The 230686-nt window shown below is 34.9% G+C and carries 181 protein-coding genes, 1 other RNA gene and 2 pseudogenes (1 of these 184 running past the window's edge); 94 read left to right on the forward strand and 90 right to left on the reverse strand.

Annotation, left to right across the window (positions count from 1 at the left end; genetic code table 11):
• Positions 1–40 carry the 5' end (the start) of a DNA (cytosine-5-)-methyltransferase gene (dcm, locus tag Dongsha4_RS03245; protein ID WP_330204324.1) on the reverse strand. 953 nt of this gene lie to the left of the window's left edge, so 40 of the gene's 993 nt are visible here — the first part of the coding sequence; the start codon lies at positions 38–40; its stop codon lies beyond the left edge, outside the window.
• 293 nt (positions 41–333) lie between these two features.
• Between dcm and Dongsha4_RS03250 the strand changes: the two genes are divergently transcribed.
• The 3 genes from Dongsha4_RS03250 to Dongsha4_RS03260 all read left to right on the forward strand — a co-directional run bounded on the left by Dongsha4_RS03250 (position 334) and on the right by Dongsha4_RS03260 (position 5576).
• On the forward strand, positions 334–1512 hold the full coding sequence (locus tag Dongsha4_RS03250) for an AAA family ATPase (RefSeq protein WP_330204325.1): 1179 nt from the start codon (positions 334–336) through the stop codon (positions 1510–1512).
• A gap of 180 nt (positions 1513–1692) precedes the next feature.
• A complete protein-coding gene (locus Dongsha4_RS03255; protein ID WP_330204326.1) occupies positions 1693–2361 on the forward strand; it encodes a HEAT repeat domain-containing protein in 669 nt (222 codons plus the stop codon).
• 440 nt (positions 2362–2801) lie between these two features.
• A complete protein-coding gene (locus Dongsha4_RS03260) occupies positions 2802–5576 on the forward strand; it encodes an ATP-binding protein (RefSeq protein WP_330204327.1) in 2775 nt (924 codons plus the stop codon).
• 62 nt (positions 5577–5638) lie between these two features.
• Here the strand turns inward: Dongsha4_RS03260 and Dongsha4_RS03265 are convergent, their stop codons facing one another.
• A complete protein-coding gene (locus Dongsha4_RS03265; RefSeq protein WP_330204328.1) occupies positions 5639–6751 on the reverse strand; it encodes a response regulator in 1113 nt (370 codons plus the stop codon).
• Positions 6752–7103: 352 nt separating this feature from the next.
• Here Dongsha4_RS03265 and Dongsha4_RS03270 point away from each other — a divergent pair, with 352 nt between their 5' ends.
• The gene (locus Dongsha4_RS03270; RefSeq protein ID WP_330204329.1) at positions 7104–19436 is read left to right on the forward strand and encodes a SwmB domain-containing protein; all 12333 of its coding nucleotides are present in this window, start codon (positions 7104–7106) and stop codon (positions 19434–19436) included.
• Positions 19437–19482: 46 nt separating this feature from the next.
• Here the strand turns inward: Dongsha4_RS03270 and Dongsha4_RS03275 are convergent, their stop codons facing one another.
• From Dongsha4_RS03275 to Dongsha4_RS03300, 6 genes are all read right to left on the reverse strand, one after another.
• Positions 19483–20100: a cytochrome c oxidase subunit 3 gene (locus Dongsha4_RS03275; RefSeq protein ID WP_330204330.1), complete on the reverse strand. Its 618-nt coding sequence runs from the start codon at positions 20098–20100 to the stop codon at positions 19483–19485.
• A 25-nt stretch (positions 20101–20125) separates the two neighbouring features.
• The gene (locus tag Dongsha4_RS03280; protein ID WP_330204331.1) at positions 20126–20530 is read right to left on the reverse strand and encodes a four helix bundle protein; all 405 of its coding nucleotides are present in this window, start codon (positions 20528–20530) and stop codon (positions 20126–20128) included.
• A gap of 85 nt (positions 20531–20615) precedes the next feature.
• On the reverse strand, positions 20616–22262 hold the full coding sequence (ctaD, locus tag Dongsha4_RS03285) for a cytochrome c oxidase subunit I (protein WP_330204332.1): 1647 nt from the start codon (positions 22260–22262) through the stop codon (positions 20616–20618).
• Between the two features lie 116 nt (positions 22263–22378).
• Positions 22379–23320, reverse strand: a complete 942-nt coding sequence (locus Dongsha4_RS03290; protein WP_330204333.1) for a cytochrome c oxidase subunit II — start codon at positions 23318–23320, stop codon at positions 22379–22381.
• Between the two features lie 344 nt (positions 23321–23664).
• Positions 23665–24243: a TIGR04376 family protein gene (locus tag Dongsha4_RS03295; RefSeq protein WP_330204334.1), complete on the reverse strand. Its 579-nt coding sequence runs from the start codon at positions 24241–24243 to the stop codon at positions 23665–23667.
• Between the two features lie 195 nt (positions 24244–24438).
• Complete coding sequence (locus Dongsha4_RS03300) at positions 24439–25008, reverse strand: Uma2 family endonuclease (RefSeq protein WP_330205382.1); 570 nt, start codon at positions 25006–25008, stop codon at positions 24439–24441.
• A 97-nt stretch (positions 25009–25105) separates the two neighbouring features.
• Between Dongsha4_RS03300 and Dongsha4_RS03305 the strand changes: the two genes are divergently transcribed.
• Positions 25106–25396 carry a DUF29 family protein gene (locus Dongsha4_RS03305; protein WP_330205383.1) on the forward strand — a complete coding sequence of 97 codons (291 nt, stop codon included), beginning with the start codon at positions 25106–25108 and terminating at the stop codon, positions 25394–25396.
• A gap of 115 nt (positions 25397–25511) precedes the next feature.
• Here Dongsha4_RS03305 and Dongsha4_RS03310 read toward each other — a convergent pair whose 3' ends face one another.
• Positions 25512–25937, reverse strand: coding sequence for a DUF29 domain-containing protein (locus tag Dongsha4_RS03310; protein ID WP_330204335.1), 426 nt, complete (start codon positions 25935–25937; stop codon positions 25512–25514).
• A gap of 350 nt (positions 25938–26287) precedes the next feature.
• On the opposite strand from Dongsha4_RS03310, the gene recO reads away from it, so the two are divergent.
• The 6 genes from recO to Dongsha4_RS03340 all read left to right on the forward strand — a co-directional run bounded on the left by recO (position 26288) and on the right by Dongsha4_RS03340 (position 44594).
• A complete protein-coding gene (gene recO, locus Dongsha4_RS03315) occupies positions 26288–27103 on the forward strand; it encodes a DNA repair protein RecO (RefSeq protein WP_330204336.1) in 816 nt (271 codons plus the stop codon).
• Positions 27104–27391: 288 nt separating this feature from the next.
• Positions 27392–29680, forward strand: a complete 2289-nt coding sequence (locus Dongsha4_RS03320; protein WP_330204337.1) for a CHASE2 domain-containing serine/threonine-protein kinase — start codon at positions 27392–27394, stop codon at positions 29678–29680.
• 321 nt (positions 29681–30001) lie between these two features.
• Positions 30002–40666, forward strand: a complete 10665-nt coding sequence (locus tag Dongsha4_RS03325; protein WP_330204338.1) for an FG-GAP-like repeat-containing protein — start codon at positions 30002–30004, stop codon at positions 40664–40666.
• A gap of 247 nt (positions 40667–40913) precedes the next feature.
• Entirely contained in the window at positions 40914–42056 is a 1143-nt protein-coding gene (locus Dongsha4_RS03330) for a glycosyltransferase family 1 protein (RefSeq protein WP_330205384.1), read from the forward strand.
• 157 nt (positions 42057–42213) lie between these two features.
• Positions 42214–43818, forward strand: coding sequence for a methionine--tRNA ligase (metG, locus tag Dongsha4_RS03335; protein WP_330204339.1), 1605 nt, complete (start codon positions 42214–42216; stop codon positions 43816–43818).
• A gap of 167 nt (positions 43819–43985) precedes the next feature.
• Positions 43986–44594: an NYN domain-containing protein gene (locus tag Dongsha4_RS03340; protein ID WP_015218124.1), complete on the forward strand. Its 609-nt coding sequence runs from the start codon at positions 43986–43988 to the stop codon at positions 44592–44594.
• A 142-nt stretch (positions 44595–44736) separates the two neighbouring features.
• Here the strand turns inward: Dongsha4_RS03340 and dnaB are convergent, their stop codons facing one another.
• The 3 genes from dnaB to Dongsha4_RS03355 form a co-directional block, all read right to left on the reverse strand.
• Entirely contained in the window at positions 44737–46560 is a 1824-nt protein-coding gene (dnaB, locus tag Dongsha4_RS03345) for a replicative DNA helicase (RefSeq protein ID WP_330204340.1), read from the reverse strand.
• A gap of 174 nt (positions 46561–46734) precedes the next feature.
• Positions 46735–48747, reverse strand: coding sequence for a transketolase (gene tkt / locus Dongsha4_RS03350; RefSeq protein ID WP_330204341.1), 2013 nt, complete (start codon positions 48745–48747; stop codon positions 46735–46737).
• Between the two features lie 176 nt (positions 48748–48923).
• A complete protein-coding gene (locus Dongsha4_RS03355; protein WP_015218127.1) occupies positions 48924–49733 on the reverse strand; it encodes a TPM domain-containing protein in 810 nt (269 codons plus the stop codon).
• 369 nt (positions 49734–50102) lie between these two features.
• Between Dongsha4_RS03355 and Dongsha4_RS03360 the strand changes: the two genes are divergently transcribed.
• Together Dongsha4_RS03360 and Dongsha4_RS03365 are read left to right on the forward strand one after the other, a co-directional pair.
• Positions 50103–50291 carry a type II toxin-antitoxin system HicB family antitoxin gene (locus tag Dongsha4_RS03360; RefSeq protein ID WP_015218128.1) on the forward strand — a complete coding sequence of 63 codons (189 nt, stop codon included), beginning with the start codon at positions 50103–50105 and terminating at the stop codon, positions 50289–50291.
• Positions 50291–50470 (forward strand): type II toxin-antitoxin system HicA family toxin, encoded by a 180-nt coding sequence (locus Dongsha4_RS03365; protein WP_330204342.1) that lies wholly within the window; start codon positions 50291–50293, stop codon positions 50468–50470. Before Dongsha4_RS03360 ends, Dongsha4_RS03365 begins: the two co-directional genes overlap by 1 nt.
• A gap of 812 nt (positions 50471–51282) precedes the next feature.
• Here the strand turns inward: Dongsha4_RS03365 and Dongsha4_RS03370 are convergent.
• The 5 genes from Dongsha4_RS03370 to Dongsha4_RS03390 all read right to left on the reverse strand — a co-directional run bounded on the left by Dongsha4_RS03370 (position 51283) and on the right by Dongsha4_RS03390 (position 59626).
• On the reverse strand, positions 51283–51690 hold the full coding sequence (locus Dongsha4_RS03370) for a GFA family protein (protein WP_330204343.1): 408 nt from the start codon (positions 51688–51690) through the stop codon (positions 51283–51285).
• Positions 51691–51793: 103 nt separating this feature from the next.
• Positions 51794–54538, reverse strand: a complete 2745-nt coding sequence (locus Dongsha4_RS03375; RefSeq protein ID WP_330204344.1) for a phycobilisome rod-core linker polypeptide — start codon at positions 54536–54538, stop codon at positions 51794–51796.
• Between the two features lie 184 nt (positions 54539–54722).
• Positions 54723–55715 (reverse strand): porphobilinogen synthase, encoded by a 993-nt coding sequence (gene hemB / locus Dongsha4_RS03380; RefSeq protein WP_015218134.1) that lies wholly within the window; start codon positions 55713–55715, stop codon positions 54723–54725.
• A 131-nt stretch (positions 55716–55846) separates the two neighbouring features.
• Positions 55847–57694 (reverse strand): protein kinase domain-containing protein, encoded by a 1848-nt coding sequence (locus Dongsha4_RS03385; protein ID WP_330204345.1) that lies wholly within the window; start codon positions 57692–57694, stop codon positions 55847–55849.
• Between the two features lie 243 nt (positions 57695–57937).
• A complete protein-coding gene (locus Dongsha4_RS03390) occupies positions 57938–59626 on the reverse strand; it encodes an AarF/ABC1/UbiB kinase family protein (protein ID WP_330204346.1) in 1689 nt (562 codons plus the stop codon).
• A gap of 215 nt (positions 59627–59841) precedes the next feature.
• Between Dongsha4_RS03390 and Dongsha4_RS03395 the strand changes: the two genes are divergently transcribed.
• The 3 genes from Dongsha4_RS03395 to Dongsha4_RS03405 all read left to right on the forward strand — a co-directional run bounded on the left by Dongsha4_RS03395 (position 59842) and on the right by Dongsha4_RS03405 (position 61730).
• On the forward strand, positions 59842–60489 hold the full coding sequence (locus tag Dongsha4_RS03395; RefSeq protein ID WP_330204347.1) for an HAD-IA family hydrolase: 648 nt from the start codon (positions 59842–59844) through the stop codon (positions 60487–60489).
• A 73-nt stretch (positions 60490–60562) separates the two neighbouring features.
• Positions 60563–60832 (forward strand): YggT family protein, encoded by a 270-nt coding sequence (locus tag Dongsha4_RS03400; protein ID WP_015219455.1) that lies wholly within the window; start codon positions 60563–60565, stop codon positions 60830–60832.
• Positions 60833–61178: 346 nt separating this feature from the next.
• Complete coding sequence (locus Dongsha4_RS03405) at positions 61179–61730, forward strand: shikimate kinase (RefSeq protein ID WP_330204348.1); 552 nt, start codon at positions 61179–61181, stop codon at positions 61728–61730.
• A gap of 36 nt (positions 61731–61766) precedes the next feature.
• Here Dongsha4_RS03405 and Dongsha4_RS03410 read toward each other — a convergent pair whose 3' ends face one another.
• The 3 genes from Dongsha4_RS03410 to serA all read right to left on the reverse strand — a co-directional run bounded on the left by Dongsha4_RS03410 (position 61767) and on the right by serA (position 65490).
• Positions 61767–62747, reverse strand: a complete 981-nt coding sequence (locus Dongsha4_RS03410; protein WP_330204349.1) for a CHAD domain-containing protein — start codon at positions 62745–62747, stop codon at positions 61767–61769.
• Between the two features lie 114 nt (positions 62748–62861).
• Positions 62862–63767, reverse strand: a complete 906-nt coding sequence (gene prmA / locus Dongsha4_RS03415) for a 50S ribosomal protein L11 methyltransferase (RefSeq protein WP_330204350.1) — start codon at positions 63765–63767, stop codon at positions 62862–62864.
• Between the two features lie 142 nt (positions 63768–63909).
• Positions 63910–65490: a phosphoglycerate dehydrogenase gene (gene serA, locus Dongsha4_RS03420; RefSeq protein ID WP_330204351.1), complete on the reverse strand. Its 1581-nt coding sequence runs from the start codon at positions 65488–65490 to the stop codon at positions 63910–63912.
• A gap of 373 nt (positions 65491–65863) precedes the next feature.
• Between serA and Dongsha4_RS03425 the strand changes: the two genes are divergently transcribed.
• Positions 65864–66526 (forward strand): HAD-IA family hydrolase, encoded by a 663-nt coding sequence (locus Dongsha4_RS03425; protein WP_330204352.1) that lies wholly within the window; start codon positions 65864–65866, stop codon positions 66524–66526.
• Positions 66527–66663: 137 nt separating this feature from the next.
• Here the strand turns inward: Dongsha4_RS03425 and psbM are convergent, their stop codons facing one another.
• The 4 genes from psbM to Dongsha4_RS03445 form a co-directional block, all read right to left on the reverse strand.
• Positions 66664–66768, reverse strand: a complete 105-nt coding sequence (psbM, locus tag Dongsha4_RS03430) for a photosystem II reaction center protein PsbM (RefSeq protein ID WP_015219449.1) — start codon at positions 66766–66768, stop codon at positions 66664–66666.
• A 346-nt stretch (positions 66769–67114) separates the two neighbouring features.
• Entirely contained in the window at positions 67115–67924 is an 810-nt protein-coding gene (locus Dongsha4_RS03435; protein ID WP_330204353.1) for a hypothetical protein, read from the reverse strand.
• A 23-nt stretch (positions 67925–67947) separates the two neighbouring features.
• Positions 67948–68994: a glycosyltransferase family 4 protein gene (locus Dongsha4_RS03440; protein ID WP_330204354.1), complete on the reverse strand. Its 1047-nt coding sequence runs from the start codon at positions 68992–68994 to the stop codon at positions 67948–67950.
• 146 nt (positions 68995–69140) lie between these two features.
• Positions 69141–69635 carry a hypothetical protein gene (locus Dongsha4_RS03445; protein ID WP_330204355.1) on the reverse strand — a complete coding sequence of 165 codons (495 nt, stop codon included), beginning with the start codon at positions 69633–69635 and terminating at the stop codon, positions 69141–69143.
• Positions 69636–69884: 249 nt separating this feature from the next.
• Here Dongsha4_RS03445 and ruvB point away from each other — a divergent pair, with 249 nt between their 5' ends.
• From ruvB to Dongsha4_RS03470, 5 genes are all read left to right on the forward strand, one after another.
• Positions 69885–70970, forward strand: a complete 1086-nt coding sequence (gene ruvB, locus Dongsha4_RS03450) for a Holliday junction branch migration DNA helicase RuvB (RefSeq protein WP_330204356.1) — start codon at positions 69885–69887, stop codon at positions 70968–70970.
• A gap of 360 nt (positions 70971–71330) precedes the next feature.
• On the forward strand, positions 71331–71471 hold the full coding sequence (locus tag Dongsha4_RS03455; protein ID WP_015219695.1) for a hypothetical protein: 141 nt from the start codon (positions 71331–71333) through the stop codon (positions 71469–71471).
• A gap of 84 nt (positions 71472–71555) precedes the next feature.
• Positions 71556–73844 (forward strand): ATP-binding protein, encoded by a 2289-nt coding sequence (locus Dongsha4_RS03460; protein WP_330204357.1) that lies wholly within the window; start codon positions 71556–71558, stop codon positions 73842–73844.
• A 23-nt stretch (positions 73845–73867) separates the two neighbouring features.
• On the forward strand, positions 73868–75484 hold the full coding sequence (locus Dongsha4_RS03465; RefSeq protein WP_330204358.1) for a response regulator: 1617 nt from the start codon (positions 73868–73870) through the stop codon (positions 75482–75484).
• 186 nt (positions 75485–75670) lie between these two features.
• A complete protein-coding gene (locus Dongsha4_RS03470) occupies positions 75671–79366 on the forward strand; it encodes a PAS domain-containing hybrid sensor histidine kinase/response regulator (RefSeq protein ID WP_330204359.1) in 3696 nt (1231 codons plus the stop codon).
• Positions 79367–79699: 333 nt separating this feature from the next.
• Here Dongsha4_RS03470 and Dongsha4_RS03475 read toward each other — a convergent pair whose 3' ends face one another.
• Complete coding sequence (locus Dongsha4_RS03475; RefSeq protein WP_330204360.1) at positions 79700–80890, reverse strand: tetratricopeptide repeat protein; 1191 nt, start codon at positions 80888–80890, stop codon at positions 79700–79702.
• 454 nt (positions 80891–81344) lie between these two features.
• Between Dongsha4_RS03475 and Dongsha4_RS03480 the strand changes: the two genes are divergently transcribed.
• The 8 genes from Dongsha4_RS03480 to Dongsha4_RS03515 all read left to right on the forward strand — a co-directional run bounded on the left by Dongsha4_RS03480 (position 81345) and on the right by Dongsha4_RS03515 (position 89448).
• Positions 81345–82700, forward strand: a complete 1356-nt coding sequence (locus Dongsha4_RS03480) for a CmpA/NrtA family ABC transporter substrate-binding protein (protein WP_330204361.1) — start codon at positions 81345–81347, stop codon at positions 82698–82700.
• A gap of 38 nt (positions 82701–82738) precedes the next feature.
• On the forward strand, positions 82739–83575 hold the full coding sequence (gene ntrB, locus Dongsha4_RS03485) for a nitrate ABC transporter permease (protein ID WP_330204362.1): 837 nt from the start codon (positions 82739–82741) through the stop codon (positions 83573–83575).
• A gap of 71 nt (positions 83576–83646) precedes the next feature.
• On the forward strand, positions 83647–85647 hold the full coding sequence (locus Dongsha4_RS03490) for a nitrate ABC transporter ATP-binding protein (RefSeq protein ID WP_330204363.1): 2001 nt from the start codon (positions 83647–83649) through the stop codon (positions 85645–85647).
• 102 nt (positions 85648–85749) lie between these two features.
• Entirely contained in the window at positions 85750–85968 is a 219-nt protein-coding gene (locus Dongsha4_RS03495; RefSeq protein WP_330204364.1) for a transferase hexapeptide repeat containing protein, read from the forward strand.
• The gene (locus Dongsha4_RS03500; RefSeq protein WP_330204365.1) at positions 85965–86399 is read left to right on the forward strand and encodes a type II toxin-antitoxin system VapC family toxin; all 435 of its coding nucleotides are present in this window, start codon (positions 85965–85967) and stop codon (positions 86397–86399) included. The genes Dongsha4_RS03495 and Dongsha4_RS03500 overlap by 4 nt, the downstream gene beginning before the upstream one ends.
• A gap of 58 nt (positions 86400–86457) precedes the next feature.
• Positions 86458–87267: a nitrate ABC transporter ATP-binding protein gene (locus Dongsha4_RS03505; protein WP_330205385.1), complete on the forward strand. Its 810-nt coding sequence runs from the start codon at positions 86458–86460 to the stop codon at positions 87265–87267.
• A gap of 251 nt (positions 87268–87518) precedes the next feature.
• Entirely contained in the window at positions 87519–87995 is a 477-nt protein-coding gene (locus tag Dongsha4_RS03510) for a hypothetical protein (RefSeq protein WP_015219699.1), read from the forward strand.
• Between the two features lie 247 nt (positions 87996–88242).
• Positions 88243–89448 carry an HhoA/HhoB/HtrA family serine endopeptidase gene (locus Dongsha4_RS03515; protein ID WP_330204366.1) on the forward strand — a complete coding sequence of 402 codons (1206 nt, stop codon included), beginning with the start codon at positions 88243–88245 and terminating at the stop codon, positions 89446–89448.
• A gap of 109 nt (positions 89449–89557) precedes the next feature.
• Here Dongsha4_RS03515 and Dongsha4_RS03520 read toward each other — a convergent pair whose 3' ends face one another.
• Both Dongsha4_RS03520 and glgB read right to left on the reverse strand, forming a co-directional pair.
• A complete protein-coding gene (locus Dongsha4_RS03520; protein WP_330204367.1) occupies positions 89558–90730 on the reverse strand; it encodes a M20 family metallopeptidase in 1173 nt (390 codons plus the stop codon).
• A 120-nt stretch (positions 90731–90850) separates the two neighbouring features.
• On the reverse strand, positions 90851–93202 hold the full coding sequence (gene glgB, locus Dongsha4_RS03525) for a 1,4-alpha-glucan branching enzyme (RefSeq protein ID WP_330204368.1): 2352 nt from the start codon (positions 93200–93202) through the stop codon (positions 90851–90853).
• 199 nt (positions 93203–93401) lie between these two features.
• On the opposite strand from glgB, the gene Dongsha4_RS03530 reads away from it, so the two are divergent.
• Both Dongsha4_RS03530 and Dongsha4_RS03535 read left to right on the forward strand, forming a co-directional pair.
• On the forward strand, positions 93402–94427 hold the full coding sequence (locus Dongsha4_RS03530; protein ID WP_330204369.1) for a DMT family transporter: 1026 nt from the start codon (positions 93402–93404) through the stop codon (positions 94425–94427).
• Positions 94428–94686: 259 nt separating this feature from the next.
• Positions 94687–96201, forward strand: a complete 1515-nt coding sequence (locus tag Dongsha4_RS03535) for a sensor domain-containing diguanylate cyclase (RefSeq protein WP_330204370.1) — start codon at positions 94687–94689, stop codon at positions 96199–96201.
• Positions 96202–96259: 58 nt separating this feature from the next.
• On the opposite strand, the gene Dongsha4_RS03540 is transcribed toward Dongsha4_RS03535, so the two are convergent.
• From Dongsha4_RS03540 to Dongsha4_RS03550, 3 genes are all read right to left on the reverse strand, one after another.
• Positions 96260–96913, reverse strand: a complete 654-nt coding sequence (locus Dongsha4_RS03540) for a phosphate ABC transporter permease (protein WP_330204371.1) — start codon at positions 96911–96913, stop codon at positions 96260–96262.
• A 136-nt stretch (positions 96914–97049) separates the two neighbouring features.
• Positions 97050–98942 (reverse strand): DNA-directed RNA polymerase subunit gamma, encoded by a 1893-nt coding sequence (locus Dongsha4_RS03545; protein ID WP_330204372.1) that lies wholly within the window; start codon positions 98940–98942, stop codon positions 97050–97052.
• Positions 98943–99189: 247 nt separating this feature from the next.
• Positions 99190–99597, reverse strand: a complete 408-nt coding sequence (locus Dongsha4_RS03550; protein WP_330204373.1) for a hypothetical protein — start codon at positions 99595–99597, stop codon at positions 99190–99192.
• A gap of 238 nt (positions 99598–99835) precedes the next feature.
• Between Dongsha4_RS03550 and glgA the strand changes: the two genes are divergently transcribed.
• Positions 99836–101254, forward strand: coding sequence for a glycogen synthase GlgA (glgA, locus tag Dongsha4_RS03555; protein ID WP_330204374.1), 1419 nt, complete (start codon positions 99836–99838; stop codon positions 101252–101254).
• Positions 101255–101417: 163 nt separating this feature from the next.
• Here glgA and nadB read toward each other — a convergent pair whose 3' ends face one another.
• The 18 genes from nadB to Dongsha4_RS03645 form a co-directional block, all read right to left on the reverse strand.
• Positions 101418–103082, reverse strand: a complete 1665-nt coding sequence (nadB, locus tag Dongsha4_RS03560) for an L-aspartate oxidase (RefSeq protein ID WP_330204375.1) — start codon at positions 103080–103082, stop codon at positions 101418–101420.
• A 100-nt stretch (positions 103083–103182) separates the two neighbouring features.
• Positions 103183–103569: a RidA family protein gene (locus tag Dongsha4_RS03565; protein WP_330204376.1), complete on the reverse strand. Its 387-nt coding sequence runs from the start codon at positions 103567–103569 to the stop codon at positions 103183–103185.
• A gap of 92 nt (positions 103570–103661) precedes the next feature.
• On the reverse strand, positions 103662–104345 hold the full coding sequence (locus Dongsha4_RS03570; protein WP_330204377.1) for a class I SAM-dependent methyltransferase: 684 nt from the start codon (positions 104343–104345) through the stop codon (positions 103662–103664).
• Between the two features lie 150 nt (positions 104346–104495).
• Complete coding sequence (locus tag Dongsha4_RS03575; RefSeq protein WP_330204378.1) at positions 104496–106136, reverse strand: glycosyltransferase family 39 protein; 1641 nt, start codon at positions 106134–106136, stop codon at positions 104496–104498.
• Between the two features lie 269 nt (positions 106137–106405).
• The gene (locus Dongsha4_RS03580; RefSeq protein WP_330204379.1) at positions 106406–106624 is read right to left on the reverse strand and encodes an NAD(P)H-quinone oxidoreductase subunit O; all 219 of its coding nucleotides are present in this window, start codon (positions 106622–106624) and stop codon (positions 106406–106408) included.
• 171 nt (positions 106625–106795) lie between these two features.
• A complete protein-coding gene (locus Dongsha4_RS03585) occupies positions 106796–108127 on the reverse strand; it encodes a cytosine deaminase (protein WP_330204380.1) in 1332 nt (443 codons plus the stop codon).
• 51 nt (positions 108128–108178) lie between these two features.
• Positions 108179–108493, reverse strand: a complete 315-nt coding sequence (locus Dongsha4_RS03590; RefSeq protein WP_330204381.1) for a lipopolysaccharide assembly protein LapA domain-containing protein — start codon at positions 108491–108493, stop codon at positions 108179–108181.
• 168 nt (positions 108494–108661) lie between these two features.
• Positions 108662–110257, reverse strand: a complete 1596-nt coding sequence (locus Dongsha4_RS03595; RefSeq protein ID WP_330204382.1) for a glucose-6-phosphate isomerase — start codon at positions 110255–110257, stop codon at positions 108662–108664.
• 410 nt (positions 110258–110667) lie between these two features.
• Complete coding sequence (locus tag Dongsha4_RS03600; RefSeq protein ID WP_015220787.1) at positions 110668–111018, reverse strand: DUF1257 domain-containing protein; 351 nt, start codon at positions 111016–111018, stop codon at positions 110668–110670.
• Positions 111019–111136: 118 nt separating this feature from the next.
• Positions 111137–112657 (reverse strand): AAA family ATPase, encoded by a 1521-nt coding sequence (locus Dongsha4_RS03605; RefSeq protein WP_330204383.1) that lies wholly within the window; start codon positions 112655–112657, stop codon positions 111137–111139.
• A 56-nt stretch (positions 112658–112713) separates the two neighbouring features.
• Positions 112714–113058, reverse strand: coding sequence for a hypothetical protein (locus Dongsha4_RS03610; protein WP_015220789.1), 345 nt, complete (start codon positions 113056–113058; stop codon positions 112714–112716).
• A gap of 193 nt (positions 113059–113251) precedes the next feature.
• Entirely contained in the window at positions 113252–113893 is a 642-nt protein-coding gene (locus Dongsha4_RS03615; RefSeq protein ID WP_330204384.1) for a 7-carboxy-7-deazaguanine synthase QueE, read from the reverse strand.
• 25 nt (positions 113894–113918) lie between these two features.
• Positions 113919–114254, reverse strand: a complete 336-nt coding sequence (locus Dongsha4_RS03620) for a cupin domain-containing protein (protein ID WP_330204385.1) — start codon at positions 114252–114254, stop codon at positions 113919–113921.
• 83 nt (positions 114255–114337) lie between these two features.
• Entirely contained in the window at positions 114338–115372 is a 1035-nt protein-coding gene (locus Dongsha4_RS03625) for a DNA cytosine methyltransferase (RefSeq protein ID WP_330204386.1), read from the reverse strand.
• A gap of 9 nt (positions 115373–115381) precedes the next feature.
• Positions 115382–115735 carry a type II toxin-antitoxin system VapC family toxin gene (locus Dongsha4_RS03630; protein ID WP_330205386.1) on the reverse strand — a complete coding sequence of 118 codons (354 nt, stop codon included), beginning with the start codon at positions 115733–115735 and terminating at the stop codon, positions 115382–115384.
• A 43-nt stretch (positions 115736–115778) separates the two neighbouring features.
• Complete coding sequence (locus Dongsha4_RS03635; RefSeq protein ID WP_330204387.1) at positions 115779–116018, reverse strand: DUF2281 domain-containing protein; 240 nt, start codon at positions 116016–116018, stop codon at positions 115779–115781.
• 14 nt (positions 116019–116032) lie between these two features.
• The gene (locus Dongsha4_RS03640; RefSeq protein ID WP_330204388.1) at positions 116033–116830 is read right to left on the reverse strand and encodes an endonuclease; all 798 of its coding nucleotides are present in this window, start codon (positions 116828–116830) and stop codon (positions 116033–116035) included.
• The gene (locus Dongsha4_RS03645) at positions 116827–118065 is read right to left on the reverse strand and encodes a DNA cytosine methyltransferase (protein ID WP_330204389.1); all 1239 of its coding nucleotides are present in this window, start codon (positions 118063–118065) and stop codon (positions 116827–116829) included. Before Dongsha4_RS03645 ends, Dongsha4_RS03640 begins: the two co-directional genes overlap by 4 nt.
• A gap of 369 nt (positions 118066–118434) precedes the next feature.
• Between Dongsha4_RS03645 and Dongsha4_RS03650 the strand changes: the two genes are divergently transcribed.
• From Dongsha4_RS03650 to Dongsha4_RS03670, 5 genes are all read left to right on the forward strand, one after another.
• Positions 118435–118917 (forward strand): thermonuclease family protein, encoded by a 483-nt coding sequence (locus tag Dongsha4_RS03650; RefSeq protein WP_330204390.1) that lies wholly within the window; start codon positions 118435–118437, stop codon positions 118915–118917.
• A gap of 111 nt (positions 118918–119028) precedes the next feature.
• Positions 119029–119205: a 30S ribosomal protein S21 gene (rpsU, locus tag Dongsha4_RS03655; RefSeq protein WP_015220795.1), complete on the forward strand. Its 177-nt coding sequence runs from the start codon at positions 119029–119031 to the stop codon at positions 119203–119205.
• A gap of 711 nt (positions 119206–119916) precedes the next feature.
• Positions 119917–120585, forward strand: a complete 669-nt coding sequence (gene petB / locus Dongsha4_RS03660) for a cytochrome b6 (protein ID WP_015220796.1) — start codon at positions 119917–119919, stop codon at positions 120583–120585.
• Between the two features lie 160 nt (positions 120586–120745).
• A complete protein-coding gene (gene petD / locus Dongsha4_RS03665; RefSeq protein WP_015220797.1) occupies positions 120746–121243 on the forward strand; it encodes a cytochrome b6-f complex subunit IV in 498 nt (165 codons plus the stop codon).
• Positions 121244–121485: 242 nt separating this feature from the next.
• A complete protein-coding gene (locus tag Dongsha4_RS03670) occupies positions 121486–122409 on the forward strand; it encodes a class I SAM-dependent methyltransferase (RefSeq protein WP_330204391.1) in 924 nt (307 codons plus the stop codon).
• Positions 122410–123041: 632 nt separating this feature from the next.
• Here the strand turns inward: Dongsha4_RS03670 and Dongsha4_RS03675 are convergent.
• Positions 123042–123377, reverse strand: coding sequence for a hypothetical protein (locus tag Dongsha4_RS03675; RefSeq protein ID WP_330204392.1), 336 nt, complete (start codon positions 123375–123377; stop codon positions 123042–123044).
• A 1341-nt stretch (positions 123378–124718) separates the two neighbouring features.
• Here Dongsha4_RS03675 and Dongsha4_RS03680 point away from each other — a divergent pair.
• From Dongsha4_RS03680 to Dongsha4_RS03690, 3 genes and pseudogenes are all read left to right on the forward strand, one after another.
• Positions 124719–125162: pseudogene (locus Dongsha4_RS03680) on the forward strand (M23 family metallopeptidase); the annotation flags it as partial.
• A gap of 344 nt (positions 125163–125506) precedes the next feature.
• A complete protein-coding gene (locus tag Dongsha4_RS03685; RefSeq protein WP_330204393.1) occupies positions 125507–129925 on the forward strand; it encodes a PAS domain S-box protein in 4419 nt (1472 codons plus the stop codon).
• Between the two features lie 69 nt (positions 129926–129994).
• Positions 129995–131068, forward strand: coding sequence for a hybrid sensor histidine kinase/response regulator (locus Dongsha4_RS03690; protein ID WP_330204394.1), 1074 nt, complete (start codon positions 129995–129997; stop codon positions 131066–131068).
• Positions 131069–131144: 76 nt separating this feature from the next.
• On the opposite strand, the gene Dongsha4_RS03695 is transcribed toward Dongsha4_RS03690, so the two are convergent.
• The 8 genes from Dongsha4_RS03695 to Dongsha4_RS03730 form a co-directional block, all read right to left on the reverse strand.
• A complete protein-coding gene (locus Dongsha4_RS03695; RefSeq protein WP_330204395.1) occupies positions 131145–132575 on the reverse strand; it encodes a Ni/Fe hydrogenase subunit alpha in 1431 nt (476 codons plus the stop codon).
• A 76-nt stretch (positions 132576–132651) separates the two neighbouring features.
• Positions 132652–135897: a type ISP restriction/modification enzyme gene (locus Dongsha4_RS03700; protein ID WP_330204396.1), complete on the reverse strand. Its 3246-nt coding sequence runs from the start codon at positions 135895–135897 to the stop codon at positions 132652–132654.
• 31 nt (positions 135898–135928) lie between these two features.
• The gene (locus Dongsha4_RS03705) at positions 135929–136573 is read right to left on the reverse strand and encodes a Uma2 family endonuclease (protein WP_330204397.1); all 645 of its coding nucleotides are present in this window, start codon (positions 136571–136573) and stop codon (positions 135929–135931) included.
• Between the two features lie 116 nt (positions 136574–136689).
• Positions 136690–137238, reverse strand: coding sequence for an oxidoreductase (locus Dongsha4_RS03710; RefSeq protein ID WP_330204398.1), 549 nt, complete (start codon positions 137236–137238; stop codon positions 136690–136692).
• Complete coding sequence (hoxU, locus tag Dongsha4_RS03715) at positions 137226–137942, reverse strand: bidirectional hydrogenase complex protein HoxU (RefSeq protein ID WP_330204399.1); 717 nt, start codon at positions 137940–137942, stop codon at positions 137226–137228. Before hoxU ends, Dongsha4_RS03710 begins: the two co-directional genes overlap by 13 nt.
• Positions 137943–138229: 287 nt before the next feature.
• Complete coding sequence (locus Dongsha4_RS03720; protein WP_330204400.1) at positions 138230–139819, reverse strand: NuoF family protein; 1590 nt, start codon at positions 139817–139819, stop codon at positions 138230–138232.
• Positions 139820–139825: 6 nt separating this feature from the next.
• Positions 139826–140332, reverse strand: coding sequence for a bidirectional hydrogenase complex protein HoxE (gene hoxE / locus Dongsha4_RS03725; protein ID WP_330204401.1), 507 nt, complete (start codon positions 140330–140332; stop codon positions 139826–139828).
• Between the two features lie 332 nt (positions 140333–140664).
• A complete protein-coding gene (locus Dongsha4_RS03730) occupies positions 140665–140979 on the reverse strand; it encodes a four helix bundle protein (protein WP_330204402.1) in 315 nt (104 codons plus the stop codon).
• Positions 140980–141127: 148 nt separating this feature from the next.
• On the opposite strand from Dongsha4_RS03730, the gene Dongsha4_RS03735 reads away from it, so the two are divergent.
• The 5 genes from Dongsha4_RS03735 to Dongsha4_RS03755 all read left to right on the forward strand — a co-directional run bounded on the left by Dongsha4_RS03735 (position 141128) and on the right by Dongsha4_RS03755 (position 147914).
• On the forward strand, positions 141128–141379 hold the full coding sequence (locus tag Dongsha4_RS03735) for a HypC/HybG/HupF family hydrogenase formation chaperone (protein WP_330204403.1): 252 nt from the start codon (positions 141128–141130) through the stop codon (positions 141377–141379).
• A 166-nt stretch (positions 141380–141545) separates the two neighbouring features.
• Positions 141546–144038 (forward strand): glucosylglycerol hydrolase, encoded by a 2493-nt coding sequence (gghA, locus tag Dongsha4_RS03740; protein ID WP_330204404.1) that lies wholly within the window; start codon positions 141546–141548, stop codon positions 144036–144038.
• 392 nt (positions 144039–144430) lie between these two features.
• The gene (locus tag Dongsha4_RS03745; protein ID WP_330204405.1) at positions 144431–146080 is read left to right on the forward strand and encodes an NAD(P)H-quinone oxidoreductase subunit 4; all 1650 of its coding nucleotides are present in this window, start codon (positions 144431–144433) and stop codon (positions 146078–146080) included.
• Positions 146081–146355: 275 nt separating this feature from the next.
• Complete coding sequence (locus tag Dongsha4_RS03750) at positions 146356–146712, forward strand: DUF1815 family protein (protein ID WP_330204406.1); 357 nt, start codon at positions 146356–146358, stop codon at positions 146710–146712.
• Between the two features lie 107 nt (positions 146713–146819).
• A complete protein-coding gene (locus Dongsha4_RS03755) occupies positions 146820–147914 on the forward strand; it encodes a linear amide C-N hydrolase (RefSeq protein WP_330204407.1) in 1095 nt (364 codons plus the stop codon).
• Positions 147915–148095: 181 nt separating this feature from the next.
• Here Dongsha4_RS03755 and Dongsha4_RS03760 read toward each other — a convergent pair whose 3' ends face one another.
• Positions 148096–148347 carry a hypothetical protein gene (locus tag Dongsha4_RS03760; protein ID WP_330204408.1) on the reverse strand — a complete coding sequence of 84 codons (252 nt, stop codon included), beginning with the start codon at positions 148345–148347 and terminating at the stop codon, positions 148096–148098.
• A 163-nt stretch (positions 148348–148510) separates the two neighbouring features.
• On the opposite strand from Dongsha4_RS03760, the gene Dongsha4_RS03765 reads away from it, so the two are divergent.
• From Dongsha4_RS03765 to folB, 4 genes are all read left to right on the forward strand, one after another.
• Positions 148511–149299: an ApaLI family restriction endonuclease gene (locus Dongsha4_RS03765; RefSeq protein WP_330204409.1), complete on the forward strand. Its 789-nt coding sequence runs from the start codon at positions 148511–148513 to the stop codon at positions 149297–149299.
• A gap of 3 nt (positions 149300–149302) precedes the next feature.
• The gene (locus tag Dongsha4_RS03770; RefSeq protein WP_330204410.1) at positions 149303–150508 is read left to right on the forward strand and encodes a DNA-methyltransferase; all 1206 of its coding nucleotides are present in this window, start codon (positions 149303–149305) and stop codon (positions 150506–150508) included.
• Between the two features lie 36 nt (positions 150509–150544).
• Positions 150545–151090: a DinB family protein gene (locus Dongsha4_RS03775; RefSeq protein ID WP_330204411.1), complete on the forward strand. Its 546-nt coding sequence runs from the start codon at positions 150545–150547 to the stop codon at positions 151088–151090.
• A 69-nt stretch (positions 151091–151159) separates the two neighbouring features.
• The gene (folB, locus tag Dongsha4_RS03780; RefSeq protein ID WP_330204412.1) at positions 151160–151516 is read left to right on the forward strand and encodes a dihydroneopterin aldolase; all 357 of its coding nucleotides are present in this window, start codon (positions 151160–151162) and stop codon (positions 151514–151516) included.
• 55 nt (positions 151517–151571) lie between these two features.
• Here the strand turns inward: folB and Dongsha4_RS03785 are convergent, their stop codons facing one another.
• Complete coding sequence (locus tag Dongsha4_RS03785; RefSeq protein WP_330204413.1) at positions 151572–152342, reverse strand: matrixin family metalloprotease; 771 nt, start codon at positions 152340–152342, stop codon at positions 151572–151574.
• Between the two features lie 250 nt (positions 152343–152592).
• Here Dongsha4_RS03785 and argJ point away from each other — a divergent pair, with 250 nt between their 5' ends.
• The 3 genes from argJ (at position 152593) to Dongsha4_RS03800 (ending at position 156384) form a co-directional block, all read left to right on the forward strand.
• Positions 152593–153834 (forward strand): bifunctional ornithine acetyltransferase/N-acetylglutamate synthase, encoded by a 1242-nt coding sequence (gene argJ / locus Dongsha4_RS03790; protein WP_330204414.1) that lies wholly within the window; start codon positions 152593–152595, stop codon positions 153832–153834.
• A gap of 266 nt (positions 153835–154100) precedes the next feature.
• A complete protein-coding gene (locus Dongsha4_RS03795) occupies positions 154101–154976 on the forward strand; it encodes an FTR1 family iron permease (RefSeq protein ID WP_330204415.1) in 876 nt (291 codons plus the stop codon).
• A gap of 196 nt (positions 154977–155172) precedes the next feature.
• Positions 155173–156384, forward strand: a complete 1212-nt coding sequence (locus Dongsha4_RS03800; protein WP_330204416.1) for an EAL domain-containing protein — start codon at positions 155173–155175, stop codon at positions 156382–156384.
• Positions 156385–156452: 68 nt separating this feature from the next.
• On the opposite strand, the gene Dongsha4_RS03805 is transcribed toward Dongsha4_RS03800, so the two are convergent.
• Positions 156453–156809: a four helix bundle protein gene (locus Dongsha4_RS03805; protein WP_015219006.1), complete on the reverse strand. Its 357-nt coding sequence runs from the start codon at positions 156807–156809 to the stop codon at positions 156453–156455.
• A gap of 206 nt (positions 156810–157015) precedes the next feature.
• Between Dongsha4_RS03805 and rnz the strand changes: the two genes are divergently transcribed.
• The 5 genes from rnz to rppB all read left to right on the forward strand — a co-directional run bounded on the left by rnz (position 157016) and on the right by rppB (position 161969).
• The gene (rnz, locus tag Dongsha4_RS03810) at positions 157016–157960 is read left to right on the forward strand and encodes a ribonuclease Z (protein ID WP_330204417.1); all 945 of its coding nucleotides are present in this window, start codon (positions 157016–157018) and stop codon (positions 157958–157960) included.
• Between the two features lie 75 nt (positions 157961–158035).
• A complete protein-coding gene (gene mreC / locus Dongsha4_RS03815; RefSeq protein ID WP_330204418.1) occupies positions 158036–158797 on the forward strand; it encodes a rod shape-determining protein MreC in 762 nt (253 codons plus the stop codon).
• A 525-nt stretch (positions 158798–159322) separates the two neighbouring features.
• Positions 159323–159664, forward strand: a complete 342-nt coding sequence (locus Dongsha4_RS03820) for a Nif11-like leader peptide family natural product precursor (protein ID WP_330204419.1) — start codon at positions 159323–159325, stop codon at positions 159662–159664.
• 157 nt (positions 159665–159821) lie between these two features.
• Positions 159822–160517 (forward strand): two-component system response regulator RppA, encoded by a 696-nt coding sequence (gene rppA, locus Dongsha4_RS03825; RefSeq protein ID WP_330204420.1) that lies wholly within the window; start codon positions 159822–159824, stop codon positions 160515–160517.
• A 111-nt stretch (positions 160518–160628) separates the two neighbouring features.
• Positions 160629–161969 (forward strand): two-component system sensor histidine kinase RppB, encoded by a 1341-nt coding sequence (rppB, locus tag Dongsha4_RS03830; protein ID WP_330204421.1) that lies wholly within the window; start codon positions 160629–160631, stop codon positions 161967–161969.
• A 149-nt stretch (positions 161970–162118) separates the two neighbouring features.
• Here the strand turns inward: rppB and Dongsha4_RS03835 are convergent, their stop codons facing one another.
• A complete protein-coding gene (locus tag Dongsha4_RS03835; RefSeq protein ID WP_330204422.1) occupies positions 162119–162418 on the reverse strand; it encodes a PepSY domain-containing protein in 300 nt (99 codons plus the stop codon).
• A gap of 126 nt (positions 162419–162544) precedes the next feature.
• Between Dongsha4_RS03835 and Dongsha4_RS03840 the strand changes: the two genes are divergently transcribed.
• Entirely contained in the window at positions 162545–162766 is a 222-nt protein-coding gene (locus Dongsha4_RS03840; RefSeq protein WP_330204423.1) for a hypothetical protein, read from the forward strand.
• Between the two features lie 79 nt (positions 162767–162845).
• Here Dongsha4_RS03840 and Dongsha4_RS03845 read toward each other — a convergent pair whose 3' ends face one another.
• Together Dongsha4_RS03845 and Dongsha4_RS03850 are read right to left on the reverse strand one after the other, a co-directional pair.
• A complete protein-coding gene (locus tag Dongsha4_RS03845; protein WP_330204424.1) occupies positions 162846–163292 on the reverse strand; it encodes a hypothetical protein in 447 nt (148 codons plus the stop codon).
• A gap of 354 nt (positions 163293–163646) precedes the next feature.
• Positions 163647–164447, reverse strand: coding sequence for a MauE/DoxX family redox-associated membrane protein (locus tag Dongsha4_RS03850; protein ID WP_330204425.1), 801 nt, complete (start codon positions 164445–164447; stop codon positions 163647–163649).
• A gap of 254 nt (positions 164448–164701) precedes the next feature.
• Here Dongsha4_RS03850 and Dongsha4_RS03855 point away from each other — a divergent pair, with 254 nt between their 5' ends.
• Complete coding sequence (locus Dongsha4_RS03855; protein ID WP_330204426.1) at positions 164702–165133, forward strand: heavy metal-responsive transcriptional regulator; 432 nt, start codon at positions 164702–164704, stop codon at positions 165131–165133.
• Between the two features lie 450 nt (positions 165134–165583).
• On the opposite strand, the gene Dongsha4_RS03860 is transcribed toward Dongsha4_RS03855, so the two are convergent.
• The 15 genes from Dongsha4_RS03860 to Dongsha4_RS03930 form a co-directional block, all read right to left on the reverse strand.
• Positions 165584–166507 (reverse strand): copper resistance protein B, encoded by a 924-nt coding sequence (locus tag Dongsha4_RS03860; protein WP_330204427.1) that lies wholly within the window; start codon positions 166505–166507, stop codon positions 165584–165586.
• An 89-nt stretch (positions 166508–166596) separates the two neighbouring features.
• Positions 166597–168486: a copper resistance system multicopper oxidase gene (locus Dongsha4_RS03865; RefSeq protein WP_330204428.1), complete on the reverse strand. Its 1890-nt coding sequence runs from the start codon at positions 168484–168486 to the stop codon at positions 166597–166599.
• A 79-nt stretch (positions 168487–168565) separates the two neighbouring features.
• Positions 168566–168958 (reverse strand): type II toxin-antitoxin system death-on-curing family toxin, encoded by a 393-nt coding sequence (locus Dongsha4_RS03870; RefSeq protein ID WP_330204429.1) that lies wholly within the window; start codon positions 168956–168958, stop codon positions 168566–168568.
• The gene (locus Dongsha4_RS03875; RefSeq protein WP_330204430.1) at positions 168955–169179 is read right to left on the reverse strand and encodes an AbrB/MazE/SpoVT family DNA-binding domain-containing protein; all 225 of its coding nucleotides are present in this window, start codon (positions 169177–169179) and stop codon (positions 168955–168957) included. Before Dongsha4_RS03875 ends, Dongsha4_RS03870 begins: the two co-directional genes overlap by 4 nt.
• A 54-nt stretch (positions 169180–169233) precedes the next feature.
• Positions 169234–170355 (reverse strand): zinc-binding alcohol dehydrogenase family protein, encoded by a 1122-nt coding sequence (locus tag Dongsha4_RS03880; protein WP_330204431.1) that lies wholly within the window; start codon positions 170353–170355, stop codon positions 169234–169236.
• 130 nt (positions 170356–170485) lie between these two features.
• Positions 170486–172294, reverse strand: coding sequence for a hypothetical protein (locus Dongsha4_RS03885; protein ID WP_330204432.1), 1809 nt, complete (start codon positions 172292–172294; stop codon positions 170486–170488).
• A gap of 33 nt (positions 172295–172327) precedes the next feature.
• Positions 172328–174037, reverse strand: a complete 1710-nt coding sequence (locus Dongsha4_RS03890; RefSeq protein ID WP_330204433.1) for a 2OG-Fe(II) oxygenase — start codon at positions 174035–174037, stop codon at positions 172328–172330.
• A gap of 12 nt (positions 174038–174049) precedes the next feature.
• Positions 174050–174655 carry a 2OG-Fe(II) oxygenase gene (locus tag Dongsha4_RS03895; RefSeq protein WP_330204434.1) on the reverse strand — a complete coding sequence of 202 codons (606 nt, stop codon included), beginning with the start codon at positions 174653–174655 and terminating at the stop codon, positions 174050–174052.
• Positions 174648–176114, reverse strand: a complete 1467-nt coding sequence (locus Dongsha4_RS03900; protein ID WP_330204435.1) for an MBL fold metallo-hydrolase — start codon at positions 176112–176114, stop codon at positions 174648–174650. Before Dongsha4_RS03900 ends, Dongsha4_RS03895 begins: the two co-directional genes overlap by 8 nt.
• Before the next feature lie 174 nt (positions 176115–176288).
• Positions 176289–176615, reverse strand: a complete 327-nt coding sequence (locus Dongsha4_RS03905) for a Nif11-like leader peptide family natural product precursor (RefSeq protein ID WP_330204436.1) — start codon at positions 176613–176615, stop codon at positions 176289–176291.
• Between the two features lie 131 nt (positions 176616–176746).
• Entirely contained in the window at positions 176747–177085 is a 339-nt protein-coding gene (locus Dongsha4_RS03910) for a Nif11-like leader peptide family natural product precursor (RefSeq protein ID WP_330204437.1), read from the reverse strand.
• 63 nt (positions 177086–177148) lie between these two features.
• Complete coding sequence (locus Dongsha4_RS03915; RefSeq protein ID WP_330204438.1) at positions 177149–177496, reverse strand: Nif11-like leader peptide family natural product precursor; 348 nt, start codon at positions 177494–177496, stop codon at positions 177149–177151.
• A 99-nt stretch (positions 177497–177595) separates the two neighbouring features.
• Complete coding sequence (locus Dongsha4_RS03920; RefSeq protein ID WP_330204439.1) at positions 177596–177934, reverse strand: Nif11-like leader peptide family natural product precursor; 339 nt, start codon at positions 177932–177934, stop codon at positions 177596–177598.
• 150 nt (positions 177935–178084) lie between these two features.
• The gene (locus Dongsha4_RS03925; protein ID WP_330204440.1) at positions 178085–178453 is read right to left on the reverse strand and encodes a Nif11-like leader peptide family natural product precursor; all 369 of its coding nucleotides are present in this window, start codon (positions 178451–178453) and stop codon (positions 178085–178087) included.
• Between the two features lie 382 nt (positions 178454–178835).
• Positions 178836–179192, reverse strand: a complete 357-nt coding sequence (locus tag Dongsha4_RS03930) for a Nif11-like leader peptide family natural product precursor (RefSeq protein WP_330204441.1) — start codon at positions 179190–179192, stop codon at positions 178836–178838.
• Between the two features lie 499 nt (positions 179193–179691).
• Here Dongsha4_RS03930 and Dongsha4_RS03935 point away from each other — a divergent pair, with 499 nt between their 5' ends.
• The 4 genes from Dongsha4_RS03935 to ssrA all read left to right on the forward strand — a co-directional run bounded on the left by Dongsha4_RS03935 (position 179692) and on the right by ssrA (position 186486).
• A complete protein-coding gene (locus Dongsha4_RS03935) occupies positions 179692–183081 on the forward strand; it encodes a type 2 lanthipeptide synthetase LanM family protein (RefSeq protein WP_330204442.1) in 3390 nt (1129 codons plus the stop codon).
• A 154-nt stretch (positions 183082–183235) separates the two neighbouring features.
• A complete protein-coding gene (locus Dongsha4_RS03940) occupies positions 183236–184429 on the forward strand; it encodes a cupin domain-containing protein (RefSeq protein ID WP_330204443.1) in 1194 nt (397 codons plus the stop codon).
• A 235-nt stretch (positions 184430–184664) separates the two neighbouring features.
• Positions 184665–185783, forward strand: a complete 1119-nt coding sequence (locus Dongsha4_RS03945) for a branched-chain amino acid ABC transporter permease (RefSeq protein WP_330204444.1) — start codon at positions 184665–184667, stop codon at positions 185781–185783.
• Positions 185784–186097: 314 nt separating this feature from the next.
• Positions 186098–186486, forward strand: a transfer-messenger RNA (tmRNA) gene (gene ssrA, locus Dongsha4_RS03950).
• A gap of 63 nt (positions 186487–186549) precedes the next feature.
• On the opposite strand, the gene Dongsha4_RS03955 is transcribed toward ssrA, so the two are convergent.
• Positions 186550–187395 (reverse strand): prohibitin family protein, encoded by an 846-nt coding sequence (locus tag Dongsha4_RS03955; protein ID WP_330204445.1) that lies wholly within the window; start codon positions 187393–187395, stop codon positions 186550–186552.
• Positions 187396–187618: 223 nt separating this feature from the next.
• Positions 187619–188479 carry a branched-chain amino acid ABC transporter permease gene (locus Dongsha4_RS03960; RefSeq protein WP_330204446.1) on the reverse strand — a complete coding sequence of 287 codons (861 nt, stop codon included), beginning with the start codon at positions 188477–188479 and terminating at the stop codon, positions 187619–187621.
• Positions 188480–188685: 206 nt separating this feature from the next.
• On the opposite strand from Dongsha4_RS03960, the gene infC reads away from it, so the two are divergent.
• From infC to Dongsha4_RS03995, 7 genes are all read left to right on the forward strand, one after another.
• On the forward strand, positions 188686–189225 hold the full coding sequence (infC, locus tag Dongsha4_RS03965; protein WP_015218889.1) for a translation initiation factor IF-3: 540 nt from the start codon (positions 188686–188688) through the stop codon (positions 189223–189225).
• Between the two features lie 652 nt (positions 189226–189877).
• The gene (locus Dongsha4_RS03970) at positions 189878–190720 is read left to right on the forward strand and encodes an EamA family transporter (protein WP_330204447.1); all 843 of its coding nucleotides are present in this window, start codon (positions 189878–189880) and stop codon (positions 190718–190720) included.
• Between the two features lie 100 nt (positions 190721–190820).
• Positions 190821–192269: an Asp-tRNA(Asn)/Glu-tRNA(Gln) amidotransferase subunit GatA gene (gatA, locus tag Dongsha4_RS03975; protein ID WP_330204448.1), complete on the forward strand. Its 1449-nt coding sequence runs from the start codon at positions 190821–190823 to the stop codon at positions 192267–192269.
• A 155-nt stretch (positions 192270–192424) separates the two neighbouring features.
• Positions 192425–193471: a D-alanine--D-alanine ligase family protein gene (locus Dongsha4_RS03980; RefSeq protein WP_330204449.1), complete on the forward strand. Its 1047-nt coding sequence runs from the start codon at positions 192425–192427 to the stop codon at positions 193469–193471.
• 125 nt (positions 193472–193596) lie between these two features.
• A complete protein-coding gene (locus Dongsha4_RS03985) occupies positions 193597–193839 on the forward strand; it encodes a DUF4160 domain-containing protein (protein WP_330204450.1) in 243 nt (80 codons plus the stop codon).
• On the forward strand, positions 193823–194092 hold the full coding sequence (locus tag Dongsha4_RS03990; protein WP_330204451.1) for a DUF2442 domain-containing protein: 270 nt from the start codon (positions 193823–193825) through the stop codon (positions 194090–194092). Before Dongsha4_RS03985 ends, Dongsha4_RS03990 begins: the two co-directional genes overlap by 17 nt.
• Before the next feature lie 115 nt (positions 194093–194207).
• Positions 194208–195476, forward strand: coding sequence for a pentapeptide repeat-containing protein (locus Dongsha4_RS03995; RefSeq protein WP_330204452.1), 1269 nt, complete (start codon positions 194208–194210; stop codon positions 195474–195476).
• Here the strand turns inward: Dongsha4_RS03995 and Dongsha4_RS04000 are convergent.
• Positions 195463–195918: a hypothetical protein gene (locus Dongsha4_RS04000; RefSeq protein ID WP_330204453.1), complete on the reverse strand. Its 456-nt coding sequence runs from the start codon at positions 195916–195918 to the stop codon at positions 195463–195465. The two genes, Dongsha4_RS03995 and Dongsha4_RS04000, sit on opposite strands and share 14 nt — an antisense overlap.
• Entirely contained in the window at positions 195915–196472 is a 558-nt protein-coding gene (locus Dongsha4_RS04005) for a GNAT family N-acetyltransferase (protein ID WP_330204454.1), read from the reverse strand. Before Dongsha4_RS04005 ends, Dongsha4_RS04000 begins: the two co-directional genes overlap by 4 nt.
• Positions 196473–196653: 181 nt before the next feature.
• On the opposite strand from Dongsha4_RS04005, the gene Dongsha4_RS04010 reads away from it, so the two are divergent.
• Entirely contained in the window at positions 196654–197166 is a 513-nt protein-coding gene (locus tag Dongsha4_RS04010; RefSeq protein ID WP_330204455.1) for a gamma carbonic anhydrase family protein, read from the forward strand.
• 58 nt (positions 197167–197224) lie between these two features.
• Positions 197225–197620 carry a metalloregulator ArsR/SmtB family transcription factor gene (locus Dongsha4_RS04015; RefSeq protein WP_330204456.1) on the forward strand — a complete coding sequence of 132 codons (396 nt, stop codon included), beginning with the start codon at positions 197225–197227 and terminating at the stop codon, positions 197618–197620.
• A gap of 21 nt (positions 197621–197641) precedes the next feature.
• On the opposite strand, the gene Dongsha4_RS04020 is transcribed toward Dongsha4_RS04015, so the two are convergent.
• Positions 197642–198292: a helix-turn-helix transcriptional regulator gene (locus tag Dongsha4_RS04020; protein WP_330204457.1), complete on the reverse strand. Its 651-nt coding sequence runs from the start codon at positions 198290–198292 to the stop codon at positions 197642–197644.
• A 169-nt stretch (positions 198293–198461) separates the two neighbouring features.
• On the opposite strand from Dongsha4_RS04020, the gene Dongsha4_RS04025 reads away from it, so the two are divergent.
• The 7 genes from Dongsha4_RS04025 (at position 198462) to Dongsha4_RS04055 (ending at position 204668) form a co-directional block, all read left to right on the forward strand.
• The gene (locus tag Dongsha4_RS04025; protein ID WP_330204458.1) at positions 198462–199244 is read left to right on the forward strand and encodes a DUF4388 domain-containing protein; all 783 of its coding nucleotides are present in this window, start codon (positions 198462–198464) and stop codon (positions 199242–199244) included.
• Between the two features lie 118 nt (positions 199245–199362).
• Positions 199363–199566 carry a DUF751 family protein gene (locus tag Dongsha4_RS04030; RefSeq protein WP_099436031.1) on the forward strand — a complete coding sequence of 68 codons (204 nt, stop codon included), beginning with the start codon at positions 199363–199365 and terminating at the stop codon, positions 199564–199566.
• Between the two features lie 381 nt (positions 199567–199947).
• The gene (gene rbfA, locus Dongsha4_RS04035; RefSeq protein ID WP_330204459.1) at positions 199948–200325 is read left to right on the forward strand and encodes a 30S ribosome-binding factor RbfA; all 378 of its coding nucleotides are present in this window, start codon (positions 199948–199950) and stop codon (positions 200323–200325) included.
• Between the two features lie 558 nt (positions 200326–200883).
• Positions 200884–201696, forward strand: coding sequence for a phytoene/squalene synthase family protein (locus Dongsha4_RS04040; protein ID WP_330204460.1), 813 nt, complete (start codon positions 200884–200886; stop codon positions 201694–201696).
• 168 nt (positions 201697–201864) lie between these two features.
• Positions 201865–202455 (forward strand): D-sedoheptulose 7-phosphate isomerase, encoded by a 591-nt coding sequence (gmhA, locus tag Dongsha4_RS04045; protein ID WP_330204461.1) that lies wholly within the window; start codon positions 201865–201867, stop codon positions 202453–202455.
• A 71-nt stretch (positions 202456–202526) separates the two neighbouring features.
• The gene (locus Dongsha4_RS04050) at positions 202527–203090 is read left to right on the forward strand and encodes a hypothetical protein (protein ID WP_330204462.1); all 564 of its coding nucleotides are present in this window, start codon (positions 202527–202529) and stop codon (positions 203088–203090) included.
• A gap of 108 nt (positions 203091–203198) precedes the next feature.
• The gene (locus Dongsha4_RS04055) at positions 203199–204668 is read left to right on the forward strand and encodes a TldD/PmbA family protein (protein ID WP_015219562.1); all 1470 of its coding nucleotides are present in this window, start codon (positions 203199–203201) and stop codon (positions 204666–204668) included.
• Between the two features lie 163 nt (positions 204669–204831).
• Here Dongsha4_RS04055 and Dongsha4_RS04060 read toward each other — a convergent pair whose 3' ends face one another.
• Both Dongsha4_RS04060 and Dongsha4_RS04065 read right to left on the reverse strand, forming a co-directional pair.
• Positions 204832–205557, reverse strand: coding sequence for a response regulator transcription factor (locus tag Dongsha4_RS04060; RefSeq protein ID WP_330204463.1), 726 nt, complete (start codon positions 205555–205557; stop codon positions 204832–204834).
• Positions 205558–205728: 171 nt separating this feature from the next.
• A complete protein-coding gene (locus Dongsha4_RS04065) occupies positions 205729–207348 on the reverse strand; it encodes an iron uptake porin (protein WP_425590788.1) in 1620 nt (539 codons plus the stop codon).
• Positions 207349–207988: 640 nt separating this feature from the next.
• Here Dongsha4_RS04065 and Dongsha4_RS04070 point away from each other — a divergent pair.
• The 3 genes from Dongsha4_RS04070 to Dongsha4_RS04080 all read left to right on the forward strand — a co-directional run bounded on the left by Dongsha4_RS04070 (position 207989) and on the right by Dongsha4_RS04080 (position 211034).
• Positions 207989–208837: a DUF3747 domain-containing protein gene (locus Dongsha4_RS04070; protein ID WP_330204465.1), complete on the forward strand. Its 849-nt coding sequence runs from the start codon at positions 207989–207991 to the stop codon at positions 208835–208837.
• A 138-nt stretch (positions 208838–208975) separates the two neighbouring features.
• Positions 208976–209875, forward strand: a complete 900-nt coding sequence (locus Dongsha4_RS04075; protein WP_330204466.1) for an amino acid ABC transporter substrate-binding protein — start codon at positions 208976–208978, stop codon at positions 209873–209875.
• A gap of 331 nt (positions 209876–210206) precedes the next feature.
• A complete protein-coding gene (locus tag Dongsha4_RS04080; RefSeq protein ID WP_330204467.1) occupies positions 210207–211034 on the forward strand; it encodes a DUF4382 domain-containing protein in 828 nt (275 codons plus the stop codon).
• Positions 211035–211239: 205 nt separating this feature from the next.
• On the opposite strand, the gene Dongsha4_RS04085 is transcribed toward Dongsha4_RS04080, so the two are convergent.
• On the reverse strand, positions 211240–212151 hold the full coding sequence (locus tag Dongsha4_RS04085) for a septal ring lytic transglycosylase RlpA family protein (RefSeq protein ID WP_330204468.1): 912 nt from the start codon (positions 212149–212151) through the stop codon (positions 211240–211242).
• Between the two features lie 608 nt (positions 212152–212759).
• Here Dongsha4_RS04085 and purM point away from each other — a divergent pair.
• The 4 genes from purM to Dongsha4_RS04105 all read left to right on the forward strand — a co-directional run bounded on the left by purM (position 212760) and on the right by Dongsha4_RS04105 (position 217052).
• On the forward strand, positions 212760–213782 hold the full coding sequence (purM, locus tag Dongsha4_RS04090; RefSeq protein ID WP_330204469.1) for a phosphoribosylformylglycinamidine cyclo-ligase: 1023 nt from the start codon (positions 212760–212762) through the stop codon (positions 213780–213782).
• 134 nt (positions 213783–213916) lie between these two features.
• The gene (gene minC / locus Dongsha4_RS04095; RefSeq protein ID WP_330204470.1) at positions 213917–214741 is read left to right on the forward strand and encodes a septum site-determining protein MinC; all 825 of its coding nucleotides are present in this window, start codon (positions 213917–213919) and stop codon (positions 214739–214741) included.
• Between the two features lie 164 nt (positions 214742–214905).
• Positions 214906–216198 carry a lipid-A-disaccharide synthase-related protein gene (locus tag Dongsha4_RS04100; RefSeq protein WP_330204471.1) on the forward strand — a complete coding sequence of 431 codons (1293 nt, stop codon included), beginning with the start codon at positions 214906–214908 and terminating at the stop codon, positions 216196–216198.
• A 32-nt stretch (positions 216199–216230) separates the two neighbouring features.
• Positions 216231–217052, forward strand: coding sequence for a pentapeptide repeat-containing protein (locus tag Dongsha4_RS04105; protein ID WP_330204472.1), 822 nt, complete (start codon positions 216231–216233; stop codon positions 217050–217052).
• A gap of 299 nt (positions 217053–217351) precedes the next feature.
• On the opposite strand, the gene Dongsha4_RS04110 is transcribed toward Dongsha4_RS04105, so the two are convergent.
• Entirely contained in the window at positions 217352–218086 is a 735-nt protein-coding gene (locus tag Dongsha4_RS04110; RefSeq protein WP_330204473.1) for a precorrin-2 C(20)-methyltransferase, read from the reverse strand.
• 131 nt (positions 218087–218217) lie between these two features.
• On the opposite strand from Dongsha4_RS04110, the pseudogene Dongsha4_RS04115 reads away from it, so the two are divergent.
• Positions 218218–219077 (forward strand): annotated as a pseudogene (locus tag Dongsha4_RS04115) (IS5 family transposase).
• A 230-nt stretch (positions 219078–219307) separates the two neighbouring features.
• Here the strand turns inward: Dongsha4_RS04115 and Dongsha4_RS04120 are convergent.
• A complete protein-coding gene (locus Dongsha4_RS04120; RefSeq protein ID WP_330204474.1) occupies positions 219308–220201 on the reverse strand; it encodes a CoB--CoM heterodisulfide reductase iron-sulfur subunit B family protein in 894 nt (297 codons plus the stop codon).
• Positions 220202–220350: 149 nt separating this feature from the next.
• On the opposite strand from Dongsha4_RS04120, the gene Dongsha4_RS04125 reads away from it, so the two are divergent.
• From Dongsha4_RS04125 to shc, 3 genes are all read left to right on the forward strand, one after another.
• Positions 220351–221934, forward strand: coding sequence for a glycerol-3-phosphate dehydrogenase/oxidase (locus tag Dongsha4_RS04125; RefSeq protein ID WP_330204475.1), 1584 nt, complete (start codon positions 220351–220353; stop codon positions 221932–221934).
• Between the two features lie 248 nt (positions 221935–222182).
• Positions 222183–222641 carry a DUF4253 domain-containing protein gene (locus tag Dongsha4_RS04130; RefSeq protein WP_330204476.1) on the forward strand — a complete coding sequence of 153 codons (459 nt, stop codon included), beginning with the start codon at positions 222183–222185 and terminating at the stop codon, positions 222639–222641.
• 121 nt (positions 222642–222762) lie between these two features.
• Positions 222763–224685 carry a squalene--hopene cyclase gene (shc, locus tag Dongsha4_RS04135; RefSeq protein ID WP_330204477.1) on the forward strand — a complete coding sequence of 641 codons (1923 nt, stop codon included), beginning with the start codon at positions 222763–222765 and terminating at the stop codon, positions 224683–224685.
• 173 nt (positions 224686–224858) lie between these two features.
• Here shc and Dongsha4_RS04140 read toward each other — a convergent pair whose 3' ends face one another.
• On the reverse strand, positions 224859–225092 hold the full coding sequence (locus Dongsha4_RS04140) for a TIGR02450 family Trp-rich protein (protein ID WP_015219481.1): 234 nt from the start codon (positions 225090–225092) through the stop codon (positions 224859–224861).
• 162 nt (positions 225093–225254) lie between these two features.
• Between Dongsha4_RS04140 and Dongsha4_RS04145 the strand changes: the two genes are divergently transcribed.
• The 3 genes from Dongsha4_RS04145 to Dongsha4_RS04155 all read left to right on the forward strand — a co-directional run bounded on the left by Dongsha4_RS04145 (position 225255) and on the right by Dongsha4_RS04155 (position 229673).
• Positions 225255–226718 carry an SLBB domain-containing protein gene (locus Dongsha4_RS04145; protein WP_330204478.1) on the forward strand — a complete coding sequence of 488 codons (1464 nt, stop codon included), beginning with the start codon at positions 225255–225257 and terminating at the stop codon, positions 226716–226718.
• Between the two features lie 63 nt (positions 226719–226781).
• On the forward strand, positions 226782–229070 hold the full coding sequence (locus Dongsha4_RS04150) for a polysaccharide biosynthesis tyrosine autokinase (protein ID WP_330204479.1): 2289 nt from the start codon (positions 226782–226784) through the stop codon (positions 229068–229070).
• A 33-nt stretch (positions 229071–229103) separates the two neighbouring features.
• Positions 229104–229673 carry a GUN4 domain-containing protein gene (locus Dongsha4_RS04155; RefSeq protein ID WP_330204480.1) on the forward strand — a complete coding sequence of 190 codons (570 nt, stop codon included), beginning with the start codon at positions 229104–229106 and terminating at the stop codon, positions 229671–229673.
• A gap of 231 nt (positions 229674–229904) precedes the next feature.
• On the opposite strand, the gene Dongsha4_RS04160 is transcribed toward Dongsha4_RS04155, so the two are convergent.
• Complete coding sequence (locus Dongsha4_RS04160) at positions 229905–230495, reverse strand: transposase (protein ID WP_330204481.1); 591 nt, start codon at positions 230493–230495, stop codon at positions 229905–229907.
• Positions 230496–230686 lie beyond the last annotated feature (191 nt).

A 230686-nucleotide genomic window follows, 5' to 3' on the forward strand; every position in this document is an offset into this window, starting at 1 on the left:
TAAATCCTCCTATTCCTGCAAATAAATCAATAAATTTCATTTACTTATTTTATGAAAAATTTACACTAATTATATTATTTAACTAATGCTAATGCTATTTGTCTATTTTATCCTATTTTGTATATCTTTAACATGGTAATACTTATATTTTAATCAACTGAAAGAGAGACAAATTTTTAAATATTAACCTCAACTAAAATTTCTATAGATTTCTTAATTTTATTGCATTACTTTGGTAGTATTTTGTGTTGTTGTTTTTATTGTTTTTTTGTAACTTTTTGAATTATCTGTGATATTATAATGATTATTAATCAAAATTAACCCGATAGTCTTATGTATGATTCACCTCCAGTCTTTAGTATTTGCCAATTCAATGATTGCTGGTTGTGGGCGGCTTGGAATAACCCAAATGATGCCAAGGAATTTTTTTATAAAACTGATAAGTCTTTGACTTTAGATTGTTTGTTATATTCTAAGGTTAAATCGAGAGAAGAAGCATTAAAACAAGCAAAAAATATATTGGGTAATCATGCTATTGAAATTAAGACTCAATGGGCGGAAGAAATTATTAGATTAATCAATGAACCTTTATTAGATTTGCTCCCAACAAATAATAGTAATAACAATAATAAAAATAATGATGAAAGTAAAAATATTATTAATAATAAGAAAATCGATCCAGATTTAGAAAAAGATTTAGAAATATTAAACTCTTTAATTGGTTTAAAAGAGGTAAAATCAACCATTCAAGAATTAGTAAATATAGCTAGAATTGCAAAACTTAAATCAGAAATGGGATTAAAAACACCCACAATCACGAGACACTTAGTCTTTACGGGTAATGCCGGTACGGGAAAAACAACTGTAGCAAGAATTATCGGGAATATTTATAAAAAATTAAATATGCTTTCTCAAGGACATTTTGTTGAAGTAGATAGAGGTGATTTAGTCGCAGAATATTTGGGACAAACCGCCCCTAAAACAGCTAAGATTGTTGAATTTGCATTAGGTGGAGTTTTATTTATTGATGAGGCTTATTCTCTTGTACCAGAAAATCAAAAAGATATGTTTGGTCAAGAAGCAATCAGCACTTTGTTAAAAATGATGGAAGATAATAGAGATAATTTGGTGGTAATTGTTGCTGGTTATAAAGATGATATGAAACGATTTATTAATGCTAATCAAGGTTTAAAATCTCGTTTTGCTAAGTTTATTAATTTTGTTGATTATAAGCCTGAAGAATTAAGCAAAATATTTAATTTTATGGCCGAAGAAAATGGCTATCATATAACATCTGATTTTGAAGAAAAAATGTGTAATTTGTTTAGGGAATTAGAAGCAAAAATAGGAGAATTAGGGAATGGTAGATTTGTGAGGAATATTTTTGATCGGTGTCTTACTAATCAATGTAATCGTTTAGCTAATCTTAGTAATCTTGCTAAACAAGATTTAATAACTTTTCAATCTTCGGATATTCCCTCTATGACAGAAATAGAAAATAATATTATGTAGTGCTTTATTAAGTCTGTATCGAAAATAGGAGTGTTAAACGCTCATTTTCAAAAAATCTAGTAAAAAATATATTTTTATGGGAATTATGATGACATTAGGCTAAAAAACTGTTTGTTTCTCTATTTCTTTTTTATGGGATTATAATGAAAATTGTAAAGAAATGTTGAGAAAATTAAAATTATGAGTCAGATTAATTTAGCAGAAATCGATCGCCAATTGGAAAGTGACAATTCAAAAGATAGACTATTAGCTCTTGCATCCCTTAGAGAAGTAGAAGCCAAGGATGCTGTACCATTAATAAAAAAGGTAATTTATGATGAAATGTTACCCGTGCGTTCCATGGCAATTTTTGCATTAGGGGTCAAACAAACTGAGGAATGTTTACCAATCTTAGTAAAATTATTAGAAACTGATCCTGACTATGGCATTCGTGCGGATGCGGCGGGGGCTTTAGGATATTTAAAAGATATTCGTGCTTTTGAGCCTTTGGTTAGGGCTTTTTATGAGGATACTGAATGGTTAGTGCGTTTTAGTGCGGCCGTCTCTTTAGGCAATTTGGGTGATATTCGGGCTAAAAAACTACTTTTAGATGCTTTGCATAGCAATGAAACAGCTTTACAACAAGCGGCTATTTCTGCCTTGGGAGAGGTTAAAGCGGAAGATTGTATCGAAGAAATCTTGGTGTTTGTTCAATCAGATGACTGGTTAATTCGTCAAAGGGTATCTGAATCTTTAGGTAATTTTAAGGGTAATGAAAAAGCAATATCTGCTCTTAATTTCTTAGTCAAAGACTCTCATCCTCAAGTGTGTCAAGCGGCTGAATATTCTTTACAAAAGATTTCTGTTTAATATTATTAATATTGTGACTCCAATTTAATTTATAGCAATTCTTTGTTAAATGAAGTACACTTCCTACCTAAATCTCCCTTAATAAGGGGGACTTGCAAATAAAAAATGTACCTCATAAAGATGGGAAAAGCTAGGGTCTAAAATAAGGATTTTATCGTGGTAATATTTATGTCAAAATGATCAACTGGTGGGCATTGCCCACTCCACAAAATTTATCAATTTATCTCTAACTTAATTTAAGTAATGGTGTTGATGAATTAAGCTATTATTTTTAATTTGGATCGGGAATAGGTACTTTTGCAATCGGCAATGATAATAATATTTTGAGTGCTAGATATTTGGATAAATTTAATAATATTTTATATCACAATTAAGTAACCTCAACTATATAATTAACCTATGTAATTGATTTTATTTTTCTGTGTGAATTCAATGAGATAATGAAATTTTCTCTCAAGGTAATTTTATCTATTTCTTTTTTATTACCTGTAGTTACGATCGCAATGATTGTTGGTAGTTTATCCCTATGGTTTGGTCAAAAAGCTGTCAATGATCTTGCGGATCAATTAATGATGCAAAGTAGCGATCGCATCTTAGATAATGTTAAAACATTTTTGGCACTACCGCAACAAATAACTCAAACCAGTCAAAATTTAGTCACCGCTAATATTTTGGATTTAGAAACGGAAAACATGGATAAATGGTTGCCATTTTTGTGGGAAGAATATAAGACTAATAAAGATAAATTTATCAGCGCTATTCAAATTGTAAATTTAGATGATTATTATGTAGCTAGTGGGCAAAGTTTTCGCAAAAACACTTGGGAAAAAATTGAAGGAGTTGCCCTTAGTTATAATAATAAATATCGAGCTTACTTTTCTATTGAAGACTATGAAAAAAACAGAAATATTATCATTCATTTGAACTCTTTTTCTGCAAAAAAACGTCCCTGGTATCAAGCAGTAATTGACAAAAAAAATAAAACATGGACTAATGTATATAGTAGATTATCTAATAAAGAAAGTTTAGTAATTAATTTTTCTCAACCTCTTTATCTAACAGATAAATCAAAAATTAAAGGAGTCGTTTCTGTTCAACTAGACTTAATTTATATCAATCAATTTCTTAACTCATTAACCATTGGTAAAACGGGAAAAGCCATTATAATAGATAAACAAGGACATTTAATTGCTACCTCAGAAGGCGATCGCACTCGCCAAATAACAAAAGAGAAAAATAATTTATTATCGATAATTAATGATACTAATGAATTTAATAAACAACTGGGTTTATACTTATTAAATAAATATCAATCTTTTGCCAAAGTAAATAATATATTATCGCAAAAATTAACGATTAATAAAGAAAAATATTTTTTACTTACCCGTAGTTTAAAAGATGAATATGGATTAGATTGGCTACTAATAATAACTATCCCTGAACAAGATTTTTTGGAGGAAATAAATAATAATTATTACCGCACTATAGTTTTGACAATAATTGCTGTTATTATCACAATTATATTAAGTCTTTTGATTGCCAATAGTATCGCTAAACCCATAGCAAATTTGAATCAGGCATCTCAGGAAATAGCCCTCGGTAACTGGCAAAAAACCATAAAAAATTATCCCATTAAAGAGTTAGATAATTTAGTACAATCTTTTAATACCATGAGTGGGCAATTACAAGATTATGTGCAAACAATTCAGGAAAATGAGCAAAATCTGCAACAAGCAAAACAATTATTAGAAGATTATAACCGCACCCTTGAACTTCAGGTTAAACAACGCACTCTTGAGTTAGCTAACGCCAAAGAAAAAGCCGAAGTAGCAAGTCTGGCAAAAAGTCGTTTTCTCGCTAATATGAGTCATGAGCTGCGATCGCCCCTCAATATTGTGTTAGGATTTTCTCAGTTAATGCTCAATTCCCGTGACTTATTAGAAAATACAAAAGAAAATCTGGAAATAATTAACAATAGTGGCAAACATCTTCTGATGTTAATTAACAATATTTTAGACTTAGCGAAGATAGAAGCAGGAAAAATTGAATTAAACCCAGAAAATATCGACTTATTCCATTTATTAAGCCAAATTAGCCAAGTATTCACCATTAAAGCCCAAGAAAAAAACCTAACTCTTACCATCAACTATCAACATTTATCTCTCCGTTACATTAACACCGACACCCTCAAACTAAGACAAATTTTAATCAATCTCCTCAGTAACGCCCTCAAATTTACCTCCACTGGCAATATTACCGTTAACCTAGAAGCAAAACCCCTTATTTCCCCCGAATATGATTTATGGTTTGAAATCACAGACACAGGTATCGGTATCAGTGAAGAAGACAAAATAAAGATTTGGAATGCCTTTCAACAGAGTGAAACGGGGAAATATACCCCAGAAGGCACAGGTTTAGGCTTAACTATCACCAAGCAATTTATTGAGTTAATGGGGGGTAATATAACCCTTACCAGTGAAGAAGGCATCGGCTCAACCTTTCGATTTAACATTAAAGTAAAAGAAGTAAATGGCGATACCATCGTCAAATCTGTGCAAAAATCCCGTGTCATTGCCCTTGCCCCAAATCAAAAACAATATCGTATCCTAGTGGTGGATGATAAATGGGTAAACCGTCAACTTTTAATCAAACTATTGCAACCCTTCGGTTTCGAGTTACAGGAAGCGGAAAACGGCAAAGAAGCACTTAAAATATGGCAAAATTGGCAACCCCATTTGATTTGGCTAGATATGAGAATGCCTGTCATGGATGGTTATGAGACGATTAAACACATAAAAAGTACCATACAAGGAAACGCCACCGTTGTCATCGCCTTAACCGCTAGTGTCTTAGGAAATCAGCAACAAATCATCCTTGATGCAGGTTGTGATGACTATGTGCGTAAACCCTTTTTAGATAGCACTATTTTCGAGATGCTAGAAAAACACTTAGGTGTAAAATTTATCTATGAAAAAATTGCTAACATTAACCATGATAAAAAAATCACTACTACAGAAATTTTAACTACCAAATCATTAAAAATTATGCCTCCTCAATGGCATCAAGAATTAAAACAAGCAGTATTAAGATTAGATGAGAAAAAAATGCTTTTGTTGATTGATAAAATTCCCTATAATCATTATCATATTGCAGAAAAATTAAAGCAATTAGTAAATAACTTTGAGACAGAAAAAATCCTTGACTTATTATTATAAAAATCTTCTCATAGGTTGGGTTAGCGATAGCTTAATTGAACAAAATTTCTGGGAAATGTCTATTAAATTAAAGGTATAATATTAATAGTTATTCCATCGCCCAATTTATTCACATTCATTTGATATTTCTTTCCTTGAAATAAAAAAGTATCTCTAAAATCAATATTGGTTTTAACCACTTTAATAAATTCTTCAATCCATTCTAATTGACAAAACACACACTCTTTTAAACTACTAATTAAAGTTATTATATTAGGTTTTTTAATATTAAATAATGTTGCAAAAATAGGATTGACTAGGTAGTATTTAAAGTCAATAATATGGGCATTTTCAGAACTACGAATCGCTTCTAAAACTGCTATTCCACAACAACTATTATTTAAAACACTCGCTAAAATAGAGCGAGATTGATATAACATTTCAATGGTTTTTTCATGTTGTTTAATTTCTTCTTCTAGTCTAATAGTTTGATTTTTAAGGTTAATATGATGGGAAACTCTCAATAAAACTTCTATTTCTTCAAAGGGTTTAGTTATATAATCACAAGCACCTAATTGAAAACCCTTAATTTTATCAATGGTATCATTTAAAGCACTAATAAAAATAATGGGAATATGAGATGTTTTGGTATCAGCTTTAATTATTTTACATATTTCATAACCATTAATACTCGGCATTAATATATCTAATAAAATTAAATCGGGCAGACTTTCTTCCAAAGATAAAAAAGCCATTTTCGCACTTCTAGCACTACGCACATGATAACCTTCTTTTTCTAGTAATTGTTTCAGAAATTTTAAATTTTCAATATAGTCATCAATAATCATGACAATGCCTTGAGGATGATGATTATTTTCATTGTCAATTTCTATGCAATATAATTGCTCTTTTTCTGAATTTTTCTCCGATTTTAAAATATTTTCTATAACATATTTACAGTTAACCTTGGTTATTTTTTGATTGTATAATTCAGATAATTGTGACCAAAATTTAGAAGCAATATTTCTCACTGTGCCTGAACTCATATATAATTTATTCGCTATTTGTTCATAGGGTAAATTCTCGATCGCACCTTGTAAAATTACTTCTTCTGTAGATGTTAAAACTCGATTATACTTAAGATAAAATTGTTGTTTAATTACTTCTTCAATTGCCAAATATTTATTTTTATCCATAGTCATAAATAACGTAAAAGATACTTCTAACCCCCTTAATAAAGAGGAAATTTTATTTAGAATTGTTATACTGCTTTATCAAAACTTTACATTGTTTTATTTACCTCGGTATTGTCAAGTAAGTATGGTTAATTTTTGTTAATTTTTTTTAAAGATTTTGTTAAGAGTAAAAAAACGTGAGATCTAATCATAGCCAACAATACAAACAGTGAAACCAACGATAAAAACCAATGACAAAAATGACATTTTCAGATTAGTAATTAGGTTTAAAATTATGAATAGATTATCAACATATTGATATTAATAAATTCTTTTTTGACCATTATTAGTCCTCGAAAGGGAGTGTTGTGCCATGTCTATCAATCTCGCTTCTAGTCAATCCGCTCTTGTCACCGATTCTTATGGTATAAGTCATATAGTTTGGGCAGATACTGAAAATGGCTATATTTGGCACGCAGTCTATGACAGCAATTCGGAAACTTGGAAAGATGCAGAAGCGATCGCATTTACGGGGAATAAACCTGTCACCAGTATCAATCTAGTGGCGAATGAAAACCTGATTGATGGACAAAATCCGGGGTTAGCAGTGGTATGGCAACAAGGAAACCTGAATGATAGCGATTTTTATTACACCGCCGCCCAATATGATTCTAATGCAGATTTACAATGGTTAGACACCCCTCAAGCACTAACCTCAGATCAAGTAGGGGATTTAGAGCCGACTGTTACAGTTAATGATAGCGGTGAAGTGATAGTGATAGGCTCAAAGGTTAATTTTGATAACGTGGCGAATCTCAGTATTAAAGAAGATACGGATTTTTATACTCAAAAATTTAGCGTTAGCAGTAGTCAATTCTCGACAAATACCACGACTATAACCCCTAATGCTCCCTATTCTCCTCAATTAACAACGGATGGATTAGTAAATCTAGGAGTGTTAACTAATACAACTCCCACAACTCAAGAAGCAGTACAATCGAGTAATGAATCTTCAGGGCAGGGTATCAGCAGTGAAACAGAAGAACAACCCGGACAAGAACCAGTAGGCTCATGGAATGCACAGTTATTCTTTGCTAGTAGTCTTTTAAAAGACTGGGACTTGATGCACAGTGTGCCTAACAGTGGTTTTTTGCGATCGCTCATCACTCCGTTTATGAAAAATTGGGAGATTATCGGTACAATTTCGGGAGGAACAAATTTTGGTTGGGGAAATGACGAACCCTCCATTTTTTTAAAAACAAATGCTACAGTAGAATGGGAAACCCTTAAAGAATTTAGCCTCAAAGAAGATTTTGGATTGCCATGGGATATAAAATTAACCACTTTTAATAGAACTGGTAATTTTGTTGCTGATAGTAGTGGTAATATTTTCGCTCCGAAGAGTAAAGCAACAACAATATCAGAATCCCCTATAATTGTTAGTTTTGATCTTGATTCCACTTATGACTTCGATACTAATTCACCTTATGATTTAATCGATGTTTATGATGTTTTAAGTTTAAGTGCTTCTGTTAAATTTCCCATTGTCAGTCTTATTGAAACGGCAGGATTTTTTAGTTTAGACGCTACGGGTAGTTTGGGTATTGGTTTTAATTTTTTAGGGGAAGCCATTGAGGGGGAAACTTATTCTCCTCAAACTTTGGGAGGTGCATTAACAGTCATTGGTACGAATGCTTTTGCAGACGCTGCTTTATTAGCCCTCACCTATAATGATAAAGAAGCCTTAGCAGGTGCGATCGCCGCCGATATAGCATTTAATGTAGCGGATACCTTTGCCTCCTTTATCAATGGCACTCTTGAAGGTTTAGAGCCTAGTGGTTCAATTAGTTTCCCTGTTTTCAGCACAGGAGTAGTCGGAAAAGCACAAATTCCCCATGTACCAATCCTGAGTGCCGATATAAATGGCGGTGTTAGAACTGCTTTTAACTGGGGTATAGGAGATACAGACAATACTATCTCTCTTACTTTTCCTATTGGTTTTGAGGTTAAAATAGGTCCTTTAGGATTTGGTTTTAATTATAATCCGGGATGGCTTTGGGATATTTCCAACGGCAATAACAATGAAGAAAATAGTAGCGTATCCTCGGAAACGGATTCTTCTGAGTTATCGGCTCAAGTTTCAGGCTCATTAATTACTCTCAATTTTGCATCATCCCTAAGTGCGATTCCGCAACCCGAAGATTTTACAGTTTCCACCACCGATATTAATGGCAATATCACTAATATCCCTGTTTTTAACGTTATTCAAGGAAATTCTGATACTTCCCTCATTTTGCAACTGGAAAATTCTATTCCTATTTCCGAAAACCTTGATTATACATCTTCGGATAATCCTCAACCCACCAGTAATGCGGTTACTCTCAGTTTTACCAATAACGATAATATCACCGATAGCGAGGGCAATCCCATTGCCAACATTAGTTCTATAGCGGTTAGTAATGTTACTCCCGCTACCCTTGCTTATCAATACAATCCCACCAGTGGCAACAGTCAAAATTATATTAATCCCACTCTCCTTCTAGCTTTTAACACTCCTTTAGACACTAGCATTAATCCTGATCTCGATCGCATCTCTGTTACCTCAAACAATACCGCCTTATCCGTAGAGAGTGCTACTGTAACTAACAATGGAGTCTTATTAACCTTTGCTTCATCGGTGACTAATCAGTCTTTACAGAATGTCTCTATTAGTTATAACGATAGCAGTTCTTTAGGAGATAATCCTTTAAAAGATAGTAACGGAGGTGCGATCGTATCTTTTACTATTCAAAATGGGGTATCTACTCAAGTATTTCAATCGTCTATTTTCATCAGTAACAACAATTCCAATCTACAATTATCGGATAATATAGCTAACTACGATATAACTGTCACTAACTCAGATGGTACAACGGTTAATAACGTTACCGTGCAAAGAGTTTCCATCACAGGAGAGGATATAATTTTAAACCTTAATCAAAGTATTACTCCTGATCAAACCGTTAGTATTCGTTACAACAATCAAAATATTAGTAATTCTTTCGTTACGGGTATTACTCCCCCTGCTGTTACTACTCAATCCCTGATGGCAAATATTGAGGCGGATTTAGGGCAAGATAGCGCCCCCTTTATCGTTTCAGGTGGTTCATCTCCTTTACTAGCTTGGATTGCAGAAGTTCCCCCCTTAGATGCGATCGCAGGTTTTGTTAATGGGCAAAATGTCACCCTCAATTTTATCGATGAATTAGGCAATGGTACTGATGTCCCTAATCCTAATCAATTTACCATCAGCGACAGTGATAACAATAGCTATACCGTAGGTAATGTAAGCGTTTCTGGTAATAGTCTCAATTTAACCCTTGATACAGCAGTAAGTGAAGATACACAGTTAAATATTAGTTATAATCTCTCAAATCCCACCGCTAACAATACTAATCTTTTCCTCAATAATTCCTTTACTAATACTACTCTATGGATTAATGAATTTAGTGATTTTGCTCTCACTAACACCACTAATAAAACTAACCCCCCCGTTATTTTGGGGGCAGGTGCAGTGGTTGAAAACAATACCAGTAATCAAATTACTCTCGTTTTTGACCAAAATTTGACTAATAACGGCGTTACTAATAGTGATTTTACCGTAGAAAGTAATGGACAAGTATTTGCGATCGAAGCTAACGTCCAAGTTAACGATAACAGTATTATTTTAACCGTACAACCCCCCGAAGGTGCAAATCTCATCAGTAATGGAGACATAGTTACTGTGAGTTATACGGGGAATTCTTTATCTAGCAGTAACGGTAACGTAGTCAACTTTAACAATCAACCCGTTATCACTTCTCCTTCCACTCCCACCACTGTTATTAAATACGCTTTGCTGGATTATAGTGATACTAACCTAGTGAGCAATATTAGCAGTATTCCTGGTGCAGGAGGCTTTAACTTTAATCCTGTAGGTGCTTATGATTCTACTAATGATATTACCGTATTGGTGTGGTCAAATGCCGACAGTAGCGACATAAATACTAACCTGACACCGGGAGAATTTTACACGGATGACGAAACCACCTTAATTAACGAAAGTTTTAATCAATCTGACATTTACTACTCCATTTATAACTCAACTACTGGAAATTGGACTATTGCTTCACCCATTGCACAACAAGAAGGCTCAGAAGGCAAAATCGTCATCGGTGAATGGATTAATAATCAACTCATGGCGGCATGGATTAACTATAACAATGGTGAGTCAACTATTTATTGGTCAAGTCTCACTTATAATAATGGGGAGGCTACTTGGAGTAGTCCTGAAATCCTATACGCAGACGCAAATCCAGATCCTTTAACAGAGTTAAGCATCGTCACCATAGACGGTAAACCAACGGTTTTATGGACAGAAACTCAAAGCACATCCTACAGTTTATTAACCCTAGAAGAATCCCCTCTCCTTTACTATCGTTTAGCAGAAACCAGTGGCACAACTCTTGTTAATGAAGGCATTTATGGGGCAGGAGGTAATGGTACTTATAGCAGTTCAGTAACATTTGATGAAGTAGGGGCGTTAGAAAATACTACCACGAATCAGGGAGATGCTAACCCTGCGGTATTGTTTAACAATGGTGATAGTGCCACTTCTGTTACTATTCCTTTATCTGGTACTTCTTTCAGTGTCGAATTTTGGTTTAAAGTGCCTTCTTTACCCTCAAATACCCTAGATTTAGTTTCTGCTAGTGGTTTAATGAATGTCACCTTAAATAACAGTGGTTTATCGTTAAATATCAATGGCAGTGCCTTAAATTCTGATGAATTTACCCCTTCAGCGAATGAATGGTTTTATGTCGTTGCTACTTATAACGGGGAAACCAACACAGCGAATTTATATGTCAATGGTGACAATGTTGGTAGTTTAGATAATGTGGATTTAACTATTCCTAGCAGTACCAGTTTAACTCTTGCAGGTTCTAGTAATGACAGCGTTTATTTAGATGAGGTGGCTTTTTATCGTCAAGCCTTAACCTATAATGACACCCCTGACATTTCCGATTTTGGCAATTTAACCGCTTCTCAAATTAGCCAACTTTTCTTTAATACCAGTCAAATCGGCAATAAATATAACTCTCAATATATCACCCCCCTACCTTCTGGACCAAATACTAACTATGTCAGCTATGATGGTGATTCTTGGAGTGTACCTAGTGTTATTAATCCTAGCTATAAACCCATCGCCACTCAACTATCGGATGCGAATAACACTCAATGGGATGTGACTTCTTACACCACCGCTAACAGTAGTGGCTATGTTAATCCGAATGGTAATGCAGATATTTTCTTGTCCTTAAACTTGGGTAATCAGGTGACAGGTAATAAAATAAGTTCCATTGTTGTCACTGCCACTAATAGTAATAATGAAACTGTTAAATGGAGTGTAGGTAATACCAATGGTTATCAATTAGCTGTAGTGGAAGGGGATAAACTCCTCAATCCTGTTAACCCTGACGGTAGTTTTGACTATACCATCCTTAGCCCTTCGGTGGATTTAGATTTATTTCTCGATGCAGGTAGTAATAGCTTCCCTAGTGGTACAAGTTTTACTGTCACCATTAACTATAATACGGGAAATCCTACCACTCAGACTGTTCAAGCAGAAGATGTCACCAGTGAAACCACAACCATTAATTCTAATCAGGTTTTAGGCATTGCCACCGTTACAGAAGCCAATGATTCTTCTCTTGCTTTAATCGATAGTGGTTTTATCATTAACACCAGTAATCCGAGTATGGGATATGTCATTACTAATGGTGATTTCAACAACGATGGTAAATTAGATGTTGTGGTGGGAAATCGAGGCTATACCGACACCTCTGGAAACGTATTAGGACAAGGTACAATCCAAATTCTTTTTAATGGCGGTGCAGTATTATCAAATAGTGAAACTAATCCTCTTACTACCACTGATTTAAGCGGAAACCCCAACGGTATTTTGATTACAGGTTTAAGTGATACAGGTCAAGCCAATGGGGATTATCCTTTTAGTATGGCAACAGGAGATGTTGACGGCGATGGTTATGATGACTTAGTGATTGGTGATGCTAATGCTAACCAAGTATATGTCATTTATGGCTTAGAAATGAAAGCAGGAACAACTATTGATGTCAACAGTTTAGGTAATCAAGGTTATATCATTAACCACTCTCTTAACAATATTGGCTTCGGTTATTCCGTTGCTGTGGGTAACTTTAACGGTAGTACCTATAATTTGTCAGGTAATCTTAATGGTAAGCCTATTGCTAATGATATTGCGATCGGATCTCCGGGAGCAAATAATGGTAATGGGGCAGTCTATGTTGCCTTTGATGGTAGTTCTAACCTTTCCACTATCTACGATTCTCAACAAGATGGAGAGTTAGCAGGTTATAGCCTTACGGTTTCTAGTGCATTCTCCAAAACAACTTTATCTTCCCAAAAAACTTTTACGGGTAATAAAACCAACACTGATGATTTAATCATAGGTGCGATCGCATTTTCTGGGGATGTTACTAATCAATGGAATGGCTTAGATGGACTTCCCCCTAGTGCTAATTCTACTGATAATCCTGCAGGGCAATCTTACCCTTCTACTTCCACCGCCGAGTTAGGTGCAGTATATGTTTATCAAAGCAACGGTACTGAAACCTTAACCGAATATGTTACTTATTTAGGCTCTAATTTACCCTCCAGTAATGGTACAGCCAATAACAGTAATGCTGGTTACGCCTTAAATAGTACAGATTTAGATGGAGATCATATTAATGATTTAGCCATCTCAGCCCCCGGTGGTGCAAATAACAATGGTTTAATTTATGTTCTCAAGGGGGGAACAATCTCACAAAATAATAACCCTCAGAATCTTGATGCTGTAACTAATTTAGCCATAGTGGGAGGACTAGATTTCAGTCAAACAGGGGCAATTATTACTTCCGTCGGTGATGTTAATCATGACCAACATCAAGACTTTTTGATTACAGCTCCTCAAGGTGCAAACGGCACAGGACAAGGTTATGTACTTTTTGGAGGATCTCAGAACCTAAACCTAAATGACATCGGTACTATTTTTGACCTCAATGTTACTGCTAGTGATAGTAAAACCACTTTCTTACTCAATGGAGATCAACCTTACCAATTAGTGGGGGCGGCCGCTAGTGGTATTGGCGATGTCAATGGTGATGGTGTTGATGATTTCATGATTAGTGCGCCCAATGCAGGGCAGTTATACACTATTTATGGTCATCCCTGGTTAGCAGATGATGGTAGTATCAAACTGGCTGATATTTCTGGGGATAACGGTTTTGTCATTGACGGTGATTTATATACCATCGATGTTGATACTGAAATTTATCAAATACCTAATCAAGAAGCTAATAGTTCCCCCGCTTTAATCAACTATAACGGAACATTATATCTAGCTTATAAAGGAGATGATAATAGCCAAATCTATCTTACTACCAGTAGTGATAATGGCAAAACTTGGAGCGGTGCGATCGAGCTTCCCAGTGGGATGACTACTAATGTCTCTCCTTCTATTGCTTTTTATAATGGAGTTTTATATTTAGCTTATCAAGGTGGCAATAATCAGTTAAATATTACTTACAGTACAGATAATGGGCAAAGTTGGAGTAGTCAATATACCGTTGATCAATATTCATCTGCAGGTTTTTCTCTGGTGGAATATGGTGGAGAATTAATAGTCTTTTTTGTAAGTAATGACTCTAATGACTCTAATAAAGACATTTTCTATATTACATCTAGCAATCCTGAGTCTAGTAGTTCTTGGTCAACTAATTATTCCCTTAATAATCCCAATGGGGGAACATCTTTTCCGAATCAAACAAGTAGTAGTTCTGTTGATGCTACTGTATTAAATAATAATCTTTTTGTTACTTATCGAGGTAGCGATAATAATTACTACATCACATCCACCAGTGATACAGATTTAACCAATTTATCTTGGTCTGTAAATGGTATTCCTATCTCCAATGGAAATACTCCCCTCGAATTAACTTCTGGTGAAAATGAACTGTATTTGACTTATACCGACAGTCTCAATCAAATTTATGTTGGTACTTCTAGCGATGGTGATAGTTGGTCTAATTTTGAAAATATTGCCGATCAAACTAGCAGTTATACTCCTTCAGGAACATTTTTAAGTGGACAGCTTTATTTAGGTTATGCTGGTGAAAATCAAGATATTTACGTTACTGCTTTAGAGGGTTCACTACCCCTAATTGGTAATGGCAATAATGTCGTGATATTGGGGGATGTTAACGGTGATGGTTTTGCTGATGTGCTTTCTGGAGGAAGCGAAAAGGGTGGAGTTTTAATTTTTGGCAGTAGTACAACTAATTTATTAGATGCCTCCACAGGTACTGATGACATAGTTATTACGGTATCTAATGGTACTATTAGCGAATTTGTGGCCTTAGGAGATATTAATGGCGATGGTTTACAAGACTTGGGAGTAATTGATAATAATAATAACTTCTATGTCCAGTTAGGATCTCGTACTTTACCTACTCTTGGTAGTACTATTTCTCTGGGTAATCCCCTTCAAACTTCCATTATCAATGGCTTTGCCGTGGGCGACTATAACGGTGATGGTTATGGGGATGTGGTTTTGCGTAGTTCTGATGGTGTTTGGACTTTATATCATGGTAGTTCATCAGGAGGTCTTAATAGTACCACTACCACTTTTTCAGGATTAACAGGTAATGGATTAGGAGACATTAACGGTGATGGTTATAGTGATGTGGGTAATGGTAATCAAAATGCTAATTTCAACAGTATAAATGGTGTTGGCAATGGACAATTTACCGTTTCTTTAGGAGATAATCAAGGCAATTCTTCTATTAATCCTCCTACTGCTGTATTGGAACAAGCCTTAATTAACAGCGAATGGACAGATCAATATAGCTTTAGTGGACAATCCGCAGAATTAGCTCCTACTTTAGTAGAGTTTAACGGTTATCTTTATATGCTATACAACGCAACCGATAGAGTTGATGGTAATAGCAATACTCTATGGATGCAAAGAAGTACAGATGGTGTTAACTGGGAAGGCTTAACAAATTTAGGCAGTAGCTTTGAAACTTATTATCAACCCTCTTTAGCTGTCTTTGACAATACTCTTTATTTAGCCTTTACTGCTACTAATAATGAGATCATTTTAGCTAGTGCAGTGACAGATGATTCCGATTTGGGATTAAATTTTAATAGTGATAGTGGGGTTTTCTATCAAATTGCAGGTAATACAAGTCAACAAGGACCCACTCTTGTTAGTTATAACAATGAGCTATATACTTTTTTCTTGTCTGATGATAACAAAGATATTATCCTTTATGTTACCTCTGATAATCCTCAAGACAGCAGTACTTGGTCTGACAATAATAGTGTCCCCGATAATAGTAATAATGATAATACCAGTGATGATCGTATAGGAGCTGTAGTTTTTGAAGATAATTTATACATAGCCTTTAAGGGAAATGATAATGACAGTATCTACACAACTTATTATGATGGGGATAATTGGTCTACCACTTCAACTATTGATAGTCAAACTACTTATGCTGGTCCTTCTTTAATTGCCACAAATGAAACTCTCTATCTTTTCTATAAAAGTTCTTCTAGTGATGAGAGTATTTACTATACCTACGGTGACAATTGGGATAATATTGAGTATATTCCTAATCAGTCGTCATTCGATCGCACCTCCCCTGCTTTCTTCAATCAAAGTATTTATATTGCCCATGTGGGGTATAACACTGACCAAAAAATCTATGTAACGGCATCTAACCCGATTTTTGAACCGAATCAAACTCAACAATTAGGCTCTCAATTACAAGGTATTGGAGACTTTAACGGTGATGGAATCGAAGATTATGGGGTTTTAGCTTCTGGTTATGCAACTTTTGGGGCGTTTAGGGGCTCTGATTTTAACAATAATCAAGGGGCATTATTTATCTACTATGGCTCAACTTCAGGCACGATTAACGACAATCCCAATGTAGTTTTAAATCCCCAATATAGTTCCACTAATTCCACTATCTATAATTTGTCTAACTTTACCGCTATTGGTGATGTTAACGGTGATGGTTATGATGACGTGGCAATTTCCTCTCCCACTACTTCCTTAACCTCAGCAGATACCGAAGACGGCACTGTTTTTGTAGTATTTGGCGGTGCTAATTGGGGAAGTACCCATTCTGCTACCAATCCCTTTGATTTAAACAGTTTAAGCAACAATCAATCTAACTCAAACACTAATAACTCCAATACCAATGGCTTTTTAATTACGGGTTTACCAGCATCTCAAGCGGGAATTTCCCTCAGTGGTGGAGAAGACGTGAATGGGGATAGCTTTGATGACTTTGTTATTGGCGCACCAGGGGATGATGATAACCTGAGTTACGTTATCTTTGGCAGTGACTTTAATAACACTGTAACTCAAACAGGTACGATCGGATCTGATGTCATGATTGGCACAGCAACAGGGGAAAGTTTCCTCGCTGGAGAGGGAGATGATCAAATTTATACCAATGGCGGTATTGACGTAGTTTATGCAGGGTTAGGAGATGACTTTGTCACCGTTAATGATACCTATTTCCGTCGTTTAGATGGTGGTGCAGGTACAGATGTCTTAAGATTTGAGGGTTATAACGGACAAGATTGGGATTTAACTACCCTTTCCCCTGGTAATCGTTTACGCAACTTCGAGATTTTAGTCACAGAAGGTTATGGTGCAAATACCCTTACCCTAAACTCTTCAACCGTCACCCAACTATCTCCTAATAACACTGTCACGGTGGTGATGGATGCTAATGATACCCTCAATTTAAGTTCTGATTTTAGTCTTAACGGTACAGTGTATCAATATAATCAGAAGTTCGATCGCTATACCTCCAATACTTCCTCCGCTACGGTTTTACTAAATCGTATTATTGGTACAGCAACGGAAACATCTCAACTGGTACTAAACGAAGAAGGTAGCCTTGTGTTATTGTCTAGTGATGGAGAACAACTTTGGACAGCAGAAAACAATGGCGTACAAGTAACGGGTGCAGTTCAAGCTCTTATGCAAACTGATGGTAACTTTGTTCTTTATAGTGAAGCACAACCCACCAATCAACCCGGCTCGGCACAATTTGCACTATGGGCAACAGGAACAAATAACAATGATTCTGGTACTTATTTACAACTAGGTGCTGATGGTGGCTTATATATCAAAAAATCATCAGGAGAAATACTTTCTACCCTTAACTCAGGTAATCCGAATATAAGTAATTCCAGTCGTTTAAATGAGCAACAAGAATTGTCAGTCAGTGATTCTCTTTCAGCTACTACTACTGAAACCACTAATTTAATCAATGTTACTCAAAATGCTCCTTCTGATAACACTCCTGAAAATATTTTCACTTCCGAAATTACTGCTTCTTCCGTCAATTCTCAAACTACTACATCTTACACAGTTGATGAGTCTGATAACCAAATCGCTCAAAGTGTTTCCAGTTCAGTCTTTGGGGTATTAAATGCCAGTGACCCCACCGCTCCCACCCGTTTATCGGTATCGAATCCTACTGTCAATGAAGCCGATGGAGAAGTCCAATTTACCATCCAACGCACGGGGAATTTAGATAAATATGTGGAAATTAGTTATTTAACCCAAGATGGAAGGGCAAAAAGTGGCAGTGACTATAATTCCGTAGTAGGCAAAGCAATATTCACACCGGGGCAAAACACAATTACGGTATCTGTTCCTTTAATACTCGATGATGTCTATACGGGTACAAGAGATTTTGGCTTGTTGGTAACTCTTGAAGAAGAAAGTCTCAATCCTCTGACTAATGAGTTTCATGTTTATGTTGACTCTACCGATGGGCAAATTCGTAATTGGAATCACCTTAAAAATGATCAACCTCTTAGTGTTATGGATGGTGTCTTAGAATTTCGTGTTCTTACTACCGATGGTAAAGGAGAAGTGAAACTCTATTTTGAGGGAGAGAGCAACTTTAATAGTTATTATATCTTCAATAACCAAACCCAAACCTATGAAGTCTTTAAATTTAATGGCGATACGGGAGCAGAATTATTTGATGAAGATAGTGATGGTAATTATGACGGAGTTATCTTACACCTTCAAGATGGTGATAAATACGATTTAGATGGTGCTGAAAATGGCATTGTTTTCAAACGAGGTTTCTTTGCCTTTGGTGATTCCCCAGAAATCATTTTAAATACCCCTATCTATCGTTTCCGCAATACGGATTACGACACAGGAACTTATCTTTACGCAGGGGAGACAGAAAGTCAATCTGTCAGAGAAAACTATCCCAATTTTGTAGAGGAAGGATTAGCTTTTTACGTATCTGAGACAGAAGAAGATGGTTTAATTGCTTTCAATCGTTTCCAAAACTTAGATTATCCCGGTAGCTATCTTTATGCAGGGGAGACAGAAAGTCAATCCATCAGAGAAAATTATCCCAATTTTGTGGAAGAAGGAATAGCCTTTTATGCTTATCCTCAAGGTTCACAAATAGCTGATTCTATTTCTCGTTTCCAAAATACTGGTTTACCCGGCACTTATCTTTATACGGGGCAACCTGAAACAGATAATGTCATTAACAACTATCACAACTTCAACCTTGAAGGTATAGCCTTTGAAGCGATTATGACCTAAAACTAAACTATAATTCTAGGGTGGGTAAATGCCCACCACTTTTATCTTATAGTAACGGTAATAAATACACTAGAACAAAAAGGATAATCCAAACTACATCGACAAAATGCCAATATAATTCAGAGGCTTCTACACCAAAATGCTTACTGGCGGTATAATGACCTTCGGAACGCGATCGCACTAACACCGCCAAAGTGAAAAGTAAACCTGCGGTAACGTGTAAACCGTGAAAACCAGTCAAGACATAAAAACAACTAGCAAAAAGGTTGTCAGTTAAACCGAAACCAGTGTGCATATATTCATAACCTTGACCAATTAAAAAGATTATACCCATGATTGCGGTGAGGGCAAACCAAAACTGTAAACCCTTGACATCATTATTTCTAATAGCGGACTGTCCTTTGTGCATAACAAAACTACTAGACACAAGAATAATGGTATTAATGGCTGGTAAACCCAATTCTAACTCAATACCATCCATAGGCCATTCTGGTAAAGTAGCATAATAGATCATATAGGCACTAAAAAGCCCAAAAAAGATCATACTTTCTGCCACTAAAAACAAGACTAACCCAAACATTCTATGATCAGGGTGGCCATGATGATGCCCTGATTCGGCTTCATAGCCTACGGTAACTTGATTTTCTATTGCTGAACTTTGCATAATACATTAATCAGTTTGTGAGTGTTTATTTTTTTCTGGTTTTGGCAGTTCGGAGTTCGGAGTTCAGGGTTCGGAGTTTTTCTTTGATTGTTTTTGTGATACTAACTAGGATTTTGATGATAATATCGTTTTCAGCCCTTAAAGAAGTCACTTTTTCTGGAGGAATAACTCCCGATTCAACCAAAACAATCAGCCAATATTCTGATTCTCTGGCTTCTTTCAGAGATATTTCCATTTTATGAAGAAAGTCTTTATCACTTTGTGCTGACTGTGCTTCTCTAACATTCGCCCCAATACTTGTACCACTGCGGATTAGTTGAGATGCTAGTATTTTAGCAATACCTCCTGATGAATCAAGAAATTGACAAAGTTTGACAACTCTTACGGCAAAATTAAGTGTTCTTTCTTGAATGGGTTGATTATCCGTCATAAAATCCTTTCCTGATCTTAACCCTGAACTCTTAACTCCTAACTCTGAGCCCTAAACTCCGAACCCCGAACCCCGAACCCCGAACTCATTTAGCACTGACTTCCGCTAACATATCCTTGACGGTTTCGTCTTCTGAATCTGACTCGCTATCAATACCGTAGTCATAGGGACCACTCCATAAAATGGGTTCTTCTTCAAAATTTTCAATGATTGGAGGTGAAGCAGTTTGCCATTCAAGGGTTAAAGCCTTCCAAGGATTACGCTCTGCTTGTGTGCCTTTGGATAAACTCCAAGCCATATTAATCAAAAAAGGAATAGTGGAAACTGCTAAAGTGTAAGCTCCTGCGGTACTAAGTAAGTTCAAAGGTTGAAATTCTACATCATAAAGGGCGATACGGCGATTCATCCCCATTAAGCCTAGTTGGTGCATGGGCATAAAGGTAATGTTTAATCCTAAGAAAGTGAGGATAAAATGTAATTTTCCTAAACCTTCGTGATAGTTTTTACCCGTAATTTTGGGAAACCAGTGATAAAACCCTGCAAACAAGGCTAAAGCTGATCCCCCAAATAAGACATAGTGGAAATGTCCCACCACAAAATAAGTATCATGGACATGAATATCAAAAGGTACAGAAGCCACCATTACCCCTGTTAAACCACCGATTAAGAAAGAAGACACAAAACCCACTGCAAATAACATGGGAGTATTTAATTCGATTTTTCCGCCCCACATAGTAGCACACCAACTGAAGATTTTAATCCCCGTAGGAACAGCAATTAACATGGTTGTTGCCATAAAGAACATTCTTAACCAACCGGGAGTGCCACTGGTAAACATATGGTGAGCCCAGACGATTAAACCGAGGAAACTAATGGCTAAACTAGAATATGCGATCGCACGATAACCGAAAATAGGCTTACGGGAATGCACGGGAATAACCTCAGAAACTACCCCAAAGAAGGGTAAAATCATGATATAAACTGCAGGGTGAGAGTAGAACCAGAAAAGATGCTGATAGACTACAGGATCGCCCCCTCCCGAAGGATTAAAGAAACTTGTACCTGCGATTAAGTCAAAGGAAAGAAGAATTAACGCTCCTGCTAATACGGGAGTGGATAACAGAATTAAAGCAGAAGTTGCCAACATAGACCAACAGAATAAAGGCATACTGTGCAAATCCATGTCTTTAATACGCATTCTGAGGATAGTAGTGGCGAAGTTAATACCCCCTAAAATGGAAGAAGTACCCAATAACAGGATACTCAAAATCCAAAATTCTTCTCCCCATTTACCAGTCATTAAACTTAAAGGAGGGTAAGAAGTCCAACCAGATTGAGGTGCACCCACCAAAAAGCTACTGATTAATAATACTCCTCCCGGAGGCACTAACCAAAAAGCAACGGCATTTAAACGAGGGAAAGCCATATCTTCTGCCCCAATCATCAAAGGAATGAGATAATTGGCAAAAGCCGCTCCTGCGGGTACAATCCAAAGGAAAATCATGATCGTACCGTGAAGGGTAAACATTTGATTGTATAACTCAGGAGAGATAAAATCAGGATCAGGAGTAGCTAACTCCGTGCGCACCACTTCAGCGAATGCACCACCGATAAAATAAAAGAGAAAGGAAGTCACGAGATACTGAATACCGATGACCTTGTGATCTGTGTTAAAGGTAAAGTAATCTATTAATTTCCTCTGTTTATGATTAGATGTTGTTGTATTGCTCATAAATTAGATTGAGATTAAAAATGTTATTGATGAGAGAGGTTTCAGGTATTGGGTGTCAGGTGAATAAATAATTAAGAATAAAAAACTCCGAACTCCGAACCACGAACCCCGAACTCTTAATGTAGTTGTGCCAAAGTCTCAGGAGTAACTCCCAAATGATGAGAGTGCATTTCCAGACGAGATTCCTCTGTCATGGGTTGAGACAATAAAGCCATTTTTTCCTCTTTGTCTTCCAAAGATGCGATCGTATTTTCTTGTACCCATGCTTGATAGTCTTCTTCACTATCCACATGAAGCACTGTTTTCATACCGCCATGATAAGCACCGCATAATTCCGCACAAATAATGGGATATGAACCGATTTTATTAGCTTTAAAAGATAATTCCGAATCTCTACCGGGTAAAACGTCTTGTTTTAATCTTAATTGGGGTACCCAGAAAGCGTGAATCACATCCCCTGCTTTCATGTTTAATTTAACCTGTTTATTCACGGGTACATGAAGTTCTCCCGTAACTACACCACTATCAGGATAAGTAAAAATCCATGCGTATTGAATACCGTTGACATCTACTTCCAAATCCGCTTTACTACTACCGATACCAAGAGATAAATGTCCTTGATGGGGATTAAAAGCGACTAATTTTGCTCCATTGTCTGCCATCTGCATTTCTTCTTGGGGAAAATCTCTGGAAATTTCGGGATCTAAACCACCTAAATTGTTATAAACTTCAAAGCTATAGACTGCTAAAATGAACACGATTACTGTGGGAATAGCAGTCCAAACTATCTCTAAGGGTACATTTCCCTCAATGGGAGGTCCATCGGTGCGATCGCCTTTTTTTCGCCTAAATCTAATGATGGAATAAATTAAAACTCCTTCTACGATTAAGAATAAGCCCGTAGCTATAGTCATCATCAAGTTAAATAAACCATCCACTTGTGCCGCCCCTTCCGAGGCTTCGACGGGCATCAAGCCGTGATTTTGACCATACCACAAACTGATCAAAGTAAGCAAAATACCTGCGATCAAAGTGATAATATTACCTGGTATATTCACAACGATTAAATCCTAAACTGCTGAATAATAAAACTTTTTCTTTTTTAAGGATAAGTCAAATTTTTTTATCTGTAGCAAAGGATTAATCATTCTCTGATATTTCTTTAAGTTTTTTTAATTATTACTCACTTATTCCTAACCCCTTAAAACCTATCATTAATGCAGGGCTGTTTCAAACTCAGTTGATAAAAATGTTGAGGCGTTTGGATATTGGGGTATTAGGGAGATTTTTTCATTGAAGATTTTAAGTAATAATTTAAAATCAAGAAAACTCTTGCCTATAAGGGTTGCCTGTTGCTTCTCTTCACCTAGAATAAGAAGTTACGGACTTCCTGAGTATATACCTAATTCATCTTTCTTTTCAATTCCTCTAATTCCACAGATACTTCCCAATCTCTAAATTTTTTCTCCAAATCATCATTACTGTTATTAAATCCAGAATTATTATAAGACCCATAAGAATTATAATTAGAATCACTGGGATAAGATTGTGTCCACTGTTTGGTTTTTTCTAACTCTTTAACCTTTAAATTAATCTCCCTTTCTTTGTTCTCAAGATTGATCAGTTTATTATTATTTTCAACAATCTGATTTTTTACTTTTTCCATTTCCTGCCAAGCAAAATTTCCTTGAGACAGCAATGTATTTTTTCTTTCCTCTGCTTCTTTAGCTAAATCATTTCTATTTGCTTTTTCCGCTTTTTCGATTCTTTCACACCATATTTTTATATCTTGAACTAATTTCAAAATATCTAATTCAAGTTGTTTTCTTCTTGATTCTAACTTACTAATTAACTTAATTGTATCTTCCTTTTCTTGCTTGATTTCCTGAGCGATAATTGTTAGATTTAATTCAGGATTACTTTGTAAAAATTCGTCTAATTTAGATTCTAAAAAATTTGTAAAGTTTTCAAAAATACTCATATATTTACTCTGTTTTCTTAGGAATAAACAGCCCCAATTATCCTTGTGTTAGGAACTAGCGTAGTTCATAATCGGAATTTTAATCAAGCTCGATCGAGGTTTTTATTTTCAATTATTGTCAATTATTATAGATAATTCTTTGTTAATAAGAGGTAGAGAAACTCATGCAAGTATATTCATTTTTAGCTAAATATTTCAACTAAAATCAACTTCTAAGGCAAAATTAGGCAACACTTCTTCCCCAGATAATAGGCAAGGCATATTGACAACGGTTCTGGGTTTTTGATGATGATAGATTTCTGCCTCTCTATCTTGAGGGTTAATTAGCCAACCTAACTTTAAGCCACTATTCAAATATTCTTCCATTTTCTCTTGTAGAGGCTTTAATCTGTCACCTTCAGATCTTAATTCCATCACAAAATCGGGACAAATAGGAGGAAATTTCTTTTTTTCTTCGGCGGTTAAACTATCCCATTTTGATTGTAATACCCACGACACATCAGGAGAGCAATCGCCTCCATTAGGTAATTTGAAGATAGTGGACGAACTAAAAACCTGTCCTAATTTATATTGACGATTCCAGAAAATTAAATCAGCGATTAAATTAGCTTCCCGATTACCACTTTCACCACCAACGGGGGACATAATAATTAATTCTCCTTGAGGACTTTTTTCCATCGGTATATCAGGATTAGCAAGGCATAATTGATAAAATGCTTCGCTAGTTAACTGGTTAAGGGATTCAACATTAATTACTGTCGCCATAATGATTAAATCATTTTTGTGTATCATTCTAACATTTGTTTTCATCTGCTACACAGCACGCACCTCCTAAGACACCAATACCCCTAGTTATGCTGTAATTTTATTGCTACATTTAATTAAACAACAGGCGGAAAAAAGAAATACTCGCTCTTGGGATTTTTCTATTTATAACTCGATCAAAGAAATTAAAAAAATTAATAAGAGAAGTAAATTAGGGGGTTATTATGCAACAGAGGAAGAGTTAAAGGAAATACTTGCAGATGCCTTTGATACAGCGATTAGAAAAGCATATCTTGAAGCCTTTGAAGTTAAATATAATCCCGAAGAGTTAATGCTCAAAATAGACTATGATAGTATCCAATCTTCAGCTTTAAAATCCATTTATTGACGAATAATCTAAACTGGTTTTGTTACGATCGTGCCTCAAATCTCTCTTATAAAGTCAAAAAGATAGCTACGTTGTGCCTTCGGTATCGCACCTCTTAAAATCAAATGTGGTATCTTTATTGCTTGACTTCACGTTCAAGAATTTCAGCAATAGAGTAAGGACAATTTTGAGGAAAATCTAATCCCGTTTCTTTCATGGCATCTAAATAAGCATTACGATAAATTTTTGTCACCCATTCTTCAGAAAGATATTTTCGTAAACTAGGACTATCTTCTAAATAAAAATCAATATTATTTCTTTCTCTCTTAATGGTAATCTCCCAACTTCTCGATCTTTTGTGAGGCTGATAATCCCATTTAAGTAAATGATGAATAATTAAGCGAATACTACTTAATAAACGATCTCTTTCCCGTTTCGACAAATCTTTGATTTCCTCGACTAAATTTTCAATATCTAAATGCTCAAAATCTCTTTTATCTAGTCTTTCTGCCATTGTTTCCGCCCAGTGAGCATAGTCAGTATTGTAAAGTTGCTCATTCATTATTCCATGATTTTTAACTCATTTTGCTTTCGATTTTACCACAAATCTCACACTCTAAAAAGCGTTCCCGAAGTGATCAACTAAGCAGTACGCACCTCCCCCAACTTCTAAGTCCTCCCTTATTAAGGCTAGGAGGGAACTGATACAATAAAATAAAACAAACTCTTTTCACTACGATATAAGTATAGGTGATGGTACAAAGAAAACGCTGATTGCTACCTTACGCTTGGTTGAAATTAGGTGAATTCGGAAAAAATCAAAAAAACTTTTTCCTTGAAAATTCCTTGACACCTTGCTTTTAACCTTAACTTCTAACCAATGTATCAAGATTCCACTGGCAAAATTTCCCTATGAATGCAACTTTCCAAACTACTGGCATTATTATTCAAAAAAAGCCCTTTGGAGAAAATGATTTATTAATTTCTTTTCTTTCCCCTGAATTGGGACTAAAAAAAGCGATCGCACCCAATGTCAAATTATATAAATCAACCCTGAGAGGGCGGACAGAATTACTGATGGTTAACGATTTTTTTCTGATTCAAGGAACAAACCTCGATCGCATCTTACAAATTGAAGGACAAATGTCATATCGTCAATTAAATAGTAATATCGGGAAATTAACTATCAGTCAATATTTAGCAGAATTAGTTTTACACCTTGCCCACGAACAACCCCAGAAAGAGTTATATACTCTTTTTCTCGAACACTTAAGGCGTATTGATAGTTTAACCAATAACGAACAATTATTTGCTTGTCTAGCACAGGCTGTATTTCATCTATTAGCCATCAGTGGTATTGCTCCAGAAATTTATCATTGTGTTCATAATTATCAACCCATTCAACCTAATTTTAATCAACCTTATTGGCGAGTCGGCTTTACTTTTCAAGGAGGGGGAGTGACTGAATATGTAAAATCTTCCTATTCTTCTCACTACTATCAAATTAATGATCACCTCAATGCCATTGAATTAGCATTATTACAAACTTTACCTAAACCTTCTCTGCCCTCAGATTTAACCTCCATTATTCCCTCTCATTATGATGATTTAGTAATTCAGAAAAGTTGGATGAGAATAGAACGGATTTTGAAAAGTTATTTAGAATTTCATTTAGATTGTAAAATGCGATCGGCTGAAGTTATTACAGATATTTTAATCGCTTTCTAAACTTTTAATTATTCGAGTTTTGATGTGAGATTACTAAGAATTGTTCCTTGTGGATTTAAAGTGATAATAACAAATCTTAAAATAATCAATTAATAATAGTAAATTATCAAAACTTATCTCCCATTAATTATTAGTTGTTAAGACCTCCTTACTGAAAAAAATAAAAATGACACCGCCCTAGCCTAATATCTCACCTTTAATTTTTGAGTGTAAAATTAAACTAATTTTATATATTTTTAGATCATAAAGAAAAGTTAAGGTTTTGTACTCTAAAAAAAATTCAATATTATGCTAAATACTGTTTCCCAATGGTTCAAAAATTCTTTTAGACGCAAAATAGGCTTAGAAGTTTTAGTTTCCCTTTCTATCAGTACCATCATCGTTGTGATTAAAGAATTGGGGGGATTTGAATATTTTGACTTGGGAGTATATGACTGGCTGTTAAAATTCCATACCCGTGAAAATCAAGATAATCGAATATTAACAGTTCTCATTACAGAAGATGATATTCAAACCGAAAGAAGATGGCCTATCAGTGATGGAACTTTAGCAAAAGCTATTAATATTCTTTTAGAGAGTGAGCCTTATGCCATTGGGGTTGATTTATATCGTGATTTTCCCATTGAACCCGGTACAGATGATTTTACCAATATTTTAGCTAATAGCGATCGAGTCTCTGTAGTCTGTAAATTAGAGTCAGAAGCCCAACCAGCAGTTCCGCCTCCCCCCAGTTTACCTATAGATTTAGTAGGATTTGCCGATATTGTTATTGATGGAGATGGTGTTGTCAGACGTAATTTATTTTATGTTGAACCTCAAGAAAGTAGATGTCCGACTCCTTATTCTTTAGCTCTACAGTTGGCACTTTCTTATTTAATACCCCAAGGAATTGAACCCCAAGTGAGTGAAGATGGCTTACTAACAATAGGTAAAGCAACTTTTAAACCTATTAATAAGAGAATGGGTGCTTATCGTCATATCGATGCTAATGGTTATCAAATCATGCTTGACTACCGTAGAGGCAATAATCCCAATCCCACCGTTACTTTAAATGATGTCTTACAGGGAAAAGTTGATCCTAAACTTATCAAAGATAAAGTAGTTTTAATTGGAGTATCTGCACCTAGTTTACGAGACTCTTTTTATACTCCTTTCAGTCGCCAAGGAGAAGATGTGGTTTTAATGCCGGGGGTTGTGGTTCACAGTTATATGGTGAGTCAATTTCTTTCCTCTGCTATTGACGGACACCCTTTAATTTGGAGTTGGCCAGAGGGTGGGGAAATTGTTTGGATTTATTTTTGGGGTGTAGTAGGTAGCACTTCTATTTTATTATTATCCCGTCCTTTATTAATGGTATTGCTACAGGGTTCATCTTTAGTCATTATCGTCGGTAGTGCCATCATCTTTTCCTTTCAAGGGGGATGGATTCCTGTTGTTCCCGCCATAGTTAGCTTTACGGGAGGTGCGATCGCACTCGTGGGTTATAACGCTTATAAAGCCAAAAACGAACAACTTTCCATTCAACAACAAGTATCAGATCAAGAAAAATCGATCGCAGTTTTACAAATGTTGTTACAATCCCAATCTCAGACCCATAAAATATCCAAAGTCACAACCTATGAAGAAGGTTCAGTAATTGTTGGTCGTTATCAAATTATTAAACGCTTAGGAAAAGGCGGATTTGGCAATAGTTATCTTTCCATTGATCAAATGTTACCCGGGAAACCCTACTGTGTAGTTAAACGCTTAAATGCCTATTCCGATGACACAAAAATTTTAACCCTGATGGAAAAATTACTGGAAACCGAAGCAAAAATATTAGAAAAAGTGGGCAAACATCCTCAAATCCCCGACTTACTAGCCTATATCCAAGACAACAATAACTTTTTCCTCGTTCAAGAATATATTGACGGTAAAACCCTCATTCAAGAATTAAAAGAGAAAACTAAATATAGTGAAAATGAAGTACTGCAAATTATTGAAGAAATAATGGAAATTTTGAGTTTCATTGAGCAATATAACTTAGTCCATCGAGATATAAAACTAGATAATATCCTTCGTCGTCAATCAGACAACTCCCTTGTATTAATCGATTTTGGTGGCATAAAACAAATTTTTAACTTAAAAAACGAAACAGCTATCAATGCCGTTAGTAATGAAGGCTATGCCTCACCAGAACAATTAGCAGGACAACCCGTCATGGCAAGTGACATTTACTCTGTGGGTATGGTAGCCATCCATTGTTTAACAGGAACATTCCCGGGTAAACTACCCAGAGACCCTCAAACAGGGGAAATTCTGTGGGATAGTAGCAAATATGTCAGCCCCGTAACTGCTAAAATCATCAAAAAAATGACCAGCTATCATTTTAAAGATCGTTACCAAAACGCACAGGAAGTAAACAAAGATCTTAAACACTATAAATCGCAAATAGAAGAATTAAAAAATCAAATTGACATCGACATTCAAATTGATGAAGAAAAAAAAGCAGAGGAAGTGTCAGAAATTGTCCATTCCGAAAACTTTTTACAGTTACAAGAAAAAGCAGAAAGGCTACGCCGTAAAAGATTATCTTAACTTCTGTTCGGTTTAAGAATATCCGATAAGGTTAGGTGTCAGGTTTCAGGTTGCAGATGTCAGGGAAATGAGTTCGGAGTTAAGAGTTAAAAGTTATTAATTATCATCAACTATTTACTTTTGCTCCTTGCCCTTTACTTATCCTGAAAAACTTAAGAAATTTTTAATAATTAACTATTGACGAATCCATAAAATTAGCTTATATTGTGACTGATTAGTCATATTATTGGTAGTAAAAAAATAAAACTTCACCTACTATTAATCAAACTCTGTCAATCAAACTAAACTTACACCTTCCATCCAGATAAAAACGAACCTGCCATGAGTATTAGATTTACCGAAGCGACTGTTGACACTACCTTTGATACCCCTACGGGTATTATGTTTCTTGATTTAAACAATGATTTTTTACAAGACTTAGTTGCTGTTTCCTCTGGTTTTGGAGGGGATGACTTAGTATGGCATCGAAGCAATAGTAATGGCACAATCAACACTTCTAGTACTTTAATTCATGGAGAATTAGGCGGAGGGCGCAATGGTTTCTATGGTGCGGATATGGATAGGGATGGTGATATAGATATAGTTACAGCAGAAAATGGTAGTGATAATGTTGTTATCTGGTATAATACTAACGGGCAAGGTACTTCTTGGAGTAATAGAAAATTAGCTGACAGTTTCAATGGTGCAACAGATTTATACATAGCTGATTTTGGCACAGACGGCTGGGTAGATATTGTTGGTGCATCAGAAGATGATGATGATGTATCTATCTGGCGACAAACTTCGGGAGGTAGTTTTGCAGGAGAATTAAAAATAGATGGCGGCTTAAGCGAAGCAAGGGCAATTGATGGCGGTGATTTAAACGGTGATGGCAGACGAGATGTGGTTGCGGGGGGTGAAGAAGGTTTATTTTGGTATCGCAACAATGGCAGTGGTACAAGTTGGACGCAATATAATATTGTGGGTAGTAGCTATCAACCTCAAGACTTGAAAGTTGCGGATATAGATAGAGATAATGATTTGGATATTATTATCGCCGCCGATAATGGAGTTTATTATTGGAGGAATTTAGGTTCAGGTTCTTTTAGTGGACCCCTTCAAATTGCTACTTTTAAGGTAGCACAACTTGCCGTTGCTGACATCGATCGAGATGGAGATAATGATTTAATTTTTGGTAATAACAGCAGTAATGCAAGTCTTTACTGGTATTCTAACAATGGCAGTGGTGGCTTTGAACGTTATAATATTGATAGTATTGGCTTGAATAACATCACGGCGGTAGGGGTAGGAGATGCAAATAATGACGGGTTTATGGATATTGCCATCGGCACTGATGGAGAAGATGATATATATTGGTATCGTAATGAGTTAAGAAAAATTAGTATCACGACTGGCTCATCATCATTCAACACTAATCCTATTGTAGAGGGGGGCGATTATTACTCCTATGGTTCATTTACCATCTCTTTAGATGAACCAGCAATCACAACTATTACTCTTTCTTCTACTTATACCATAAGTGGCACAGCAACTAATAATGTCGATTATGTAATTGGAGGTTATACAACTATTCCTGCAGGATTTTCTTCTGCTACTATTGACATTTACGCTATTAATGATCTAGTTTATGATCCTAATGAGACTATTACTTTAACTCTTACGGGTAATGGTATTAATAACGGTTATGTCATCGATGCTAGTTTCTCTAGTGCTACTTTAACTATAAATGATCCCACTCCCGTTGTCAGTATAAGCTCATCTGGGGTGGTAAACCCTTCTGAATCGGGTGTCATTGGGCAGTTTACCATTTCTTTAAATACCACTGCTACCAGTAATTTTAGTATTCCCTATAGTTTATCAGGCGCGAGTAATGACATTATCCTTGATAACGATACTAACCCCAATAATGGTAGTTTAGGCTCAACTATTCCTATTGGTATAGGAGAAAGAAGTAAGACGATTTATGTTTTTGCTAAAGACGACTTCACCTATGAAGCCAATGAGAGTTTTACCTTTACCTTATTACCCACAACTCCCGTAGTTAACAATATTGCTTTAGGTTCGGGTTATAGAGTAGATTTAAGTAAAAATAGTCGTACTTTAAATATTATCGATGATGAGCCGACTGTAACTGTTAGTGGCATTAAAAATCTGCAAGAGGGTAGCGAGAATGGGGAGTTTATCGGTTATGTGGACATTATCCTCGATCGCGTCGTCACTAAGCAACCCGGATTGTCAGTATATTATAACATCACAGGAGGAACAGCCACTCAATTCACCGACTATTTTAACTCTCAGGGAAGGTTAACCAGTGGTAGTAATGCTCAAAATGTGGTTTTTATTCCCAATGGTGCAGATTCTGCTAGATTATATTTAACTGCTTTACCAGATGCGATCGCAGAAGCTACTGAAACCATTACTATATCTTTAATTAACGATCAAAATCCTAACACTACTCCCGATTATGCGGCAGGAAATAATTATGCTTTAGGAAATGCCGTCACTGCCACCGTTAATATCACCGATAGTGGACATTATAGCCCGAATATTGCCATTATTGACAAGTTTGGAAATGCCGTTACTAACACAAATCCCTTAGAAGCCAATAGCGAAGGAGAGGTTAACTTTAGTCTTAAATTAACTAGCCAACCAACCCAAAACGTCACCGTCAGAGTTGATACTTTCACCCTTACCTTTACTTCTACTAACTGGGATACACCGCAAAACGTTACGTTAAATGGTATCACTTCCTCTCGAAATTTAGCAGTCACTAGCACCAGTAACGATAGTAATTATAATAACCGCACTAGCAATATAACCATTAATCCTGATGACGGTATTCCTAATTTAGATGTAACGGAAGGAGAAAACTTTTTACCGATAATTATCCCCAGTGTGAGTATCTTATTAGAAAGCGATACCAACGAGGGAAGCGAATTAGCAGGGGTGTTTAAATTATTGTTGAGTAATCCTGCGCCTAGGGGTGGTTTAGTCATTAACTATCGAGTAACAGGCACAGCTACCCCTAATGTAGATTATAGTACGCTTTCAGGTATAGTAGAAATTCCAGAAGGAGAAACCAGTGTTTTCTTAAATGTCCCCGTTATTGATGATAAGGTAAAAGAAAATGCAGAAACAGTAATTGTGACTCTACAAGCAGGAGATGGTTATACCGTTAATAATGCTACCTCTAACGCCACTTTAACCATTAGTGATGATGACGATTCTAGTATTGAATTTGCTACTCCTCAAATCACCGCATCTATTACCAGTAGCAATGATTTATTAACCTTCAGTGTGGTTAGTTTTAATGATAATAGTGGCACTTTTACTGTGGTGTTAAATCAACAACCTGCCCAAAATGTCACGGTTACTTTAAGGGATGCTTTAAATAATAATGCCAGTGGAGAGAATTTAACCTTTACTCCTGATAATTGGCAATCTGCACAAAATCTTACCCTTACTAATCTAACTGCTAACAACAGTGATGATTTTAATTATCAAATTACCGCCGTCACCGATAGTCAAGATAGTAACTATCAAAACAAAACCCTTAACTTTCCCATTGTGACTAATACGTTAAATACCACCATCACCAGTGTTTTAACAACGGAAGGGGAAGAAGACATTTTGTTAGTGAAACTGACTAGCCAACCTAGTAGTAATGTCACCCTTAGTTTTAGTGAAATTGATGCTACGGAAAATAGTTTTTCTACTAATACCCTTACTTTTACTCCCGATAATTGGAATAGTTATCAAAGTATCGATGTTAGTGGGTTAAGAGACGATCGCGCCGATGGAGATATAACCTATAATGTTAAGGTGACGACAACTAGCAGTGATAGTAACTATAACGGAGTTTATCAACTATTACCCAATACTAATACAGATATTGATAGTGATGTGGTTAATAATGAGCCTGAACCAGATGATAACCTAGAAACTGATCCTTTAGTTACCATTAATATTCAAGGTAGCAGTGAAATCGGAGAAAGTGACACTACTGGGGGTAAATTCAGAATTAGTGTTGGAGAAGGTAGTTCAAGTGATCCTGTTAATGTTCGTTATTCCATCTTAACCAATCCCAGTGATAATAATGCCACAGAGGGAGTTGATTATCAATCTTTTAATTTATTTGAGCAACAATTAGGCACAGAAAACCCTTTCAATGGTGTTGATATTGGTAGCTATAGCGCCCCCAGTGTGATAGATTTAGATCAAGATGGAGATTTAGACCTTTTTATCGGTAATTATGAAGGTGCGATCGCCTATTATGAAAATACTGGTACAAAGAATCAACCTATCTTTACTAGAAATACCAGTAATAATCCTTTCAGTGCCATTGACTTAAATGGTGCAACTTCCCCCGGTTATTCAACTCCTGCTTTCGGTGATGTTGACGGCGATGGTGATCAAGATTTAATCTTAGGTAGTAGTGATGGTAAGATTCCTTTCTATCGTAATAATAACCTTACTTTTACAGAAATAACAGGCTCAAATAATCCTTTTAATAGCATTGACATCGGAGATTATAGCGCCCCTATTCTCATAGATATTGATTCCGATAGTGACTTAGATTTATTTGTCGGTAGCGGTAATGGTTTAATCAAGTTTTATCCCAACACAGGCAGTGAAACCAATCCTGTTTTTGTGGAAGACACCGCAGGAAATCCTTTTCAAAATGTGGACTTGGGCGATCGCTCTGGTATAATATTCGCAGATTTAGATGAGGATGGAGATTTAGACGCTGTTTTAACGGGAGACACTAACGGCGCTACTAAGTCTGGGGGAGTGATGGAATACTGGTTAAATATTGGCACTCCTTCTCAACCTAATTTTATTCAAGATGATAGTCTATTCGATCGCAGTGATTTTACTATACCAGATAATGTGCGTCCCGTTTTTGGTGATATTAATGGAGATTTAGATGAGGATTTATTATTTGGTAATATTGATGGGATTATTGACTATTATGAGAATTTATCTAGTGGCGAAATAACCATTATTCCGGGGCAATTTGCCGATATTGATTTAACCCCTTTTGCTGATAATATTGCCGAAGGAGATGAAAATGTTACCGTTGTTTTAAATACCAATCAAGGCTATTATATTAATCCCGAAAATACCACCGTTACTTTTACTATTAAAGATGATGATGTAGCTGGAGTTTCTATTACTGATAATCAAGGAAATTCTATTTCAGGTAAAACTTATACCACTAGCGAAAGTAACAATTCACCTCAAACCTTTAAAGTAAAACTTACTAGCCAACCTACTGATAATGTCATTGTTTATTTAGGCACGAATAATAAAAATGAGGGTATTTTATCCGCAGAATTTCAAGAAAATCAAGAAGTTATTTCCCTTTACTTTACCCCTGATAATTGGAATATTGAGCAAAGTTTTACCGTTAATCCTCAAGATGATTTAAGAGACGATGAAACAGTCGCTTATCAAATAATTTCTACCGTTAAAAGTGGTGATGATTTTTACAACAATGTAGAAGTTAGCGACATTTCTCTTAATAATCAAGATAATGATAACGCAGGTATTAATATTGTCCAAATAAGTGGTAATTCTACAGAGGGAAGCAGTAATTCTTATCAAATTTCTTTAAAGACTCAACCTCTTTCTCCTGTCAATGTCACCATGACACCCAGTAACGAGGAAATCAAATTTTCTAATCAAGGTTTCTCTCAACCTCTCACCCTCTCCTTTAATCAAGATAACTGGAATATTCCTCAAACTGTCACCGTCTTTGCCGTTGATGATAGCAAAATTGAATATAACCACTCCACGAATATTGATTTTAGTATCGAATCTGAAGATAATCGCTATAGTAATCTAACTCCTCCTCAACCCATAAAAGTTAATATCACCGATAACGATTTACCCTTAGCTACCCTTGCGGTGACGCAAAATGCCACGGAAGAAGCCATGCCGGGTTACTTTACTATCTCGGTGAGTGAAGCGGTTAACTCTGCTTTCGGTGAGACTGGTTTAAATGTTGCCTATCGAGTTTTAGGCAGTAGTAGCGCGGTTAATGGTTTTGACTATCAAACGGTATTGGAAACAGGAAGCGTGAGAATCGCACCGGGGAAAACTAGCACAACTTTAACTATTTCTTCCATTGATAACTTTATTGATGATGGTGATAAGCAAGTTGTTATTGAATTGTTAGCAGGGGATGGTTATAGCTTGGGAGAGACTACCACTAACACCCTCGTGATTATAAATAATGATAAGGCAGGAGTACAAATTATTCAAAGTGGTATTGTGCCTGTTGTCAAAGAAGGGGAAAGCTATACTTTCTATGTCTCTTTATTAAGTGAACCCACCCAAACCACTACAATTAATTTCTCTGATAATCCGAATGAGTTAAATAACGTTAACCCCCTTACCTTCAATTCTGAAAATTGGTATATACCACAGACTGTAACCATAAGTGCGATCGACGAGAATATTGCAGAGACAGGAGAAAATCATACAACTCAATTAGCATTTATTTTTGATGGTGCGCCAGAGTATGAAAATTTAGATGAACCTGTTAGCCTTGAAGTTAATATTATCGATAGAACCTTTGATAGTGTCAATACGGCTTTAGGTTTACAGTATAGTTTAAATAGTATAGAAAGGGCGTTTACTGAATCTAGTTTACCCTTAATTGGTAGTGGTTCAACCTTGCCTCTTTTCTTTGACGAAATCACTGAAAAAATTGTCAATGAAATTTACATAACCAATAATTTAACCGCATGGAAATTAGAGCAAATTTTCAGAAATTTGTTACCAGAAACTCTAGGGGATAACCTTTCTAATTTGCAAATAAATTATACTCCTAATAATAACGATACTCCTTTTACTGTTTCCTTTACTGTTACTTATAATGACCAAATTATTCCCCTTAGTAAAGATTTAGCTATTCCCTCCCTTGATTTAACTGTTAATGGCGAAGCCCAAACGGATATTATTTATGATTTTACTTTAGGTTTTGGCATTAATAAAACTGGTGGTTATTATCTGGATACATCTAAAACTGTTTTAAATCCAGATATTAAATTTGATAATGTTACTTTAACAGGGCTTGATAGTATTAACGGTTTAAGTGTTGATTTTGCTGATGAAGGTATTGATTTAGATTTAGATTATGACATTAAATTAGTAGGTAATAATTTAGATAAATCTGGTTTAAATATACTTAAAAATCAACCATCACAAGAATTATTTACAAATTTTGACTATACTTTTACAGAGAAGAGTTTTGCAACATTATCTCTTTCTGCGACTCCTGATGAAAGAATTACTAATTTGTTTCCCGCTATAACTTTTGATTTAGCAGTGGAAGAATTACCTCTTTATAACTATGCCGATGAAGCAAAAATTGAACTTAATGATTTCATTGTTACTCTGCAAAATGTGGCTTTAGATGTACAATCTTTAATCAGAGGTTATGTTAAAAAATATGTTGATTTAATTGATGAGATTTTACAGCCTATTTATCCTATTATTGATGCCCTTAACGCTGATACAAAATTCCTTTCTGCTTTAGAATTAGACTTCCTTTTTGATAGTAATAATGATGGAAAAGTGTCAGTATTAGAAATGATGTTAACCCTGCTTAATGTCGATGATAATAGTGGTGATAATGATGCTTTACAAAATTTAGGCTTTGATGGTTTTGATGATGGTGACTCCCTCGACTTTTACGAATTTATCGATGCCATTAATGAGTTAATTGAAGTCGTCAGATTAGTTGATGATTATATTGCCGATGATAGTAATGTTTTAATTGATATAGGCTCAGTTAGTACAGCAGTTCAAAATGGAGAGGTTGATTTTAGTCGTGATGATTTAACTATACCAGATGGTAACATTCTCGATCGCATCGCTAATAATCCTCTCGCTACAGATGACTTAGAAAAACTAATTGATAGTATTTTGGCTTTAGATGGTTTAGAGATACCTTTATTAACTGACTTTTTCTCCGTTGCTGGTTTATTACTGGGAGAGGAAAACGTTGACTTTTTAATTTATGATGTGCCCGATTTGGATTTTGATATTAGTATCGATTTGTCTGACATTGGCTTAGATGCAATTTTACCTGAGTATGGTTTGGATGCCGTTTTAGAAGTTGCATTAGGGCTTAATTCTAACCTCTATTTGGCTTATGACGCTTATGGGTTGAATGAGTGGCAGAAAACAGGTTTTGATGATAGTAAACTAAACTTATTATTGGATGGGCTTTATATTCGAGATGTAGATGCAAATGGTAAAGATGTTAATGAATTAGGCGCTTCTTTTGGTGTTGATATTGGCATGGAATTTAATGCTATTGTGGCAAAGGCAAGGATGACGGGAGGTGTGCAAAGTGATAATGATGTGAAACTCGATTTTGTTGATGGTGGCGAATATCAAGGGTTAGGGGATGGTATCATTCGCTATTCTGAATTATCACCTTTATTCACTGGTGATCTTAGTGTACTAGAAATTAGCGGTGCGATCGAGGCTTTTTTAAATACTAAGGTGCAAGTAGGTATCGATGTGGGTTTATTCGAGATAATGGAAACCATCCTTGATGTGGATATTTTCACCTACAAAATTTGGGATATTGAAGATGTCTTAAAACAATTGGGTATCAGTGGTTTTGCTAGTCAAAGTTACTTACAAGGAGGTACAGTATTTTTTGATGTTAACTTTAACGGTCTATTAGATCAAGGGGAAATTTCGACTATTAGCAATGATGACGGTAGTTTTAATTTACCAGTGGATTTAGTACCTTTTGACCGCAATCGCAATGGTATTATAGATGATCAAGATGGGCGTTTAGTCGTTATAGATGGAATTGACACTGCCACAGGATTACCTATCAGCACTCCACTTTTTGCCACCGTTGACTATTCCATGATTACTCCCCTCACCAGTCTGGTGCAAAAAATTCATCAATCAGGCATTGACATAGAGTTAGCGGAAACAAAAATTAAAGAGATATTTACGTTACCTGAAAGTCTTGATTTATCAACCTTTGATCCCATGTCTGCAATAAATAATGGAGATATTAACGGGAAAAAAGTCTATACCAGTCATGTGGTTACTCAAGGGGTAATTGCGGTTTTAACTCAGTTTATCTCTGGTATCACCAATCAAACTCCTGCTCAAGTTACCGATAAAGTCATAGGTGCGATCGCCCTTAGTGTATATAATGAGGATATGGGTAATTTCTATAGCCTCTCTTTTCTCAATAATCTAATTACCAACTTGGTTAGCGAGACAGGAGGTGAATTTAGCGACAATGAGTTAACAAAAATTACCGATATTTTAAGCCGTATCTTAACCATTGGCACTCAATTAATTACCATCACGGCAGATAATTCTAGTATAGAGAATGTCGTCACTAACCTTAATTCCCTCAAAATAGCTTTACAATTTGACTTAGGTAATATCTTAGGGCAGTTAGGGGCAGGTTTAATTACTCCTTCTGCGGTAGATGAATTATTGCACAATTGGCAAGGAAGATTACAAGAATCTGCTAATGTGCCAAATTTATTCGCCTTAGTTTTGGCTTTACAAACAGAGGAGATTCCCCAAGATATAGCGAATCAAAAGGTTTTAACTATTTTTGACCTTCCCCAAAATTTTGATCTCACTAAAACACCCTTATCACCCACTGATGATCCTATTTTAAGTCAACAGGTACTAATTTTGGAAAATCAACTCACCTTACTATATCAATTAGGAGGGCAGGTTTTACAAAGTGCAGGTATCAACGACTCTCACGAAGCACAATGGTTAATAAGTCGTGCCACGGCTGAATATATTTACCATAATCCCAACATCGATTTAACCGACTCGGAAACCATCAACCAAATTATTGATTCTGCAATTCTCTTTTCTAATCTTACTGTCAAAGATTCTATCATAGAAAGTAAACGCGATCGCATTGCTTCTGTTAATACCACCTTAGATATAATTAATCAGGGAAATAATAACTATGAAGAAGTAGCGAATCAGCAACAACAAATTCTCGATAATGTCTTAGAATTTAACTCTTCCTATCACTATCCTTTACCCTTAGTCGTCAATCAAAATGAAGAAGAAACCCTTTACACTCCTCAACCGATTGATACTAAGTTTCAAATTTCTGCCCTTAATGTATCCGATGATTATGAGTTGGGTATCAAAACCCCTGACGGTAAATCGATTATTCTCTTGGAAAACTTACCCGGTAGCGATGATTCTAGTTTAACTAATACTTTAGATGAGATTACCGTAGATACCTTAATGGGTAGTGAAACCAAGTTTTTTGGCTCGTTAATTAATGCACCAGAGGGTTTAGCTACTTTTACCAATAGTGGTTTAGAATTTTATCTTACTATTAATGGTGAAACTTATAGTTCTCAAAATCCAGAACAACTGGAAATTACCTCTAAAGGTAGTCAGGGTTTAGCCTTAACTTTTAAAGACGAAAATGACATTGTTGCTGAATTTGCTATTAACACCCCTGTTTTTATCACCCCCGGTTTAGACAAGGGCGAGAATACCACCATTAATCTTACCATTGCCCGAAGTGCGGCAAATGAAAACACCATCGGTATTTACCAAGTGGATGATTTAACAGGAGGAATTATAAGAGGCGATCGCACTATTATGCCCAATGATCCCGAATATGATAGAATAGCCATTCAAAAGGCGCAATCTGCGGGATTAATATTTGAAACCCCCGAAAACATGAACATAGATAACTACACCATCGCCTTATCTAATGCTAGTATTTTTGGTTTCTTTCTTCTTGTTAATGGTGATACAGAAGAATATTTGAATCAAACGGATGAATCAATTTACAGCTTTTTCTCCTATGGCAGTGCCAATAAAGACAATAGACAACATTTTACTTCCCTTGGGGATAATATCTTTGGCTTTGAAGATACTTTTGGAGGAGGAGATAATGACTTCAATGACATTTTAATACAAATCGATTCTGTAAATATTTAGCAACAGTTAATTTCTTCTCTTATCGCACCTCTTTATTTCCAAATACCTCAGTATAATAAAGGCTATTTTAATGAACAAAAATATACACGAAATATTGGCGAGTACAAGCAATAAATGCGATCGCACTTAAATGATTTAATAATACTTGATTTTGTATAATTTCTCCCCATAAACATTGTCTATATAAGTTACAAATTACGAAATAAACCCTTTGTTGACTATAATCATAATATTAAAAAACAAATCAATAATGAAAGTCCTATTTGATTGTACCTCAGTGCGCGATCGCATCTCTGGTATTGGTTATTATACTTATAGCTTGATGAAGGCTTTACACAAAGGTAATTTTCCTGATTTGGCATTAAATTTTTGTCGCCAACCTAGTATGAAACAATGGTTAAAGCATCAACAACAATTACCAGATGTCTTAAAACAATTTTCCTCAATTCAATTTTTGCCTTTTCCAGTAACAGTAAGTGATTTTTTGGGTAAATCCGCAGGTTATTTTACGAATAATATTGATCATTTTGACATAATTCACGGTACAGATCATTATGTTTACCCTTTTCAAGAAGGCAAAAAAGTCATGAATATTCATGATTTAACTTTTCTTAAATATCCTCAATTTTGCACAAATATTGTTAAACAATATACTCGTAGAATAAAAAAATGTTTGCAGTGGACTGATTTAATAATTACTTTTGCCGAAAGTACAAAAAAAGATATTATTGACTATTTAGGAGTGAAAGAAGAAAAAATATTCATTACTTCAGAAGCAAGTAGATATAATTTTGAATATTTAAAAACTATAAATGTTGATTTAATTAAAAGTAAAATTAATTATGATTTTTTTCAGAAATATCTATTATTTGTAAGTACGATCGAACCTAGAAAAAATATTATTAATCTGATAAAAGCCTTTAATATTTGCAAAGAAAAATATCATCTCCATCACCACTTAATTCTTATTGGTAATAAGGGTTGGCAGTATGAGCCTATTTTTGCCGAAATAGAAAATTCTCCTTTTTCTGATCAAATTCATCATTTAGGCTATTTAACCGATGCCCAGTTAGCCGTCTTTTATGCCCATGCTGATATGTTTATCTATCCCTCTTTTTATGAAGGTTTTGGTTTGCCTATTCTTGAAGCAATGACTTTAGGTACACCTGTAATTACTTCTTCGGTATCATCCATGCCTGAAGTGGGAGGAGATGCGGCAATTTATGTTAATCCCCATGATGTGGACGCTTTGGCAAATAGGATTTATCAACTAGGACTTAATCCCATGTTACGTCAAAGTTTAATCGAAAAAGGAAAAAACCGAGCAAAACTTTATTCTTGGGAAAGGGTAGCACAAGAAACCCTTAAGGCTTACTCCTATCTGGCTTAAAAGAAAACCCAGAAAATTTGCTTATAAATACTAATAAAAAAAATAGAGATTAAAAAAATGTAAAGGATAAGAAAAGGTTTACAATGTATAGATTAGATTATAAAGAACTTAAATATAAAATTCACAACTGAAATTTAATAACCTTACTTTATATTAGATGAGTATTGATAAACCCATTTCAAAAACATCCTTTGCTTTAACAACCCCTCTTTATTACGTTAACGGTTTACCCCACATTGGTAGCGCTTACACCACTATGATTGCAGATGCGATCGCACGTTGGTATCGTCTTTCTGGTCATGAAGTTATGTTCGTCACAGGTACAGATGAACACGGTCAAAAAATCCAACGCACCGCCGAAGAAAAAGGAGTAAATCCTCAAGAACACTGCGATCATATTTCTCAACAATTTCAAGATTTATGGCATAAATTAGATATAAAATTCGATCGCTTTAGTCGTACCACCGCTAGTAATCATCAAGCTATCGTCAATGAATTTTTTGCCAGAGTGCAAAAGAGTGATGATATATATTTAGCTCAACAACAGGGATGGTATTGTGTTGCCTGTGAAGAATTTAAAGAAAAAAGAGAACTCACAGAAGACGGTTTTTGTCCTATTCACACCAACCAAAAAGTAGAATGGAGAGATGAAGAAAACTACTTTTTTCGCCTTTCCCGTTACCAACAACAACTAGAAGAACTATACACCAAAAATCCAGACTTCATTCAGCCTGAAACTAGAAGAAACGAAGTTATTAACTTTGTTAAACAAGGATTACAAGATTTTTCTATTTCCCGTGTTAATGTTTCTTGGGGTTTTCCCATACCAGATGACCCTAAACATACAATTTACGTGTGGTTTGATGCCCTTTTAGGCTATATTAGCGCTCTTTTAGACGAAAATAACCCCCCAACCCTTGAAAATGCCCTTAAAAAGTGGTATCCCTTCAACTTACATCTCATTGGCAAAGATATATTAAGATTCCATGCCGTTTATTGGCCTGCAATGTTGATGTCAGCACAATTGCCCTTACCAAAACAGGTATTTGGACATGGTTTCTTAACTAAAGATGGTAAAAAGATGGGTAAAAGTTTGGGCAACACTTTAGATCCATTCTCTTTAGTAGAAAAATATGGATCTGATGCTGTACGTTACTATTTTCTCAAAGAAATCGAATTAGGGGAAGATGGTGACTTCAATGAAATTCGTTTTGTGAATACCTTGAATGCAGATTTAGCAAACGACCTCGGAAATTTATTAAACCGCAGTTTAGGAATGTTGAAAAAATACTGCAAAGGAGTCTTACCAGCCATCACAGGAACTGATATTAGCGAAGAAAATGAAGTAAAACAAATAGGTAAGTCTTTAGAAAATAAAGTAATAGAAGCCTATCAAAATTATCGTTTTTCCAGCTTATGCCAAGAAGTTTTAAACCTCATTCGTAGTTGCAACAAATTTATTGATGAGAGTCAACCTTGGACTTTATATAAACAAGGAGAGCAACAGGAAGTTGAAAAAATCCTTTATGTGGTGTTAGAGTCTGTCAGATTTGCTAGTTTTTCTCTTGCTCCAATCATACCGAACATTAGTAATAAGATTTACACTCAACTAGGATTTAATTTTGATTTTAATCAAAAAGATTTAGGATTAAAAAGTAATATTAGTAATGAACATGGGCGCTGGGGTGTTCTTCCTATTAACCAAGAATTGCCAAAAGCTGAACCCGTATTCGCTAGACTCGAAGTACCAGAACATAAATAATTAGTTAAAATTAATTTCTTCTTTTAATATTCTTCTCTTAATATATAGATATATAACTCATAGATATATAGCTAATATATAAGAATTTTTGCTTTATAAAAATCATAAAATCTTTTTTAGAAACCAACTATAAAAAATAACTTTAATAAGAAACAAGGATAAAAAAAATGTGGGATAATTTTGATAGTGATCCTGTCTTTCCCCCTGAACAAGTTTTGGAGAACAGGGGAAGGGTGGCGATCTTCATTGATGGTTCAAATTTATTTTATGCCGCCCTCCAGCTAGGAGTTGAAATCGATTATACAAAACTTCTTTATCGTTTGACTGCTGGTGCAAAATTGTTACGGGCTTTCTTTTACACAGGAGTCGATCGCACTAATGAAAAGCAACAGGGATTTTTACTTTGGATGCGTCGTAATGGCTACCGAGTCATTGCCAAAGATTTAGTACAGTTACCTGACGGTTCAAAAAAAGCGAATTTGGATGTGGAAATTGCCGTTGATTTAATGGCTTTAGTGGACTATTATGATACTGCTGTCTTGGTTAGTGGAGATGGAGATTTAGCCTATGCGGTGGATGCGGTGAGTTATCGGGGCGCTCGTATCGAAGTGGTAAGTTTGCGATCGATGACCAGTGATAGTTTAATTAATGTAGCAGACCGTTATATTGATTTAGACCAAATTCGGGAGGATATACAAAAAACCCGTAAATCCAATTTAACCTATGACGCTTTTTCTCCTTATCATCTCATTGAAAATCGAGATCCTGAAGAGTGATTGTCCTAATTTGGATTTGAGTTGTCTGGTTAAAACAGGTACTAGGGAGCAGTGAATAGTGAATAGTGAATAGTGAATAGTTGGTAATAAACAAATTCTGACTTCTACTCATTACTCATTACTCAAATATAAACCCTATGGATCAATTTTTCATGTTCAAAAACTGAGTTAATTCGGGACGGAAAAGCAATTTAACTTGTCCTGTGGGTCCATTTCTGTGTTTAGCGATAATAACCTCGGCAACTCCTTGATCCACACTATCAGGATGATAATACTCATCACGATAAAGCATCATTACCAAGTCCGCATCTTGTTCGATCGAGTTATGAACAATAATATTATTGGCAATAAAATTGTGATAATTCTCCACCGTTAAATCATATACTTCAGTTTCTCCCAATGGTTCTATTGATGTGATTTCATCCCAATAAATATCACTATTAGCTAAAGATTTAATCACATCACATTGCACAATTTCCCCTAATTTTATTGTTGAGATTTCTGAGCTAGGTAAATAACGAGGTAAAGCAATAAAGTCTTTAAGCGATAATTCATCTAATCTTTTCCAATCTTCAATAGTGAAAAATTTATGATTAGCTGTTGCTTTAATAGTTCGCCCTAAGCGAGTTTTTAAACAAAAAACAGGTTTTATCCCCGTACAAAAAGCATTTATTACCTTTGCTTTTTCTATTTTCATAGTTGCCTCATTCAAGGCGAAAACAGTAATATCTTTTTTGCCTACTAATTCACGAATAGGAACAACAGTATTTGTATCCGCTAACTCAATTAAACTATCTCCAGATAAACAGCCTGATTCTCTTAAATCCGATAACATGGGGCGTTTGTTGGTGCGTTGTTCTACTGCACGACTTAATTGAGAAAGAGCAATAATTGGGGCGTTAACTTCCCTTGCTAAACCCTTAAGAGAGCGAGTGATGCGAGATAATTCTTGTACTCGATTATCACTACCACCCTGCATTAACTGTAAATAGTCCAGTAAAATCAAGCCTAATTTACCCTTTTTCTCCGCTTGTAAACGGCGAACCTCCGATCGCATCTGCATTACTGTTAAATTACCTGTATCATCAATATAAATGGGTAACTCAGATAAAACACTCATGGCCGCCATTAAAGGTTCCATTTCTTGCTCTGTAATGCGACCAGACTTTAAGCGACTACTTTCTAATTTTGCCTCGGCAGATAACAAACGCATAACTAATTGATCCCGTGACATTTCCAAGCTAAAAATAGCGACCGCTAAATCATGTTTTTGGGCAATATTAGAAGCAATATTGAGAGCAAAACTGGTTTTACCCATAGAAGGACGACCTGCGATAATGATTAAATCAGACCTTTGTAGTCCCCCAGTCATGGCATCTAAATCATAAAAATCCGTACTGATACCGGGCAGGGCAACTTTATCTTGAAAGTTTTGGATTTCCGTAAACGTCTCAATCAAAGTATCTGAAATTGGTATTAACCCTTGGCTTACTCTTGCTTGGGTTAAACTAAATATTTTTTGTTCTGCTTCATCTAAAACATTATCTAAATCTTTGGTGGTATCGTAGGCTAATTCCTGAATTTGTTGAGCCGTAGTGATGAGCAATCTTCTGACGTATTTTTCCGTAACTAAAGGTACATAACGCTCAATATTTGCTGAGGAAACCGTGCGATCTAATAAACTAACTATTTTGGGAGTGCCACCAATTTTATCGAGTAAGCCATGATCATTTAACCAAGTATTAATGGTCATTAAATCAATGGGTTGCCCCTGAAAATAGAGATTTCTGGCGGCTTCATAAATTTGACGATGGGCATTAACATAAAAAGCCTCTGGCGGTAATATATCAATAATTTTCCCCATAGCATTAGGATCAAACAGAAGACTTCCGAGGATGATTTCTTCTGCTTCTATATTTTGAGGTGGTAAAGAGTTAAGGGCTAAATCTGGGGTAAATTCCGTCATTCTAACAGGTCTTTTTATAAGTTTATTTTGACATAAAAATAGCCCCCGATCACTCAGAGGCTTAAATTTTACCTATGTTCAACGCAAAAATCTTTGATTTAGGAAGATTTCAGATTGTAGGTTTTAATTAATTACTAACTATCTTTGTTCTTTGCTCTAAAAAAACGAAACCCATTAACCTAAAATGGCTTTAGCTTGGGCAACCACATTATCAACAGTGAAGCCAAATTTTTCCATGACAACACCACCTGGAGCAGATGCACCAAAGGTATTAATACCGATGCAAACTCCTTCATCACCAACAAAGCGTTCCCAACCGTAAGTAACACCAGCTTCAACAGAGATACGTTTTTTCACGGATTTAGGTAATACAGATTGTTTGTAAGCCTCATCTTGCTGATCAAATAATTCAACGCAAGGCATGGAAACAACACGAACTTTTAAGCCTTCTGCTTTTAATTTTTCTGCGGCTTCAACACAAAGACCAACTTCGCTACCAGTACCGATTAAGATTAAATCTAATTCTTCGGGGGGGAATCCACAGGAAAGTACATAACCACCTTTAGCTACTGCATCGATGGAAGATCCAGCTAAGTTGGGTAAGCCTTGACGGGTTAAAGCCATTAAGGAAGGAGTTTTATCAGCTTCGATCGCAACTTTGTAAGCTCCAGAGGTTTCATTACCATCGGCGGGGCGGAACACTAATAAGTCGGGAATCATGCGCAAAGACATAACGTGTTCTACGGGTTGGTGAGTAGGTCCATCTTCCCCTAATGCGATGGAATCGTGAGTCATAACCCAGATTACTTTGGCTTCGGATAAAGCAGATAAACGGATGGAGTTTCTCATGTAGTCAGAGAAAACTAAGAAAGTAGCACCGTAAGGAATTAAACCGCTATTGTGAAGGGCGATACCATTACAGATTGCACCCATTGCGTGTTCTCTAACACCAAAGTGAATATTACGATTTTCGTAAGCACCTTTTTGGAAATCGCCAGAACAGTGGATTTCGGTTAAGTTAGAGTGGGTTAAGTCCGCAGAACCACCGACTAATTGAGGTAAAACAGGAGCGATCGCATTTAAGCAGATTTCAGAGTGCTTACGACTTGCTAAGGCTTTGTCTTCAGGGGTGTAGGAAGGTAAACAGTCCGCCCAATTTTCAGGTAATTTACCAGAGATTTGATTTTCAAATTCAGTGGCTTCAGCAGGATACTTGGTTTTGTAAGTGGCAAAGGTTTCTTCCCACTCAGCTTGTAAACTAGCACCTCTTTCGATGGATTTATGGAAATGATTATAAACTTCTTCAGGAACAACAAAAGGATCGTAATTCCAACCCAATTCTTTACGGGTTAAAGCTACTTCATCCGCACCCAAAGCCGCACCGTGAACTCCCGCAGTATCAGCTTTATTAGGAGAACCATAACCAATAGTAGTGGTAACTTTAATCAAAGAAGGTTTATCAGTAACAGCTTTAGCCGCCTCAATAGCAGATGCGATCGCTTCTAAGTCAGTATTGCCATTTTCTACGTGTTGAACGTGCCAACCATAAGCCTCAAAACGCTTACAAACATCTTCAGTGAAAGCGATGTCGGTAGAGCCATCAATAGAAATGTGGTTATCATCATAGAGAGCGATTAACTTACCTAAGCCCCAATGTCCTGCTAAAGAAGCCGCTTCTCCAGAAATACCTTCCATATTGCAACCATCACCGAGAATAACATAAGTGTAATGGTCAACGATAGTAGCGTCAGGCTTATTGAATTTAGCCGCTAAATGAGCTTCTGCTAAAGCTAAACCAACTCCATTAGCAATACCTTGTCCTAAAGGACCTGTAGTAACTTCAATTCCTGCCGTAACGAAATTCTCAGGGTGTCCGGGAGTTTTAGATTTCCATTGACGGAATTGCTTAATATCTTCAATAGTTACACTATCATAACCGTATAAATGTAATAAAGAATATTGAAGCATAGAACCATGACCAGCAGAAAGGATGAAACGGTCACGATTGAACCATTGAGGATTTTTGGGATTAAATTGCATGAACTGATCCCATAAAACAAACGCCATAGGCGCTGCGCCCATAGGTAGTCCGGGGTGTCCAGATTTTGCTTTTTCTACACCGTCAATGGAGAGAAAACGGATTGCATTAATGCAAAGTTCTTGAATAGATTGGGTTGCAACCACCATAATCAGTTTATTTAATTAATTTGTTTAATTGTTTAATCGTTTACAGTTATCTTCTCATTCTTTCGCATTGATCGCAATAATTTAATTAGAGTTCTTCTATTTTACTCCGAACTCCGTTCACGACCAAAGGGAGTGTACGAGCGTAGCGAACTCCCCGAACTCCGAACTCTGATAAATTAAGTTTCTGAGGGACTTTGTTGATTGAGTAGAGGAGAAAAATAGGCAACCAACGCACCTAAAGCAAAACCAATAATATTGCGAAATAAAGGCAACCACTCAGAGGTACGAGAAACCACAGGTCCCATGCCAAAAGCGAAAAATAAAATTCCCCATAAAGGAGAAATAATTAAAACCCACTGCCATGCAAAAACTTGACCTTCTTTACGAGGTAATGCGGCTAAACCGAAGATAACACCACCTACCACTGAAGTTACTAAAGTTAAAATCCATTGTTCTTTTGGTAATCCAGGTACTACTAAACATCCTCCATCTGCCAAACAATTTTTAACCGTATCAATAGTATGGACGATCGCATTATTTTCCCCATGCTCCCTCACATAATACATATTGCCGAAGCGAGTTTGTAACTCAATCCAAAAAGTACGGGGTAATAAATCATAAACATCATCCCCAACACTAAAAGCTAGTAAATTTCCCCCTTTTCCATCTGCTACAAGAAGGATACTGCGATCATCCAAACCCCAAAAATTAATTACGGCTCTTCCGGGAGAACGTTCATATTGGGTTAAAACTCTTAATTTCCAGCCTGTTTCCTGTTCAAAACTTTCTATATCCTCAATCAGAGATTCTTGTTGCAAATCCGGTAAATAATTGGCTAAATCAACGACAGGAGTAACTTCTTCGGGCAGTAATTCAGGGTTATTAACAGCGTAGGCAGGATGAGTGGGAAATATAAACCAAGTTCCCAAACTGATTAAACCGACAAACAAAGCAAGGATTACTTTAGTAACAATACGATGGTGCATAGTTTCTTAACAAATAAAGTAGTTTTATAAAAGTTTTCTTAATTTTCGTTACAAATTTTAACCTTTATTTTAACTTAACTGTTTCAACTATGAAGGTATTTTTAATAAAGATAATCTCTGTTAGAAATTAAGCGTTGTTTAATTGTGATATTAAATCTAACTTAATTTACTCTCACAATTGAGGTATAAAAATATTATCACCATTGCAATAGTACCTAGTCCCGAAGACTAATTTATTCAATCTGGGGCAATTCTTCACCGTTAGCAATAGGATCTTCAATATGTTGAGAAATAGCATCTTTCATATTTACGGTAATTTCCTCATCGGATTATAATAATGATTAATAAAAGTTAATTATAGTAAAATCTATGAAAATAGAATATACATTTTGGCAAGAAAATGACGGTAAATATTTAGGTTATCTAAATGAGTATCCAGATTATTGGACACAAGGAGAAACATTAGAGGATTTAGAAGAACATCTTAAGGATCTGTATAAAGAGTTTTCTGTTCACTTTATTCCTAGTATTAAAAAAGTGGCATTATTAGAAATTTAATGAAACGGAAAGACTTAATTAAAATTATAGAAAAACATGGGTGTATTTTGATTCGTCATGGAGGAAAGCACAATATTTATCAAAATCCCGATGCTGGAATTTCTCAGCCAATTCCAAGACAGAAAGAAATTAATGAAAGATTAGCTAAGAAAATAATTAAAGATTTAACTAACAATTAAAACTCGATCGCACTTCTAAACACCCTATAAACTAGATAGAATTATTGAAAACAAGTTGGGTCATCTTTATTTAACATACAATAGTCTCTCCTACATAGGGTCTAAAAGGATCATTAGCGGTATAGTATGAAACTGACCAAATTATGACAAAAATTATGGAGAAAAACAGCACTTTTGCAGTATGGCGACTAAGGATGTCTCGTCTAATAGTAGAATTTTTTCTTGAAGCCAGAATAAACAAAAATAACCGAATTAAAAAATGCAATAAAACCCATACAACAATACACCAAAAGAAAAGTAACCCGAGCGCTTCAGCAATCCCGTTAGCGTCAGTGCAGGGATTAATTGTAGAAATATATTCAACATAACCTAATATGTAAGTTGATATTAACACCAATAATGAATAGTATAAAAACACCCTCCAAGACTCAATGGCGTAAAATATCACGGGCGATATTACGAAAAATATCATAGGCGGAAAAAGGAATACTAAAAGAAAGTATAACATTCTGCTCTAACTCCATAAAATAAATTTAGAGAACTCTAATTACAATTCCTTCTCATCGTATCCTTTCCTTTGTTAAGTTCGATCTGACCCTCCCAAGCTACAGAAAAGGTGCGATCGCAGTTTTCAACCTTACAAAAATTGATTCCATTCCTAGCCCATAATAAAACCGATCACCAAAAATAAAAAGTAGATTGGTTTAGACAACTTACAACCCAACAAATCCAAATCACTGTAATTTAGGCAATATTGGGTTTTACGCCTCAACCCAACCGTCACGGTGTTAGATTCAGCGGCAAATATTTTGTCATGTTGGCAAACCATCGTAGCAAGGTAACTTCTCCAAATCGTGATCCCAGCTTGCTCTGCTTGAAATAAAAAGATGCGCGTTTGCTTTTATCGTCACTGCACTATCTAAACTGCCAGCAGGAACTACCAACAAGGCATTTTTGAAATGTTGTGTCGGAACCGCCGAGCCACAGACCGAACAAAACGATCTAGAGTGGCGTGTTGAAGGCAGGCTGTAAATGATAACTTTATCTTGCCCAGTAGACCACTTTAGCTTTGCCGACGAGCTAAATAAATTAGCGGCATGTGCAGAACCAGTATCTTTTTGGCAATATTTACAGTGACACAAATAGAAACTTTCAAAATCGCCGTCAATCTCGTATTTAATCTCACCACAAAGGCACGATCCAGAATGCTTTTCGTTCATAATCAATTCTCAAACTATTCGAATGCCTGAATGTGATCATCAATTCTTGATTGTTAATAATCCAAAAAGTAGGGTGGGCAATGCCCACCTCATGTAATTAGATCTAGTTAATAGATGCAGTAGTGCTTACCGCAGGTTTAAAACTAGGTACAACTACCTCACTATCCTGTTTAGTTAACTTGTTATAAAGTCTTTCGGTGTTGGGGAAATTAGCCGCAGGTAAAGTCGGATAACGACGATAAGGCACAGTATCTTCACCGAACACTTGGGCATATTCCATGCTACCGACTAAGGCAGAAATAAAGGCACGAATACCTTGAGAAGCCAAGATTTGGTTATAGTGTTGGATTTCTTTTTGGTTCAAAGGCGCACGTCCTAAGAAATGCTTAGTTCCTAACTCAATTACTTTAGTATTAGGATAAGGTGCATAGAACTCTTTTAAGTATAGTTCAGAAGAACCTAAAGCCTCGATAAACTCTTTCACAGTGATTTCACCGTTACCTAATTTACTTTCTAAGTTGGTGAAATTAGCATTGATAACGTAAGGCTCAATGTCACGCTCAAACACTTGACGGTAAGCCGCACGAATTGCATTTTTCAACGCTACTTTATCACTGGTATTGGTGAGTTTGAAAACTTTGGTTTGTTGACGTTGAACGGTAACACCTTGATTGACACGAGCTTTCACATCGGGTTCGGTGCGTAAACTGCTAACTTGTCCTAATTCAACAAATCTGGGAGTTACTTCTTTATCAACTCGTTTACCAATATCCTCACGGAGTGTTCCTACTCTTGCCATGCGTAATTGCATACCAGCAGGGGTTAAATAACGCTCGTAGGGTACGGTATCCTCGCCGAAGGCTTCGTTATACTCTGCACTGTCGATTAACGCATCTACAAAGGCGTAGAAACCTTTTTTAGAGCATAAATCGAAGTATTTGTTCATCTCACTACGTCCGTAGGTAGGTCGGCCTAAGAGACGACGGTGGATATATTCGATCGCCTTACAGACATAGAAAGGAGTCCAATAGGTTTTTAAGAAGGTATCGGATTTAGCGAGAATGCGGACAAACTCTCTGAGGCTAATGTCACCATTTTCGAGTTTAATTTCCGCTACGGTTAAACGTTGTCCTTCGTAAACGTCACGACCAAAAATTTGACGGTAGGTAGCACGGATTACCGCTTGGGTGGAACTTTCACCGAATTTAACACCGTTACCGTTACTGCTTCCGGGCAATTCGTTATTTAAACGAACTACTTTCGCACCCAATGAGCCGGGGTTAGTGGCACGGGCTTTAGGATTGCTGTTTTGGTTGTTGATACCAGGTCCACGATGGATTAAGATACGTTTGGTATCTTTGCCAAAAGGTGCAGGCGCACTACTAGGATTACGGGTTTCTTTGGGGAAAATCGCACCAAATTGAATCTCTAAGGGGTCATTTCCTGAACCGTAAACGTGCTGATCGGGTAAGGGGCGATCGTACTTAGCAAAGGTGGTGATAAACTGAGGTACTTTGCGGAAAGGTGCAGAATAGTTAAATAAATCCTGTTGCATTCCCCAGTTACGGCATTCTTGAGCCTCTACTCCTAAACCTCTGATGTAGGGTACAGTTTCCTCACCAAAGTAGTCGGAATATTCTTGAGAATCAATTAACGCATCTACTAAAGCAGATAAACCACCACTGGAAACGATGGAGAAGTATTTTTGTACTTCCTCACGGGAAGAAGGACCACGACCTAAAATGTGACGGAAAGCCAATTCTAAGGCACGGGAGTTGATGAAAGGTTCAAAGAATTGCTTACGGTATAAAGGAGATTTTGCCAAACGGCGGATAAATTCCTTCATGGAAATGTCCCCATTTTTCACCTGAGATTCGAGATAAGAAATGGATTGAGAGTAAGCACGGGTAATGTCACGCTCAAATACCTGACGATAAGCGGCTTTGACTACATCATTTTTCTCAGTAGCGGATAAACCTGGTTTCATCACGAATTTGGGACGACGCTCGGCGGCGTTGAAGTAACTTTGAGGTAACTCTAAACCTTGTAAGTCACTGGAGTTGCGTTGACGAAGTTTATTAGAAGGGGTTGGAGTTTGTAACTCACTTACCAAAATGTCAAAGTATTGGGTAAGAATATCTTTGGCTTCAGCATCATTTTTGAAGTAGCTAATGGAAGCCACTTTCATTTCCAATAAAGCCACAACAGTAGCATCAACGGAACAGGCATTTTCTAAAATTTCTTTTAAGCCTCTGGTGTTTACTACCAAAATATTTGGATCACCAGCAACTACTGCATAAGTAACATAACGTAAGAACCAAGACATATCCCGTAAGGATTTGGTCATGTTAGCAGGACCATAACGAGAAATGTTGATGGGGCGAAAACCTACGGGAATTTTACCAATACCGGGGTTAGTAAAAACAGATAATAAACCACCGAGTAAACCGCCACCGCTTTCGCTTCCTTGCCCACCACTGACAAAAGTTTGAGTGGATTGTTGAGCCGCTTTGATGTCACTAGGTAAGTCAGCAACACTGCCACCACCAACGCCCACTAAGGTTCTTTCCGTTTGTTCTACGGGGGGTTTTTCCAAGAAAGACATGGGTGAACCACCGGTAAAAATACGGTTAGCGGCACGGGATACGATTAAGTCAGAATTTTGGGTTAAGACTTCAGCGATGGCTAGTCTTCTTAATCCTGAGTTGAAATAGGTGTCTAATTCCCCTAGTTCATTGCGATCGAGAAAACGATCTTGCTGTTCTGCCTGAATGATCGTGGATACAGCTACTGTTTGATACAATTGCGGTTTGGCTAAAGAACTACCGCCACTTGCTTTTATACTCATTGATTGTTTTATTTTAAAATTTAGTTTCTTTATCCATTCATTAGGTTATAGATTAAATCTTTTTGGGGTCTGATTGTTATTTTGTTAACATTTGTTACAACTTCTATGCTTATTTTTCAGATTGATGGAGATTTAATCTTTTGTTTTATTGTCAAATTGGGACTCAGTAAGTCTTGAATAATACTTAAAAGCTAACTTCATTTAACCAACGGACTGCATCTTTTGCATGATAAGTTAAGATCAAATCTGCTCCTGCTCGTTTAAAACTCATTAGGGTTTCAATGGTTACTTTTTTCTCATCTATCCAACCATTTAAGGCGGCGGCTTTCACCATGGAATATTCCCCAGAAACGTTATAGGCGGCAACGGGTAAATTGGTAGCTTCTTTAACTCGCCAAATAATATCCATATAAGATAATGCTGGTTTCACCATAAGCATATCTGCACCCTCGGCAATATCTAATTCAATTTCTTTGAGAGCTTCTAAACTGTTGGCAGGATTCATTTGATAGGTGCGTCTATCTCCATAACTAGGAGCGGATTCGGCGGCATCTCTGAAAGGTCCATAATAGGCAGAGGCATATTTAGCGGCATAGGACATAATGGGAATATGACTAAAACCGTTTTCGTCTAAGGCTTCTCTAATGACTTTAACAAAACCATCCATCATCCCTGAAGGGGCAATAATATCTGCTCCTGCTTTTGCTTGGGAGACTGCGGTTTTTTTCAATAGTTCAAGAGTTGGATCATTTAAAACCCGACCTACTAAATCACCTACTTCTAAGTAACCACAATGTCCGTGAGGAGTATATTCACACAAGCAGGTATCATTCATCACGATTAAATCGGGTACTGCTTCTTTCACTGCGGTGGTTGCTTTTTGCACAATGCCACAATCATGCCATGCGCCTGTTGCTTCGTTGTCTTTATCTTCGGGAATACCAAAAAGGATAATGGCGGGAATTCCCATATCATAGACCTCTTTGGCTTCTTCAACTATTTTGTCCACAGATAATTGATAAACCCCCGGCATGGATTTTACTTCTTTTGCGATCGCATTTCCGGGTACTGCAAATAAAGGATAAATTAAATCATTAGGAGTTAAAACCGTTTCTTGTACCATGCGACGTAAGCCAACAGAAGCACGTAAACGGCGAGGGCGATTAATAGGGAACATATCTAACTATTTATATTTATTTGAATAATGACCGTTTTCCTAGTGTAAGGCGATCGCAGTCTTTTTCCCTATAAGTTAGCAATATTTTGTTACTTTTACCGTTTTGTTTTCAACATGAAATACAGGTAACATTATTTTCTTTTATCAAGAACTTCTAAAAAAGCAGAATTAGTAAGTTTCAAATTACCATCAATCATTTCTATGGTGAAATTTCTTTTCTCTTTTTGTTTTGTGCCATCTTTATAAAGATAGGTGTTTTTTCCTTCCAAAGTGATGAGGTTTTCATTTTGACTAATAACTTTTAAGTCTTCTACGGTTACTTGAGCAAATTGATTAAAAAAACTAGGATCAAGATTATTTGGATTAGCAAAAAACTGACGGGCGCGATCGTAATTTTTCTGAGATACTAAATTATAAAACTCCTGTAAGGCACTAACTGCGGAATCTGAATTTAAAATGTTAGTTGTATTGGATGTATTATTCTCAGAATTATCTACAGCAGTTATATCAGTTTGATTACCTGCACCATCTCCCGTGTTGACTGTATTTTCGGGGTTACTAACATCTGTTGTTATGGCATTGTTTTGAGACTCTACCTCTGCTTGTCTTCTCAACTGTTCAGCCTTAATTCTTTCTAATTCAGCTTGTTGACGTTGTTTTTCAGCCTCTGCTCTCCTTTGGGCTTCTTCCTCCCTCATTTTCTGTTCTTGAGCCAATCTAGCTTCTGTTTCTGCCTTTTCTTGCTCAATTTGCGCGAGTTGTGCTTGAGTTTGTTGGATATATTCGGTGATTAAAAATCCCGCCGAAACTAAAACTCCGGCAATGATAGCGGTGATAACTAAGGGAATCCAATTATTTTTTTGGTAATTCTCTTGGGTGTAAGTATTAGAAGAATAAGAGGGTTGAGAAATAGGCCGGGAAAAGTTTTTTGGGCTAGTTACTGGGCGAGCAGGGGAATTTTCCTGAGAATAAACAGGATTATTGACAGGTTTTATTTCTGGTTTAATATTTTGTTGCACTGGGGTGGCTGTGCCAGACATCGAATTATAATTGACAGGAATGGCAACGGTAGGAGAATTAATGTCTGAGTTAGAATTTCTTGGAGAATGAAGGGGTAATTTGTCAGGAATTTCTCTTCCTTGGGGGATAACTGCAACGGTTTGAATTTCACTCAAACACAAATCCTGTAACATTTCTCTTGCGGTCGTATAGCGCTGACTCAGATCTATTTTACTAGCCCTACTTAGCACTTCCTGTAACTGTGGATCTATATCAGATACATAATTAGTCCATTCTAACTGCCCATTTAATGAATTACTAGGAAATTCGATGGGGTATTTTCCTGTTAAACTATAGATTATGGTCAAGGCAAGGGCGTATAAATCGCTACTGTAAACGGTTCTACCCGTGCTTTGCTCAGGGGGCATAAATCCTTTTGTACCCACTACCACAGAGCTTACCATTGAACCAGAACTCAGAGCTACAGTACCCATAGTTTCTTTCACCGCACCAAAATCAATTAAAATGGGTAGGCCATCACGGTGACGAATAATAATATTTTCGGGCTTAATATCTCTATGAATAATTTTTTGACTGTGAATAAATTGTAGAGTTTGTAATAAAGACGTGAGAATATTACGACATTGGGAGGAATTTATAATTCCCAAATCAGCAAGGCTTGTTCCTTCAATATATTCTTGAACTAGATAAAATTGGTTATTTTCGACAAAATAAGCGTATAGTGTGGGAATTTGAGGACAGTTTTGCCCTAATTCTTCTAATACTTGGGCTTCTTTCTGGAAAAGATCGCTAATTACATCGGCGGATACATTATGATTAGAGTTAACTTGTCGCAGACGTTTGATCACAATTAGTCGTTGAGAGGGTAAGTGGGTATCTCTGGCTAAAAATGTTTCTCCAAAGCCTCCTTTGCCTAAAGTATTTATAATTTGATAACGCCCTGCAATTAATGAATCCATCTCAACTATCATCTCTCAACAAAAAATCAAAGAAAACTTCTATTGAATATAGCAATTTCTTTCTCAATTCAGCTAGTTTTTGCCAAAGACTTTACCAAGAGATACCGTAACAGACAATATTGAAGTTTTGCCCTCACCACCATACGTTGCTCCTTTTAGGAGAGGAGAGCCCCACAGGGCGAGGGGAGATTTTTTTTCACATCTGTTAGTTTTAACTCCTAATTCCTAAGCCTGAACTGTGATTCATCGACTGGTGACTAATTCACTAGAAAATTGACTAATGGCTTTAAAGGCAACATCCCATAGTTTTTGGGGTTGTAATTCTGGTTGAACTAATGTCCATAGTCTTTTTACTTCTTCTGTATGGAGGCGATCATCTTCTATTAGAGCAGTTAATAGTTGACGGCGCAAGTATTCTCCTTCTTCTGAAACCAGAAATTGTAGTCCTAATCCTGCGGTGGGTAAAAGGTTAAAGCGATGATCAGAACGTGCGATCGCAATCATGTTTTCTAATCTTTCCCATTGAAATTTACCGTCTTTGAAAAGCACTTCTAGTAAACGTTTACGCATAGCGGGGGATTCTTCTGTTAAAAGTCTTCGGGAAATGTAAGGGAAGGATACTTCGACAATACGAAAATCTCGATTTAAACTTAATGCTAATCCCTCTTGAGTTACCAGTGAACGGATAATCAGGGCAAATTTTGCTGGTACTCGGAAAGGATATTCGTACATCAATTCAGAAAAATCATCGGTGATGGTTTTAAAGTTAAAATCCCCGACACTTTGACCTATGGCATTCCCAAAAACTTTTTCTAAGGCAGGTACAATGGGCATAATGTCCGTTTCTGGAGTTAAAAACCCCAATTTGACAAAATCACGGGCTAAAGCCTCATAATCACGATTTATCAGTTGCACTACTGAAGATGCGATCGTTTCTTTTGCTTCTTCGCTCAGTTGATCCATCATGCCAAAATCGATGTAAGCCATTCTACCATCGGGCATGGCAAATAAGTTACCCGGATGGGGATCAGCATGAAAGAACCCATGTTCTAATAACTGCCTTAAACCAGATGTAACTCCCACTCGGATAATATCATCGGTGTTCAGTCCTGCGGCTTTAATGGTATCTAAATCGTTGAGTTTATAACCGTTAATCCATTCTAATGTTAAAACATTTTTGCTGGTGTAACGCCAATATATAGCAGGTACTTTTACATCTTCATCATCACGGAAATTAGCGGCAAATTTTTCAGCATTTCTACCTTCATTTAAGTAGTCAATTTCTTCAAATAATTTAGTACCAAATTCATCAACAATTAGCTCTAAATCATGACCTAAATTTAACGGTAAAAAAGGACTAATCCAATGGGAAGCCCAACGCATTAAATATAAATCTAGGGTTATTACAGGCATTAAATTGGGGCGTTGTACCTTAATTGCCACTTCTTCCCCTGTATGGAGAAAACCTTTATATACTTGACCTAAACTAGCGGCGGCTATTGGCTTGGGAGATATTTCTCGGTAAGCATCTTCTATTTTAAGGTCTAATTCTTTCTCAATGATACTGAAGGCTAAATCATTATCAAAAGGTGGTAGTTGATCTTGTAATTTAATTAGTTCTTCTAAAAAATCTCTACGAATTAGATCTGGTCTAGTGGAAAGTGCTTGACCAACTTTAATAAATGTGGGGCCTAATTTTGTGAGTATTTTTCTTATTTGTTCGGCTCTTTTTAGTTTGTTTTTTTCTTCTAAATTAAACCACTTATCTAAAATTAATTGGATAATAAAAATACCAAAATAGGTAATAATTTTTAACCCTCTCCAAATTGCCAACCAAGGACGACGATTGTAATATTGTGCGATCGCATCTGGAGAATATCTCAATAAGGAGTCATTTTCAAGATTTTTGTCTGAAAAAGCGGATTTATTCACTTTTTGAATCAGTTTTAATATAAATAATTTTTAATAGTTAGGGTTTATTATAGCAGGGACTTTGTTAGAGTGAGTTAGGAGTTAAATATTGGTTAGGGATTAGTGAATATCATTGAACTTTTATGGTTAAACCTTCTCTCAAAATTAGCAATATAGACTGATAATATTTCTATCTATGTATAAATTTTTGGAGTGACATCAACTAAAAATCGATCATGAATCAACCTAAAGTAATATTTCTCGATGCCGTCGGTACTATTTTTGGAGTTAAAGATAGTGTGGGAGATGCTTATATTAAAATATCTAGTCAATACGGTGTAATTAGAAATTGTCAGGAAATTAACCAGTATTTTTATGAGTGTTTTAAGTCTTCTCCTCCTTTAGCCTTTGAGACGCAAGATAAACAAGAAATTCAACAATTAGAATATCAATGGTGGGAAAAAATAGCTTATGATACTTTTGCCAAAGCAAACGCCTTAGAAGAATTTACCGATTTTAAAGCCTTCTTTGCACAATTATATGATTACTTTACCACTGCCGAACCTTGGTTTATCTATGATGAAGTCGTATCCTGTCTAAAACAATGGCAAAATCAAGACATACAACTGGCAATTATTTCTAATTTTGATACTCGTATTTATGACGTTTTAAAAAACTTAAATTTAGCCACTTATTTTCAAACAATTACAATTTCTTCCCTCACAGGAGTAGCAAAACCTCACCCTCAAATATTTTTAAAGGCTTTAGAAAAACATGATTGCCAACCTCAAGAGGCTTGGTATATTGGAGATAGTAAACAAGAAGATTATTGGGGAGCAAAATCCGTCGGAATGCAAAGTTTTTGGTTAAATCGTAGAAATTAAAATCCAACTAGAGCAAATTCCGTTAAGATTAGAATAATTATAGAGTAGAAATGCAGGAGCAATATCGGTAATAATGAACAATATTTCTTATTTAATAGTTACCACCGTAGCTAATTTCGTACAAATATATTTAGCCTTAATTATTGTCAGAATCTTGTTGAGTTGGTTTCAAACCGCAGATTGGGCGGCAAATATTATTTCTTTTCTTGCCCCAGTAACAGATCCTTATCTTAACATTTTCCGTTCTTTGATACCTCCTTTAGGGGGTTTAGATTTATCTCCCATTTTGGCTATTTTCCTTTTACAATTAGTACCTCAACTTTTAGGTGCGGCTTTATTGTAAATTATTTTCTCCTCGGAAATAAATAGTAACTATCTGAGTTAGGAATTAGGAGTTAAGAAGTTGTTTAAGAAGTTTTTGTTTCCTCTAAATCCCCTTTAATTAGTTGGGTTTTTTCATTGTCGGTATCAAAATTTCCCACCCTCACCCCCAACCTCTCTCCCTAATTGAGAGGGGAGCGTTTTTTCCAAATAAATGAATTAATTTTCAAAAAATCAAACCTGAAACCCGTCACCTGAAACCTAATACAACTAAACAGATGAATAAGTGCGTAACGTCAGTTATTAAATAGAGGTGATGTTAATGATATATTATGTGATTGCAATTATAGAATAATCAGAAATATCAAATGAAAGAATTATTAAAGGGTTTGAATATATACTTAATTGGGATGATGGGATCGGGAAAAACTACTGTAGGAGAGTTATTAGCAAAAGAGTTGGAATATCGTTTTTTAGATACGGATGCAATTATCAGTGCTGTCAGCGAGAAAAGTATTAATCAGATTTTTGCTGAAGATGGAGAGGATGAGTTTCGTCAGTTAGAAAGTGATGTTTTGCAAGAAGTCTCTGCTTACTTATATACGGTGATTGCTACAGGAGGGGGAATTATACTTCGTCAACAAAATTGGAGTCATCTCAGAGATGGTATGGTAGTGTGGTTAAATGTTCCTATTGATGTTTTAGTACAAAGATTAAAAGATGATGATACTCGCCCTTTACTAAAGCGAGAAGAATTGCAGACAAAATTAACCAGCTTATATAAACAAAGAAAGTCTCTTTATCAACAAGCTGATATTACCATTCAAGTTGAAGAAAATGATAATCCTAATGATATTGTCAAAAAAATAATCGTTGAAATTCCCCATAAAATTAAGCAAGAAAATAACGATCTAAATTAATTAGATTATGTTGTGTTTTTTATGTTGGTAAAAAAGCTAACTATTAATAAATTTAATAATGACTTCTCGCCAATGAGATAAATAATTAGGAGAAAGAAAAATACTTTGTAGTTGTTGCCATTCTTGCCATTGTCTTTCTTGATCTTCTCTGATTAATAATGACAGTTGTGGGAGATTTTTTTCCCATTTTTTTCCTACTAAATCAGATAAATAATTCATTAAGCATAAGTTGTCTTGAATATTACCTAAAACTGTTTGTAATTGTTTAACAAAACTAATATATTCTTGATATTTAGGTGGGTAAAAGTCAGTAAATAATTCTAGTTGATAACGTACTTTTTTAGCTTGTTTTCTTAGTTTATGTAAATATTTTCCTTCATTATTAAGAATTTCTTTTATTTCTATGTCTGTTAAATTATGTTGAATTTTTATTTCGTGGTTGTCTTCTAATTCAGTACCTGTTAACCATGCCGATTGTAGAGAAAAAGAGGCTATTTGTGGAAGCAATAAATCTGGTAATAATTTTTCTATTTTTAGGGCTGAAATTTTATTTAATTCTGGATTGTCTAGCCAGTCTAAAAGGGCTTGTTTTAATTTTAAATATTTTTTGCCTTTTAAAATCTCTTTACTACTAGGGAAATGAAGATGTTTTTTTTGGTTAAATTCTTCTTCTAGTTTGGATAAAAATTTTTCTTCTTCTCTTGGTAAATTAGGCTTAAATTTTGTCTCTAAGTTAATATTAATAATATCTGCATCTCTTTCTTGTCCTAGGATACGAGCAATTTTCCCTACAGTGCGATCGCATATTATAGAAGGAAGAATTAAAACTCGATCGAAGCTAAGTAAAGAACTTCTTAACCGTCTCATTGCTACCCGAATTTGATGTAGATTTTCGGGATCATTTTCCTTTAAAATTCTTTTTTCATATTTAAAAATTTTGTGACTATGCTTAGAAACTGCCCCATAGGCATAATCACCGATAGTTGTCGGATTGTTGTTCAAAGTCGGTAAAGACATAGATCAACCTCCAGTATAAATTTTAGATGTATTTATTATAGTAAAACATTCTTTAAATTCTCTTGATTAATTACAAAAATTAACTATTTAATTCCTCTATTTAAGACATTTTTTTTAACTCCTTCTCGCATTCAAACAACACCAATTATCTCTTTTCCATAAAGCTGCGATCGCCCATCCATTTTGTTCTAAAATAGAAGCAATTTCGTTAGATTGTTCGACTAAAATACCACTTAAAATCACCCAACCATCAGGCTTAATAATCTCTGCCATTTCGGGTATCATCGGTTTAATAATTTCCGCCAGAATATTACAAACAATACCATCAAATTGTTTCCCCTGCAATTTCACTTCTTCAATGCTTCCCTGAAAGACTTTGATATTATCCACCTGATTGAGCAAACTATTTTCTTTTGTTGCTTTCACCGCTAAAGGATCTGTATCTACTGCTGTAACTTCTTTCGCCCCTAAAAGTCTTGCTCCAATGGAAAGAATACCAGAACCACAACCAATATCTGCTATGTTTAAATCAATTTCATCCTCATCTATGCGCATTTCTAAAGACTCAAGACAAAGCTGAGTTGTAGCATGAACACCCGTACCAAAAGCAGAACCCGGATCTAAACGAAGAATGATGCGATCGCGCTGCGCCACTTTGTGATCGCACTTTTCTGGGGTTTCAATCCAAGCAGGATAGATAGAAAAACGGTCTCCAATATCCATCGGTTGCCAATATTGTTTCCAACTACTTGCCCAGTCCTCATTATTAATTAATTGCCATGTTACAACTGGTGGCTTTTCCTGTCCAGCCATAATAAAATCTTGTTTAAGAGAAAGAGCAAGGGCGGCTAAATCAACGGTATCAATACTAATAGTAGGGACATAGCCTTTGATTAACCAATTATCCTCTTCTTTCATTAAAGCAGTACCCTGACAGCCAAATTCTTGTAAACGCCAAAATACACTATCTTCTAATTCGGGAATGTAATTTACTCGGATTTCCCACCAATTTTCAGTCATAAATTCAATCAATCAGTTAAAAACAAAAATTAGGAATTGGAAACTAGGAGTGATATTGTTTAATGCTTATCCTAATTTAAAGATTAGATCCCCCCTACTGCATTAATAAGAGGGGAATTATAAAAAAACGGGAAATTTACTATTAAAGAGTTACTGTATAAGCATCAGTGACACCGGGTACTTTTAAGATTTCCCCTAAAATACCTTCAGGTAAAGGATCATCAATGGTTAATACCATCACCGCATCACCACGGACAATTTTACGTCCTACTTGCATACTCGCAATGTTCACGTTGAAATTACCCAACAAAGAGCCTATTTTACCGATAATACCGGGCATATCTCGGTGAAGGGTAAATAACATATAATTGTTAGGTGGTACGTTAACAGGGTAGTTATCTAGGTTGATGATACGAATTTCACCATCATTCAACAACGCACCTGTCACCGAGTGAGTGCCTTTTGTACCTGTGGCTTCGAGGTAAATGGAGTTACTGTAATCTTTAGCGGTGGTATCTCTAGTTTCTGTGATGTGGATGCCTCTTTCTTTAGCTTCGATCGCAGCATTAACATAGTTTACCCTTTCTCTAAGAGCTTTGGAAAGTAAACCCTTAATTGCCGCCACTACTAAAGGCTGACTGTTGTTATCAGCTAAATCTCCTTGTAGAGTTACATTGAAACTCTCGACTCTATCTCCTGCTAATTGTCCTACTAAATTGCCTAAAGTTTCGGCTAAACGCATATAAGGACGTAGTTTTTCCATTACATCTGGACTTAAACCGGGGATGTTAACAGCACTACGAGCAGGAAGCCCCAATAATACATCTCTAATTTGTTCAGCAACATCAATGGCAACATTCACTTGTGCTTCGGCGGTAGATGCACCTAAATGGGGAGTGAGAATAACGTTACTACCTAAAGATTTTAAAGAAGATTCCCCTAAAGGCTCAGTCGCAAAAACGTCTAAAGCCGCTCCAGCAATTTTATCATTTGCCAATGCTTCATAAAGGGCATCTTCATCGATAATACCACCACGAGAACAGTTAATAATTCTAGCAGTGGGTTTCATTTTAGCTAAAGAATCAGCATTGATGAGGTTTGCTGTTTCCTTGGTTTTAGGCACATGAAGGGTGATATAATCAGATTCGGTGAAAATTAAATCTAAATCTACTAAAGTACATCCTAACTGATTAGCTCTTTCTTGAGAAATGAAAGGATCATAAGCTAAAATTTTCATCCCCATTGCTTTAGCGACAGTAGCCACATGAGAACCGATTTTTCCTAAACCGACAACACCAAGGGTTTTTTTGTAAACTTCAGAACCCATGAACTTTTTGCGATCCCATCTACCTTCTTTCAGAGATTGGTTAGCATCGGGAATATGACGAGAAAGAGATAACATCATCGCTAAAGCGTGTTCGGCGGCGGCAATGGTATTTCCTTCGGGGGAGTTAACAACAACGATACCTTTACGAGTTGCGGCAGGTACATTTACGTTATCAACACCAACCCCTGCACGTCCAATAATTTTAAGGTGGGTTGCGGCTTCTATGACTTCTTCCGTAACCTGAGTGCCAGAACGAATCATTAAAGCATCATAATCAGAAATAATACCTGCTAATTCTGAAGGGGATAATCCTGTTTTAACATCAACTTGTGCTACTTGAGAAAGAATTTTAATCCCTGCTTCATCAATGGGATCGGATACGAGAACTTTTGCCATACTAATTAACTATAATGTTTAACTCTAACTGCGATGGTTAATTTACTTTGACGCTGATTAATTGCAGTCTTCATCTTACCATTATTATTCACCCAGTCTGTTAAAATCAATAAATGTAACGGGATTATTCTCAACAAGAGTGTCTTTGTTATTTTGACCAGAGTAAGGGCAAGGGGCAAACCCCTCTGTGTCTCCCCTTTTAAGAAACCCCCCTTTATCCCCCCTCTCGAGGGAGGAGGACAACAGTGTTGAATTAAAACTAACTCCGAACTCTAAACTCTGGACTGCTAATTACTCCCCAAAATATATTTATTTTTATTTTTATTTTCGAGCGTTGAATTTTAAATTTTGAATATGGATGTGAGAAACTTTCATGGCTTTAAAAGTGCTTATTTTTGATTTTGATGGTACGATCGCAGATAGTCGCATTACTTTAGTAAAGATAGCGAATGAATTGGCGGAGGAATTTGGTTATGACCCCGTTACTGAAAGTGATATTGTAAGATTGAGTAATCTTAGTTCTAAAGATGTTATTGTCCAGTCTCCTATTCCTGCCTATAAAATACCATTTTTATTAAGAAGAGTAAAAAGACAATTAAATGAACATATTGCCTATTTACAACCTTTTGAAGGTATGGAAGAAGCCTTAAGTAATTTAAAAAAGAAAGGATGTTATTTAGGAATAATTACATCTAATTTAGGGGCTAATGTTTCGTTGTTTTTAAGGAAAAATAACTTGGATAATTATTTTGATTTTGTCTATTCGGCAAATACTCTTTTTGGCAAGAATAAAGTAATTAATAAGGCAATTAATAAACACCATTTGTTAAAGGATGAAGTGGTTTATATTGGTGATGAAACCCGTGATATAGAAGCGGCTAAAAAAAGCAATATTAAAGTGGCGGCGGTGACTTGGGGTTTTAATTCTGCTACTGTTTTAAAGGAATATAATCCAGATTTTATCTTGGATAAGCCTCAAGAATTGTTGGATATTATTGAATGCAATTGTGGTCTTAATAAATCTTTGCAAACATAAATTTAAAGGGCTAAAAACTAGAGATAATATCAAGTAAGATGCGATCGAACCTGACCTTAAGATTTCTAGTCGTTAACCCTTGAAAACGATAATAATATATAAAACAGATTATCTTTTGATTTAGATAAATAAATGTATTAGGCTTCGTTTTTTCCCGTTTGAATATATAAAATCAGGAGAAAAACGGTAGGCACGAGCACAAATAAAATAGTAGCTACAAAGCCCAAATCGTTAACTTGCATTTTGGTTAGTTCTCACTATTTAATTAACTCTATCTACATTATCATAGATTCGCTTTTTTTCTTCTTTTGATGACAAGGTTTTTAACTTCGAGTTAAGGATGTAAATGGGAGTCATTCCAAGTGAGAATCCATGCCAAAAGGGGCAGTAAAATAATACTGGCAATGGTAATAATGCCGATAATCCAAATCATGTCTATGTATTCTAATGGCATAACAGTTACCCCCTGTTAATTTTAGGTTTTCCCCGTTGCCCAATTAAAAATCAATGATTCTTATGGCTACACTTTCATATTAACTGTTAAAAGAAGCGATCGCATCTATTTTGTTTATTTTGTTACAAAAATCATTATCTTTGACTATTAGAATCTACGGGAAGGGTAATAAATTCGATCGCATCAATGAGGTTTTCAAAATTATTTAAAGTTTCAATTTTTGGGTTAAGATAAGTCAATTCTGGTACAATGCGATTAACGATTCGATCGAGGCTAGATTGACAACGATACTTACAGGCTTGAGATGCAAAATTGAGAAGAGCATCTACATCTGATAAAAGATTAGAGTTTATATTGTTATCGGTATTAATAGAATTAGCCAAAGAAGGCATATAACCCACAAAAGTGTGATTTTGTGCGGAAAGAGTTAAATAACTGTTGCGATTATAAGTGATAACTCCAAGCGCATTTTCTAGGGCTAAAGGGGTTAATGGATAGTTTTCCGCCATAAATTCCCTTGAATGATAATTATTAAGGAATAATCGGGCGTTTTTATTGCCTTCCTCTGCATAACATTGTTTCATGTACTCAATATACTCATTTTTGGAAGAAGAAAGCATATAGAAAAAATCCTGCAACTTTTCATCATGAAGAATGACTATACCCGGAAACCGCCGACTAATTTGCCATATATCCCCATACAATTCGGCATTATTACCAATATGGTAGATATTGACATCCCCTTGATTCAATTCTAACCACGATATTTGCTCAATTTTATATTCTTTGACGGCTACTTCTGTTTTTAGTTTAATATCCCATCGGCTTTGATTTGTCCAAAGAGTAATTTCAACTTTTTCTTGTAGAAATGGTAATAATTTTATGGTGTAGTTGATAATGTCGCTGTTGGCAGGAGGTAAAGGGGAAAACCAATTTATTTTCATTATTTTTCTTCTCTATTTTTTGACTAGCTAGTTAACTTTTCAATCACATTCATCCAACTTATATTCATTGATTCATAATGGCTTCTAGCATTTTTTCCCATTATCATTGACTGTTTAGGATTATCCCATAATTGATCCATTGCAGATGCGATCGCATCTGGGGTAGAATCAACAATAATACCCGTTTCTTGATTAACTAAAAATTCTAAAGGGCCACCAGAATCAAGGCAACTAATAATTGGTTTAGAAGATAACATTCCCTCAAGAGTAATATAGCCATAATCTTCATCAAAAGGAGGATAAATAACCCCCAAACATTCGCTATAATATTTTAGTTTTTCTTCCTCCGAGATTCTGCCCACAAAAATAGCCTTATCTTCAATACCTAATTTTTCTGCTAAAGTTTGTAAATCTCGATCATATTTTCCATCATCTGCCGCCCCCGCAAACACAACTTTAACAGGATAATGAGTTTTCGCCATTGCCTCTAAAATCAATTCCTGTCTTTTAATTTTGGTAAGACGACTAGGAAAAAAGAAATAACGTTGAGCATCTTTACCATAAAATTTTTCCGCATTTTGAGGAGGGTGATACAACGGAATAGAATCAACATTATTATAGTATTTGAGTCTATTAGCTACATTCTGAGAATTAGCATAAATTTTCTTACATTCTGCAAAGGCACGATTATCAGCGTTAATAATAGTATCCCTTATTTGTTGACCATCAGGATTTTGAGCCAATCCACACACAGGCTTACCCCATAAATCATAAGCATCTCGATGTTGATGAAGTAACCATAATACTTTATTGGGATGAGGAGTTAAATAAGCAGGAAACTTGAGAGGAATAACTAAATCAATTTTTTGTCCGCAAGATTCAGTAATATCTAAAAGACGGAACATTAACATGGTATCTAGGATACGTTGATTGGGATAACTTTTAAAGGGTATAGTCACCAATTCCGCCTCATAACCAAATTCCCGTAACGCTTTTAGCAAGGAATCCGCATGAATTTCCGCTCCTCCCATAATAAAGGGTGCTGACACTGAAAGAACAATTATTTTCATGATTGATGTCGCACTCAGCGCTGAATCTGAGTACAGTAGAAATGAGAATTTAAAATTTATAAATTAATAAAACCAGTAAATTTTATCAGAAATTTTGTCTTTTTACTAGATAAAAAAATAGTATCAATTATTGGTTTATTTGAGAATTATTTTATCCTTAACTGTTGTTCTTGTAGTTGATTAATAGTTTTTTCTAAAGATTTATTTTTATTATTTAAGTTGCTACTAATGGAACTCAACATCTGTAAATCTTCTTCAAAATTAGAATTCATCATTTGAATTTCTGACAACAAAACTTTATTGATTTTTACCGATTCTTCTAAAGCCTGTAAAATATTATTATTAACTTCTCTTTGATCTTTAAATAAAAATTGTAAGATTTTAAGACTCTTGCTCATAAATGGTTTCATTAAAATTAAGGGAAATTTATCAAAATTATGAGGTAAGTTTTTTCTGACTTTTGCTCTAAGTTTAGCAACTTCAATCAATTCTTGTAAATAATCAATTTGTTTATTGATAGAATACCAATAATTATTATAGCGATGATTTATTTTATCTTTTTCAGAAACAGAGATAATCTTTGCAGTAATTTTGTCTTTAATTTTTTGCTTATTTATAGTGGGAATATTCACTTCTAACATAATTTATTACCTATTAAATTAAATCTATATCTTAAGAAGTATAAATAAAATGAGTAAATGAAAACAATAGTAAGTAAAAAAAATGGCTCTCTTACTTTGGAGATGATAAATTATTCCTAAAAAAGGTCTGGCAAAATAAGAATTAAGATAAAATTAGTGCAGTTTAAAACCAATTTTGTCACTGTTGCCTGTTGCCTGACTTCGGGAAGAAGTCCAGAGAAACTATCAACAATTCAGATTAAAACATCAATGGCTATAAAAAGATCATCATCTTCAGATAAGAATAATCAATTACCCAAGCAAAGACAATTAAAGAAAAAAACTCCTAACACACCACAGAATGAAGATAAAGAAATTCTTTTACCGACGGAAATAGTTGAAGATGCCTTAGAAAGTGATGATAAAATTCGTCCTCACCGTTTTGCTGATTATATCGGACAAAAAGACTTAAAGGAAGTGATGTCCATTGCCATTCAGGCGGCAAAACAAAGAAATGAGCCTTTGGATCATATTTTACTTTATGGTCCTCCGGGGTTGGGCAAAACTACCATGTCTTTAATTTTGGCAGGGGAAATGGGGGTAAATTGCAAGATTACGGCGGCTCCAGCTCTTGAACGCCCTAGGGATATTACAGGGTTACTGGTGAGCCTTAAACAGGGAGATATATTGTTTATTGATGAGATCCATCGGCTAAACCGTGTTACAGAAGAGTTGCTGTATCCAGCGATGGAGGATGGACGTTTAGATATTACCATCGGGAAAGGGCAGGGAGCAAAAATTCGCAGTATTCCCCTTGCACCTTTTACTCTGATTGGGGCGACAACAAAAATCGGTTCTTTAACTTCTCCTTTGCGCGATCGCTTCGGTTTAATCCAAAGATTACAGTTTTACCACATTGATGAGCTAAAAGAAATTGTTTTACGTTCTGCTCAAATCCTTAATTTAACGATAGATGAACAGGGTGCGATCGCAATTGCTAGTCGTTCGAGAGGCACACCCCGTATAGCTAACCGTTTACTAAGAAGAGTAAGAGATTATGTTCAAGTGAAAGGAGAAAAGGTAATAAATCAAACTCTAGCTTGTGAAGCCTTAGATTTACATAATGTGGATGGTTTGGGATTAGATTGGACTGATAGATTAATTCTCACTACCATGATTGAACAGTTTAACCGAGGTCCTGTAGGACTAGATGCGATCGCAGCCGCTACGGGGGAAGACTCCAAAACCATCGAGGAAGTATATGAACCTTATTTGTTACAGATAGGTTTTCTTAATCGAACTCCGAGGGGTAGGGTTGTCACCGATAAAGCCTGTGAACATTTGAATATTAACTAAATTAGGAGTACATTTAAGTTTTCTGGTTAAGACAGGTTTGGGGGCAACGATGCAAACCCCCTTGGGAGGGCAGATCTGTTTCAAAGTAGAAAGACAAAAACGCTAAAACTATTGCCAGTAAAAGAATATAGCGTTTTAGGGCTTTGAGGAGTAAGAAATAGTTAAAAATGTTGAGATTATCAATTTATAACCATAAACCATTAAAAACTATTGCAAGAGTGCCTATTCCCCATTCCCCATTCCCCTAAATTTCCCCAGATGGTTAAGAATATTGACATTTTTCTCATATTTGAACCGTGAGATTGGTTTTAAGTTAATCTATTAGATAGGCAATTTTTAATTTAAAAATAATATTTTCCTATGTCTGACTTAAATCGTGGCATTATGAAATTTGACGGTGCAGATAAACCCATAGTTGTGGCAGTATCTGCGGTCATTATTCTGGGTAGTATTGCCGCTTTAATTATCTGGGCTTTGAAAGTGGCTTACGCAGTGGCTTAAGTCTCCTGATTGATGATTGATGATTGATGATTGATAATTGACGTTTACTCAAAATCTTAATTACCAAAAACATCTTGAAACAAGGTGAAAATCAAAACCAAAATTGTCAGTGGTTACGGTGTTGTCATTGGTGTTACTCTCTTGGGTGCTGGAATCGGTTTATTTTTGGGCAATTATTATCAGCAAAAAGCCTTAGAAGCTCAACAACAAGCCTCTAAGCAAAGGGAATTACTTAGCACTCTACAAATTGATATTCTCTATAATCGTCCTGCTAAACAACTAACTCCTCTTGTTAATACACCTGATGATTTTCGGAGAGAAACTTCTCAACTTATTCAAAGAATTGACCACATTAAAGATAATGTTGTTAGTTATAATCAATCCCACAATTCCTCTAATCTTGAGGGTTTAGATATTCTTTTAGAGCAGTATGTTCGGGATTTGAATGTTTTTAAGCAGAAGGTAGAAATATTCCTTGCCGAAGCGAATGGTTTGTTTGCAGTGGGAAATAATTCTCAGGTGGAAAAATTAGTAGTAAACTTAGTAAAAAGTAAAGAATTTGTTACATTTATTGAATTTCCTAATCAACTACGGAATTATTACGAAGATGCGATCGCACTTGATGATTTAGCGACAATACGTTTACTAAAAGCAGAAAACCTAAGAACACAAATAACATTATACAGTGTGGCTATTTCTATAATTTTAGGTATTGTCCTTTCCTTATCTATTAGTAATACCATTTCTCGTCCCATTCAAAATCTAAATGCCTTAGCAAGACAAATTACTCAAGAGTCGGATTTTAGCTTACAGGCTAACGTTGAAACTAAAGATGAAGTGGGAATGTTAGCAGATTCTTTGAATAAGTTAATTACTTATGTTCGGGATTTATTAGAACAAGAAAGAGTTTATACTACTCAACTAAAAGAAGCAAAAACCATCGCCGATGAAGCAAATCAGGCAAAAAGTGAATTTTTAGCGAATATGAGTCATGAGTTACGCACTCCCCTTAATGGTATTTTGGGCTACGCTCAAATCCTTAGTCGCTCTACTGTTATTCCTGAAAAAGAGCGTAATGGTATTCAAATAATTTATCAGTGTGGTAGTCATTTACTCACCCTCATTAATGATATATTAGACCTCTCCAAAATCGAAGCCAGAAAACTTGACTTGAATCCTAACATTATTCATCTAGCTTCTTTTTTACAAGGAGTTGTGGAAATTTGTCGGGTTCGTTCTGATAAAAAGGGTATAGAGTTTATTTATGATTATGATCATAGTTTACCAACTGCGATCGCATCTGATGAAAAACGACTACGTCAGGTTTTAATTAATTTGATCAATAATGCAATCAAATTTACTGATAAAGGGAGAGTTATTTTTCGGGTAACTTGTTTAAATTCAGAAGGATATAATTTGCGAGATTCTTCTAATTGTCTAATCAATTTTGAAATCGAAGATACAGGTATTGGCATTGCTAAACAAGATTTAGAAAAGATTTTTCATGCTTTTGAACAAGTCGGCACAGATAAAAAACGCTATGCTGAAGGAACAGGTTTAGGACTTGCTATCAGTCAAAAAATAGTTGAATTAATGGATAGCAAAATAGAAGTTAAAAGTAAATTAGGCAAGGGTAGCACTTTTTCTTTTACAATTAATGTGCCTCTTTCCCATAGTTGGAATCAAGATTTATTGAAGAAAGATGAGAATCAAATTATTGGTTATGAGGGTGAATCTATTAATATTTTAGTGGTAGATGACCGTTGGGAAAATCGCTCCGTTTTAGTTAATTTACTTGAGCCTATTGGATTTATCATCACCGAAGCGAAAAATGGCGCTGAAGCCTTAAATATTATTAAACAAAAGCATTTTGATTTGATTATCACAGATATTGTTATGCCCGTGATGGATGGTTATGAGTTGATTAAAACCTTGAGAAATGATTGTCTTTTTCAAGATCAAAAAATAATAGTTTCTTCTGCCTCTGTTTCTGATGTTGATAGGCAAATGTGCATCCATGCTGGGGGAAATGATTTTTTACCCAAACCAGTAGATGTGGAAGAGTTACTGGAGTTATTGACTAAATATTTACATTTAACTTGGAAATATACTGCTATACAAAATTCATCTCTAAGCAGTAATTTAGAAGAAGAAATGCTAATTCCTCCCCAAGCTGACTTACAAATGCTCTTAACTTTCGCAGAAGATGGTTTATTATCAAAATTGACCTTAAAAGCAGAAGAAATAGCAAACCAAAACCCTCGCTATTTACCTTTTATTAAAAAAGTGCTAAAACTAGCTAAGGAGTTTGAAATAGAAGAAATAGAGTCTCTTATTCACGAATCCCTTAATACTATCACTATTGATCATTAGCTTTGCCAAAGTAACCAATTACCATGAGTCATGATTTGAAGTCCACTAAAGATTTAATTTTAATCGTTGATGATGTACCTAGTAACTTAAATGTACTCTCAGAAACTTTAATTCAGGCTGGTTATGAAGTTGCGATCGCAACTAATGGAGAAAGAGCATTAAAGCAACTCATCAGAATTAGACCTAGTTTAATCTTATTGGATATTCAAATGCCGAAGATGGACGGGTTTACCATGTGTCAAAAGTTAAAGGAAAATCCCGACACTGTTAAAATACCAGTGATTTTCATGACGGCATTAAATGATTTAGATAGTAAGGTGAAAGGATTTGAATTAGGGGCATTAGACTATATTACTAAACCGTTTCAAGATCAAGAAGTTTTAGCAAGGGTCAAAACTCACATACAATTAAATAAATTAACCCATAATCTGCAAACAGAAATAGAACAGAAAACTATTTGGCTACAAGAAGCAAAAGTTGCCGCCGAAAAAGCCAACATTGCTAAAAGTCAATTTATTGCCAATATGAGTCATGAATTGCGCACTCCTCTTAATGCCATTTTGGGAATGACTGAGTCTTTACTAGAGAGAGTTTTTGGGCAAGTTAGTCCGCAACAAATTAAGCCCTTAACAACCATTCAAGACGCTGGAAATCATTTACTCGAATTAATTAATGACATACTCGATTTTGCCAAAATAGATTCTGATAATCTCGAACTATCTTTATTTGAGACTTCTATTGAACATATTATTAAACCAAGTATTCACTCAGTTAAACAATCTTTAGAGAAAAAAAATCTGACTTTAGAAACAAAAATTAGTCCGAATTTACCTCAAGTTATTGTTGATGAAAAAAGAATACGTCAAGTATTAGTTAATTTATTAAATAATGCCATTAAATTTACTCCAGAAAATGGTAAAATTACCCTAGAAGTTTCTTTAATTCCTAGTCCTAATTCTGAAGAGCTAGATTTAATTAATATCACTATTAAAGATACGGGTATCGGCATTGCAAAAGAAAACTTCGATCGCCTCTTTCAACCTTTTAGTCAAATTGATGGTAAACTTAATCGTCAATATGAAGGTACTGGTTTAGGACTATTTCTAGTTAAAAAAATTGTCGAGAATCATGGTGGTGAAATTAATTTAACCAGTGAATTAGGGAAAGGAACTTGTATTAGTTTTACTTTACCTTCCCATGAAGAAAAGAGTCTTTCATCTAAGCCTATAGACGAATTTAATGATAAAAAGAAAGATATTCAAAGAGAATTATTCCCCACTTTAATAACCTTCATGAATGAAGACAACAAAAATTATCTCGATACTGTTAATAGTTATCTTACCGCAAAAGGATACCACTTTTTATTAATAGAAAATAAAGATTTTAATATTGATTTAGTTATTAGCAAAAAACCTCATTTAATTTTAGTTGATTTTTCTTCCTACCTAACAGAAGAGGAGGTAAATATAATTCAAAAAATCCGTCAAAATTCTTATTTCGATAGTACCCCCATAATGGTTTTAATCCCTTTGATAATGGATAATCAAGAAAAATATTTAATTAATTTAGGGGTAGATTATTGTCTTTATAAACCTTTACGTCTTTCTGAATTAGATACTAAAATCCGTTCTTTGTTCTAAGATTAATCTAAGACTCATTAAACTTAACTTTTTTATAAATTCTTAAAAATGATTCAAACCCTTATTTGTTGCTTACTGCCCCTTAAAGATTTATATTTGTCCTAGCTTAACAAAGATAAGAAACACCTAAAAATTAGGAATTATGAAAAAAATTGAAGATTAAATATTTTGATACGGGCAAAGAAAATGACGGAAAATAAATTTGAACCTCATGGGGGAAAAGATACTCAAAAGCAGGAAATTAATATAGATAACTTTTTTTCTCTATCTTTAGATTTATTGTGTGTTGCGAATTTACAGGGAAATTTTGTTAAAGTAAGTAAGGCTTGGGAAGATGTTTTAGGTTATTCGTCAGATTTTTTGGAAAACATTTCTTATCTTGATTTTATTCATCCCGATGATATTACTAAGACTCAAGAAGCTACTCAACAGGTTGTCACTTCAGGTAGATTAGTCAATTTTGAAAATCGCTACCGTCATTATCAGGGCTACTATCTATATTTACAGTGGAATGCTTATTATGAAAATAATTTAATTTACGCTACAGCTAGAGATATAACAGAGAAGAAAAAAAGAGAGCTTGAATTAATTAAAACCAAAGAATTACTCACTGAAACAAGTCAATTAGCCAGAGTGGGGGGCTGGGAAGTCAATCTGTTGACTGGAGAAAATTGTTGGACTGAGATGACGAAAATAATTCATGAAATTCCCCTTGACTCTCAACCCTCTTTAGAAGACGGTATTAATTTTTATAAGCAGGGAAAAAATAGAGAATATGTTATTGAAGTGGTTAATCAAGCCATTAATGAGGGGAAAACGGGATTTTTAGAGGCAATTTTGGTGACTGGAAAGGGCAAAGAAATTTGGGTTAGGGCAATTATTCAACCTGAGTTTCAAGAGGGCAGATGTGTGAGAATATATGGTTCAATACAAGATATTGATCAACAAAAACGAAGTCAAATTGCATTACAAGAAAAGACAGAAGAGTATAATCAGTTAGTTTCTTTTATTCCCATCGGCATTTATAAGTTATCACAAGATTCCAGTTTTACCTATGTTAGCCCTGTTTGGTGTGCTTTAAATGGTTTGAAGGCGGAAGATGTTTTAACAGATAATTCTCGTGCTATGATGCTAATTCATCCTGATGATCGAGATTTATTTCTCAAAAAAAGTGAAGATGCGATCGCATCTAGGTCATGTTTCAATCATATAGCGAGAGTAGTTGTCAATGATAAAATCCGTTGGATGCAATTCCAATCGCAACCCCAAAAAGATAGAAATGGTAATTGGTTTTGGTTTGGCACACAAGTTGATATTACAGACTATAAAAATGCTCAAGATGAATTAAGAGAGACAAAAAATGAGATTCGGACAATTTTAGAATCTTTAAGCGAAGTGGTATGGGCGGTTAGTTATCCAGAGTTAAAAACCCTTTTTGTCAGTCGATGTGTAGAAGAGATATATGGTTTGCCTTATGAAGAATGGATGACAGATAATTCCCTGTGGGAAAAGTTTATTCATCCTGAAGATAAACCCATGGTTGGGAAAATGTGGCAAGATTTGTCAAATTATGGTTGTTTTTCAGCACAATATCGTATTATTACCACTCAAGGGCAAGTTAAATGGATTAACAATAAAGCTAGATATATTTATGATGAAAAAAAAATCCCCTACAGAATAGAAGGAATTGTCAGAGATATTACCTCAGAAAAAACCTTTGAAAATGAACTAAAAAACACCAATCAAATTCTATATCAGAAAGAAAAAGTTTTAGTTGCGATCGCACAAGCTACAAAAGAGTTGCTATCGAATAAAAATATCAACCAAGCAATTTATAAATCATTATCAATTATCCTTAAAGCAATAGAAGCAGATAAATCTTACTATATAAGTATTCGCCACGAAGCAACAGAAATATTTTTTAGTCAAGAATATGAATGCTATGGTGACGGCAGACAACCAACTATCAAAAATCCTTACCTACAGAATATCCCCGCCTCCGCATTTCCCCTCGCCGCCGACTATATCTTAGAGGGTAAAACCTTTCAAATTCTCACCAAAGATATAGATGATAGTATCCCCTTTAAGAAAGAATTATTGAAAATGGATATTCAGGGCTTAGTTTATATTCCCATTATCGATAATAATATGGCAGTAGAGCAACGCCATCGTAGAGTTATGGCTATGATTGGTTTTAGCTGTTGCCATCAAGAAAAATTATGGACAGAAGGAGAAGTTGCTTTATTATCTAGTTTTGCCGATAGTATTGCCAGCGCCATTGATAGAAATAGATTAGAAGCCAATTTACAACAAGCAAGAGAAAAAGCTGAAGCAGGAAGTAAGGCAAAATCGGAATTTTTGGCGAATATGAGTCATGAAATTCGCACTCCTCTTAATGGAGTTATCGGTTTTTCGGAATTACTTTTACAAACTTCCCTTAACTTCACCCAAAAAAAATATTTAAAATTAGTTCACCAATCAGGAAATCTATTATTAGAGTTGATTAATGATATTCTTGATTTTTCCAAAATTGAAGCAGGAAAACTAGAAATTAGCCATGAAAAAATTGATTTATGGGAGTTAGCTACCCAAGTTAGTGACTTAATTCGTTACCAAATTACAGATAACAAAAACATTGAACTATTGTTAAATATAAGTCCTGATTTGCCCCGTTTTGCCTACACGGATGAAGTGAGACTCAAACAAATTTTAATCAACCTTCTCGGAAATGCCACCAAATTCACCCTTAAAGGAGAAATAGAATTAAATCTTCAACTATTACCTTCTCAAAATGAAAAATCAACGATACTTTTTTCTGTCAAGGATACAGGTATTGGTATTTCTCCTCAAAAGCAAGAGATTATTTTTCAGGCTTTTACTCAGGAAGACGAATCCACAACCCGTAAATATGGAGGCACAGGTTTAGGTTTAACGATTTCTAGTAAGCTACTTAATTTAATGGGTAGTCAACTCAATCTTACCAGTGAGTTAGGTAAAGGTAGCACTTTCTTTTTTACTCTTAATCTCGTTACCGAAGCAGGAGAAATAATCCATTATCAAGGTTTAGAAAGTATTAGTAAAGTTTTGGTTGTGGATGATAATCTTAATAATAGTTGTATTCTTCAAGATATGTTGGCTCTGAAAAATATTAACTCTGATATTGCCAACGAAGGTGCGATCGCAGTTGAAAAACTGACAAAAAGTAATACATATCAAGCCGCCATAGTTGACTATGAAATGCCCGAAATGGATGGAATAGAGTTAATTCGCCACATTAGACAAAAACTCTTTATTTCTTCAGAAGAATTACCAATTATTCTCCTCCATAGCACGCCAGAAGATAGTTTTATTCATCAAGCCTGTAAAGAATTAGGAATTCAGAGTCAGCAAAGTAAACCCATTACCTTAAATAGACTTTTTATCGCTCTCTCACAGCTAAGAATAAAAGCCAATGCCTCCGTTATTTCCATAGAATCGAATACAACCTCGCAACCGAATTACTCTCACATCACAATTTTAATTGCAGAGGATAACCGAGTAAACCTAACTCTAGCAAAAGCAATGATTAGTAAAATACTACCCCAAGCCAGAATTATTAAAGCCAAAAACGGAGAAGAAGCAGTGGCAAAATTTATGGAAATCAAACCCGATTTAATTTTAATGGATTTACAAATGCCTCTACTTAGCGGTTATGAAGCAACTTCCATGATTCGAGCAAAAGAAAAAGAAACAAATACCCATACTCCTATTATCGCCCTCACAGCAGGAACAGTCAAAGGAGAAAGGGAAAAGTGTTTGCAATTAGGTATGGATGATTACTTAAGCAAACCGATTGTTTCTGAACAATTATTAACCATTATCAAGAATTTTTTACCGATTTAAAGGGTGCTTAAAAAGTGTTTTGAGAAAGCAAAAGTAAAGGGCAAGGAGCAAAGGTAATTAACCTGAGTTTTGGATAAGCTGAAAGCTGAAACCAACTCGTAGTCAGAAAACCTTATAGCTTCTTAGAAATAACGATAAAATTGCCTTAACCCGAACTAACGTAAAATCAATTTATTCAGCTTTTTTGTCAATAATTATTGCTTTTAACTCCGAACTCCGAACTCCGAACTCCGAACTCAGGTGACACCTAACCTTATCGGATATTCTTAAACCAAACTGAGGTTAATTAATTAGTTTCCCCCCAATACCCTAATAAACAAACAAACCTCCAACTTATTCCTCATTAACACGACTAATTTTACTGAAAAAATAATCTTCTTTATAATTAAGATGACGAGCAATTTCTAAGGCTTTTTGCCAGTATTGAAGTGCTTGATTTTCTTCCTCTTTTTGTTGATAAATTATTGCCATATAATCATAAGTATTCATTAAACCATAAAGATTATAAGACTGTTGTTCTATCTTGATTAATTCTTGATAAATTTGTAATGCCGAATCCCATTGTTCATATTCTTGATATAGTTTTCCTAGTTTCTTAAGGGCATCTCCTGCGATCGCATATTGTTGATTACTCCAAGCAGTATTAAAGGCTTCTTGATAAGATTGACTAGCAGATTGAGGATCATTTAAACTTTTATAATCATCACCAATGGCAATTTTTAACATAGCTAAAGAAGCTAAATTTTGATTTTGTAAACCATTTTCTACCAATTCCTCTTTATATTTAACAGAATTAGCAGGATTCACTAAAGCCTGACTTATCTCAGCTAATTTGCGTAAATAAATACCCTCTCCTAAATAGTCCTCATTTTGACGGGAAATTTCCAAAAGCTCCTTAAAAATAGGTTCAGCACTGTAATAGTCGAACTTGGCAAGATAAAGATTTCCTAACTTTTCCAAACTAGATTTAATTTGATCAGTATCATTATTGTTACGGGCAATTTCTAAATTATTTTGATTAAGAGTAATAGATTGATCTATATTATGTAAAACTTCGTGAGCATCAATTAAAATAGCCAAAAATTCCTCATCTAATTCTTTATTTTCTGTGGCTTGATTTTCAATTATATTTAATCTTTCTGTGAGAAAATTAATATCTTGATTTCTACTTTTATCCCAAGCAACTTTACCCACTTGATTAATCATTTTTATTTCAGCTTCTATGCCCAAATATCTACTTAAATTAATAGCTTCATACCATGCAGAAAAAGCATTATCATCATTACCTTGAGATAATTCTGTACTAGCCAAACTATTTAATTCTTCAATTCTATTTCTAATTCTTTTTTTCTCAAATGGAGTGATTTCTCTGTCAATACTAGGAATTAAATCACTACTAAAATTTGTCGTTAAAGGATTAGGTTTTTCTATTTCCTGAGCTACACTAATATGAGGATTAAAAAATAAAATAAACCAGAAAAAAAAACTTAATTGTCTGAAAAAAAAGTACTTTAATAGCTTCATATATTGTTTTCTACCTTTAACTGAATTTTCTGTCCTAGAAATTTAACACTTCTTATTCTACTTATTCTAAGAAAATAAAAAACTCTTTTGCCTCTCGTTAATAAAAAAGGAAATTAATAAGTAGCTCCACTTAATTAAACGTAAAATAGGCTCGGTTAGTAGTAAGGGCTAAAGCCCTTATTTCAAGAACATTTAAAACCCTTAAAGGGGTAACTACAAACTTTCTTTTATTTAATTGGCTTTACTTATCCCTTAGTTTATAAATACAATCAAGCATAAGAAATAGTAATTATTTATATTTAAAAATATAGTTTGAGCTTATAGACAATCCCCAATGTTTAAGGATATACTATTTTCCATAGATTAAAGGTAATCACCAAAGCAATAACCATAGCCTTTAGTCTATTAACTTTATCAATAAATAATAATCAAAATAGGAGCAAAAGAGGTTTAGATGTCTTACTTTTCCCGTCGTAAATTTATTTTGACTGCTGGTATATCTGCGAGTGCTGTTTTACTGAAAGGATGTGTCGGTAATCCACCTGAACCGGGAGGAGGTAGTACAGCAAATAATAATGTTACCAATGCACCAACGGATATTAGTCCAGAAATGATGCCTGAAACCACAAAAGTGAAGTTAGGTTATATTCCTATCGTGGAATCTGCGGCAATGATTGTGGCAAAAGAAAAGGGCTTTTTTGCTAAATATGGCATGACAGAAGTAGAGCTTTCTAAACAGGCAAACTGGGCTTCTGCAAGGGATAATGTTACTATTGGCTCTCAAGGAGGTGGCATTGATGGAGGACAATGGCAAATGCCCATGCCTCATTTAATCAGTGAAGGTATTATCACCAACGGCAACAAAGTTCCCATGTATGTTTTAGCTCAACTTAATACTCATGGTAACGGAATTGCGATCGCAGGTATTCATGCAGGAAAGGGCGTACATTTAGATATTAGTGGTGCGGCAGACTATATCAAGAGTTTTCCTAGTAACCAAGGCAGAAAATTCAAAGCCGCTCATACTTTCCCCAATGTTAACCAAGATTTTTGGATTCGTTATTGGTTCGCCGCAGGGGGCATAAATCCCGATACAGATATTGACTTGTTGGCAGTGCCTCCAGCCGAAACTGTGCAAGGAATGCGCAACGGTACAATGGATGCTTTTAGTACAGGAGATCCTTGGCCTTATCGTATTATTGCAGACAAAATTGGACATATGTCAGCATTGACGGCACAAATTTGGAAATTTCACCCTGAAGAATATTTGGCAATTCGTGCGGATTGGGTGGATCAAAATCCCAAGGCAACTAAAGCTATTTTAAAGGGTTTAATGGAAGCTCAACAATGGTGTGATAATCCTAGTAATCGCCCTGAATTGGTTTCTATTGTCTCTGGCAGAAATTACTTTAATATCCCTCCTGAAATTCTCGAACCGCCCTACGCAGGTAAATACACCATGGGAGACGGGCAACCCGATGTGGATGATTTCAAAATGGGGCCTCTGTATTGGAAAGATGATATTGGTAGTGTTTCTTATCCCTATAAAAGTCATGATTTGTGGTTTTTAACAGAGACATTAAGATGGGGTTTCCACAAAGGGCAAATTAATGATTTTGACCAGATTCAGCAAATTATTGACAGGGTAAATAGAGAAGATTTATGGAGAGAAGCCGCAACAGAAGCAGGATTTTCGGCAGATATTCCTACTAGCACATCAAGAGGAGTGGAAATATTTTTTGATGGCAAAACCTTTGATCCAACTAATCCACAGGAATATCTTAACAGTTTAACCATTAAAAACATTTGATTTTATTGTCATTTTTGAGGATAGAAAAGGAGCTAATTATGACAACATCTATGAGAATTTCTAACAGGAAGAATAATAATCCTGTGTTAACGTTTTGGCGAAAATACAAGGGAGATTTAATCCCTCCGATTATGGGAGTGGTTGGGTTTCTCTTACTGTGGGAGGCGGTTTCGATGTTACCCGGTATGCGTTTACCTGGTCCTAGCAGTTTATTTACAGACGATCGCACCCGTACTTTATTGTTATATCCTTTTTATGATCGAGGTGGTTTAGATAAAGGCTTATTTTGGCAAACTATGGCTAGTTTAGGAAGAGTGGCACAAGGCTATTCCCTAGCGGCATTGGTGGGTATTTCTACAGGGATTGTAGTTGGCACAAATCCTTTCTTAGATAAAGCCCTTGATCCAATTTTCCAATTTTTACGCATGGTTGCCCCTTTGGCGTGGGTTCCCATTGCCCTTGTAGCACTACAGCAAAACCAACCTGCGGCAATTTTCGTCATCTTTATTACGGCGGTGTGGCCTATTTTAATCAACACCACAGAAGGAGTGAAACAAATCCCCCAAGACTACATCAATGTACAGAAAGTATTGCGACTATCTCGTCAAAAGTTTTTCTTCAAAATTCTTTTACCCTCAGCATTACCCTACATTTTCACTGGTTTAAGAATAGGTATCGGGTTGGCATGGTTAGCGATTATTGCGGCGGAGATTGTCATGTCGGGGATTGTGGGTATCGGTTTCTTTATCTGGGATGCTTACCAACAAAACTATATCAGTGAAATTATTTTAGCGGTTATTTATATCGGTGCAGTGGGTTTAATTCTCGATCGAGCGATCGCCTATTTGCAAAAGATTATAGCACCGGGGCAGTAGTGAAAGTTTTTGGGTATTGGGGTATTGGGTTGTTGGGGTGTTATTTAGTATTGATTATAAATAGAAAAACTATGAGTTTATTCGTCGCAGTCGATAATATTGAAAAAGTTTTTCCCCTGACAGGAGGGGGCGAATATTTAGCTTTAAAAGGCATTAATTTAGAAATTAAAAAAGGTGAATTTATCTCTTTAATTGGACATTCTGGGTGCGGAAAATCAACTCTCTTAAATATGATTGCGGGGTTAGATTTACCCACCGAAGGCATTGTCACCCTAGAAGGAAAAAAGGTTAAAGAACCGGGTCCGGAAAGAATGGTAATATTTCAAAGTTACTGTTTATTACCCTGGTTGACGGTACGCCAAAATATTTCCCTTGCGGTGGATGAAGTGATGAAGGGTTACTCGGAAAGGGAGAAAAAAGACATCGTTAATGAACATATTAACCTTGTGGGTTTATCCCATGCCGCCGACAAACTCCCTAATCAGATTTCTGGGGGAATGAAACAAAGAGTTGCGATCGCCCGTGCTTTGGCTATTCGTCCGAAATTGTTGTTATTGGATGAGCCTTTTGGAGCTTTAGATGCCTTAACCAGAGGTAATTTACAGGAACAATTAATGCAGATATGCGCCCGTTACGAAATTACGGCGGTGATGGTAACTCATGATGTGGATGAAGCTGTATTTTTGAGCGATCGCATAGTCATGTTAACCAACGGACCTGGCTCAAAAATTGGCGGTATCCTAGAGGTGGACATTCCCCGCCCCCGTAAACGTTTAGAAGTAGTCAATCACCCTAGTTATTACAGTCTGCGTAGTGAAATTATTTACTTCCTAAATCAACAAAAACGGATTAAAAAATTCCGCTCTCAAAAACACGGTGCGATCGCCCGTCATGGTTTGGAAAAAATCAACCTTGAAATCGGTTTTGTACCCTTAACCGCCTGTGCACCCCTTGCCGTTGCTAAAGAAAAAGGCTTTTTTGCTAAACACGGCTTAGAGGAAGTGAACCTTGCGAGGGAAACCAGTTGGCGCGGTATAGTTGATGGAATTGCAGGAGGCTATTTAGATGCGGCACAAATGCCAGCAGGAATGCCTAGTTGGTTAACCATCGGTGGCAACAATGATGAACCTTTACCCACCGTCACCGCTTTAACTATCACCCGTAACGGTAATGCCGTCACCCTCGCTAAAAAATTCTATGATGAGGGTATTCACGATGGACACAAACTCAAAAGAATGCTGTTAGAGTCTGTTGATAATGCTCATACCTTTGGTATGGTACATCCATCATCCATGCACAATCTCTTATTACGTTATTGGTTGGCAGGAGAAGGAGTAGATCCCGATCGAGATGTCCATTTACAAACCATTCCTCCCGCCCAAATGGTAGCAGATTTAAAAGCAGGTAGTATTGATGGTTACTGCGTTGGTGAACCTTGGAACTTAAGGGCTTCTATGGAAGATGTCGGTTTTACCATTGCCACAGATTTAGAGGTATGGAACGGACACCCCGGCAAGGTTTTAGGAGTCAGGGAAGAATGGGCGATCGCCTATCCTAATACTCATATAGCCCTTGTCAAAGCCCTCTTAGAAGCCTGTCAATATTGTGCCAATCCTGAAAATCATCAGGAAATTCGAGAAATCCTTGCTTCTCGTCAATATCTGAGTACCAACATTGATTATATTCAACTAGGCGATCCGAAAAACTATACCTGCAACCTAGAAAAGCATACGGAGTATGCCCACCATCGCTTTTTTGGAGATGGTATGAATCGCCCTAGTCGTACTGAACATTTATGGATGATTACTCAGATGGCTCGTTGGGGTGATATTCCTTTTCCCCGTAACTGGGTAGAGATATTAGAAAGGGTTTGTCGGGTAAGTGTCTTTAGTACCGCCTGTCGAGAATTGGGTTTAACAGATCTGAAGTATCGCCGTGAACCAATTAAACTCTTTGACGGTATTCCCTTTGATGGAGAAGATCCGATCGGCTATTTAAACCATCTCAATATTAAACGGGATATAACTATGGCAGAAATTCCCCTAAACTCTCGTATTCTTGTCGCCGCCTAAATATTTGGGGTTGGGGTGTCGGGGTATTGGGGGAAGTGTTGTATTTAATAATTGATAGGAGGTTTAGAATAGGAAATAAATAGTCGAAATTAAGTCATAAATATGTCGAAAAAAGCAACTATAGAACAACGTCTGACAATCTTAGAAGAAGCGGTTATCAATATTCAAAATCAGATTAAATCAAATCCTAAATCTGACAATTGGCTTGATAATGTTATCGGTTCAATCTCTGATGAAGAAACCTTTTTAGAAGCCCTTGAATATGGTCAAAAATTTCGTCAAGAAACAATTTCTATGAATGATATTCAGGATCAGAAATGAGGTTTTTATTAGACACAAATCATATTAGTTTTCTTCAAAGAAAATCAGGTATTGAACATGAAATTTTAATTAGGCGTATCCGTAACTATTCTCCAGACGATTTTGCTTTTTCTATTATTAGTTTTCATGAACAAATAATTGGGGCTCATACCTATATTATTCGTTCTCAAAATTCAGAAAATTTATACAAGGGCTATCGCTTACTTCAACAAATTATTAACAGTTTTTCTGAAGCGAGAATTTTAGATTTTGAAAAAGATGCGATCGCTATTTTTCAACAATTAAAAAATCAAAAAATTGGTGTATCCACTATGGATTTGAGAATAGCATCGATCTCACTTTCTCGAAATTTAATTTTACTAACCCGTAATCAGAAAGACTTTACCAAAATACCCAATTTAATCATAGAAGATTGGACACAAATAACCTGATTGATTTACACCAGAGAAAACCATGCAAGTATCCCAAAGAAGAAAAATCGTAAGACAAATGGAAAAACAATTAAATATGGATTCATTTTTAACCATCGATAACGTTTCCAAGGTTTACCCTACTCCTAAAGGTTCGGTGACAGTCTTAAAAGACGTTAATTTAATTGTCGAGGAGGGGGAATTTATCTGTGTTATTGGGCATTCTGGATGTGGAAAGTCCACCTTATTAAATATGGTATCGGGTTTCACTCAACCCACTTTAGGGGCGGTTCATGTGAAAGGAAAAGAGATTACTAAACCGGGGCCCGATCGCATGGTTGTATTTCAAAACTATGCCCTTTTACCTTGGTTAACGGTGTTTGAAAACGTTTATTTAGCTATTGATTCAGTTCATCCTAACAAAAAAGAAGCAGAAAAAAGGGCGATCGCACGGGATCATTTAGCATTAGTGGGATTAACCGATGCGGCGGATAAAAAACCAACCCAAATTTCTGGAGGGATGAAACAACGTACTTCCATCGCCCGTGCCTTAGCCATACGCCCCGAAGTTCTTATTTTAGATGAACCTTTTGGGGCATTAGATCCCATTACCAAAGAGGAGTTACAAGAAGAATTACTCAACATCTGGAATGAACACCGTTGCACTGTTTTAATGATTACCCATGATATTGATGAAGCTCTGTTTTTGTGCGATCGCCTCGTGATGATGACCAATGGGCCAGAAGCAACTATTGGCGAAATTATGAATATTCCTTTTCCTCGTCCACGAGACAGAGAGAGGATTATGGAAGATCCCAACTATTATGACCTCCGTAATCATGCCTTAGATTTTCTCTATAATCGCTTTGCTCATGATGATGTAGCATAAACCTGAGTTCGGGGTTAGAAGTTAGGAGTTATTAATTATTAACTATTTACCTTTGCCCATTGCCCTTTTAACTTTGCCTTTTGACTATCTTCGCCAAATTTAACAACCCCTATTGTAAGAATGAAATTAAGTTAGTTACGAAAAGTAACAATAAGGATAATCTTTAAATTATTTATTAGTGGTTATCATAGATAATGGTGTGATCTATATAAAAGATTTTTCCACCAAGTATTCGTCAATCCGTGAAGACCATGATTTTAAATTTTTCCTTTAAACTATTGACAGAAGGTGGCAAATTATTATGTAAATGTTCCCTATATAAAACCTATCGAGTCGCTTCTAGTGTTCCAGTAGATATGGTTTGGGGAAAATTAATTAATTTAGCAGATATGTCATGGCATCCTCTTTTTTCTCAAACAAATTTACCTAAAGGCTTGATTCCTAAGCCGGGGTTAATTTTTTCTGTCGTTACCCGTTTGACTCCTTTTCCTATTCGTGCTTTTGTAGAAAGTGTGCGTCCTAGAGAATTGCTGAGTATCCGTTTACTGGCTATTCCGGGTATTGAGCAAAGAATCACTTATCAAATAGAGTCCACTTTATGCGGTAGTTATATTGCTTATTCTATAACTCTTAGAGGGTGGCTATCTCCTTTTATTTGGTGGCTGATAAAACCCTACTCTATTAAAGTCGCTAATGAGTTGGTTAATGCGGCGGCTAAATGTCACTAAAATTTCATCTTAGGTTCACATCAAAGTCATATTAGTTGTTTATAGTATTAAGTGTCAGGGAGAAAGATAGGTTTTCCTCTTTAGCTCCTTCGCACCTTTAATCCCTGACTTTTTTTTATTTTTTTTGTTCGTGTGATTAATTTATTTGTGTAGCAATTATTTTTTATCTTATTTTCTTTTCAGTCTAGTAATTAATTATTTTCTAAGTTTGCATTATTTCATTATTTTTACAGAGGTTTGAGCTATTATGGTTAACAAATTTATGCAGAGATTTACAACGGGAGCATCTTTACTATTGTTAGGTGCTGGTATAGGAGTAGGAACAAATTATTTAGTTAACACCCCTCAATTATTTGCTTTCACTAAGGATGGTGAAACTCGTCTTTTCAAAGAAGATAAAGTTTATAACGGTGATTCTACTATCAGCGCATTACCCAACAATGAGAACCTTAATTTTGTGGCTCAAGTTGTACAGGAAGTGGGGCCAGGAGTGGTGAGAATTAATGCTTCTCGTAAGGTTGCCACTAATGTTCCACCGATGTTTAATGATCCTTTTTTCCGTCAGTTTTTTGGAGATAAAGTTCCTCAAGTTCCTGATGAGCAGATTCAAAGAGGTACAGGATCTGGTTTTATTATTAGTGAAGATGGTAAAATTTTAACCAATGCTCATGTGGTAGATGGAGCAACCGAAGTAACCGTAAATCTCAAAGATGGTAGAGTTTTTGAAGGTAAAGTATTGGGGTCTGATCCTCTCACAGATTTGGCAGTAATTCAAATTGATGCAGAAAAATTACCTGTATTAGAAATCGGTAATTCCGATGATTTAGTAATTGGAGAATGGGCGATCGCAATTGGTAATCCCTTGGGTTTAGATAACACTGTAACTACGGGGATTGTTAGTGCTACAGGGCGATCGAGTTCTGAAATTGGCGTGGGAGATAAGCGTTTAGACTTTATTCAAACAGATGCGGCTATCAACCCCGGTAATTCTGGAGGTCCTCTTTTAAATGCAAAAGGAGAAGTAATTGGTATCAACACCGCAATTATCCAAAATGCTCAAGGATTAGGGTTTGCAATTCCCATTAACCGAGCGGCACAAATTGCCCAAACCTTAATTGCTGATGGTAAAGTAGAACATCCTTATATCGGTATTAGTATGGTATCTCTTGATGCACAAACCAAAGAGCGATTACAAGAAATGAATAAACCGAATTTAGTTGATGAAGAAGGGGTTTTAATTGTAAATGTTCTGCCCAATTCTCCTGCGGCTCAAGCTGGTTTAAAATCGGGGGATGTTATCCAAGGAGTTGAGGGAGAAAAAATTAAAGATTCTACTCAAGTACAAAAAATTGTGGAGTCAAGAAAAGTTGGTTCAGAGTTAACTTTAAACTTACGTCGAGATGATCAAGATTTAAACGTGGCTGTTAAATTGGGTATTTTACCAACTAATTAACCTGAGTGGGTTAAGAGGCAATGATTTGAGTTAGGAGTTAAGGTCAAAAGGAAATTTCCCTCCAATCCCCAAATCCCTCAACACCCCAACACGCCAAACCATAAAAACCTTACTTGAAGTATTGATAAGCACTATAAGCCATAGTAATAACCCCAGTAATAATTGATGATTCGTCTAATTCAAAGCGGGGATGATGCAGAGGATAATTTTTTTTCTCTTCCATCCCAATACCCAAGCGAAACATTGTACCTGGTGCATAATCTAAATAAACAGCGAAATCTTCTGCCCCTAAAGATGGTTCTAAAATATTAATAACCTTTTCTTCTCCTAAAGCCTCTGTTGCAGATTTTTCCATTATTTTCGTCAAATTGAGGTCATTCTGGACACTGGGAAGACGATGATTATATTTAATTTCACATTTTGCACCGTATATATTGCAAATACCTTCAACAATTCCTTTTATCCAACTAGGTAAATTTTCCCTAATTTCAGGATGGAGCGATCGCACTGTTCCCACCATTTTCACTTGATCCGCTATGATATTGGGGGCACTGCCACCGCTAATTTGTCCAATAGTTAAAACCAAAGGATGTAACGGATTATGAGTGCGACTGATTGCCTGTTGTAAAGCAGTGATTACCTGTGCCGAAATCCAAATGGCATCAATAGCTTGATGAGGTCTTGCACCATGACCAGCTTCACCTTGAATTGTTATTTCTAAATCATCCATTGCCGAAGTTAAAGCACCGTAGCGAATGCCCACAGAACGAGCAGGAATAGTCGGAAAAACATGAACCCCAAAAATGGCATCCACATCCTTCATCGCCCCATCAGCGACCATCCAAAGTGCTCCCTGTGCAATTTCTTCAGCAGGTTGAAACAAAAAGCGAATATTTCCATCGATGCGATCGCACATTTGAGCTAAAATCATCGCCGTTCCCAATCCTACAGTTGTATGTACATCATGTCCACAGGCGTGCATTACCCCCGGCACACGGGACACAAAATCAAGGGAAGTAGCCTCATGAATCGGCAAAGCATCCATATCCGTGCGAATAGCTAAAATGCGATTTTGACTACCATTACCCTTCAATTCTCCGATTACCCCAGTTTTGCCAACACCCTCTTGCACCGACAAACCACAGGAAGACAAAACCCCCGCCACATAAGCCGCCGTTTGATATTCTTGTCCACTCAACTCAGGATGAGCATGGAAATGACGACGGATTTCAATTAATCTAGGAGCAATTTCTTGAGCAATATCTTTAATTTTATCTAGCATTTATGGTTTGAGTAATGAGTAATAAGCCTCTGACGAGGCAGGGAACAGAGAACAGGGAATAGAGAACAGTGTATAATTAAATTTTACTCTTAACTCCGAACTCCGAACCCCGAACTCAAATCATTCTTCCTCCAAACTAACAGATTCATCAATGAAATCTTCGAGGAAATCTTCTGGAATATTTTTCTCTTCTATCACCCCTTCCTGTATAGGCTCAGGCTTTAACATCAATACACCCAAAGGAGGTAAACACAAGTCGAGAGAATGATCATAATTATGGAAAAACCATTCATCCGTCATTTTTCCCCCTAAATTACCCATATTACTGCCACCATAATCCCTTGAATCACTATTGAAAATTTCCCTATAAAAACCAGCACGGGGTACTCCAATACGATAATGACTATGGGGTTGAGGAGTAAAATTACAAACAATCACAATAAAATCATTAATATCAGCTCCACGACGAATAAAAGAAACAACGCTATGCCGATTATCACTACAATCTATCCACTGAAAACCATCCCCCTCAAAATCCCTTTCATACAAAGCAGATTCACTCTTATATAGATGATTCAAGTCAATAAAAAACTTTTGTAACTGCTTATGGCGATCGAACTGTAATAAATGCCACTCCAAATCAGTATTTATGTTCCACTCGCTCCACTGTCCAAACTCCATACTCATAAACATGGTTTTTTTACCCGGATGAGCATACATATAACTAAATAAACTCCTTAAATTAGCAAACTTTTGCCACTCATCCCCCGGCATTTTACCAATCATACTACTTTTGCCATGGACAACCTCATCATGAGAAAACGCCAACATAAAATTCTCATTTTGGTGATACCACATACTGAAAGTAACGTTATTCTGATGGAATTGACGAAACCAAGGATCCATACTAAAATAGTCCAAAATATCGTGCATCCAGCCCATATTCCACTTCATGTTAAAACCCAATCCCCCCATATAAGGAGGACGAGAAACCATCGCCCATGCCGTTGACTCCTCCGCAATGGATAAAATACCAGGATACTGCTCAAAAATAGTCGTATTAACTTGCCTAATGAACTCTACCGCTTCAATATTCTCTCTACCGCCAAATTCGTTGGGAATCCACTCTCCATCTTCTCGATCATAATCCAAGTAAAGCATCGAAGCCACCGCATCTACCCTAATCCCATCAATATGATATTTATCAAACCAGAAAAGGGCATTAGCAATCAAAAAATTACGAACTTCATTTCTACCATAATTAAATACCAAAGTACCCCAACTCTTATGTTCTCCTTTTCTAGGGTCTTGATGTTCAAATAAATGTGTACCATCAAAATAGGCTAACCCATGAGCATCTTTGGGAAAATGTCCTGGTACCCAATCTAAAATAACTCCAATCTCATTTTGATGACATTGATCAATAAAATACATTAAATCTTCAGGAGTACCATAACGAGAAGTAGGGGCATAATATCCCGTTACCTGATAACCCCACGAACCATCATAAGGATGCTCTGCTAGAGGTAATAATTCAATGTGAGTATAGCCCAATTTTTTGACGTAGGGAATTAATTTTTCTGCCAACTCATAATAGGTTAAGTAACGGGCGGAGGGTTTATATTCAGAAGCATGGACAATTTCAGCTTTTGTGCCATACTGTTTTAACGGTTCTTCTTCCGATGTGTGTAACCATGAACCTAAGTGAACTTCATACACGGCTACAGGTTGAGTCAAAGGATCACTTTTACTGCGTTTTTCTAACCATTCTTGATCTTGCCATGGATAGGTATCTAAATCACTAACCACTGAAGCGGTTTTCGGACGTGCTTCTTGAGAAAAAGCAAAGGGATCTGATTTAATATAGATATGACCTTCCCAATTTTTAATTTCATATTTGTAGTGAGTACCAAAATCGAGATCGGGAATAAATAATTCCCAAATCATATCTTGTTTTTTACTCATTTGATGTTCTCTACCATCCCATGAATTGAAATCCCCAATTACAGAAACGTTACGGGCATTGGGAGCCCAAACAGCAAAATATACTCCCTTTACTCCATCTAATTCAATGACATGAGCCCCTAGTTTTTCATAGATGCAATAATGGTTTCCCTCTCCGAATAGGTAAATATCATAGTCAGTGATAGGGGAATCTTTGAATTTATAAGGATCATAAATTATCTTTTCTTGTTTACCTTCTTTTACTTTCAATTTGTAGGTATCTAATTTTTCGGCTTTGATTTCACACTCAAAAAAATGGGGATGATGAACCGATTTCATCGGATATTGTCGCTTACTATCTGGTAACATCACTGATACACTATCAGCTTTTGGTAAATATGCACGGATTACCCATGTTTTTTGCCTTTGCCTTTCTGAAATTAAGTGACAGCCTAATATCTCAAAGGGATTATGGTGCAGGTTGTTAACTATTTGATTAACTTGCTCAATAGTAATTTTGCTAGGCATTTAATTCGAGATTCTTAACATTTTTTCTATATGTTTTAATCATAATAGCTAGTTTGATCTTGAGGGTAAATCCGTTTTTCTACTATATTTTACTTAACAATTAATTTTAACTATTGTTAACAATTTTTTCGGCATTAGGTATTAAGGGCAGATAAGACGTGCTTCAGGATGATTGTTAAATAATAAAAATATACTTACTATGGAAAATCTGCCTCACGAATTTAAGGGAAGGTTTTATTTAATACTGGCAGTGGTAATTTTTGGTACTGCTAATGCTTTCACTCGCAAGTTAACGGAAATCGGGGAGCAACATTTTATTGATGGTCGTAATCCTATATCTTTCTGTAATGTTCTTTTTGTCGGAAATTTATGTGCTTTGATTTTACTGTTGATAATATATCGTCAAGAAATCCAAGTAAATCTTTTTCAAAGAATTAAATTGTCACAATGGTTAAATCTGTTATTTGTGGCTTTAATTAATGGTGCTTTAGTACCTGCTTTATTTTTTAATGCTCTTTCTATCACTTCTGTTAATAATATTGTTTTAGTCTCACAAATAGAAATACCTTTTATGTTAATTGTCTCTATCTGTTTTTTGTCAGAAAGAGTAAATAAATGGATTCTTTTTGGATCAATTTTTTCTTTTGTGGGAGTTTTTTTGACGGTTTTGTTAGATATACCGAATCAAGGAATAAGCATAATGAGTAATGGAAGTTATCAGCAAGGAGGAATTTTGCAGGGGGAGTTAATGGTATTAATTGCGACTATATTTAAGGTGATTTCTAATTTGGTTAGTAAAACTACTTTAAAAACTATTCCCCTAGGATTTTTCTGTATATTTCGTACTTTAGTAGGTACGATCGCATTTTTTGTCGCCGCAATTATATTATATGGTTTTTCCCACTTTGCTCATGTTACCTCGCCTTTTTTATGGCAATGGATGTTAATTTATAGTGCTGTAATAGTAGTTATAGGACAATTAGCATGGTTTCAAGGGTTGAAGCTAACTACTGCCAATGAAGTTTCTTGGGCAAATGCTTTTAATCCCATTGCAGGGATATTAGGGGCTTATTTTATTTTGGGTGAATCTCCCACTACTGCTCAATATTTGGGGGGTATTGTAATTATATTGGGCATTATTCTTAATCAATGGGGTTTACATAGTCAAAATATTACCTATGACATCAAAGAAATGGAGGAAACTATTTCTTTTAAAGGATTTTAAGTAAGTCAGTATGGGTTTAATATTAGTGTCTTGCAGTGTTAAGGGATTGGGGTATTGAGTGTTAGGGAAGCGTGTTAATTAAACACTTTTGCCCCTTACCTTGTCTTAATGACTACTTACTTTTACTTTATTTAATCAACAAGATTAGTGGTGTAGATTAAATTTTCTTATCTTTGTACTATGATTGCAAAAAATTTCCTAGAATATGAAAGAATTACTTTTACTATAATACTACCTGTATTTTTTTCAGTAAGGAAAGTTGAAAAATCAAAGCCAGAAAGGTCATAAGTTAGTTTTTCTCAATGGTGGAATTGCGATCGCATATATTATTGCGATTCAAATTAGCCATGCTTTTACGACTTTACCCGGGGAAGTGGCATCGGTTTGGTTTCCTTCTGCTATAACTCTACCGATGGTTTATTACTATGGGACAAAAGTTTTTTCAGGTATAATCATTGGTTCTATTATTGGTCTAATTCCTGCTTTATCTAGTTTAGATCCTCCTTTATCTTTTATAAATAGTCTTCTTCTCAACACTGTCTGTATAATTGCTAATTGTTTACAACCTTGGTTAGCTAGATATTTGTTGAATAAATTTTCTCGGCATCAAGAGATTTTTACTCATGTATCTTCAGTTTTAGTTTTTATCGTTGCCTCTTTTTTTGCTCCCTTAATTTCTGCCATGTTAGGAGTGACAGGTTTATTGATAGTAAACGCTTTAACGATTAGAGAATATCCTCTTGCTTTTATTACTTGGTGGTTAGCATCGGCTTTAGCTCACATTTTATTTTCTCCGCCCATGATAATTTATCGAGAAAAAGAAGTTTTGCATCAAAAAGCAAATTATGGAGAAATCATCATTAACTTAAGTATTTTGTGCTTTATTTGTATCATTATTTTCCAATTTGCCTATCCTCTCGAATATTTATTATTACCGATTTTAATTTGGGGAGTATTTCGTTTAAATCGTTGGAATTCTAGCTTATTAGTTAGTTTTGTTGCATTTGTGGCTATTACCGCCACAGGTAAAGGTTATGGAATATTTGTCAAAAATTCTGTGAATGAGTCTTTAATGTTGTTACAGTCTTTTACTGCCATGCTTTCTTTAACGACATTAATTCTATCGGCGGTATTAAGTGAGAGACAAATTGCACAGCAATCTTTAAAAGAAACTCTGGAAAATTTAGAAATCAAGGTATTTGAGCGTACTAGAGAATTAACTCAAGCACAACTTAACCTTAAACACGCTAACTATACTTTAGAAAAAATGGCTAACACCGATAGTCTAACTCAAGTGGCTAATCGTCGTTACTTCGATCGCCGTTTACGGGAAGAATGGCATAATATGTTAGTAATGGCACAACCTTTATCTTTGCTGTTGATTGACATTGATTGTTTTAAACAATATAACGATACTTACGGACATCCCCAAGGAGATGATTGTTTAATCCAAGTAGCACAAACTTTCAAATCTGTTATCCGTCATAATTCTGACTGTATCGCTCGATATGGTGGAGAAGAATTTGCCATTATTTTACCCAACACCAATCAACAGGAAGCTCAAATTGTCGCCAATAAAATTCTCCAAGAAGTACGCAAATTAAAAATTGACCATAAAACCTCCACTGTGTTAAAGTTCGTTACCTTAAGTATTGGCGTTACCACATCTATTCCTCAAGTTGATGATTCTTTAGATAATTTTGTTACCAAGGCAGATAAAGCTTTATATCAAGCAAAACAACAGGGGCGCGATCGCTTCGTGATTTTAGTGTAAATTAGAGATGACTGGAAAAATGTTTAAGTAATAGTGGAGAAGGGTAAATATATTGAAATTATCTTCCGTAAATTGCCGCTAACTCCCTACGAATATCAAGAAAAACATCTCTCCGTAGATAAGGATATTCTCCTAACCAAAGTTTATTGCGGGGAATATAAACATCAGTAATTTGAGCAATATTCATAAAATCAGGATCATTAGTTAATAATAAACCCTCTACTGCTTGTCCTCGATTAATAGACTTATAAATTCTTTTGACTGGGGTGGTAATAGTGGCACGAAAACCGCTTTTATCGGCAATCTCCATGTTAAACAAACGACGACGATTTTCTACTATAATCACTCTACCTAATTTATCGATCGCAGATTCTTCTTTAACGATTTCTTCAGTCAAATAAACGTCTAAAACTTTACCTCGCCAGAAACCACAGTAACGATAACGACGAAAACGATTATTTCTCACACTCGCCCAATAAACAGGACTCCACAACCAATATAGCCCCATCACAATGCGAAAAATTAGAGAAATATTATCCCCCGCCCGTCCAAAAAATGACCCCAATAACCAGAAAAAAAGCACTCCAATTAGAGAAATAAAGAGATTTTTTAATAATGTGGGAAAATTTGCCCAATAATAAGCATATTGCTTTCCAGTTGCGATCGCAGGTATTAAATCGTTGATAGCATCTTGTTTAAGAGGAATAAGCATAAGCAGGGTTCGGAGTTCGGAGTTCGGAGTTCGGGGTTTTTAACAGTAGGGGAGTAGGGAGTAGGGAGTGGGGAGAAAACTTATTTATCTGAAACCTAAAACCTGACACCTACACCATTGTTAATTGTTAATTGAATTAATGGACTGTCTCTGTTTCTAAAGCATCCATAATGGTTTTATTGTAAATAATACGTCCGGGAGTAGTGTAAACATACTGAGCTAACACTTCGCCATCAGCAGTTTCTCTCACTTTGAACCCTTCATAATATTTCCAGACTGTACCGTCGGCAAGAGTTTCTTCTCTTTCTAGCTCACTCGCACCTTTTCCGCTTTCCACTGCTCCATCAAAGCGTACCCAAACATAGGCGTGTAAATCAACTAAACCTTGTTCATAAGCCCGTAAAGCATCATCGAGGTTAGCATAGTAACCATCTTTACCTTTAGTGGCGTAGGGATTCTCCGCAGTCAAATAGTAACAACCTAAAACCATATCCTGAGAAGGAGCAATAATCGGCTTACCCGTTGCAGGAGAGAGAATATTATGACAGGCCATCATTAACAGACGAGCTTCTGATTGGGCTTCAATGGAGAGAGGTACGTGTACCGCCATTTGGTCTCCGTCAAAGTCAGCGTTAAAGGGAGGACATACCAACGGATGAAGTTGAATCGCTCTTCCTTCTACTAACACGGGTTCAAAAGCCTGAATCCCTAAGCGGTGGAGTGTAGGCGCACGGTTTAGCAAGACGGGATGTCCTGAAATTACCTCCTCTAATACCCTCCAAATACCCGGATCTGCTTTTTGAATCATTTTTTTCGCCGCTTTGATATTATTGACAATACCAAGACGAATTAAGCGGTTAATGACGAAAGGTTGGAAAAGTTCGATCGCCATTTCTCTGGGTAAACCACATTGATAAATCTGTAACTTAGGACCCACAACGATTACAGAACGTCCAGAATAGTCCACACGTTTACCGAGGAGGTTTTGACGGAAACGACCTTGCTTACCTTCAATAATGTCAGAAAGGGATTTTAAGGGGCGAGAATTACCACCGACAACAGTTCTTCCTCTTCTACCATTATCAATTAGAGCGTCCACCGCTTCTTGTAACATCCGTTTTTCATTACGAATGATGATTTCAGGAGCAAGAATTTCTTGTAAGCGATTTAAACGATTATTACGGTTGATTACTCGACGATAAAGATCATTTAAGTCGGAAGTAGCAAAACGCCCACCATCTAACTGTACCATCGGACGTAAATCAGGGGGAATAACGGGAATAACACTTAAAACCATCCACTCAGGTTTTGCCCCAGTTGCCACAAAGTTATCAATTAATCGTAATCTTTTGATTAATTTTGCTCTTTTTTGCCCTTTGCTGTTAACAATTTCCTCTCTTAGTTTTTCGGCTTCTTCTTCAAGGTTAATATCCTGTAAGAGTCTTTCTACCGCTTCTGCCCCGATGCCAACTTCAATACCCTCTAACTCAGAATCTTCAGCATAAATTTGTTCCTCAATTTCCATCCACTGGTCTTCAGTGAGTAATTGACGATAGCTTAAATTACTAGCATTTCCGGGATTTAAGACTACATGGGCATTGAAATAGACCACTTGTTCCACATCACGCAAAGGCATATCCAGCAAAATGCTTAAGTAACTAGGAATACCTTTCAAATACCACACATGGGTAACAGGTGCGGCTAACTTAATATAACCCATGCGATGACGGCGTACTCTTGACTCGGTAACTTCTACACCGCAACGCTCACAAACAATCCCTCTATGACGTACTCTTTTATATTTTCCACACCAACATTCCCAATCTTTAGAAGGTCCAAAAATTCTCTCACAAAATAAACCATCCATTTCGGGTTTTAGGGTACGATAGTTAATTGTCTCAGGAGTGGTTACTTCTCCTACTACTGTACCATTTGGAAGGGTTCTTTCTCCCCATTGTCGGATACGTTCGGGGGATGCAATCCCAATTTTAACGTAATCAAACTGTCTCTCTTGTTGTTGATTTGGCATATTCAGCTCTGGCTTAACCCTTTGAATATTAATATTTATTCAGTTAGTTATAATGTTAATCTATATGCAATTACCGACTAGATGAATTTAGACATTAGAGATAATTGTCAGATTGTCCATTATACTATACTTTGGTTAAGGTAGGGGCAAGGGTAATTTATAAACTTAAAACCTACACTAGAAACTTGTGAGATAAGCTAAAAGCTCGTTAATAACCTTATTAATGACGGTAAGGAAATAGAGAATATTATTCCAGTCCAAAATAGTGGAAATAATTTTCATATATATCCTCTTGATTGGTGTAAATATTCGGTTGTAAATCTTCGGTAGCGGGAGATGATGTGAATGTGGATTTGATTATCAAATTATCTTCGCTGATACTTGAAGGTTCAACACCTCTAACTATTAAAGGATTTAAGTTTTCATCATTTCTTCTTAAAAGATCGTGGTTAACTATCAAACGAACACCATTCATATCATTGAAAGTATCCACATCAACTATATACTGTACCGTAGTGTAAAAAGTACTACCATCCATTCTCGATTCCATGTAGTAAGCATTTATTGGTATTTGGGCAACTGATAAAATAGCAGATGTCAACCAAAAAACAACCATTAAATTTAAACTAGAGGCGAAGTAAAGTAGTTTTTTCATGGTCTCACCCCTTTTCTATATCTCTTTATCTCGATTCTATCTATTCTGTAACAATTAAAACTACGGGGTAAATACTCAAAAAAAATAAATAGTATTGATCGTGGAAATATGTAGTTAATTCTCTGTATATTTTCTTAGTTGGAGAAAAGATTTTCTACTGGTATTAAGATTGACCAAGATTATGTCAAAATGACCCTAATCTAATTTTAAGGAAACAGTTACAGGTAATTAAACAACTATGAAAATTTTATTTGTGGCGGCGGAAGTCGCTCCTATTGCTAAGGTTGGGGGTATGGGTGATGTAGTGGGTTCGTTACCCAAAATTTTGAGAAAACAAGGTCATGATGTGCGTATTTTTATTCCTTACTATGGTTTTTTACCTGATAAATTAGATATTCCTGCTGAACCAATTTGGTGGGGAGAGGCGATGGGGCAGGAATTTACTGTCTATGAAACTTTATTACCTGAAACGGATATTCCTTTATATCTTTTTGGTCATCAAACCTTTGCCCGTCGTAATATTTATGGTGATCATGATGAGTATTGGCGTTTTACTTTTTTTGCTAATGGTGGGGCGGAGTTTGCTTGGAATTATTGGAAACCTGATATTGTTCATTGTCATGATTGGCATACGGGAATGATTCCTGTGTGGATGCACGAAACTCCAGATATTAGCACTGTTTTTACGATACATAATTTGGCTTATCGAGGTCCGGGTAGAGATTTATTACAGCAGATTACGTGGTGTCCTGAATATATGCGAGGGGAAAATGCGATCGCAGCCGCTTTACATTTTGCAAATGTGGTTAATACGGTTTCTCCTACCTATGCTTGTCAAATTCAAACTCCTGAGTATGGAGAAGGTTTACACGAATTATTGTCATGGATTAATGATAAATTAATTGGTATTGTTAATGGAATTGACATCGACAATTATAATCCCGCTACAGATAGATTTATTGCTCAAAACTTTACCATCAAAACTTTAGATCAACGTTTCCGTAACAAAGTTAAGTTACAAGAAGAATCGGGATTAGAAATTAATCGCAGTACTTTTCTTGTGGGTATGGTGAGCCGTTTAGTAGAACAAAAAGGTATTGATTTAGTCTTACAGATTATAGATCGCTTCCTTGGTTATACTGATGCTCAAATGGTAATACTTGGAACAGGCGATCGCAACTATGAATCCAAATTATGGGATATATCTAACCGCCATCGAGGACGGATTTCCGTGCAGATAGTTCATAACGAAGCCTTATCAAGACGCTTATACAGTGGTGTTGATGCTTTTTTGATGCCTTCTCGGTTTGAACCCTGTGGCTTAAGTCAACTGTTAGCTATGCGTTACGGTGCAATTCCTATCGTGCGAAAAACAGGAGGTTTATTAGATACGGTATCTTTTTTTGATCCCCATAATGAGCAGGGTACAGGTTATTGTTTTGATCAATATGATGCCCTAGATTTATATACTGCCCTAATTCGTGCTTATGAAGGTTATCGCTTTAAAAAAGATTGGCGAAAACTGCAAGTAAGAGCTATGAAACAAGATTTTAGTTGGGATAAATCGGCTCAAAAATATGTGGAAATATACAAACAAATTATGCCTGTGGTGAATATCTCTGAGGGCAAAAAACAGGGAATTGCGATTGCTTCATAGCTAACTGTGGTTCAATTTCAAATTTTGGGTGGTGTAAAGGTGTCAGGTTTCAGGTTGTTGGGGGATTGGGGAGAAACGAGTTGGGAGTTAGGGGTTAAGAGTTAGAAGTTATTAATTATCAACTATTTTTTACCTTTGCCCCTTGCCCTTTTCCCTTTTCTTATTAATTGATTTCTCCTAAAAACCATTTATTGTCTTTGACAAGAGTATGATGTTGCCAACTATCATCAGTGTTAGGAAAATCAAGGCGATAATGGCCTCCTCTGCTTTCGATGCGAAATTTGGCACTTTTTAAGATTAAATAGCCAATATCAAGTAAATTCAAAGTTTCTGCTCCTAGTTTTAACTGATTTTCACTCTCAACGGATGTGAGTTGATAATGATTGTTAGGAGATATATTTCTAATTAATTGGCAGATGGAGCTATTTTCTAATTCTTCTTTCCATGTTATCAAAGATGCGATCGCATCTTCTAAACCTTTTTGAGTACGACAAATCCCTGCCCCTTCCCACATAAGGGTTGGTAATTGATTTCTAATGGATTGAATCAAAGGAATTTCTGCACTCCAATCATGATCAAATGTCTTAGTATCAAAAGAAATATCAGGAGTAGGGGCTAAATCATCAACAGATAAATTTCTGAAACTTTCCCCAAACACCACACACTCTAATAAAGAGTTACTAGCTAAACGATTTGCTCCGTGAACTCCTGTACTAGCAGTTTCCCCAATGGCGTATAAACCTTGAATCGAGCTTTGATTATTAACATCCACTGCCACTCCCCCCATCCAATAATGAGCCGCAGGAGAAACAGGTATTGGTTGATTAAACAAATCAATACCCCACTGTTGACACTTATTAATAATATTCGGGAAACGATATTCGATGCGCTTTTTGTCTATGGGGCGTAAATCCAAATATACCTTACCATGAGCAGGATTAGGGCAGGTTTTCTGTAAATGGGAATAAATCGCTCTACTAACCACATCTCTAGGGGCTAATTCTCCTTTTGGATGATAATCAAAAGCGAAGCGTCTTCCCGTCTCATCAATTAAATGTGCTCCTTCCCCTCTCACTGCTTCACTAATTAAAAAGCGAGGTGCATTGACAACGTTTAAGGCAGTAGGATGAAATTGGAAAAATTCCAAATCCCTCAATAATGCCCCCCCACGCCACGCTAAAGCCACTCCATCTCCTGTGCTAACGGTGGGGTTAGTGGTATGTGCAAACACTTGTCCTCCGCCCCCAGTAGCTAAAATGACTCCTTTTGCCAGTAGCCATTGAATTTTATTTTGGTGTAACAAACATAATCCCTGACATTTATTTTCTTGGTGATTAATCCACAAACTTAGGGCGTATGCTTGTTCATAAACCTGAATATTTTTACTTTCTAGTACCTTTTGTCTTAGAATAGATGCGATCGCTTTTCCTGTGGTATCTGCCGAATGAAGCACCCTCGGAAAAGAGTGGGCGGCTTCTAATGTCATCGCTAAACCCCCATTAGTGCGATCAAATTCCACCCCCATGGCAATTAGAGATTGAATAGATGTAGTCGCATTTTCCACTAAATATTGAACCGCAGTTTCATCACACAAACCAGCACCAGCTTTAAGAGTATCTTGTAAATGCAACAAAGGAGAATCATCTGAATCAATAGCCGCCGCAATACCTCCCTGAGCCCAATTACTTGCACCTTTTTTGAGCTTATCCTTAGTAATTAAAGCGATATGAAAATGAGAAGGTAAACATAAAGCGGCATATAAACCAGCCGCACCAGAACCAACAATAATAATATCAAATGGGGGAAAACAGGAGTTATTAGCGTTCAAGGTCAGGATTTTTTGCAGACTATATAAATATTGTTGCTCATTGTACCTAATCAATGGTCAGTTTGCCATGATTTTATTACCAAGTTGATTTGTTAGATCATCATCTGTTGACGTACGCATCAGCCTCAATTTCGACGAGCAGTTCAGGAGAGATTAGCTTACTTACTTCTACCATACTAGAAGCTGGACGAATCTCGCCAAAAAACTTTCCATGTGCTAAACCCACCTCTTCCCATCGAGAAATATCTGTGACATATATGCGAGTACGAACGACATGAGTTAGCTTGGCTCCAGCTTCCTCCAGAGCCGCTTCGATGTTCTTTAGTGCCTGAATCGTTTGTTCGTATGGATTATCAATACCAGTAATCCCTTCTGGTGTTGTTGCTGTCGTTCCTGATACATGAACATATGGACCAATTTTTACAGCTCGGGAGTAACCAACTAAGGATTCCCAAGGTGTTCCCGATGAGATGTTATAGCGTGTCATTTTTTGTCCTCCATAATAATTTTAATATTGAAAACTCATTTAGCCAAGTCGAATTGCAAAATAATTAATTTATTATTTACAATTACCAGCACTTAGCCCGGCATAACTCTTAACATTTTATTTGCACCTCTCTGAAACTCATAGGAAACAGAACTAATTTCAGCTTGAAACCCACCCTCATTAAGTCTCGCCATGATTTCCCTTACATAAGGTGAAGGTTTACCATCTAAACATAGTAAAGGAAATACACGAACTTCGCGGGAAATCCGTAACATTTCCAAAAGTGCCTGAACATGGAATTCTTCGGAAAAATGAGAGCTATAAAGAAATAAAAAATGCGATGATAAGGCAATATCGAAGGAATTGTTGTCAAAAGGTAGATAGGGCAATTCGCCCTCAATATATCTAGCTTCGGCTTTACCAGTCTCGTAGTCAGCTATAAAGGTTTCCATTGCTGACATACGGATGCTACTGAGCTCATCTAGTGAGGTGATAGAAGTCCATCTATATGCACTCTTATTATTCCGCATTTGCTCCATGATTTTATCATATGTATCGTTTATTCTCTGGCGGATTTGATTGACGGAAAAGTGATAAATCGGATCGATGGAGATAACTTTTCCTCCACGTTGTGTTAGTTCTGCATTGAATCCTGCTGGCCCATCACCACAACCCAAAATACGACATTTTAAATCTTGGTCACTCAGATTAAACATGGCGACGTATTCCTCAAAAGATCGTCCCCACGGTACAACCTTATCCAGATAAAACCCCATACACTTAATGCTCCTTTCTAAGTTATCAATATTTTGTGATTCACTACCTAAATTGTTTTTTTGTTTTTGGTGAATTTTTATTCACCACTTTATCACGGTAATTTTGGCAATATTTCCTGTCAATATTTTTATAGCTTTCTTAATAATTTTTTATTTTTTAATACTTTTTTCATCGAACTCAGGTTCTGTCTTAATTTCGTCACGAAGTTTAATTTCCCACAACCATAAATCTCTATCGGAGAAACACTCTTTAAAAACTATATTTTCGTTAGATTTTAACTCCAATTTCAAACTATCAGGCATATTTAAAAAATAAACTTTGTTAAAATCAGCAGGATATTGAAAATTTTGTAACTCTTTTTGATGGGAAAATAGTTGTAAATTGACATTTTCATTCAGTAAATAGCTAAGAGCGAAAAATGTACCAAAATGATAACCAAAGTCATTCCCGATAATTAAAGAAGGAGTATTATTATTAACAATATTAGCTACAGTGGTTAAATTATAGTTAATATCTTTTGTCCATGCTGTAGTTGCATACATATTTTTAACATTGGCAGATAATCCTAATATCAATAGGAATACTAATAGTATTTTGGCAATTTTATATTTATAATTAATCCCTAAAAAATAAGAAATAGTTAATAATAAACCTAACTGACTAGGTACTAAATAACGAGATATAGTTCCCCGAATTCCTCCTAGTAACAAATCGGGAATAATCAGCATTAGTATAGGAGTTAAACTAAAACAAAGGAGAAATATTTTAATATTTTTTTCTGAATTTAAGACAACATAAATAATTGAGTTAATAAGTAAAATAATGATTACAATAACTATATAAATATTTAGATGATAATTAAGGCTTGTTACTTCATTTAGTAATAAAAATAAGCGACCCACATTAATAAATAAGTATTGAAAATAAATATTCAGGGGAAGTTGGGTTTCAGAAATCCAAGTCGTAGCTAATTTATAAGTTTGAAAATTATTAAGAAAACCTATTAACCAAGGTAAAAAAGCGAAAAAACAGAGGCTTAGAGAAAGAAGATACCAAAATACATTTCTCCTATTCCATTGATTTAAAATAACTAAATAAATCCATTGAGAAAAAATAACTATAAACATTAAAGCTGATGTATAAATACCTGCGATTATGGATAATGTATAAATACCCCAATATAAATAAGCTAATTTAACAGATGTTGTTTTTAATGCTTTTAATAAATATAAATAAGAAATAAGAATAAATAATGTCCACAAACTATATTCTCTTGCTTCTTGAGAAAATAAAATAAAGAAAGGAGAATTGGCAATGAGTAGAGTAAAAATTAAATTAATTTTTTTGTTATTAAATATTTGCTGACTTAAAAGATAAGCAATTGGTAAAATTAAAACTCCACTAATGACAGATAAAACTCTGGCAGAAATAATATTATCACCCCAAATATATAACCAAAATCTAGCTAATAAATAATATAAAGGTGGATGATGAGGATCATCTATTAATAATCCGTTTATAGTGTTAATAAAAGTGCTATTTTGAAGATTATTCTCCAGTGTTAAAGATGAAAGTAAATCTTGAGGGTGAATAATGTTGCCATTAAAAAAATGTGCTTTTAATTCTTGAGAATAGTAGCCAACAATATGTAATTGACTATGAATTTCATCATGCCAAACTATTTTTGATGTTAAATTGGTTAAACGAAACAATAAAGCAAATAAAATAATTAAAATAATAGCTAAAGTAATCCGCTTGGAAAATAAGTTTATGAAGATTTTTTTTAACACTATTTTCTCTTAATATGTGTTTGGTCTATAAAAATAGACACATTTTTTTATTTTTTGTTTCAACTTTCATTCAAGATTAATTTTCGCCAACATTAAGACAAAGTAAATTTTGAGTTCTGAGTTAAACTTAAACTAATAAGTTGTTTTATTACTAATTAATGCAATTCTTATAAATTAACAATTTTAATCCAACCCAAAACCTGATACCTGATACCTTTTTTTAGGGATAATTAATTATATTCAAAGTAAGAGAATCCACAATATTAGTCTTAGGAAATAACTTCTAGTTGATCTAAACGAAACCATGTGCTAGGAGTAGGGGTGTAAAATCTCACTAAAGCATATTCATCGTTTAAATCTAAAATTTCTCCCTTACTTTCAAAAATATACGCAGGAAAACGAATATCACTAGCTTTTGCTTCTAAGCTACCTTCTAGTTTTTCTTTAATGACTTTGACGAAAGTACCTTTTTTGATTTTGGTTGCCATATTGGTAATTACTAAATTGATAACAATAATTAGTTTGTAAATAGAATATACTCAACAAGGTTATAGTTTGAGTTTTTTAACCCTTTTTCTTTTTTCTTTACTATTAGGTTTTATTTTCCTTACCGAGTATAAATAATTACCTCATCATTCTGCCATTTTTCTTGCTCAACTTCAAAAATCAATATATTTTGGCAGGGAATTTTTTTCTATTTTACCATTCCTAATTAAGATGCGTGCTGCGTAGCAGATCCCTTCGGGATCGCACTGTGCCATTTCGTGACCAAATCCTTGGCTGAATCTTGTCCTTGATAATAACTCACTAAAATAACGGGCAGGAAAAATAATTAAATCTGCAGGGCTTTGTAGGGCTATTTTCCCTAAATGAGGTAAATTCATTAAATTTGCAGGAATTTCTAAAACAGAGGCAATCCAGTCTTCGTAAGGGGTGTCTAAATGAGCAATTCGCACTGACTCTCTGAACACTTCCAATAAATCATGATCTCCAAAGGCGAAAAAAGGATCTCGACAATTATCACTGGCAAAAGCAACTCTAACCCCCGCTTGTTTTAATTCCTTAACTCTGGTTACACCACGCCAAAAAGGTGTTTTTCCCGCTTCTCTGTCTTGTAAATATAAATTACACATAGGAAGACTCACAATGGCAATATTTGCCTCTTTAACTAATTTAATAATCTCATTAGCTTTTTCGGGACTTTGAACCGCTAAACTACAACAATGACCACAAAGAATATCTTGGTCAAAATTAGTTTTTAAGGCGGTTTCGGCAATTTTTTGCAAACATATTGACTCTACCTCTCCATTCTCATCAGCGTGAAAGTCTAAGGCTAGATTTCTCTCTTTTGCTAACTCAAATACTCTTTCTATCTGGGCGTCAATATCTGGATTCATGTAGGCAACCCCTCCCAATACGCCTCCTATTTCTGCAATTTTATCGGCTAATTTTTCTCCTTCAGGGGTAAGAAAATAATCTAAACTCACTAAAGATACGGCTTGTAAGCTGATTTTTTCCCGCCATTCTTGTCGTAATTGTTGCCATACTCTAATACTAATATTCGCCTGATTGTCGTGACAGTCTAAATGAGTGCGAAGTGCGATCGTACCTTGACTATAACTACATTGTAAACCAAAATTCATTCGCCGATACAAATCTTCTTCATTCCATCGTTGACTGTCTTCTCTCACAGTTTCTAAAGCGGTTTGGAAATCTCCTTGTAAATTAGGGCTTCGCTCCCAAATATGCCCTTTATCAAGGTGAGTGTGAATATCCACAAAACAGGGTAAAACAATTCCTTTTTTTAAATCAATGCCAATGGTATTCTCACAAGCAGGAATAATTTGAGTTATCTTACCCTGACTAATTTCTACATCACATAAACATAAATTTTCTCTTGTAGTATTAGAAAATAAATGTAAATTATCTTTAATTAAACATAGGGGAATATGAGCATTTTTCAGCCAATATCGAGGATGACTCACCAACATAATAAATTTATCACTATTAGTATTAAAGACTATTATCTCCTGAGAACGTAATTATTCCCAGTCAAAAAGAGGATCATTTTCTTCTTGTAAATCTCTGCTAAACTCTGTTCTTTGACTATTACTTCTATTAAGATTTTTTCTTTTATTGTTAGTGTTTTTATTTGTAAAAAGAACGGGTAATAATGACCCTAAAATAAATCCTGTCGCTACTATTATCGATAATAATACCCCAATAGGAATAGAAATTGATTCAAACATGAAAAACTTAAGGCTTACTTTATCTATATTTTGAATAGAAAACACTGCTATTAAAATAAGCCAAAAACTAATGATTAAATTAATAAATAACTTTTTTGTTATTCCCATCTTTTTTAATTTTTCAATAACTGATTAAGCTAGGACACATTAAACTTACCTTTTTTATTAATTTTTAAAATGATTCAGATGCTTATCTGTTGCCCGTTGCCCACTGCCTACCGCCCGTGATAATTTAGATGCGTCCTAGTTTACTGATAGCTGATAGCGATAAAACCTTTATTTTATGTATTTTACTTGTAAACTACTAGGAGAGATGCGATCGCCTTCTAGGTGAATACCTCTGTTATTAGCAGAAAGATGACGTAAAATTTTATAAATAGCTTCTATATCTTGTAATTTGTCTATTTTATCGGCTATTTCTTGGATTGTAAAAGATTGATTATTATTTTGAATCAAATCTAATACTTCTTTTTGCAAAGCCAAAATTGATGCGGCGGCTTTTTTCCCTGCTTCTACTCCGGGTTGATGGTAAGCATTAATATTAACTAAATAAGCATAAATACTTACTGCTCTTTCATAAAGGGCAATTAACGCACCAACAGTATAAGGAGTAACTTCATTTACCGTAACAGTAATGGAATCTCTACCATTATCATAAAGGGCTTGACGAGTACCTTGTAAGAAACCAGACAGATAGTCACCGCTAGTGACGTTTTTCTCTAACTCAATGGATTTAGTTTCTCTATCTTTCAAAACCTCAATAAAAGTAACAAAAAAGTTGCTGATACCTTCCCTTAATTGTTGCACATAGGCGTGTTGATCTGTAGATCCTTTGTTACCATAAACAGCAATACCCTGATAAACGCTATTACCATCTAAGTCTTTTTCTTTGCCGAGGGATTCCATTACTAACTGTTGCAGATAACGGCTAAAGAGCAAAAGGCTATCTTTATAAGGCAACATAACCATATCTTTTTCACCCTTTCCATTTCCTGCATAGTACCATGATAGTGCTAACAAAGCAGAAGGATTATTTTTAAGATTATTTTCTCTGGTAGCAATATCCATTTCCCTCGCCCCTGCTAACATGGCATCAATATCGATACCTTCTAAGGCGGCTGGTAATAAACCCACAGCAGACAGTTCAGATGTTCTACCTCCTACCCAATCAAACATGGGAAAGCAATCTAACCAGTCTTCTTCTTGAACGATTTGATATAGTTTACTACTATCATCCATCATGGTGATGGCAACTGCTTGACGAGCAAAATTTAATCCTTGTTTCTCATAGGCGTGTTTTGCTTCTAGCATTCCGTTGCGGGTTTCTGGAGTACCGCCAGATTTACTAATAACCAATACTAAAGTTGTTCTGAGACGATCTTTAATTTGTGTTAAGGTGCGATCGATTCCCTCTGGATCTGTGTTATCAATAAAGTGAATCTTTAACTGAGGATTAATATCTGCTAAGGCTTGGGAAACGAATTGAGGACCTAAGGCAGAGCCTCCAATACCAATAGAGAGTAAATCAGTAAACTTTTCTCCGAATGGTGTTTTTATCGCCCCTGAATGAACTTTTTGGGTAAAATCTTTAATTTTTACGAGACAATCTTCTATTTCTCTTTTAATTTCCTGATTAGGTGCAATATCTGTATTTCTTAGCCAATAATGTCCCACCATTCTTTTTTCATCAGGATTTGCGATCGCACCCTGTTCTAATTTTGCCACAGATTCAAAAGCAACAGCAAATTTAGGAAGCATAGATTCATAAAAACTATCATCAAAACCCATGCGACTAACATCAACATATAAATCTAAAGTGGGGTGATAATAAAGCCAATCTTGATAACGTTGCCAAAGTCGTAAATTGTCCATAAACTTAATCCTGATATTTACCTATCATTTTCTCATTATTACCCACATTTTCGATGTAGAACTAAGAATATCACATATATTGTATAGATTTTCAGAGATATTTACGGTTCAAACTAACTCGAATTCGATATAAAATTATCGCTTAAGTTAGGCAAAAAGCAAGAGGCAAAGGTAAAGGTAAACTGAAAGGACTGTAGGAGTGCAACGAACTCTTATTACTTGTTTCTCTCTCCCTAACACCCCAACACCCCAATACCCCAATCCCCTACCCCTAACACCTGCAACCTGACATCTACCCTTATAGGTAAACTCAGGTATTAGATTGAAAAATAGACAACAAAAAAGGGGCTAACCAAAATTAATTGATTAACCCCCATAATTGGGAACGCACTTTTAGCCAGAAAATGACATTATTTAAGAACTAACTTGACGTTAGCATTTTGTAAACCACGTTGCTTAACTTCGCTCAAAGTTTTGTTAACCGCATATTTTTGGTTGATAGAATTGATTAACTCAGTTTGATTATGCTTTTTAGCAACGCCCCAGAGATCAGCGATTAGGTCAAAGCTACCATCAGCATTACGAGACCAACCGAGATCATATTCTCCATCTAATACTGCTACGATGTCGGCACGAATGCGTTGGCTGTTGTAGCCACGAACATCAGCGTCAGTTTTGACATTAATACCTAAGTCTTTTAAAGAATTAGTTAAGATTTCAGCATCTGTGATTTTGGTTCTTAAGGTGCTAAAATGAGACATGGGGGATTCCTCCTAAAAGATTAATAAAAACAACAAACAATTAAAAAGTAAAAAGCACATAATGTGCGATGAAAACTGTTAGCCTAAGCTAACCCTTCTCTGAAGCAGAGAAAGCCTGTTAAAACTCCATGCGTTGATATTCCGCTATGGAGGACGAAGCAGGTCGGGCGCGTTGTCTTGCCCAGTCTCGTAGTGCTGAGACCTGTTCAGTCATAGTGCGGGATAGGGGCAATGTGGACTTGATAGCGGCGATAATGTCTAGCTGTGTGAACTCTCGCTCTTGGGCAAAAGCCTCATACATAGCGGCGACGATCGCTTGTTCTATTTCAGCCCCTGAAAACCCGTCAGAAACCTTTGCTAATTGATCCAGATCAAATCTGTCAATATCATGGCGACGTTTTTTGAGGTGAATATGGAAAATCGCTTCTCTTTCTTGGGCATTAGGTAAATCAACGAAGAAGATTTCGTCAAAACGACCTTTGCGTAAAAACTCACCGGGTAGTTTTTCTAAACGGTTAGCCGTTGCCATTACGAATACAGGGGATTGTTTTTCCTGCATCCATGTGAGGAATGAACCGAAAATACGACTAGATGTTCCTCCATCAGAATCTCCAGAACCCGCACTACCTGCGAAGGCCTTGTCTAACTCATCGATAAAGAGTATAGCAGGAGAAATTGATTCTGCGGTTTTTAAGGCACTGCGTAAATTGGCTTCAGATTTACCAACCATCGAACCATCATAGACTCTACCCATATCTAAGCGAAGTAAGGGTAAACCCCATAGTTTAGAAGTAGTTTTGGCAATGAGTGACTTTCCGCACCCCGGTACGCCTAAAATCAGCATCCCTTTAGGTTGAGGTAGTCCATAATCTCTTGCTTTTTCAGTGAAAGCCTGAGAACGTTGAGTTAACCAGCGTTTCAGTTCTTCTAAACCACCTACTCCCTTGATAGTTTCATCCTCCTCGATATAGTCTAGGATACCGTTACGACGAATTAGTTGCTTTTTCTCAGAAAGGACAATTTCAACCTCTTCATCGCTTAATTTTCCTGCCTTGACTAAGGCTTTACGATATACCTTTTCCGCTTCATCGATGGTTAAACCTAGTGCGGCACGACGCAGTCTTTCCTTAATTTCAGGCTGTAACTGCTTTCCTCTGGCTCTTTTGAGGGCTTTTTCCAAAACCTGATCCAATTCACTGGCTTGGGGTAAGGGAAAATCTAACACCACGAGGTCTTTTTCCAATTCTAAAGGAGTTTGTTGATAAGGGGACATTAATATGATAATCTTATCTGTACCTTTAAAAGAGGCGATCGCATCTCTTAACCAACGGGTAACGGGGGGAGACTCTAAGTAAGGATGTAAGTCTTTGAAGATATAGATTCCAGCTTCCTTCTGTCTGACAACCCACTCGATGGCCGCTTCAGGGGATACGGTGTTGTGTTGTACAGAACTACGACTAGGGTTATCTAATTCCACTAGACCACGAGTAACAGTCCAAGCATAAATGCGAGGGGGATTCTTACTGTCTGACTCTGCCACTATATCGGCGATCGCCTTTTCAGCTCTTTCTTCCTCGGATGTCACCAAGTAGATGAGAGGATATTGAGCTTTAATCAGAGTGTTTAGTTCTTCTTTCATGGGATCAACCTCTTTATGTAGGCAGTTTACTGTCGTTATAGACTATGAATCACCGTTTAGCAGGGAATTAACTCCTCTTGCCCTTCTGTACCAGTAGTCACGGAAGATTTTTCACCAATTAAGGGAAACTCTTCATCAACAATACTAGGTTGGTTTTTCAAAGAAATCATTTTGCCATCACGCATTACCATTGCGGCATTACATTCAGGGCAAACGTGTACTTGGTGAGTTTTGCCATAACTGGCCTCTACTTCCTCCACGGTTTCCGGGTGTTGAAGATAAAAGCTAATAGCTTTTTCGACTAAAGCTGACATGGAATCAGTTTCGATCGCCGCCTTTACTTTCAATTGACGGTGTAAGGTAGGTGGAAGATAAAGAGTAACTTTTTGCTTATCTTGCATATTCGCTTTATTTTGATATGCCCAAATGCGATGTTCTTAATTTAACTGCTTTTTTTTCATCTGTCAAGATGTCAACCCGTTATAATGGCAATATTGTTACAAAACTTTACATTAGGCTAATAAAATCACCTCAGTTTGACATAAGAATACCTTAATTTAGAAAGGTTTGAGGGTATAGGAATTGAAATTAGTTTTAAAGAATATTGAGATATTTATGAGTTTGCAAACTCATTCGCCATTGTGGATGAGAAAGAATATAGTCTATGACTAATTTCTGACTAGCAGGATTTTCCCACTGAGGTTGTAAATATTTGACTGTATGTCTAGGTAATTTTTCTGCCTCTGAGACTGCCCATTTTAAATCGTTTTCATTATCAATAACTACTTTTAACTCATCTACTTGAGCATAAATACTTTCATAAGGCTTCTTATATGGTTTAGGAGAAAGAGTTACCCAGTCAAATTCTCCAGTAAAAACATTGCTTCCAGAAGTTTCTAAATGAGTTTGATAACCTCCATACTTTAATATTTTAGTTAAAGGCAGAAGATTGTGTAATAAAGGCTCTCCTCCAGTGATAATAATATGTTTAGTCTCAATCGTATTGACTTCATTCAATAAATTTTCTACCGTAAAGAAAGGATATTTTTTCATTGACCAAGTTTCTTTTTGATCACACCAAGGGCAGTAAACATCACATCCTGCCAAGCGAATGAAAAAAGCATTAACACCCGCCCAAAAGCCTTCTCCTTGTAAAGAATGAAAAATCTCCACTACAGGATACTCTACTTTTAAATAGTCTTTTATATCTTCTTCTTTTTTATTAGATAAAAGCATTAATCTTACTCCTATATTAAAAATATTAATTTACAACACCAAAATAATTAATAATTAAGTTATCATCACCATTATTAATGATTTCATGATTTTCATTTGGCTCAACTAAAACACAAACACCTTTTTCTAAAATATATTCTCGCTCATTAATTTTAATAATTCCCGTTCCTTTTTCCACATAAAAAACTTCCCACATATCATCATGATTATGAACATATGCAACTTGTTTAGGAGCGAAAATAGCTTGTGAAAAATTAGTAATATGGGGCAATTTTCCCTTGTTTAAAATAGTCTTTTTTTTAATAGATTGATTATGAGATACTGACTGATTAGGTAATTCTTTTAGAGAAATATATTCCATATTGATTGAGGAATTTATATTTTTATAGATCAATTATTATAAACTATTTTAAACCTCAGATGTAATGTAAATACAGAAAAATTTTATCTGTTTTTGTCACTGGCAAAATTTAAGAGTGAAACAACTTTAGGATGAAAAGTAAACAAATTATCAACGGCAAAAATTTTTTCTACTATTGACTTTAAAACATTAACCACGACACTATTACCAAATTGTTTATAGGCAATATTTTTACTATCACTAATTACAAAATCATCAGGAAACCCCATAATTCTGGCACATTCTCTTGGTGCTAATTTCCTGATTTTACCATTGATTAAATAAACTCCTGTTTTCGCACCGACACCACCACCATAAGCTGATAGAGTGATAGCATGACCAAATTGATGATATATTCTTTCTCCTTGCCCACCTTTATTAATCATACCGATTCTGATGGGTTTTTGTGGATAATTACCGAAAATATCTCTATTTATTTCTAAATTATCCTTAATTTTTATATCACTTCTATTAATAATAAAATCTTGAATTTCTGAGTTATCTAAACAAAAATCGATTAAACTGGTTGCTTTACTATAACTATTAGGAAAAATAAAATTTTTAACTTTTAAATCTTTTCTAAAACCTAAAATATAAATTCTTTCTCTTCTTTGAGGTACACCAAAATTAGAAGCATTTAATACTTGATAAAAAACATGATAACCAATCTCATTTAAAGTATTGTCCACAACTTTTAAGGTTTTTCCCTCATGATGCCTAGCAAAATTTTTCACATTTTCTAAGATTAACAATAACGGTTGATGATATTGAGCAATTCTCACTATATCAAAAAATAAAGTACCCCTAGTATCATTAAATCCTAATTGTTTGCCAGAAATACTAAAGGCTTGACAAGGAAAACCAGCACACAAAATATCATGCCTAGGAATATTATTTTTGGGAATTATGGTTATATCTCCTTCGGGTAAAATACCGTAATTTTTTAAGTAAATTTCCTGACAATGTTTATCCCATTCGGAAGCAAAAACACACTTAGCTCCATAATAATTTAATGCTTGATGAAATCCGCCAATTCCTGCGAATAAATCGATAAATTTTACATCTTTTAAAACTTTCATTTATTCATTTTAAGGATAAGATAATAAATTAATTTCATCAATAAAACGATAGTCACTTTGATTTTTCGACAAAAGAGGAATATCTAAAATAATTGCCGTAGCCGCTATCAAAGCATCTGCAATTAATAATCCATGACTGAGACGATATTTTTCTAATAATTGACACCCTTGATTCGAGATTGATTCATTAACATTAATAATCAAAAATCCTTGCAAAAATTTATTAAGTTTTTGTTGCTCTATTTTATTGCGACAACCGATTATTAACTCCATTTTAGTAATGACGCTTATACATAGTTTATTATTTAATTTTTCTTTGTTAATTCGATTAATTGCTGTATAAATTTCTCGACTAATATCGATTTAAATATCCGTATCAATTCAAATTTTATTACTCATTTAATTACTACCACTCTTGCTTTCTAATTTCTCTTACCCATTCACTACTATTCTTCATATCTTCTCTATCTTTCCACATTCCAATAAAGGATTCTTCATCTATTTTATCAGTAAGTTCTAAATCTCTATTGTCACTTTTTAATGAGGGATACCGTTTTTTTAATAATTCAATAAAATCGAGCAATAATAATTGTAACTCTTCAGGAATACTGTCAATTTCTGCTTTAATTAAATCTGCGATAGTCATAAAATATCTCCTAATTATTCTTGTTTACAAATATTCTTTATTTCTTCTTCTGAAATCTCATTTTTAAACACTAATTGATAGTGTTTTTCTTCCACAACAGAAAGACGGAATTTTTCCTGAGTTTCTTCTACAGATAACTCTAAAATAGCTACATCATTATCGCTTAAAAACTGCAAAGCAATAGGCTTACAAATTAGATTCGGATAGCGAATTTTACAAAACTCAATATCTTGCATAACTTGTACAATACCAAAGCTATCACCTGGTGATTTCGCTTGACAAGGTAAAACAAAATGAGCACCTCTTTTATTAATTCCTAAATAAATTTCATCAATTTCAATTTGTCCAATAGTATCTATACTGGTTCTTAAATGATTTTGAATTGAATAACAAGTTAATCCAGTAAATATATCAATTAGTCGATTATATCGAACTTTGGTTAATAAGGCTTGTTCATCCATACCCGGTGCATAGCGTTTCACAATTTCGGGAGTAGCATCTGGTATTTTTATTAACTGTCTATTTTTTGTTACTTCAATTTTCCCCGGAGTTGCTTGTCTAAATTCGTATGAAGCTCTACCAGTACCAATTATAATCCAATCAGTATTTTCGGGAGCTTTATTTTTGATAGAATCAGGCAAATTTCTCCTAAAGCGATAAGTGTAGGGAATATCACCTAAATTTTTTATTCTATTAATATTTAAAGTGTCACAGGCTTCAGCTAATTCTTCTCTACCAAATGATACTTTTTTATAACCTTCCTTATAGTTATTAAAGAATACTGTTTCTATAATGTCATCATATTTACTCATAAAACACTCATTTCTAATCTTTTTCTTTTCGGAATTATATCATTAGAAACATTCCAATAATTTGATGCTTTATCCATATTGTATGCCATAAATTCTAAATCAATTTTTTCTAATTTTCTCACTTCTAATTGGTTAATGTCCACTTCTAAAACTTTAATTATTTCGTCTCCTATTGCCTTCGCTAACATAGGAATAACTGCGTTACCAATTTCTCGGAAACCATGCCAAATTGTCTCATGAAATAAAAACCAATCAGGAAATGTATGCAGTCTTCCTGCTTCCCTTACTGTAATACATCTTGGTTGATTGTAGTGGATAGGACGAGCGGCAGTATAAGCTCCTTTATCTCTGGCGGTTCCAGCCCTTAGTGTGTTACACAATCCTGTAGGTGAAAGTTTCAAAAAACGACTGGTTTTTTCTACTTGTCCTTGAGGGGTATTTTGAAAACGTTGTTTTGATTTTTCTGTATGATTTGAGCCAACATGATTATAAACTAAATTGTCTCGTTGTCTGTCATGACATAATCGATAAATTCCTTGAGGTTTTAGGGCAAAATTACGTCTAAATCCTGAATAATCGAGCTTATTTACTTCTATACCTTCATTTTTACCGATAAAAACAGGAATATTGCCTAAATCATTGATAGTATTCGCCACGTCATTATATTCCCCTGTTTCGAGGGGATAGTTAACGGGAGGCATATCATGACGACTACCCATAAGAATAAGGCGTTTTCGCTTCTGGGGTGCACCAAAAAGACTTGCATCGAGAATTTTAATGGGTTTTGCAATGTGATAACCCAATGACTCAAATTCGTTGATTAATTCTTCTAAAAATTGTTTATGATTACCAACGGCTATACCCGGTACATTCTCAAAGACAAAATATTTCGGTTGTAAATCTCGAATTATTCGCACATATTCAAAAACTAATGAATTACGAGGATCATCTAATTGTCTTTTTCCCATGAGAGAAAACCCTTGACAGGGTGGCCCCCCTGCGATTAAATCGATTTCATCGATACCTTTATCTTGAAGAATCCCTTTTAAATACTCGGTTTTGAGATGGTTTATATCTTGACAAATAGTGTGAGTGTAGGGAAAATTGAGATGATGAATTAAGGCATGGATTGCGTCAAATTCTACGGCTACCATAACATCAAATCCAGACGCTTCTAAACCTAATGACATTCCTCCACATCCCGAAAAAAGGTCGATCGCAATTGGTCTTTTCATTTAAGATAAAATATATAGTTAAGTTTTTTGTTATAGTATTAATTATAAATTTATATGCTGGTTCTAAATACAAAATTAGATGAAAATATTATGATTCTCTCTACTAAAGTTATCTAACATTTTTAACCATTTTTAAATAGTGTTATTTTGATTCTATCAGGAATAGATATTTATTTCAAGTACAATGCCAAAGGTACTTTTACAACAACGATCGCACCTAGTTTTTTAGCCTCCAATTTCTTGATATTTGTGGTTTTATAGCTTTTAGTAAAAGAAGGAAATACAATTTTTGAGACCGCATTAAATTTTATATACAACTAACATAATTCCTTTTTTTATAACTGATTACATAAAAATATTTTTTATTTCATGATTAAAAATCTTTTACTAATATGTTTTTTAATTATTTTCTTATTTAGTTGTAATTCTTCAGATAGAGTTGATGGTATAAATGCAAAAATAAATAGAGTAATAAGTGGACAAACCCTAGAAATTGTAGTCGATAAAAAAATCTTTTCTCTCAGGTTAATGGGGGTAGAAATACCATCGAATATTGATTATGATAAAAAGTTAGCTCAACAGCATTTAATTCGATTATTGACAAATAATTATCATTATCCGCTTAATTCGGTAATCGTCAAAGTTGAAACACAATTAAATCAAAAAGATAAATATGGACGTTCGATAGGATATGTTTGGTTAAACAATCAATTGATTAATCGCAAAGTTTTAGAAGGAGGATGGGCGATCGCATCTTTAGAATATACGGATGGAAAATACGATCAAGATTTACTACAAGGCGAAGAATACGCTCGAATTATGGAGAATGGAGTCTGGAAAATTCATTATTAATGAACTTAAAACATAAGATTTAATGGTCAAATCCTTTTAATATTTTGATATAATGTGCTGATCACGATATAATTGAAAATGCAGTAAATTTTAGAAAAAGGAGGATATTGCATGACCCAAGTGGTTGTGGGACAAAATGAAAATATAGAATCAGCTTTACGTCGTTTTAAAAGACAAGTTTCCAAAGCGGGTATATTCGCTGATATTAAGCGTTTACGTCACTATGAAACCCCCATTGAGAAGAAAAAACGCAAAGCCGTTGCTCGTCGCAAAAAACGTTTTCGTTAAGGTTTAGATTTAATCATATTATTTTAACTGTTTGAGTTAATTTAATTATGGGGTTAATTTATTTGAGAGTTATACACATCTAAGCCCCAAATACTTTCGACAAAGCATCACTTTTGTTGATTGCTTCAAAACATATCCCGAATTACAATATCAGGGGATAAAAGATAAGTTAAATTGTTATTTTTAAGGTTTGGTGATTTTTTTGAATATATAAAGTAAGGGAAATTTCCCTTAAAACAGTTCAAAGGCAACAAATAAACAAAACATTGCTTTTGACTGTTATTTTAAGTTTCTGTTTCTAGTCATCATCAAAACTAGCAGAAAAACTTAGAGATATGTTAAATTTTATTTAGTAATTGAAGAATAGTTGTCTTATACTTTTTCTTTTTTTACTAAAACGTCATGATATAATCATCCAATTGATTAATTGTCGTTGTTAACTGGAGATAACTTAAAGAATTGTGTCTAAAATTCTCAGGTTTCCTTGTAGCACACAATTAAGACGTTTTAGGCAGTAAATAACGTAAGTCCTAAAAAAACAATTATCCTAAAAGTGAGAAAGAGAAACTGAGTAACACAATTTAGGTAAAAGCCTTGCCGTTAGGCTTTATAGTTCAAAACAGAACTAAAGAAGATACTTGTATATTTCTACAGGTTTTCTAAATGGCACTTAACTGTACATAAATAATAATATATTTAGCTTAGGGCTTAATGTTTACTAAACAAGTAACCGATTCACCTGTTTATAAATGGTTTAATGATCGTTTAGAAATCGAAGCGATCTCCGATGACATTAGCAGTAAGTATGTTCCCCCTCATGTAAATATTTTTTACTGTCTTGGTGGAATCACTTTAACTTGCTTCTTAATTCAGTTTGCTACTGGGTTTGCGATGACTTTTTACTACAAACCCACCGTTACCGAAGCGTTTTCTTCTGTTCAATTCATCATGAATGAAGTTAACTTCGGTTGGTTAATTCGTTCTATCCATCGCTGGTCTGCTAGTATGATGGTCTTGATGTTAATTCTCCACGTTTTCCGTGTTTATTTGACTGGTGGTTTCAAAAAACCTCGTGAGTTAACTTGGATTGTGGGTGTAACAATGGCAGTTATTACCGTTTCTTTCGGTGTAACTGGTTATTCTTTACCTTGGGATCAAGTAGGTTATTGGGCGGTTAAAATCGTTTCTGGTGTACCTGCGGCTATTCCTGTGGTGGGAGATCAAATGGTAGAACTTTTAAGAGGTGGTGCGAGTGTTGGTCAAGCAACTTTAACTCGTTTCTATACTATTCACACTTTCGTTTTACCTTGGTTAATGGCAGTGTTTATGTTATTACACTTCCTCTTAATCCGTAAGCAAGGTATTTCTGGTCCTTTGTAAATTGATAGTTAACTTTGAAGGCGATGACAATATGTCTCGTCTTTTTCAATATTAGTTAACAAATTGACAGGACATAAGGATGTTCAGGATAAAATAAAACATAATTCTTGAATTGTCTTTATTCCTTTTTCTCATTCATTTAAGGAGATAATTGCATACTATGTCTAATCCTAATTCTCAGTTAATTAAAAAGCCAGATCTTAATGATCCTAAATTGAGAGCAAAATTGGCTCAAAATATGGGACACCACTACTATGGTGAGATTGCGTGGCCTAACGATATTCTCTATATGTTCCCTGTATGTATTTTGGGTGCATTAGGTTTAATTGTTGGTTTAGCAATTTTAGATCCTGCTATGATTGGTGAACCTGCTGATCCTTTCGCAACTCCTTTGGAAATTTTACCTGAATGGTATTTATATCCTGTATTCCAAATTTTGCGTATTTTACCTAACAAACTTTTAGGTATTGCTTGTCAAGCGGCTATTCCTTTAGGTTTAATGCTTGTTCCTTTTATTGAAAGCGTTAATAAGTTCCAAAATCCTTTCCGTCGCCCTATTGCGATGACTGTATTTTTATTCGGTACTTTAGTTACCCTTTGGTTAGGTGCTGGTTCTGTATTCCCTATTGATAAGTCTTTAACTTTAGGTTTATTCTAGGTTCTAGTACGTTGATTTTTATTAATCATCTCAAGTAAAAAAGGTCTGTGATTGCTGTATAGCCTGAAATTGGTTAGATGCGATCGCAGCCTTTAGTTATTTTAATCTCAGTTGGATATAAAACTCTATTTATTCAATAACTTTTTAGTTATATTTTGTTACAAAGATTGTTTTTTAACCTTAAAAAAAGTTAAATATATAAGGATTATAAATAATCAATTGTAAGTGATAAATAATTTAATATGACTATTAGTGCTACCTCTGCAGAAACGACCCTAAGTACGAAAATCATTAATGGTTTATTAGCCATAAAACCCTTGGCGGAATTTGCCAAAAACAGAGCCAGAAACATGATTATCAAACGGGCTTATTCCATTGGGGTAAACTGGCAAGAAAATATCAATTCCTTACAAAATCATGATTGGGAACAAGAAATAAATTCTTTAACCAACACTAATATAAGTTATCCAGACTATTATCTTAACTCTTTCCATGCCTACGAAAAAGGAAATTTGCAATGGGAAGCGGCTTGGGAATTAGAGTCGGCGGCTTATAGCGTTCATTCTACCATTTATAGTAAAACTCCTCAAAAAGAGGGCGATCGCACCCTCAGAAATAACTATCATCAAGTATTAAAAGAAAAGTTAACTATTACTCCTCAAAATATTCTTGATATTGGTTGCGGAGTAGGATTAAGTACCTTTGCATTAAAAGAACAGTATCCAGAAAGTGAAATTTCAGGGTTAGACTTATCTCCCTACTTTCTCTCCGTTGCCAACTATCAAAGCCAACAAAAAAATCAAAAGATTCAATGGTTACACTCTCAGGCTGAAAAAACAAATCTTCCCTCAAACTCCCATGACTTAGTTTCCGCCTTTTTAATTTTTCATGAATTGCCTCAATTAGCCGCAAAAAATATAATCGAAGAAGCCCATAGAGTCCTAAAAACAGGGGGATACTTTTGCATGATGGACATGAATCCCCAATCAGAAGTTTACAAAAAAATGCCTCGTTATGTGTTCACCCTCTTGAAAAGCACTGAACCTTATTTAGACGAATATTTTAGTTTGAATATGGAATCAGTTTTTCTCGATGCTGGATTTGAAAAACCCTCTATTATTCCCATTAGCATTCGTCATCGTACAATTGTTGCCCGAAAGAGATAGCAAACCTCTATTGAGCTTAATAATTAACCTGAACTAGATGTAAAATTGTCGGTTAAGTTAGGCAAAAGACAAAGTAAAAAGGGCAAGGGGCAAGGGGCAAAGATAAATAACCTCAGTTCGGTTTAAGAATATCCGATAAGGTTAGGTGTCAGGTTTCAGGTTGCAGGTTACCTGAGTTCGATGAAGAAAGTTTTGAAAAATAACAACTTGAGAGTTATCGCAGAGAAAATTTTGCGAGAAAAAATAATTAAATAAATTCTTATGAAATTAATTTATTCAGCTTTTTTGTCAATAACTATAACTTTTAACTCCGAACCCCGAACTCCGAACTCCGAACTCAGGTCAGGTTGCAGGTGTTAGGATGATGACCAGATGAGAAGAGAGAATGAGAGGAGGAAGTAAAGGCTTAGGGTTTGAGGTGGTAGGGGTTGAATATATTTTTAACGTTAGTTCGGGTTAAGGCAATTTTATCGTTATTTCTAAGAAGCTATAAGGTTTTCTGACTACGAGTTGGTTTCAGCTTTCAGCTTATCCAAAACTCAGGTTAAATAGTTGATAATTAATAACTCCTAACTCCGAACCCCTAACTCCGAACTCCGAACTCAGATGATATTCTTGCGGAAGAATTAAAATTAGATTAGAGAATTAAAATCCCTTCTCAAAAGATTAACATTAGCAATTCTCCCAATAATTAAGATTTCTTCTTGTGTTTTGCTAAAATTGTTTCTCCATTTTTCAATTTCTTTTTCCTGATGTAACCAAAAATCAATGATACTTTCTATCACTTGATCCCAGTTCCAGTCTGGCTTTTGAGGAATCATATCCGTTGATTGAATAAAACTGTCTAAAGTACATTCATAGCTTCCTAAATAGGCTTTACTACGATGAGGGCTTTGTTCAACTTTTTGTTGATAGTAGAAAAAATCTAATACGGGAGCAATTCCCACAATATCAAAACAGTAGGTCATTGTTTGATTTTCTCCTCAATTTTAAACGACAGTAATTATTTAAAAAATTTGTTTTATTTTTATTAAAGCTGATTTGAAAAAAAAGGGTTGATCCTAGAAAAGAAAGAATCGAATATTGACCATCATAACCGACAAGAAGATTCAGTTTTGTTACTTACGAACTTTTCAAGATTTTCAGGGTTTTATCATAATCTCTACTAAGAATAAGTCATAAAAAATTAATAGGTGATTTCTCTTAGATGACGAAAAATAAATCAAAAACCAATAGCTATTAACTCTTATAACCTTTGTTAATTAATACAAACAGAGAAATAAATTTTTAGTGGTTAATTACAATATTGCCTAACACATATAAGAAATTTATATCATTAATTTTAAAATAAATTTACATTTATTGATATATTAGGTTAGAATTTAGTCTTAAAAAAAGACATCCATTTATAATTAATTGGAGTCAATTAATTTTACTAAAGAAAATAGTTGCCCACGAATAATTTTATTTAGCGTGTGACGAGTAACAAGGAAACTAAATCCATGAACTTAAAGTGTCTATCTCAGAGATTATCTTCTGCTGGATTCGTTCTAGCATTAGGATTAATCGCATCACCTGAATCAGTTAGTGCCACTGTCTTAGAGTCTGTTAAGACAAAAACCCAAGAATTTTCCCAACCTACTTTATTGGTTAATAGTGCCGAACAGGTTTCTATTTTGACGGAGAATACTTCAAGTTTAAAAACTGATTCTAACAGTAACTCTATAGTTGCGAAAGCGACTTCTCATTCATCTAACATCAATAATGGTGTTGTCACTGAAAACAATGTTTCCAGAGTCATTACTCCTTCTTTTGATCAAAGATTAAAAACGTCGGCCACTTCTTTTGAGTCGGCGGATAAATTTACGGTTGCAGATAATCAGATTATTTCTGGAAGTCAAGAGCAACCTTTGAGTATTCCCGTTAATTCTGCGGAGTCTCCCAATTTGATCAAAACTGAATCTGTTTCTATTCCCATTGCGATCGAAACTTCTAATAATAGTTCTGACGTTAGTGCTGTTAATATACCTGTTGTACCTTCTGCGAAGGATTCTTTTATCAAGCAACAGACTGAAAGTAATACTACCAACAATGTTATTACCTTAGATGTAGAAGAGCCAACATTTATTTCTAATGGTGATGTAAATGCTGATTCTACCGTAAACGAGAATAACATCAATCTGATTAGTGCTTCGAGTCAAGACAATTTTGAAGATAGCTCTCAAAACAGTAATCTAGTTAGTGTTGTTCCCATTCAAATAGAATACTATGATCCGACGATGAGTCCTGCGGTAGGAGATATTGGTTCTCCAAATTTACCACAACTGAATTCTCCTGACCCTTATTTACCTGAAAGTCAAAGACCTTTTCGAGGTTATATTTGGCCTGCTAAAGGGGTGTTTACTTCTGGTTATGGTTGGCGTTGGGGTAGAATGCACAGAGGTATAGATATTGCCGCACCAGTGGGAACTCCTATTTTTGCGGCGGCTGATGGAGAAGTTATCACTGCTGGTTGGAATTCTGGTGGTTTTGGTAATTTAGTCAGAATCAGACATTACGATGGTAGTGTTACCCTTTATGCTCACAATAGCAAAATTCTGGTTCGCCGTGGACAAAACGTCACCCAAGGGCAACAGATAGCCAAAATGGGTAGTACTGGTTTTAGCACTGGTCCTCACTTACATTTTGAAATCCATCCTAATGGTAGTAAAGCGGTAGATCCGATCGCATTTTTACCAAGAAAAGGAAAATAAATCACTTTTCAGGAATGAGAAATGAGGAATTAAGAATGAGAAATGGGGAATTACTATTCTGATAAAAATATGTTTAATTTTATGAATTTACTTTAATTATTTTATAAATTTGAGTATATTTTGCTAGAAAAAAAAGCATTAGTTAAGTATTTTCTCGTAAAAAAAAGGATTGAGTAAATAGTTTTTCATAACAAGAAATACAGAAGATCATAAACACCTATCTTGAAAGAATATATGTCATAATTGAGGGTGAGAAGTTCCAAAAGACCCATTAATTATAATTATATATAGTTATTGTATGTGAGCTTTGGTTTTGAGTTTATCTTGGTAATAATGATGTTACTATGTCTTCTTTTTCTTTTTCCCTAGGGTATCAACTACCATATTTTCCCGTTGCTTTTATCTCCGCAGATGAATCTTTTTCTAGTGTACTTTCTTTAAGTGAAGGACATCCTCATAATAGTATTTTTTTTGTTGTTCAGAAGCAGGGAGAAAAATCCTCTTCTTGGCATAATTCTTTGGGAATTTTAGTTGGTAAAAATTTATGTAAATATCATCAAAATTCAGAAAAAAAGAATTGTTTAAAAGTAGAAAATCTCAATTTATTGCCTATTGTCTCTGTTAAAAAGTCAGAATTAGCAAATCTTTTCATTGTTCTTTATAAATTTATTTCTTCGGGAAGTGATTATTTAGCAATTATTAATAATAATAACGACATTGTCGGAGTTTTAGTTCGTCAAGATTTTCAAGACTATATTGAGAAACATACAAAGCTAAATTATCAGGAAATGGAGAGGTTAATTAGTCAATTAAATCTCACTATTGCTGAAGATATTAGTGAGAAAAAAGAAGATAATAAACAGAAAAAAATATTTATTAATAACAGTAAAAATAATCAAATTACAAAGCAAAATAGTTCAGATACTATTTACCATCTTTATAAAATTATTAGTGAACATAGAGAACAAGAAAGATACTGGCATAAATTAATCGAAGGTGCGGCGGCTATATCAGGTAAAGATTTTATTTATAAAATAGCAGAATATATAAGCATTAATTTTGATGTTGACTATGTATTTATTACAGAAAAAAAAGAGCAATATCTTGAAACTTTAGTATTTTTGGTTAACGGTAAAATTCAAAATAACTTTTGTTTTCCTTGTACAAATTTTCCTTGTGGAAAAGCAGTTCAAGAGGGAATATTTACTTGCCAAAATAATTTGAGAAGCATTTTTCATGATAATGAATTCCTCAACAACTTAGAAATGGAAGGATTTGCAGGTGTTCAGCTAATTAACGGTAGTAATGAGGTAATTGGTGGGTTGTCGGTGGGTAGCAAGTCATTTATTCCTAAAATTAAATTAGAGATGATTGCTAACATTTTACAAGTGTTTGCCGCCCGTATTAGCTCTGAGTTAGAAAGAGAAAAAGCGGTAATAGAATTAACAAATCTGCAACAACAATTAAAAAATGAAATTATTACAAAAACTACTCAATTAGAAATTAAAGAACAAAAATACCGCACTTTAATTGAGAATTTTCCCGGAATAGTTTATAGCTGTCTCAATGACAATTTTTGGACGATGGAATTTATCAGTGGTGAAATATTGAATATCACTGGTTATTATCCCGAAGAAGTAACCGATAATAAATTGATTACTTATGCTGATTTAATTCACCCAGATGATCGAGATACTGTCAATGAATTAATACAAAAAAGTTTGCAAAGAAGAGATATTTTCACGGTAGAATATCGCTTACAGCATCGTGATGGTAGTATTCGTTGGGTTTATGAAAAAGGTCAGGGTGTTTATGATTTTCAAGGGAATTTGATCCATTTATGCGGTGCAATCATTGATGTGAGCGATCGCAAATTGGCAGAAGAGGCATTGAAACAAAGCGAAAAAGACCTATTCAATGCAAAAGAAATGTTAGAGTTGGTTTTAAATACCATTCCTCAAAGAGTTTTTTGGAAAAACACCCAATCAGTGCTTCTCGGATGTAATCAGGCTTTTGCTGATGATTTTGATTCAACTATTTCAGAGTTACAAGGAAAACATACTAATGAAATTTGTTTTAAGTCAGAAGATGCTTATAAATATCAACAATGTGACTGTGAAGTAATTAGTAACGATAAACCAATATATAAACTTCAGGATATTTGTCACCGAAAAGATGGGTCTATTATGTACATTGAAAGCAGTAAGTTTCCCCTGAAAAATAACGAAGGCGAAATTATCGGCATTTTGGGTACTTATCAAGATATAACTAAAAGGAAAGAATATGAAGCAAAACTAGCGCAGGAAAATAGCTTTAACCGACAAATACTGGAAAACATGGCAGAAGGGTTGTGTGTTTGTTCTGAAATATCTGATTTTCCTTACATCCGTTTTAGTGTCTGGAATCATAAGATGGAGGAAATTACAGGTTACACCCTTGAGCAAATCAATCAAAAAGGTTGGTATCAAAGTCTTTATCCTGACCCTAATTTGCGAGAAAAAGCCATTGAAAGAATGAACAGAATGCGTCAAGGGGAACATATTTATAAAGAAGTATGGCGTATTATTCGGGCAGATGGTCAACCTCGCTTAATTCAAATTAGCACCTGTTTTATAGAAAAAATGGATGGTAGCACCCATATTCTCGCCTTAATGCAGGATGTAACAGAACAAAAACGAGCAGAAAAAGCCTTAAAACAAAGTGAGAATCGTTATCGTAAGATTGTAGAAACAGCTAATGAAGGTATTTGGGTTCTTAATCAAAAGGGTATAACTACTTTTGTAAATCGAACTTTAGCGGATATGTTGGGTTACTCTGTGGAGAATATTCGGGGTAAATCTTTTTTGAGTTTTATGGAGGATTCAGAGAAGGTTTTTGCTCAACAATTATTTGAAAAACGCATACAAGGAGTCTCAGAACAACATGACTTTAAATTTGTCAGAGCAGATGGTTCACCTCTATGGGCGATCGTATCTACTAGCCCTATTTTTAGTGATGAAGGTGAATTTATGGGGGCTTTAGGTATGATAACCGATATTAGCGATCGCAAATTTATTGAAAGTCATATCAGCGAATTATCAAAAAGATTACAATTAGCAGTGGAATCGGCTGAAATTGGTATTTGGGAACTAGATTTAAAAACCCAAAAACTAACTTGGGATGAACAGATGTATAGACTTTATAATGTACCCATTGGCACACCCTGCCGTTATGAAACTTGGTCTAATGCCTTACATCCAGAAGATTTTGAAGATACCGTCAACTTATTTGAAAGAGCGTGTTTAGGTTTAGCAGAATATGATACTGTTTTCCGAATTATAAACTCCAGTGGCACAACAGTATATATTAAAGCAAATGGAATACTTGAGAAAGATCAAGAGGGTAACCCCTTAAAAATAATTGGGGTAAATTACGACATAACCGCACAAAAAGAAGCCGAAAAAATCCTCAGAGAGAGTAACGAAAACTTAGAAAAAATTAACATTGAACTAGAAAAAACCACTCGCATGAAAGATGAATTTTTAGCGAGTATGAGCCATGAATTACGAACTCCCTTAAATAGTATTTTAGGTCTATCTGAAGCCTTACAAGAACAAGTATTTGGCAGTTTAAATCAAAAACAATTAGACTCCCTCAATAATATTCATCGTAGTGGCAAACATTTACTAGATTTAATTAACGATATTCTCGATTTAGCAAAAATAGAATCAGGCAAAACAGAATTTAATTTTAGTTTAGTTGATGTAGTTAGTTTGTCCTTAGATAGCTTCAATTTTATTCGATATTTAGCAGAGAAAAAAAATATTACCCTCACCTTCACCAATGAAATTCCCCCCACTCACAAACTTTGTCAAATAGATGAAAGACGTATTCGACAAGCCTTAATCAACCTACTCAATAACGGTATTAAATTTACACCTGAAGGGGGAAAAATAGAATTAAAAATCAATTTAGTTACCCAACTTAGCTTAACATCCGAAAAATCAGAAACCGATGAAACTTTTATTCATTTCTCTGTTACTGATACAGGTATTGGTATTGCAGAAGAAAATATAAGCAAATTATTTCAAACTTTTGTACAAATAGATAGTAGTCTTAATCGTCAATATGCTGGTACTGGTTTAGGTTTAGCATTAGTCAAACGTATTGTTGATGCTCACGGTGGTTTCGTTGGTGTAGAAAGTGAAATTAATCAGGGTAGTTGTTTTTCCTTTTATATTCCCTATTCCAAAGAGATAAAACAAGAATATCATTCCGCTTTTTGGCATCCTCAAAATCCCCACAGAGTTAATTTATTTACCAAGAAAAAGATTAAGGGAAATGATGATTATTTATTCGACAGTATGGGCTTAGAATCTAATTCCGATAATTCTGAACAAAAAATAGGCGTTAAAAATGTTAAAAATTTAATTTTGTTAGTAGATGATGACGAGGAAAATATTTATGCCGTTTCTGATTATCTGCAAATAAAAGGTTTTTCTTTAGAAGTTGCCAAAAATGGCAAGGATGCTTTAAATAAGTTAGAAGATATTAATCCCTGTATAATTTTAATGGACATTCAAATGCCCGAACTTGATGGTTTTGAAACAATTAGGTTAATTAAAGAAAATCCCCGTTGGCAAAATATTCCCATTGTTGCCGTAACCGCCTTGGCTATGACAGGGGATAAAGAAAAATGTATAAATGCTGGTGCAGACGATTATCTATCTAAGCCTTTTCGCTTAAAAGATTTAATTGAAAAAATTAACAAAGTCTTATCTTAAAATTTAATTCAAGAAAGATTTATGGAAGAGAAAAACTATTTTAATTCTTAATAAGAAGTAAAAAAAATTATGCCGAAAAAACAAGTTATTTTAATTGTGGATGATGACCCTAATAATTTTGATGTTATTGAGGGTTTATTGTATAAATATGATTATAAATTATTTTATACCTCTAGTGGAAAGAGTGCTTTAGCTCAAATTGACAGTATCAAACCAGATTTAATTTTATTGGATGTGATGATGCCAGAAATGAATGGCATGGAAGTGTGTCAAATTGTCAAAGGAAAAAAAGAATGGCAATGTATTCCCATTATTATGGTAACGGCTTTAAACGATAAAAATGATTTAGCTCAATGTTTGGAAATGGGAGCGGATGATTTTATCAGCAAACCAGTAAATGGTATTGAATTAGCGGCGAGAGTTCAATCTATGTTAAGAATCAAAAGCCAATATGATTCATTACAAGAAATGCTGAAGTTAAGGGAAGAAATGACTAGCATAATCGTTCATGATTTACGAAATCCTTTAGCAAATATTATTCTTTGTGCAGGGATATTAAAAATGCCCAATTTATCTCAAGAAATTTATGGACAAAAATTAGAAGAAATTAATAATTCTGGTGATGTTTTAAACAATCAAATTGACACTCTTTTACAAATGGCAAAAATTCAGTCGGGAAAACTGGTTTTAGCTTATAAAGAGACGAATCTCAATGATTTATTAAATAGTGAATTAAATAGTTTTCGGAATATTGCTCAATCTCGTAATATTGATTTAGTTTTAAATATTCCTGATACGGTGAAAAGTTTTTCTTTAGATTCTCAGTTAATCCGTCGTGTTTTACAGAATTTACTATCTAATGCTATTAAGTTTTCTCCTGAAAATAGTAAGGTAATTTGTGCATTAAATTATTATGATAATGATAGTTTTGAGATTAAAATTATTGATTCTGGGAAAACCATTTCTGACCAACAAAAAGAGTTAATTTTTGAGAAATATCAAATTGGAGAACCTGTCAAGGGAGCAAAACAAATCGGTTTAGGTTTATCTTTTTGTAAAATGGCGATCGAAGCTCATAATGGAACTATTAGAGTGGAAAATAATCCCGAAGGAAAGGGAAATGTATTTGTTATCAAAATTTGAAGTGGAAAGGGCAAGGGGCAAAGGTAAACAGTGTCGGGGTAAATAATAACTCCTAATCCCTAACCCCGAACTCAGATTAATCTCTTTGACAGGTATTGATAACTTCTCCCTTGGAAGACACTAATTCGATTTGTAAGGGCATTTGTCCGATGGCATGGGTGGAACAACTCAAACAGGGGTCAAAACAGCGTATTCCTGCTTCTACACGGTTGAGCATTTCTTCTGGTATATCATGACCATGAATGTAATGTTTGGCTATCTGGGTGACGGTTTTATTCATGGCTAAATTATTTTGCCCTGTGGCAATAATCAGGTTAACCTTTTTGATTAAGCCGTTTTCGTCCACTTGATAATGATGGAATAGTGTACCACGAGGGGCTTCACTCACCCCAATACCTTCTAAAAAGTTAATTCCTGCTTGCGATCGCACTCTGGGGGATAATAAGTCAGGATCATCCATAAGTATTTCAATCTGTTCTAAACAAGCAACAATTTCTAACAAACGGGCATAATGATAGAAGAAAGAGGAAGTTGCTACTCGCCCTCCTGCACGGTGACGAAATTCCTGTAATTCCTGATCTGCTTGAGGTGTACCGATGCGATCGCACACATTTAAACGGGCAAGAGGACCCACTCTGTAAATACCATCAGGATAGCCCAAAGGTTTGTAATAAGGAAACTTGAGATAAGACCAATTTTCCACCGCTTCCCCCAAATAATCTTGATAATCGTCCTCACTGAGCTTATCGGCAACTATATTTCCTTGACTATCCACAAAGCGAATATGTCCGCCGTAGTGTTCCCAATTACCGTTATCTGCCACCAAACTCATAAATAAAGAGTCAAATTTGCCAAAAGTATCAATTTCTGTGGTTAATTGACTATCTAAGAGCTTTTTAAGCAGATTTAAAGCTAATTCAGTGGTTTGCTTCGCTTCTGGGAGATTTTCCATAATCCATTGTCGCCCAGATTCAGAAAGAGGCGATCGCACTCCCCCCGGTACAGCCCATGCCGCATGGATTTTTCTTGCTCCCAATAGTTCAATTATATTCTGTCCAAAACTGCGTAAACGAATACCAGCACGAGCCAAATCAGGTTCAGCCGCCATTAAGCCGAAAACGTTACGGGTTGAGGGGTTGCTATCCCAACCGAGGAGAAAATCGGGGCTACTGAGATGGAAAAATGAAAGGGCGTGGGATTGGGTAATTTGTGCTAAATTCATTAAACGGCGCAGTTTTTCCGCACTGGGAAGAATTTTAACACCGAGAATTTTATCCCCAGTTTTGGCGGAGGCGAGAAGATGACTAACAGGACAAATACCACAAATACGGGCGGTAATTCCAGCCATTTCAAACATGGGGCGACCTTCGCAGAATTTTTCAAAACCCCGAAATTCTACCACATGAAAACGGGCATCATTTACTTCTCCTTGATCATCTAAATAAATGGATATTTTGGCATGACCTTCGATGCGAGTTACAGGATCGATAACAACAGTTTTACCCATAGTTTTTACCTATATTTATACTTAAATATTAGATGCTTTTTAGGGATTAAATCAATTAAGTTTCGTAAAGCATGATTCAGAATTTATAAATATCATCAATTTCCCTCATAACTTCCATTGTATTCTGTAAAACAATTAAAATATTTTGATAGTGAATAATATCCTTTTCCGTGAGACTAAGATTTTCTTTTTTTCTATCCTTTAACCATTTTTCCAACACCTGATAACCGCCAATTTTAAACTCCCATAACGACTTATTAACACCACAAAAATAACAGTCTTTATTAATTATAACTTGTTGTTTATTTTCATCATATTTAATCTGCTTCACCTCATTTTTACCATCCCCTTGATAGTGAAAATCTCCCTTTTCTTGGGTAAAAATTGGTAAATTGTCATTACTGATAAAGTTAGAAATAGTAGTTTTAATATCAGGTAAATTTTTCATCAGATGAAGATTAACTAAAATCTCTCCTTTTTCTGCTAATTGCTTAAACAAGTCTTGATTCTTAGGCAGAGGAATACGGGGAAAATCTATCTTTAAAAATTGGGCATATCTTTGACGATAATGAGGAGAATGTAAAACTGCATAAATATAATAAAAAATCATTTCAGGGGAAGGAGTATAGCCTAACTTATTAGTAATTGCTTTAATAAATTTAGGAGAAAAATTAGCTTGTTTTTCTTCTTGTTGCGTTAAAATTTGTCCATTTTCTGTATCAGGATAAATATAAAGGGGAAATACTTGATTTGCTTCTCTACTGATTGTAGAAATAACGCAATCATTAGCTGGTTTATTTGTTACTAAACAATGATAATAACCTACATTTGCTTGTTGTCTTGAAGCTAATAAACATAGATTATCTTTACCCATAACATGATTAATTAATTCACGTCTAGGACGATCCATTATCGTATCACTAAAATAACAGAAACGCCAATCAAAAGGACGATATAAACAATCAATTAATTTATCTTCCCATTGTGGATCATTTTTAATCTCTTGACGTGCTTTTTTTAGTTTCCAATCTCGGTTATCTTTTAAATTATATTTTTCGTAATATTCATCATCAGAAATATTTTTATCTCTCATTTCCTCAATGCGATGATATAATTTTTCTCGATCAAAATCAATAGCGAAATGATCTCGATGAGTTTGAAAACCTAAGACATTAATAGGCATAATATCGGTAATTTTCCACCCTTGATTATATTCTTCTAACAAAAAAGTATCTTGAGGAGTAAAAAGATAAAAAGGCGATTGAGGGTTAACAGTTTCCCAGTTAATCTCATACAAATTTAACTCTTTTAACTGTTCATATTTACTCTCACGACTACCCCACATATCATAATAATAAATCCCATTTTTGATAGTATGAGGTTCACCTTTAAAAGTTAAAAAACTCTTGTCTTTAGGAATATCTTTAACGGCGATAATTATAGCAACTCCCTGTTGAATATCAAAGACATTTTTATCAGGAGTGCCATCGGGAGAAACTTCTTTTTTCTTCGCATTACCATGTAAATTAATTAAATAAATGCAGTCAAAACTATTCATTAACTGTTGACGCATTCCCCGAAAAGTTGGGTTATCTAAATAACCATGATTAGTAACAAAAGCTAAAATTCCCGCTCCAGTTTTCTCGATTCTCCACTGCCCAAATCTGATAAATTTTACATAGTCATCTTGCAACCATTTCGGATTTTTTTCGTTTAAATCCATGCCATCCACTTGGTAATAATCTTTGATTAAACCATCAATCCAACTGCCTTTATTGGCGGAATGTCCAGCATAAGGGGGATTACCAATGACAACATTAATAGGAGTTTCTGTTTTAACTTCGGCGGCTTGGTTTGCCTCTTGGGAGATATATTCAGCAAATAGTAATTCTGATTTTTTGATACCTTCATCTAAGCTATTAGTGAGAAAAATATTAAGTCTTTCTTTCTCTTGAAAACGATAACCTAAAGTTTTTAATAATAAACCTAATTTTAAATGAGCAATGGTATAAGGAGTCATCAATAACTCAAAACCAAATAATCTTTTTAAGACTCGTTTTTGTTTTAATAATTCGTGCCAATTTCTGACACCATAACGGTTAAAATTTTCGTAAATTTGCTTAATTATCTCGTATAAAAAAGTACCTGTACCCGTAGCAGGATCTAAAATATTAACATGGGTATTAGCTAAACCATCATCTAAATAGAAGTAAGTTTCTAAGACATCATTAACGGCTTTGACAATGAAATAAACGACAGGTTCGGGAGTATAATAAACACCACGATTTTTTCTTAATTTAGCAGAATAAGCAGATAAAAAAGTTTCGTAAAAATGGACAACGGGATCTTCTCTTTTTGTTTCTCGCCCAAAATTTTCTAAAATATTAGCCATATCCGCATTAGCTAAAAGTTCGATCAAAAGGGAAATTGACCATTGAATTTTTTTAGCGATATTGGTACTAATAACGGTATCAAATAAACCTTTTAAAAAGGGGATATTATCACTTAAATAATAACTAGCCGTTTCCGCATTAAACTCCTGATTAATTCCCCCCTTGCTAAGGGGGGTTAGGGGGGATCTTTCACCCTTATTAAGAGGTTTTAACCCCCCCTCGCCTCCCCTAATAGGGGGGGAAGAAAAAAGGGATCTTTCATGATGCCCAATTCTAGCGGTAAATAAGCCGTAGGCAATAGTTTGAGCGTACATATCAGCAAAATTATTGCTATCTAAATCAGGTAATAATAAATCCTGAAATACTAACTTTAATTGTCTTAATTCTCCTGTTTCATTTTCTTGTTTTAAAGCAGATTCAATACTATAACAAAGGGCTTTTGTTACTGTTGCCATTTCCATAGCTAACTCAGTATAGTTGTTAATTATTTTCCCTTCATTACTAAGAAAATTATGGATTAAATCAATGAATTTATCAGATTCTTTTGTGGCGATAATTTGATTATTCTTAACCTCACCAATAACAATTTTTTGCTGTAATTTACCGTTTTTATACCAACGAAATTCTAAAAAATTAGTTAAAACAAAGTTAAGTGCGATCGCACTATCTAAATAACGTTTAAGTTGTTCAGTTTCGAGAATTAAATCTAAATTTTCGCTGATTTTTTTAGCTTCAATATAACCAATAACACGATTATTTTTTCTAACAGTAAAATCGGGGATACCTGCTTGATTACCTTTTTCTTCAATAACCGTATTAATCCCTAACATAGCGGTATCAATAAAAGTTTTTAGAGTAGGATAATGACTTCTTTCACTACCCTTTTGTAAAATATTTTCTATTTCTTGGAGATAATAATTAACATCCATTTGAATCAGAATCTAATAATAATTGATAAAATTATTTTATTGTATAATCTTTAATTAAAGCCCGAAAAGCTCTAACGGTTTTATTTCTTCCTTGAGTTTTACACTGATTTACAAATTCTGGAATTAATGTTTTTAAGGGAATATTAGGAAAAATAGGGCTAGATTCTACCTCTATATATTGACCATTTTCAAGAAAATTAATCTGTAAATTACCCTTTTCAAAACGCCACAATTCAGGAACACCTAAAGCCGAGTAAATATGAGGATAAGTACGAGATGTCAAGTCAATTTCTATAGCTAAATCTGGAGGAGGATCAATGGTTAAATCTATTCTTTTTTTCCCCCTAATTTTGGCTTCATTTTGAATATAAAAACAGTTATCAGGTTCGAGTCCTTTTTGCAAGATTTCACTTTTAAAAGTAGTTGAACCTAAACACAAAAAATCAATGTCTAATTCCTCTAAAATAATCTCTAATAAAGTGGTAATTAAAACTTTATCTAGTTCATATTCTAGGGATGGAGTCATAATTTCTAGGGTGTAATGATGATAGGCAATTCTACTATTTCTTTTTTCTCCTAATTCTTCTAATATTTGTTCAAATTGCTTCCAGTCAACATCATTTATAACTAGAGTTTGACCTTCTAAAACGTTAATTTTTTCTAAGGCTAAAAGCATTTTTTTCGTGAGTTCGGAGTTCGGAGTTCGGAGTTATAATCAGATAAAAACTATTGCCTATTGCCTGTTCCCTTTTGCCTCCTTTAACCAGAGATTTAGGGAACAAATGCAAGGATTTAACCAAACTTGATCATTTCTCGCCCTTCCATGACGGGTTTTTCTCCTTTTAATAGAGGTGCGATCGCATCTTTGATTCTTTGGGCAGAGGGTGGGCATCCGGGAAGGAATAAATCCACCTCTACCACATGGTGAATGGGTTGTACTTTTTCCAGTAATGGAGGTACGATGTCTGGATCTTTAGGAATTTGACCACCGTGATCACTTAACTCCAGATAACACCGTTTTAGCACAGGATCAGAGCCATTTAACATATTTCTCATGGCGGGTACATTGGCTGTCACCGCACAATCACCGAAGGAGATGAGAAACTTAGTTTTTTTGCGTACTTCAAGCAGTAATTCTAAGTTTTCCTCATTGGCGATCGCACCTTCCACCAGACAAACATCCACATTATCAGGATAGTCTTTAATGTCACTGGCGACGGGGCTATAAACCACATCCACTGCTTCGGCTACGTCAAATAAAAACTCATCCAAATCGAGGAAAGACATATGACAACCCGAACAACCAGCTAACCAAACCGTTGCAAATCTTATCTTGTCCATTGGTGTTTCTCCCTTGCAGTATTTAAAAATTCAATGTTGTCTGGATGCTTGTGCATTTCCGCCGTAGTTGCCCCTTTACGGAAAATAGTACCAGTAGGACAGGCTTCCACGCACTTACCGCAAGAAGTACAAGCAGATACATCCCCCCAAGGTTGATTTAGTCCACTAATAATCTTTGCCGCCGCCCCCCTAAATGCCACATTCCAAACGTGAGCGCCTTCGATTTCGCTACAAACCCTCACGCAACGGGTACAAAGAATACAACGATTATGATCAATGCCAAACATGGGATGAGACAAGTCCACATCTCGATCAGGAAAACGGTAGTTAAAGCGACTGTGATCCATACCTACTTCTACCGCAGTATCCTGCAACTGACAATTATTATTTGCCACACAAGTAGCACAAATATGATTACCCTCTGCAAAAAGTAATTCCACAGTCATTTTACGATATTCTTTGAGGATGTCTGTCTGGGTAAAGACTTCCATGCCTTCGGTTACTTCGGTGATGCAACTAGGTACGAGTTTGTCACTACCCTTTATTTGTACTAAACACAAACGACAAGCTCCCACATCAGAAACCCCTTCTAAATGGCAGAGTGTCGGAATTTTGACCCCCGCTTCTTTGGCGGCACTGAGAACACTACTCCCAGATGCGATCGCCACATCAATATCATCAATTTTTAAGGTTACTACAGCCATAATGAATAATTTTAAATTTAGAATTATTTGAGTTCAGAGTTAACATTAATTAAGTAAATAAGTGAATGAAATTAATTGCTCAATAGTAGTAAAATTTTCCTTTCTGATAGTCAGCATTTGCCGTTGCTTCGATAAAGTTACCCCAAGAGGCTTCTATCCATGAATCTGTGACAATTTTTGGAGAAAATGTTGTTGTCATAAAGCAAAGATAATGAATGTGAACTATGGGTTGTGAAAAAGAAACAGTGTATGATTGCTTATTTATTACTTATTACTCTACTGATTACTTAAACTTTCAACAACTCCCGATATTCATTTTCAAAATATTTCAGGGTGCTTAACACAGGATTAGGGGCGGTTTGTCCTAAACCACAAAGGCTAGTAGCTTTCACCATTTCTGATAGGTGTCTTAATGCTTGTAAGTCTTTTTCTGTGGCTTCGCCGTTGAGGATTTTTGTCAACATCTGATACAGTTGCACAGTACCCGTACGACAAGGAATACATTTACCGCAGGTTTCCCCCCGACAAAATTCCATATAAAATCGGGCTAATCCCACCATGTTAGTATCTTCATCAATAACAATCATTCCCCCTGAACCCATCATTGTGCCTAATTCCCTCAGTGATTCATAGTCAACAGGGGTGTCAAAAAGCTCAAAGGGAATACATCCCCCAGAAGGTCCTCCCGTTTGCACTGCTTTAACTTGGGCGTTATTGGTGACACCTCCTCCCATTTCCATGACAATTTGTCGAATAGATGTCCCCATCGGCACTTCGATTAAGCCTGTATTCTGGACTTTACCTGTTAAAGCAAAAACTTTTGTACCCTTACTGGTAGCTGTGCCAATACTGCTATACCATGCCCCTCCTTGACGAATAATTGGTACAACACTAGCAAAAGTTTCCACATTATTAATGAGGGTTGGGCTTCCCCATAAACCTGACTGAGCAGGGTAGGGAGGGCGAGGGGTAGGATTTCCTCTTTTTCCTTCGATAGAGGCGATAAGGGCGGTTTCTTCGCCACAAACAAATGCCCCTGCACCAACTCGAATTTCTACTTTAAAGTCAAAGAGACTATCAAATATCTGTGTACCTAGCAAGTCTTTGCGTTTCGCCTGTTGAATAGCTTTTTGTAATCGGGCGATCGCAAGTGGATATTCAGCTCTGACATAAATATATCCTTCGTTTGCCCCCACTGCATAAGCTGCGATCGCCATTCCTTCAATAATACGATGGGGATCACTTTCTAAGACACTACGATCCATAAATGCACCGGGATCGCCTTCATCAGCATTACAGACCACATATTTCTGCTCATTGGGCATTTTTGCCACTGTTGCCCATTTCAAGCCAGTAGGATAACCTCCTCCACCTCTGCCTCTTAATCCACTGATGGTAATTTCTTTGACTACTTCTTCGGGGGTCATTTCATGAAGAACATGATATAACTGTTGATAACCACCAACGGCGATGTAATCTTCTATTTTTTCTGGGTCAATTTTGCCACTGTTTTCTAAGACAACGGGCATTTGTAAGGCAAAGAAGGGATGATTATAGTCTCCTTCTGGGGCAGTGGGGTTTACTTGGGAATTTTGTAGGGCTAAAATCATCAGATAAGCATCTTCTGGTCGCACATTTTCGTAGAGTTTTCCATGGACATCTACTAAGCAACCTCTACCGCAAAAACGCATACAACCTACGGCACATAAATCAACTTTCTCTGTTAATCCCTGAGATGCGATCGCATCTTCCAAAGCCTTAGCCACTTCCGCCGCCCCTGAAGATTGACAACCTGCGGCATTACAATATAAAACCCGAATCGGTTTACGAGAGTTAACGGTTTCAAGTGCGATCGCCTGTAGTTCGTGTAATTCCATTGTTATCTACTCCTGTAACCAGCTAGTGACTTTTTTGACAACCTCGTCGGCGGTTTGTTTACCACACACCTTACCGTCATAAACCACAGAAGGAGCTAAACCACACGCCCCAATACAACGAGCCGTAAGCAAAGACACCTTACCATCGGCAGAAGTTTCCCCCTGTTGTAATCCAGTAGCCTCCTCCAGTTTTTCTAGTAATTCCGATGAACCTTTTACATAACAAGCCGTACCCAAACAAACAACACAATTATGAGCACCAGAAGGCTTTAAGGAAAAAAGATGATAAAAAGTAGCCACTCCAAACACTTCACTAAGAGGTAGTTTTAACTGTCGAGCAACATAAATTAAAACATCATCTTCAAGATAACCAAAAGTTGATTGCGCCTTATGTAAAACTTGAATTAAAGCGTCTTGTCTGCCGTGATTTTTTTTGATAACTACATCTAAAATTTTGAATCGTTTATCTTTTACCTGTGTATTTTCCGCAGGAGGTTCGATCGTTGTAGTCATGATTCCTCTGAGTAAAATAAACTCCCAAGAAAAACCAACCTTGAACAAGTCAAACCCTTACTATGATTAAAACTTAGGCAATTTTTCTTAGTTTTCTAGTTTCAATTTAACACGGATATAAAAGCTCAAATCTCTTTGTTAACTTAGTGATAATATTCTTAACTAAAAATAACATTTACTAAATTATTTTCATAAGTTTGTTATTGAGAATAAATCTATTTAGCTTTTGTTTTTTAATAATTATGATATAAAATTCTGACAAGAAATATACTAAGTTAACGACAAGTAAATTAATAGTTAAAATTGAGGCAAAAGGCAGGAGGGAAGAGTATTTAATAATTTAATTTTTTGATAAGAGTATAAATCATTCTAGTTTCTTCTTTCAAGTTGTTAATAATTGTTTCTATATCTTTAAGTGTACATAAGCCTACTCTTGCGGATAAAAGAAGATGAGTTTCTGTTTCATTTACAAAACCCTGAGCTATGCTTAAAAAACGCTTATAATCTCCCGAAGATCTTCTTCCATAACCTTCAGATATATTTGCTAGTATAGATGATGATGATTTTCTAATTTGTAAAACCATCCCGTATAATTCTTCTTTTAGAAATTTTTTGGTCACAAAATAACATTGTTCAGCAATTTCCATCCTTTTTTGCTAAATTATTAAATCTTTAAAGTCTTTTATCTCTAACATCTTGAAGTCTTTAATATCAAAAAATATTTTAACACTTTTGCCTTTTGCCTCTTGCCTTTAATTTATCATAACTACTGTAGAATAACCTTAAATTTTACCTATGTGTTTAGCAGTTCCGGGAAAAGTAATTGAGATAATATCTAGTGATAATCTCTTAGATTTAAAAGGAAAAATAAGTTTTGCGGGGATTATAAAAGAAGTATGTTTAGCTTATGTTCCTGAAGTAAAAATCAATGATTATGTTGTTGTTCATGCTGGTTTTGCATTGAGTATTATAGATGAACAAGAAGCCAAACAAACCTTGGATGATTTAGCTACGATCAAGAATTTAGATAAAGAGGTTGCTAAATAGTAATATACAATATTACTTAATTTTGGATAAATAAACAATACTTTTTACTCTTAAAACTGTTCTCTTTTACCCATTGATAATCGAAAAAGATTTCTAATTTAGTCGTGAGTCTCACATAAATTGGGTTTATTATAAGATGATCGAGATACATCCAGAAATAAAAACTATGGGTATAGAAGACAAAAAAGAAGAAAAAAAATTAGTTTATTTAGTAGAGGAAGAAACTCAAAAACTGATTAAATGGGTTAAAAATATTGAAAAATCCGATGATTTAACTATATTTGAGAAAAATCAGGAGATTGTTACCCGTTTAGGGACTCATTATCGTAGTGATGGTTTAACAGAAATAGGTTTTTGGACTCCTAAGTTAATGAGGGAAGTGCTTCACCCTAAAGATATTTACTTAGAAATTTTTACTCCCCTTGAAAAAATTGACTGGCGTAAACCTTCTCAAAATATTAAATTTAGGAGAGATTGTGTTTGTTTAGAGAGATACGATATTTATTTTTGGGGAGTAATTGCAGGATTACAAGCTGGAACAAGAGATAATGCTGGATCTTTTTATTGGTTAAGATACGTTACTCCTTCGGGTAAGGTTGAGATTATCAGAGATGTTATGGCTTATTCCCTGCCTTATGGAATCTTTGCCCCTGCTGAACTTTATGACATAGACAGTCTGCAAAAGGAAAGAGCGGATATAGACTATTTTAAGCACACGGGTACTATTAGAGATAAGAAAATACCTAGGGTTTCAGATCCAAGACATATTCTACAACTTCATGTAGGCACTGCTACTCAAGAGGGAACTTTTGAAGGATTAATTCACCTTTACCGCACCATTGGCGATAAAATCCGCAAAAATCAAACTCTTTCTCCCTATGAGCAAAATTATGTGGGTTATGATGCCATTCAATTATTACCCGTTGAGCCTACCATCGAATATAGACGGGATTTCAGCAATCATAGCACCATGTTTCATATTACCACTGATGTTAATGGACTCGATCGCGACTTGTCTCATGAGCCTATTGTAGTGAAACTATCAAAACCTAATACTCAAAATTGGGGTTATGATGTTCCTATTCTTGGTTCAAATGCGACTAATCCTAGTTTTTTGGGAACTCTGCGCCCGGATGAGTTATTTGATTTTATTGGTGTTTTACACAATTTTCCTGAAAAGCCGATTAAATTAATTTATGATTTAGTTTATGGTCATGCCGATAACCAAGGGGAATTACTGGTAAACCGTCTCTTTTTCAAAGGCCCCAATATGTATGGACAAGATTTAAACCATCAATCACCAATGGTAAGGGCGTTACTATTAGAAATGCAACGAAGAAAAATCAATACGGGGGCAGATGGTATTAGAATCGACGGAGGACAAGATTTTCGCTTTTTTAATCCTCTCAGTGGTCGAGTGGAATATGATGATCAATATCTACTAGCCATGAGTGATGTAGTTCAGGAAATAGAAGGTTATAAAAGACGGTTATTTACTATTTTTGAAGATGGAAGGCCTTGGCCTGAAGAGGGTTGGGAAGAAAAATCAACCTATGTGGATTTAATTAAACTTAAATCAGAATCCTATCAGTGGGGGCCTTTAATTTTTGCCCATAATACCCCTGCTTTAAAAGGTTTTTGGGATAGAAAATGGAGTCGGGTTTGTGAGGTAATGACTCAGGGTCAAAATTGGATTACTGGATGTGGAAATCATGATACTTTTAGGAGAGGAAATCAAATACCCTTAGATTCGGATGTTAATGAGTTTTTAGGGGATTCCTTAAATGAAATTATTTACAATGCCTATGATAATCCTGCCGTAGCTTTATGGGTATATGGTTTTAGTCCTGGTTTACCTATGGATTTTATCAATGTTTTGATGCACACCCCTTGGATGTTTTTCCGTAATACTGATGAAGAATATGGAGTAAAAGTGGTTTGTGAGGAGGTGGGTTTTCTTGATTGGCGCATTACTGAGCAGTTATATCAAAGAGATGACGTATTTACCCGTATGAAGTCTTGGGGATTTAGAGAATTACATCAGTTAAAAGAATTTACCCATACTCTCAACTCGACGATGATTGCTAAAGATTATGACTTAGAAGAGGTAATTTTAGCCTGTCAGAGTTGTTTTAAAGAAGTTGATGGTGCTTATTGCGATTTAGAAACTCTTAAATTTCTCAAACAAGCAGAAATGATTGATTTTCTTCAAAATTTAGATAGCGATCGCCTCAAACAATGGGCTAATATGTTTATGGAAGACTGTTATCAAGTGTGTAATGTATCTCATTATTTTGAAAAAGTAGATCCTGCTTACACCGATTTTAATTTGTCTCTCCGACATTTTCGCTCTCAACATCGTTGGATACACAATAACATACAAGGAAGCGATCGCTTCAACCGTATTAGCGAAGATGGTGCAACAATCTTTTATGGCATCCGTACTAATCCTGATAATACAGATGAAAAATTGGCATTAGTGGTAAACCTAGAAGGAAAATCAAGAGAAATCAATCTTTTAGACTGGTTACAACTAGATGTAGATGAATGGGAAATTGTTTTTACAACCCCCAACTTATTACCCCCAGAAGATATTAAAGATTTAAACTGTTTTCCTCTGGCACAAAGTCAGGGATTTTTGCTCAAAAGCAAGAAATAAGTAATAAGTAATTTGATTAGGGAGATGAGACTTAGGAAATAGGTATCAGGGTGTTGGGGTGTCAGGGAATTGGCGTATTGGGGAGAAACGAGTTAGGAGTTAGGGGTTTTATAAAAGTAGGGGAGTGGGGAGTAGGGAGTAGGGAGAATTAAAAATTCGGAAATTTTCTAACATCTAACACCTGAAACATGAAACCTGAAACCTGTCACCTTTTAATTATCAACTATTTACCTTTGCCCTTTGCCCTTTGCCCCTTGCCCTTTGCCCACTTACTTATAAACATCTCTTTTAAACTCAATAAGTATAAATAACTAATAAACCTTAATAAAAGTTAACAGAGTGTAGTAAGATGGTTTAATTAAAAATATTTGAAAGTTTAAAATAAAGTGAATATGATAGCGGATCAATTTCCATGGCTTACCGCAATGATTGCCTTGCCTTTAATCGCCGCTTTGCTAATTCCTCTCATTCCTGACAAACAAGGAAAAACCCTGAGATGGTATGCTTTAGCTGTTGGATTGGCTGATTTTCTACTCATGTGTTATGTTTTCTGGCAAAATTACGATACAACTAATGCCAGTTTTCAGTTAACAGAGAAGTATTCTTGGATTCCTCAATTAGGTTTAAGTTGGGCAGTTTCCGTTGATGGTTTATCTATGCCCTTAGTTTTATTAGCTGGTTTCGTCACAACTTTATCCATGTTTTCTGCATGGCAAGTAGATCGCAAACCTCGATTATTTTATTTTTTAATGTTATTATTATATTCCGCCCAAATTGGTGTTTTTGTAGCCCAAGATATATTACTACTATTCATCATGTGGGAATTGGAATTAGTGCCTGTATATTTATTAGTTTCCATCTGGGGTGGTCAAAAAAGACGTTATGCGGCTACTAAGTTTTTACTCTACACTGCCTTAGCTTCTATCTTTATTCTCATAGCTGGATTAGCCTTAGCTTTATCTGGTGGCCAACAAATCACTTTTGATATGGTGGAATTAGGATTAAGAGAATATCCTATCGCCCTAGAAATTTTACTTTATGGTGGCTTGTTGGTTGCCTTTGGAGTCAAGTTAGCTATTTTTCCCCTTCATACATGGCTACCAGATGCCCACGGTGAAGCCTCCTCCCCTGTATCGATGATTTTAGCGGGAGTTTTATTAAAAATGGGTGGCTATGGTTTAATTCGCCTCAATTTAGGACTTTTACCCGAAGCTCATGTTTATTTTGCTCCTTTATTAGTGATTTTAGGGGTAATTAACATTGTTTATGGCGGTTTTGCTTCCTTTGGACAAACCAACATGAAACGCCGTCTAGCTTACTCCTCTGTTTCTCACATGGGATTTGTTTTAATCGGTATTGCTTCTTTCTCTGATTTAGCAATTAGTGGGGCAATGTTACAAATGCTTTCTCACGGTTTAATTGCCGCTTTATTATTCTTCCTTGCTGGTGTAACTTATGACCGCTCCCATACTATGTATTTAGATGAAATGGGTAATATCGGTAAAGCAATGCCTAAAGTATTCGCCTTATTTACTGCTGGTGCATTAGCTTCTTTAGCCTTACCCGGTATGAGTGGATTTGTAAGCGAATTAGCTGTATTTGTTGGGTTTAGTAATAGCCCCATCTATGACTCTAGTTTCCGCACCGTTACTGTGCTTTTAAGTGCTGTAGGTTTAATTGTTACTCCTATTTATCTCTTATCTATGCTCAGACAATTATTCTATGGCAATGACCAAGTGCAAATGTGTGTAATAGGTAAGGAGGAATTGTCCACCACTGATCAAGATAATGAACCGGCGGTGTGTTTTGGCACTAATTGTATTTTACCCACTGAGGCAGTTTATGAAGATGCTAAACCTAGAGAGGTATTTATTGCTCTTTGTTTCCTTGTGTTAGTAGTTGCGATCGGACTTTATCCTAAAATGGCAACTAACCTCTATGATACAACTACTGTAGCTATTAATAGTCAAGTATCTCAAACTTATACCCAAATTGCTGAAACAAATTCTGTTCTAAATCCGTCACAGGTGGCAATAAGGTAGGTGAGGAGTTCTAAAGGTGTCAGGTGTTACGGTATTAGGGTTCTAATGATTTAATAACGGGAAAATCTCCTTAAGTTTTATAAAGTTGACTGCTTATTTTTCATCAACAATTCTTTTGTTCCAACACCAAAAAACTGATCTATCCTTAAATTAGACCACTAATATTACTTATTTTGCATTTTTTGATGAACTTACCATATAATTTAAAAGAGAAATCTTAAAAAAACATTAAGAAAAGTAAAAAAAATTAAAAATGGTGCAATAAGGAGGCATAAATGTTTATTCGCTTAGCACAACAATATCGAGAATTTGTTAAAGATTTAGTCATGAATCTACAAGCCTTAGCCATCGTCTTAGAAAAAAGAGGCTATATTGCTTCCTGCTATACTTGTGGAACTCAATTAAATAGTGCCTCCTTTATGGTAAGTTTGGGAGATAATCATTTAATTCGCTTTTTGGTGTCTGACTACGGCATAACTTGGACAGAAATGCAGGATGACAGAGAATTGATGAAACTTGAAGGGGCAGAAGCTATCAGTCAATTACAGGAGTTAGCTGATTTGGTCAAATATCAAATTAAAGCTAGTGAGAGTAAAATACCAACCTATGATCATAGTCTTTTAGTTGGCTAGAAATAACTCTTAGTAATTAGCGGCAATTAATATCTAATATCGGGATTGGTTTTGTGTGAAGTAGTTTGGTTGTTAATATAATCTCAGTGATTATATCAATAAACAACATGACTTTTTTACACATTCTCAAAAGTATTTCTCTTGTTATACCAACAACTTTAACCTTATCCGCACTTTTTGGCTTGAGTGTGTTAGCCTGTACCCGTGTAGTTTATTCAGGTTATGATAACACGGTTATTACAGGGCGATCAATGGATTGGAAGGAGGACATCCGCTCTAATTTATGGGTTTTTCCGAGGGGACGCGATCGCAGTGGACTAGCAGGGGACAACTCCATTGAATGGAAATCAAAGTATGGTAGCGTCGTGGTGACGGGGTATGACATTGGAACTGCCGACGGCATGAATGAAAAAGGTTTAGTGGCTAATCTTCTCTATTTAGCAGAATCTGACTATGGTGACACACAAGGCAAACCCACCCTTTCCATGAGTCTTTGGGCTCAATATGTCTTAGATAATTATGCAACTGTTGCTGAAGCGGTAGAAGAACTCAAAAACGAGCCTTTCAGAATAATAACATCTACTTTACCTAATGGCTCTCACGCTCAATTACACCTTGCTATTTCTGATAGTAGTGGTGACTCAGCTATTTTTGAATATATTGAGGGTAAATTGGTTATTCATCATGGTAAAGAATATAAAGTTGTAACTAATTCACCTACTTTTGAGAAACAACTAGCCTTAAATCAGTATTGGCAAAGTATTGGTGGTTTAAACTTTCTCCCGGGTACAAATCGAGCGGCGGATCGCTTTGCCCGTGCTTATTTCTTACTCAATTCTATTCCAAAACAAACAGTTTCTAACTACATTAGTGCTGTTCCTGAACAAAAATACGAAAATCAAGCTCTTGCCAGTGTTTTAAGTGTGGTGCGTAGTGTATCTGTTCCTTTAGGGATAACCACCCCAGATCAACCAAATATAGCTTCTACAGTGTGGCGAGTGGTGGCAGATCAGAAAAATAAGATATACTATTTCGACTCGGCTACTAGCCCGAATGTTTTTTGGATTGATCTTAATCAGTTAGATTTTAACCCAACTGCTTCTGTTAAAAAACTTTCTTTAACGAATGGGCAGTTTTATGCGGGGAATGCAACAAATAATCTAGTATCAGCAACGCCTTTTCAATTTTTACCTGTAGATTAGAATCTCAATCTTAAAATATCTAAATCTCTTTTAATTAAATTTTTTAACGGGTTCTGATTCATGCAATCGTAGAATACTGTATTTAATCAGTGTGCTGGGTAACAGATACCGAAGGGATCTCTATTTTTGCTTAAGTTGATACAATAAATATTATTCAATTCTTACAAACTGATAAAAAAAATTAAGAATCTTGACGGTTATTAATATTTAAACCAATAACACTCATAACCGTGAGACAGTTTAACAACAAAAATACAGTGCCTTCTCCCACTAAATTAATTAGATGGTGTATGGAAATTTCATAATTTTTTTCTACGTTATGAGAATATTCTAAAGCCGCCCAGTCACGGAGAATCCACCAACCAACATAAGCAGAAAGACTTATACTATATACAAAGGTAATTAAGTAAAATAAATTGAATATTTGTTTCATATTTTAATTAGATATATTTTGTGTTTCAATTTTGGCTGAATTTAATGAAAATATAATCCATGAGAAAAAGTTTTAGAGTTCATTATGGCAGAATAGCAAAAAATGGTAAAATTTTAACTCAAATTACAACCTTCATTTTCACTTCAATTTTGGTTTTAAAGAAATGAAAATAGAGTCTTTAAAGAAAAAAGAGCTTGAAAATTATTGTCATAAGTATGGTATTAAAGTACAAAGTAAAAATACAAAACAACAATTATTAGAATTAATTAATAAGGATAAATTTAACAAAATTACTAATGCTATCAAACAAGGAAAACAATTAGAGTTATTAATATCACAAATTCTCTTAATTTCGGAAGAATATGCTTCTCAATTAAAAATACAAATTGATTTAAGAAAAGAAGAAATGAGAAATGATGATACTTCCCATTATTTAATTTATAGAGTTTTGGGTATAAGTAGTCAAGAAGGTCAAAAAATAGACGAATATCAAAATATTGGCAGGTTTTTATATAATTATGCAGGTTCTTTTTTAGAAGAAATTGCTTCTTTATGTTTATTATTTAACAATCCTCAAGGAAAAAAAACTACTGTTAAAGATTCTTTTGGTAAAAAACTGAAAACCTTTGAAATTGATTTTTTAGATGGCAATGACGCTATTGAGATTAAATGGAGAGATGCCACTACAGATGGAGACCATATCACGAAAGAGCATACTCGTGTAAAAGCGATACAAAATAGTGGATATAAACCGATTAGAGTAATGTTTTATTATCCTCAAAGAGAACAAGCTATCAAAATTCAACAAACTTTAGAAACAGTTTACAAGGGTGTAAATGGCGAATATTATGCTGGAGAACAAGCATGGAATTTTATTAGAAATCGTACAGGATTTGATTTAAAACAGATTTTAATAGATATTGCCGATCAAAAAACACCAGAAAAAAGTTAAATTATGGAAAAAATAATTAAAGGAAATTGTCTTGAAGAATTGAAAAATATTGACTCAGAAATAGTAGATTTAATTTATTTAGATCCACCATTTTTTACACAGAAAAAACATTCTTTGACAACCCGTGATAATAGGATAAATTATCAATTTTATGATATTTGGCATAGTCTAAATGATTATTTATTTATGATGAAAAAATGTTTAATTGAATGTAAAAGAATTTTAAAAAAAACTGGTAATATTTTTTTGCATTGTGATAAATCTGCTTCTCATCATTTAAGAGTTTTATTAGATCAAATATTTTTGCCTGAAAATTTTAGAAGTGAAATTATTTGGTCTTATAAAAGATGGTCAAATTCTAAAAAAGGTTTACTTAATTCTCATCAAACTATTTATTTTTATTCTAAAACATATGATTTCAAATTTAACACTATTTATACTGATTATTCTCCCACAACAAATGTTGATCAAATATGGCAATTAAGAAAAAAAAATGATTATGGTAAATCTGTTTATAAAAAGGATAAAAATGGTAATATAATTTTAGCTCAAGAGAAAAAAGGTGTTCCTTTATCGGATGTTTGGGAAATACCCTTTTTAAATCCAAAAGCAAAAGAAAGAGTTGGTTATCCCACGCAAAAACCTGTTTTACTTTTACAACAAATTATTAATATTTCTACTGATGAAGGTGATTTAGTTTTAGATGCTTTTTGTGGTAGTGGCACAACTTGTGTCGCCGCTAAATCTTTGCATCGTAATTTTATTGGCATTGATATATCAGAAGATGCGATCGCACTTACTCAAAAAAGATTAAATGAGATGATTATAACTAATTCTAAACTTTTGGAAAAAGGAAAAACAAGTTATATAGAAAAATCAGAAGACGAATTATTTTTATTAAAAAGTATTAATGCGATTCCTGTACAAAGAAATAATGGAATTGATGGTTTTTTGAAGAGACAATTTAATGAGAAACCTATCCCAGTTAGAATACAAAAAAAAGATGAAACTTTAGAGGATGCGATCGCATCTATTAATAATTCAGAACAAGCAAAAAAAAGTGATTTAAAAATAGTAATTCAAACTAATAACTATCATCAGTTATTTCCTTTAGAAGATGAAAAAATCATTGTTATTAAATCTCCTGAGTTGTTGATTAATGAAGAGTTACAAAAAGTGAATAGGATAGTTTATAATAAATCAAATTAAATTTATATCTTAGGTATTAAAATATAAATAACTACCATGAATCAAAAACAAAACCATTTATTAATGGCTGAATATAACAGTTGGATGAATGAAAAAATTTACAGTATATGTAAACAAATCACCCATGAAAAACTACATCAAAATTTAGGGGCTTTTTTTCTTTCTATTATTGGCACTTTAAATCATATTTTAGTAGCTGATATTATTTGGCTAAAAAGATTTTCTGAGCATCCTAAAAATTATTCTAGTCTTGACTATATAAGAAATATCAAAAAACCTCATTCTCTAAATCAAATAATCTACGATCACATTGAAGATTTAGCCTTAGAACGAGAAAAAATTGATCAAATAATCAAGGACTTTATTTCAGAAATTACAGAGGAAGATTTAGAAAATAGTTTTAGTTATAAAAATATGAAAGGAGACCATTTTAATAAAAAATTTTCTTATATTATCCTGCATTTTTTCAATCATCAAACTCATCATCGAGGACAAATTAGTACTTTATTATCACAATTAAATCTTGAGCTTGGTATCACTGATTTATTAGTTTTAATCCCATCTTTTGATTTAACTTCTTAATCAAGATAAATTAGGTGATTTTCGGTGCTAAAGTATAATAGGACACATTTTTTATGATTTGGATAAAGTATGGATGCGATCGAAGTTAAAGGTATTCGCAGTTATGGTTATACAGGGTTATTTCCCGAAGAAAGAAGTTTAGGACAATGGTTTGAGGTAGATTTAACTCTATGGGTGGACTTACAACCTTCTGCAAAAAGCGATGATATAAAAGATACATTAGATTATCGTCAAGCCATCACCATTGTTAAGCATATTATCAAAACAGCTAAGTTTGCGTTAGTAGAAAAATTAGCCGAGGTTATTGCTCAAGATTTATTGGAGATGGAAAAAGTAAATCAAGTTAGGGTAAAACTATCTAAGCCAAATCCCCCCATTCCCGACTTTGACGGTTCAATTACTATTGATATTACTCGCTCAAAATAAGAAGCAAAAGTGTTTAATTAAATTCTCCTTAATGCCTCAACACCCTAATGCCCTCTTACTTCCTCCCCGAATCTAAATAATTCCCTAAACGGGTTGGTTGTTGGTAAACCTTTTTAAGGGTGTTTATATCTCTGGGTGAAATTTGAGGGATCTCTCTGGTGTGAGCATAATACATTATATCCTGTGGATTGTCGCTATGTCCCCAAATGCCCAAGGCGTGTCCCATTTCGTGACTAATATTACTGACTAAATATTCAAAAATTTGATTTGGATTAACTGCGATCGCCATTTTATGTTTTAATAAGGGAGGATTATCCTCTGTTAGATAAAACCTGACGCTTGTTGTGGCCGCTCGATTGCGGGGTAAATCATATAATCCTGTTTCGGGGTTAATTTCAGCTTTAATGGCAGGAGGTTGACGAGTTATAACTATGTCGGCAATCTCTGCATTATCTATCTGGGTGATTTCTATATATTCTTGCCAAGGTGCGATCGCATCTTTTACCGCTTTTTGCCATTGTTGAAATGATTGCAGAGCGGAGGGTGATAAATCATCTTCGGCAGGAGATTGAATATAAACTTTGACGGGGAAATCAGTCCAAATCAAAGCTCCTGCGGGGTGAGTATCCAGTTGAGAAAAATAGTTTTCTTGGTTGTCTGAGTGCCAATTTTGGAGAGTTGGAGGCAAAGGATAAGTTTTAAAAGGGGGTAAAGATGATTCTGCCTCCTGACTAATGCTAGGTATAGCAAAGATAAATCCGATAAAGGTAATCAAAAATAAGGGAAAAACAAATTTAGTCAAAAAACGAATTATGGGAGAAAGCATTTTAGTTTTTAAATTTTGGTTCTCATTGAAATTAAGAAAGTCTAATTATCAAGAATAAAATGAGAAGGCAAAGGAATAAAATCCCCATGTTTCCATGCAGTTTCTAACCATGATTATTTAGTATCTAATATATCCGTTGTTGCCTTTTGCCTAACTTCTACAAGAAGTCTATTGATATTTTGTCCTAATCAATAGTCAAGCGATGTAGAATTATCTAAAATTCTCAATAATCAACGATAACAATTAACTTATGGCAGATTGGAAAGTGATTGAAGGGGGAATAACCGCCCCTAAAGGGTTCAAATCTTCTGGAATTACTGCGGGATTAAAGCCCTCTAATGCCCCTGATTTAGCATTGATTTGGTCTGAAACAGAGGCGATCGCATCTGGAGTATTCACCACCTCAGAAGTAAGAGCGGCTTGTGTGGACTATTGTCGCCAAAGACTTCAAGACAAAGCTAGTGCCAGAGCAATTTTATGTAATGCAGGACAAGCAAATGCGGCTACAGGAGAACAAGGTTGGCAAGATGCCTTAGATAGTGCCTCGGCTTTAGCAAAGGAATTAAATATAGATGCAAATAGTATCTTACTCGCTTCTACGGGGGTAATTGGGCAAAGAATCAAAATGGATGCTATGTTAAACGCCATTCCTCAATTAGTTAGTGAATTATCTGAAGATGGAGGAGAAGCCACCGCTAAAGCCATTGTTACCACCGATTTAGTAACCAAATCCATTGCCTTAGAAACGATGATAGATGGGCGCCCTGTGCGCATTGGAGGTATTGCTAAAGGTTCAGGAATGATTCATCCTAATATGGCAACCATGTTAGGGTTTATTACCTGTGATGGATTAGTTTCCACTCAGTTATGGCAACAGATGTTAAAACGGGCGGCGGATAAAAGTTTTAATCAAATTACCGTTGATGGTGACACTAGCACTAATGATAGTTTAATCGCCCTCGCTAATGGTCAATCTCGCACCCCTGCAATTACCAGTCTCGATGAAAATGGACGAAAACTAGAAGCCATGCTCACTGAAGTATGTCAGTATTTAGCAAAAGCGATCGCACGAGATGGAGAGGGGGCAACTTGTTTGATAGAAGTAGAAGTAACAGGGGCATCTACTGAAGCATCTGCTCGTCAAATTGCCAAAACCATAGTTGGTTCATCCCTAGTCAAATCAGCTATTTTTGGACGAGACCCCAATTGGGGAAGAATCGCCGCCGCCGCAGGTAGAGCAGGTGTACCATTTAAGCAGGAAGATTTAATGATTAAATTAGGGGATTTTCTCTTAATGGAAAGAGGACAACCCTTAAACTTCGATCGCACTTCTGCTAGTAATTATCTCAAACAAGCGGCCGCAGGAGAATACCTAAAGAATGATACCGTCTTAATCTCCGTTTCCGTAGGTGATGGTAGCGGTAGCGGTAAAGCATGGGGTTGTGATCTCAGTTACGATTATGTCAAAATTAACGCTGAATATACGACTTAACTCTAAGTTCGGAATTAAGATAAAAAAAGGGCAAAGTAAAAAGGGCAAAGGGTAAAGGTAAATAGTGAATAATAACTCCGTTCGCAACTGAAAGGAGTGTACGAGCTCAGCGAATTCTCCGAACTCCGAATTCCGAACTCCGAACTCATTTCCCCCTCTCCCTTCATCCCCTTATCCTTCCAACACCTTAATACCCTGAAACCTGCCACCTGATACTGTCAAACCTAGTTAAATCAGATATTCTTCAGCCGAATTGAGTTTATATTATGTATTGGAATATTTTTTTACCTGTTTTTGTTATTATTCTGAGAAATATTTTTCCTATCTCTTTACTTTTAGCCATTATTTTTGCGTGTTTTCAGAGAATAGAACATTCAGGATATTTTCGTCAAATTTATTTAGGAATTTCTGGGGGGATAGTTGCTTCTATTTTGGTTGGCTCAGTAATTTCTCAAGGAATTAATAATATTGATTCAACAGGTAACAATGCTTGGATTTTCACCCCTTTGATTCTTAATATTTTTGTCTTTATCGCCGTTTCTTTACTAATTTGGTTTATCTTGTGGTTTTCTCAACAGGCAAATTTTTGGCAAAATTTAGGTAGCACAAATGAGCTTTTAATGGGGAAATATTTACGATTGACTATTTTTTCTTTGGCTTTATTCTTAGTTTTAATTAAAGGAATAAATGTTTTTTTGCTTTTAAATGTTATGCCTGAAAATAATTCTACTTACATTAATTTGGCAGTCATAGCGTCTCTACTTTTAACAGCCTTAATGACCCTAGCTTTTGTTTATTTACAAACTAGATTAACTAATAATGTCTTTTTTAGAATTGCAGGAATATTTTTAATTTTAGTTACGGGAGGATTAATCATTGATAGCTTATACAACTTAGATGAAAGCCTATTATTTATTAATGAATTAGATACTACAGCAAATTGGTGTTTATTTGAGCAAAATTCTTGTTTATTGGGTTCAATATTATGGTCTAGTCATGAGATTTTACCAGAAGATAAATTTCCCTTTATTTTGATGAAAATAGTTTTTGGTTATCACGATATAGTATATATTATTCCGCTAGTTATTTACTTATTATTTGTAATGATAATGGGTAAATTTTATTTTCAAAATCTGTCATAAATTCAGTTAAGGTTGAGATAAGGTTCAGATAATTTAAAAAATGTAGGGTAGTATATGCCACGTCAATTTTAGCCTTTAAAATTTTTCCTGTTATTAAACTGTTTTACTTTTATGCAAAACTACTGTAAAAAATTATGCGAAGAGAAAATCAGTGTTAAATTAAAGAGGAGTAAAAATAATTTATCCATTATTAACAATGAATCTCCATAGTAATACAGAACAGAAATTACAAAATCGTCGATTTCTAGCGGGGGAATGTATTTTTCGAGAAGGAGATAAAGGTAATATTGCTTACATTATCGAAAAAGGTTTAGTGGAGATTACCACGCTAGTTGATGGTTGTCCTACAGTTTTAAATACTTTAAAAGAAGGGGAAATGTTTGGAGAATTGGCATTAGTTGATGGAAGCCCTCGCTCTGCTTCTGCTTATGCTAAAACTGATGTAGTTTTAACAGTTGTAACGGGTGAACAGGTAAGAAGTAGAATTGATGATGCTGACCCCATTTTAAAGTTATTGCTAATGGTGGTAATGAAGTATTTTCGCTCTGAAACAGGAAGATTAAGAAACAGTAAAATAGATATTTCAACAGAAGATATAGAACAAAAAAAACAAGAGTACCAACTAAGAATACGTCAAGCAATTGATTTAATACGTTTAGAAAGTGATTTACGCAATGGTTTTAAAAGAGGTGAATTAAGGTTATTTTATCAACCAATTATTGATTTAAGAAATAATCAAATTGCAGGGTTTGAAGTATTATTACGCTGGTTTTGCCATAAGAGAGGTCATATTTCTCCTGAACTTTTTATTCCTTTGGCGGAATCAACTTCTCTAATTATTCCTATTGGGGAATGGATTTTAGATCAAGCATTAGACACAATTAAAAAGATAAAAACCATAACAGGTAGAGATATTTTTCTCAGTATCAATGTAGCTGAAAAGCAAATTTCCGATAGTAATTTTCTCTCAATTTTAAAGAAAAAAATTAACCAATCAATGGTCAAGCCTAGTCAAGTTAAACTGGAGATTTTAGAAAGAAGTTTATTTGAAGGAGAAGATGCACTTTTCTTAGTAGAATTTTGTCGAGATTTCGGTTTACCTTTAGTTATAGATGATTTTGGTACTGGTTATGCTAATTTAGCCTATCTTAAAAACTTCCAATTTGATACGGTGAAAATTGATAAATGTTTTGTACAAAACTTAGATAATAATGATAAAGATCAAACTATTTGTCGTGCTTTAATTGATTTATCTCACGGTTTAAATATGACTACTGTTGCCGAAGGTATTGAAAATGAAAAACAACTAGATATTTTGCTTAATTTGGGTTGTAATTTCGGACAAGGATATTTATTCTCCCCTCCTGTTTGCTTAGAAGATGCGATCGCACTTTTACAAACCCATTAAATTATTATAATAGAATGGTGAGATAAGATATGGGAATGATTTTAAGGTCAAAGTAAAATGGACAAAGGTTATTTATCTAATGTATTGATTGTGGAAACAAGTAACGCTTGTACCTCATTTACTTTATCTATTGTTAAATCTATCCATTCAATATTTTCAATTATTTTTACTTCTTTACTAATAATTAATTGAGTTTCTAATTCTCTGGAAGAACCTAATGCTATATGCAAAAATTGGAGATATTCTTTAGTGGATTTTCTTCCGTAACCTTCTGCTATATTACTTGGGATAGAGATGGCACAACGATTCATTTGAGAAACTAATCCATATAATTCTTTTTTAGGATAATTATTAGTTAATTTATAGACAATAACGGCTAAGTTTTTAGCTTTTTGCCAAATAAATTGATCTTTATAATTTGCCATGATGACAGAAAAAAATACGATAAAATAACTGTTTTAATACATAGTATTGAGGTGTTTATCCTAACATAAAATATTGCACAATTATCCCCCTAACCTTTGCCCTTTGCCCCTTGCCCTTTGCCCCTTGCAAACAAACCCATTAAATTTTATTCCGAACTGAGTTATAATTGGGTCTGAATCAGCAAAACCAACCATTGTCAATCATAGTGGAAGTAACTTTTTTAGGTACAAGTTCAGGTGTACCAACTAAATCCAGAAACGTCTCTAGCGTTGCCCTAAGACTAACTCAAAGGGGAGAAATTTGGTTATTTGATTGTGGCGAAGGTACTCAACATCAGCTTTTGCGTAGTGATTTAAGAACATCTCAACTGAAAAAAATTTTTATCACCCATATGCACGGGGATCATGTTTTTGGTTTAATGGGCTTGTTGGCTAGTTGTGGTTTAGGGGCGGATGCAAAAGATATTGAACTTTTTGGGCCTCCGGGGATTGAGCCTTATTTAAAATCCTGTATGAAATATTCTTATACTTATTTCCCTTATGGTGTCACCATAAAAACCGTTGAACCCGGTTTAGTCTATGAAGATGAAGAATTTACCGTTACTTGTGAATTATTGAAACATCGGGTTACAGCCTATGGTTATCGGGTTTCTGAAAAAAATAAAGCAGGAATTTTTGATGTAGAAAAAGCGAAAAAAGCAGGTATTCCTTCAGGGCCTCTTTATGGCAAATTAAAAGCAGGGGAAACCATCACTCTCGAAGACGGTAAAACCTTTTCAGGGGTTAACTTTTGCGGTCCTACAGAAATAGGTAGGAAATTTGTTTACTGTACAGATACAGTTTTTTGTGAAAATGCGATCGCACTTGCGGAAGATGCAGATGTTTTAATTCATGAGGCTACCTTTGCCCATCAAGACGCATCAATGGCATTTGAAAAGATGCACTCCACCACCACTATGGCGGCACAAGTAGCATTAGCGGCACAGGTAAAAAAATTAATCATGACTCATTTTAGTCCTCGTTATGCTCCGGGTAATCCCATTCAAATGAAAGATTTACTCTCAGAAGCAAGGGCAATTTTTCCTGAAACCCTTTTGGCTTACGACTTTTTCCGTTATGAAATTCCCCGCCGTCGAGACAAAAAGATTTAAAAAGGCTATGGACAATAAATAGTCAAGGATTGATAATAATTAATCGAGAATAAATGCGAATGATAGGTTACAATTTTGAAACTCTTTTATCGTTGGTGGCAGAAATACGGAAGACAAGTCATTTGGGGGTTAATTAGTTTAATCCTCACTTGGTTTATATATCGTCATCAGGGTTTTTTATTCAATGAATTGTTATATCGTTTGTCACCCTCTTGGTTATCATCTCCCAGTTTTGATCGTCAAGCACTGTATGAGCAAAAAACTATACAGGAATTAAGTAATAAAATTGAGACTTTAGAAAGTGAGAATCAAAAGTTAAAACAGATTGTTAACTATCAGGAAAAATACTCCGCAAATCTAATTCCCGCTAGAGTTATTGGCAGAAGCCCAGATGCTTGGTGGCAAATTATTACTATTGATGTGGGTAGTAATGATGGTGTGAAAAGAAATCAAGCGGTGATGAGTGTGGGGGGATTAGTGGGGAAAATTAGTGAAGTTACAAATAATACCAGTCGAGTTTTATTAGTCAGTGATTACAATAGTCGTGTTGGTGCTTTTCTTCCTCGCACGGGTTATCAGGGATTCATCAAAGGGCAATCTACTTCTATTGGTTTGATGGAATTTTATGAAAAAGTGTCTAATGTTAAAGTAGGTGACGTGGTGACAACTTCTAATTTAAGTAGCATATTTCCCCCTGATATTCCTATTGGTAACATAGTTGCGATCGATCCTAATAAAAGTCCTGCCCCCGAAGCAGAAATAGAATTTACCGCCCCTGTCGATTTTTTAGATTGGGTATTAGTTGATTTAAGTAGTAAGTCTGTTTTTGAAAATTAGAAATAAAATCAATTTAATCTATAAACAAAAATTAAGTAAACATTAAAAAAATATTTATTTTTATCAGTTTATAAACTCAGGGATTTACAATTTTATCTATCATATAATAAAACGATAAAATCTAAGGAGAAAAAGAAAAAATAATTTAGAATAAACTGCTTTTAAAGTTGACAGAATCTATCTATAAAATTTGTCTGTATTCTTTTGTCAACTTGTGTGTGTAAAATAATAGCTTTTGGTTTTTTTATGTCTTAGGCTTTTATAAGACTATTTACTATTTGCTATATAAAATAGATAATGCAATAAAAAATAGCCTGTTAAATCTAAATAAATATATGGTTTTGAAAAAGATAAATTATATACTTCTCAAGTAATTAGCCATATAAAATATAAGATGATTAGGGATTATTTAAAATTTGGTAATGATATTTTTTTTATAATCTTTAAATTGACGGATTTATTTTTTGTGTCATTGGTTTCATGGTTGATCGATTTTTTTAACATATAAATTAGGAGATTTTTTGTATGAGTCAAGAAGCCGTGATTGAGTTTTTTGAAGCTGTGTCACAAAACGAACAGTTACAAGAAAGATTGATAAATATTATCGAATCATCAGAAAATGATCGAGAAGATGTTGCAATATTCGCCAGTGAATCAGGTTATGATATTACTGCGGATGAACTTTGGGCAGAAATAAAAAAACGCCAAACAGATTTTTCTCAGCGACAAGAGGCAGGGGAATTAAGTGATGAAGAATTGGAGGCTGTAGCTGGTGGGGAGTTTGTTGCAACGGCAATGAGTATTTTTGCTGTAACTGCTTTTACTGCAGGGCAAACCATTCTGTTAACAACAAAAGTAAAATGGTAAGCTAATTTGCATTCTAGTTCAGTGCTTCAGGTATTATGGTGTTAGAGTATTAGGATATTTATTGCAATTAAGCAATCCTATTGCCTGTTGCCTAAAACTTTCAGACGATTTAGATAGTCCTAGCTTCTTAGATACAAATTAGCTTGATATAAGGTATATGAGAATATTATTGATTGAAGATGAAAAAGATTTAGGAATAGCCATAAAGCGATCGCTCCTAGGACAAAATTATGTGGTAGATTGGGTAAAATCAGGACAAGAAGGACTAGATTTATTAGAAAATCCTCGTATTAGCTACAATGTAGGCGTTTTCGACTGGCTGTTACCTGAATTATCAGGCATTGAATTATTGAAGATAATTAGAAGAAAAAATAATCCTTTACCAGTATTAATGTTAACTGCAAAAGATGCGATGGAAAACAAAATTCAAGGGTTAGATGCAGGAGCAGATGACTATTTAATTAAACCCTTTGATATGTTAGAATTATTTGCAAGAATTAGAGCCTTATTAAGACGTTCTCAAGAGATTAAACCCTCTCAATTAAAATTTAAAAATTTAATTTTAGATTATCAAACAAATACTATTGAGATAGAATTAAGAATCGGTAAAAACCAAATGATTCCCCTGACAAAAAAAGAGTTTTGTCTCTTAGAATTTTTTATGCGTCATCCTCAGCAAATTCTAACTAGAGAGCAAATTTTAGATCAACTTTGGGAAATAGGGTCTGATACAATTAGTAACGTGGTAGCGGCTCAAATTCGTCTGTTAAGAAAAAAATTTAATCAATATGGTTATGGTGATTTAATTGAAACTGTCTATGGTTTGGGCTATCGTTTGAAATTGGATAAATAAGTTTTTTATAAAATTAGTTAATACTTTAGCCCTTTAATGAATCAATGATTTGTAGTTGATCATTTTCTTAAATCAAATTACCAATTTTTACGATAAGTTTATCTATTTTCTGTGTCAAAAAATAAATTATTTAATCAAACTAAAATATCCCTAACTTGTTGGTATGCTAGTGTTTTTTCCAGTATTATTTCTTTAGGTGCTTTTTTTGTTTATGAAGCGATCGCACACGCTCATTATATCACTATTAATCAAGAATTAAAAACCGTTGCGGGAACTTTTCATGATACCCTTGAACCTTTATTGATTCAACCTAATAAGCTAGAAAAAAATGTTAAAGAAATCATCTTAGATTTGTGCTTAATTGATGAAAAATGTGAAAGTCAATCTTCTGAACATCGTTATATAAAAGGACTAATTCAGCAAGGGAAATACTATCTAAAGTTTTATGATTTATCAGGTAATTTGCTAGGTAATGCAGGAGTTAAAATTGATAATTTATCCCTTAATTATTCATTAGAAGAATTCACAAGTATTCAAGACAATCAAAATAATAATTATCGTCAAATATCCTTACTTTTACACACTAAAGAAAATAAAGAATGGGGTTATTTGCAAATAGGCAGAAGTTTGGAAGATTTCGATCGATATGTAAATAATATAAAATGGTTGTTATTATTAGGTTTACCTTTACTAATTATTTTGGTGATCATTGCCAGTTGGTATTTAGCAGAAAAAGCAATACAACCCTTAGCTCAATCGTACCAACAAATGCAACAATTTAGTTCTGACGTTGCCCATGAATTGCGTACCCCATTATCAGCTATAAAAGCAACTATTGATAGTGTTATTTTAAGTCATAATTTAACCTTAGAAGATAGTCAAGAAACTTTGAAAATTATCCATCGGCAAAATTATAGACTGATTAATTTAGTCAACGATTTATTAATCCTCACTCGTCTTGATTCAGGCTTAGAAAATACGGATAAAATCAAAAAAAATAAAATCAATTTAGCTGATTTAATCAATGATTTAACCGAAGAATTATCTTATTTAGCATTAAAGAATCAGGTTAACTTAACAAAAGAAATAAAAGAGAGTAAGGTTTTTATTCTCGGTAATGAAGAACAAATATATAGATTATTAGCAAATTTAACTATTAATGCTATTAATTATAACAAAAAAAATGGTCAAGTTATTATATATTTGGAAACAACAAAAAAAGGAGTAATTATAAAAGTAATTGATACAGGCATTGGCATTAATAAAGAAGAACAAAAATTAATTTTTAATCGTTTTTATCAAATCAATAAAGCAAGAAATAGAGAAAAAGGTAGTTGCGGATTAGGTTTAGCTATTGCAAATGCGATCGCACTTTATCATGGTGGTAGAATAATGATAGAAAGCGAAGAAAATCAGGGGAGTATTTTTACAGTTTATTTACCAAAAATATGATGTGATATTATTAAAAAATAATAATACATTTCTTTTGAAGATAAGAAAGTCTTTCATCCAAAAAAGTAAAAAATTAAGTATTGTATTTAAACAATTTGACAATATTTGCAATAAGAGATTATTTACTGATAAAACCTTAATCTTGACTGTTAAGAAATATTTTTCTTTCTTGATTTAAAGTTATTTTGCCACCATAAACTAATACCAGAAATTGCTAACATAAATAAACCTGTGGCATTTAAAAAAGGATAAATATCAGACAAATCAAGAATGCCAAAATCTCCCCGATGCCATGATAATAACCATAAAAACTCATCGGTTTTATCAACTGTTACTGCTAACTCAAAAAATACGCCAGTAAAAAGAGTCATTAACACAGGTAAAATCATAACTGGTGCTAAAAGATGATGTAAACGACGTAACTGTCTTTGATTGTTAAATAATGCCATAGTTTTTTTACTCTCAAATATATTTGACAAGATTTAAGATAGTGAAAAATCATTTTTCACGGTGATTTCATAATCAATAGTTAAAATCACAAGTATAAATATTATATAAAAGGTGATATTAGTCGGATGAAAATTTCAAGTAAACTATTAATTAGCTTCTTGTTTTTAACAGGAATTCTCTTTAATTTAGCGGTTATAACTTCTCCTGCTTTAAGTCATGAAGGGCATTCTCATAGCCGTAATCATGGCAAAGATAAAGAAGAGGTAAAAGCAACTAAAAATAATGATAAAACCACAGAAGATAAAAAAGAAGAAACTAAAGAAGAAAGCCACGAAGGACATCATTAATATAAATATAGTTGATCAAATCTTGTAGATTTTACTAAAAACAGAAGGGGATTAGACTCCCCTTTTTTGATTTATAAAATTAATAATAAGTACGCACCTGAGTTAAACCAAGAGGTATTTCTTGATTAATTCCTGCAAATTTTCCTGATAATCTGTATTGCCATGTATGAGGTTTACCATCAGTTTTTACCCCTCTTAAACTAACATATATTCTAGTATTAGGCTTAATATTTTCCCTTAAATTTACTATGGCTTTATTATCACTAATACTTGTTTGACTATTAATTTTATTTCCATTAGGCATTGCTATTTCAACATCATTAATAGTTAAACCTTGCGGAAGTTGAATTATTAAACTTTCCAGTGGAAATTTACCTATCACATCATAAGAAAAATGATGAGTCGCATTTTGAATTTGAGAAGCCGAAGGATGAGCACCACTATAAACATTTGCCGCTAAAGTATTAGGAGATAAAGAGCCTAATATTACTCCAGAAACTAATCCTGTTAAAATAAATTTTTTCATTATTTACTTTCTCCAATTTTTTATTTGTTGAATACAATTATGAACAATAAAAATGAAATCAGAATGAAAAAAGAGGTTAAATTCAAATAAATTTAAGTATATTTAATAATTTTTTGATAACTAAGTTATCCCAGATAATCTAAGTTAATTTAAAACATTAATCTTACCCTTGTTACCAATTTTAAATCATCACTACTTTTTATATTTAAGCTAGGCTAGAACGCATTTAAGTTTACTGATAGAGAGAGGGAATAGGGAACAGAGAAGGACAAACAGGTAAGAGTTTTAGTGATTTTCAAGAATTAACAAAAAATCCAAATAAAATGCCTCTTAGTTTATTAACAAAAGTTATCGCTATTTTTTGATGCTACTTTCTTGAACGATCGAACTATAAAATGGAGATAGAGATTGTTGTTGATTTAAGGTAACGGAAACATTAGAAAAAATTAAACTCGCCCCCATAATCGCCATGATAGCATTTTCCGCAAAACTAACAACACCCAAAGGTGCTTTAGAATTACCACCCACACAAGCACAATTTAATTCAAGTTTATCAATATAAACCGCTTTAAATACGGAAATAGCACCACTAATACCTAATCCAAAAGCACTAATACCAGTAACTAAGGGAAGGATTCCTGATAATAAACCTAAGCCAATCATCGACTCCAGAAAGGGATATATTTTTCCATAAGTCTTAAAACGTTGACAAATGAGATCGTATTTAGCGAAACTTTCAGCAAAAGCATTAATATCCATTAATTTTAATGATGATAACATGGACAGAGAAACCCCCATAAAACCAGTCATTCCTAAAGAGGTGGCTAAACTTACTAAACCTGCCGTAGAAAATAAAGCAATAACAGGAGTATAGGAATAATCAGCTTTTTGTGGAGTAACCCGAAAATAATGAGCCAAATCAGTATAACCGCCAATACGCTCGTTATCAAAAAATATTTGTGGAGTCGTAGCTACATTATATTTCGCCTTGAATAAATTGACCTCTTCTTGGGTAGTTAATTTAATATCTTCAAAAATAACCCCTGCTTCTTTGAGTAAATTAATTGCTTTTAAACCCCAAGGGCATTCGTGTTCTGCCATTGACATCCTGTATAATTTTACTTGTGTATTTTTCCCGATTGTTACCATTTTCATTTCCTCATTTTTAATTAATGAATAAGAAAAAACAAATATCAAATCAATAAAAAACTATAAATCATCAATTTAAGCTAAAAAAAAAGTGCTTATGTTGAAGGTTTAATTATTTAAAAAAGTTTTTTTGAGTTGATGTCTCTATGATAAACTCTATAGTTAACTAGAGAGTCAAGGGGGTAAGTAAAAAATTTTTTTAATATTGATGATTTATAGTTTTTTGTTGAAGTAAATTTATAATATTTGAGGTAATCAATATGAGTAGTGAAAATCTTTTAAAAATAGGTGAAATAGCTAAACAAACAAAAGTTTCTGTGGGTACTTTACGATATTATGAAATCCTAAAACTTCTTCAACCTATAGAAAGAGGGGAAAATGGCTATAGATACTATCAACAAGATGCAGTTAAAGTTGTTCAATTTATCAAAAAAGCTCAATCTTTGGGATTTTCTTTAGAAGAAATTAGACAAATTATCGAGGTTCGTAATTATGGTAAACCACCTTGTGAATTAGTACAAAACTTATTGGATAACAAAATTGAAGAATTAAAAACACAGATTAAACAGATGACTTCTTTTCAAGCTGAATTGGAAAAATATCGGGAAAATTGGAGAATAAATGATATAAATGTAGATGATCAAAAAACAAAAGAAATTTGTCCACTAATTGCTAATTTAAAACTTATTTAGAATAAAAATTTTTTTTTCAACACTCCTCATCACAAACATCTTAAATTAAAGACTGCGGTTGTTAAATTAAATAATGACTATAGTACTAATATGAGTTAAAAACTTCCTTATGTAAATAATGTAAAATAGTTGTTATTACTAGGCTTACCTTTACTAATTATTTTAGTAATAATTACTATAGCGATCCTAAATCATTTATGAGAAATTACCATACATGAACATTTTTGCAAAATTAAAAATATTATTTTTGGTAGAAAACTCAAATAAATATTTAACAATTTTAAATGATTTACATAAATGATAAAATTCTCTGATAAATCTTTTTTTTATTTGTTGAATACAATTATGAACAATAAAAATGAAATGAAATCAAGATGAAAAAAGAGGTTAAATTTGAGTATATTTAATAATTTTTTGTCAACTAAATTATTCCAGATTATCTAAGTTAACTTAAAACATTAGTCTCACCCCCGTAACGAATTTTAAATCATCACTACTTTCCCCTTCTTCTTCAGCAAATTTAGCAGTATCTCCAAAAAGTTTATTCCAACTTATGCCAATATAAGGGGCAAATTCTCGACTAATTTCGTAGCGTAATCTTAAACCTAACTCTAAGTTATTAATACCACTACCAATACCAAATTCTTGGACTTTTTGAATGGCTAAATTTGTCTCTATTTTTGGTTGTAAAACTAATCTTTGAGAAAGTAATAATTCTTTTTCTGCTTTAAATCTTGCAGAAATATCTCCTTGATGACTAATAAATAAAGCCGTATCAATTTCCACAAAATAAGGTGCTAATCCTTCTACTCCGATAACAGCAAAACCTCGACTATTTCCCTTATCTCCATAGAGTTGATCATATCGTAAACCAGCTTGAAAATCGAAATAGGGAGAAATCATTTTACTGTATAAAAGTTGCAATTCTGCTTCCCCATTACCATCATCTAAACTCACATCTCCTTCAGTTTTGAAAACAAATTTTTGATAATCTCCTCCTACCCATCCTGTCACATCCCAATTAAAAATATTTTGACTATCATTAACTTGATATTCTAATTGATCAAAAAGAATTTTATAAAATATTTGATTATCATGAATAGGCTCTCCAAAATCATTTTCTTGGTTATGATTATGTTGGGCAAAGGTAAAGTTTTTTTCTTCAGTTAAGTATTTGCTATCTTCAAATTCCTTAAAAAATTGTTGTTTTTTTTGGTTGTTACTTTCATCAATAAATTTGTCAATGGCTACAGGTTGTTTGATAATTTCTTTATTTCTTTCTTCCCCTTTACTTTCAAGGGAAAAGCAATTTAATATTAATAAAGATAAGAGGCTCGATCGAACTATAAATTTAGTAAGTTTTAATGATAACATTTGTTGTCAGTTTTTAAGAAAGATTTATTATTCTCACGCAAAGACGCAAAGAGAGAAATGCAAAGGTTTTTAAAGGATTAATTTATTTTTTAGGAAATAACATTAATAGTCCGAAACATTCCCACATCCATGTGATACATTAAATGGCAATGAAAAGCCCATTTTCCCTTCGCATCAACATCAATTTCTGTGGATAATTTCTCGGCAGGTTTGACAATAATTGTGTGTTTTCGGGGTTGATAATCGCCGTTACCGTTTACTAATTCCATCCACATTCCGTGTAAATGTATGGGATGTTCCATCATGGTATCATTGACAAATGTTAGTCTTAATCTTTCTCCATAATAAAAGTCTATTTCTTTGTCTTCTGAATATTTTTTTCCATTAAATGACCACATATAACGCTCCATATTACCTGTTAAATATAGGGTTATTTCTCTATCTGGTTTTCTTCTGTTTTTTAAAGGTTTTACACTCTTTAAATCTGTGTAAACTAACACCCGATGCTTGACATTTTCTAAGCCAACCCCTGCTTCATTTAAACGATTTTTTACCATCATGGGGGTTGCGGCGTTACCGATACCATTATTATCCTCTCCCCTCGGTTGCCATGAAAAATCTAGGGTTTCTTTCTCACTCATATCATGATTGTTATGGTTACTGTGATCCATATTTGACATACCATGATTATTATGATCATCGTGACTCATATTCGACATATCATGATTACTATGATCACTGTGATTCATATTCAACATATCATGATCTTGATGCTGATTATGGTTGCTATGATCGATCGATGAGTTTTGATGATTGTTATGATTAGATGATGAGGTTTGATGATTACTGTGGTCTTGACTTGATGAAGATGATTGATTATTATGACCATTATGAGCATTATGATCCATTCCCATATCATCCATTGTACGCAAAGGGCGTTCTCTACGGGCAGGTATTTCTGCGGATAATCCCTGTTTTATCCCTAGTGTGCCTCTAACATAGCCACTGCGATCGAGGCTTTCGGCAAATATAGTATAAGCCTCTTGGGTATCTGGTTCAACTATCACGTCATAGGTTTCTGCTACTCCTATCCTCATCTCATCCACTGTCACGGGTTGTACATTCTGCCCGTCTGCTTGTATAACTGTCATCGGTAAATTAGGGATTCTGACATCAAAAAATGTCATGGCTGAAGCGTTAATAATTCTCAGTCTAACTTTTTCACCCTTGTTAAAGATACCAGTCCAATTATCATTACTGGTTTTACCATTCATTAAATAAGTATAAGTCGCCCCCGTCACGTCGGCAATATCCGCCGCATCCATCCGCATTTGTTTCCACTCCCAATCTTGCGCTAAATTAGCAACGGTGCGTCTTTGATAATTATAATAGGTGGGCATTTTTTTCAAGTTGGCGAGAATGGCGTGGGGATTCTCAAAACTCCAATCTGATAATATAATTACATAGTCTCGATCGCATTTATAAGGTTCAGGTTCAAGAGGATCAATAATAATAGCACCATACATCCCTAATGGTTCTTGCATATTGCTATGACTATGATACCAGTAAGTGCCACTTTGGTTAACAGGGAATTGATAAGTAAAGGTTTCCTTTGGTTTTATGCCCCGAAAACTTACTCCCGGCACTCCATCCATATTTGCTGGTAAGATTAAACCATGCCAATGAATAGAAGTATCTTCATTTAGGTTATTCTTGACGTTAATAGTTACGTTTTGCCCTTCTTTAAGTCTGATGGTGGGAGAGGGTAGGCTACCATTGACCAGTTTACCACTAGAGGAGCGATCGTCGATATTAATTTTTGTTTCCGCTATCACTAAGTCGATAACATCCCCTTCTAAATAACCATTGGGGTTTATATTCTTTGCGGATGCGGGTAGAATCTGATGTAAAACAACGCTGGTGGCAATACCCCCCGTCAATTGCAAAAAATTACGCCTATTTAGACTATACTGGGTCATAATAAACTTTTTCCTCATTTTTACCTAATCTTCCATACTATGGTGACAGGAGAATATGAAATGAGGATGAAATTATGCTTTAATTATTCATCTGCTTACTTTTCCTTACGAACCATTGTTGTAATTCTTCCTCGGTAATTCTGCCACTAGCTAAGGTTTGGATGATATGTACTACTTCCACTTCAGAAGCAGTAAAGTGAGAACCATTGAGCATTAAAAAGGTTACTCCACTAATAAAACCTGTTCTTTTATTACCATCAATAAAGGGATGATTTTTAACTATGCTAAAGGTATAAGTAGAAGCTAAGGATGAAATATTCGTAATTTTATGATAGTAATATTGATTTTGTGGACGTATTAAGGCAGACTCTAATAAACCCTTATCCCTTAAACCATCTGCCCCTCCATGTTCGCTAATTTGTTCTTGATGAATGGCTATAACTAAGCGCATTGATAACCAATGAATACTCATTTGGCTAATTCTCGTAAAGCGTTACGATATTGTTTCATTATCTCTCGTGCGGTTTCCATTTCCTGTTCAAATTCGGGATCATAGGGGGTAATTTCAAATCCGTTAGGAGTGGGAGTCAGATAAAGATTATCGCCTTTTTCTACGTGCATTTTGGCTAATACTTCTTTGGGCAAGATAACTCCTGTAGAATTACCAACGGTAGTTACTTTTAGTCTGAACATTGTCTTATTTTATATATTGTTATAACTAATATTATAACTGGTAGCTTAGTTAACTTAGTCATAACAGTAAACGACTTTGCCAAATCTGTCTTTAGCGTTATAGGTGCGTTTAAAAAATTCTGCTACTTGATTCCCTGTAAATACTGAGTCAATATTTACCTTGAGTTTTCCTGAAACATAATCTGCGATCGCATCTTCTAAATCAGAAGTTAAACCGATACAGTTACCCATAATCTGAATGTTATTGATCATCATATTAACCATAGTACTAGGAGTTAAACCAATAGAATTAAATTCTTCTCCCGTTAAATGAGAATATTGATTATATAAGCCACAAGTGATATATCTACCCCAAACATTGAGAGCGGGAATTAGTTTATCGCAGTGAACATCAAAAAAAGGATCGATAATACCATCAAAACCAGTAATTTCCCGTTTTAAAGATGCAATAGTTTCTTCACTCATCAATTTAGGGGAATTAGGGTCAATCAAAATAACTTTTTTCACCCCCATATCTAATAACTCTTGTTCAAATTTACTGGAAGTGGTAGAAGCATAAACATTGACATTATGTTTTTGTAAACCTTGAATCGCAAATAAAGATGTATTGGATTTGGCGGCAGTTACTAAGACGTTTTCCCCTTGAGAAAGAGTTAATCTGCGAATCATACTATAAGTGGTTTGCGCCCCAATACTAAAAGCGGCGGCTACTTCATCAGGCATTTGAGGGGGAATTTTCATCAATTTAGCTCGATGTAATACTCGATACTCTTTTGAGCCGTGATTAGTGGGAACTCCTTCAAATAGTCCTTTCACCCCAGAATCAGGATAGGCATTATTATTAATGATGCGATCGCCTTTTTGTAAATCAGTAACATTAGAACCAAAATCCACCACCTCCGCCACCCAATCCGAGCCAACAGCATTGAAACGATTATCAACCCCTGCCGTAGCAGTTTGTAAAATCAAAGTTTTATCTCGATAGTTGCAAGAAAACCCTCTAATTTTGATTAAAACATGATCTTGATATTCAGGATGACTAGGATCAAATTTGATAGCCTGAGTATGGATTAAGCCACAATTAACCGTAACCCCATTCATCTGCAAAGATTGCACAAAACTAGGACTAGCAATGATATTTTTAACGTTATTTCCGCAAATTGCAATTGTTCTCATAGAATTAAAAATTAAAAAAGATTTGTATTCAGAGTTAAGATAAAAAAAATTTCCCTCTAACACCCCAACACCCCAACACGACATAATTACTAATCAGTAATTGTTAATTAACTTGTCCCTTTTAACTTTGTTAACTTTGCCCCCCCAATAAATAAGGTGGTAAAGCAAACTTAGCAATATATTCGCAATGACTTTGACACTGATAACGGGGATGAATATAGTTTTGATAATGACTTAAATCTAAATAACCGTCTTCTAAATCACATTTCTCCGCCAACGCAAGAGCCATTATCGAATGAGTAACTAAACGGTATGTATCCAAATAAAGAGAAATACCATGATACTCCTCTCCTATTTTGCGAATTTGTTTTTGATTGATACCAGAAGGATTTTTCGTAAAACTTTGACCCATTAATAAGGTTAAAAACTCCTTTTGAGAAGTAATTTCCGCATCAATTTTTAAACTAGAGTAAAAGGGAATGGGTAGAGTTGTTTTTGCTTCCATTAGCTCTAATAAACGTAACTGCATTACTCGAATCGTTCTACTTCTTACCCCTAACTCCGTTAAAGTTAAAATAGCCAACGCCGTAGAAAAAGCGACATCATACAACCCAAAAGAATAATCCTCATTTATACTAGCGAGAATTTCTGCCATCAATTTTTGTCTCAAAATGTCTCCTTCTTTTTCATCTGTAATAGCTTGTGCTAAATACCAATCCACTAGATAAGGATTCGCAAAATATAAACCACTACGATGCTCAAAACCAGATAATAAATAATCTAAAGGGGTTTTACTCTCTAATCCTGCCTTTTTCCTCAGACTTCTCACCATGCAGGTAGTCGCATAATCACCTTGACACCAATGGGCGCAACTGTCGTCATAAACCATCTTACCCTCTTGTTTTTCTTCAGACCAAAGTTGAGGATAGTAACCGCCCTCACCATCTGCAAAAACTTCCAATGCTTCCACCGACTCAGGTAAATAAAAACCTTGTAAAACTAAAGCTGAATCCGTTGCAGTAACTAATCTTTGACTATGAAAAGCCCAGAGTTTACCTTCTTGTTTATTAAGCAAAAATTTCTCTAGTTTATCTCTTGAGTTAATCGCATTTTCAACTATATTTTCATCCGTAGCAAGATTTAACGCCCTTAAAACAAAGCCTAAAGGCACTAAATCGCCATAGCCAAATAATGGTTGCGGTGGAGGAGGTTGACACACCATCGCTAAGGGTTTTTCCTCTACCTGATTAACAAGGTTTGCCAGAATTGTTAAATTGTAATTTTTACCCCAATTACTGCGCACTTCCGAGGCTTTCCATAACCCTTCTTCTAAAGGTGGATCGATATTTCCATGTTGTAAGAAAAAGAGGTTACAATGTGCGGTTCTGCTAAAGTGAGATAAAATCCCTGCATGAATATGAATGGGTAAACGATTTTGGAATTTTGCTAAGTAGTAAGAGTTTTTTATCTCTCCTGAAAGAAACTTAACTCCTACTGCTTTTAAAAGAGGATAATGATCAAAATTGGGTTGATGGTCAAATATTGCTTGAGCTTGTCCATAACCTTCTGCAATTTTAACATGAAGTAAAACGGGAGAGTAAGGGTTTTGTTCTCCTAATCCTAGGCAATCGGCTTCATCAACGGAGAATAAATTTAGCTGAGGCGAAAATCTGGTATATAAATTATCCTTGATATTTTCTTTTGACCAACGTTTTCCAGATACGGGATCAAATAATTGAAGATTATCTCCAGATGCTAAAAATCGACCTTCGCTAGTTAAAACCACATGAGAATAAGGCTTTAAATCCACATCTTCGGGCAGATGATACATTGCCTTAATCGTATTGTGATCGGTTAAAGGTTCGATCGCGCTGATGTTAAATAATACCATCCATTCAAGGGAATGGGGGAGAGTTTGTAAAATTTCTGATACTTGCATAATAAATTAGTAATAGGTAATGAGTATTAGTTGTTAATTTTTTCTCCAAATCCAACCATTGACGGTGAAACGACTGTGAGCAAAATCTTGAGAAGGGCAATTTACTGGCCTTACTTCGTGCATATATTGGCTAAGAAAAAAGACGATACTATTATTAATCGGCTCAATAGTTTTAATACTATCTGGTTTTAAATTTTCGGGGCTGGTGCTGTTGTAAATCTTTAATTCACCCCCCGTAAATAATTTTGGTAGTTGATAAAGATAATATACAAATGTAATGACTCGCCCTTTACTTTCAGGTGTACCGTTGTCGTTATGAAGTTTGTAGTAATTTTGATCATTATGGGCAGTAATTTGAGCTTCTATGTGGGCAACAGGAAAAGGTGGAATGCCTAGTTTATCTATCACATCAGGTAAAATGGAGGAGATGCGATCGCAAATCATGGTTTCAAATTCAGGGAAATCAAATAATACTGAAGAAAGACGATAATTTTCTTCTTTTCTGCCCAAATTTTGATAATCTTCATGAATAGTAGCTGATTGAAATTGAGTTCTATTATTAATGATGAAGTTTAATAATTGTTGATTTTCCGTTTCTGAGAGAAAGTTTTTTACTTGAACCGCACTATAATTAAAATGTTGAGATTCTCTTATTTTTTGTTGGTTAATTAAAGTATTACTTACTGCTAAATAGGCTTTTGCTTCTAAACATTTATTCTCCTGATAAACTAATTTTATATGGTGTAAACTTTTAAAGAAAATTCTTTGATATTGAGAACCCATTAAACTAGATAATTTAGATAATGTTTTAGGCCATAATTCTGGGTAATCTTTCTCTCTTATATATCCTGTATAATTTAGCAAAGCGTCTTTTTTTTCTGGAATTACTAACCCTTTTTGTAATAAATAATCTAAAAATAATTGCCATTTAGGGTTAAGGGAAGGTTGTCTTTCTAAATAACATTCCAAGCCAATTTTAGGGGCTATTTCTTTTCCTACATCTATATCTAAATCAATACGAGCTGAATATTTGGCTAAATCGTTTAAGACTTTTTCTAACTCAATAATTGAACCAGACCAATCAAGTTTTTCTAAGTATTGAGTAATTTTGCTAGGGTTAATATCCCGGATACAAATTCTAATAAAATCCGTTTCTCTCGCTAACATTAATCCTATTTGAAAAACATAAGAACCTAGAGGTAATAATTGAAAACATTTTGATAAGTTTTGTTTTATATCTGGTTTAATTTCTATCCCTTTTAACAACTTTAAACATTGCCAAATCCATTGCAAGTCTTCATTATTTTTATTCTTATAAATTGGCTGGGGAGCAAAAAAACAACTAGGAATAGGAATATCATCTAAATTATCATCTATATCAAATTCTAACCAAATATTATCAATTTTTTCTAATAATATGCTATCGGGTTTATTCCATTCTTCACAAAAACTGTTAATGTTTATCCATATCTTATTATTTAATAAATATTCAGGTAATTTAATCGAATAAGTGCGATCGCCTAATACTTTTTTTCCCGCTTCATTGCCATCGGCACATAGTAAAAAATCACAGTGAGCTTTTGCTACACCTAAACGAGATTCAAAACCAAAAAAAGTAGTTGTGGCACTGGGCAAAAATTGAGCTACATGATTAATATTTTTCCAAGTATCATTATCAATAATCTGATGAGAAATAGTTGGTTTAATGAGATTAATATAATCGCTTAAAGAATTTTTAATCATTATTAATCGTCCTTATTTTTTATTAGATTGAATATCAAGATCAGGAATTTTTACTAATCTTTCATCAGGCAAATTATACTGTTCACAAATCAAACTAATTCTTGGTTGAGAACTAACAACTGGATTAACAGAATGAAGCAAGTGACCAATAAAATAAATTAAGTTATTCCTTCTGGGTGTAATTTTACCGACTGGTTTATTTTCTAACTCTAAAATCAATTCTCCTCCTTGTAAATCGTCAGGGATTTTCACATATAAAACACTAACTAATTGAGGTACAAGCATAATTCTTTCATAAGAAGAAATACTGCAATCAATATGAGGTTCAACTCGACTGCCATCATCTAAAATTAAGGCATTAAGATAAAAAGCATTACAGGGATTTTTTAAAGCCATTTGTAAATAATTTTTAAAAAAGGGAAATTCCTGTTCTACTTTGTCAATACTTTCCCTTTTAAAAACAACTGAAAAACCTCTGGTTTGAGCAAAGTTATCACTTAGTTGATTATCTGCTAAATAAGGTGATGATAAAATAGATTTTTCTAATTCATCTAAATAATTAAGTGAAAATAAATTAGTTCTCTGGGCGTAGTATTTAGTTATTTCCTTTTTACACATATTCCCTAAAAAAAGTTTTAGAAATAATTTTCTCAGTATCGTTAATGATATGTTGATCCCCAATTTTCCAGGGGATAACTTGAGTAGTACAACCAATATTTTTCAATTCTTTTTCCACATCTTTAATCAGAGTCTCATCGTGTAATCCTCCTTCTCCTAATTCCGCCCAGCTATCGGCATAGGGTAAACAATATTTCGCATCAACAATGGCACAAATTTCCGCTACTCCTTGCGCACCTAAAAGGGCAATATATTCTCCTTCTTTCTTGTTGGTTACAGAAAAAATTTGAGGGTTACTGAGTAAATTGGCGACAATATCAATGCCCCATGCGGATAAATCTGTACCTATTGAATTGTATGATAAGGGTTGGAAGTTGCTCAAAACATGATCTAAACTACCGAATCTATCCTTGACATACTGTGCCACTTCAGCCATTGTCCCCATGTCGTCATTACCTGAGTCGATTAAAAACCAAGATTTATAATATTCTGTGTTGATTAAATAAGTATTACCCCAGTTACGCAAATCAGGATGTTTTGGCTGATTAAATTCGGGTACGAGGGGTTGTTCACCATAAAATGGTAAGACGTGGATTTCTATATCTCCGACTATAATGGGTTCAGCATACCAATCAACGGCGATGACATTGGTAAATCCTAAGCCTTCTAATCTTGCTTTCATGTCTTCACACATGATTGATCCTCTCGGTACTTTTGGTACAATAATGAGTGTTTCAGCAGGAAACATCATCAAGGTGGGATAATGCCAGTGATCATAGTGGGGATGAGATATTAAAATGGCATCAACGTCATTGCCTAACATGGCGCGACTAATATCTTTTTTCAGGTTGGGAATGCCGTAGTTAGAATGAAGATGAGGATCAACTAGGATACCTGTGGTTTTGGTGCGATACAATAGGGATGCGTGTTGAAGTCGAAAAACTCCGGGGGTACTTAAGTCAATAGTTTCAAGGGAAGGAGGTTTGTTTTGGACTATTTTGCAGTCAATTAATTTATCCAATAATTCAATCATTTGCTGAGAGATGCGATCGCACACTTGTTCATAGGAAAGATTGGATTCACCGCAGAGGGAAAATAGTTGTTGAATTTCGGGTAAAATTGACTGATCATAAATTATTTCTGCACCGTATTTTTTAAGAAATAAAGGGAAACGAGTGTTGCCATATTGTAGGGATAAAATAGGGCTTTTTTCGGGGAATAAAAATTGTTCTTGAAGGGAAAAAGTGGGGGCAGGGTTATCAGTGTCAAATTCAAAGAATTTTTCCGCTATTTTATGATGTTTTTTTGCCCCCATAGTAATGGCTTGATCTAAGTTATTTAACTCAACAAATTGATTGAGTATTTCTTGAATAAAAGGTTGAATAGCATAACAGATGCGATCGCAACTATTAATTGCGGCGATTTGACATCCCTTAGCAAAAGAAATCTTATTTTCCATAAACTTAGAAATTAGTTCAACGACATTGTCATAAAACAGGTTTTTTACTTGTTTAATAGACCTTTACCACAACAGACACCTAATAATCATTCCCGAAATAAACATACTTAGACCTAATCACAAGCCCATAAAATTTTTTTGAAGATGTCTAATATTTAAAAATAGTTAGATTTCTTACCATTTGGATTTTTTAACTAATGCTTCTCCAACCTTAAAAACGAATTTTAAAATACCATCAACACCACCGCCTCCAGCTACTGCTTCCAATTCTTCGTCGGTTAATTCTCCCATTTCTTGCCTACGAGCAAAATCTTCCTGACGTTTTTGAACCTCTTGTGCAAGTTCTTCTCCAGTAACCTCATAACCATATTCATTAGCTAACTTAACTGCTTCCTCCCGATGATCTAAATCTTCTGATTGAAGAATTTGTATTAATCTTTGTTGCAGTACATCATCTTCTTCGACCTTAGCAAAAAATTCGCTCACATTTTTTTGACTCATAATTTTATTTATTTTCACTAAAATACAATATATACGTGTGTCAAGTAGCAATTTTTCCTAATTCCCAACGCTTAACACCTAAAACCTAGTTTTTCCAGATTTTTATTATTTAGCAATAAGCTAGTACTTTATTACCATTTTATTTTGCTAATCGCTATACCACCACCAACGGAGACGGTAAAAGCAGCAACCGTTCCGACAATAGTTGCCACAACCAGTTCACCACCAGCAACGGCTTCTAGTTCTTCATCGGTTAATTCCCCTGCCTCTTGGCGTTGCATTGCTTCTTCTTGTCTTTTCTGGATTTCCGCCCAAAGCTCATCGGGAGTAAATTCATAATTTTTAGAATTAGCTAAATCTGTCACTGCTTGACGATCATTTTCAGCTTCTAAAGCGGAAGCAAGATCTTTTTGTAATTCTTCATCTGTTTGAACTTGCTCCAAAAATGCTTCTACGGCTTGAATGCTCATTGTTAAATTTCTCCTGAAAATAAAGTGTTATTACTACTGTTCAAATCAATTTTTAAGCTATGTTTACCATTTAATTTTGGGTCCGAGTGCTCCACCAACTGCGAGACCAAAACCTGCCGCACCAGCAACAGAACCAATAATCGCCGTTATGACAAGTTCGCCACCAGCTACTGCTTCTAGTTCTTCATCGGTTAATTCCCCTGCTTCTTGACGTTCCGAGGCTTGAGCTTGACGTTTTTGAATCTCTGTCCATAACTCATCAGGAGTTATATCATAACCATATTCATTGGCTAACTCAGCGGCATCAGCACGATCATTTTCCGAAGATTCGAGTATTGCTACTAATCGTTGTTGTAACTCTTCATTTTCAGGAACTGCATCCAAAAATTGGACTACTGCTTCTTGACTCATTTCAAAATTTTCCTCTACTAGAGAATGACTATGGCTTTATCGTAAGTATCATTATCAAAAGTGTCGATAGATAAAAGTTCAGGAAAGTTCAGTATTTTATTACCATTTTGCTTGGCTGATCGCTATACTGCCACCAACTGAAACAGTAAGAGCAACGGTTGCCGCAATGGTTGCCACAATCATTTCACCACCAGCAACCGCTTCCAACTCCTCATCCGTTAACTCTCCAGCATCTTGACGGGCTTTAACTTCCTGTTGACGTTTTTGGATTTCTGCCCAAAGTTCATCAGGGGTAATATCGTAACCATATTCGTTAGCTAATTGAGCAGCTTCTTCACGATCATTATCGGAAGACTCCATAATTGTCACTAACTTTCTTTGCAATTCTTCATTTTCAGGAACTGCATCCAAAAACTGTACAGCAGCTTTTTGACTCATAGTCTTAAACCTCTTTTTTCATTGAATAAAAATTGAATAAAAAAACCGCTACTGATAAGGAAACACACGAACAGCAACGGAAATATATGAAACTTAAAGTTGTCTATCTATTTTTTCTGTTTGTTCACTGGTGAATCATAAATAAAACCTTTACCATTTTGGTTTTGGGAAAGGATTTGAAATAGAACCCGGAATATTAATAGAACTCGGAATAGATGAAGCAATACTTAAAGGTTGAAGAATGCCAACGGTAATACTGGGAATAGAACCACCAGCAACGCTTTCTAATTCTTCCTCACTTAATTCTTCACTTTCCTGTTGTTGTGCAAATTCTTCTTGCCGTTTTTTTACTTCCTCTGAAAGTTCTTCGGCAGTAATATCAAATCCATATTCTTGTGCTAACTTGGCAGTTTCTTGGCGATGATCAATATCTGCTTGAAGAATGGAAACTAACTTTTGCTGTAAGTCATTATCTTCGGAAATTCTAGCAAAAAACTGTTCTACTGCTTCTTTACTCATATATTAGTTTGCCTCACGTAACAATTGGGAAATTTATTAGTTATTTTGGTTGACTTGAAATAACTATCATTAAGGTAATATAATTTTTCAAACAATGTCTATACATAAAAGTTCAGGAAAGTTCAGTATTTTATTACCATTTGATGTACTTAGTGTTAATCACTATTCCTTGGTTCGATATAAAAATATCTGATTTGGCTAGGTATCAGCTAAGAGGTTAGATTTTTGAACATTGACTCATCGTTGTAAATCTTTTTTACTGAATATAAAAAACCGCTACTGATAAGAAAATAACCATCTATACAGCAACGGAAATATAATGAAACTTAAATTGTCTATCTATTGTGTTTGCTTGTTCACTCGTGAATCATAAATAAAACCTTTACCATTTTGGTTTAGGGAGAGGAATAGGTCCAGGCCTTGGCCCAGGGAAAGGAAAAGTGCCTGGGATAGGCGAAGGGAAACTAAATGTGCCGGGGAAAGATAAACCACCAGCAACGCTTTCTAATTCTTCCTCACTTAATTCTCCATTTTCCTGGCGCTGTGCAAATTCTTCCTGTCGTTTTTGTACTTCCTCTGAAAGTTCTTCAGCAGTAATTTCGAATCCGTATTCCTGTGCCAACTTAGCAGTTTCTTGGCGATGGTCAATATCTGCTTGAAGAATAGAAACTAACTTTTGTTGTAAGTCATCATCTTCAGGAATTCTAGCAAAAAACTGCTCTACTGCTTCTTTGCCCATATTAGTTTACCTCATGTAAAAACTAGAAAATTATTTAGTTATTCTGGTTAACCCTAAGTAACTATCATTAAGGTAATGTAAATTTTTAGATAATGTCTATACATAAAAGTTCATAAAAGTTCAGTAATTTATTCAGAGTTTGTAAAAAAATATGGCACTCTTATTATTAATGAGTTAAGCTGAACTCAAGATAAAAATATTATCTTATTTTAATTTTTTATAATGTCTATACCAAGTGATTTTATAAATAAAGTTTTACTCAAATCTCTTTTACTTTTATAAAAATTAAAGATTTTTAAAGATTTCTTATTAAAATGATTTTTATTTATTAACTATTTTTCTTGAATAAATACTGTCAAAAAGTTTTATCTAAAAAATATCACTATCTCAAAGAAAAGTAATGTGAAGAGCAAATATTTAATTTGACTCAATTTTATCAAAAAAATAACACATAATTACTAATTAAAGTCAGGAATAAAATTTTTAAATATTGCTACCTATGAAACTGGAAAATCATTATTTAGAAACAACATTGAACTTTATTCACAATCAAGCTAGTTCAATTAATGAAAGATTAACTTATCATTGGATTCCCAATATTTCCGATTCTTCTCAATCTCAAGTGGAAGAAAATTTAAACTTATGGTGTCACATCGTGACAAAGGGTGATAAGGAAAAATTTGAGCAACGTTTGGCTTTGGAAGGCTTCACATTAGATAAAATTTCATTGATTTTGGCTGAAGGAACTTTTTCTCCTGATACCCCTTTACCTGAATGGTTAATTACTCTAAAAAAGGTTATACAAAAAGCTGAAAATTTAGAATTATCGCAATTACCAGAGAATCTTATTAATTCGACTAAAATTCCTTTTGAGCCTATTTATACTCCCTTTATTCAAGTGGCTTGGGATAAATTACGTCAAAGAACAAAATTTAATTTAGATTTATTAAATAATAATTCTTTGGTTATTTTAGAACAACAATTAATTAACCAACTTGCCTATCTCTGTACATCTGTTTTACTGGAAGAATTTAAGAGTTTTCGTTCTTCGGGAAATGAGATTAAGGAATTTATGTTAACTCAGTTACAAGGTAGTAAAAGTAATAATAAATATAAGCAATTTTTAGATAATTTACTTTCAGATAATCTCGTTTCTTTTTTTGAAAAATATAGTGTTTTGGGAAAACTAAGTGCTATATTAATTAATTATTGGGTGGAAGCTAATCAAGAATTTATTACTAGGTTAAATAATGATTTACCTGAAATAGAAAGACTTTTTTCTTCAGATAAACCCTTAAAACAAGTTATCGATATTCAGGTTGGTTTATCAGATTCTCATGAAAGAGGAAGGTCTGTTATAGCATTAAAATTCGACACAGGATTAAAGTTAATTTATAAGCCCAGAAATATTAATCTTGATGTAAATTTTTACCAATTTTTAAACTGGTTTAATCAAGAGTCTAATCTTATATCTTTAAAAACAATTAAGGTTATTTATCGTGATAATTATGGTTGGATTGAGTTTTTATCGTCATTACCTTGTAACAGTGAACAAGAGGCAAGAAATTTCTATTACCGTTATGGAATGTTAGTATGTCTTACCTATGCTTTAGAGGGTTCTGATTTTCATTTTGAAAATTTAATTTCCCATGGTGACAACCCGATGCTGATTGATTTAGAGGGTTTACTACAACCGCGAACTAAGGCAAATAATGATGATAATGGTATCAGTTTAACAAAAGGAGCAGAAAGTTCGATCGCTTCGGGATCTGCTGTGCAACACGCATCTACTGCATCTGTAGGAAAATTAATTCAAGAGTCTGTATTTCGCACTTTTTTAATACCAATTGAATATAGTTTCCTCAATGATGATGTCAATGTTAATGTTGGTGGATTAGCAGTAGAAGAAGAAAAGAAAATAAAACAAATTGCAATTAACAATATAAATTCCGATGCTATGAATTTGGGCTTTAAGGAAGTAGTTTTTACACAGAGAAATAATTTACCAGTCTTGAATAATGTTACTCTTTCTCCCAAAGATTATTTAGAAGATATAGTTCAAGGATTTAAGGAAACTTATGAGTTTTTACTAAAAAAGCAAGAGTTATTATTGAGTGAAAAAAGCCCTTTTTTATTGTTAAAAAATCAAAATACTCGTTATTTATTTCGCAATACAAGCACATATAACACGATTTTATCTAATTCTTATCACCCTAGTTTACTTAAATCAGGTATCAAGCGCAGTATTGCCCTAGATGTTTTAAGTCGTGCTTTTTTAGGGATGAAAAATCCAGAGAAGTTATTACCCATATTAAGAACAGAATTAAGAGAAATGGAAGATTTAGACATTCCCTGTTTTACTTCCAATACTTCCATAGATGGAGTTTATGTGGGTAAGGGGGAAATGGTAGCAGATATGTTTGAAAAGCCAAGTTTTGAATCTTTGATGACTAGATTTAAAAATTTCAGTCATGAGGATTTAGAGCGACAAGTACAAATGATTCGTAGTGCTTTTTATGCCCAATTAGTTAAACAGCCTCAACCTATTTCTCTTATTTCTACTGATGACTACTCTCAAAAACAGAATTTATCTCTATCTGACTCTACCTCTACTTCTTTGAATCAAGAGTTATTATTCAGGCAGGTAGTTAAAATTGCAGAAGATTTAGAAAAAAATGCGTGCTGCGCAGCAGATCCCGAAGCGATCGCACTAACCACTTCTTCAGAAGCCCAGAGAAACTCTTTGATGTCAACCGATGAGGGGATAACATGGCTCAGTTTAGAGTATCGAGCAAAAACTAATGGTTTTCGTTTTCCGGGGTTAAATCCGGGCTTATATGATGGTAATTCAGGAATTACTCTTTTTCTCTCTGCCTTATATAAAATTACACAGGATGAGAGATGGAAAAATTTAACCGATAGAAGTCTAAAAACTATACAAAACAATATTCAGCAACTAACGAAATATCCCAAAATTCAAGAAAGACTGGTCAAAAAAACGGGTATTAGTGGCACAAGGGGAATTTGCTCAATAATTTATTCCCTAGTTAAGATAAGCGAATTGTTACAAGAACCAATATTATTAGAAGATGCTCATAGTTTAACTGCGTTAATAACTCCTGATTTAATCAAAAAGTCTTCTTTTTCTGTTATTGACGGGTTAGCCAGTTCTATTTTAGGTTTATTAGCACTATCGGAAACGGAATTAGCCTCAGCATCGATAAAATCTCATACTTTGGAAATAGCGAAAGAGTGCGGAGAATATTTATTTCAATATCAGCAAACAGATAATAATAAAAATATCAAAACAGGTTTTGCTCATGGTTTAGCTGGTATTAGTTATAGTTTTTTCAGACTATTTGCCCTTACCGATGATAAACGTTTCTTGGAAGCAGGAAAACAAGCCCTTCAACAAGAGCAAAATTTCTTTTCACCTATACACAAAAATTGGGCTGATGATTCTTCAGAAAATGCAGTATTTAACGTTTCTTGGACGAATGGAGCTTCTGGGATAGCTTTAAGTCGTTTAGGTATTTCACATATTTATAATGATAGTTTGACTCAAGAGGATATAAATAACGCCCTAGAAACAACGCAAAAATATTGTTTTGGTGAAGTAGATAACCTTTGTTGGGGTAATTTTGGACGCTTAGAAACTCTGTTAGTTGCCTCTAAAAAATTAAATCAACCTTCATTATTAAAGTTTTCCCATCAAGGGGTTAATTCTTTACTGAGTCGGGCAGAGTCAACAGGTAATTTTCAATTATTTTCTGGTTTACCTCCTTTAATTTTTAATCCTAGCTTCCATCACGGTAGTAGCGGTATTGGTTATCAATTACTGAGGTTTGCCCATCCAGATTTATTGCCATCAATTTTACTTTGGGAGTAGAATTCCAATAAAAATAATGAGGTAAAAACCTATGGATGACGGAACTAAATATGCAATCTTTTTAGTTATCTCTTGCTTGTTAATTATTGGCTTACTCTGGCTTCCTGATATTCTTCGTAAAGATTAAACTATTCTTTTTTTGAGATTATGTCTTATGTCTATAGATGATTTTGATTTTGCTAAACTAATTGCCCCCATTGATTTAAACACATTTATCAATGAATATTGGGAAAAAAAACCTTTAATTATTTCTCGTAATCAAAAGAAATACTATAAAGATTTACTCTCGGTAGAGGATTTAGACTCAATTTTACAATATAGTAAACTGAAACCTCCAGAGATACGGGTGGTGAAAAATCAACAGGATTTTCTCCCCGATAGATATGTGAAAGCTGATGGTAGTCTTAATCTTAACCAACTTTATAAAGCCTATTATGAGGATCATACTTTAGTTGTTAATGGCTTACAAAATTTTTGGAAACCTTTGGCGATTTATTGTCAAAAATTACAAAACTTTTTTAATCATGGGGTAATAGCGAATCTTTATCTATCTCCAAAAGACTCAAAGGGTTTATCCCCCCATTACGATACTCATGATGTCTTTGTTTTGCAAGTGGATGGCTCAAAAGAATGGCAAGTGCATCAGTGTTTTCAACCCGTGCCTTTGTTGGGAAGTTTTCAACCTGTTATTCCTGAAAATAGTTTACCAAAATTATTACATACGGTTTGTTTACAACCGGGAGATTTATTATATTTACCCAGAGGTTTTGTGCATCATGCGGCTACCCAAGAAAGTTTTTCCCTTCATTTAACTTTGGGTATTTATCCCACTCAATGGCTTGATTTGATGGTTAATGCTTTAACAATGTTGGCGTTGAAAAATCAAGATTTGCGTAAGGCTTTACCTATTGGCTTTTTAGATAAGCCCGAAATGTTAGGAGAAATTAAAGAGCAGTTTGATCAATTATTACAAACTTTTGCGGAAAAAAGTTCTATCGATGAGGCAATGGAATTAATTAATGATCAATTTATTCATAAGATTACCCCAATTCCTGACGGGCATTTTCAGCAAGTTAATTTAGTAGATGCGATCGCACCCGATACATTAGTAGTAAAAAGAGAGGGCATGAGATGCCGTATAGTTAAAAAAGGATTTTCTATCAGTATTCAATTCCCCGGAAATAGTATCAATGGAGGATTACATTATCGAGAGGCAATGGAGTTTGTAGCGAAACAAAAAGAACCATTTACCCCCCAAATGCTTCCCGATTCATTAAAAGAAGAACAAAAAACCCAGTTAGTTAGTCGCTTAATTAGAGGGGGTTTACTGAAAACACTACAAGATTGAGCAAAAGGGGAAATGAGTAATGAGTAAGAAGGAGGTGTTAGGTTTCAGGTTTCAGGTGTTAGAGAAAAGTAATAAGTAATGAGTTTTTAATTCTTAATTGAAATTTATTCACTATTCACTATTTACTATTCATTATCAACTATTTACCTTTAACTTTGCCTGTTGCTTGTAAACTACCCTCGCAAGTAAACTTAGATGCAAACTGACTCACTTATTTTTTTTACACGAGGTTAAAGTGGTTGAATATTTAGTCTTTTTGACAATTTCTGCGAGTTTATATAGTCTTTTTGCTCTTGGTTTGAATTTACAATGGGGTTTTACAGGGTTAATTAATTTTGGTCATGTAGCTTTTATGACCATCGGAGCTTACACGACTGTTTTACTTGAATCTCAAGGAGTACCTTTATTTTTAGCGGTAATAATTGGTGCTTTAGGGGCTTCTATTTTTGGCTTAATCATTGGTTTTAGTAGTATTAAGTTAAGAGAAGACTACTTGGCTATCGTCACTATTGGGGCTGGAGAATTAGTCCGTTTGATTGTTCAAAATGAAGAATGGTTGACGAAAGGAACTTTTGGTATTCAAGGTTATAATCTGCCTTTTGGTACTTTTAAGCCTAATCCCTTGGGAAAATTATTGATGGTTGCCATTCTCACAGTCTTAGCTGTGTTTGTGGTGTGGCGTTTATGGATTAATGTTCGTCAAAGGTTGAATTTAGCCAAAAATATTCAGGGCAAAAGTTATCAACCTCCTAGCCCTTTAAGCACCTATGTTTGGGGTAGTCTCGCTTTTATTTTTATTCTTATCTGTTATGTTAACGGTGCGATCGCACTTATGGACTATACTTATAAAGCTGGGTTAATGTTACTGATATTGATTGCCTTGGCAGTGATTTACTATGGCTTAGATATTATTATTCATTCTCCTTGGGGGCGGGTTTTGAAAGCTATTAGGGAAGATGAAGAAGTTGCCAAAGCATTAGGTAAAAACGTTTTTTGGTATAAATTACAAGCCTTTATGTTAGGAGGTGCGATCGCAGGTTTAGCTGGTGCATTTTACAGTTGGCAATTAACAACCATTTATCCCAGTAGTTTTGAACCTTTAATGACATTTAATGCTTGGATTATCGTTGTTTTGGGCGGTTCGGGAAATAATGCAGGAGTTATATTAGGAGCAATGATTTTTTGGGGATATGACTCCTTAACTCGATTTATATTTAGTAGTATGCCCTTTATTACTGCCTCTCAAGTTGGAGCATTTAGAGTCATGGTAATTGGCTTAATCCTTATGATTTTAATGATTTGGCGTCCTCAAGGCATTCTTGGCAGAAAAGGAGAACTTTCTCTCAGCAAATAACCTCAGTTCACCCAAGTGTGGGGTTCAGAAAAGGTTACAGGTGTCAGCTTTCGGGGAGTAATGAGTAATAAGTTTTGATAATTTATTATGATTAATTGATTGTTTCAAGATTTTTTATTCTTACTTAAAATCTGCAAGTCAAAAATCCCCCCATCTTCCTCTCCCCTTATCTCCCGCTCTTTTCTCTTTGTCGAAAATGAAACAGCCCTGCATTCCCTATTGCCTTGTCTTAATTTCCAATTACTAATTGTTAATTACCTGTAGTTGACACTTTTAAATAAACAAGCTAGGATAGAGATCAACAGGTCAGACAAGGGGCTGTAACGGCTTCGACAGGCTAGTGAAAGCTGACCCGTGATTCAGGTCGAGAGTGAGTCTCCTCTCGCAAATAAAAGGCTCAAAAAAAATGTAACTGCGAACAACATCGTTCCTTTTGCTCGTAAAGCAGCTCCTGTTGCTGCCTAAGACCTAAAACCGGTTCGAGCGCTTATAGTGTGACTCCGTTAAGCATTATAGGCAAACCCTAACGGATGCTCTTAAAGATGGTTTCTAGTCTGTCTTTGAGATAAGAAAACACTAGAAAATCCTACTGTCAGGGATAAGTGACAGTTCCCGCTCTGAGGATTAGATGAGCTAAACCTGTGAATGAGCGAAAAGTAAATAGCTGGTTTGGACAGCAGTTCGACTCTGCTCAGCTCCATAACTTAAGAAGGGTGTCAGTAAAACTATTACCGACCCCTTTTTTAATGGCTATATCAACATGAAATTATCTTTCTAATTCATTGAGATTAAAAAGAAAAGGAATTCCACCACCGTTATTATCTCCACCCATAACAAGGACTTTAGGCATTTGAGCACCCCCTTCTTTCCAGGCTTCGATCGCTTCTTTTTTCAATACTAAGTCTCCTCCTTGAGCTTTTAAAGTTTCTGCTAAGAGTCTTTGAGCCTCGGCTTTACCTTTTGCCCTATTTATATCAGCTTGTGCTTGTTGTTCAGCTTCTTTGGCAACATAAACAGCCCTTTGCGCCCTTTGTTCCGCAATTTGTTTATCTTCTACTGCTTTAGCAAATTCAGGAGAGAATGTTAAATCAACTACGCTGGTATCAAGAACGATAATTCCATATTTTTCTAAACGACCATTTAAAGCATTATCAAAATCATCTTTTAATTCATTACGTTGAGTAATGGCTTCTTCCACAGTGCGTCTGGCGGCGGCTATTTTGAAAGATTCTTGGGTTTGAGGAGCTATAATTTTAGCAACAATATTTTGTAAAGTTCCCTGAGTTCTCCTAATATTAACCACTTGAACTGGATCAAGGCGAAAATTGATGGCAAAACTAGCGGTTAATTCCTGTAAATCTTTAGTTGAACTTTGGGCAGGTACTTCAAATTTTTGCACTGTAACATCATAAATATCTACGGTAGAAACTAAAGGGGGTTTGAAATGAATACCCTCTAGTAATGCACCGTCTTGAGCTTTTCCCAGAATGCTTAATACACCTGCTTGTCCGGGGTTGATAATAATAAAAGAATTAAAACCAATAAAAACAATTAAGGCAGCGAGAATTCCACCTATTAACGTTGAAATACTGCCTGTAGTTTGACGATCCAATGTTTTTCTCCAATATATTAGTGTTGTCAAATCAGGTTCATTTTAACATCTCAATTTGACTCCCCTACTTATTTAACCTTAGTTCAATTTAAGAATATCGCATAGGGGCTGGGATATTGGGTTATTAGGGTGTTAGGGTTAGAGTTAATTAAACACTTTTTTTTGCCTCTTGCCTCTTAACCTTTGCTCTTGCATAACAAAGAAAATTTATTCCGAACTAAGATTATTTACCGAAAATGCCTTGAGGTCTTACTAACAAAATTACAATCATAATTAGTAAAGCAACACCGAGCTTATATTCTGAACCTACGATAAAAACACTCAATTCTTGTGCCACACCAATAATTAAGCCACCTGCGATCGCACCATAGACATTACCAATACCTCCTAAAATCACAGACGCAAAAATAGGTAAAATCAAAAACCATCCCATATTGGGACGCACCGCAGTAATTAACCCATATAATCCCCCTCCCATGGCGGTAAGTATTGCCGTTAAAATCCAAGTAAATAAAACTATCTGCTCAACATTAATCCCTGATACCCTCGCCAAATCAATATTATCCGCCACTGCCCTCATGCCTTTTCCAATTTTCGTTTTTTGCAGTACCAAATGAAGTCCCACTATAGCCAAAACTGTCACAAAAATGACAATAAGACGATAATAAGCAATTTTTAAGCCACCAAAATCGAGGGCTTCAACTAAAGGTAAATCATAGTTTTGATTACTTCCACCCCAAATAAACAGAATACCATTGCGCAGAAACAAGGCTAAACCAATGGATACAATAATTAAACTGGTACTACTGGCTTTTTGTTTTCTCAAAGGTTTCCATAATAGTTGTTCTCCTGCTAACATGATAAGTATTGTTCCCAAAAGTGCGATCGCCATTGACAACCAGATATTCAACCCAAAATGGTTAATCCACCAAGTCAAATAAGCACCAACGGTCAAGAAATCACCATGAGCAAAATTAGACAGACGTAAAATCCCCATAGTCAGAGTTAAACCCACCGCCGCCAATGCAATAATACTTCCCACCGCTAAACCATTGAAAAGGGCTTGAAATATCGTTGAATCCATTAACCTTTAACCTTGTTAATTTTTTTTAATAATAAGACTAAATCACCAGTAGAAAAAGTATTTCACCGACTAATATCGAGAAAAACTAATTCAGATTAGCAATCACCAATTATAATATTGACTAGGAAAAAAACCTAATCCTTCGTACTTATTCAAATCAACTAAATATTTTATAGAAAGCATATTGGAGAAAATAATCAAAGCCTGTGACCTATAGCAACAAAAAAAATAACCAAAGAGATTTACCCAAAATTAATGAAAATATTCGTTTTCCTAAAGTCAGATTAATTGACACAGACGGAGAGCAACTTGGTGTTCTCGATACCAGAGACGCAAATCGTCTAGCGGAAGAGAAAGAATTAGACCTCGTCTTAGTCAGTGAAACTGCTGATCCTCCTGTGTGTCGCATCATGGACTATGGCAAATTCAAATTTGAGCAGGAGAAAAAAGCAAGAGCCATTCGCAAAAAGCAACATACTGCGGATGTTAAGGAAGTAAAAATGCGTTACAAAATCGACGAGCATGATTATCAAGTGCGTCTCAATCAAGCAAAACGCTTCCTTAAAGCTGGTGACAAAGTGAAAGCAACAATCAATTTTAGAGGAAGAGAAGCTCAACATACTCACTTAGGACAAGAATTATTAGAACGTCTTGCGGAAGATTTAGGGGAAATGGCAGAAGTTCAACAAAGACCCAAAAAAGAGGGACGCAATATGATTATGCTTCTTTCTCCTAAAAAAGCCTAGTTAGAAACTGTTTTAAAAGTTCTAATTTTGATGATATATCCCCCCAAGCCCCCCTTCAAAAGAGGGCAGGGCTGATTCATTCCAAAATTTTCTGGTTAAGGCAGGGAATACCTGAGTTCGGAGTTCGGAGTTCGGAGAGTTCGTTGCTCTCATGCACTCCCTTCGGTCGTGAACGGAGTTAAAAGTAATAATTATTGACAAAAAAGCTGAATAAATTGATTTTAAATGAGTTTTCCCTAAATTTAATAATTTTTTATTCCAAAATTGGCTCGATGATAACTCGAGGGCGCTTTATTTTTCGATACTTTTTTCATCGAACTCAGTTGGGGAATAGGCACTCTTGCAATAGTTTTTAATGGTTTATGGTTATAAATTGATAATCTCAACATTTTTAACTACTTCTTAATCCTCAAAGCTCTAAAACTTTATATTCTTTTACTGGCAATAGTTTGAGTGTTTTTGTATTTCTACTTTGAATCACTCCTGCTTCAAAAGAGGGGGGAATTAAGCCGAAAACTGGAAGACAGTCTCTCTTAGTAAGATGGATTTAACGGGATCTAACACTTTTCAATCGAAATCCTCTTTATATTTAAGGACGAGAATTGCGAGGTAATGCCCTAAAATAAAAAATCGTCTCAAATTTTTTTAAACGGTGTTAAATACCCTAATCTTAACAATCCTAGTCATAACTCAGGTTTTGGGAGATGTTTGTCTGAGTGAAGCAATGAAAATTCATGGAGAAATAACATCTTTTGCTCCAACTGTCATCATTGATGTCATTTATTATTTATTCACATCCCCTTTTTTTTATTTTGGTTTAGGTAGTCTTACCATTTCTTGGTTTATCTATCTATTTGCAGTATCCAAAATGGATTTAAGCTATGTTTTGCCGATTCATGCTTCTAGTTATATCTGTAATGCCTTACTTGCATGGTTAATTTTAGGGGAAAATGTCTCTTTTTTACGTTGGTTTGCTACGGGTTTTATTTCTGTGGGAGTTTTTATTGTTGGCTATAGTCAGTATAGAGAGGAAAAAAAATTAAAACAATTGTCTTCTCATGTTGCCGTTATACAAAAAAATAAAGTAAGCCCCTTATTTGCATTTATTTCTGGTGGTGTCTTTCTACCTACTGTTTGGTTAGGAGTTATCGTGATGGTGTTAGCAGATAGTATGGGAGATTTATTAAACGCTAAAGGAATGAGACAAATTGCAACCCTCCAAAAATTTTCTGTAGAGGATATTTTTCGTTGGGTAGTGGGAATTTTTAGCAATCTTTATATTATTATTGGAGTTTCTTGTCAGGCGATCGCACTTTTATTATTTCTTTCCCTACTAAGTTGGGATGATCTAAGTTTTGTCAGACCTGCCAGTGCTGTTGGTTATCTTGTCACCATTACATCAGCTAAATATATCTTACATGAAAAAATAAGCAAAGGTAGATGGATTGGTATTTCTTGTATTTTATTAGGAGTGGTAACTTTGTCTCAAACTTAAGTTTTCGGAAATGTTTGGTTTAATTATTCATTTCTAATTGTTAATTCAGCAACAATCATTGAATAATAATTATAAATAACCTACAGTAGAAAAATTATTCATGACCTCTATAAAAAAATTACATCAACAGATTAAAAATAAAGAACGCTCCGCCGTTGAGATTACCCAAGAATATTTACAACGCATCGGTGAATTAGAGCCAAAATTAAAGAGTTTTTTATGTGTCACCTCGGATTTAGCCTTAGAAACAGCGAAACAAGTGGATGAAAAGGTTGCTAAGGGCGAAGAAATTGGTGTTTTAGCTGGTATTCCCATCGCTATTAAAGATAATATGTCCACAAAAGGCATTCCTACCACTTGTGCCTCCAGAATTTTAGAAAACTTTATCCCTAGTTACGAATCCACTGTTACCCAAAAATTAAGGGATCAAGGGGCGATAATTGTTGGTAAAACTAATTTAGATGAGTTTGCTATGGGAAGTTCCACGGAAAACTCTGGTTATCAAGTCACCGCTAATCCTTGGGATATTGAAAGAGTGCCGGGGGGTTCGTCTGGAGGTTCGGCGGCGGCAGTTTCGGCGGATGAGTGTGTTGTCTCCCTCGGTTCGGATACAGGGGGATCGATTCGTCAACCTGCTTCTTTCTGTGGGGTAGTGGGGTTAAAACCTACCTATGGCTTGGTTTCTCGCTTCGGTTTAGTGGCTTATGCCTCCTCTTTGGATCAAATTGGTCCTTTTGCTCATACAGTGGAAGATACGGCGATTCTACTAGGTGCGATCGCAGGTTATGATAGTAAAGACTCCACCAGTTTAAATGTGGAAATCCCCGACTATAGCCAATCATTCGCCAAAGATTTAAAAGGCTTAAAAGTAGGGGTAATCAAAGAAACTTACTCCGATGGCTTAGATAACATTGTCGCTGAAAAAGTCAATCAGGCAATTAAAGAATTAGAAAAACTGGGAGCACAGGTAAAAGAAATTTCTTGCCCTCGTTTCCGCTACGGTTTGCCTATCTATTACATTATCGCTCCTTCTGAGGCCAGTGCTAACCTTGCTCGTTACGATGCGGTTAAATACGGTATTAGAGACGAATCTGCGGATAACCTTTTAGAAATGTACACCAAAACTAGGGCAAAGGGTTTCGGTGCGGAGGTGAAACGTCGTATCATGCTTGGTACTTATGCTCTCTCTGCTGGTTATTATGATGCTTATTACCTCAAAGCTCAAAAAGTGAGAACTTTAATCAAGCAAGACTTTGACAACGCTTTTCATGATGTGGACGTGTTAATTTCTCCTACTTCTCCCACTACTGCCTTTAAAGCTGGAGAAAAAACCAATGATCCCCTTAGTATGTATTTATCTGATTTAATGACCATTCCTGTTAACTTAGCAGGTTTACCCGGGATGAGTCTTCCTTGCGGTTTTGATGAGAATAATTTACCCATCGGGATGCAATTAATTGGCAATGTTTTGAGAGAAGATGTTTTATTTAAGGTGGGTTATGCTTATCAACAAGTAACAGATTGGCACAATCACAATCCTAGTTTGTAAGTTAGTGAGTAGGGAGTTTCTAAAAGTAGGGGAGTAGAGAGTGGACAGTGGGGAGAGTTTTTTACTCTACATTTTACACTTTGACTATTGCCTGTTGCCTATTCCCTATTCCCTACCTTAAGCAATCAATTTAAACGCACGACAGTTAATTAAAAATGGCAAAATTAAAAATCGGTTTATTATTCGGTGGCAAATCTGGCGAACATCAAGTTTCTATTACCTCTGCAAGGGCGATCGCACTTGGGTTTTCTGTAGAAGAAAATAGAGAAAAATACGAAGTCATACCCTTGTATATTGACCAAGCAGGTAATTGGTGGGGTAAAGAAGTAGCGGAAAGTATTTTAAAAAGTGGTGAACCCAAACCAGTGGAAAAAGACACTCAGAAAAATTGGCATTTTCCCGAAGAATGTGGCGAAATTGAGATATTTTTCCCGATTTTACATGGTCCTAATGGGGAAGATGGTACAGTACAAGGTTTACTAACTCTGATGGAAGTTCCCTTCGTGGGGGCAGGGGTTTTAGGTTCAGCCGTTGGTATGGATAAAATCGCCATGAAAAACGCTTTTGCCTGTGCAGATTTACCCCAAGTTAAGTATATCGCTGTTAATCGTAGTGAAATCTTTTCTAGTCCTTGCGTATTTCCTAAAGTGTGCGATCGCCTCGAAGCAGAATTAGGTTATCCTTGTTTTGTGAAACCTGCCAATTTAGGTTCATCGGTGGGTATTAGTAAAGCTAAAAATAGAGCAGAATTAGAAAAAGCCTTAGACGAAGCCGCTAATTTAGACCGTAGGGTGATAGTAGAAGCAGGAGTTAAAGCGAGAGAGGTAGAATGTGCAGTATTAGGTAATGATAACCCTAGTGCCTCTGTGGTGGGAGAAATCACCTATAACGCTGATTTTTATGACTATACAACCAAATATACTGACGGATTAGCCAGTTTAATCATTCCTGCTGACATTCCCGACAATATTAGCGAAACCATCAAAGAAATGGCAATTAAAGCCTTTTTAGCGGTGGATTCAAGGGGATTAAGTAGGGTTGACTTTTTCTATTTACCCGAAACAGGAGAAGTATTAATCAACGAAATCAATACTTTACCCGGCTTTACTGCCTTGAGTATGTATCCCAAATTATGGGAAGCATCTGGTATCGGTTTTCCTCAATTATTGGATAAGTTGATTACCTTAGCACAAAACAATTAACCATCACCGTAGGGGTTGAATATTATTCAACCCACCATCACTAAAATACTAAAATATTTATATATAAATTATTAATTGCAGTTCTAAAAACACAATATGCAATACATTTCTCTATTTATGTTAGAATGCCAACTATCTTAAGATATATAAGATATAAAGGTTATCGTTTTTATTTTTGTAGTCATGAACCAAATGAGCCTCCTCATATTCATGTGGACAAAGACAATTTATCAGCAAAGTTTTGGTTATCTCCTGTCTTTTTAGCGAGAAACATTAGATTTTTAGGAAAAGAATTACGAAAAATACAAGCAATGGTAGAATCAAATAAAATTATGTTTTTGGAGGCATGGAATGAGTATTTTAGTTGACTTAAGAGTTAAAAATGTCATCATAGAAGATGATAATTTAGCAGTAGAAATTATGGATGGACGCACAATAAAAACATTATTGGCATGGTTTCCCCGTTTATTTAATGCTAGTAAACAACAATTAAATAATTGGCAAATATCTGGGGGAGGCTATGGTATTCATTGGGAGGAAATAGACGAAGATATTAGTGTAGAAGGCTTATTAAGAGGGGCAATTTCGCCCGATTATAAAAAAACAATAACAACAAATTAAGTTCAAGTTAATTTGACTTTAAGATGCTTGAATTTCGAGAATAAAAAACTATTAAAATACCCTTGCTCTCTTTGTATCTTTAGGAGAGAAAATTAGCCGTAGTATTAGGTAAAAAATGAACGATCATCAATCAGAGGAAATAAATGTATCTTTAGACAAAAATAATTCAGAAATAGAAAATAATAACTCTAATTCTACTCTGATACCTCCAAAACAGTTAACTTATATAAAAAAACCAAAAACCTCATATTCAGGGAAAATTCTGATTGGTTTAGGTATTTCTTTAGCGGGAATTTTGCTTGATAATAATTGGTTAGGAGTAATTGGGGCTATTGTGGCTTTTTCTCTTGCTTTAGTTCAAGTAATACCGTATATAATCCAATGGATTCGGTTTTTTCTTACTCCTCAAGAAAGACAAACTGTTGTGGGGGTGGTGGGTTTAATTCTCGCATCCTTGATTCTGTTTAATTATTTAGGGGTTTATCACGCAGTCGGTAATTGGTTAAATCAGTTTAAGTATGATGAATTTGGTTCTTGGGCTGATTGGGTGGGAGCTTTAGGACAAATTATGATCGCAGTTTTAGCAGTTTATGTGGCATGGCAACAGTATGTAATTTCCAAAGATTTAACTATTCAACAAAATCGTATTACCCAACAGCAAACCATTGATGCTTATTTTCAAGGGCTTTCTGAATTGGTTTTAGGACCTGATGGCTTATTAGAAGATTGGCCTCAAGAAAGAGCGATCGCAGAAGGTCGAACCGCAGCTATTTTAAGTAGTGTGGATGGTTCAGGAAAGGCAAAAATTTTAAGATTTTTATCTCGTTCTCGTTTAATTACTCCTTTAAAGAGAGATAGTCACCTAGGAAGACCGATTTTAGACGGTTCTGGTGGTTATGCTGAGGATAGAGAATTTGGTATGAGGGTAATTAATTTAGGGGTGGTGTTAGCAGGATGTAATTTAATGGGACAAGATTTACGTTGGACTGATTTAAGTGAAGCTAATATGGTTCGCACTGATTTAAGTAAGGCAGATTTAGTCAAAACCAACTTAGCTCGTACTATTCTTTATGAGGCAGATTTACAAGGGGCGGATATGAAGGGAGTTCGCTTATTTTATGGTGATTTTCATAGTGCTAGTCCTCGCAGTCGCACCCAAGCTCCTAATTTTGAAACGGGAGAATATACAGGGGCGGTAATTGAAAAAGTTAATTTTACAGGGGTGAAAAATCTGACTGAGGAGAATCGTTATTATTGCTGTTGTTGGGGGGGAGAATATACCCGCTCAACTATTCCGGGGGGTTGTTTAGGTATTCCCGACTGTTTAACGGCTTCTCGTCGTCAACAAGAAAACTTAGAAAATGAAGATACTAAAGACGATTAACTAAATCTCTTGCTTTTTTGATGGTTTCGGGGAAAACACCCACAATGGAAGCAAAAACTTCATCACTAACTTTTTCCGCCGTTTCTGAATCAAACCAATGCTCAAATTGATTAAGTATTACCTGAGCTCTTTGTCTAGGGATGGGGTTATCTGTTATTTGCTTGATCAGTTTAACCCATTGTCGGCGGATTAAATATGCCCTTTGTCTTTCTTGAAAATTACCTGCTTGAATTAAAGATAAATTACCAACAGGAATCACATTGACTAAGTCTTGATCAAAACATCCCCCAATAATTGCCCCCGGTCCTGCAAATTCCGCATAATAGGTTTTAATTAGGATTAAACCATTTTTTTTTCGGGGGTTAATCACTAAAAGTTGTTTATGTTCCAAAAATTGTTCTAAACTATTTTCTTGGATGCGATCGCATTCAGTGCCACTCATAGAGATTTAGTCAGTAGTAAACGCCGTTGACTAGGTACAAATAAACTAAATAAATCCGTTTCTACCTGTTGAATAGTATAGCCATTATTGAGATATAACTTTCGGGCTTTATTATTACTAGCTAAAACATGAAGATAAACACGAGAATAATTATTTTCTTGAGCAATTTGCTCACAGCGAGACAATAATTGACTAGCGATACCTTGACGACGACAATTTTCTCGCACTGCTAAATTAGCAATATAGGCATATTTTTCTTTTTTTGCCCAATTATAGTTTTCTCTAAAAGACAGTTCAACAGTACCTAAAACTTCTTGATTAATTTTTCCCTCAGTATTGTTAATGGAAACAGCAATTAGACAAAAATTCTCTTTCTCATTGTTTTGTATGCGTTTGCGTAAATCTTGACAGACGCCAATTTTGAGCAAGGGATAAACCCAAAAAGTAACCTCATTAAAATGATTAAAACTTAAAGTCAAAACCTCTGCAATTCCTTCCACATCATCTAAAGTTGCCTGACGAAATATAGTAGAAGAAGCGGTATAATCCTTCATAGGATTAAAAAATGATTTTGGAAACTCAAACCAAGATGATTGCACAATCAAATAATATCAAAGTAAGTAAAAGATAAAATAGCAATAATAAAAAGTCATAAACTGTAAGTTATCAATTATCAATATAATTTATTTTTTCCACAGTAATAACTAATTATCTTTATTTATTCTATAACACCCTATGAAACAACTAACTATCGACAGTTTTACCCAAGCCGCTTTTATAGCAGAAAATGCCTCAGTTATGGGGCAAGTAACTATTGGCGAAGGAGCAAGTATTTGGTATTCTGCAGTGGTTAGAGGAGACGTAGAAAAAATAAAAATAGGGGCTTACACTAACATTCAAGATGGGGCTATTTTACACGGTGATCCTCAACAAGAAACCATCTTAGAAGATTATGTTACCGTCGGCCATAGAGCGGTTATTCATTCTGCTCATATTAAGAAGGGTTGTTTAATTGGTATTGGAGCAATTATTTTAAATGGAGTCACTGTTGGAGAAGGCTCAATTATAGGAGCAGGATGCGTTGTCACAAAAGATATTCCATCTCATTCTTTAATGGTTGGTATTCCAGCAAAAAAAATAAGAGATGTCAGTGAAGAAGAAGCCCAAAATTTAGTTCAACACGCTCTTAAATACTATCAATTAGGTTTATATCATGCTGGAAAAACTTCTGATAAAGGTTTTTGTTAAGGGCTAATCTCAAAAAAGGTTAGAATAATATGAAATAAACCAATCCCAATCAGAGAGAATGAAGGTATCAGATAGAATACATACGAATACGACAAAAGAAGATTTAATCCCTTGTACCCCTCACTCCCTTGACTCAGAGTTTATCGATACATTCAAAGGACAAATTTTAAGCTCTGAAAAAGCACAAAAAATGGCTGAGTTTTTCAGTTTACTGGGAGATACAAATCGTTTAAGAATTCTTTCCGTTTTAGCTAAACAAGAATTATGTGTTTGTGATTTAGCCGCAACCCTAGACATGACAGAATCGGCAGTTTCTCATCAACTGCGGACTTTAAAAGCCATGCGTTTAGTTGCTTATCAGAAACGGGGGCGTAAAGTTTTTTATCGTCTTTTAGATCATCATGTATTAGAATTGTACTCTTCTGTCGCAGAACATTTAGACGAAACAGATTAAAAACTAACGGAAAAAATAACTTTATTCAACAATGGGGCTAACCTTGGCACGATAAAGCAAATCTTCTCCTTGACGATAACCCACATAACGTATTTTTACCATTTCACAAGTCTGAGTATCATCTTGAGTATCTTCCATCAACTCATGTAGTTGAGAATCATATTTGACTACTTCCCCCACTTCGCCGATGGTTTCTATGTCCCAAAATCTTAACAAATCTTTTACTGGTTGCATTAATGGTAATAATCTTGTTGCTGGGATTTCTGGATTATTTTTTACAGCGTAGCTAATTGTAGGTAACTGTAAAAGTAAAGATTCTAAAATGGTGATTGTGTCTCTTTGATACTCTTTGATTAGACTTTGTTTTAACTGCTCATTTTCTTTTAACAAACGCTCACATTCTAGTTTCAAATCTTTTTCGACTTCATGGGAAAGTATTTCTTGGGGAAGTTTGCTTAAATTATCAATTAGAGTTTGAAGAGAAATATCAAAAGCAAGGGCAATTTTTCTGAGTATTCCGAGAGGGATATTATCAATTAAATTATGTTCAAGACGATAAAACTGTAATTCGGACACTTGAGATTTACGACTCAGTTCTAAATAATTTTTAACCCCTTTGGAATTCATCCATTGCCATAAAATTTTTCTCGTTTTATCCTCTGATTGGTTCATAAATTAATAGTAAGATTTTCCATGACATCTTAATATAAAGTATAGATATAAAAAATAGAACTAACAATAGTCTTCTTTTGCAGTGTGCTTGTTATGGTAGCACTGTCAAATTATGTATATACCTAAATATTATTTCCAATAACCGAAAAATTTAATTTTTTTTGTAGTAATGACAGAATCTAGTAATGCCCCTAAAATCCCTATTAAGGAGTTTATTGGTACAAGACAAGCTACTTTATTTCAGAGTTTAAAGCAACCCCAATTTACGGGAGAATTAATTTTTGGTTCGTCAAAGGGGGAGGAATGGATTTTCTATTTTTATTTAGGAAGGATTATCTTTGCAACTGGGGGAAGACATCCTGTTAGAAGATGGATGAGAAATGTTGCTAGATTTGCTCCTATATTGATTACTCAAATGTCTTCTCTTGATGAAAGTGTGACTAATCAGAAAAGTTTTCGTCGATTTTGGGAATATGAATTACTTAGTTATTGGTTAAAACAAGAGGAAGTAACCCGCCAACAATTAAGTTTAATTATAAAAAATATTGTTATTGAAATTTTATTTGATATAACTCAAAGAATGGAGGTTGTTTTTCAACTGAAAAATGATCAGTCTTTATCTAGTCAGCTAGTTTTTATTGATCCGGATCAAGTAATTGTTGAGGCTTGGCAAAGTTGGCAAAGTTGGCAAAATGCTAAGTTAGCAGATCGTTTTCCCAATCAATGTCCTATTATTAGACAATATGATAAACTTCAAGAAAAAACTTCCCCTAAGACTTATCAGATTATGAGTAAACTATTTAATGGCAGAAATACTTTAAGAGATTTGAGTTTACAAATAAATCAAGATTTAACTCAAATAACTAGATCAATGTTGCCTTATATTCAGTTGGGATTGATTGATTTAATAGATGTTCCAGACATTCCTTGTCCAATTAATTTCACCGATTAAATGTTAATGGAAATTTTTTGAGCAAGACATTCCCCTATGATCGTTGATAATGGGGATAAAATAACTGTTAAACTATATCAGAGAAACTAGGACTATTTAATAATTTATTGAGATAACTATGGACGGTTTTTGGGAAAATGTTTCACGCTATCCTCGCTATATGGTGAGTTTGATTCTAGGTATTTTCTTTTTTCTTTGGCAACAAGTAAAACCTTTATTTAATAACCCTCCAACTGCGATCGCACTTTTGGGACTAATGGTGGGTGGTTTTTTCTTTCTTTACTTTACTTTAAAAGCAATGTTAGGAATTACTCCTGTTTAAAATAACCATATTATTTTTTAGTTAAATTTTTTATTAAAATACTATAGCAATCTCAGTTCGATATGAAAATATCTCTTAACAGCTAGGTTTGACGGTATCAGGTGTTAGGTTTAATGGTAAATATTTTATGTTTTTTATAATGAATTAGTGCAAATTTTCCTGATAGATATAATTCAGTGCAAGTATCCAAAATACTGAGAGGAATAAGGGCGAAGAAAGTTTTTAAAATATTTCAGTTATAATCTTATTAAGTGTTAATAGAAAAATTTATTTTAACTATAAATTAAGAAAAAAAGATCCTGAAATCTAACATTTCAATTTATAGAAAGTTACAACAACAAGCATATATTTTTTAGAAAAGGAAAGGAGAATTTTGAGATTATGGCAAATAGTCGTCGTGTAGAAAAAGTATCATCTTTAATTAGAAAAGAAATAAGTCAAATGCTCATTAGTGGTATTAAGGATGACAGAGTTGGAGCAGGAATGGTTAGTATTCTCGATGTGGAAATGTCAGGGGATTTGCAACACGCTAAGGTTTTTGTAAGTATTTACGGTACACCAGAAGCAAAAGCGGAAACCATGGAAGGTTTAAAGGCTTGTACTCCTTTTGTTAGAAGGGAATTGGGTCATAGGATTCGTTTACGACATACCCCAGAAATTCGCTTTGTTCATGATTCTTCTTTAGAGAAAGGCGATCAAATAATTGATTTAATTAATCGTATTACCCCCCATGATATTCCTTCTGCGGAGGAAGAATAGGCAAAGTTAAAAGGGCAATAAATGGGCAATAGTGCCTTTAATTTATATAAATTGACTTTAAATAAATTTAATGATTTTTTTGGAGAAAATTTTGTTAACCATGGGTTTTAACTTTTTATACCTGAGTTCGATGAAAAAAGTATCGAAAAATAAAGCGTTGAGAGTTATCATCGAGCCAACTTTGGAATAAAAAATTATTAAATTTAGGAAAAACTCATTTAAAATCAATTTATTCAGCTTTTTTATCAATAATTATTACTTTTAACTCCGAATTCCGAACTCCGAACTCCGAACTCAGGTTTTTATGGTTCAGTGGTTTTTTTATGGAACTCATTTTAACCTAATCGTTTCATTACTCAATCGAGATGTAGTGATTTAAAGTAATATATAATTGTTGATCATAATTAAGAACATCATTTATGATTAATGATCTTGATTTTAGGAAAAAATATGATACTCTTAGAGCAAAATTTTCGTCCTAATTAGCAAAGATTCGGTTAAGATTACCTAAACAGTATTAATATTGTCCAAGATAACGGGCGTGAGGAGCAAATATCGATGAATTTGAAAAAGTCTGCGTTGAAAACCCTAAAGGAAACCAGTCGCACGTTTTATATCCCCATTAGTCGTTTACCTGATAGTTTGCAAGATGCGGTGACTTCTGCTTATTTATGTATGAGGGCAATTGATGAAATAGAAGATCATCCTCATATTGAGAATCATTTAAAGAGGGAAATTCTCACTCAAATTAGTGCTAGTTTGCAGTCTATTAGTAATGATACTGCTGTAGAAGATATTACTGCTTATATTGAACCTTACAAACATTTATTGCCTGAAGTTAGTTATCGTTTTGCTGAATGGGCAACTTTAGCTCCTGCCTCTATTGCAGGTAGAATTTGGGAGGCAACGGCGGCAATGAGCGATCGCATGGCTTATTGGGCTGACAAAAATTGGGTTATAAAAACTAAGGCGGATTTAGATCAATATACTTTCAGCGTAGCGGGTTCTGTAGGTTTACTGCTTTCTGATTTATGGGCATGGTACGACAATACAAAGACAAATAGAGAAGAAGCGATCGCATTTGGGAGAGGTTTACAGGCAGTCAATATTTTACGTAATCACCAAGAAGACAAATTAAGGGGCGTAAGTTTTTTCCCCGAAGGATGGCAGTTAGAAGATATGCACCAATATGCCCGTTATAACCTTACCTTAGCAGACTCTTATACTAAATCTTTACCTAAAGGGCCCGCTCTACAATTTTGTCAAATCCCCTTAACTTTAGCCCATGCAACCCTAGATGTATTAATTTTAGGCAAACCAAAACTGACTCGTAATGATGTTATGGCTTTAGTGGCACAGGTGTGCGGTTAATGTCAAGGATTGGCTATAATTGAGCGAGAATTTTGTAGAAATTAGAACCCTTAGAAGAATAATTAATAACTGAGAATAAATAGGGGGTTTCATCCCCTTCTCAAAGGTTTAATTACATAGGGATTTTTGTTGAATTAGTCATTAATATTAGTGTGAGGAGGAAGACCATTGAATTTTTGGGTAGAAGAAAGACTACAGTGTTTAAAACAGGCTTTTACTTCTGAATATTGTCAAGCAGTTGAGCAAGTCAGTCATTTATTAGCTAATCGTTTTCAAGCAGGACATACTCTGTTAATTTGTGGTAATGGAGGTTCGGCCGCAGACGCTCAACATATTGCCGCCGAATTTGTAGGAAGATTTCAACTAGATCGACCCGGATTACCTGCGATCGCATTAGGTACAAACCCCGCAACTCTTACAGCATGGGGTAATGATCACGAATTTGAAACTATTTTTGCCCGTCAAGTACAATCTTTCGGTAAAGCAGGGGATTTATTATGGGTGTTGTCCACATCGGGGCGATCGCGCAATATTCTTCATGCTTTGAAAGTAGCCAAAGAAAAAGGTTTAATTACCATTGGCATGGCAGGAAACAATGGCGGAATGATGAGTAGTTTAATTGATTACCCTCTTTTTGTGGCTGAAAAAAATACTCCTTATGTTCAAGAAATACACTTAATTACATATCATCACGTCTGTCAACAGGTTGAAGCCATGTTGTTTGCGGAAAACATCGTTGAAAAGAAAATAGCAGTGTAGGACATTACCTGAGTTTGGCGTTCGGAGTTAAAATTAATAGATATTTAACCTCAACTCAGGTTAAGCAAATCATGGATTCTTCTTCAATAAATTGGCAAAAATTAGCAGAAATTAAAGAGCTAAAAGGTTACTTTAATGACGATTTTCAAGAGTTTAAAAATAGTATATGTCATTACTTAAAAATAATGGCAAAAATGTCCTTAGCCAGTATTCAAGAAATCGCTATTATTCGAGCTTTAGAAGTTACTAACGGCTGTACCCAACACTCTTATCGAAGAAATGATTCAGACTGCCTATCTGTGGAACAAACCAGAGAATGTATGAAGTTATCAATTTCCTCTATTCGTAATCAGGAAATCATCTTAAAAAATGGTGATGTTTTGGAATTTTCTCCTGAAACAAAAGAATTGATGAATCATATCAGAACTTTGTATATGGACGCTTTCAAAAACAATATTGCATCTCAAGAAAGAGAATTTTATGCTTTTTCAACTGCTCAATTTTTAGCTTGTGGAAAAGAAAAAATAGATTACGGTTTTCAAATTGTCAAAGAGAATTATCAAGATTTATTCACAGATATATTCATCCATAAAGGGATTAAATATGTAGAAAAATATTTAGAAGCAATTAATTAGTTAAGTTTTGAGAATTTGCTATCAAGTAACGAACAGCTAAAAGTTAATGTACAATGGACAGGATATAGAGCAAAAAATCAACAGTAATTATAGTAATAGTTATAAAATATGTCCCCAACTTTACTAATATCTCGTGAAATCCCTAATTTATCTTATCATCCCACAGGCGATCGCTTCGATTTAACATGGGAAAAACCCCTCTCAACCCTCCTTGGTATAGGCAGGGCATCTGGTGCAGATTTTATCGAATTTTTCTTAGAAAAAGCTAACTATATTAGTTGCTTGGCAGAAGATGATATTATTACAAGTATTACCCCAAGACTTTCGACAGGAGCAGGAGTTAGGGTATTTCGGGGCAAACAAGACTGTTATGTAAGTACCAATGATTTAACCTTTAACGGCTTAAAACAAGCCTTAGAAAAAGCCCTCTCCATCTTAGGTTTAACTATCCCTCAAGGCACAGCTTTTATTCCTGAAATTAACTTAGAAATATTTAGAGATTACGCTACTGCCAAAAATAAAGATATATGGTTAGGTAACTGTAGCAATATGCAAGAAATGGGAGATATTCTCCTCAGTGCCAATCATCAATTAAACAAAATTGCAAATCATGTACAATCTCGCCGTGCCGCTTATTTTCGTGACTGGCAAGAAGTCTTGGTTGCTTCTAGTGATGGCACTTTTGCTCGTGATATTCGTTTAACTCAATCTGTGGGCTATAATTTGTTGTGTGCAGATGGAGAACATCGTTCATCCATTGGTAAAAGAGACGGAGACACCAGTAACCCCGATTTTCTGAGAAACTGGAATTATGACACCGTAGCGGAAGAAGTTGCCGAATCTGCTGGAAAAATGCTTTATGCGGACTATGTAGAATCTGGTCAATATCCTGTAATTATGGCAAATCAATTTGGTGGGGTAATCTTCCATGAGGCCTGTGGCCATCTTCTCGAAACAACTCAAATCGAAAGAAAAAGCACTCCTTTCATGGATAAAAAAGGGGAGAAAATAGCCCATGAAAATCTAACTGCATGGGATGAGGGCTTAACAGAACAAGCATTTGGCAGTATTGATATGGATGATGAAGGAATGCCCCCTCAACGTACTCTTTTAATTGAAAATGGCATTTTAAAGAACTTTTTGGCAGATCGTGCCGGTTCAATTCGCACTAATCATCCTCGCACAGGCAGTGGCAGAAGACAAAGTTATAGTTTTCCCGCCGCTTCTCGTATGCGCAATACTTATATTGCCCCCGGTGAATATACCCTTGATGAAGTTTTTGCTTCGGTGGATAAGGGTATTTACTGCAAGAAAATGGGCGGTGGCAGTGTTGGCCCCACAGGAGAGTTTAATTTTGGCGTAGATGAAGCCTATTTAATCGAAAATGGCAAAATAACCAAACCATTGAAGGGTGCTACTCTGATTGGTGAAGCGAAAGAAATTATGACAAAAATCTCTATGTCATCTCAAGATTTGGGGTTAGCGGCAGGTTTCTGTGGTTCTGTCAGTGGAAGCATTTATGTAACTGTAGGACAACCTCATATTAAGGTAGATTCCATTACTGTTGGTGGTAGATAGTTTTTTTAGAGGGCAAAGTAAAAAGGGCAATAGGGAAACCCCTCTGTGTCTCCCCTTAAAAGGGGAGAAGGGTAATGGATAATAGTGAATAATAACTCTGAACTCATTTTGCCTGAAACTTCTTTCCGAACTTCTAACCTCGAACTCTTCCCCACCTCAGTTACTAATTTACTAAGCCAGAGCGTAAAGCATGGACGGCCGCTTGGGTACGATCGCACACACAAAGTTTAGCAAGAATACTACGAACATGGGTTTTCACAGTGCCGATAGAAATATATAAATCTTCTGCTATTTCTGCATTGTTTTTTCCTGCAACAATTAATTCTAATACTTCCATTTCTCGGTCTGTTAAAGATGAATTGTCGATAATTTCTTGAGATTCTGGAGATAATGGTTCTATTTCTATTTTTTCTATATCTTTTGTGTTTAAATCTTCTGTTTTTTTCTGATAACTCTTTTTTGCTTGTTCTAAAATAATAGATGCGATCGCAGGTTCAATCCAACTATCTCCTTCATGGGTAACTTGTATCGCCTGTTGTAAATTATCGATGGAAACGTTTTTCAAACAGTAAGAGTCTGCACCGAGGGCAAAGGCTTGTAAAACAGAATCTTCATCACTCTCTATCATTAAAACTATAAGTTTGAGTGGCTTCTCTTCTGAAGAATGAAATTGTTTCAACTGACGGATAAATTCAATTTCTTCAGTGCTAAATAAAGCTAAATCGATAATCACAATATCAGGATTTTTCTCTTGAATAAGATTAAACCCTTGTTGAATTTCCGATGCTTCTCCAATTACTTCTATATATGCAAAATCCTTTAGGGCGTTAATTAATCCAATCCTCGTTAGATCATGACTTTCAACTAACACGATGGTGATCTTATCCATTGCCACACTCAACGAAAAAAACAATTATAGCAATAAAAGATCAAAGATCAAAAAAAGGGAAAAGAGCAAGAGGGAAACCCCTCTGTGTCTCCCCTTAAAAGAAACCCCCCTTGCCCTCTCGATGGGAAAAGGGCTGTTTAATTAACACTAACCTTAACACCCTAAAACTTTTTAGAAAGTGAATGTAGTTCTAATTGTACCGATAACTAAAGGATCGTTATTAGTATTATTAGCAGGATTAGTCACAACAACAACCCCGGGGGTGATACTAATATTATCATTGAGAGCATATTGATAAAATGCCTCTATATGGAAGGAATTATCTTCATTGCTTAGTCTTTCTCCATTAACCCTGATATTGCTCTCTGATTGCCAAGGTTGCATACCAACGATAATACCTCCTAAATTGCCCTCTTTGAATAAGTCGGGAAAACCAAGAGTCGCCGCCCAATACCAGTAGTCGGATGTGCCTCGCCCTACAGTGTATAAACCGTTATCAAAAGAGTTTAGGTTTGAAACTTTTGAGTAGCCACCCCATGCACCCAAAACAAAACTTTCGGCTAATTGCCATGACATGGTTAAAGAGTAGGTGTTATGAGATGTATTGATGTCATCGTTAGCAAGAGCAATGGTTTCACTAAATTTACGACTATTAGCTGCGATCGCACTTGTATTATATCCATGTCCATAAGCGAAAGCAATACCGAAATTATCGTTTGGATAGTAGCCCACCTGTCCTAAAAGCCCATAAGCACCATTGAATAATCCCTCTCCATCTTGGGGAGAAGAAGCGTCAGAGGCTAAATATCCCACACTCCAACCAAATTGTCCAAAATTGCCTTCCAAAGCTAAACCAGAACCTTCTCCTTCGTAGTAAGCAAAGTTACGAGTACCAAAGACAGATAAAGCACCACTGCCACCATCTCCATCTAAAATACTTAAGGTGTTGGTAAAGTCGTCAAATGCACCCCCAGTGGCTTCTAACCATAAAGTAACATTGTCACTAATGGGAAAATTATAGTTTAAAACTTCCACTGCTACATCATTATCATCGGGTTGAGCAAAGGCAAGAGTTGCTTGGGGAGTGTTAGCAGTTTCCGCAAAATCAGGGAAGTTACCAGTGGCTAAACGAGTATAAAGTAAATCTCTTCCTGTAAAGCTGGTGTTGAATTCTAAACGGGTACGATTCCCTAAAACTGGTACTTGTTCAATATTTTCCCTACCGTTATTTTTCTGCCCATTGAAAATACTCGCTAATCCTAATACTACCTCCCCTGTTAGCTTAGTGGTAGTGGAAAATTGATGATCTTCTAAGAAAGCAACTCTACCTTCTAAATTGTCAACTCTTGCCCCTAAAGCCGCTAATTCTGCCTCAAATTCGCTCATTAAACGCTTTAATTTCTCTATATCTTCTCTTAACACTGATTCACTAGAAGCAATTAACCTTTCCATTTGTTGCATACAAGCATTCAAACCTGCGGCAAATTCGTAACGACTTAAGGCTCTGTTTCCTCGGTAGGTGCGATCGGGATAACCAACAATACAACCGTAACGCTCCACCAAACTTCTTAATGCTTCAAATGCCCAGTCTGTGGGTGATACATCTCTTAATTGCGAAACCGAGGTGACTTGATTCTGGCTTTTTTTGCTATTTTCTTGATTATAGCTTTCCACCTGTTGCAAAATATCTGCATTATTAACAGGATTACTTCTCACTTGAGATGGACAAAATGCGATCGCACTTACTCCCATTACAACGAGAGTGGAAAAAAAACGCTTATTCATTTTCAATTCCTCACACACAAATTTTTTAAGATTAGATTTTCCTTTATTTCGTCTATTATTACTTGAATTTATTTATTTTTCAATACCCAAATAGGGGATAACTTTGAAAAAATATTCTTGAGCAAAAATAATTATTAACTCAGAATCAACAGATTGTATTTTAATAGTGTAAACTACTTGAACTATATATTAAGTTGAAATAAATAGCAAAAATAAAATAAAAATAAACTTTATTATTACACTTTAATCTTTGAACATTTGTTCACAAAACAATATTAATTAATACAATAAAATATGAATAAATAATAATTTTCTATTGTTCAGGTATTAGTAGATTTTCTTTCTGTTTTCAGTATTTACAGTTAAAGCAACGACAAATTAACTTACAAAACCTTATATGGATTAGTAAACTTGTTGAGAGCTGAGATAGCAAATACTAAGCTATATACTTATTGCTATACTTTATCATTAAATTTTAAAAAATAAAAACAAAAAACTAAGGAACATGACGAAGAAACAACAAGTCAGATAACATATCTGGAAAAGGGTAATTACTTTATTCCTTTTTAGTCAAGATTATTGCTTGATCTTTATTTCTTGTGGCAATATTTCAATGTGAGTAAAATATCTATTATTGGTAATAAATATGTTTAAATCCCTTGTCTCTCGTAAACTTTCAATTATCGCTTTAACAGCCTTAGCTAGTTTTCTACCTATCAACTCCGCAAAATCAGTTACTTTTCAGGAAACAGAAGTCCCTCAAGAAGAATTTATTGCGGTAGCTCAACCCTACGGAGAAAATAAATATAATTTAATAGTCATCGAACAGATTCCGGGTAAAAATCAATGTTGGAATGAAGCAGGAGCAAATCCTGTCAATGTGGATCTACTATTATTAAATTTTGATTTTAGTGGGCATTGTCGTCGTAGCACAGACGCTAATGGTTATTCTATCCGTTATGATAATCAAGATTATGGCTTAGACTATATCCTTAACCTAGTGGAAAAAGACGGAGATTTATTATTAATGGGCTTAAATCGTCGTAGTCCGGGTCAACCTCCTGTGGTAATTGGTTCTGCAAAAGGAATTAGCCAGTCTCCCATGAAAATTATTCTTAACCCTGGGTGGCGTTTTACTAAAAGAACCTATGAAGGAAAAGTATTAGGTCATGTCTATTTCAGTTATGATTCTGCGTCTGCTCCACAAGATATAGTTCCTAATATGTTGGAAGAACAAAATAGTAATCAAGAGAATCTTGAACCGACTATGACAGAATCCATTTCTGAGGAGGAAATATTGCAACAAGGCACAGTACAAGAAATTGTTGCCCCTGAAGCAGAACCTCGTAAAGAAATTAATAAATCAGGAAAATATCACAGAATTGAAGATAATAGTAACAATTCCACAAAAATTGACCAAATCGACCAAGAAGAATCTTCTTCTAACCGATATAATTTAGGACAAACTCGTTTTCAAAGAATGAGAAACTATTAGAAACTATTGATAATAAAAATTAGGAATTAGGAATTAGGGATTAGATTAACAGGTCAAATGTCAGCAGAATAGATAAAACTGTTGCTTATAGCCTTGTAATCATTAATTATTCATTCTTTAATTATCTAAAACCTGTCCATGTGGAAAAAATTACTAAATATTGGTGTCGCTTTTACTTGTCTAAGCCTATGCTCAAGTCCTGCGTTGGCTGGTACTGTCTTAGAAAAAATAAAAGAAACGGGAGTGATTCGGGCGGGGTATCGAGATGATACTCCTCCTTTTGCTTTTCAGGATAGTCAGGGAAAACCAATAGGTTATTCTATTGATGTTTTGAAACTCATACAAGAGGAAGCGGAGAAACAGCTTAAAAAACCTCTCAAGTTGGAATTAGTAAAAATCGATCCTACTAATCGTTTTCAGCAAATCCAAGATGGTTCTATTGATATTGAGTGCGGTTCAACTACAGTTACATGGGAAAGGGAAAAAATAGTTGATTTTGCTGTTAGTTATTTCGCCAGTGGTACTCAGATGATTGTTAATCGGGGTAGTGGTTTTGCTAATAGTGATAATTTGACGGGAGCAAAAATTGGGGTTATTCCTAATACCACTAATGAAAAAGCGATGAAAATGTATGCTTCATCAGCAACTCTTGTTCCTGTGAAAAGTGAGGAAGAAGGATGGGCAATGGTGCAAAAGGGAGAGTTAGATGGATTTGCGGGAGATGGTATTTTATTACAGGCGTTGAAAAAACAAAGTAATAATGGTCAAGACTATGAAATTGTCCCCGAATTTCCCTACATGATTGAGTCTTATGCTTGTTCAATTCCTGAAGATGAATCTCAATGGCGTGGTTTAGTGAATAAAGCTATTGTTAAATTTATGCAAGGTGTTACCACTGACACTCCAAGTGCGATCGATGTTTATGAACGATGGTTTGGACAAAATGGCAATACACCTTATCCCATTGAAACAATGGCAGATTATTTTCAAGGAATTATCAATGGTTATGAATGGATTGTCATTGATGAAAGATATTAAAGTAATTAACCTGAGTTCGGGATAAATTTTTATCTATGAGTGATGGCAAAAAGTGCAAAGGGCAAGGGGCAAAGTTAAAAGGGCAACGATGCACAGGTAAATAGTTGAGAATTAAGAATTAAAAACCCCTAATTCCTAACTCTTTTCTCCCCAATACCCTAATACCCTAATACCCCAACACCCTAACACCTCTAACCTGAAACTTACCCTTCTCCAATATTGTTGAACCGAACTGATATTAATACCTATGGGGGGTTATAGCATTGAAGAAAAATAAATACTCTTTCATTATTAAAGTTGTTCGATAAAATATCTGCAAATCTTAATAATTGTGAAAAATTGGTTTAATTTTAGTTTTGTTGGCTTTATTGCTATCTTATTTCTTTCTTCTTGCGGTAATAGCTCCTCTAATACCACTGTGAGCGAAAATGAGGATTCTACAGGAGAAACTCTAACCCTTGTGGCAAATGGGGAAGATTTTATTCGTCAGGGCTTTACCAGTAAAGATGGATGGCGTATCGATTTTAATCATGCTTATGTTACTCTTGATGAAGTCGTTGCATATCAAACAGATCCACCTTTTAATGCTGAAAGTGACGAGAATATTAACGCTTCTGAGTCTATCATTTTAGTTGACGATGCGATAACTATTGATTTGGCTCAAGGAGATGAAAATGCCCCCCCTATAACTGTAGCAGAAGCGATCGCACCTACGGGAGTATATAATGCTATTTCGTGGAAATTAATTAATGATGCTCAAACCAATTCCAGTATTGTTCTTGATGGTATAGCTGTCAAAGATGGTGAAACTATTAATTTTGTTATTAACTTACCTATGCCCCTAGAGTATAGATGTGGGGAATTTGTGGGAGATGAAAGAAAAGGGGTTTTAGAAGCGGGGAAAGATGCCCAATTAGAAACAACTTTCCATTTTGACCATATTTTTGGAGATGGAGAGGCAACCCCAGAAGATGATATTAATGTAGGTGCGATCGGATTTCAACCCTTAGCACAACTGTCTAATAATGGAGAATTGAATATTGATTTAGCAACCATGAAAGCCCAACTATCCCCAGAAGATTATGAAAAACTAGAAAAAAATCTTCAATCTTTAGGTCACGTGGGAGAAGGACATTGTCGCCTAGTTAGCCAGAGTTAATAGATAAATGGTAATGTTTTATAACCAGATATTGACTATTCCAATGTTTCTTCCTTACGGCTTAAGAGGATGTTGAAAAAGTTATCAAAACTGGTTTTGAACCGAAATTCCCCCTTACATAAGAAGGATTCAGGGGGATCTAACACCCTAAAACCAAACATTTTCTCCCACTTACTTTAAAAATGCTCTGCGGTGAGAGTGGAGCTTACTGTCCTAGAATTTGAATACGGACGGGTGCAACTCCACTACTTTTCAAGCCAATTACCCTTGCCGCTCCAGCCGATAAATCGACAATACGACCACGAACATGAGGTCCTCTATCATTAATACGCACTACCACTGAGCGACCATTATTAAGATTAGTAACCTTAACTCTTGTGCCGAAAGGTAAAGAGCGATGAGCCGCAGTTAAAGCATTCTGGTTGAATTTTTCCCCACTAGCAGTCCTTCGTCCATGAAAACCGGGCCCATACCAAGACGCAATCCCCTGTGCCGCCTTGCGTAAATTTTTGACCCCCGCAAATGTCGCTTTTTGAGTTTGTTTTTTTGCAACAATTTTAGGTTGCCCTTTAACTTCCTTTAAAGGAGTTGCATTACCCATTAAACGACGCAAACGATTAGTAGCCTGTAAAGCATCATGGGCTAAATCTTCAGTGCTATCTGGTAAGATAACGTATTGGTTAACTCTTACTAACTCGGCATTAGCAAAAGTGATTACATAGTCTTCAGTTTTTGCATTCCAAGCAACGTTAATTTCTGATGCTTGAGCAGAGTTGGAAGATAGTTGTTCTAGTTTTTTCGCAAAATTAGTGGCGTTATTGATTGCTTTTCCATCAGGAGTATCAAGAAATGTTAGTAGGGGAATATTGTTATAGTGAAGCGTAACCGCATCTTGATCATTCCACTGATGTTGATAGAGTTTGGTAACGAGGAATTCTTTGACTGGGGCGGTAGAGGTTTTCGCTAGGACATTATGAATCGGAGAAGTGACTTCGCCATCTTGTGCTTGATAGCCATTAGCTCGAACAGTTGGGGCAATTAAAACTCCACTGATACTTAATCCGATGATAGTTGATAAGGCTGTTCTTACAGCTCTTTGACAATTTTTGTTATCCATAATGTTTCTTTAGTGAACAATGAAAGCCTTTAATATTGAGGTTTTCTGTTAGTTTGCTCCTTGTGAATGACACTTTATCTATGTGAGTGAACTTAAATTAAGTTAACATAAGGATTTTTACTTATGGTTAATTATTTCTTATTTAAAGCATATTGTAATATTTAGATTGATTATATAAGTAGATAAAATAAATTTTAATATGTAGAATAGTTAGTTTATTTAATTTTAAAAAAGCTCTCAATGTTTTAAATAACTAATCAATTAAACGACTAAATACAAGTAAAAAAAATAGAATCTATAAAAATATTTGTATTTTGAGTAAGAAAATAACTTAAGGCATTATGCTTCTAGTGGTTACATAAATACTCAAAAAATCAAGAGAGGCTAATGAATTGATTTACAAAGGAAAAAAAGGTTATTAGGGTGAAATTATCTCATAAAACAAACTCTTTTAAAGGATAAATTTTGACCAAAATTAGACAATAATGGTATGATAATTTCGTCAAAAAATGATCAATAATTCCCGTGTCGATACGATAAGAAAATTTGATCAATTTAAAGAGTAAAATTTCATCTATTGAAAAAATTTATCTAAAGGAGATTGCGCAATGGATTATAAACAGGCAGGAGTTGACGTAGAAGCGGGAAGAGAATTTGTTAAAAAAATATCTGAAAATGTAGCTAGTACCTATCGTAAAGAGGTTTTGGGCGGTTTGGGAGGGTTTGGTGGTTGCTTTGAAATTCCTGCAGGTTATCAGCAACCTGTCTTAATTTCAGGGACAGATGGTGTTGGGACAAAATTAAAAATTGCTCATCAATTGAATCGTCATGATACTGTGGGAATTGATTTAGTGGCGATGTGTGTTAATGACATTCTTACTTCGGGGGCTGAACCTTTATTCTTTCTGGATTATTTAGCTACAGGCAAATTAAATGGTAATCAATTAGCAGAAGTTATCAATGGTATTGTGATCGGCTGTAAAGAGAGTGGTTGTGCGTTGTTGGGAGGAGAAACAGCAGAAATGCCGGGATTTTATCAACAGGGTGAGTATGATATAGCTGGTTTTTGTGTTGGTATTGTGGAAAAAAGTAGGATTATTGATGGTAGTGCTATTCAAACGGGAAATGTTGCGATCGCACTTTCTAGTAGTGGTATTCACAGTAATGGTTTTTCTCTAGTACGTAAAATAATTGAATCTGAAGGCTTAAGTTGGGATTATCAATGTGAAGAATTAGGAGACAAAACCCTAGGAGAAATTTGTTTAACTCCCACCAAATTATATGTAAAACCAGTGTTGTCAGCATTAAAAGCAGGAATCCCCATAAAAGGAATGGCACACATTACAGGAGGAGGCATCCCCGAAAACTTACCCCGTTGTTTGCCGACAGATAAATCTATAGAAGTAAAATTAGATAGTTGGACAATTCCTCCTATATTCCAATGGTTAGGGAAAAAAGGTAATGTGTCCTTAGAAGATATGCTTAATACCTTTAATATGGGAGTTGGTTTTGTGGTGATTGTGGAAACCCAAGAAGCAGATAAAACAATTCAACATTTTCAAAGTAGTGGTATTGATACTTTTTTAATTGGTAAAGTAGTTGAAGGAAAACAAACAATCATATTTAACTGACCATTAGCACTTGTTTATCATGTTAGATTTCAGGTGTCAGGCGTTTTTTATTATTTATTATTAACTATAAACTATAAATTATTTACCTTTGCCCTTTTCCCTATCACCCCTATTCATTACTCATTATCAAGAAAATGTCTATTGAAACAGAAAATCAGGATTCTCTCACAGAATCTCCCACACCTCCCCCATTAAAATTATTGAGTAGCAAAGAACAAATTAGCATTATTAAAAAAGGGGAAATGGTAGAAATTAATCTTCCCCCAGTTAATAAAAGTGAAGCTAATCAGTGGGGCAGAATTATTGATGATTTTAAAATTAGATTGCAGAAAATAGACAAATCTTGGCAATTAGGTACAAAAACAACAATTAAAAGTGGCGATCGCCTCTTAGATACAAGACAATTAAACGAATTAAAGGGAATACTAGAAAACATTGGCTTAACCTTAGATATTATCATTACCCGTCGTCGTCAAACTGCCGTAGCGGTAGCCAGTGCCGGTTATTCTGTGAAGCAAGAATCATCTTTACCCATCTTTAACGACACCAAGGAAGACAAAAAAGAAGAAAATCAAGCTCTCACAGAACCTTTATACTTAAAAACAACCATTCGCTCAGGAGTAGAAATTTGTCATCCTAGCACCATCATAATTGCCGGGGATGTCAATCCCGGAGCAACAATTATTGCAGGGGGCGATGTCTTAATCTGGGGTAACTTAAGAGGAATTGCCCATGCAGGTGCGAATGGTAATAAACAGGCATTAATTATGGCATTAAAAATGTTACCCACTCAATTACGTATTGCGGATTTAGTTGCTCGCGCCCCCGACAATCTTCCTGATAACTATACCCCAGAAATTGCTTATATTAGTAATGAAGGAATCAAAATCAACCCCGCAGAAAATTTTTATCGTTCCTATGAATTTATAACAAACAAAAACTATTGGCAGATTAGATAATAAAGTTTTAGTGCTTTAGGGTATTGAGGTGTTAGGGAGAAATAGGGTATTAGTAGGGGATTGGGGGGAAATTAATTAAATACTCTTGCTTTTTGCCTCTTGCCCTTTGCCCCTTTAACGAGCATCCTTTTTACATCAACAAAAATTTTATAGCGAACTCAGGTATGATCAAGTCAATGAATCGCCGTTTGTTAGTAATTAGTAATGGCCATGGAGAGGATGTAATTGCCGTCAAAATTATTCAAGAATTATGGAAACTACAAACAATTAATTTTTCTTCTGATTCTAACCAAGAGTATCCCCAAATCGATATTACTGCTTTGCCTATGGTAGGGGAAGGCTTTGCTTATCAAAAAATAGATATACCCCTATTAGGAAAAGTGCAAAAAATGCCTTCGGGGGGGTTTATTTATATGGATAGTCGCCAGTTATGGCAAGATGTTAAAAGTGGCTTAGTGGGTTTAACTCTTCATCAGTATCAACAAGTTAAACAGTGGAGTAAGGAAGGGGGTTTAATTCTGGCAGTGGGAGATATTTTACCTTTACTTTGGGCAAACTTAAGTGGTGTTAATTATTTTTTTGTCGGCACAGCAAAATCTGAATATTATTTAAGAAATGAAGAGGGGTGGTTAGAAGATGTTAGTATTATCGATCGCTTTTTGGGTTCGATTTATTATCCTTGGGAGCGTTGGTTAATGAGCAGAAAATCTTGTTTAGGTGTTTTCCCCAGAGATAGTTTAACGGTTGAATCTTTGCAAAATTACGGTATTCGAGCTTATGATTATGGCAACCCGATGATGGATGATGTGGATATATCCTTTTCTTCTACCCAAAATCGAGATGATGAATATACCTTAAAAGTATTATTATTACCCGGTTCAAGATTACCAGAAGCCCTCGATAACTGGCAATTAATTCTTTCGGCTGTAGATAGTTTATTAGAAATTCATGATTTAGATTTAAGATTTATAGGTGCGATCGCATCTTCTTTAAACTTAGATGACTTTGCTGAGATTGCCCAAAAATTTCAATGGAATTCAACTCAAAAAAAATCAGTTAACATACCCATTGAAGATCCTGATAAAATGATTCTTACTAAAAATAACGCTCAATTAATCTTGAGTCAAAATAGTTATGCTCAAACTTTACAATATTGTGATATATCAATAGCTATGGCAGGTACAGCAACAGAACAGTTTGTCGGCTTAGGAAAACCTGCGATCGCATTTGCTGGTACTGGGGCGCAGTATAACCCAAAATTTGCTAAGAATCAAAGCCGTTTATTAGGAATATCCTTACAACTGGTGGAAAATCCCCAACAAGTAAAAGATAAAGTGCAAGAATTACTTTCTAACCCAGATTTATGGCAATCAATCTCAGTTAATGGTAAAAAAAGATTAGGAAGTGCAGGGGGTGCAAAAAAAATCGCCCGTGAATTATTAAGCAAACTAACCTAACGAAGTGAAGTATAGCAAAGGTAAATTTCAAGATGGATGCCCAAGAATTGATAGAAAGATATAACCGAGGGGAAACAAACTTTCAAAAAGTTGATCTTCAAAATCAAAAATTAACCAACATAGTGCTTCACAGAATTAATTTAAAGGAAGCTAATTTGAGTGGTGCTTGTTTTGAAGGATGTTTTCTTACTCAGGCCAATTTAAAAGAAGCAAACTTAGAAAATGCCGTTATCAAAGGAGATTTAAGTGCCGTTAACTTGATTCAATCCCAATTAATTAGAGGAGATTTTCAAAATAGTGATCTCACTGATGCTAGTTTAAGAAATGCGAATCTGAGTCATAGTAACTTTAGTCACAGTAAGTTAATTTGTGCATTATTACATGATGCTATTTTAAAAAACGCAAATTTGAGTCATGCAATTTTGATTAACAGTCTTTTAAGTCGTGCCAATCTGACAGATGCTAATTTACAGGGCGCTAACTTACAAGGGGCAAACTTAACTAACGCCATTATGATTAACACTAATTTAGAAAATGCCAATCTATCCCTTACTCAAATGAATTCCGTTAACGGTGTCGGCATCAAAGCATCCCATGCTAATTTCAGTCATGCTAACTTAAGCGGGGGGAATTTTGCTAACAGTGTTTTTCATTGCGCTAACTTTTATCATAGTATGATGACTTGGTGTAGTCTCAAAATGGTGGATTTCTCCGAAGCCAATCTTTCTGAAGCAAATTTATTATGGTCTAATTTAACTCGTTCTAATCTAACTAAAGCCAATTTAGTTCATGCTAATATTAGTCAGGTAAACTTCGATCGAGCTGACCTAACTGAAGCTGTGATGAAAGAATAACTAGAGAGCGTTTTCATCCTCCTAGGCAAATTACCCAAGTTCGGGATAAATTTTCATCTATGAGTGATGAAGAAAAGGGCAAGGGGCAAAGGTAAATAGTTGATAATTTAAGAATTAAAAACCCCTAACTCCTAACTCCTAATTCCGTACCGCAAAGCGGTACGAGCGCAGCGAACTCTCGTTTCTCCCTAATATCCCAACAACCTGACACTTACCCGATATTCTTAAACCAAACTGAAGTTAGAGAAATATCATGCCTGAAACCTGCCACCCGAAACCTGAAACCTAACTGAGGTATATTAGATAGCTTGAGTTTTGGGGGGACTATTTTTGATAATCAAAATAGAAAAGTAATTTAACTGTAAATGAGGCAAAAAAGTAAGATTACGATATATTTTTTCTTCTGGTTGAGTTGCTTTTTCCACTATATAAGAAGAGGATAATAACCCTTTTTGCTCTAAAATTAGCCATACTTTTTCATAAACAGAAGCTACTTTCATTAAAACAATCACTTCCGCCCAATTCAAAACTTTTTCTAACTCTTCCACTGAATAAAAAGCAGGTAAAACTACTAATTTTTCATCTTGCATAGTTAAAGGAATATCTAACACAGAAGCGGCAACCATTGGGGAAGATACCCCTGCAATTCTTTCGATTTTGAGATTAGAGTCAATTTTTTTGATGTATTCAGCTAAATAAGTAAAAGTGCTATAAAAACTAATATCTCCTTCACAAGCAAAAGCCACATCTAAACCTTTCTCTAAAAATTCCCAAACCTGTAATGCAACTTTTTGCCATGCCTTCTCTAAAGTTTCTTGAGACAATGTATAGGGAAAAGTGAGAGATAATTTTTTTTGATTGGGTTGCAAATAATTTTGAATAATAGTTTCTGCTTTGCCTAATTTATGATTAATTCCTGCAGGAAAAGCGATTATCGGGCTATTTTGGATGACTTTTAAGGCTTTAACTGTTATTAACTCTGGATCTCCTGTACCAACGCTGACACCATAAAGAGTGCCGATTTTTGAGTTCATTAATATTTACTTACCAATATGATTTTTATTGTGCCAATCATAAATTATTTTATTGGAAACAAGAAATTCAAGAGCTAGGGCGTGTCTGCAAAATGGTAAAATGAGTAAAACTACTTAAAATAATTAATGTTATGGAAGCGCGCCGCGAAGCGGATCCCGTCGGGATCGCTCTTAATCCTAACCAAGCAATTAATAGAAAAGATATAACGGATATACAATGGGAAAAGTTACAACCATTATTACCACCACAGAAACCATCAAAAGGAAGACCTAATCTAGATCATAGGCAAATAATCAATGGAATTCTCTGGATTTTGAGAACTGGTGCACCTTGGAGGGATTTACCACCTTGTTATGGGATTCATAGCACAGTTTCTAGCCGATTCTATCGATGGCGAAAAGCAGAAGTTTGGGAGCAAATTCTCGCAAAACTTCAAACGATCGCAGACTATGAGGAACGGATTGATTGGGAAGTCCATTCTGGAGATAGTACAGTTATCAGGGCCCATCAACAGGCAGGGGGTGCAAAAGGGGGCAACAAAACCAAGATTTAGGGCATAGTAAAGGGGGATTTACCACCAAAGTTCATGTTAGAGTGGAAGGATTCGGAAAACCAATAACTTTGAGTCTAACTTCAGGGGAACGTCATGACACCGTAGCTTTTGACGATTTACTGACTGGAGGAAAAGTAAAACGTAGGGGCAGAGGAAGACCAAAGAGTAGGTTTCGCTATTTTTTAGGTGATAAAGCGTACAGTAGTCAAGAAATTCGGGAAAAACTCCGAAAAAAAGGTGTAACTCCCATAATTCCTCGCAAAAGTAATGAAAAAAAACGAGAACGCTTTAATAAAGGTCTTTATCGAGAGAGAAACCAAGTAGAAAGATTAATCAACCGTCTCAAACAAAATAGAAGAATAGCAACTCGTTACGAGAAGTATGCAGTAAATTACTTAGCTATGCTTACAATTGCTTCAATTTTTATCTGGTTATAACTAAACTTTATCAAAAAAAACTGGTTAGCGTAACTTCTACAGTAATGAAGGGCCTAAAAGCATGGGCAATTTTAATTAGCGTAGATATTACACTAATTATCAGACACTTTTTCATATTTCAAAATCTAAGTAATTGTATAGCACCAAACATACAACAGCTTAATTTGATAATTTGCAGACACGCCCTAGCATGATGCGATCGCACTCTGTTACTCATTTATAAGATTATATTAATAACCCAATAAATGTAAAACTTTTGCGGTGGAAACTACATGATTATTCAGACCCAATTTTTCAGGTTCAATACCCAAGGCTAAACCAACTAATTGGGGTAAATGTAAAATCGGTAAATCTAATTTTTGTTGTATAACTTGTGCAACTTCTGGTTGACGAGAATCGAGATTAAGGTGACATAAAGGGCAAGGAGTTACAATACAGTCTGCACCATTGTTGATTGCATCCAAAAGATTCTTTCCTGCCATTTTAAAAGATTGTTCTGTTGCATAGCTAGAAAGAGGCCAACCACAACATTTGATTCTACCCTCATAAAATATAGGAGTTGCCCCTAATACTGAAAATACTTGTTCTAATGATTGAGGATTGAAAGGATTATCAAAAGGAAGATGTTTTTGCGCCCTTAATAAGTAACAACCATAAAAAGCGGCACACTTTAAACCTTTAAGAGATTTGACAACTTTTTCCTGTAGTGCATCTAAACCATAATCACCAATTAAAGCCCATAAAATATGTTTTACTTCTGTTGTGCCTTGATAGGGTGAGCAATTTTCTTTCTTTAAAAAACCATTGACTTGGTTAAAATATTCCACATCATTTTCTTTTGCTTCTTTTAATCTCTCATCCACATGACCAATTACTCCCTGACAAGTGCTACAGTGGGTTAGTAAAGGTAGATTCAACGATTCTGCAAGGGCGATATTTCTTGCATTTACGGTGTCTTCTAACAACTGTGAGTCTTCTTTATAAGTTCCAGAACCACAACAAGCCGCTTTTTTTAATTCGATTAATTCAATATCTAAAGCCTGAGAGATGGCTATTGTCGATTGGTGTAACTCACTACAAGCCCCTTGAGCAACACATCCGGGAAAATAAGCATAGCGAAGCATAAGTAAATAGAAAAGTTATTGGTTAGAGATTGGTATTTTAATCATAACTAAATTCTGAAGCACCAGATAATCGAGGGACAAATGAATTAAAAATGTAAGTTAAATGAGTCTTAGCTTATACTGAAAGAGACGATCAGAATTGTATTATCATGAAAACACAGCTAATCGAAAGACAAGCCCAAATCACAAAACTAAAGCAACAAGAGTTTGACTGTCTGATTATTGGCGGTGGTGCAACGGGTGTTGGATCGGCGTTAGAGGCTACAAGAAGAGGCTTAAAGACTGGTTTGGTAGAGCGTTTTGACTTTGCACAAGGTACAAGTAGCAAAAGCACTAAATTACTTCATGGGGGAGTGCGTTATTTAGAACAGGCTTTCAAAAAATTTGATTGGAATCAATTTAATTTGGTACGAGATGCTTTAGCAGAGAGAAAAAATGTCATTCAAATGGCGCCACATTTAGCAAAACCCTTACCTCTGATTATTCCTCTTTATCAGTTTTGGCAAATGCCTTATTACTATTCTGGGCTGTTGATGTATGATTTTTTATCTGGAAAACAAAGTTTAGGTAGAAGCAAGTTATTGAGTCTAAAAGAAACTTTAGAGCTATTTCCCACTCTCAATACAGAGGGAATGATTGGTAGCGTCATGTACTATGATGGGCAGTTTGATGATGCTCGTTTGAATGTAGAGGTAGCTATGACAGCTATTGAATATGGAGCTGCGATCGCAAATTATGTAGAAGTTACGGAAATTATCAAAGAAGGAGAAAAATGTAGAGGAGTTAGAGTAAAAGATACTTTAACCCAAGAAACTTTTGAAATAAAAGCTCAAATCATCGTTAACGCAACTGGCCCCTATACTGATTCTATTAGGGAATTAGATCAACCTACCACAGAAAAATTGTTAAAAGTCAGTTCTGGAGTACATATAGTTATAAATAAATCTTTTGCTCCCGGAGAAGGTGCATTATTGATACCTAAGACTGAAGATGGTAGGGTTATTTTCATTGTACCTTGGCGAGGTTTTACTTTAATTGGCACAACAGATGAACCAGCAAAAGTAGAAGATAATCCCCAAGCCACCGAAGCCGAAATTCAGTATCTGCTCAAATATACTAATCAATTTTTAGACAAAACTGTAAAACGAGAAGATGTATTGTCTGCGTGGTGTGGTTTACGCCCATTAGTTTCCCCTACCCATGCGGCGGCTAAATCCACAGCAAAATTATCACGAGATCACACTATAATTACTTCTAAATCTGGTTTAATTACTATCACTGGGGGAAAATGGACTACTTTCCGCAAAATGGCGAAAGATACTATCCATAGAGTGTTTAATCAATTATCTTCTCCTTCCACTGCCGATTCATCTCCATCTTTAATTCCCGTTATGGGGGGAGAAAATTTTGAGAGAAAAGAACTAAACAAACAATTAGCTACTAATATTGATGATGAATGTATAAGAAGTCATTTAATCAATTATTATGGTTCAAGAAGTTTGATAATTCAGGAAATAACAAGGGAATTAGGCGTTGAAAGATTAACCCCAAAATACCCCTTTATCACGGCGGAAGTTGTTTATGTTTACCGCTATGAAATGGCTCAAAAACCAGAAGACATATTAGCAAGAAGATTTAGACTTAGTTTCTTAGACTCTCACACCAGCCAACAGTTGAAAGAAAAGGTATCACAAATTATTAGCACTCTTCAACAAGTGCCGATTAACAAATAATTAGGGCTCTCTCATCTTAGCTTTGGGGATGATAAATTATCCCTCAAAAAAGGTGTCAGGTGTCAGGTTTTAGGTTTAATTAAAATTATTAATTTATAAGTAGCCCCACTTAATTAAACGTAAAATAAGCTCAGTTAAGGCAAAACCTTTGTCTGAAATCGTAAGGGAATTGGAAAATAAAGGTTATTCTCTCATTATTGATGTTGACTATAATGACAATCGATGGGAAATAGAAGCTTATCGAAATAATGACAAACGAAAATGAAAAGTTAATCCCATTTCTGGGGAAAATATATCTGATAGAAAAGATGATTAATTTAGAGCAGATAAAACATCATCAAACCAATGGCATTAATTGTGATGTCACTACTCAAGACATTATCAATAAACTTCAGGATTGGGATCGCCGATTTGGTGTTACTATCACTGATGTGGGGCATGATCAAGTAACGGTATCTTTTCAAACATTACCAGAGAATTTACAAGAATTAGCGATCGAAATTTATGATTTTTGTCCTGATGTCATTGATCAGGGTTATGGTTGTATGGATGATATGTTATCAATGATGTCCGAATCTGGTCAAGAGATGAATGAGGAAATAAAGCTATTACTTGAAGGGGTTGACATGGATAACCCAGATTTTGGGCTACAAATTTTGGCAAATGCTCTCAAAATTGAGCAAAAAGTTAGCTTATGGTGGGATTAAATCATTAATTTATCTAAAATACCCACTCTGAAGTCCAACAACTAAGAGCAGTAAAAATTATTGTATCGAACTCAGGTTATCATAAAGAAAATGTTAAGTTTCATTGCTATAATTCCTATTTATGACAGCTCAATTAACGAATCCGAATAAAGTAGAACATAGTAAAGTTAAGTCTGGAATCAAACAAGCTCAAGATTATTTATTTTCCCTACAAGAAAAAGATGGTCATTGGTGTGCCTATCTCGAATCTAATGTCACTCTCACCGCAGAAGCAGTATTATTATATAAAATTTGGGGTATTGACTCCCATAAACCTCTTCATAAAATAGAACATTATTTGCGATCGCAACAGAGAGAACACGGTGGTTGGGAATTATATTACGGTGATGGAGGAGATTTAAGCACATCAGTAGAAGCCTATATGGCATTAAGACTATTGGGTGTTGCCCAAGACGATGAAGCCCTAATCAAAGGGAAAAGATTTATCTTAAGTAAGGGTGGTATTAGCAAAAGTCGCATCTTTACAAAATTTCACCTAGCAATTATTGGTTGCTATGATTGGCGAGGAGTGCCTTCTATCCCTCCTTGGATTATGTTATTACCCCAAAATCCTATTTTTACCATCTATGAAATGTCTAGTTGGGCAAGAAGTAGCACCGTACCTTTATTAATCGTATTTGATCAAAAACCCGTTTTCAAGATCGAACCAAAAATTAATCTTGACGAATTATACAGCGAAGGTAAAGAAAATGTTAGATATGAGTTGCCCCGCAGTGGAGATTGGACAGATATTTTTGTACAATTAGACAACCTGTTTAAATTTGCCGAAGACATCAATTTTGTACCCTTCAAAGAAGAAAGTATTAGGGCGGCAGAGAAATGGATTATTGAAAGGGAAGAAGTAACAGGAGATTGGGGGGGAATTATTCCTGCGATGTTAAACTCTCTGTTTGCCTTCAAAACTCTTAACTATCATGTCAATGACCCTATGGTAGCACGGGGATTGGAAGCAGTAGAAAATTTTGCCCTTGAAACCCATGATGATTATTTAGTACAAGCCTGTGTTTCTCCTGTGTGGGATACTGCATGGTGTTTACGAGCTTTAGTAGAGTCAGGAGTTGCCCCAAATCATCCTGCTTTAGTTAAAGGGGGAGAGTGGTTATTAGACAAACAAATTTTAGATTATGGTGATTGGATAGTCAAAAATCCTCACGGCAAACCCGGGGGTTGGGCGTTTGAGTATGAAAACCGTTTTTATCCTGATATGGATGATTCTTCTGTAGTAATTATGACTCTTCACCAACTAGAGTTACCCAGAGAAGACTTGAAAAAAGAAGCCATTTTGCGGTGTTTGCGTTGGATTGAAACCATGCAATGTCATAATTATGGTTGGGCGGCTTTTGACATCAACAACGATGCTAACTGGTTAAATTTACTACCCTATGCCGATTTAAAGGCGATGATTGATCCTGCGACGGCGGATATTACTGCTAGAGTATTAGAAATGGTGGGTAGTTGTGATTTGCCCATGTCTTCTAGTAAAATTCAAAAAGCGATCGCATTTTTACTTCATCAACAGGAAAATGATGGTAGCTGGTTTGGTAGATGGGGAGTTAACTATATCTATGGCACATCTGGAGCATTATCAGCATTAGCTGTCATTGCACCTCAAACCAGTCAAGAAGCCATGAAAAAAGGTATTAATTGGTTAATTAACTGTCAAAATCCTGATGGTGGTTGGGGTGAAACCTGCGACAGTTATAAAAATCCTGCATTGAAAGGTAAAGGAAATTCCACCGCCTCTCAAACGGCATGGGCATTAATTGGTTTACTTGATGCAGGTAAGGCTTTGGGTAAATTTGAACAGGATAGTATTAATAAAGGAATTAATTATTTAATATCTTCTCAAACAGAAACAGGCACATGGGAGGAAAAAGAATTTACTGGTACTGGATTCCCTCAACATTTTTATATCAACTATCATTTATATCGTCATTATTTTCCTCTAATTGCATTAGGAAGATTTGAAAATTTCTTAATCTAAATTCATCTTAATTGTTATTTTAAAAGAACATAAATACTGTTAACAAAATTGTTTATGGATTTGGGGTTAGGGTATTAGGGTATTGGGGTGTTGGAGTTAGTATTAATTAAACACTTTTGCCTCTTGCCCTCCCCCTATTTAGGAGGTAGAAAGGGGGGTTTGCCCTTTGCCCTTCATTCCAGATTTTTTAAAGGAGTCCACCCCGGAGTCCATAAATTACGATCTTTTAATTGTTTAGCGTTAATCCAAAATCTCACTTGGCTATCACAAGAAGACATCATTTCTGCAAATACCCATTTGTCTTCATTTTTGCGGTTAATTACTTGAAAATGCCTCCACCCCCAAGTCTTTTGTGCGGCTGTCCACTTTGAACCTAGGAGATGAGGGAATTTCTGTTTTTTCGCCATTTTGGTAATGATTAAGTTATGATTGCTACAATGTTTTTTGTTTGACTGTTCCTCATTATCTTAAGATAACTTTCAAAAATAATAAATACAGGACAAGATTACTTATATATCTTTAAACTAGCCTAGGAACAAATTAAATTTTTAATCGATGATATGGTCAAGATGTCACTAACCAAAATAGCTCTTATTCTTATTTTTAATGTCTCTCCATTATTTGTCATAAGTATTTGTAAACCAATTCAAGCACAAACTCCCTCTTCATCTTCAGATAGTCTTTTACATAATGCTTTACCTCCTCTCAAACCTACTTCTCAAAGGTCTATTTTGCCAGAAAACAAGGCTTATACTCTTGATACTGGAGATGTGATTCAAGTAACGGTTTTTGGTTTACCTGATCAGGGAGGGGTTGTACAAGTATTTAATGATGGTACTGTTACTTTTCCTTTGATTGGTACTGTTAATGTGAGGGGAAAAACGATTATGGAGGTGAATGATTTATTGACAAGTTTATATAGTCGTTATCTAAAACGTCCTTCCATTACAGTTATTTTAGAGCAACCTAGACCCCTAGAAGTTGCCATCGTGGGAGAGGTTAATGTGCCGGGGAACTACAATTTGTCTGGAGGTACTCAAATTCAGCAAAAAGAAGGACAAACTCAAATAGCTTCTAATACTCCTTCTCTACCAAAGGTTTCTGATTTATTTACCCTCGCAGGGGGATTAACGGTTTCGGCGGATGTTCGACAAATTCAACTCAAGAGGCAAGAAAAAGGAAAAGAGGTGCTTTATGTGCTGGATTTTTGGCAACTACTGCAAGAAGGAGATTTAGCCCAAGATGTGAGATTAAAAGATGGTGATGTGATTGTTGTTCCTAAAAAAGATGTTATTGATCCTAATGAGTATAGACAATTAGCAGATGCGACTTTTGGGATTAAATATATTGAACCGCCCAATGTTACTATTGTGGGGGAGGTTAATCGCCCTGGTTCTTATACTGTACCCATTGAACAAGGACCTCCTCGTCTTACGACTGCTATACAACAAAGTGGTGGCATTAGGGAGTTAGCGGATATTAGAAATATTGTGATTTCGAGAACCACTAGAGATGCCCAACAGCAGAAAATAGAGGTTAATTTGTGGGAAATGTTAGAATCGGGAGATATAAATAGGGATGTTTTGTTGCGTGATGGAGATACAATTTTTATTCCTACGGCAAAGGAACTTGAACCCAGTGAGGCTCAAAGGTTAGCTTCTGCTAATTTTGCTCCTGATGAGATTGTGGTTAATGTGGTTGGTTCGGTACGGAATCCGGGTTCAACGGTTTTAAAGCCTAATACTTCTTTGAATAATGCGATTTTAGCGGCAGGGGGTTTTGATGAAAGGAGAGCAGATAGTAGTACCGTTGAGTTGATTAGAGTTAATCCCAATGGCACTGTTACAAAAAGAAATATTCCTGTCAATTTGGCGGCGGAGGTGAATGAGCAAACAAATCCGATTCTTAAAAATAATGATGTAATTGTGATTAATCGAAGTGCGATCGCAGCTTTTGGGGATAGTGTGGAAAGTTTCTTGGGTCCTATTGGTAGGAGTTTTTCACTGTTAGGATTTTTCAATATTTTTCAGTAAAATGATTATGGGGGGATAAAGAGTTTTTTTGATGGAAATTTATCTTAATTTTAGGAGTTATTAATGTTACCAGAAAGGTCTGATATTTCGTCTTTTTCACAGTCTAATAATTATGATGAAAATTCTTTTGTATCGGGAGAAATAAATCAAGATTTTGTCCCTTCTCTCTCCGCATTGGAAAGTAATTTGGAGAAAAAAATAGAGCAATCGCTCATAGAAAATAACATAGAAAACAACAGTAATACTCCCTATTTATTAGAATTATTTAAAAGGCGTTGGGCTTTTATTTTGGGGGCAACCTTGGGAATTACAACTGGGGTTATTTGGTGGACTTTTCAACAATCTCCTATTTATCAGGGTAAATTCATGTTGTTGGTAGAAAAACCCATGGAAAGCCAAGCACAGCAAAATCAACTTGCAACGGGGCTTGATGGGGCGAATACGAATACTAATATTGACTATAGTACGGAAGTTCAAATATTAGGTAGTGCCAGTGTTTTAAGTCCTATTTTAAAGGAAATTTCTAATCGTTATCCAGATATTTATGAGGATATTAATTTACAGAATTTGGAAAATTTGGATATAAAACAATTAGATAAAACAAAACTAATTGAAGTTAGTTTTCGAGATGAAGATCCTGAAAAAATCGCTTTTGTGTTGGATACTATTGCTTCTGAATATTTAGAAAATGGGCTTAATTCAGGAGAACAAAATATTGGAGAGGGCTTAAAATTTGTTCGTAGTCAGATACCTATTTTAGAAAAAAATATTGATAATTTACAAACAAAAATAGAAAAATTAAGAACCGATCATAAGTTTATTGATCCACAAATTCAAGCCACAGAATTAACTCAACAATTAGTTGCTACAGAAAAGGAATTTTTTGCTACTCAAATACAAATTCAAGAAGCAGAATCAGCTTATAATAATATTCAACAACATCTTAAATTATCTCCTGAAGAAGCGATCGCACTTAGTTATTTAACAGAATCGCCAAGGTATCAAAATTTATTAAAACAGTTACAAGAAATTGAAATTGAATTGGCAAAACAGTCGGCAGTTTTTACGGATTTAAGTCCGCAAATTATTACCTTAAAAGACAAAAAAAATAATATTCTTAATTTAATAGAACAAGAAAAAGCTAGATATTCTTTAGAAAATCAAAATCCTAATAATCTACAAGAAGCGATCGCAATTCCTAGTAAAATGAGGGATAAATTAACTCAAGATTTAATCGCAAAAAGAGACGAAATTAAAGTTTTAAATAGTAAAAAAGATAGTTTACAAAAAGTATTAGATAACCTTAACCAAAGAATTGCTAATTTACCCGCCATTACTCGTGAATATAATAATTTACAAAGAGAACTAAATACCTCAACAGAAAGTTTAAAGCGCTTCCTAGAAACAAGAGAAAAACTAGAATTAGATAATGTTCAAAATAATCTTAATTGGCAAATTATCTCTCCTCCTCAAGTGGGAGAAAGTCCTGTTTATCCCGTTCCTCTTTACAATCTATTATTCGGTTTATTTGGAGGTTTAACTTTTGGTACGGTAGTTGCTTCAATTATAGATAAATGCGATCGCAGTATTTACGATGTAAAAAAATTAAAAACAGTTACCCAACTGCCCATCTTAGCAGAAATACCTTTTGATAAAAATATTAATTTAACTACTAAAAAACAAAATATTCCTGATTTTTTTACCTCCAATTCTCCTCAAAAAGAATCATCAGAAAAAGACAAACTTTCACTATCTTCTAGTTTAGAATCTTTTCGTAATCTTTACACAAATGTTAGTTTATTAACCCCTAATTTACCCTCAAAATCGGTTGTTATTAGTTCTTCAATTCCCAGAGAAGGTAAATCAACTATTAGCTTAAACCTTGCCAAAGTAGCCGCTAGTATGGGGCAAAAAGTGTTATTAGTCGATACAGATTTTCGACTACCCCAATTGCATATATTAGTAAATGTTGAGAATAATCAAGGTTTGACTCATATCCTGACAGGCAAAATTCCTTGGCAAAATGCGATTCAATCTCCCAGTCAATGGCATAACCTTTCCATCATCACTGTGGGAGAAGTATTATCAGACCCAAGTAGTTTATTATATGGTCAAGCAATGTCCACGATGATGCAACAAATACAAGCGTCTCAACAGTTTGATTTGATTATTTATGATAGTCCTTCCTTATTAAGTTTTTCTGACGGTAAAATAATAGCATCTCAAACAAATGGATTAATTCTCGTGGTCAAAGTTGGTAGCACTAAAGATTATGAATTGAGACACGTTTATGAACAATTAAGAGTTACCAATACTAGAATATTAGGATTAATTTCCAACGAAATAAGATAACCTATAAAGAAAATCAGTTAATATTTCCCCATTATGAACGATATTGAAGTCCGTGTACAAAAATTGGAAAGCGAAGTCAGTCGCCTAACAAATCTGATTGAAGAATTACAAGAACAATTGATCTTATTACCAGATATTGCTAGATATGGTAAATTACAAAAATTGTTAAAAAATAAAGATTTTCGAGAAGCAGATATAGAAACCACTAGAATAATGTTAGAAGTAGCAGGAGAACAAAGAGAAACTCTATCTCCTGACAATGTCAGTAAATACCCGTGTAATTCCCTACAGATTATAGATCAGATGTGGTATAAATATAGTAATGGAAAATTCAGTTTTGGAGTACAATTAAAAAATTATTATGAAGTGGGGGGCGACATTGATACCATTAGAGCTCAAGATGTGAAAGTTTTAACGAAGTTTGCAGACAAAGTAGGATGGTTAAACGAGAATAAACAACCCAGATTTTCTGAATATGATGATTGGGATTTTAGTTTATCTGCCCCTGATGGTTGTTTTCCTGCTCACTGGTGGAAATCTCCCTATGGGTTGAAAATGGTTACATTTTTCTTTTCTCGTCTTATTTCTTGCAATTTAATTTGATGTCTTTTTCCTATTTTTTAGTATTAATTGATTTATTCTGGAGGAATTTGAAAAATAATTTCTGTAATTTCTGCTAATTTTGTCGTCATATTTAAAATCTCATTACTATATTTTTATTTGTTCCAACTTATATTTTATAATAAACTAGACCCTGAAGGGATCTGCTACGCAGCACGCACCTCTCACACTCCAAAAATGCGATCGCAACTCCTCCAATAAGCTACATTATTATTACCATTTAGAAGGGTTATTAGGATGTAATTGATCATTTTCCCAAGATAAAGAATTATTTTGTATATATTCTCTAATTTTCTCTAAAGATTGATCATTTCTAATGATATGCTCATAATAATTACGTTGCCAAACAGGATTTTTAGGTGTATTACGAATAATATTAATTCTTTTAGTTGTGGCTGATTTAAAACTTGATATTAATGATGATAATGATTTCGGTTTCATTGATATTCGTTGCTGTGATGATTGAATGGTTTGTAGGGGCGAACGGCCGTTCGCCCCTACGTTTTGATGATTTTCTATATTTTTATTTATTTGTTGATCAATAATTACAATTCCATGAAAATGATTAGGCATAATAACAAATTCATCTAATTCAATTTCTCTTCTAATTTCTGCTGATTTTAACCATTCTTCTTTTACCAATTCACCAAAATTATTTAAGATTATTTGATGATTAATAATTTCACCAAATAAACATTGACGTTCATAACAACAAATGGTAATAAAATAAAATCCTGATTGAGAATAATCATATCCTTTTAAACGAATTGATTGACGTTTATGTATATCAGGGTTATATTTCATAATTAATTATTTTAGATTTTATTGTAAATAAATTTTTATTTGATATTAATTAATTACATTGTAGGGGTCAACAGCCTTTAACTACAGACAATTGCACCCTTAACTCGGCAAAAATTATCATAAATTAAGTATTTTTTTGACTTCACTTAGAGGAATTGAAAGATTGTTTTCTTCTTCTTTTTTAGCTTTTT

It is taken from the genome of Cyanobacterium sp. Dongsha4, assembly GCF_036345015.1.
Taxonomy (GTDB): Bacteria; Cyanobacteriota; Cyanobacteriia; order Cyanobacteriales; family Cyanobacteriaceae; genus PCC-10605.

Coding starts and splice junctions, on each gene's coding strand:
- glgA (WP_330204374.1), top strand. CDS start 99,836: ATGAAAATTTTATTTGTGGCGGCGGAAGTCGCTCCTATTGCTAAGGTT.
- Dongsha4_RS03310 (WP_330204335.1), bottom strand. CDS start 25,937: ATGAATGAGCAACTTTACAATACTGACTATGCTCACTGGGCGGAAACA.
- Dongsha4_RS03395 (WP_330204347.1), top strand. CDS start 59,842: ATGAATCAACCTAAAGTAATATTTCTCGATGCCGTCGGTACTATTTTT.
- Dongsha4_RS03425 (WP_330204352.1), top strand. CDS start 65,864: ATGGCTTTAAAAGTGCTTATTTTTGATTTTGATGGTACGATCGCAGAT.
- Dongsha4_RS04050 (WP_330204462.1), top strand. CDS start 202,527: ATGGATTCTTCTTCAATAAATTGGCAAAAATTAGCAGAAATTAAAGAG.
- Dongsha4_RS03515 (WP_330204366.1), top strand. CDS start 88,243: ATGGTTAACAAATTTATGCAGAGATTTACAACGGGAGCATCTTTACTA.
- Dongsha4_RS03540 (WP_330204371.1), bottom strand. CDS start 96,913: ATGCTTATTCCTCTTAAACAAGATGCTATCAACGATTTAATACCTGCG.
- Dongsha4_RS03795 (WP_330204415.1), top strand. CDS start 154,101: ATGTATTGGAATATTTTTTTACCTGTTTTTGTTATTATTCTGAGAAAT.
- Dongsha4_RS04085 (WP_330204468.1), bottom strand. CDS start 212,151: ATGGATAACAAAAATTGTCAAAGAGCTGTAAGAACAGCCTTATCAACT.
- Dongsha4_RS03260 (WP_330204327.1), top strand. CDS start 2,802: ATGAAATTTTCTCTCAAGGTAATTTTATCTATTTCTTTTTTATTACCT.
- ctaD (WP_330204332.1), bottom strand. CDS start 22,262: ATGAGCAATACAACAACATCTAATCATAAACAGAGGAAATTAATAGAT.
- Dongsha4_RS03400 (WP_015219455.1), top strand. CDS start 60,563: ATGAACAATATTTCTTATTTAATAGTTACCACCGTAGCTAATTTCGTA.
- Dongsha4_RS03745 (WP_330204405.1), top strand. CDS start 144,431: ATGATAGCGGATCAATTTCCATGGCTTACCGCAATGATTGCCTTGCCT.
- hoxU (WP_330204399.1), bottom strand. CDS start 137,942: ATGGCTGTAGTAACCTTAAAAATTGATGATATTGATGTGGCGATCGCA.
- Dongsha4_RS03995 (WP_330204452.1), top strand. CDS start 194,208: ATGAACGATCATCAATCAGAGGAAATAAATGTATCTTTAGACAAAAAT.
- Dongsha4_RS03405 (WP_330204348.1), top strand. CDS start 61,179: ATGAAAGAATTATTAAAGGGTTTGAATATATACTTAATTGGGATGATG.
- minC (WP_330204470.1), top strand. CDS start 213,917: ATGTCTATTGAAACAGAAAATCAGGATTCTCTCACAGAATCTCCCACA.
- Dongsha4_RS03890 (WP_330204433.1), bottom strand. CDS start 174,037: ATGATTAAAAATTCTTTAAGCGATTATATTAATCTCATTAAACCAACT.
- Dongsha4_RS03935 (WP_330204442.1), top strand. CDS start 179,692: ATGAAACTGGAAAATCATTATTTAGAAACAACATTGAACTTTATTCAC.
- Dongsha4_RS03565 (WP_330204376.1), bottom strand. CDS start 103,569: ATGACACGCTATAACATCTCATCGGGAACACCTTGGGAATCCTTAGTT.
- Dongsha4_RS03365 (WP_330204342.1), top strand. CDS start 50,291: ATGAAACGGAAAGACTTAATTAAAATTATAGAAAAACATGGGTGTATT.
- Dongsha4_RS03605 (WP_330204383.1), bottom strand. CDS start 112,657: ATGAAAGAAGAACTAAACACTCTGATTAAAGCTCAATATCCTCTCATC.
- rpsU (WP_015220795.1), top strand. CDS start 119,029: ATGACCCAAGTGGTTGTGGGACAAAATGAAAATATAGAATCAGCTTTA.
- Dongsha4_RS03710 (WP_330204398.1), bottom strand. CDS start 137,238: ATGGACAAGATAAGATTTGCAACGGTTTGGTTAGCTGGTTGTTCGGGT.
- Dongsha4_RS03915 (WP_330204438.1), bottom strand. CDS start 177,496: ATGAGTCAAGAAGCAGTAGTCCAATTTTTGGATGCAGTTCCTGAAAAT.
- Dongsha4_RS03280 (WP_330204331.1), bottom strand. CDS start 20,530: ATGACGGATAATCAACCCATTCAAGAAAGAACACTTAATTTTGCCGTA.
- Dongsha4_RS03920 (WP_330204439.1), bottom strand. CDS start 177,934: ATGAGTCAAAAAGCTGCTGTACAGTTTTTGGATGCAGTTCCTGAAAAT.
- prmA (WP_330204350.1), bottom strand. CDS start 63,767: ATGACTGAAAATTGGTGGGAAATCCGAGTAAATTACATTCCCGAATTA.
- hemB (WP_015218134.1), bottom strand. CDS start 55,715: ATGTTCCCTATTAATCGCCCTCGCCGTTTACGTGCTTCTGTTGGCTTA.
- Dongsha4_RS03865 (WP_330204428.1), bottom strand. CDS start 168,486: ATGACCCAGTATAGTCTAAATAGGCGTAATTTTTTGCAATTGACGGGG.
- Dongsha4_RS03910 (WP_330204437.1), bottom strand. CDS start 177,085: ATGAGCATTCAAGCCGTAGAAGCATTTTTGGAGCAAGTTCAAACAGAT.
- Dongsha4_RS03475 (WP_330204360.1), bottom strand. CDS start 80,890: ATGAAGCTATTAAAGTACTTTTTTTTCAGACAATTAAGTTTTTTTTTC.
- Dongsha4_RS04130 (WP_330204476.1), top strand. CDS start 222,183: ATGACAAACGAAAATGAAAAGTTAATCCCATTTCTGGGGAAAATATAT.
- Dongsha4_RS03960 (WP_330204446.1), bottom strand. CDS start 188,479: ATGGATTCAACGATATTTCAAGCCCTTTTCAATGGTTTAGCGGTGGGA.
- Dongsha4_RS03355 (WP_015218127.1), bottom strand. CDS start 49,733: ATGCACCATCGTATTGTTACTAAAGTAATCCTTGCTTTGTTTGTCGGT.
- Dongsha4_RS03640 (WP_330204388.1), bottom strand. CDS start 116,830: ATGAGTAAATATGATGACATTATAGAAACAGTATTCTTTAATAACTAT.
- Dongsha4_RS03940 (WP_330204443.1), top strand. CDS start 183,236: ATGTCTATAGATGATTTTGATTTTGCTAAACTAATTGCCCCCATTGAT.
- Dongsha4_RS04125 (WP_330204475.1), top strand. CDS start 220,351: ATGAAAACACAGCTAATCGAAAGACAAGCCCAAATCACAAAACTAAAG.
- Dongsha4_RS03695 (WP_330204395.1), bottom strand. CDS start 132,575: ATGGGTAAAACTGTTGTTATCGATCCTGTAACTCGCATCGAAGGTCAT.
- Dongsha4_RS04110 (WP_330204473.1), bottom strand. CDS start 218,086: ATGAACTCAAAAATCGGCACTCTTTATGGTGTCAGCGTTGGTACAGGA.
- Dongsha4_RS04060 (WP_330204463.1), bottom strand. CDS start 205,557: ATGGATAAGATCACCATCGTGTTAGTTGAAAGTCATGATCTAACGAGG.
- glgB (WP_330204368.1), bottom strand. CDS start 93,202: ATGCCTAGCAAAATTACTATTGAGCAAGTTAATCAAATAGTTAACAAC.
- Dongsha4_RS03610 (WP_015220789.1), bottom strand. CDS start 113,058: ATGCAAGATAAGCAAAAAGTTACTCTTTATCTTCCACCTACCTTACAC.
- Dongsha4_RS04100 (WP_330204471.1), top strand. CDS start 214,906: ATGATCAAGTCAATGAATCGCCGTTTGTTAGTAATTAGTAATGGCCAT.
- Dongsha4_RS03735 (WP_330204403.1), top strand. CDS start 141,128: ATGTGTTTAGCAGTTCCGGGAAAAGTAATTGAGATAATATCTAGTGAT.
- Dongsha4_RS03370 (WP_330204343.1), bottom strand. CDS start 51,690: ATGAACGAAAAGCATTCTGGATCGTGCCTTTGTGGTGAGATTAAATAC.
- Dongsha4_RS04105 (WP_330204472.1), top strand. CDS start 216,231: ATGGATGCCCAAGAATTGATAGAAAGATATAACCGAGGGGAAACAAAC.
- Dongsha4_RS04155 (WP_330204480.1), top strand. CDS start 229,104: ATGAACGATATTGAAGTCCGTGTACAAAAATTGGAAAGCGAAGTCAGT.
- Dongsha4_RS03905 (WP_330204436.1), bottom strand. CDS start 176,615: ATGAGTCAAAAAAATGTGAGCGAATTTTTTGCTAAGGTCGAAGAAGAT.
- Dongsha4_RS03690 (WP_330204394.1), top strand. CDS start 129,995: ATGCCGAAAAAACAAGTTATTTTAATTGTGGATGATGACCCTAATAAT.
- Dongsha4_RS04120 (WP_330204474.1), bottom strand. CDS start 220,201: ATGCTTCGCTATGCTTATTTTCCCGGATGTGTTGCTCAAGGGGCTTGT.
- serA (WP_330204351.1), bottom strand. CDS start 65,490: ATGGCAAAAGTTCTCGTATCCGATCCCATTGATGAAGCAGGGATTAAA.
- Dongsha4_RS03495 (WP_330204364.1), top strand. CDS start 85,750: ATGTCGAAAAAAGCAACTATAGAACAACGTCTGACAATCTTAGAAGAA.
- Dongsha4_RS03770 (WP_330204410.1), top strand. CDS start 149,303: ATGGAAAAAATAATTAAAGGAAATTGTCTTGAAGAATTGAAAAATATT.
- gatA (WP_330204448.1), top strand. CDS start 190,821: ATGACCTCTATAAAAAAATTACATCAACAGATTAAAAATAAAGAACGC.
- Dongsha4_RS03600 (WP_015220787.1), bottom strand. CDS start 111,018: ATGTCTCATTTTAGCACCTTAAGAACCAAAATCACAGATGCTGAAATC.
- argJ (WP_330204414.1), top strand. CDS start 152,593: ATGGCAGATTGGAAAGTGATTGAAGGGGGAATAACCGCCCCTAAAGGG.
- recO (WP_330204336.1), top strand. CDS start 26,288: ATGAATGCAACTTTCCAAACTACTGGCATTATTATTCAAAAAAAGCCC.
- petD (WP_015220797.1), top strand. CDS start 120,746: ATGTCTAATCCTAATTCTCAGTTAATTAAAAAGCCAGATCTTAATGAT.
- hoxE (WP_330204401.1), bottom strand. CDS start 140,332: ATGACTACAACGATCGAACCTCCTGCGGAAAATACACAGGTAAAAGAT.
- Dongsha4_RS03900 (WP_330204435.1), bottom strand. CDS start 176,114: ATGGAAAATAAGATTTCTTTTGCTAAGGGATGTCAAATCGCCGCAATT.
- Dongsha4_RS03530 (WP_330204369.1), top strand. CDS start 93,402: ATGGAAAATCTGCCTCACGAATTTAAGGGAAGGTTTTATTTAATACTG.
- Dongsha4_RS03845 (WP_330204424.1), bottom strand. CDS start 163,292: ATGAAAAAATTTATTTTAACAGGATTAGTTTCTGGAGTAATATTAGGC.
- Dongsha4_RS03705 (WP_330204397.1), bottom strand. CDS start 136,573: ATGCTTTTAGCCTTAGAAAAAATTAACGTTTTAGAAGGTCAAACTCTA.
- Dongsha4_RS03385 (WP_330204345.1), bottom strand. CDS start 57,694: ATGGATTCATTAATTGCAGGGCGTTATCAAATTATAAATACTTTAGGC.
- Dongsha4_RS04140 (WP_015219481.1), bottom strand. CDS start 225,092: ATGGCGAAAAAACAGAAATTCCCTCATCTCCTAGGTTCAAAGTGGACA.
- Dongsha4_RS03275 (WP_330204330.1), bottom strand. CDS start 20,100: ATGCAAAGTTCAGCAATAGAAAATCAAGTTACCGTAGGCTATGAAGCC.
- Dongsha4_RS03500 (WP_330204365.1), top strand. CDS start 85,965: ATGAGGTTTTTATTAGACACAAATCATATTAGTTTTCTTCAAAGAAAA.
- Dongsha4_RS03860 (WP_330204427.1), bottom strand. CDS start 166,507: ATGTTATCATTAAAACTTACTAAATTTATAGTTCGATCGAGCCTCTTA.
- metG (WP_330204339.1), top strand. CDS start 42,214: ATGAGTATTGATAAACCCATTTCAAAAACATCCTTTGCTTTAACAACC.
- Dongsha4_RS03625 (WP_330204386.1), bottom strand. CDS start 115,372: ATGAAAGTTTTAAAAGATGTAAAATTTATCGATTTATTCGCAGGAATT.
- Dongsha4_RS03580 (WP_330204379.1), bottom strand. CDS start 106,624: ATGGCAACCAAAATCAAAAAAGGTACTTTCGTCAAAGTCATTAAAGAA.
- Dongsha4_RS03595 (WP_330204382.1), bottom strand. CDS start 110,257: ATGGACAATTTACGACTTTGGCAACGTTATCAAGATTGGCTTTATTAT.
- Dongsha4_RS03340 (WP_015218124.1), top strand. CDS start 43,986: ATGTGGGATAATTTTGATAGTGATCCTGTCTTTCCCCCTGAACAAGTT.
- Dongsha4_RS03250 (WP_330204325.1), top strand. CDS start 334: ATGTATGATTCACCTCCAGTCTTTAGTATTTGCCAATTCAATGATTGC.
- Dongsha4_RS04150 (WP_330204479.1), top strand. CDS start 226,782: ATGTTACCAGAAAGGTCTGATATTTCGTCTTTTTCACAGTCTAATAAT.
- Dongsha4_RS04005 (WP_330204454.1), bottom strand. CDS start 196,472: ATGAAGGATTATACCGCTTCTTCTACTATATTTCGTCAGGCAACTTTA.
- Dongsha4_RS03925 (WP_330204440.1), bottom strand. CDS start 178,453: ATGAGTAAAGAAGCAGTAGAACAGTTTTTTGCTAGAATTTCCGAAGAT.
- Dongsha4_RS03635 (WP_330204387.1), bottom strand. CDS start 116,018: ATGACTATCGCAGATTTAATTAAAGCAGAAATTGACAGTATTCCTGAA.
- psbM (WP_015219449.1), bottom strand. CDS start 66,768: ATGCAAGTTAACGATTTGGGCTTTGTAGCTACTATTTTATTTGTGCTC.
- tkt (WP_330204341.1), bottom strand. CDS start 48,747: ATGGTGGTTGCAACCCAATCTATTCAAGAACTTTGCATTAATGCAATC.
- Dongsha4_RS03320 (WP_330204337.1), top strand. CDS start 27,392: ATGCTAAATACTGTTTCCCAATGGTTCAAAAATTCTTTTAGACGCAAA.
- Dongsha4_RS03360 (WP_015218128.1), top strand. CDS start 50,103: ATGAAAATAGAATATACATTTTGGCAAGAAAATGACGGTAAATATTTA.
- Dongsha4_RS03325 (WP_330204338.1), top strand. CDS start 30,002: ATGAGTATTAGATTTACCGAAGCGACTGTTGACACTACCTTTGATACC.
- Dongsha4_RS03545 (WP_330204372.1), bottom strand. CDS start 98,942: ATGCCAAATCAACAACAAGAGAGACAGTTTGATTACGTTAAAATTGGG.
- Dongsha4_RS03410 (WP_330204349.1), bottom strand. CDS start 62,747: ATGTCTTTACCGACTTTGAACAACAATCCGACAACTATCGGTGATTAT.
- Dongsha4_RS03755 (WP_330204407.1), top strand. CDS start 146,820: ATGACTTTTTTACACATTCTCAAAAGTATTTCTCTTGTTATACCAACA.
- ruvB (WP_330204356.1), top strand. CDS start 69,885: ATGGCTATAAAAAGATCATCATCTTCAGATAAGAATAATCAATTACCC.
- Dongsha4_RS04020 (WP_330204457.1), bottom strand. CDS start 198,292: ATGAACCAATCAGAGGATAAAACGAGAAAAATTTTATGGCAATGGATG.
- Dongsha4_RS03670 (WP_330204391.1), top strand. CDS start 121,486: ATGACTATTAGTGCTACCTCTGCAGAAACGACCCTAAGTACGAAAATC.
- Dongsha4_RS03785 (WP_330204413.1), bottom strand. CDS start 152,342: ATGCTTTCTCCCATAATTCGTTTTTTGACTAAATTTGTTTTTCCCTTA.
- Dongsha4_RS03800 (WP_330204416.1), top strand. CDS start 155,173: ATGAATCTCCATAGTAATACAGAACAGAAATTACAAAATCGTCGATTT.
- Dongsha4_RS03855 (WP_330204426.1), top strand. CDS start 164,702: ATGAGTAGTGAAAATCTTTTAAAAATAGGTGAAATAGCTAAACAAACA.
- Dongsha4_RS03505 (WP_330205385.1), top strand. CDS start 86,458: ATGGAAAAACAATTAAATATGGATTCATTTTTAACCATCGATAACGTT.
- Dongsha4_RS03620 (WP_330204385.1), bottom strand. CDS start 114,254: ATGGAATATATTTCTCTAAAAGAATTACCTAATCAGTCAGTATCTCAT.
- Dongsha4_RS04030 (WP_099436031.1), top strand. CDS start 199,363: ATGGACGGTTTTTGGGAAAATGTTTCACGCTATCCTCGCTATATGGTG.
- Dongsha4_RS03820 (WP_330204419.1), top strand. CDS start 159,323: ATGAGTCAAGAAGCCGTGATTGAGTTTTTTGAAGCTGTGTCACAAAAC.
- petB (WP_015220796.1), top strand. CDS start 119,917: ATGTTTACTAAACAAGTAACCGATTCACCTGTTTATAAATGGTTTAAT.
- Dongsha4_RS03480 (WP_330204361.1), top strand. CDS start 81,345: ATGTCTTACTTTTCCCGTCGTAAATTTATTTTGACTGCTGGTATATCT.
- Dongsha4_RS03445 (WP_330204355.1), bottom strand. CDS start 69,635: ATGTTAGAAGTGAATATTCCCACTATAAATAAGCAAAAAATTAAAGAC.
- Dongsha4_RS03700 (WP_330204396.1), bottom strand. CDS start 135,897: ATGGATGTTAATTATTATCTCCAAGAAATAGAAAATATTTTACAAAAG.
- Dongsha4_RS03980 (WP_330204449.1), top strand. CDS start 192,425: ATGGCAAAATTAAAAATCGGTTTATTATTCGGTGGCAAATCTGGCGAA.
- Dongsha4_RS03615 (WP_330204384.1), bottom strand. CDS start 113,893: ATGCTTTTATCTAATAAAAAAGAAGAAGATATAAAAGACTATTTAAAA.
- Dongsha4_RS03585 (WP_330204380.1), bottom strand. CDS start 108,127: ATGTTGGTGAGTCATCCTCGATATTGGCTGAAAAATGCTCATATTCCC.
- Dongsha4_RS03875 (WP_330204430.1), bottom strand. CDS start 169,179: ATGTTCAGACTAAAAGTAACTACCGTTGGTAATTCTACAGGAGTTATC.
- Dongsha4_RS04015 (WP_330204456.1), top strand. CDS start 197,225: ATGAAGGTATCAGATAGAATACATACGAATACGACAAAAGAAGATTTA.
- Dongsha4_RS03650 (WP_330204390.1), top strand. CDS start 118,435: ATGATTAAAAATCTTTTACTAATATGTTTTTTAATTATTTTCTTATTT.
- Dongsha4_RS03490 (WP_330204363.1), top strand. CDS start 83,647: ATGAGTTTATTCGTCGCAGTCGATAATATTGAAAAAGTTTTTCCCCTG.
- Dongsha4_RS03850 (WP_330204425.1), bottom strand. CDS start 164,447: ATGAAAATGGTAACAATCGGGAAAAATACACAAGTAAAATTATACAGG.
- Dongsha4_RS03765 (WP_330204409.1), top strand. CDS start 148,511: ATGAAAATAGAGTCTTTAAAGAAAAAAGAGCTTGAAAATTATTGTCAT.
- Dongsha4_RS03295 (WP_330204334.1), bottom strand. CDS start 24,243: ATGAGTATTTTTGAAAACTTTACAAATTTTTTAGAATCTAAATTAGAC.
- Dongsha4_RS04070 (WP_330204465.1), top strand. CDS start 207,989: ATGTTTAAATCCCTTGTCTCTCGTAAACTTTCAATTATCGCTTTAACA.
- Dongsha4_RS03885 (WP_330204432.1), bottom strand. CDS start 172,294: ATGCAAGTATCAGAAATTTTACAAACTCTCCCCCATTCCCTTGAATGG.
- Dongsha4_RS03760 (WP_330204408.1), bottom strand. CDS start 148,347: ATGAAACAAATATTCAATTTATTTTACTTAATTACCTTTGTATATAGT.
- Dongsha4_RS04075 (WP_330204466.1), top strand. CDS start 208,976: ATGTGGAAAAAATTACTAAATATTGGTGTCGCTTTTACTTGTCTAAGC.
- Dongsha4_RS04000 (WP_330204453.1), bottom strand. CDS start 195,918: ATGAGTGGCACTGAATGCGATCGCATCCAAGAAAATAGTTTAGAACAA.
- Dongsha4_RS03550 (WP_330204373.1), bottom strand. CDS start 99,597: ATGAAAAAACTACTTTACTTCGCCTCTAGTTTAAATTTAATGGTTGTT.
- Dongsha4_RS04055 (WP_015219562.1), top strand. CDS start 203,199: ATGTCCCCAACTTTACTAATATCTCGTGAAATCCCTAATTTATCTTAT.
- Dongsha4_RS03265 (WP_330204328.1), bottom strand. CDS start 6,751: ATGGATAAAAATAAATATTTGGCAATTGAAGAAGTAATTAAACAACAA.
- Dongsha4_RS04025 (WP_330204458.1), top strand. CDS start 198,462: ATGACAGAATCTAGTAATGCCCCTAAAATCCCTATTAAGGAGTTTATT.
- Dongsha4_RS03840 (WP_330204423.1), top strand. CDS start 162,545: ATGAAAATTTCAAGTAAACTATTAATTAGCTTCTTGTTTTTAACAGGA.
- Dongsha4_RS03510 (WP_015219699.1), top strand. CDS start 87,519: ATGATTTTAAATTTTTCCTTTAAACTATTGACAGAAGGTGGCAAATTA.
- Dongsha4_RS03730 (WP_330204402.1), bottom strand. CDS start 140,979: ATGGAAATTGCTGAACAATGTTATTTTGTGACCAAAAAATTTCTAAAA.
- Dongsha4_RS03465 (WP_330204358.1), top strand. CDS start 73,868: ATGAGTCATGATTTGAAGTCCACTAAAGATTTAATTTTAATCGTTGAT.
- Dongsha4_RS03590 (WP_330204381.1), bottom strand. CDS start 108,493: ATGGGAATAACAAAAAAGTTATTTATTAATTTAATCATTAGTTTTTGG.
- dnaB (WP_330204340.1), bottom strand. CDS start 46,560: ATGACGGAATTTACCCCAGATTTAGCCCTTAACTCTTTACCACCTCAA.
- Dongsha4_RS04040 (WP_330204460.1), top strand. CDS start 200,884: ATGAATTTGAAAAAGTCTGCGTTGAAAACCCTAAAGGAAACCAGTCGC.
- Dongsha4_RS03895 (WP_330204434.1), bottom strand. CDS start 174,655: ATGTGTAAAAAGGAAATAACTAAATACTACGCCCAGAGAACTAATTTA.
- Dongsha4_RS03645 (WP_330204389.1), bottom strand. CDS start 118,065: ATGAAAAGACCAATTGCGATCGACCTTTTTTCGGGATGTGGAGGAATG.
- gghA (WP_330204404.1), top strand. CDS start 141,546: ATGGGTATAGAAGACAAAAAAGAAGAAAAAAAATTAGTTTATTTAGTA.
- Dongsha4_RS03255 (WP_330204326.1), top strand. CDS start 1,693: ATGAGTCAGATTAATTTAGCAGAAATCGATCGCCAATTGGAAAGTGAC.
- Dongsha4_RS04010 (WP_330204455.1), top strand. CDS start 196,654: ATGAAACAACTAACTATCGACAGTTTTACCCAAGCCGCTTTTATAGCA.
- Dongsha4_RS03930 (WP_330204441.1), bottom strand. CDS start 179,192: ATGGGCAAAGAAGCAGTAGAGCAGTTTTTTGCTAGAATTCCTGAAGAT.
- Dongsha4_RS03750 (WP_330204406.1), top strand. CDS start 146,356: ATGTTTATTCGCTTAGCACAACAATATCGAGAATTTGTTAAAGATTTA.
- rbfA (WP_330204459.1), top strand. CDS start 199,948: ATGGCAAATAGTCGTCGTGTAGAAAAAGTATCATCTTTAATTAGAAAA.
- shc (WP_330204477.1), top strand. CDS start 222,763: ATGACAGCTCAATTAACGAATCCGAATAAAGTAGAACATAGTAAAGTT.
- Dongsha4_RS03985 (WP_330204450.1), top strand. CDS start 193,597: ATGCCAACTATCTTAAGATATATAAGATATAAAGGTTATCGTTTTTAT.
- Dongsha4_RS03775 (WP_330204411.1), top strand. CDS start 150,545: ATGAATCAAAAACAAAACCATTTATTAATGGCTGAATATAACAGTTGG.
- Dongsha4_RS03440 (WP_330204354.1), bottom strand. CDS start 68,994: ATGAAAATAATTGTTCTTTCAGTGTCAGCACCCTTTATTATGGGAGGA.
- Dongsha4_RS03435 (WP_330204353.1), bottom strand. CDS start 67,924: ATGAAAATAAATTGGTTTTCCCCTTTACCTCCTGCCAACAGCGACATT.
- Dongsha4_RS03570 (WP_330204377.1), bottom strand. CDS start 104,345: ATGGGGTTTTATCTGGATAAGGTTGTACCGTGGGGACGATCTTTTGAG.
- Dongsha4_RS03520 (WP_330204367.1), bottom strand. CDS start 90,730: ATGCTAGATAAAATTAAAGATATTGCTCAAGAAATTGCTCCTAGATTA.
- ntrB (WP_330204362.1), top strand. CDS start 82,739: ATGACAACATCTATGAGAATTTCTAACAGGAAGAATAATAATCCTGTG.
- Dongsha4_RS03300 (WP_330205382.1), bottom strand. CDS start 25,008: ATGGCGACAGTAATTAATGTTGAATCCCTTAACCAGTTAACTAGCGAA.
- Dongsha4_RS03880 (WP_330204431.1), bottom strand. CDS start 170,355: ATGAGAACAATTGCAATTTGCGGAAATAACGTTAAAAATATCATTGCT.
- Dongsha4_RS03675 (WP_330204392.1), bottom strand. CDS start 123,377: ATGACCTACTGTTTTGATATTGTGGGAATTGCTCCCGTATTAGATTTT.
- Dongsha4_RS03455 (WP_015219695.1), top strand. CDS start 71,331: ATGTCTGACTTAAATCGTGGCATTATGAAATTTGACGGTGCAGATAAA.
- Dongsha4_RS03720 (WP_330204400.1), bottom strand. CDS start 139,819: ATGGAATTACACGAACTACAGGCGATCGCACTTGAAACCGTTAACTCT.
- Dongsha4_RS03375 (WP_330204344.1), bottom strand. CDS start 54,538: ATGAGTATAAAAGCAAGTGGCGGTAGTTCTTTAGCCAAACCGCAATTG.
- Dongsha4_RS04160 (WP_330204481.1), bottom strand. CDS start 230,495: ATGAAATATAACCCTGATATACATAAACGTCAATCAATTCGTTTAAAA.
- Dongsha4_RS03270 (WP_330204329.1), top strand. CDS start 7,104: ATGTCTATCAATCTCGCTTCTAGTCAATCCGCTCTTGTCACCGATTCT.
- Dongsha4_RS03990 (WP_330204451.1), top strand. CDS start 193,823: ATGAGTATTTTAGTTGACTTAAGAGTTAAAAATGTCATCATAGAAGAT.
- Dongsha4_RS04145 (WP_330204478.1), top strand. CDS start 225,255: ATGTCACTAACCAAAATAGCTCTTATTCTTATTTTTAATGTCTCTCCA.
- Dongsha4_RS03835 (WP_330204422.1), bottom strand. CDS start 162,418: ATGGCATTATTTAACAATCAAAGACAGTTACGTCGTTTACATCATCTT.
- folB (WP_330204412.1), top strand. CDS start 151,160: ATGGATGCGATCGAAGTTAAAGGTATTCGCAGTTATGGTTATACAGGG.
- rppA (WP_330204420.1), top strand. CDS start 159,822: ATGAGAATATTATTGATTGAAGATGAAAAAGATTTAGGAATAGCCATA.
- Dongsha4_RS03685 (WP_330204393.1), top strand. CDS start 125,507: ATGTCTTCTTTTTCTTTTTCCCTAGGGTATCAACTACCATATTTTCCC.
- purM (WP_330204469.1), top strand. CDS start 212,760: ATGGATTATAAACAGGCAGGAGTTGACGTAGAAGCGGGAAGAGAATTT.
- Dongsha4_RS03470 (WP_330204359.1), top strand. CDS start 75,671: ATGACGGAAAATAAATTTGAACCTCATGGGGGAAAAGATACTCAAAAG.
- Dongsha4_RS03870 (WP_330204429.1), bottom strand. CDS start 168,958: ATGAGTATTCATTGGTTATCAATGCGCTTAGTTATAGCCATTCATCAA.
- Dongsha4_RS03805 (WP_015219006.1), bottom strand. CDS start 156,809: ATGGCAAATTATAAAGATCAATTTATTTGGCAAAAAGCTAAAAACTTA.